This window comes from Devosia sp. MDV22-iso42 (assembly GCF_058629155.1).
On sequence record NZ_JBZVWR010000007.1, the window covers coordinates 1 to 226,353 of the forward strand.

The 226,353-nt window shown below is 64.8% G+C and carries 214 protein-coding genes, 1 other RNA gene, 4 pseudogenes and 1 other annotated feature (1 of these 220 only partly in view); of the genes and pseudogenes, 96 read left to right on the forward strand and 123 right to left on the reverse strand.

Features of this window, described 5'->3' with window-relative positions; translation table 11 throughout:
• Positions 1–302: 302 nt before the first annotated feature.
• The 10 genes from AC4NN3_RS07490 to fliD form a co-directional block, all read right to left on the reverse strand.
• Positions 303–1,211 (reverse strand): flagellin, encoded by a 909-nt coding sequence (locus tag AC4NN3_RS07490; RefSeq protein ID WP_491926480.1) that lies wholly within the window; start codon positions 1,209–1,211, stop codon positions 303–305.
• Entirely contained in the window at positions 1,208–2,578 is a 1,371-nt protein-coding gene (gene flgK / locus AC4NN3_RS07495) for a flagellar hook-associated protein FlgK (protein WP_491926481.1), read from the reverse strand. The genes AC4NN3_RS07490 and flgK overlap by 4 nt, the downstream gene beginning before the upstream one ends.
• An 18-nt stretch (positions 2,579–2,596) precedes the next feature.
• A complete protein-coding gene (locus AC4NN3_RS07500) occupies positions 2,597–3,019 on the reverse strand; it encodes a hypothetical protein (RefSeq protein WP_491926482.1) in 423 nt (140 codons plus the stop codon).
• Positions 3,020–3,051: 32 nt separating this feature from the next.
• Positions 3,052–3,324, reverse strand: a complete 273-nt coding sequence (locus AC4NN3_RS07505; protein WP_491926483.1) for a hypothetical protein — start codon at positions 3,322–3,324, stop codon at positions 3,052–3,054.
• The gene (flgE, locus tag AC4NN3_RS07510) at positions 3,321–4,589 is read right to left on the reverse strand and encodes a flagellar hook protein FlgE (RefSeq protein ID WP_491926484.1); all 1,269 of its coding nucleotides are present in this window, start codon (positions 4,587–4,589) and stop codon (positions 3,321–3,323) included. The genes AC4NN3_RS07505 and flgE overlap by 4 nt, the downstream gene beginning before the upstream one ends.
• A gap of 11 nt (positions 4,590–4,600) precedes the next feature.
• The gene (locus AC4NN3_RS07515) at positions 4,601–4,873 is read right to left on the reverse strand and encodes a flagellar hook capping FlgD N-terminal domain-containing protein (RefSeq protein WP_491926485.1); all 273 of its coding nucleotides are present in this window, start codon (positions 4,871–4,873) and stop codon (positions 4,601–4,603) included.
• Between the two features lie 159 nt (positions 4,874–5,032).
• The gene (locus AC4NN3_RS07520) at positions 5,033–5,515 is read right to left on the reverse strand and encodes a periplasmic heavy metal sensor (protein ID WP_491926486.1); all 483 of its coding nucleotides are present in this window, start codon (positions 5,513–5,515) and stop codon (positions 5,033–5,035) included.
• A gap of 31 nt (positions 5,516–5,546) precedes the next feature.
• Positions 5,547–6,011: a hypothetical protein gene (locus tag AC4NN3_RS07525; protein WP_491926487.1), complete on the reverse strand. Its 465-nt coding sequence runs from the start codon at positions 6,009–6,011 to the stop codon at positions 5,547–5,549.
• A 39-nt stretch (positions 6,012–6,050) separates the two neighbouring features.
• Positions 6,051–6,485 (reverse strand): flagellar protein FliS, encoded by a 435-nt coding sequence (locus AC4NN3_RS07530; protein ID WP_491926488.1) that lies wholly within the window; start codon positions 6,483–6,485, stop codon positions 6,051–6,053.
• Positions 6,482–8,074, reverse strand: a complete 1,593-nt coding sequence (gene fliD, locus AC4NN3_RS07535) for a flagellar filament capping protein FliD (protein ID WP_491926489.1) — start codon at positions 8,072–8,074, stop codon at positions 6,482–6,484. Before fliD ends, AC4NN3_RS07530 begins: the two co-directional genes overlap by 4 nt.
• Between fliD and AC4NN3_RS07540 the strand changes: the two genes are divergently transcribed.
• A complete protein-coding gene (locus tag AC4NN3_RS07540) occupies positions 8,067–8,189 on the forward strand; it encodes a hypothetical protein (RefSeq protein WP_491926490.1) in 123 nt (40 codons plus the stop codon). The genes fliD and AC4NN3_RS07540 overlap by 8 nt on opposite strands.
• Before the next feature lie 68 nt (positions 8,190–8,257).
• Here the strand turns inward: AC4NN3_RS07540 and AC4NN3_RS07545 are convergent, their stop codons facing one another.
• The 5 genes from AC4NN3_RS07545 to AC4NN3_RS07565 all read right to left on the reverse strand — a co-directional run bounded on the left by AC4NN3_RS07545 (position 8,258) and on the right by AC4NN3_RS07565 (position 16,297).
• Positions 8,258–9,433, reverse strand: coding sequence for a flagellin N-terminal helical domain-containing protein (locus AC4NN3_RS07545; protein WP_491926491.1), 1,176 nt, complete (start codon positions 9,431–9,433; stop codon positions 8,258–8,260).
• A 133-nt stretch (positions 9,434–9,566) separates the two neighbouring features.
• Positions 9,567–10,235, reverse strand: a complete 669-nt coding sequence (locus AC4NN3_RS07550) for an RNA polymerase sigma factor (RefSeq protein WP_491926492.1) — start codon at positions 10,233–10,235, stop codon at positions 9,567–9,569.
• 263 nt (positions 10,236–10,498) lie between these two features.
• Positions 10,499–13,612, reverse strand: coding sequence for an efflux RND transporter permease subunit (locus AC4NN3_RS07555; RefSeq protein ID WP_491926912.1), 3,114 nt, complete (start codon positions 13,610–13,612; stop codon positions 10,499–10,501).
• A 53-nt stretch (positions 13,613–13,665) separates the two neighbouring features.
• Positions 13,666–14,928 carry an efflux RND transporter periplasmic adaptor subunit gene (locus AC4NN3_RS07560; protein WP_491926493.1) on the reverse strand — a complete coding sequence of 421 codons (1,263 nt, stop codon included), beginning with the start codon at positions 14,926–14,928 and terminating at the stop codon, positions 13,666–13,668.
• Between the two features lie 10 nt (positions 14,929–14,938).
• A complete protein-coding gene (locus AC4NN3_RS07565) occupies positions 14,939–16,297 on the reverse strand; it encodes an efflux transporter outer membrane subunit (protein ID WP_491926494.1) in 1,359 nt (452 codons plus the stop codon).
• Between the two features lie 201 nt (positions 16,298–16,498).
• Between AC4NN3_RS07565 and AC4NN3_RS07570 the strand changes: the two genes are divergently transcribed.
• Both AC4NN3_RS07570 and AC4NN3_RS07575 read left to right on the forward strand, forming a co-directional pair.
• A complete protein-coding gene (locus tag AC4NN3_RS07570; protein WP_491926495.1) occupies positions 16,499–17,218 on the forward strand; it encodes a response regulator in 720 nt (239 codons plus the stop codon).
• Positions 17,215–18,459, forward strand: a complete 1,245-nt coding sequence (locus AC4NN3_RS07575; RefSeq protein WP_491926496.1) for an ATP-binding protein — start codon at positions 17,215–17,217, stop codon at positions 18,457–18,459. The genes AC4NN3_RS07570 and AC4NN3_RS07575 overlap by 4 nt, the downstream gene beginning before the upstream one ends.
• A gap of 191 nt (positions 18,460–18,650) precedes the next feature.
• Here AC4NN3_RS07575 and AC4NN3_RS07580 read toward each other — a convergent pair whose 3' ends face one another.
• The 3 genes and pseudogenes from AC4NN3_RS07580 to AC4NN3_RS07590 form a co-directional block, all read right to left on the reverse strand.
• Positions 18,651–19,481 (reverse strand): MalY/PatB family protein, encoded by an 831-nt coding sequence (locus tag AC4NN3_RS07580; protein ID WP_491926497.1) that lies wholly within the window; start codon positions 19,479–19,481, stop codon positions 18,651–18,653.
• Positions 19,482–19,769: 288 nt separating this feature from the next.
• Positions 19,770–20,498 (reverse strand): SDR family oxidoreductase, encoded by a 729-nt coding sequence (locus AC4NN3_RS07585; protein ID WP_491926498.1) that lies wholly within the window; start codon positions 20,496–20,498, stop codon positions 19,770–19,772.
• A pseudogene (locus AC4NN3_RS07590) lies at positions 20,498–21,357 on the reverse strand (dihydrodipicolinate synthase family protein). The gene AC4NN3_RS07585 and the pseudogene AC4NN3_RS07590 overlap by 1 nt, the downstream one beginning before the upstream one ends.
• A 94-nt stretch (positions 21,358–21,451) precedes the next feature.
• Here AC4NN3_RS07590 and AC4NN3_RS07595 point away from each other — a divergent pair.
• The 7 genes from AC4NN3_RS07595 (at position 21,452) to AC4NN3_RS07625 (ending at position 29,817) form a co-directional block, all read left to right on the forward strand.
• A complete protein-coding gene (locus tag AC4NN3_RS07595) occupies positions 21,452–22,381 on the forward strand; it encodes a formylglycine-generating enzyme family protein (RefSeq protein ID WP_491926499.1) in 930 nt (309 codons plus the stop codon).
• 129 nt (positions 22,382–22,510) lie between these two features.
• A complete protein-coding gene (locus AC4NN3_RS07600; protein ID WP_491926500.1) occupies positions 22,511–23,518 on the forward strand; it encodes a LacI family DNA-binding transcriptional regulator in 1,008 nt (335 codons plus the stop codon).
• Between the two features lie 29 nt (positions 23,519–23,547).
• Positions 23,548–24,864: an ABC transporter substrate-binding protein gene (locus tag AC4NN3_RS07605; protein WP_491926501.1), complete on the forward strand. Its 1,317-nt coding sequence runs from the start codon at positions 23,548–23,550 to the stop codon at positions 24,862–24,864.
• A 58-nt stretch (positions 24,865–24,922) separates the two neighbouring features.
• Positions 24,923–25,768 (forward strand): carbohydrate ABC transporter permease, encoded by an 846-nt coding sequence (locus AC4NN3_RS07610; RefSeq protein WP_491926502.1) that lies wholly within the window; start codon positions 24,923–24,925, stop codon positions 25,766–25,768.
• The gene (locus tag AC4NN3_RS07615; protein WP_491926503.1) at positions 25,765–26,598 is read left to right on the forward strand and encodes a carbohydrate ABC transporter permease; all 834 of its coding nucleotides are present in this window, start codon (positions 25,765–25,767) and stop codon (positions 26,596–26,598) included. Before AC4NN3_RS07610 ends, AC4NN3_RS07615 begins: the two co-directional genes overlap by 4 nt.
• A gap of 28 nt (positions 26,599–26,626) precedes the next feature.
• Entirely contained in the window at positions 26,627–28,735 is a 2,109-nt protein-coding gene (locus tag AC4NN3_RS07620) for an ADP-ribosylglycohydrolase family protein (protein WP_491926504.1), read from the forward strand.
• A gap of 26 nt (positions 28,736–28,761) precedes the next feature.
• Complete coding sequence (locus tag AC4NN3_RS07625) at positions 28,762–29,817, forward strand: ABC transporter ATP-binding protein (protein ID WP_491926505.1); 1,056 nt, start codon at positions 28,762–28,764, stop codon at positions 29,815–29,817.
• 59 nt (positions 29,818–29,876) lie between these two features.
• On the opposite strand, the gene AC4NN3_RS07630 is transcribed toward AC4NN3_RS07625, so the two are convergent.
• The gene (locus AC4NN3_RS07630; protein WP_491926506.1) at positions 29,877–30,524 is read right to left on the reverse strand and encodes a phosphoribosyltransferase; all 648 of its coding nucleotides are present in this window, start codon (positions 30,522–30,524) and stop codon (positions 29,877–29,879) included.
• A 260-nt stretch (positions 30,525–30,784) separates the two neighbouring features.
• Between AC4NN3_RS07630 and AC4NN3_RS07635 the strand changes: the two genes are divergently transcribed.
• Entirely contained in the window at positions 30,785–31,321 is a 537-nt protein-coding gene (locus tag AC4NN3_RS07635) for an Hsp20/alpha crystallin family protein (protein WP_491926507.1), read from the forward strand.
• Positions 31,322–31,378: 57 nt separating this feature from the next.
• Here AC4NN3_RS07635 and AC4NN3_RS07640 read toward each other — a convergent pair whose 3' ends face one another.
• Both AC4NN3_RS07640 and AC4NN3_RS07645 read right to left on the reverse strand, forming a co-directional pair.
• Positions 31,379–32,032, reverse strand: coding sequence for a BON domain-containing protein (locus AC4NN3_RS07640; protein ID WP_491926508.1), 654 nt, complete (start codon positions 32,030–32,032; stop codon positions 31,379–31,381).
• 107 nt (positions 32,033–32,139) lie between these two features.
• Positions 32,140–32,973 carry a Crp/Fnr family transcriptional regulator gene (locus tag AC4NN3_RS07645; RefSeq protein WP_491926509.1) on the reverse strand — a complete coding sequence of 278 codons (834 nt, stop codon included), beginning with the start codon at positions 32,971–32,973 and terminating at the stop codon, positions 32,140–32,142.
• A gap of 197 nt (positions 32,974–33,170) precedes the next feature.
• Between AC4NN3_RS07645 and AC4NN3_RS07650 the strand changes: the two are divergent.
• From AC4NN3_RS07650 to arcC, 6 genes and pseudogenes are all read left to right on the forward strand, one after another.
• Positions 33,171–33,272 (forward strand): annotated as a pseudogene (locus AC4NN3_RS07650) (alcohol dehydrogenase); the annotation flags it as partial.
• 213 nt (positions 33,273–33,485) lie between these two features.
• Complete coding sequence (locus tag AC4NN3_RS07655; protein ID WP_491926510.1) at positions 33,486–34,298, forward strand: universal stress protein; 813 nt, start codon at positions 33,486–33,488, stop codon at positions 34,296–34,298.
• A gap of 107 nt (positions 34,299–34,405) precedes the next feature.
• Positions 34,406–35,875: an arginine-ornithine antiporter gene (gene arcD / locus AC4NN3_RS07660; RefSeq protein ID WP_491926511.1), complete on the forward strand. Its 1,470-nt coding sequence runs from the start codon at positions 34,406–34,408 to the stop codon at positions 35,873–35,875.
• An 11-nt stretch (positions 35,876–35,886) separates the two neighbouring features.
• Positions 35,887–37,104, forward strand: coding sequence for an arginine deiminase (locus AC4NN3_RS07665; RefSeq protein WP_491926913.1), 1,218 nt, complete (start codon positions 35,887–35,889; stop codon positions 37,102–37,104).
• A 20-nt stretch (positions 37,105–37,124) separates the two neighbouring features.
• Complete coding sequence (argF, locus tag AC4NN3_RS07670; RefSeq protein ID WP_491926512.1) at positions 37,125–38,126, forward strand: ornithine carbamoyltransferase; 1,002 nt, start codon at positions 37,125–37,127, stop codon at positions 38,124–38,126.
• Between the two features lie 3 nt (positions 38,127–38,129).
• Positions 38,130–39,041: a carbamate kinase gene (gene arcC, locus AC4NN3_RS07675; protein WP_491926513.1), complete on the forward strand. Its 912-nt coding sequence runs from the start codon at positions 38,130–38,132 to the stop codon at positions 39,039–39,041.
• Between the two features lie 121 nt (positions 39,042–39,162).
• Here arcC and ftsH read toward each other — a convergent pair whose 3' ends face one another.
• The 9 genes from ftsH to AC4NN3_RS07720 form a co-directional block, all read right to left on the reverse strand.
• Positions 39,163–40,983: an ATP-dependent zinc metalloprotease FtsH gene (ftsH, locus tag AC4NN3_RS07680; RefSeq protein WP_491926514.1), complete on the reverse strand. Its 1,821-nt coding sequence runs from the start codon at positions 40,981–40,983 to the stop codon at positions 39,163–39,165.
• Between the two features lie 153 nt (positions 40,984–41,136).
• Complete coding sequence (locus AC4NN3_RS07685; RefSeq protein WP_491926515.1) at positions 41,137–41,784, reverse strand: BON domain-containing protein; 648 nt, start codon at positions 41,782–41,784, stop codon at positions 41,137–41,139.
• A gap of 124 nt (positions 41,785–41,908) precedes the next feature.
• On the reverse strand, positions 41,909–43,165 hold the full coding sequence (locus AC4NN3_RS07690) for an MgtC/SapB family protein (protein WP_491926516.1): 1,257 nt from the start codon (positions 43,163–43,165) through the stop codon (positions 41,909–41,911).
• Between the two features lie 8 nt (positions 43,166–43,173).
• On the reverse strand, positions 43,174–43,410 hold the full coding sequence (locus AC4NN3_RS07695) for a hypothetical protein (protein WP_491926517.1): 237 nt from the start codon (positions 43,408–43,410) through the stop codon (positions 43,174–43,176).
• Positions 43,411–43,493: 83 nt separating this feature from the next.
• Positions 43,494–44,144 (reverse strand): helix-turn-helix domain-containing protein, encoded by a 651-nt coding sequence (locus tag AC4NN3_RS07700; RefSeq protein WP_491926518.1) that lies wholly within the window; start codon positions 44,142–44,144, stop codon positions 43,494–43,496.
• Between the two features lie 80 nt (positions 44,145–44,224).
• Positions 44,225–44,584: a hypothetical protein gene (locus tag AC4NN3_RS07705; RefSeq protein WP_491926519.1), complete on the reverse strand. Its 360-nt coding sequence runs from the start codon at positions 44,582–44,584 to the stop codon at positions 44,225–44,227.
• Between the two features lie 80 nt (positions 44,585–44,664).
• Complete coding sequence (gene fixJ / locus AC4NN3_RS07710) at positions 44,665–45,306, reverse strand: response regulator FixJ (protein WP_491926520.1); 642 nt, start codon at positions 45,304–45,306, stop codon at positions 44,665–44,667.
• Positions 45,303–46,712 (reverse strand): PAS domain S-box protein, encoded by a 1,410-nt coding sequence (locus AC4NN3_RS07715; protein ID WP_491926521.1) that lies wholly within the window; start codon positions 46,710–46,712, stop codon positions 45,303–45,305. The genes fixJ and AC4NN3_RS07715 overlap by 4 nt, the downstream gene beginning before the upstream one ends.
• A 226-nt stretch (positions 46,713–46,938) precedes the next feature.
• Positions 46,939–48,654, reverse strand: coding sequence for an HAD hydrolase family protein (locus tag AC4NN3_RS07720; protein WP_491926522.1), 1,716 nt, complete (start codon positions 48,652–48,654; stop codon positions 46,939–46,941).
• A 220-nt stretch (positions 48,655–48,874) separates the two neighbouring features.
• Between AC4NN3_RS07720 and AC4NN3_RS07725 the strand changes: the two genes are divergently transcribed.
• Positions 48,875–49,546 (forward strand): hypothetical protein, encoded by a 672-nt coding sequence (locus tag AC4NN3_RS07725; protein WP_491926523.1) that lies wholly within the window; start codon positions 48,875–48,877, stop codon positions 49,544–49,546.
• A 36-nt stretch (positions 49,547–49,582) separates the two neighbouring features.
• Here the strand turns inward: AC4NN3_RS07725 and AC4NN3_RS07730 are convergent, their stop codons facing one another.
• The 3 genes from AC4NN3_RS07730 to AC4NN3_RS07740 form a co-directional block, all read right to left on the reverse strand.
• Complete coding sequence (locus tag AC4NN3_RS07730; protein WP_491926524.1) at positions 49,583–50,434, reverse strand: universal stress protein; 852 nt, start codon at positions 50,432–50,434, stop codon at positions 49,583–49,585.
• Positions 50,435–50,448: 14 nt separating this feature from the next.
• Positions 50,449–51,627, reverse strand: a complete 1,179-nt coding sequence (locus tag AC4NN3_RS07735; protein ID WP_491926525.1) for a hypothetical protein — start codon at positions 51,625–51,627, stop codon at positions 50,449–50,451.
• A 129-nt stretch (positions 51,628–51,756) separates the two neighbouring features.
• Positions 51,757–52,233, reverse strand: coding sequence for a flavodoxin domain-containing protein (locus tag AC4NN3_RS07740; RefSeq protein ID WP_491926526.1), 477 nt, complete (start codon positions 52,231–52,233; stop codon positions 51,757–51,759).
• Between the two features lie 243 nt (positions 52,234–52,476).
• Here AC4NN3_RS07740 and AC4NN3_RS07745 point away from each other — a divergent pair, with 243 nt between their 5' ends.
• The 3 genes from AC4NN3_RS07745 to AC4NN3_RS07755 are packed head-to-tail and all read left to right on the forward strand — an operon-like array spanning position 52,477 to position 55,625.
• Entirely contained in the window at positions 52,477–53,709 is a 1,233-nt protein-coding gene (locus AC4NN3_RS07745) for an efflux RND transporter periplasmic adaptor subunit (protein WP_491926527.1), read from the forward strand.
• A 1-nt stretch (position 53,710) separates the two neighbouring features.
• Complete coding sequence (locus AC4NN3_RS07750) at positions 53,711–54,424, forward strand: ABC transporter ATP-binding protein (RefSeq protein ID WP_491926528.1); 714 nt, start codon at positions 53,711–53,713, stop codon at positions 54,422–54,424.
• Positions 54,414–55,625, forward strand: a complete 1,212-nt coding sequence (locus AC4NN3_RS07755) for an ABC transporter permease (RefSeq protein WP_491926529.1) — start codon at positions 54,414–54,416, stop codon at positions 55,623–55,625. Before AC4NN3_RS07750 ends, AC4NN3_RS07755 begins: the two co-directional genes overlap by 11 nt.
• A gap of 66 nt (positions 55,626–55,691) precedes the next feature.
• On the opposite strand, the gene hemN is transcribed toward AC4NN3_RS07755, so the two are convergent.
• Positions 55,692–57,038, reverse strand: coding sequence for an oxygen-independent coproporphyrinogen III oxidase (hemN, locus tag AC4NN3_RS07760; protein ID WP_491926530.1), 1,347 nt, complete (start codon positions 57,036–57,038; stop codon positions 55,692–55,694).
• 389 nt (positions 57,039–57,427) lie between these two features.
• Between hemN and AC4NN3_RS07765 the strand changes: the two genes are divergently transcribed.
• Together AC4NN3_RS07765 and AC4NN3_RS07770 are read left to right on the forward strand one after the other, a co-directional pair.
• The gene (locus tag AC4NN3_RS07765; RefSeq protein WP_491926531.1) at positions 57,428–60,109 is read left to right on the forward strand and encodes a PAS domain-containing protein; all 2,682 of its coding nucleotides are present in this window, start codon (positions 57,428–57,430) and stop codon (positions 60,107–60,109) included.
• Positions 60,106–60,462, forward strand: coding sequence for a response regulator (locus AC4NN3_RS07770; protein ID WP_491926532.1), 357 nt, complete (start codon positions 60,106–60,108; stop codon positions 60,460–60,462). Before AC4NN3_RS07765 ends, AC4NN3_RS07770 begins: the two co-directional genes overlap by 4 nt.
• A gap of 10 nt (positions 60,463–60,472) precedes the next feature.
• Here AC4NN3_RS07770 and AC4NN3_RS07775 read toward each other — a convergent pair whose 3' ends face one another.
• Both AC4NN3_RS07775 and AC4NN3_RS07780 read right to left on the reverse strand, forming a co-directional pair.
• Positions 60,473–61,084, reverse strand: a complete 612-nt coding sequence (locus AC4NN3_RS07775) for a LysE family translocator (RefSeq protein WP_491926533.1) — start codon at positions 61,082–61,084, stop codon at positions 60,473–60,475.
• A 59-nt stretch (positions 61,085–61,143) separates the two neighbouring features.
• Positions 61,144–62,085, reverse strand: a complete 942-nt coding sequence (locus AC4NN3_RS07780; protein WP_491926534.1) for a nucleoside hydrolase — start codon at positions 62,083–62,085, stop codon at positions 61,144–61,146.
• A gap of 293 nt (positions 62,086–62,378) precedes the next feature.
• Between AC4NN3_RS07780 and AC4NN3_RS07785 the strand changes: the two genes are divergently transcribed.
• The 8 genes from AC4NN3_RS07785 to AC4NN3_RS07820 all read left to right on the forward strand — a co-directional run bounded on the left by AC4NN3_RS07785 (position 62,379) and on the right by AC4NN3_RS07820 (position 76,268).
• Positions 62,379–64,235 carry a monovalent cation:proton antiporter-2 (CPA2) family protein gene (locus AC4NN3_RS07785; RefSeq protein ID WP_491926535.1) on the forward strand — a complete coding sequence of 619 codons (1,857 nt, stop codon included), beginning with the start codon at positions 62,379–62,381 and terminating at the stop codon, positions 64,233–64,235.
• Between the two features lie 103 nt (positions 64,236–64,338).
• Positions 64,339–66,816, forward strand: a complete 2,478-nt coding sequence (locus tag AC4NN3_RS07790) for a glycogen/starch/alpha-glucan phosphorylase (RefSeq protein ID WP_491926536.1) — start codon at positions 64,339–64,341, stop codon at positions 66,814–66,816.
• Positions 66,817–66,921: 105 nt separating this feature from the next.
• Positions 66,922–69,117 (forward strand): 1,4-alpha-glucan branching protein GlgB, encoded by a 2,196-nt coding sequence (glgB, locus tag AC4NN3_RS07795; protein ID WP_491926537.1) that lies wholly within the window; start codon positions 66,922–66,924, stop codon positions 69,115–69,117.
• 50 nt (positions 69,118–69,167) lie between these two features.
• Positions 69,168–70,439: a glucose-1-phosphate adenylyltransferase gene (gene glgC, locus AC4NN3_RS07800; protein WP_491926538.1), complete on the forward strand. Its 1,272-nt coding sequence runs from the start codon at positions 69,168–69,170 to the stop codon at positions 70,437–70,439.
• A complete protein-coding gene (glgA, locus tag AC4NN3_RS07805; RefSeq protein WP_491926914.1) occupies positions 70,439–71,899 on the forward strand; it encodes a glycogen synthase GlgA in 1,461 nt (486 codons plus the stop codon). Before glgC ends, glgA begins: the two co-directional genes overlap by 1 nt.
• Complete coding sequence (locus AC4NN3_RS07810; protein ID WP_491926539.1) at positions 71,883–73,514, forward strand: alpha-D-glucose phosphate-specific phosphoglucomutase; 1,632 nt, start codon at positions 71,883–71,885, stop codon at positions 73,512–73,514. Before glgA ends, AC4NN3_RS07810 begins: the two co-directional genes overlap by 17 nt.
• Positions 73,515–73,527: 13 nt before the next feature.
• A complete protein-coding gene (gene glgX, locus AC4NN3_RS07815; protein ID WP_491926540.1) occupies positions 73,528–75,537 on the forward strand; it encodes a glycogen debranching protein GlgX in 2,010 nt (669 codons plus the stop codon).
• A complete protein-coding gene (locus AC4NN3_RS07820; protein WP_491926541.1) occupies positions 75,534–76,268 on the forward strand; it encodes a metallophosphoesterase in 735 nt (244 codons plus the stop codon). Before glgX ends, AC4NN3_RS07820 begins: the two co-directional genes overlap by 4 nt.
• Positions 76,269–76,372: 104 nt before the next feature.
• On the opposite strand, the gene ureG is transcribed toward AC4NN3_RS07820, so the two are convergent.
• The 13 genes from ureG to AC4NN3_RS07885 form a co-directional block, all read right to left on the reverse strand.
• Positions 76,373–77,011, reverse strand: a complete 639-nt coding sequence (gene ureG, locus AC4NN3_RS07825; protein WP_491926542.1) for an urease accessory protein UreG — start codon at positions 77,009–77,011, stop codon at positions 76,373–76,375.
• Entirely contained in the window at positions 77,008–77,439 is a 432-nt protein-coding gene (locus tag AC4NN3_RS07830; protein ID WP_491926543.1) for a DUF3995 domain-containing protein, read from the reverse strand. Before AC4NN3_RS07830 ends, ureG begins: the two co-directional genes overlap by 4 nt.
• A complete protein-coding gene (locus AC4NN3_RS07835; protein ID WP_491926544.1) occupies positions 77,436–78,098 on the reverse strand; it encodes an urease accessory protein UreF in 663 nt (220 codons plus the stop codon). The genes AC4NN3_RS07830 and AC4NN3_RS07835 overlap by 4 nt, the downstream gene beginning before the upstream one ends.
• Positions 78,095–78,559, reverse strand: a complete 465-nt coding sequence (locus AC4NN3_RS07840) for an urease accessory protein UreE (RefSeq protein WP_491926545.1) — start codon at positions 78,557–78,559, stop codon at positions 78,095–78,097. The genes AC4NN3_RS07835 and AC4NN3_RS07840 overlap by 4 nt, the downstream gene beginning before the upstream one ends.
• 114 nt (positions 78,560–78,673) lie before the next feature.
• The gene (locus AC4NN3_RS07845; RefSeq protein WP_491926546.1) at positions 78,674–79,060 is read right to left on the reverse strand and encodes an MliC family protein; all 387 of its coding nucleotides are present in this window, start codon (positions 79,058–79,060) and stop codon (positions 78,674–78,676) included.
• A 145-nt stretch (positions 79,061–79,205) separates the two neighbouring features.
• Positions 79,206–79,655: a DUF4126 family protein gene (locus tag AC4NN3_RS07850; RefSeq protein WP_491926547.1), complete on the reverse strand. Its 450-nt coding sequence runs from the start codon at positions 79,653–79,655 to the stop codon at positions 79,206–79,208.
• Between the two features lie 76 nt (positions 79,656–79,731).
• On the reverse strand, positions 79,732–80,616 hold the full coding sequence (locus AC4NN3_RS07855; RefSeq protein WP_491926548.1) for a class I SAM-dependent DNA methyltransferase: 885 nt from the start codon (positions 80,614–80,616) through the stop codon (positions 79,732–79,734).
• A 53-nt stretch (positions 80,617–80,669) separates the two neighbouring features.
• Positions 80,670–82,379 carry an urease subunit alpha gene (gene ureC / locus AC4NN3_RS07860; protein ID WP_491926549.1) on the reverse strand — a complete coding sequence of 570 codons (1,710 nt, stop codon included), beginning with the start codon at positions 82,377–82,379 and terminating at the stop codon, positions 80,670–80,672.
• Between the two features lie 16 nt (positions 82,380–82,395).
• A complete protein-coding gene (locus AC4NN3_RS07865; protein WP_491926550.1) occupies positions 82,396–82,794 on the reverse strand; it encodes a hypothetical protein in 399 nt (132 codons plus the stop codon).
• Between the two features lie 59 nt (positions 82,795–82,853).
• Positions 82,854–83,162, reverse strand: coding sequence for an urease subunit beta (locus AC4NN3_RS07870; protein ID WP_491926551.1), 309 nt, complete (start codon positions 83,160–83,162; stop codon positions 82,854–82,856).
• 7 nt (positions 83,163–83,169) lie between these two features.
• Positions 83,170–83,424 carry a DUF1272 domain-containing protein gene (locus AC4NN3_RS07875; RefSeq protein WP_491926552.1) on the reverse strand — a complete coding sequence of 85 codons (255 nt, stop codon included), beginning with the start codon at positions 83,422–83,424 and terminating at the stop codon, positions 83,170–83,172.
• A 6-nt stretch (positions 83,425–83,430) separates the two neighbouring features.
• Positions 83,431–83,733, reverse strand: coding sequence for an urease subunit gamma (locus AC4NN3_RS07880; RefSeq protein WP_491926553.1), 303 nt, complete (start codon positions 83,731–83,733; stop codon positions 83,431–83,433).
• A gap of 8 nt (positions 83,734–83,741) precedes the next feature.
• Positions 83,742–84,599: an urease accessory protein UreD gene (locus AC4NN3_RS07885; protein ID WP_491926554.1), complete on the reverse strand. Its 858-nt coding sequence runs from the start codon at positions 84,597–84,599 to the stop codon at positions 83,742–83,744.
• 32 nt (positions 84,600–84,631) lie between these two features.
• Here AC4NN3_RS07885 and AC4NN3_RS07890 point away from each other — a divergent pair, with 32 nt between their 5' ends.
• Complete coding sequence (locus AC4NN3_RS07890; RefSeq protein ID WP_491926555.1) at positions 84,632–84,991, forward strand: hypothetical protein; 360 nt, start codon at positions 84,632–84,634, stop codon at positions 84,989–84,991.
• A gap of 53 nt (positions 84,992–85,044) precedes the next feature.
• Here the strand turns inward: AC4NN3_RS07890 and urtE are convergent, their stop codons facing one another.
• The 6 genes from urtE to urtA all read right to left on the reverse strand — a co-directional run bounded on the left by urtE (position 85,045) and on the right by urtA (position 91,765).
• Positions 85,045–85,746 carry an urea ABC transporter ATP-binding subunit UrtE gene (urtE, locus tag AC4NN3_RS07895; RefSeq protein ID WP_491926556.1) on the reverse strand — a complete coding sequence of 234 codons (702 nt, stop codon included), beginning with the start codon at positions 85,744–85,746 and terminating at the stop codon, positions 85,045–85,047.
• Complete coding sequence (locus tag AC4NN3_RS07900; protein ID WP_491926557.1) at positions 85,743–86,816, reverse strand: alpha/beta fold hydrolase; 1,074 nt, start codon at positions 86,814–86,816, stop codon at positions 85,743–85,745. The genes urtE and AC4NN3_RS07900 overlap by 4 nt, the downstream gene beginning before the upstream one ends.
• Before the next feature lie 4 nt (positions 86,817–86,820).
• On the reverse strand, positions 86,821–87,576 hold the full coding sequence (gene urtD / locus AC4NN3_RS07905) for an urea ABC transporter ATP-binding protein UrtD (protein WP_491926558.1): 756 nt from the start codon (positions 87,574–87,576) through the stop codon (positions 86,821–86,823).
• Between the two features lie 3 nt (positions 87,577–87,579).
• Positions 87,580–88,755 carry an urea ABC transporter permease subunit UrtC gene (gene urtC, locus AC4NN3_RS07910; RefSeq protein ID WP_491926559.1) on the reverse strand — a complete coding sequence of 392 codons (1,176 nt, stop codon included), beginning with the start codon at positions 88,753–88,755 and terminating at the stop codon, positions 87,580–87,582.
• On the reverse strand, positions 88,752–90,392 hold the full coding sequence (gene urtB, locus AC4NN3_RS07915) for an urea ABC transporter permease subunit UrtB (protein WP_491926560.1): 1,641 nt from the start codon (positions 90,390–90,392) through the stop codon (positions 88,752–88,754). The genes urtC and urtB overlap by 4 nt, the downstream gene beginning before the upstream one ends.
• Before the next feature lie 74 nt (positions 90,393–90,466).
• The gene (gene urtA, locus AC4NN3_RS07920; protein WP_491926561.1) at positions 90,467–91,765 is read right to left on the reverse strand and encodes an urea ABC transporter substrate-binding protein; all 1,299 of its coding nucleotides are present in this window, start codon (positions 91,763–91,765) and stop codon (positions 90,467–90,469) included.
• A 238-nt stretch (positions 91,766–92,003) separates the two neighbouring features.
• Between urtA and AC4NN3_RS07925 the strand changes: the two genes are divergently transcribed.
• The 5 genes from AC4NN3_RS07925 to AC4NN3_RS07945 all read left to right on the forward strand — a co-directional run bounded on the left by AC4NN3_RS07925 (position 92,004) and on the right by AC4NN3_RS07945 (position 99,379).
• Positions 92,004–95,378 (forward strand): hybrid sensor histidine kinase/response regulator, encoded by a 3,375-nt coding sequence (locus AC4NN3_RS07925; protein WP_491926562.1) that lies wholly within the window; start codon positions 92,004–92,006, stop codon positions 95,376–95,378.
• The gene (locus tag AC4NN3_RS07930) at positions 95,365–96,294 is read left to right on the forward strand and encodes a response regulator (protein WP_491926563.1); all 930 of its coding nucleotides are present in this window, start codon (positions 95,365–95,367) and stop codon (positions 96,292–96,294) included. Before AC4NN3_RS07925 ends, AC4NN3_RS07930 begins: the two co-directional genes overlap by 14 nt.
• Before the next feature lie 410 nt (positions 96,295–96,704).
• Positions 96,705–97,721 (forward strand): ABC transporter substrate-binding protein, encoded by a 1,017-nt coding sequence (locus AC4NN3_RS07935; RefSeq protein WP_491926564.1) that lies wholly within the window; start codon positions 96,705–96,707, stop codon positions 97,719–97,721.
• A gap of 87 nt (positions 97,722–97,808) precedes the next feature.
• Positions 97,809–98,537, forward strand: a complete 729-nt coding sequence (locus tag AC4NN3_RS07940; protein WP_491926915.1) for an ABC transporter ATP-binding protein — start codon at positions 97,809–97,811, stop codon at positions 98,535–98,537.
• Between the two features lie 23 nt (positions 98,538–98,560).
• A complete protein-coding gene (locus AC4NN3_RS07945) occupies positions 98,561–99,379 on the forward strand; it encodes an ABC transporter permease (protein WP_491926565.1) in 819 nt (272 codons plus the stop codon).
• Here AC4NN3_RS07945 and AC4NN3_RS07950 read toward each other — a convergent pair.
• The gene (locus tag AC4NN3_RS07950; RefSeq protein WP_491926566.1) at positions 99,376–99,894 is read right to left on the reverse strand and encodes a MarR family winged helix-turn-helix transcriptional regulator; all 519 of its coding nucleotides are present in this window, start codon (positions 99,892–99,894) and stop codon (positions 99,376–99,378) included. The two genes, AC4NN3_RS07945 and AC4NN3_RS07950, sit on opposite strands and share 4 nt — an antisense overlap.
• Before the next feature lie 133 nt (positions 99,895–100,027).
• Here AC4NN3_RS07950 and AC4NN3_RS07955 point away from each other — a divergent pair, with 133 nt between their 5' ends.
• A complete protein-coding gene (locus tag AC4NN3_RS07955; protein WP_193335107.1) occupies positions 100,028–100,918 on the forward strand; it encodes a branched-chain amino acid aminotransferase in 891 nt (296 codons plus the stop codon).
• A 63-nt stretch (positions 100,919–100,981) separates the two neighbouring features.
• Here AC4NN3_RS07955 and AC4NN3_RS07960 read toward each other — a convergent pair whose 3' ends face one another.
• The 8 genes from AC4NN3_RS07960 to AC4NN3_RS07995 form a co-directional block, all read right to left on the reverse strand.
• On the reverse strand, positions 100,982–101,572 hold the full coding sequence (locus AC4NN3_RS07960; protein WP_491926567.1) for an ABC-type transport auxiliary lipoprotein family protein: 591 nt from the start codon (positions 101,570–101,572) through the stop codon (positions 100,982–100,984).
• Between the two features lie 5 nt (positions 101,573–101,577).
• The gene (locus AC4NN3_RS07965; protein ID WP_491926568.1) at positions 101,578–103,173 is read right to left on the reverse strand and encodes an MlaD family protein; all 1,596 of its coding nucleotides are present in this window, start codon (positions 103,171–103,173) and stop codon (positions 101,578–101,580) included.
• A gap of 3 nt (positions 103,174–103,176) precedes the next feature.
• Positions 103,177–103,962 (reverse strand): ABC transporter ATP-binding protein, encoded by a 786-nt coding sequence (locus AC4NN3_RS07970; protein ID WP_491926569.1) that lies wholly within the window; start codon positions 103,960–103,962, stop codon positions 103,177–103,179.
• A 3-nt stretch (positions 103,963–103,965) separates the two neighbouring features.
• A complete protein-coding gene (locus AC4NN3_RS07975) occupies positions 103,966–105,093 on the reverse strand; it encodes an MlaE family ABC transporter permease (protein ID WP_491926570.1) in 1,128 nt (375 codons plus the stop codon).
• Between the two features lie 114 nt (positions 105,094–105,207).
• Positions 105,208–105,654: a molybdenum cofactor biosynthesis protein MoaE gene (locus AC4NN3_RS07980; RefSeq protein ID WP_491926571.1), complete on the reverse strand. Its 447-nt coding sequence runs from the start codon at positions 105,652–105,654 to the stop codon at positions 105,208–105,210.
• 2 nt (positions 105,655–105,656) lie between these two features.
• Complete coding sequence (locus AC4NN3_RS07985) at positions 105,657–105,908, reverse strand: MoaD/ThiS family protein (protein ID WP_491926572.1); 252 nt, start codon at positions 105,906–105,908, stop codon at positions 105,657–105,659.
• On the reverse strand, positions 105,905–106,471 hold the full coding sequence (pgsA, locus tag AC4NN3_RS07990) for a CDP-diacylglycerol--glycerol-3-phosphate 3-phosphatidyltransferase (RefSeq protein WP_491926573.1): 567 nt from the start codon (positions 106,469–106,471) through the stop codon (positions 105,905–105,907). The genes AC4NN3_RS07985 and pgsA overlap by 4 nt, the downstream gene beginning before the upstream one ends.
• A 110-nt stretch (positions 106,472–106,581) precedes the next feature.
• Positions 106,582–107,655, reverse strand: a complete 1,074-nt coding sequence (locus tag AC4NN3_RS07995; protein WP_491926574.1) for a 3-deoxy-7-phosphoheptulonate synthase — start codon at positions 107,653–107,655, stop codon at positions 106,582–106,584.
• Between the two features lie 645 nt (positions 107,656–108,300).
• Here AC4NN3_RS07995 and AC4NN3_RS08000 point away from each other — a divergent pair.
• Positions 108,301–109,119, forward strand: a pseudogene (locus AC4NN3_RS08000) (sugar phosphate isomerase/epimerase family protein).
• Positions 109,120–109,321: 202 nt separating this feature from the next.
• Here the strand turns inward: AC4NN3_RS08000 and ehuA are convergent.
• From ehuA to ectA, 9 genes are all read right to left on the reverse strand, one after another.
• The gene (ehuA, locus tag AC4NN3_RS08005; protein ID WP_491926575.1) at positions 109,322–110,092 is read right to left on the reverse strand and encodes an ectoine/hydroxyectoine ABC transporter ATP-binding protein EhuA; all 771 of its coding nucleotides are present in this window, start codon (positions 110,090–110,092) and stop codon (positions 109,322–109,324) included.
• A complete protein-coding gene (gene ehuD / locus AC4NN3_RS08010) occupies positions 110,089–110,781 on the reverse strand; it encodes an ectoine/hydroxyectoine ABC transporter permease subunit EhuD (protein ID WP_491926576.1) in 693 nt (230 codons plus the stop codon). Before ehuD ends, ehuA begins: the two co-directional genes overlap by 4 nt.
• Before the next feature lie 3 nt (positions 110,782–110,784).
• Entirely contained in the window at positions 110,785–111,456 is a 672-nt protein-coding gene (gene ehuC, locus AC4NN3_RS08015; RefSeq protein WP_491926577.1) for an ectoine/hydroxyectoine ABC transporter permease subunit EhuC, read from the reverse strand.
• An 83-nt stretch (positions 111,457–111,539) separates the two neighbouring features.
• On the reverse strand, positions 111,540–112,403 hold the full coding sequence (gene ehuB, locus AC4NN3_RS08020; RefSeq protein WP_491926578.1) for an ectoine/hydroxyectoine ABC transporter substrate-binding protein EhuB: 864 nt from the start codon (positions 112,401–112,403) through the stop codon (positions 111,540–111,542).
• 67 nt (positions 112,404–112,470) lie between these two features.
• Positions 112,471–113,928: an aspartate kinase gene (locus AC4NN3_RS08025; protein WP_491926579.1), complete on the reverse strand. Its 1,458-nt coding sequence runs from the start codon at positions 113,926–113,928 to the stop codon at positions 112,471–112,473.
• Positions 113,929–113,997: 69 nt separating this feature from the next.
• Positions 113,998–114,921, reverse strand: a complete 924-nt coding sequence (thpD, locus tag AC4NN3_RS08030) for an ectoine hydroxylase (protein ID WP_491926580.1) — start codon at positions 114,919–114,921, stop codon at positions 113,998–114,000.
• Positions 114,922–114,964: 43 nt separating this feature from the next.
• On the reverse strand, positions 114,965–115,357 hold the full coding sequence (locus tag AC4NN3_RS08035; protein ID WP_491926581.1) for an ectoine synthase: 393 nt from the start codon (positions 115,355–115,357) through the stop codon (positions 114,965–114,967).
• A gap of 10 nt (positions 115,358–115,367) precedes the next feature.
• Positions 115,368–116,657: a diaminobutyrate--2-oxoglutarate transaminase gene (gene ectB / locus AC4NN3_RS08040; protein WP_491926582.1), complete on the reverse strand. Its 1,290-nt coding sequence runs from the start codon at positions 116,655–116,657 to the stop codon at positions 115,368–115,370.
• A gap of 41 nt (positions 116,658–116,698) precedes the next feature.
• On the reverse strand, positions 116,699–117,250 hold the full coding sequence (ectA, locus tag AC4NN3_RS08045) for a diaminobutyrate acetyltransferase (protein WP_491926583.1): 552 nt from the start codon (positions 117,248–117,250) through the stop codon (positions 116,699–116,701).
• 243 nt (positions 117,251–117,493) lie between these two features.
• Here ectA and AC4NN3_RS08050 point away from each other — a divergent pair, with 243 nt between their 5' ends.
• On the forward strand, positions 117,494–118,015 hold the full coding sequence (locus AC4NN3_RS08050; protein ID WP_491926584.1) for a MarR family winged helix-turn-helix transcriptional regulator: 522 nt from the start codon (positions 117,494–117,496) through the stop codon (positions 118,013–118,015).
• Positions 118,016–118,140: 125 nt separating this feature from the next.
• Here the strand turns inward: AC4NN3_RS08050 and uvrC are convergent, their stop codons facing one another.
• Together uvrC and AC4NN3_RS08060 are read right to left on the reverse strand one after the other, a co-directional pair.
• Positions 118,141–120,030 (reverse strand): excinuclease ABC subunit UvrC, encoded by a 1,890-nt coding sequence (uvrC, locus tag AC4NN3_RS08055; protein WP_491926585.1) that lies wholly within the window; start codon positions 120,028–120,030, stop codon positions 118,141–118,143.
• Positions 120,027–120,827, reverse strand: coding sequence for an SDR family oxidoreductase (locus AC4NN3_RS08060; protein ID WP_491926586.1), 801 nt, complete (start codon positions 120,825–120,827; stop codon positions 120,027–120,029). Before AC4NN3_RS08060 ends, uvrC begins: the two co-directional genes overlap by 4 nt.
• Before the next feature lie 238 nt (positions 120,828–121,065).
• On the opposite strand from AC4NN3_RS08060, the gene AC4NN3_RS08065 reads away from it, so the two are divergent.
• Positions 121,066–121,989, forward strand: coding sequence for a DMT family transporter (locus AC4NN3_RS08065; protein WP_491926587.1), 924 nt, complete (start codon positions 121,066–121,068; stop codon positions 121,987–121,989).
• On the opposite strand, the gene AC4NN3_RS08070 is transcribed toward AC4NN3_RS08065, so the two are convergent.
• From AC4NN3_RS08070 to AC4NN3_RS08080, 3 genes are all read right to left on the reverse strand, one after another.
• Complete coding sequence (locus tag AC4NN3_RS08070) at positions 121,990–122,385, reverse strand: DUF2177 family protein (RefSeq protein ID WP_491926588.1); 396 nt, start codon at positions 122,383–122,385, stop codon at positions 121,990–121,992.
• Positions 122,386–122,540: 155 nt separating this feature from the next.
• Entirely contained in the window at positions 122,541–123,014 is a 474-nt protein-coding gene (locus tag AC4NN3_RS08075; protein WP_491926589.1) for an SH3 domain-containing protein, read from the reverse strand.
• A gap of 95 nt (positions 123,015–123,109) precedes the next feature.
• Complete coding sequence (locus tag AC4NN3_RS08080; RefSeq protein WP_491926590.1) at positions 123,110–123,532, reverse strand: MarR family winged helix-turn-helix transcriptional regulator; 423 nt, start codon at positions 123,530–123,532, stop codon at positions 123,110–123,112.
• A 144-nt stretch (positions 123,533–123,676) separates the two neighbouring features.
• Here AC4NN3_RS08080 and AC4NN3_RS08085 point away from each other — a divergent pair, with 144 nt between their 5' ends.
• The 3 genes from AC4NN3_RS08085 to hemH all read left to right on the forward strand — a co-directional run bounded on the left by AC4NN3_RS08085 (position 123,677) and on the right by hemH (position 127,385).
• Complete coding sequence (locus AC4NN3_RS08085; RefSeq protein WP_491926591.1) at positions 123,677–124,576, forward strand: LysR family transcriptional regulator; 900 nt, start codon at positions 123,677–123,679, stop codon at positions 124,574–124,576.
• 8 nt (positions 124,577–124,584) lie between these two features.
• Positions 124,585–126,252: a HoxN/HupN/NixA family nickel/cobalt transporter gene (locus tag AC4NN3_RS08090; RefSeq protein ID WP_491926592.1), complete on the forward strand. Its 1,668-nt coding sequence runs from the start codon at positions 124,585–124,587 to the stop codon at positions 126,250–126,252.
• 107 nt (positions 126,253–126,359) lie between these two features.
• Positions 126,360–127,385, forward strand: a complete 1,026-nt coding sequence (hemH, locus tag AC4NN3_RS08095) for a ferrochelatase (protein ID WP_491926593.1) — start codon at positions 126,360–126,362, stop codon at positions 127,383–127,385.
• Between the two features lie 28 nt (positions 127,386–127,413).
• Here hemH and AC4NN3_RS08100 read toward each other — a convergent pair whose 3' ends face one another.
• The 7 genes from AC4NN3_RS08100 to AC4NN3_RS08130 form a co-directional block, all read right to left on the reverse strand.
• Positions 127,414–128,142, reverse strand: coding sequence for a FadR/GntR family transcriptional regulator (locus AC4NN3_RS08100; protein ID WP_491926594.1), 729 nt, complete (start codon positions 128,140–128,142; stop codon positions 127,414–127,416).
• Between the two features lie 61 nt (positions 128,143–128,203).
• Positions 128,204–129,412: an aminotransferase class V-fold PLP-dependent enzyme gene (locus AC4NN3_RS08105; RefSeq protein ID WP_491926595.1), complete on the reverse strand. Its 1,209-nt coding sequence runs from the start codon at positions 129,410–129,412 to the stop codon at positions 128,204–128,206.
• Between the two features lies 1 nt (position 129,413).
• Entirely contained in the window at positions 129,414–130,301 is an 888-nt protein-coding gene (locus tag AC4NN3_RS08110; protein WP_491926596.1) for an ABC transporter permease, read from the reverse strand.
• Positions 130,298–131,227 (reverse strand): ABC transporter permease, encoded by a 930-nt coding sequence (locus tag AC4NN3_RS08115; RefSeq protein WP_491926597.1) that lies wholly within the window; start codon positions 131,225–131,227, stop codon positions 130,298–130,300. The genes AC4NN3_RS08110 and AC4NN3_RS08115 overlap by 4 nt, the downstream gene beginning before the upstream one ends.
• A 10-nt stretch (positions 131,228–131,237) precedes the next feature.
• Positions 131,238–132,995 carry an ABC transporter ATP-binding protein gene (locus AC4NN3_RS08120; RefSeq protein ID WP_491926598.1) on the reverse strand — a complete coding sequence of 586 codons (1,758 nt, stop codon included), beginning with the start codon at positions 132,993–132,995 and terminating at the stop codon, positions 131,238–131,240.
• A 70-nt stretch (positions 132,996–133,065) separates the two neighbouring features.
• Complete coding sequence (locus AC4NN3_RS08125; protein ID WP_491926599.1) at positions 133,066–134,682, reverse strand: peptide ABC transporter substrate-binding protein; 1,617 nt, start codon at positions 134,680–134,682, stop codon at positions 133,066–133,068.
• Positions 134,683–135,003: 321 nt separating this feature from the next.
• The gene (locus AC4NN3_RS08130) at positions 135,004–137,361 is read right to left on the reverse strand and encodes a thiamine pyrophosphate-binding protein (RefSeq protein WP_491926600.1); all 2,358 of its coding nucleotides are present in this window, start codon (positions 137,359–137,361) and stop codon (positions 135,004–135,006) included.
• 114 nt (positions 137,362–137,475) lie between these two features.
• On the opposite strand from AC4NN3_RS08130, the gene AC4NN3_RS08135 reads away from it, so the two are divergent.
• Positions 137,476–137,961 carry an Lrp/AsnC family transcriptional regulator gene (locus AC4NN3_RS08135; RefSeq protein ID WP_491926601.1) on the forward strand — a complete coding sequence of 162 codons (486 nt, stop codon included), beginning with the start codon at positions 137,476–137,478 and terminating at the stop codon, positions 137,959–137,961.
• 3 nt (positions 137,962–137,964) lie between these two features.
• Here AC4NN3_RS08135 and AC4NN3_RS08140 read toward each other — a convergent pair whose 3' ends face one another.
• Together AC4NN3_RS08140 and AC4NN3_RS08145 are read right to left on the reverse strand one after the other, a co-directional pair.
• Positions 137,965–138,327 (reverse strand): SH3 domain-containing protein, encoded by a 363-nt coding sequence (locus AC4NN3_RS08140; RefSeq protein WP_491926602.1) that lies wholly within the window; start codon positions 138,325–138,327, stop codon positions 137,965–137,967.
• A 58-nt stretch (positions 138,328–138,385) separates the two neighbouring features.
• On the reverse strand, positions 138,386–138,892 hold the full coding sequence (locus tag AC4NN3_RS08145; protein ID WP_491926603.1) for a pyridoxamine 5'-phosphate oxidase family protein: 507 nt from the start codon (positions 138,890–138,892) through the stop codon (positions 138,386–138,388).
• Positions 138,893–139,126: 234 nt separating this feature from the next.
• Here AC4NN3_RS08145 and AC4NN3_RS08150 point away from each other — a divergent pair, with 234 nt between their 5' ends.
• Positions 139,127–139,702, forward strand: coding sequence for an NAD(P)H-dependent oxidoreductase (locus AC4NN3_RS08150; protein WP_491926604.1), 576 nt, complete (start codon positions 139,127–139,129; stop codon positions 139,700–139,702).
• A gap of 3 nt (positions 139,703–139,705) precedes the next feature.
• Here AC4NN3_RS08150 and AC4NN3_RS08155 read toward each other — a convergent pair whose 3' ends face one another.
• The 5 genes from AC4NN3_RS08155 to AC4NN3_RS08175 form a co-directional block, all read right to left on the reverse strand.
• Positions 139,706–139,912: a YgaP family membrane protein gene (locus AC4NN3_RS08155; RefSeq protein ID WP_491926605.1), complete on the reverse strand. Its 207-nt coding sequence runs from the start codon at positions 139,910–139,912 to the stop codon at positions 139,706–139,708.
• Between the two features lie 96 nt (positions 139,913–140,008).
• Positions 140,009–140,437, reverse strand: coding sequence for an SH3 domain-containing protein (locus tag AC4NN3_RS08160; protein WP_491926606.1), 429 nt, complete (start codon positions 140,435–140,437; stop codon positions 140,009–140,011).
• 44 nt (positions 140,438–140,481) lie between these two features.
• Entirely contained in the window at positions 140,482–140,676 is a 195-nt protein-coding gene (locus tag AC4NN3_RS08165) for a hypothetical protein (protein WP_193335144.1), read from the reverse strand.
• Positions 140,677–141,176: 500 nt separating this feature from the next.
• Positions 141,177–142,244: a restriction endonuclease gene (locus AC4NN3_RS08170; protein WP_491926607.1), complete on the reverse strand. Its 1,068-nt coding sequence runs from the start codon at positions 142,242–142,244 to the stop codon at positions 141,177–141,179.
• 1 nt (position 142,245) lies between these two features.
• Positions 142,246–143,271, reverse strand: coding sequence for a hypothetical protein (locus AC4NN3_RS08175; protein ID WP_491926608.1), 1,026 nt, complete (start codon positions 143,269–143,271; stop codon positions 142,246–142,248).
• A gap of 470 nt (positions 143,272–143,741) precedes the next feature.
• On the opposite strand from AC4NN3_RS08175, the gene AC4NN3_RS08180 reads away from it, so the two are divergent.
• The gene (locus AC4NN3_RS08180; protein ID WP_491926609.1) at positions 143,742–143,948 is read left to right on the forward strand and encodes a hypothetical protein; all 207 of its coding nucleotides are present in this window, start codon (positions 143,742–143,744) and stop codon (positions 143,946–143,948) included.
• Positions 143,949–144,315: 367 nt separating this feature from the next.
• Here AC4NN3_RS08180 and uvrB read toward each other — a convergent pair whose 3' ends face one another.
• Together uvrB and AC4NN3_RS08190 are read right to left on the reverse strand one after the other, a co-directional pair.
• Positions 144,316–146,826: an excinuclease ABC subunit UvrB gene (uvrB, locus tag AC4NN3_RS08185; protein WP_491926916.1), complete on the reverse strand. Its 2,511-nt coding sequence runs from the start codon at positions 146,824–146,826 to the stop codon at positions 144,316–144,318.
• A 299-nt stretch (positions 146,827–147,125) separates the two neighbouring features.
• A complete protein-coding gene (locus tag AC4NN3_RS08190) occupies positions 147,126–148,421 on the reverse strand; it encodes a PQQ-dependent sugar dehydrogenase (protein WP_491926610.1) in 1,296 nt (431 codons plus the stop codon).
• Between the two features lie 213 nt (positions 148,422–148,634).
• Between AC4NN3_RS08190 and AC4NN3_RS08195 the strand changes: the two genes are divergently transcribed.
• From AC4NN3_RS08195 to AC4NN3_RS08210, 4 genes are all read left to right on the forward strand, one after another.
• Positions 148,635–149,066, forward strand: coding sequence for a DUF3429 domain-containing protein (locus AC4NN3_RS08195; protein WP_491926611.1), 432 nt, complete (start codon positions 148,635–148,637; stop codon positions 149,064–149,066).
• Complete coding sequence (locus tag AC4NN3_RS08200) at positions 149,063–150,037, forward strand: NAD(P)/FAD-dependent oxidoreductase (RefSeq protein ID WP_491926612.1); 975 nt, start codon at positions 149,063–149,065, stop codon at positions 150,035–150,037. Before AC4NN3_RS08195 ends, AC4NN3_RS08200 begins: the two co-directional genes overlap by 4 nt.
• Positions 150,038–150,151: 114 nt before the next feature.
• Positions 150,152–150,691, forward strand: a complete 540-nt coding sequence (locus tag AC4NN3_RS08205; protein ID WP_491926613.1) for a GFA family protein — start codon at positions 150,152–150,154, stop codon at positions 150,689–150,691.
• A gap of 331 nt (positions 150,692–151,022) precedes the next feature.
• A complete protein-coding gene (locus AC4NN3_RS08210) occupies positions 151,023–151,454 on the forward strand; it encodes an SH3 domain-containing protein (protein WP_491926614.1) in 432 nt (143 codons plus the stop codon).
• Between the two features lie 64 nt (positions 151,455–151,518).
• Here AC4NN3_RS08210 and AC4NN3_RS08215 read toward each other — a convergent pair whose 3' ends face one another.
• Entirely contained in the window at positions 151,519–153,300 is a 1,782-nt protein-coding gene (locus AC4NN3_RS08215) for a heavy metal translocating P-type ATPase (RefSeq protein ID WP_491926615.1), read from the reverse strand.
• Positions 153,301–153,457: 157 nt separating this feature from the next.
• On the reverse strand, positions 153,458–153,805 hold the full coding sequence (locus tag AC4NN3_RS08220) for a YciI family protein (RefSeq protein WP_491926616.1): 348 nt from the start codon (positions 153,803–153,805) through the stop codon (positions 153,458–153,460).
• A 303-nt stretch (positions 153,806–154,108) separates the two neighbouring features.
• Between AC4NN3_RS08220 and AC4NN3_RS08225 the strand changes: the two genes are divergently transcribed.
• From AC4NN3_RS08225 to AC4NN3_RS08240, 4 genes are all read left to right on the forward strand, one after another.
• A complete protein-coding gene (locus AC4NN3_RS08225) occupies positions 154,109–154,477 on the forward strand; it encodes a response regulator (RefSeq protein ID WP_491926617.1) in 369 nt (122 codons plus the stop codon).
• A gap of 122 nt (positions 154,478–154,599) precedes the next feature.
• A complete protein-coding gene (locus AC4NN3_RS08230) occupies positions 154,600–156,126 on the forward strand; it encodes a sensor histidine kinase (protein ID WP_491926618.1) in 1,527 nt (508 codons plus the stop codon).
• Positions 156,123–156,569, forward strand: coding sequence for a response regulator (locus AC4NN3_RS08235; RefSeq protein WP_193335159.1), 447 nt, complete (start codon positions 156,123–156,125; stop codon positions 156,567–156,569). The genes AC4NN3_RS08230 and AC4NN3_RS08235 overlap by 4 nt, the downstream gene beginning before the upstream one ends.
• 1 nt (position 156,570) lies before the next feature.
• The gene (locus AC4NN3_RS08240) at positions 156,571–157,605 is read left to right on the forward strand and encodes a histidine kinase dimerization/phosphoacceptor domain -containing protein (RefSeq protein ID WP_491926619.1); all 1,035 of its coding nucleotides are present in this window, start codon (positions 156,571–156,573) and stop codon (positions 157,603–157,605) included.
• 88 nt (positions 157,606–157,693) lie between these two features.
• Here AC4NN3_RS08240 and AC4NN3_RS08245 read toward each other — a convergent pair whose 3' ends face one another.
• Entirely contained in the window at positions 157,694–158,725 is a 1,032-nt protein-coding gene (locus AC4NN3_RS08245; protein WP_491926620.1) for an FUSC family protein, read from the reverse strand.
• 10 nt (positions 158,726–158,735) lie between these two features.
• Positions 158,736–159,899, reverse strand: a complete 1,164-nt coding sequence (locus AC4NN3_RS08250) for an HlyD family secretion protein (protein WP_491926621.1) — start codon at positions 159,897–159,899, stop codon at positions 158,736–158,738.
• A 111-nt stretch (positions 159,900–160,010) separates the two neighbouring features.
• On the opposite strand from AC4NN3_RS08250, the gene AC4NN3_RS08255 reads away from it, so the two are divergent.
• Both AC4NN3_RS08255 and AC4NN3_RS08260 read left to right on the forward strand, forming a co-directional pair.
• Positions 160,011–160,475, forward strand: a complete 465-nt coding sequence (locus tag AC4NN3_RS08255) for a MarR family winged helix-turn-helix transcriptional regulator (protein ID WP_491926622.1) — start codon at positions 160,011–160,013, stop codon at positions 160,473–160,475.
• 204 nt (positions 160,476–160,679) lie between these two features.
• The gene (locus AC4NN3_RS08260) at positions 160,680–160,892 is read left to right on the forward strand and encodes a cold-shock protein (RefSeq protein ID WP_137152574.1); all 213 of its coding nucleotides are present in this window, start codon (positions 160,680–160,682) and stop codon (positions 160,890–160,892) included.
• Between the two features lie 172 nt (positions 160,893–161,064).
• Here the strand turns inward: AC4NN3_RS08260 and AC4NN3_RS08265 are convergent, their stop codons facing one another.
• From AC4NN3_RS08265 to AC4NN3_RS08275, 3 genes are all read right to left on the reverse strand, one after another.
• Entirely contained in the window at positions 161,065–161,727 is a 663-nt protein-coding gene (locus AC4NN3_RS08265; RefSeq protein ID WP_491926623.1) for an SH3 domain-containing protein, read from the reverse strand.
• Positions 161,728–161,939: 212 nt separating this feature from the next.
• A complete protein-coding gene (locus AC4NN3_RS08270; RefSeq protein WP_491926624.1) occupies positions 161,940–162,344 on the reverse strand; it encodes an acyl-CoA thioesterase in 405 nt (134 codons plus the stop codon).
• On the reverse strand, positions 162,341–162,940 hold the full coding sequence (locus AC4NN3_RS08275; RefSeq protein WP_491926625.1) for a thymidine kinase: 600 nt from the start codon (positions 162,938–162,940) through the stop codon (positions 162,341–162,343). The genes AC4NN3_RS08270 and AC4NN3_RS08275 overlap by 4 nt, the downstream gene beginning before the upstream one ends.
• A gap of 319 nt (positions 162,941–163,259) precedes the next feature.
• Between AC4NN3_RS08275 and AC4NN3_RS08280 the strand changes: the two genes are divergently transcribed.
• Together AC4NN3_RS08280 and AC4NN3_RS08285 are read left to right on the forward strand one after the other, a co-directional pair.
• A complete protein-coding gene (locus AC4NN3_RS08280; RefSeq protein WP_491926626.1) occupies positions 163,260–163,652 on the forward strand; it encodes a DUF2147 domain-containing protein in 393 nt (130 codons plus the stop codon).
• The gene (locus AC4NN3_RS08285) at positions 163,652–164,053 is read left to right on the forward strand and encodes a DUF2147 domain-containing protein (protein WP_491926627.1); all 402 of its coding nucleotides are present in this window, start codon (positions 163,652–163,654) and stop codon (positions 164,051–164,053) included. The genes AC4NN3_RS08280 and AC4NN3_RS08285 overlap by 1 nt, the downstream gene beginning before the upstream one ends.
• A gap of 9 nt (positions 164,054–164,062) precedes the next feature.
• Here the strand turns inward: AC4NN3_RS08285 and AC4NN3_RS08290 are convergent, their stop codons facing one another.
• The 3 genes from AC4NN3_RS08290 to AC4NN3_RS08300 form a co-directional block, all read right to left on the reverse strand.
• Positions 164,063–164,968 (reverse strand): DMT family transporter, encoded by a 906-nt coding sequence (locus tag AC4NN3_RS08290; protein WP_491926628.1) that lies wholly within the window; start codon positions 164,966–164,968, stop codon positions 164,063–164,065.
• Between the two features lie 247 nt (positions 164,969–165,215).
• Positions 165,216–166,448 carry an aminotransferase class V-fold PLP-dependent enzyme gene (locus tag AC4NN3_RS08295; protein WP_491926629.1) on the reverse strand — a complete coding sequence of 411 codons (1,233 nt, stop codon included), beginning with the start codon at positions 166,446–166,448 and terminating at the stop codon, positions 165,216–165,218.
• Between the two features lie 182 nt (positions 166,449–166,630).
• Positions 166,631–167,308 (reverse strand): Spy/CpxP family protein refolding chaperone, encoded by a 678-nt coding sequence (locus AC4NN3_RS08300; RefSeq protein WP_491926630.1) that lies wholly within the window; start codon positions 167,306–167,308, stop codon positions 166,631–166,633.
• 125 nt (positions 167,309–167,433) lie between these two features.
• Between AC4NN3_RS08300 and AC4NN3_RS08305 the strand changes: the two genes are divergently transcribed.
• A complete protein-coding gene (locus tag AC4NN3_RS08305) occupies positions 167,434–167,820 on the forward strand; it encodes a GNAT family N-acetyltransferase (protein ID WP_491926631.1) in 387 nt (128 codons plus the stop codon).
• 9 nt (positions 167,821–167,829) lie between these two features.
• Here AC4NN3_RS08305 and AC4NN3_RS08310 read toward each other — a convergent pair whose 3' ends face one another.
• Positions 167,830–170,007, reverse strand: coding sequence for a heavy metal translocating P-type ATPase (locus AC4NN3_RS08310; RefSeq protein ID WP_491926632.1), 2,178 nt, complete (start codon positions 170,005–170,007; stop codon positions 167,830–167,832).
• A 145-nt stretch (positions 170,008–170,152) separates the two neighbouring features.
• Positions 170,153–170,632, reverse strand: coding sequence for a DUF992 domain-containing protein (locus tag AC4NN3_RS08315; protein ID WP_491926633.1), 480 nt, complete (start codon positions 170,630–170,632; stop codon positions 170,153–170,155).
• Between the two features lie 117 nt (positions 170,633–170,749).
• Between AC4NN3_RS08315 and AC4NN3_RS08320 the strand changes: the two genes are divergently transcribed.
• Positions 170,750–171,166, forward strand: a complete 417-nt coding sequence (locus tag AC4NN3_RS08320) for a MerR family transcriptional regulator (RefSeq protein WP_491926634.1) — start codon at positions 170,750–170,752, stop codon at positions 171,164–171,166.
• A gap of 3 nt (positions 171,167–171,169) precedes the next feature.
• Here AC4NN3_RS08320 and AC4NN3_RS08325 read toward each other — a convergent pair whose 3' ends face one another.
• The 4 genes from AC4NN3_RS08325 to AC4NN3_RS08340 all read right to left on the reverse strand — a co-directional run bounded on the left by AC4NN3_RS08325 (position 171,170) and on the right by AC4NN3_RS08340 (position 175,030).
• Positions 171,170–171,868 carry a class I SAM-dependent methyltransferase gene (locus AC4NN3_RS08325; protein WP_491926635.1) on the reverse strand — a complete coding sequence of 233 codons (699 nt, stop codon included), beginning with the start codon at positions 171,866–171,868 and terminating at the stop codon, positions 171,170–171,172.
• 80 nt (positions 171,869–171,948) lie between these two features.
• Positions 171,949–173,007, reverse strand: coding sequence for a quaternary amine ABC transporter ATP-binding protein (locus tag AC4NN3_RS08330; protein ID WP_491926636.1), 1,059 nt, complete (start codon positions 173,005–173,007; stop codon positions 171,949–171,951).
• Complete coding sequence (locus tag AC4NN3_RS08335; RefSeq protein ID WP_491926637.1) at positions 173,007–173,876, reverse strand: ABC transporter permease; 870 nt, start codon at positions 173,874–173,876, stop codon at positions 173,007–173,009. The genes AC4NN3_RS08330 and AC4NN3_RS08335 overlap by 1 nt, the downstream gene beginning before the upstream one ends.
• A gap of 128 nt (positions 173,877–174,004) precedes the next feature.
• On the reverse strand, positions 174,005–175,030 hold the full coding sequence (locus tag AC4NN3_RS08340) for a glycine betaine ABC transporter substrate-binding protein (protein WP_491926638.1): 1,026 nt from the start codon (positions 175,028–175,030) through the stop codon (positions 174,005–174,007).
• Positions 175,031–175,456: 426 nt separating this feature from the next.
• Positions 175,457–175,512: a sequence feature (sul1 is cis-regulatory element that is thought to sense ions involved in sulfur or methionine metabolism; They are found in Alphaproteobacteria), on the forward strand.
• 68 nt (positions 175,513–175,580) lie between these two features.
• Here AC4NN3_RS08340 and AC4NN3_RS08345 point away from each other — a divergent pair.
• A complete protein-coding gene (locus AC4NN3_RS08345; RefSeq protein WP_491926639.1) occupies positions 175,581–177,065 on the forward strand; it encodes a SulP family inorganic anion transporter in 1,485 nt (494 codons plus the stop codon).
• Positions 177,066–177,127: 62 nt separating this feature from the next.
• Here AC4NN3_RS08345 and AC4NN3_RS08350 read toward each other — a convergent pair whose 3' ends face one another.
• On the reverse strand, positions 177,128–177,556 hold the full coding sequence (locus AC4NN3_RS08350; protein ID WP_491926640.1) for a CBS domain-containing protein: 429 nt from the start codon (positions 177,554–177,556) through the stop codon (positions 177,128–177,130).
• A gap of 145 nt (positions 177,557–177,701) precedes the next feature.
• Positions 177,702–178,004 (reverse strand): hypothetical protein, encoded by a 303-nt coding sequence (locus AC4NN3_RS08355; RefSeq protein WP_491926641.1) that lies wholly within the window; start codon positions 178,002–178,004, stop codon positions 177,702–177,704.
• A 146-nt stretch (positions 178,005–178,150) separates the two neighbouring features.
• Here AC4NN3_RS08355 and AC4NN3_RS08360 point away from each other — a divergent pair, with 146 nt between their 5' ends.
• The 3 genes from AC4NN3_RS08360 to AC4NN3_RS08370 all read left to right on the forward strand — a co-directional run bounded on the left by AC4NN3_RS08360 (position 178,151) and on the right by AC4NN3_RS08370 (position 179,837).
• Positions 178,151–178,339, forward strand: coding sequence for a hypothetical protein (locus tag AC4NN3_RS08360; RefSeq protein ID WP_491926642.1), 189 nt, complete (start codon positions 178,151–178,153; stop codon positions 178,337–178,339).
• Positions 178,340–178,346: 7 nt separating this feature from the next.
• Positions 178,347–178,568, forward strand: a complete 222-nt coding sequence (locus AC4NN3_RS08365; protein WP_491926643.1) for a DUF4864 domain-containing protein — start codon at positions 178,347–178,349, stop codon at positions 178,566–178,568.
• A 66-nt stretch (positions 178,569–178,634) separates the two neighbouring features.
• Positions 178,635–179,837 (forward strand): pyridoxal phosphate-dependent aminotransferase, encoded by a 1,203-nt coding sequence (locus AC4NN3_RS08370; RefSeq protein ID WP_491926644.1) that lies wholly within the window; start codon positions 178,635–178,637, stop codon positions 179,835–179,837.
• Between the two features lie 128 nt (positions 179,838–179,965).
• On the opposite strand, the gene AC4NN3_RS08375 is transcribed toward AC4NN3_RS08370, so the two are convergent.
• From AC4NN3_RS08375 to greA, 5 genes are all read right to left on the reverse strand, one after another.
• Positions 179,966–181,072 carry a hypothetical protein gene (locus AC4NN3_RS08375; RefSeq protein WP_491926645.1) on the reverse strand — a complete coding sequence of 369 codons (1,107 nt, stop codon included), beginning with the start codon at positions 181,070–181,072 and terminating at the stop codon, positions 179,966–179,968.
• A gap of 690 nt (positions 181,073–181,762) precedes the next feature.
• A complete protein-coding gene (locus AC4NN3_RS08380; protein ID WP_491926646.1) occupies positions 181,763–181,930 on the reverse strand; it encodes a Thivi_2564 family membrane protein in 168 nt (55 codons plus the stop codon).
• Positions 181,931–182,863: 933 nt separating this feature from the next.
• On the reverse strand, positions 182,864–183,757 hold the full coding sequence (locus AC4NN3_RS08385; RefSeq protein WP_491926647.1) for a LysR family transcriptional regulator: 894 nt from the start codon (positions 183,755–183,757) through the stop codon (positions 182,864–182,866).
• A gap of 36 nt (positions 183,758–183,793) precedes the next feature.
• On the reverse strand, positions 183,794–184,744 hold the full coding sequence (trxB, locus tag AC4NN3_RS08390; RefSeq protein ID WP_491926648.1) for a thioredoxin-disulfide reductase: 951 nt from the start codon (positions 184,742–184,744) through the stop codon (positions 183,794–183,796).
• Positions 184,745–184,899: 155 nt separating this feature from the next.
• Positions 184,900–185,373, reverse strand: coding sequence for a transcription elongation factor GreA (gene greA, locus AC4NN3_RS08395; RefSeq protein WP_491926649.1), 474 nt, complete (start codon positions 185,371–185,373; stop codon positions 184,900–184,902).
• 202 nt (positions 185,374–185,575) lie between these two features.
• On the opposite strand from greA, the gene AC4NN3_RS08400 reads away from it, so the two are divergent.
• The 4 genes from AC4NN3_RS08400 to AC4NN3_RS08415 all read left to right on the forward strand — a co-directional run bounded on the left by AC4NN3_RS08400 (position 185,576) and on the right by AC4NN3_RS08415 (position 191,533).
• Positions 185,576–186,706: a PQQ-dependent sugar dehydrogenase gene (locus AC4NN3_RS08400; protein WP_491926650.1), complete on the forward strand. Its 1,131-nt coding sequence runs from the start codon at positions 185,576–185,578 to the stop codon at positions 186,704–186,706.
• A gap of 195 nt (positions 186,707–186,901) precedes the next feature.
• Positions 186,902–187,816 carry a polyphosphate kinase 2 gene (gene ppk2, locus AC4NN3_RS08405; protein WP_491926651.1) on the forward strand — a complete coding sequence of 305 codons (915 nt, stop codon included), beginning with the start codon at positions 186,902–186,904 and terminating at the stop codon, positions 187,814–187,816.
• A gap of 236 nt (positions 187,817–188,052) precedes the next feature.
• Complete coding sequence (locus AC4NN3_RS08410; protein WP_491926652.1) at positions 188,053–190,239, forward strand: FdhF/YdeP family oxidoreductase; 2,187 nt, start codon at positions 188,053–188,055, stop codon at positions 190,237–190,239.
• A 199-nt stretch (positions 190,240–190,438) separates the two neighbouring features.
• On the forward strand, positions 190,439–191,533 hold the full coding sequence (locus AC4NN3_RS08415; RefSeq protein WP_491926653.1) for a methyl-accepting chemotaxis protein: 1,095 nt from the start codon (positions 190,439–190,441) through the stop codon (positions 191,531–191,533).
• On the opposite strand, the gene AC4NN3_RS08420 is transcribed toward AC4NN3_RS08415, so the two are convergent.
• The 4 genes from AC4NN3_RS08420 to AC4NN3_RS08435 form a co-directional block, all read right to left on the reverse strand.
• Positions 191,530–192,420 carry a TolB family protein gene (locus tag AC4NN3_RS08420; protein ID WP_491926654.1) on the reverse strand — a complete coding sequence of 297 codons (891 nt, stop codon included), beginning with the start codon at positions 192,418–192,420 and terminating at the stop codon, positions 191,530–191,532. The genes AC4NN3_RS08415 and AC4NN3_RS08420 overlap by 4 nt on opposite strands.
• A 72-nt stretch (positions 192,421–192,492) precedes the next feature.
• Positions 192,493–193,926, reverse strand: coding sequence for a M16 family metallopeptidase (locus AC4NN3_RS08425; RefSeq protein WP_491926655.1), 1,434 nt, complete (start codon positions 193,924–193,926; stop codon positions 192,493–192,495).
• A gap of 4 nt (positions 193,927–193,930) precedes the next feature.
• The gene (locus AC4NN3_RS08430) at positions 193,931–195,304 is read right to left on the reverse strand and encodes a M16 family metallopeptidase (protein WP_491926656.1); all 1,374 of its coding nucleotides are present in this window, start codon (positions 195,302–195,304) and stop codon (positions 193,931–193,933) included.
• A 216-nt stretch (positions 195,305–195,520) separates the two neighbouring features.
• The gene (locus AC4NN3_RS08435) at positions 195,521–197,713 is read right to left on the reverse strand and encodes an AI-2E family transporter (protein ID WP_491926657.1); all 2,193 of its coding nucleotides are present in this window, start codon (positions 197,711–197,713) and stop codon (positions 195,521–195,523) included.
• A gap of 135 nt (positions 197,714–197,848) precedes the next feature.
• Between AC4NN3_RS08435 and ettA the strand changes: the two genes are divergently transcribed.
• From ettA to AC4NN3_RS08450, 3 genes are all read left to right on the forward strand, one after another.
• Positions 197,849–199,504 carry an energy-dependent translational throttle protein EttA gene (gene ettA / locus AC4NN3_RS08440; RefSeq protein ID WP_491926658.1) on the forward strand — a complete coding sequence of 552 codons (1,656 nt, stop codon included), beginning with the start codon at positions 197,849–197,851 and terminating at the stop codon, positions 199,502–199,504.
• A gap of 127 nt (positions 199,505–199,631) precedes the next feature.
• Positions 199,632–199,877: a hypothetical protein gene (locus AC4NN3_RS08445; protein WP_491926659.1), complete on the forward strand. Its 246-nt coding sequence runs from the start codon at positions 199,632–199,634 to the stop codon at positions 199,875–199,877.
• The gene (locus AC4NN3_RS08450) at positions 199,877–200,746 is read left to right on the forward strand and encodes an alpha/beta fold hydrolase (RefSeq protein WP_491926660.1); all 870 of its coding nucleotides are present in this window, start codon (positions 199,877–199,879) and stop codon (positions 200,744–200,746) included. The genes AC4NN3_RS08445 and AC4NN3_RS08450 overlap by 1 nt, the downstream gene beginning before the upstream one ends.
• Before the next feature lie 144 nt (positions 200,747–200,890).
• Here the strand turns inward: AC4NN3_RS08450 and AC4NN3_RS08455 are convergent, their stop codons facing one another.
• The gene (locus AC4NN3_RS08455; protein ID WP_491926661.1) at positions 200,891–201,340 is read right to left on the reverse strand and encodes a host attachment protein; all 450 of its coding nucleotides are present in this window, start codon (positions 201,338–201,340) and stop codon (positions 200,891–200,893) included.
• A gap of 215 nt (positions 201,341–201,555) precedes the next feature.
• On the opposite strand from AC4NN3_RS08455, the gene rarD reads away from it, so the two are divergent.
• Positions 201,556–202,518 (forward strand): EamA family transporter RarD, encoded by a 963-nt coding sequence (gene rarD / locus AC4NN3_RS08460; protein ID WP_491926662.1) that lies wholly within the window; start codon positions 201,556–201,558, stop codon positions 202,516–202,518.
• Here the strand turns inward: rarD and AC4NN3_RS08465 are convergent.
• Positions 202,515–203,411, reverse strand: a complete 897-nt coding sequence (locus tag AC4NN3_RS08465) for a hydrogen peroxide-inducible genes activator (protein ID WP_491926663.1) — start codon at positions 203,409–203,411, stop codon at positions 202,515–202,517. The genes rarD and AC4NN3_RS08465 overlap by 4 nt on opposite strands.
• Before the next feature lie 95 nt (positions 203,412–203,506).
• Here AC4NN3_RS08465 and katG point away from each other — a divergent pair, with 95 nt between their 5' ends.
• The 23 genes and pseudogenes from katG to murC form a co-directional block, all read left to right on the forward strand.
• On the forward strand, positions 203,507–205,714 hold the full coding sequence (katG, locus tag AC4NN3_RS08470; protein ID WP_491926664.1) for a catalase/peroxidase HPI: 2,208 nt from the start codon (positions 203,507–203,509) through the stop codon (positions 205,712–205,714).
• 210 nt (positions 205,715–205,924) lie between these two features.
• Complete coding sequence (locus AC4NN3_RS08475; RefSeq protein ID WP_491926665.1) at positions 205,925–207,055, forward strand: DUF2336 domain-containing protein; 1,131 nt, start codon at positions 205,925–205,927, stop codon at positions 207,053–207,055.
• 155 nt (positions 207,056–207,210) lie between these two features.
• Complete coding sequence (locus AC4NN3_RS08480) at positions 207,211–208,161, forward strand: ArsR/SmtB family transcription factor (RefSeq protein ID WP_491926666.1); 951 nt, start codon at positions 207,211–207,213, stop codon at positions 208,159–208,161.
• A gap of 14 nt (positions 208,162–208,175) precedes the next feature.
• A complete protein-coding gene (gene metF, locus AC4NN3_RS08485) occupies positions 208,176–209,072 on the forward strand; it encodes a methylenetetrahydrofolate reductase [NAD(P)H] (protein ID WP_491926667.1) in 897 nt (298 codons plus the stop codon).
• The gene (locus tag AC4NN3_RS08490; RefSeq protein WP_491926668.1) at positions 209,072–209,410 is read left to right on the forward strand and encodes a GFA family protein; all 339 of its coding nucleotides are present in this window, start codon (positions 209,072–209,074) and stop codon (positions 209,408–209,410) included. The genes metF and AC4NN3_RS08490 overlap by 1 nt, the downstream gene beginning before the upstream one ends.
• Before the next feature lie 200 nt (positions 209,411–209,610).
• Complete coding sequence (locus AC4NN3_RS08495) at positions 209,611–210,477, forward strand: hypothetical protein (RefSeq protein ID WP_491926669.1); 867 nt, start codon at positions 209,611–209,613, stop codon at positions 210,475–210,477.
• 127 nt (positions 210,478–210,604) lie between these two features.
• Positions 210,605–211,345, forward strand: a complete 741-nt coding sequence (locus AC4NN3_RS08500) for a TerB family tellurite resistance protein (RefSeq protein ID WP_491926670.1) — start codon at positions 210,605–210,607, stop codon at positions 211,343–211,345.
• A gap of 47 nt (positions 211,346–211,392) precedes the next feature.
• Positions 211,393–211,784, forward strand: an RNA gene (rnpB, locus tag AC4NN3_RS08505) — RNase P RNA component class A.
• A gap of 141 nt (positions 211,785–211,925) precedes the next feature.
• Positions 211,926–213,026 carry a carboxynorspermidine decarboxylase gene (locus AC4NN3_RS08510; RefSeq protein ID WP_491926671.1) on the forward strand — a complete coding sequence of 367 codons (1,101 nt, stop codon included), beginning with the start codon at positions 211,926–211,928 and terminating at the stop codon, positions 213,024–213,026.
• Between the two features lie 40 nt (positions 213,027–213,066).
• Entirely contained in the window at positions 213,067–214,347 is a 1,281-nt protein-coding gene (locus AC4NN3_RS08515) for a saccharopine dehydrogenase family protein (protein WP_491926672.1), read from the forward strand.
• Between the two features lie 111 nt (positions 214,348–214,458).
• Positions 214,459–214,716, forward strand: coding sequence for a BrnT family toxin (locus tag AC4NN3_RS08520; RefSeq protein WP_491926673.1), 258 nt, complete (start codon positions 214,459–214,461; stop codon positions 214,714–214,716).
• Complete coding sequence (locus AC4NN3_RS08525; protein WP_491926674.1) at positions 214,706–214,963, forward strand: BrnA antitoxin family protein; 258 nt, start codon at positions 214,706–214,708, stop codon at positions 214,961–214,963. The genes AC4NN3_RS08520 and AC4NN3_RS08525 overlap by 11 nt, the downstream gene beginning before the upstream one ends.
• A gap of 152 nt (positions 214,964–215,115) precedes the next feature.
• Complete coding sequence (rsmH, locus tag AC4NN3_RS08530; protein ID WP_491926675.1) at positions 215,116–216,114, forward strand: 16S rRNA (cytosine(1402)-N(4))-methyltransferase RsmH; 999 nt, start codon at positions 215,116–215,118, stop codon at positions 216,112–216,114.
• Positions 216,111–216,494, forward strand: a complete 384-nt coding sequence (gene ftsL, locus AC4NN3_RS08535; RefSeq protein WP_491926676.1) for a cell division protein FtsL — start codon at positions 216,111–216,113, stop codon at positions 216,492–216,494. The genes rsmH and ftsL overlap by 4 nt, the downstream gene beginning before the upstream one ends.
• Positions 216,494–218,203 carry a peptidoglycan D,D-transpeptidase FtsI family protein gene (locus AC4NN3_RS08540; RefSeq protein WP_491926677.1) on the forward strand — a complete coding sequence of 570 codons (1,710 nt, stop codon included), beginning with the start codon at positions 216,494–216,496 and terminating at the stop codon, positions 218,201–218,203. Before ftsL ends, AC4NN3_RS08540 begins: the two co-directional genes overlap by 1 nt.
• A 24-nt stretch (positions 218,204–218,227) precedes the next feature.
• Positions 218,228–219,673, forward strand: a complete 1,446-nt coding sequence (locus AC4NN3_RS08545; protein WP_491926678.1) for a UDP-N-acetylmuramoyl-L-alanyl-D-glutamate--2,6-diaminopimelate ligase — start codon at positions 218,228–218,230, stop codon at positions 219,671–219,673.
• Entirely contained in the window at positions 219,673–221,061 is a 1,389-nt protein-coding gene (locus AC4NN3_RS08550; protein WP_491926679.1) for a UDP-N-acetylmuramoyl-tripeptide--D-alanyl-D-alanine ligase, read from the forward strand. Before AC4NN3_RS08545 ends, AC4NN3_RS08550 begins: the two co-directional genes overlap by 1 nt.
• A gap of 27 nt (positions 221,062–221,088) precedes the next feature.
• Positions 221,089–222,174 carry a phospho-N-acetylmuramoyl-pentapeptide-transferase gene (mraY, locus tag AC4NN3_RS08555; RefSeq protein ID WP_491926680.1) on the forward strand — a complete coding sequence of 362 codons (1,086 nt, stop codon included), beginning with the start codon at positions 221,089–221,091 and terminating at the stop codon, positions 222,172–222,174.
• A 158-nt stretch (positions 222,175–222,332) separates the two neighbouring features.
• Positions 222,333–223,118 (forward strand): DUF4394 domain-containing protein, encoded by a 786-nt coding sequence (locus AC4NN3_RS08560; protein WP_491926681.1) that lies wholly within the window; start codon positions 222,333–222,335, stop codon positions 223,116–223,118.
• 154 nt (positions 223,119–223,272) lie between these two features.
• On the forward strand, positions 223,273–224,442 hold the full coding sequence (locus AC4NN3_RS08565; protein ID WP_491926917.1) for a peptidoglycan glycosyltransferase FtsW: 1,170 nt from the start codon (positions 223,273–223,275) through the stop codon (positions 224,440–224,442).
• Positions 224,439–225,548 (forward strand): undecaprenyldiphospho-muramoylpentapeptide beta-N-acetylglucosaminyltransferase, encoded by a 1,110-nt coding sequence (gene murG / locus AC4NN3_RS08570; protein WP_491926682.1) that lies wholly within the window; start codon positions 224,439–224,441, stop codon positions 225,546–225,548. The genes AC4NN3_RS08565 and murG overlap by 4 nt, the downstream gene beginning before the upstream one ends.
• Positions 225,545–225,664, forward strand: a pseudogene (locus AC4NN3_RS08575) (Mur ligase domain-containing protein); the annotation flags it as partial. The gene murG and the pseudogene AC4NN3_RS08575, both read left to right, overlap by 4 nt.
• A 113-nt stretch (positions 225,665–225,777) precedes the next feature.
• Positions 225,778–226,353 carry the 5' portion of a UDP-N-acetylmuramate--L-alanine ligase gene (murC, locus tag AC4NN3_RS08580; protein ID WP_491926683.1) on the forward strand. The gene runs 843 nt beyond the window's last position, so the window shows 576 of its 1,419 coding nt (coding positions 1–576); it begins with the start codon at positions 225,778–225,780; its stop codon lies off the right edge, out of view.

Genomic DNA, 226,353 nt, shown 5'->3' on the forward strand with positions numbered 1-226,353 from the left:
CGGCGGCAGATGACGCGGCGCGCCCCTTGACACAAACCGCGATAGAGAAGCTGCCGGTCCGCAAGCGGCCCCGTTTCGGCCGTTCATCGAGATCCCAGCATGGCAAGAGGGGGCCGGATGCGGCCAGGCTGCCTGAGGCGATTGTCCGACTGACGTTGATGTCGATGCGCGTCGGTCCGACGGCAATGCCACCTTCACTCGCCCTTGCGGTGCCGGCATCGCGACAGCGATCTGGTGTATCCTCGATAATTGCCGGCACAGGAGAGTGACGGCACACCGTCTGTCCAGGAATATTCCGGCCCCTAGCGCAAGTAGTCGAGCAGGGAGAGCGACTGGATCTTGGCCAGGGCGGCGTAGGAGGCCTGCAGCTGGGTTTCATAGGCCGTCAATTGGGCGGCAATGGTGGTGACATCGACGTCGCGCAGCGCGCTGATGTCATTGCTGAAAAAGCTCTGCAGATCCTGCTGGGTATCGATGGCCCGCTCCATGGCGGCGGCGGACAGCGAGACGCCACCGAGCAGCGTAGCGACGCCATCGACGGCCTGCACAACCAGATCAAGCACGGCCTGGGGATCGATATCGGTCAGGCTACCATCGGAGGCTGCCAGCGCGCCGAGCGCCCGCAGCGCCTGCTCGAAGGCGGCATTGTCGGCCTTTATGCCATAGGCAACGGTCTGGTCTTCGGCGATCTGGGCGCGCTGCGTCTCGCTGCTGCCCTGGTAATAGCTGGTGTCGGCGACGGCGAGATCGACCGTAACCCCCGCGAGATCGACCGGCGCCGTCGTGCCGGGGGTGCCGCCGAACAGGTAGCGCTCGCCGGACCGGGTATTGAGCAGGCTGGTCAGTTCGGCCAGGGCGCTGGTGGCATAGCTGACCAGTTCGCTCCCGGTGGCGCTGTCGCTGTCGGTGCTGAGGGCGGCGGTCAGTTGCACGCGGATATCGCTCAGCAGGTCCGCCACGGTATTGAGCGCGCCATAGCTCGCCTCGATTTCGGCTGCCGCATCGGTGGCGGCGGCCTCGTAGCGCTTGGAACGCTCGGCCGTCACCTCAAGATTGAGCAGCTTGCGCGCGCCGCTGCCCAGCCCGCCATAGTCGGTCGAGACGAGGCCGGAGGCTTCCTGCAGCTGCATATCGGCCATCTTGGCCTGGGTATTGAGCGAGGCCGCCAGCATCTGCCGGTTCATCGCAAAGGTGGCTACCCGCATGCTCATGCCGATTGCGCCGCCTGCAGCAGGCTGTCGAACATGGCGTTGAGCGTGGTCAGGATCTGCGCGGCGATGGCGTAATACTGCTCCAGCTCGGAGAGCTTGGCCGTCTCCTCGTCAAGATTGACGCCGGTGGCGGAGGTCAGGGCGTTCTGTGCGGTGGAGAGGTTGGTCTGGGCCGCCTCGTTCCGGCTGCCGGCGGCGGAACTGGCATTGGCGGCATTGCCGATCAGCAGGGTGGCGTAGTCGGCAAAATTGCGGCCGCCGGCACTGATCGAGCCGGCGGCGGCAAAGTCGTAGCTGTCAGTCAGCGCACTTAGCAATGTCTGGGCGTCCGTGGCGCTGCCCAAAGCGAGGCTGGCAGGCGTGGCCAGGATATCGGCGCGTACCGCGATGGTGCCGGCATCGGTGCCCGTCAGCAGGTCGTCGCCGGCAATCTGGGTATAGGCCGCATTGACGCTGGCAATGACGCCGGCGGCCAGGGCATCGAGTTCTGCGGTGGCCGCAACGAGGGTGTCGTGGCGCGCCGTCAGCAGGCCACCAATGGCGCCGCTGGTGACGGTCGCGGTGATGTCGACACCATCCAGGGTGAGGGGCGAAAATGCCGTGTCGCTGGTGGCCACAGCGCTGGCCGAATAGCTCAGGAGATGCGCCGTGGAATCCACCAGTGTGGCGCCGGCACTGGTGCTGATGCGCATGGCGCCGGACGAGGTCACGAAGTAATTGATGTCGAGCTGGGCGGCGACGGTCTGCAGCGCCAGGTTGCGCTGGTCTTCAAGCTCGGCGGTGGAGTCGCCGCGCGCCATGGCGCTCTGGATGGACAGGTTGAGATCGGCAATCCTCTGCAGGGCCTGGTTGGCGGTATCGACGCTGTCGTCGATCGTCTGGTCGACCTGGCCGCGAACCGTGTCGACCGATGCGGCGGTGGCGTTGAGCTGGGTGGCGACGCTGTCGAGGGCGCTGACCAAGGCTGCCTTGAGGACTTCGGAGGCCGGCGAGGCGATCAGGGCGCTGGCGGCGGTTTCGAGCACTGCAAGGGTCTGGGCCAGCGACGTCCCGGTGCCGTCCCCGTTCGAGGTGCTGCCCAGGGCCGATTGCAGCGCCGTGGCGACACTGTCGGCAATTTCGGTGGCCCCGGCCGTGCTGCGGGCTGCAACCAGGTCGCTGACGAGGAACTTGTCGACGGCACTGGTGATGGCGGTGACCGATACGCCGGTCGCCATGGTGCCGTAGAGCGTGGCGACCTGGCTGGTCGACTTGGTCGAATAGCCCTCGGTATCGGCATTGGCGATATTGGATGCCGCGACTTGGGTGCGCAGCTGCGATAGCGTGAGGGCGCTGGTGGCGGTGGCGCGGATGGCCGCAAATGACATGACCGGCCTCCGCCCTGGCTAGACGGTGCGCCCGAGACCCAGCGAGGGGGCTCGTGACGTGGTGCGGCGGCCGGCATTGTCGTAGCGGCCGGGGCGCGCCTCCTGCTCGCGGAAGGCGCGCATGATGGCATCGACGCGGCGGCGGGTGGACAGCATGGCGGCCCGCAGGTGGCTGGCATTTTCTTGCATGGCCATCTGCAGTTCGGCGCTGCGCTGGACCAGCCGGGCGCGCAGCACCGGGTCGGTATCGCCATCGAACAGGCCGCCGGCCCGCACGGTGCGCACGTGGCGCTCCAGTTCGCTGGCCAGCTTGATCTTGAGCTTGACCGTCGCCACCAAAGCGGCCGGGGTGCCGGCACGCAGCTGGGCGTTTTCCTCGGCGATCAGCGTCGAGAGGGCTTCGACCAGTTCGATCATGCCGGTGACAGTGATCTCGCTCACCGGGGGGGCGGGTCGTTCTTCTGGGAAATTTATCAATTCCGGGTCCGTCCGTTTGCATCTCGCGCGCCATAGGCCATGGTGGCGGTCTGCCTGAGTTGGAAAGCGGCCATCTGGCCGGCCATGGTGGCGCAACCTGCGGCCAGTTCCTTGATGGTCCCGGCCAGTTGCTGGCGCAGACTGAGCGCGGCCAGCATGGCATTGGGTGCCGACAGGTCGGTACAAAGACGGGCCTCGGCGGCCAGCCGCCCGGCCCGGCGCAGCAGAGCAGCGTCGCCGGCAGGGTGTGGGGGAAAAGCAGGGCTCATCGCACGGCACTGATCAGGGTGTCGAACATGGCATTGGCCGCGGTTATGGCCTGGGCGGCGCCGGAATAGGCCTGCTGGGCCGCCATCATGCGGGAGAATTCGAGGTTGGTATCGGTGGTGCTGGCTTCCAGGCGGCTGCCCAGGATCGAGCCCGCGCCCCCCTCCCCCGACACATGGAAGCTGGCCGAGCCAGACTCGGCCGTCTGCGCATAGAGACCGCCGCTGACCTGGCTCATGCCGTTGACATTGTTGAAGGTGGCCACGGCGATCTTGAACACGGAGAGCTGCATGCCGTTGGAATAGCTGGCGTAAACGGTCCCGTCGTCGCCGACGGTGATGCCCGAGAGACTGCCATAGGGCACGCCATCCGGGCTGGCCTCGACCGAGACGCTGAGGGTGGCGTCACCGGTGGAATACTGGCTGAGGCCGCTGGCGGTGCCGCTGCTGCCCAGGTCGAGCGAGATGGCACTGTTGCTGGCCCCCGTCGTCCAGTCGGTAATGCTGAGGGCGGCCGCGGCCGGACTGGTGGAGGCCAGCGTGCCATCGCCGTTAAAGCTGATGGTAATGGTGCTGGCGGCATCGTCGATGGTGCCCACGGTCTGGGTGGAATCAGCGGTCAGCACCGGATCGGCGAAGGAGACCGTCCACTCGTTCTCGGCCGTCTTGGTCCAGGTCATGGCCGTGGTGGCGGCGGTCCCCAGGGAGTCATAGACTTCCATGGAACTGGAAAAGGTATCGCCTACTGCTGCATCGGCCGGCAGATTGGCAATCAGGGCGGCGGTGGTGGTGGCCGCGGCGACCGAGGAAATGGAATCGGTGTCGATGGCGGTGAGCGCGCCCTGGCTGGCCGTGCCGCTTACCGTGCCATCGGCATCGGTGGCCCAGCCCTGCAGGTAATAGCCATTGCTGACCAAATAGCCTTCGCTGTCGGTCGTGAACTCGCCATTGCGGGTATAGAGCATCTCGTCGGACTCGGCATCGGCGGATACCGCGAACATGCCGTCACCTGAGATAGCGACATTGGTGGCGACGGTCGACGTGGTCAGCAGGCCCTGCAGCGCTACGGCGGACTGCTGACTGGCTGAAACGCCGCCGGCAGCCGAGGCGGTACCGACATCGCCGGCGACCAGGGCGGCAAAGCTGGTGCCGCTGGCCTTGTAGCCAACAGTAGAAGAGTTGGCCAGATTGTTGGAAACGGTGGCCAGGGCGCTGGCCTGCGCGGTCAGGGCGGAGACGGCGGAGCTGATGGCAGCGGAGAGGCTCATGTTCTGGCGCCTCAGACGGTGATGTCGAGGGCGGTAACAATGCTGTCGAGCTTGCTGGCGATGTTGTCCAGCGTGGTGCCGGTTTCGGCTTCCTGGCTGAAGCTGGCATAGCTGAGCATCTGGTCCAGCATCTTGTCCGTGCTGGTGGGCTCGAGCGGGTTCTGGTTCTGCAACTGCTGGACCAGCAGGGTCAGAAAGTCATCGGTGGAGAAGCTGCTCGAACTGCTCGAGGACGTGCTGGAGGTGGTTGCCGTGCTCGCCGACGACACTGCTGAAACGCTCATGATGGCCCCGCTGGCGACCGCCTGGGCGGTCGGTTGGTTTCATCCGGCACGGTGGGTGCCTGACTGAAGATGAAACGGCGGGACGAGCGGAATCAGGCGCTGAAAGATGCAGCGATGGCAGGCATTTACGCCTTGTTAGGGAAGGTAAAGAATCGGTAACTAAGGCCCGGGCCGGGGGCCCGGCGGCATGCCCCGCGGGAAGCTATGGTCCGAGGGCAGCGGGAAGAAGATCTCTGCCAGGATTTCGCGTTCATCGGCCGAGAGCAGGGCCAGGGTGTCGCCCACCTGGCGCCATTGGGCGGTCTCGGTCTCGGTCCTGGCGCTGACCAGGCTGGCGAATAACTGATTCACGGCCGCAGCATCATAGGGATCGGCCGACATGGCCGTCCGCAGGTCGACGAAAATGGCGCTGCGCGCCTCAAAGCCGGCACGGAATGTCGCGTCGATCGCCTCCAGCGACGGGCCGATGGCCTGCATGGTTTCAGCACTGACGCGTTGCTTGACCATGTTGGCAAGAAACGAGGAGTCAGGCGCGGGCATTTCCATCATCGGCGGTCGACGCCAGATGTCGCCTACCCACCAACCAGCGACGAAGAGGTTGAATCCCAGCGAGATGAACAAGGCGATGCGCAGGCCGGACATGGGTTTTTCCTGGAGCCGTCAATCTGGCTCGCTAGCGGGCCAGATCACTGTAGATGGCGGAGATATATATGGATTCGTGATCAGCAGTGGCGGGCGAAACCGTCTGGACTGTGACCACTCCACCGATAAAACAGACAACCAGCATGGCCGCGGCAATCATGGCGGAGCGGTCCGGATACCAGAAGCGGCGCGGTGGGCGTTGTGCGCGGTCTGCCAAAGCGGGCCGAGCCGGGAGGGGAAACGGCAGAACCTCGGCCCCGCCGGGCGCGGCGGCAGCGCGGTGCACGATGCGATCGGCAAGGCTGGACGGGGCAGCCAGCGGGCTGGACAGCAGCGCGTCAAGCCCGCCATCGAGCTGTACGGCAAGAGTCAGTGCCTGGCGGGCCTCGGCCGAACTGTCGAGCAGGCGCTGCGCCTGGGTCCGTTGCGCCTCGGGCCAGTCGGCAAGGTTCGGGCCAAACTGGTCGAGACCGTCCTCGAATTCATCCACCGTCATTCTGACTGACCTCCCGAACTGCTTCTGCAGTTCAGAACCTCATAGGCTTTTTTGAACCGGATTTGAAGTCATGTGCGAGACCAGCGAATGCTGCGCCGGCATGCCGGCAATCTCGGCCCAGGCATTGCGCAATTCCAGCAGGCCGTCGGCGATGCGGATATAGCGCTGCTCGGCGTCAGGCTTGCCGAAGGCGCTGTGCAGCGCGATCATGTTGACCACATAGGTGTTCTTGAGGGTCTCAGCCATGTCATTGTCGGCCGCGCTGCGCAGGTTGCTCGAGAGGCCGCGCAAGACCTGGCAGGCCTTGGTGATGGCGATATAGGTTTCCTCGACCTGGCCCTGCTGCCTGGTCACGATGGCCTGCCTGATGGCGCGAAGGGCCACATCGTAGAGCTTGACCACCGCCACATTGGGATGCACCTGCGCTGCCGCATTGCGATAGGCCGACATCGCCTGATTATAGGCAAAACTCATGATGAACTGTTCCAGGTGTCGATAAGGGTGGTGAGGTAGTCCAGCGATGCCTCGGCCGTCTCGATGGCCGCCTGATACTGGGCGTAGCGGTTGGTGATGCTGGTCTTGTAGGTCTCGGCCCGGGCACGGATATCGTCGGACTTGGCCTGCAGCGTGGTGTTGTACTCTTCCAGATTATCGATCTGGGTCACCAGCGAACCGGTCGAGCTGTCGGCTGCCCCCTCGGCGGCATTGTAGAGCAGTTCGGCCAGTCCGGTCTTGGTGGTGACGGTGATGGTCTGGCTGGTAGAGCCGGCATAGACGAAGGAATAGCCCTCGTATTTGGTGCCTTCGGCGCCAATGATGCGGGTGCCGCTGATGGTGAACAGGCTGCTGTCGCCGCCGATGCTGGCAGAGATCAGGGCGCCGCTGCTGTCGGTTGCAACATCCAGCACGAAACTGCCGATCTGCTCGGTGCCGCGCGCCAGGAGCAGCAGGTCGCTGGTCGAGGCGGTCATCTGGAAGGTGAGGAGCGCTTCGATGGCATCGAGATCGGCCAGAAGGGCACTGTCGAGCACGGTTTCGTCCAGCACCAGATTGTTGGTGGCATCGAAGGACAGGCCCAGCAGCGCCATGGCATTGCCGCCGATCTGGGCCGAGATGGCTTCGGACAGGCTCGAATTGATGTTGCGCAGCGTGCCATCGCCGAACAGGGCGGTGGTGTCCGCATTGTCACTGGTGGGGATTTGCTGCTGGGCATAGGCGAATTCGCGATAGGCATTGTAGGCGTCGACCAGAGCGACGATGGCGGTCTTGATGGTGCTCAGATCGGTGCCCACCTCGAGGCTGATCGAGGTCGTGTCCGGCGTGGCCTGGTAGAGATGCAGCGTCACGCCATCGAGCACGTCGGCAATGTCATTGTCGGTCCGCGTCAGCTCGATGCCATCCACGGTGAGGATGGCCGACTGCGCGGCCTGCAGCACATTGGCGAAATCGCCTGCCGCGTCGGTGACGCCGAGCCCCAGCAGGACATCGTCGCCATAGCTGGTCGCGGCGGTAATGGGCAAGCCGGTATCGGTAGCGGTCAGGACGAGGCGGAAATCGGTGCTGGAGACACCGAGCACGCTGGCCTGCACGCCGGTGCTATCGGAGAGGGCGTTGATGGCCTCGGCAATCTCGGCGAGCGACATGTCCGCAGTGATGGTGACGGATGCCAGTTTGTCGCCGGCACCGAGAGAAATCACGCCGTCATAGCCCAGGTCGGTGATCTTGCTGGTGACGGCGGTGCCGGCCAGCTTTTCGGCCTTGGCGATCTGCAGGATGGTTATCTCATGGGTGCCGATCTCGGCGCCGTCTTCCACCGTGGCAGCCATGCTGCTGGCCGCATCGACATCGCCATTGGCGGTGAGGTAGGCGGCGCGGTCGAGGAACACGTTGGTCGAAGCCAGCGAGGTGCCGGAGGCGGCGCGCAGGCTTTGGGCGGCGGTCGACACGGCGCTCAGCAGCGTCGACATCTCGGTATAGGCCGCGACCTTGGCCTGGTTGGCCGTGATCTTGAGATCGACGCTGTCGGCCTTGGCCAGCTTGGCATCGACCGCCAGCGTGATCAAGGCATTCCAGTCGATGTCGGAAGTTGAAGAGGTCGAGGAACTTGATGCGGTCGAGGTTGTCGAGGCCACGGAACTGGAAATCAGGGACGTGGTGCTGCTGACGGTACTCATCTAGTTCTTGCTCCTATGGCGGGTGAGCCCCGGCAGGCCGGCCGGTGCGCGGCCTGCCGGGGCTCAGGACGACTATTGCATCAGCTTGAGCAGATCCTGCGGCATCTGGCTGGCCTGGGCGGCAGCGGCAACGGCGGCCTGGGTCTTGACCTTGGCGGCTGCCAGTTTGGCCGATTCCGAAGCCACGTCGGTGTCCATGATGGCGGAGTTGGCTGCCGACAGGTTTTCGATGGTGGTGGCGATGGAGTCCGAGCGGAACGAGAAGCGCGATTCCATGGCGCCGATATTGGCGCGGGCCTCCGAGACCATGTTGGTCGCCGCGTCGATCGTTTCGAGCGCTGCCGTAGCACCGGCCTGGGTGGCGACGGAAAGGCTGGTTCCGGCATCGGTGCCGGCTGCTGTCGTTGCTGTCAGGCCGAGGTTGGCGGCCGTGACCCCGGTGAGGCCGGTCAGTTCAATGGCGGCATCGGCACCGGTATCGGCGGTGGTCAGCTCCAGCATGCCGGTGGTGGCGTTCTTGGAGGCGGTAACGCCGGAGTCCGCCGTTACCAGATTGATCGCCGTCACCATGTCGTCAACGGTGATCGTCTGGGCTGCGGTCGAGGTCGAGCTGCCCAGGGTGACGGTTTCACCATTGATGTCGAAAGTCGCGGTGGCGCCGCTTGCCAGCGACAGGGAACCGAGGCTGGTGGCCTTGAGCGAAGCGGCCGTGTCGGTAGCGGATGACAGGCCCAGCCCCGCGGCACTCAGGGTGGCGATGGCGACCTGGATGGTGTCGGTCGCGTCGGAGCCGACGACGACGGAGACGCCGCTGCCGGAAAAGTCGCTGGTGCCGTCGAGAAGGCTCTGGCCGTTATAGCGGGTCGAGGTGGAAATGCCGTCGACTTCCTCAACCAGCTGGGAAAATTCGGCGTCGATGTAGACGCGTTCGGTATCGGTTACGGTGCCCGAGGCCGACTGCGATGCCAGCGACTTCATGCGCTGCAGGATATCGGTGATGTTGCTGGCGCCGCCGTCGGCGGTCTGCAGCACGGAAATGCCGTGCGAGGCATTGGTGGCGGCCTGGGTCAGGGCGGTGACATCGGAGGAGATGCGCGTCGAAATGGCCAGGCCCGCCGCATCGTCGGAGGCCTGGGTGATGCGCGAGCCGCTGGCCAGCTTGCTCAGCGAAGAGGTCTGCTCGGCGGAGTTGATGTTGAGGTAGCGCACCGCCGAATTGGCAGCAATATTGGTCGAGATAACGGGCATCAGCGTTGCTCCTGGGGATGTCCTTTGGTGCGCCCCTCGGTCCTGGAGGTGCGGTGCGCATTGGTGCGCTGACAGTTCAACGCCAGCGCGGACTCGGGCAGGCAGGAAACCCTACCGAACCGCAATTTTATGGTTAATTGCTGGTAAACGAGTCGCGGATGTCGGCTTCGGCATTGCGCAGGACATGGCGCAATTGCTGGCGGCCACGCTTGAGCAGGCTCTCCACCGCCATCACCGTGGTGTCCATGATCTCGGCAATCTCGGCATTGCGCAGATCATCGGTGTAGCTCAGGATCAGGGCAATGCGCTGCTGTTCGGGCAGTTGACCCATGGCGGCATCAAGCAGGCTGGTAACCTCGTTGCGATGGATGTGATCGACCGCATCAGGGCGACCATCGGCGCTTTCGGGAACCTGGTCGATGTCTTCGGTGCGCGGGCGCCGGTGCAGGTCGAGGCAGCGATTGGTGACGACGCGATAGAGCCAGGTGGAGAAACGGGCGCGGCCGGTCTGCCAGTTGCCGCGCTGCGTCCATACCTTGAGCATGACATCCTGGGCGACATCCTCGGCATCGGTGGGATTGCGCAGGATGCGCAGGGCCAAGCCATAGGCGCGATCGACATGGCGCTCCACCAGGGTGCGGAAGGCCGCCTCGTCATGCTCGGCGATCCGCGCCAAAAGCATGTCGTCTTCGTCCAGCGGCCGGATGCCGGCACCCTCAGATGCCGTGGTCACGATACTCGCCCGCAGCTTATTGCGGCGGGGCGTAACCGCCTGTGGCAGTTCCTGTAGAGCCAGAACCATGACCGTTCCTCAAGTGTGCGCATATGTCGGGTGACAACTTGGACCTTGATGATCAAACGGAGGACGAGACTATATCAGGCGCAGAAAAATGCTTTGTTTTCAAGTATTTACTAGGTAAAATGTGCCTATAAAGGGGCATTTTTTGCCGAGTTGCTGTGGACGACACTATCGTGGCCCCGGTCGAGCCTCGCCAGCCCCGTTTCCGGCACGCAAAAGCGCCGGAGGCCCCCTGGAATCCCGCTGCGTGGCACGTGGCAACGCCGTCAGGCGGGTTGTGGCGTCGCCGGCTTTTTCCAGCCGCCACTGATCAGGGTGAAGAACAGCGGGACAAAGAAGATGCCGATCAGCGTGCCGGCCAAGGTACCGCCGGCGACACCGATGCCGATGGCGTTCTGGGCGCCCGAACCCGCTCCCGTCGCCGTGGCAAGCGGCAGGACGCCGAGGAAGAAGGCCAGCGAGGTCATGATGATCGGGCGCAGCCGCAGGCGCGCCGATTCCAGGATCGCTTCCAGCACGGAGAGCCCCTGGGCGCGCAGGTCGCGCGCATATTCCACGATCAGGATGGCATTCTTGGCCGAGAGCCCCATTGTGGTGAGCAGGCCTACCTTGAAGTAGACGTCATTGGCCTGGCCGAAGATATAGGCGGCCAGCAGAGCGCCGAACACGCCCACCGGTACGGCCAGAATGACGGAGAACGGGATGCGCCAGCTTTCATAGAGCGCGGCCAGGCACAGGAACACCACCAGCAGGGAGACGCCATAGAGCGTCGTGGCCTGCGAACCCGACAGGCGTTCCTGGTAGGACAGGCCCGACCAGGCGACGCCATAGCCGCCATCCATGCCGGCCACCAGCTCTTCCATCTTGTCCATGGCCGCGCCGGAGGATACGCCGGCCGCGTTGCTGCCGCTGATCGAAATCGAGGCTGTGCCGTTGAAGCGGGACAGCGAGGCCGAGCCCTTGACCCATTCGGTATCGGCAAAGGCCGAAAACGGCACCATTTCGCCCGAGGCGTTCTTGGCGAACCAGGTCTTGATGTCGTCCGGCTGCATCCGGTAGGGCGCGTCGCCCTGTACCATCACCGACTTGATCTCGCCTTGATAGATGAAGTCATTGACGGTGCTGCCGGAAAACGCGACGCGCAGGATGTCATTGGCGGCCGAGAGGTCGACCCCCAGGGCGCCGGCCTTTTCCTGGTCGATCACCACCTTGAGCTGGCTGTCGAGCGCCCCGGCATTGCCGCGGACATTGGTGACTTCCGTGGTCTGTCCGGCCAGCTGCGCCAGCTGGTTGCTGGCTTCGCCCAGGGCATCGGGACCATTGGTCGACTGATCCAGCAGGACCATCTCGAAGCCATCGGACGAGCCCAGGCCCTGGATGGCGGGCGGGGCCAGGGCAAAGACCTGGGCGTCGCGGATCTGGGAGAAATATATCAGGGCACGCTGCGATACGGCGGAGGCTGACTGGCTTGGGTCGGTCCGCTCATCGAAATCCTTGAGCCGGACAAAGCCCATGGCACTGTTTTCCCCGCTCCCGCCCAGGCTGAAGCCCAGGGTCATGAAGACGCTCTCGACGGCATCGGTCTCTTGGGTGAGGTAATAGTCCTCGACCATGTCGATGACGGCCTGCGTCCGATCGGCATTGGCGCCATCGGGCAGCGTGATCATGGTCATGAGCACGCCCTGGTCCTCTTCCGGAATGAAGGAGGTGGGCAGCTGGTTATAGAGCCAGTAGGCCCCGCCCAGCAGGGCCGCGAACACCACCAGCACCCGCAGGGGCCGGCGCACGATATAGCCGACCGAGCCGACGTAGCCGCCGGTCAGCTTGCCGAAGCCGGTATTGAACCAGGCGAAGGGCTTGAAGCGGGTACGCTTGTCCGGATCATGCGGCTTGAGCATCAGCACGCAGAGCGCTGGCGTCAGCACGATGGCGACCACGGCCGAGAGCACCATGGCCGAAGCGATGGTGACGGAAAACTGGCGATAGATGACGCCGACCGAGCCGGAGAAGAACGCCATGGGAATGAACACCGCCGTCAGCACCGCCGCAATGCCGATGACGGCGCCGGTGATCTGGCCCATGGATTTTTCGGTGGCTTCGCGGGCCGACAGATGCTCGTCGGCCATGATGCGTTCGACGTTCTCAACCACGACAATGGCATCGTCGACCAGCAGGCCAATGGCCAGCACCATGGCGAACATGGTCAGCGTATTGATAGAATAGCCCAGCACGGCCAGGACCCCGAAAGTGCCCAGCATGACGACCGGCACGGCAATCATCGGGATCAGGGTGGCCCGCCAGTTCTGCAGGAAGACCAGCAGCACGATAAAGACGAGCACGATGGCCTCGATCAGCGTGTGCACCACCTTTTCGATCGAGAGCTCCACGAAGGGCGTGGTTTCGTACGAATAGGCGATCTCGACCCCGTCCGGCAGGGCATTGCCCAGGCCATCGAGCGCGGCATGCACGGCGTCGGCGGTATTGATGGCATTGGCGCCGCTGGCCATCTGCACGCCAAAGCCGGCCGAGGGCAGGCCATTGAAGGTCGAGGTCGAGCCATAGGATTCAAGGCCGAGTTCCACCCGCGCAACATCGCCAAGGCGGACGGTTGCGCCGTCAGCGGCGGAAACTAGGATGATGTTTTCAAATTCCTCGACGGTCTGGAGCTGGGTCTGCGCCGTCACCGTCACGCGCAGCTGCTGGCCGGCCACCGCGGGGGACGAGCCCAGCTCACCCACCGAAACCTGGACGTTCTGCTGCTGGATGGCGCCAGTGACATCGCTCGGCGTGAGCTTGTATTGCGCCAGGGACAGGGGGTCGAGCCAGATGCGCATGGCATAGCCGGAGCCAAAGGACAGGATGCTGCCGACGCCCTCAACCTGCTCGATCACCGGCTGAATGGTGGAGTCCATGATGTCGGCCAGCTGCTGGGAGCTGTAGCGGCTATCATTGGAGATGATGTTGCCGATCATCAGGATGCTGCTGCCGGAGCGGTTCACCGTCAGGCCGGCCTGTTGCACGGCGTCGGGCAGGCGGCTTTCCACCAGCGCCAGTTTGTTCTGCACCTGCACCTGGGCAATGTCGGCATCGACATTGTTGCCAAAGGTCAGCGTGATGCTGGAGGAACCGTTGGAGGATGAGCTTTCCATATAGAGCAGGTCGGTGAAACCGGTCATGGCGGATTCGATGACCGTGGTCACCGAGTTTTCGACGGCTTCGGCGCTGGCACCCGAATAGGTCGCGCCGACCCTGATGGTCGTGGGGGCAATCTCGGGATATTGCGAGATCGGCAGGCTGAAGATGCCGACCGCCCCGCCCAGGCAGGTCGCAATGGCCAGCACGATGGCAAAGACCGGGCGGGCAATGAAGAAGCTGGCCAGCGAGCCGCGGCTTGGCAGGGCTGCGCTCTTGGTGTGTTCCGTGTCCAGGGTGCTCATTGTGCAACGTCCTGCTCGAGCGTTGCATCGGTACCTGAAGCAGCGCCCTCGGACATGGCGCCCGCTGCCGGCGCAGTCTGATAGATCACGCCATTGGCTTCGATAGTGACCTCGAGCGGCGAAATCGCGCTGCCGGCCTGGATTTTCTGCAGGCCATCGACAATCAGCTGGTCGCCCGCGGCAATGCCGGCGGTCACCACCCAGGCATTGTTCACCACCCGCTCTGCGGTCAGAACGCGCTGCTCGGCCGTCCCCTCGGCACTGACGAAATAGGCGGTCGGCTGCCCGTCATCATTGAAGGTCACGGCGCGCTGCGGCACCAGGAACACATTGTCCTGCTCGCCGAAGGCGATGATGGCGCGCACGAACATGCCAGGCAGCAGCACGCGGTTCGGGTTCGGCATGCTGGCATGCAGCGTGAAGGTGCCGGTGGTTTCACTGACCACCAGGTCCATGGTGGCGATGGTGCCCTCCTGATTATAGGTGGAGCCATCCTCAAGGGTCAGTGTCACCACCGGGGCCGGCGGCCGCGCAGCGCCCTCTTCGATCGGGCTGTCGCCCATGGCGGCACGTGAACTCAGCAGATTGGCGCTGCTTTCGACCAGCGCGATGTCGACCGGATCGATCTGGCGGATGGTGGTGAGCGCATCGACCTGGTTGGCGGTGAGCAGCGAGCCGATCTGCACATTGACCGACCCGACAACGCCGGCAATGGGTGCGGTCACCTGGGTGCGCTCCAGCGTCAGACGGGCGGTGCGCAGCTGCGCTTCCGCCGAGGTGACCGAGGCCTGGGCCTGGGCCAGTTCGACGCGGGCTGTTTCCAGTTCCGCCTGGCTGATGCCACCGGAGCTGGCCAGCGATACATAGCGGTCGACCTTGGACTGGGCGGTGGGCAGCTGCGCCTCGGCCGAGACCAGGGAGGCCTCGGCGACGGCGACATCGGCCTCATAAGTTGCCGCGTCCACCCGCGCCACCAGATCGCCGGCGGCCACGACCTGACCTTCGACGACGGCAACGGCTGTCACCACGCCACCGACCTGCGGGCGTACCTCTGCAGTTGCAGAGGCGACAACCCGTCCTGGCAAGGTCGTTGAAATCGGCGCCGTTTCGGGCTGCAGGGTAACGACCCCGACCTCGGTTGGTCCCATGGCGCCCATGGCGGCCATGCCGGCAGGCATTCCCCCGGCAGGTTGCGCCAGAACCCGCGAGCTGCCCAGCAAACACGCCAGGAGCATGATCATGTAAGGTGCGTTTTTCATGGACCGATTTCTATCTTGCTGACGTGATGGCCCAGCCGCCGCCCAAAGCGAGGCTGAGGGAAATGTACTGGAGGGCGACCTCCACCGAGCTTTGCGCCAGGGAGTCTCTGGCCGAATACAGCGAACGCTGGGCCGTCAGCAGGGTCAGCAGAGTAGTCTCGCCCACTGTATAGCGCTGTTCTGCCAGTTCGGTCGCTTGCGAATAGCTCGTATAGCTACTGGCAAGTTGCGATCGGCGGTTTTGCTGCTTGCTGAAGCCGACCAGGGCGTTCTCCACTTCCTCGACAGCCACAAGCACGGTGCTCTGGTAGGCGAGGTAAGCCTGCCGGGCCTGCGACTGTTCGAGCAGCACCGTTGCCTTGAGCTGGCCGCGGTTGAAAACCGGCATGCTGAGCGAGGGGCCAAGCGACCAGGTGGCAATGGAGGCCAGGGTGAAACTGCCGGCCAGCGACAAAGCGGGATAGAGGTCGGCTTCGGCCACGCCGATATCGGCCGTCGCGGCAGCCAGCTCGCGCTCGGCCTGGCGGATGTCTGGGCGGTCACGCAGCAGGTCGGCCGGGATGCCGGCGGATACGGCGGCGGCAGTGCGGGGAATCTGCGCGCCGTCGCTGAAGGTGCCTTCCAAGGCGGAGGGCGCCTGCCCGAGCAGCACGCCCAGGCGATGGATGCTCTCGCTCAGCGCTATCTCCAGCGACGGAATGGCCGCCGCGGTGGTGCTGACATCGCCCTGCAACTGGGCCAGATCGAGCGCGCTGGTCACGCCGGCCTCGTTCTGCTGCCTTGTGACCTCGAGCGTGCGGTTCTGCGCCTCGAAGGTGGAGCGGGCGATATGCAGGCGATCCTGATAGCCGCGCGCCTGGACATAGGTTCGCGCGATCTCCCCGATCAGCGACAGCCTGGCGCCATTGGCCGCCTCCACCGAGGCATCCAGCGTCGCCAGCGCGGCCTCCCGTTCCTTGGCGAACCCGCCAAACAGATCGAGTTCCCAGCTGAAGGAGGTGGTCAGGTTGTTGGCGACCTCCCTGTTGACGGCGGTGCTGGTGCCGCTGGCTGTCGACTGGGCGACCGCGCTGCCCGAGGGCAGACTGTTGAGCCCGGCCGCGATGGCGCTCTGGCGTGCCGCGACCACCCGTTCCACCGCCTGGGCCACTGTGAGGTTCTGGGCCAGGCCCTGTTCCACCAGCGTGTTCAGGGTGGCGTCGTTGAACGAGCGCCACCACTGTACCTCCGCCGTCACCGTCTTGGTTCCGGGTGCCCCGCCATTGGCATATCGGGCGGCCTGATTGATGGTGGGGGCGACATAGGACTGCCCGAGCGTGCTGCAGCCGGCGAGGGCGACGGCCAGAAACATGACTGAGGGGACGCGCAACAAGAGGCCACTCCTGGAAAGGTTCAAGCCTTCTCTGTGCCGCGCCAATTTTGCTGGTGGACGACGGATTGTGTCCCAAGGTTGCAGGTCAGCAGGCTTTTTGTTTCCGAAGATGTCCACGGACCGGCCAGCAACGATTTGTAACAATCCCATGGTGGACCTGCGCGCCCGGTGCGCTATCTGATGAGTCAGGAGGACCCAATGGCCGCAAACATCCTGGTCGTCGACGATGATCTTGAAATCCGCCGGCTGCTCGTGCGCTATCTCGGCGAGCAGGGTTTTCGGGTTGCCGCAGCCGGCAGCCGGCATGAGTTTGAGCACAAGATCGCCGAGGGTCGCTTCGACCTGGTCATTCTGGACGTCATGCTGCCCGATGGGTCGGGCCTCGACATCTGCCGCGAACTGCGCAATCGCGACGCCAAGATCTGCATCATTCTGGTCACCGCGCTCAAGGAAGAGGTCGACAGGATCATCGGCCTCGAGCTGGGTGCCGATGACTATATCGGCAAACCGTTCAGCCCGCGCGAGCTGGTGGCCCGCATGCGCGCCATCCTGCGCCGGGCTGCGGAAAGCGCCGGCGATCCGGTCGAGCACGAATGCTACCGGTTCGCCGGCTTCCTGGCCGACCCGGCGTCCCGCACGGTCACCCAGGACAGCGGGGGAACGGTCGATCTCACCGGCGCCGAGTTCCAGCTGCTCAAGGTGCTGCTCGATCGGCCCGGCCGCATCCTGTCGCGCGACCAGTTGCTCGACCTCACCCAGGGGCGGGAGGCCAATGTCTTTGACCGCTCGGTGGACGTGCTGATCAGCCGCCTGCGGCGCAAGTTTCGTGATGCCGGCCATGACGACATCGTCAAGACCGTCCGCAATGGCGGCTATCAGCTGGCCGCCCGGGTCGACCGGGTGGAGGCCGCCTCGTGACGCGGCTGCAGTTCCGCATCGCCGCGATTCTGGTCAGTGCCATTTGCCTCGTGGTCATGGTGTCGACGCTCGCCGCCTTCGTGGCCATCACCTATCCCATTCCCGAACGGATGGTGGGGCCGGTGGCGTCACAGATCCGCGCGCTCAGCAGTTTTGTCGATGCCGATGCCGGCAGGTTCGCCCACCTCACTGACGCGGCCGTCGAACAGCTCGGGGCGGAACGCGCGGACCTGACCGAGGCCGTGTCGAGCCGGCTGCGGGATGACGGGCTCCATCTGCCGGTGCGTGTCTTTGAAGATCCGGTCAGCCAGAGGCGCGCAGCGGTGGTCCAGCTCGGCGGCCAGAATGTCGCCGTGGAATTTCCCGGTGAATTGCAGCCGCCGCGTGATCTCTGGATCATCCTGGGCACCTGGATCGGCGTCGTCGTCATCGGCGTCATCGCCGTTTCGCTGACCATGGCCTATCGCGTCACCCGTCCCCTCGCGGTGCTGGAACGGGCCGTGGCCACGGTCGGACCGGATGGGGTGCTGCCGCATGTGCCGGAAGTGGGCAATCGTGAAGCGGTGGAAACCGCCATGGTGCTCAATCGGCTGTCCGAACGCCTGCAGACCGCCATGGAGAGCCGGATGCGCCTGGTGGCCGCGGCGGGACATGACTTCCGCACGCCGATGACGCGGATGCGGCTGCGGGCCGAGTTCATCGACGAGGAGGATCGTGCCGCCTGGCTGCGTGATCTCGACGAGCTCGAACACATTGCCGACAGCGCCATCCGCCTGGTGCAGGAAGAGGTCAGCGAAACGCCGCTCGAAGCCCTCTCGCTGGACCAGTTGCTGCTCGAAGAGGTCCGCGAGCTGGCCGAACAGGGCTATCGGCTCACGATTGGCCGCATTGAACCCGTCGAGGTGGCATTGCCCCGCCTCGCGACCAAGCGCGCCCTGCGCAACCTGCTGATCAATGCGGCAACGCATGGGCGCCAAGGAACCGCCGAAGTACTCAATACCGGCAGCGAGGCGCAGGTGCTGATCAGTGACCGCGGTCCCGGCATTCCCGAAGACCTGATCCAGCGCGTGTTCGAGCCCTTCTTCCGGGCAGCGCCGGGACGGGTGCAGACCGTGCCGGGGGCCGGTCTCGGCCTGGCAATTGCCGCCGAGATCATCGAGCGGGTCGGTGGCAGGCTGGAGATCAAGAACAAGCACGGCGGCGGCCTGCTGCAGATCCTGTATTTTCCGCTCACAAACTGAAGGGCGGTCAGCCTGGATCGGGCCTGGCGGTCTGGTGGGTTGCGCAGAACGTCACGTTGCCTATGGCCGGCTGCTTACGCTAGGCCGGAGGGCAATCGTGGGAAATCGCTGAGGCTTGAAGAGCCAACAAAATGGGACGCTTCGCCAACATGAGCTTTGGTCGCAGCGGCGACGTCTGCTGCTACTGGATTTCAAGGACGGGCGAGCGCCTGCTGCATGCGGTCCATGCAATCGACCAGCGTGGCTCGCGTGCAGCCGAAGTTGAGGCGGATGAACTGGCCATAGCCAGCGCCAAAATCGGTGCCGGGGCTGAAGGCCAGCCCTGCCTGGTGCAGGAAATGGGCAGCGGGATCATCCAGGCCCAGGCCAGAGCAATCAAGCCAGGCGAGATAGGTGGACTCGGGCCGGTGCATGGCTATCCCAGGCAAGCGGGTGGCGACCTGCTGCACCAGAAAATCGCGATTGTCCTGCAGATAGGCCAGGACCTCCGATTTCCAGGCGCCGGCGTCGCGATAGGCGGCCAGCATGGCTTCGAGCCCCAGCACGTTGACGCTGTCGACCATGCCCAACCGGCTGGCATTGAACCGTTCGCGCAGCGCCGGGTTCTGGACGATGGCAAAGGCGGCTTTGAGGCCGGGTATGTTGTAGGTCTTGGCGGCCGACATCAGCGTGATGCAGCGCTGGCCGATACTGTGGTCAAGCGACGCAATCGGGATGTGGCGAAGACCGTCGAACAGCAGTTCACAGTGGATTTCGTCGGAAATGATCGGCTTGTCGCCGGTCGCCGCCGCCAGCGCCAGCAGCTCGGCACGAGCATAGACCTTGCCGGTCGGATTGTGCGGATTGCACAGCAGCACGGCGTCGGCGTGCGAAAGTGCGACGGCCTGTTCGGCAATGGGCAGGTCGAGGCCGAAGGCGATCGACTCCAACTGCCAGTGCCGGGGCGCCATGAGGATGGGCCGATAGATCGGGTCCTGGATGGCCAGGCTCTGGCCGGGGGCGAGCAGGGCCTTGATGGCCATGTTGAAGCCTGGTTCGACGCCGGGCAGGAAGACGATATCATCGGGGTGATGGTCCAGCCATAAAGGCTAGCCATGTCGCTGACGATCTGCTCGCGCAGCGCGGGCCGGGCGACGCCGTAGCCCAGGATGGGATGGGCCAGCCGCTCGGCAATCGCGGCGATGATTTCGGGCGCCGCGGCGAAGTCCATGTCAGCCACCCAAAGCGGCAGCACGTCATCGCCGTAGCGGCTCCACTTGGAGCTGCCGGTGCCGCGCCGGTCGATAAGCCTGTCGAAACGGCTGGTCATGTCACAGGCCCTTGATCATGCCGCCATCGATGCGGAGCATGGCGCCGTTGACATAGCTGGCCTGTGTGCTGGCCAGGAAGGCCACCACGGCGCCGAATTCCTCGGGACGGCCGTAACGGCCAGCCGGGATTTCATTGCGCGAGGCTTCCTGCACGGCCTCGACGCTGGCCCCGGTTCGGCCGGCCTTGCCGCTATCGAGGTCGCGGACACGATCGGTATCGATCCGGCCCGGCAGCACCATGTTGACCGTCACGCCGTGGCGGGCGACTTCGCCGGCCAGCGTCTTGGACCAGCCGGCAATGGCGCCGCGGACGCCGTTGGACAGCGCCAGGCCAGCGATGGGCGCCTCGACGCCGGAGGAGCCAACCGTGATGATTCGGCCCCATTGGCGTTCGATCATCTGCGGCAGCATGGCGTCGGTAATGGCAAACAGCGAGGTCGCCATGGTCTGGAACGCGGCCATCCAGTCGGCCGTGCTCTGGCCCTGGGCCTGTCCGGCCTTAGGGCCGCCGCTGTTGTTGACCAGAATGTCGACGCCGCTGGCCGCCTTGACCGTCTCGATCAGGCTGGCCACCGATGCGGCGTCACCCAGATCGACCGGGTAGTCACCCGAGCGCGATGCCGCCATGACGGTGACACCTTCAGCGGCAAGTGCCGCGGCGATGGCGGCGCCAAGACCACGGCTGCCGCCCAGCACGAGCGCGCGTTTTCCCCTGAGACCGAAATCCATCAGGCCAGTGCCTCCAGCTTGCGCTCCTGGCGCGCGATAAGTCGTTCAACTTCGGCGACTGCCCGGGGCGCCAGCACGGCGCCGGGGCGGCGCTGGGTGGCGCCGGCAATGGCGCCGCGCCTGGCAAGGGTATATTTGCGCACGGCCAGTCCCAGGCCGGGCTGCTGCTCATAGCGCACCAGCGGCAGATAGGCGTCGAAGATATCCTGCGCCCTGTCCATCTCGCCGGCCGCGGCCAGACCCACCACTTCCACCATCATCTCGGGGAAGGCAAAGCCGGTCATCGCCCCGTCGGCGCCGCGCGCCATTTCCTCGGGAAGGAAGCCGCCGCCATTGCCGCACAATATCGAGAGGCTTCGCCGCCCCTTGGCCTCGGCGTCGCGAAGGTCGGTGATCTTGGCCAGGCCCGGCCAGTCTTCGTGTTTGAGCATGACGATGGACGGCATTGCCTCGACGATGCGACCGAGCAGGGAACTGCTGATGTGAATGCCGGTGACCAGGGGAAAGTCCTGCAGTACCAGAGGGATGTCGGCGCCGATGGCGGCCACGACATTCTGGTAATAGGCAAAGATCTGATCGTCGGTCTTGAGCGAACCGGGCGGGGCGACCATGATGCCGGCCGCGCCCAGATCCATGGCGGCCTTGCCCAGTTCCTCGATGGCGGCCAGGCCCGGGGCCGAAGCCCCGACGATGACGGGCTTGCCATTGGCCCGGGCAATGGTGCGGCGGGTGATTCGATGGCTTCCGACTGGGTCAGCTTGGGCGCCTCGCCCATGATGCCCAGAATGGTCAGGCCGTCAGCGCCCTTGTCGAAACAGAAGTCGACCATGGAGTCGATGCTGGCGGTGTCGATGGCCATGGTTTCGGTGAAGGGCGTGACAGCGATGACGAAGGCACCCTTGGTGGAGTGATCAGGGGCATGAGGGCATTCCTGTTAGTCGAACCAGTGAGAATTGCGGCGCGGGGCGGAGGCGCCGTCACCAGGCGATAGCGACGCCGCCTGGCGCGCCGCCCTGCTGCTGGCCATCACGCCGACCCCCCAGATTGCGGCGAGACTGCTGACGCTGATTGAAACGGGCCGGCTATCGCCGTTTGACCGCGATCAGGCCGCGCGCCGGCTCGCGGCCTGGGGCGATCCGCGCGACCTCGAAGCGCTGTGCGACGTTCCGGCGGGCCACCTCGTCATGGGCTCGACGACAAATCCCAATTCGCAGCCCGTCCATGCGCTGTCCGTCCCCGGCTTTCGCATCGGCCGCTTTCCGGTGACCAATGATCTCTATGCCCGCTTCATCGCCGCCAGGGGGTGGCACTGGGCCTCGCCGGAGGCCGGCCTGCCGGAACGCGGCAATGCGCCGGCCACCGACCTGAGCTGGCGGGACGCCCGCGCCTATTGCGACTGGTTGACCGGGGTGTGGCGCGCATCGGGGCGCATTGCCGCCAGCCAGATGGTGCGCCTGCCGACAGAACCGGAATGGGAGCGCGCTGCTCGGGGCGATCGGCCCGACGGCGGGGACGACGTGGTCTATCCCTGGGGGCTGGGATGGCAGGCTGGCGCGGCCAATTCGGAGGAAACCGGCTTTAACGCGCCATGTGCCGTCGGCCTGCTTCCGGCAGGTGCCTCGCCCTTTGGCTGCCTGGATATGGCCGGGCAGGTCTGGGAATGGACCAGCACGCTGTGGGGCGACGATATGGCCACGCCGCATTTCCGCTATCCCTATGGCCATGACGGCCGCGAGGATCCCGAGGCCGGCCAGGCCATCCGCCGCGTGCTGCGGGGCGGCTGCTTTTCCAGCACGCGGTTGAAAGCCTGCTGCACCTATCGCGGCAGCTTGGAGCCCGACGGCGCCTGGCGCGGCAACGGCTTCCGCATCGTCGTAGCCTAGTCAACCGCAACGCTGCCGATCGGCGACCAGGCAGGGCTATCCTCAGCAAAAATGCCGGCATCATGCCGTCTTGACAAGCGCAGCATGTTCCGCTTATTCGTATCACTAATACGTATAAGGACTGGCTTGATGACGGCTCGGAGGGCTACCCAGAAAGATGTTGCCGTGCGCGCCGGGGTGTCCCAGGCGGCAGTATCCATGGTTCTGGGGGGAGGGCCGCCATCGACTCTGCCGGCGGAAACCATCGAGCGCATCCAGCTGGCGGCCAAGCAGCTCGGCTATGTGCCAAACCGGCTGGCACAGGCCCTCAAAACGCGCCGGACCATGACCATTGCCTGCGTCGTGCCGGACATTACCAACCCATTTTACCCAGCCTTGATCCGCGGCGTGCAGAAGGTGGCGGCGGCCAGCAAATATGATGTCATCACGCTCAATACCGACGGCGACCCGGCGAGCGAACGGCACTTCATCGACTGGGCGCTCGAGGGGCGCGTCGACGGCGTGGTGGGGGTGTTCTTCACGCTGCGCGCTGCCGACCTCAAGATCCTGCTCGACAGTTCGATTGCCATCGTGCGCATCGAATCCGCGCGCAAGGCGGGCGGCGAGTTGCCGATCGACGACATTTTCGTCGACAGCCGCGCGGCCGCCTGTGTCGTGGTCGAGCGCCTGATTGCCATGGGCCACCAACGCATTGCCATGGTCGCCGGCGTCGGCGGGCCGCAGGGCGTTCGGGTTGAAGGCTATCGCCAGACGCTGGCAGCCCATCGGCTCGAACCCATGGTGGTCATCGAGCAGAGTTTTACCGAGTCATCGGGCCTGGATGCGGCCAATGCCATTCTCGACAGCGGCTTCAAGCCGACCGCAGTTTTCGCGGCCAACGACCTGATGGCCATCGGGGTGATGCAGGCTTTGCGCAACCGCAAGATTGCCGTGCCCGATGACGTGGCAGTGGTTGGCTTCGACAATATTTCCGCGGCGCCGCTGGTGACGCCCCCGCTGACCACGGTCACCCAGTTTCAGGACCGCATGGGCGAGCGCGCCGCCGAAATCCTGTTGCAGCGCCTCAGCGGGGTGATTTTCGGCCCCGGCACGGTTCACGAAATGCCCTTCGAGCTCATCGAGCGCGGATCGGTCTAGTCTACTCACTTAGCTTCTTGGAGGAGAGCATGAGCAAGTCTATCATCACCAAATCGGCCGTCGCCCTAATGACAGGCACGGCCTTTACCCTCGCGGCCCATGCCCAGGGCCCGATCAGCTGGTGGTATGAAACCGCCACGCCCGAACAGCAGGGCGTCATTACCCGCAATATCGTCGAGCCGTTCAATGCGTCCCACCCGGACGACAAGCTCAGCCTGGACTACCGCGGTGCCCAGCTCGACAACCAGATGCGGGTGGCTTTGCTATCTGGCAGCGGCCCTGACATCGTCTACACCGCTGGTCCGAGCTATGTCGCACCGATGGCGCAGGCCGGACAATTGCTGCCGCTCGATCAATATGCCGAGCAATACGGCTGGAACGATCGCATTCTGCCGGTCTTCATCGAGATGGGCAAATATAACGACCAGCTCTACGCACTACCCAAGACCTATGAAACGCTGGGCCTCTTCTACAATGCCACAATGTTCGAGGAGCATGGCTGGACGGTCCCCAAGACCATCACCGAACTCGAGACGGTGGCCGACGCCATGCTGGCCGAGAACATCGTTCCCTTTTCCGCCGGCAATGCGCTCTGGCGCCCTACCAACGAGCATTACGTCACTATCGTCTTCAACTCGATTGCCGGTCCCGAAGCGGTCTACCAGGCGCTCAAGGGCGAAATCCCATGGACATCCGAGCCTTTCGTCAAGGCGATCAACAAACTCGACGAATGGTGGACGAAGGGCTATTTCGGCCCCAATTACTTCTCGCTGAATGGCGAGCAGCAGGTGGCCCAGCTTGCCAATGGCCAAGCCGGGATGATGCCTTCGGGCACCTGGCAGTTCCAGCATATCAACACCTACTTTCCACCGGCCAATGCGGAAGCGGGTTTCGTCGGCTTTCCCAGCGCCGATGACGTGGGCGATCCGGTATTCGCGCTGGGTGTTGGTTCCACCTTCTCGGTGGCTGCCACCTCGCAGAATCCTGATGGGGCGGCCGCGGCCATCGACTTCATTTTTTCGGATGAAACCTATGCCAGCATGAACACCGACTGGCAGGGCGAGTGGAACACGCCGCTCCGCGATCTGTCCAACATCACCCTCGGTGACGGCGTCCTGCCGCTCTACACCGAGGCCATGCAGATGCTGGCCCAGTCGGTGTCCGAGGATGAATACGGCTACACGACCTGGACTTTCCTGCCGCCTGCAACCGTATCATTCCTGGTGAGCGGCATAGAAGAGGTGTGGCTCGACCGTACCGACACCACGCAGTTCCTCGAACAGCTTGATGCCACTTTCCAGCAGGAAATGGCCGAAGGCAAGGTTCCCGCCATTCCCGCCCGGTAACATCTCCCACGAGCGCTGGGTGGCGGTACGCCGCCGCCCCTTATGGCGGAGCCTTCACATGCATCGACTCTATCTGCTTCCAACGTTGATCATCAACGTGGTCATCATCCTGGTACCGGCCATGCTGACCATCGCCCTTGCGTTCTTTCGCTGGGACGGCATTTCCATGCCTGTGTTCATCGGTCTCGATAACTTCTACGGTCTGTGGGGCGACCGCGTCTTCTGGACGGCACTCACCAACAACATCATCTGGACAGTGCTGTTCCTGACCGTGCCCATCGGCATCGGCCTGCTTGCAGCCACCTTGCTGCTTGTGGCGCGCCGCGGCAGCATGTTCTTCCAGGTCGTCTATTTCCTGCCCATGATCATCGCGACGGCCATCCTGGCGCGCGTCTGGCAGGGCATGATCTACAGTCCAATATCGGGCGTCAACGGCATGCTGCAACGCATGGGCTTTCCCACGCTCGATCCACTCACCCAACCCTCCACGGCGCTGATCGGCATCGCAACAGTGGATCTGTGGCATTGGTGGGGATTTCTCTGTGTCATCTTCTTTGCGGCCCTGCGCCAGGTGCCACAGGAGCAGGTGGAGGCCGCGCGCATCGAGGGTGCGTCCTTCTGGCAGATGATGCGCTACGTGCTGTTGCCCGGCATCCGCCCCACGATCACTTTGATGATGATCATGACGGTGATCTGGTCCTTCCTCGTCTTCGACTTCGTCTACATATTGACCCAGGGCGGCCCCGCCTTTTCCAGCGAAGTTCTATCGACGCTGGCCTATCGCAGCGCCTTCTATGACTTGGCCGTCGGCAAGGCAGCTGCCGTGGCCGTGATCATCTCGATTTTCGGACTGATCGCCACCGCCTTCTACATTCGCGAACAGGCCCGGGAGTTCGACCAATGAGACTGATCGAAAGCCGCGCCACGCTGCTGCTCACCTATGCGATCCTGGCCATCCTTCTGCTGATCACGCTGTTCCCCATCGCGTTGCTGGTGCTGAATTCCGTCAAACCGGCCGCGCAAATCGTGCAGAATCCGCTGGCATGGCCCGAAACCTTCCGCTGGGACAATTTCACTCGCGCCTGGCACGATGCCCGTTTCGGCACCACCATGTTGAACTCGGCGATCCTGTCCGGCCTGACCATCGTTCTGGTCTGCACCACCGGCTCACTGACCGCCTATGTGCTGGCGCGGCGCAAGATCAAGTCCTGGAAGATCGTCACCTTCTACCTTCTGGCAACGACCACGGCACCGATCCAGTTGTTCCTGTTCCCGCTCTATTTCGGCTTCGCCCGGCTGGGGCTGATCAACAATGCCGTCGCAGTTTCAGTCGTCTATACCGCCATATGGTCGCCTTTCGCGGTCATGTTGCTCCGCACCTATTTCCTGGCTGTGCCCAAGGAACTCGAAGAGGCTGCGCTGATCGATGGCGCTACGCACTGGCAGGTCTTCACCAAGGTCATGCTGCCAATCGTCTCGCCCGGCATCCTGACCGTCGCGCTGATCATCGGGCTCTATTCGTGGAATGAGTTCCTCATCGCCACGACCTTCCTCCAGCGCGCTGACACCTCCACCGCCATCGTCTCCTTCTTCCTGCTGTCCGGTCAGTACAGCAGCGACTGGGGTGAGATCATGGCCGCAGCGCTGATCATCGTCCTGCCCGTCATCATCCTGTTTGTCCTGCTGCAGCGCCGCTTCATCGAAGGCATGGCCGGCGGTTCGGTCAAGGGCTGAACCAAACTGGAATTCTGAGGAGATAAAGATGTCCGTTCCCAACGACTATCTCGAACGTGTCTATGCCGGTGTGCTGGGCAAGCTGATTGGCGTCTATCTGGGCCGCCCATTCGAAGGCTGGACCTACCAGCGCATCATGGAGGAGCTCGGGCCGATCGAATACTATGTCCATGATCGCCTCAACCAGCCACTGGTGGTGACGGACGACGATGTGGCGGGCACGTTCACCTTCATTCGCGCGCTGGAAGATTACGGCATATCGCCCGATCTCAGCGCCGAGGATATTGGCAAGGCCTGGCTCAACTACATTTGTGAGGAACGCTCGATCCTGTGGTGGGGCGGCAATGGCAATTCGACCGAACACACCGCCTGGCTGAACCTGAAGAAGGGAATTGCGGCGCCTGAATCGGGGTCGATCGCGACCAATGGCCAGGCCGTCGCCGAGCAGATTGGTGCGCAGATCTTCATCGATGGCTGGGCGCTCGTCGCGCCTGGCCAGCCGGAACTGGCGGCCAAGCTGGCCGAACAGGCGGGCAAGGTCAGCCACGACGGGGAGTCGGTCCATGCGGCGATGCTGTGGGCCGCCATGGAGGCGGCGGCCTTCCGCACCAAAGATATTGACGCGCTGATTGATACCGGCCTGTCGGTGATCCCGGCAGACAGTCTGATTGCCAAGCTGATCGGCGACATTCGCGCCTGGCACAGGCAGCATGCCGACTGGCGCACCTGTCGGCAGCTGATCGAGCACCACTATGGCTACGACAAATATCCGGGCAATTGCCACGTCGTCCCCAACCACGCCCTGATGATCATGTCGGTGCTTTATGCTCCGGACGACTTCCAGAAGGCGCAGATGATCGTCAATACCTCCGGCTGGGACACGGACTGCAATGCCGGCAATGTCGGCTGCCTGATGGGCATCATGCTGGGGCTCGATGGCATCGAGGACGGCCCGGACTGGCGCGGCCCCATTGCCGACCGGCTGCTGATCTCGTCTGCCGACGGCGGCAATTCGATCAATGATGCGGTGCGCACCGCGTATTATCTGGCCAATCTGGGCCTTCAGCTGGCCGGCGATGCGCCCATGCAAGCGCCCAAGCACGGCGCACAGCTCCACTTCTCGCTGCCCGGCAGCCAGCAGGGGTTCCGCCCGATGGGGGCGGCAGGCGGCAGTGTCACGACACCACTGCGCAATGTAGAATTCGAGGGCGGCCGGGCCCTGGCCATAGGTTACGAGGCACTCGGCCCGGGGCAGGTGGCGGCAGCGATGACGCCGACTTTCTCCCCGCCCGAAATGCTCAACATGCGCACCTATGACCTGATGGCGACGCCGCTGGTCTATCCCGGCCAAGTCCTCAAGGCCCGGGTCATCGCGCCCAAGGACAATAAGGGCGCTGTCGAAGTCCGGTTGCGCCTGCGGGTCTACGACGCAGCGGACCAGCTGCGCGATGTCGACGGTAAGGCCCACCGCCTCGCGCCCGGATCGGAAGCGGTTCTCGAATGGCGCCTGCCCGAATTCGACGGCCAGCCGATCGCCGAGATCGGCCTCGCGATTACCGGCGACGGGCGTCGTGCCGACGGCACAGTGCTGCTCGACCATATGCGCTGGGACGGGGCAGCCGAGCTCACCCTGCACCGTCCGCAAGGCGATGGCGACTTCTGGCGCATGGCCTGGGTCAACGGCGTGGATTTCTTCTCCAAGCGCTTCCCGCCCAGCTTCCGCATTTCCCAGTCGCGGGATGAAGGCATCGTCTCGCATGGCACGCGGGAGTGGACCGACTATTGGCTCAAATCCGACATCATGGTGCACTTGGGCAATTACGGCGGCGTGGCGGTTCGGGTGCAGGGGCTGCGGCGCTACTATGCGGTGCGCGTGACGCGGCGCAATACGCTCGAAATCGTGCGGATCCGCGATGCCGAGGAGCTTGTCCTTGCCTCGACGGAATTTCCGTTCGCTTTCGAAACCACGATCCCGTTCTCGGTGCGCGTATCGGGCGACACCATTTGGGCGGAAGTCGCCGGCACATCGGTCTCGGCCACTGATACCAGCGCGCTTGCCTTTGCCAATGGCGGCATCGGGCTGGTGGTGCACGAAGGTGCCCTCTCGACCGACGCCGTGACCATCACCGCTGCCTGAGGCGGCCACAGACCAGGAGGGGCGTTATGGCTTCAGTCCGCATCGACAATGTGAAGAAATCCTACGGCGATGTGCCGGTCATGCATGGCGTCTCGGTCGATATCGAGCATGGCGAATTCGTTGTGCTGGTGGGGCCGTCGGGCTGTGGCAAGTCGACTCTGCTGCGCATGATTGCCGGCCTCGAGGATATCTCGGCCGGCACGATCAGCATCGGTGATCGGGTGGTCAACGACCTGCCGCCCAAGGCGCGTGACATCTCGATGGTGTTCCAGAACTACGCGCTCTATCCGCACATGACGGTGGCCGAGAACATGGCCTTCTCGATGACGCTGGCCAAGGCGCCCGCTGCGGAAAAGCAGCGGCAGGTGGCCAAGGCTGCGGAAATCCTCGGCCTGACCGAACTGCTGGGCCGCTATCCCCGCCAATTGTCGGGCGGACAGCGGCAGCGCGTGGCGATGGGGCGGTCAATCGTGCGCGATCCGCAGGTGTTTCTGTTCGACGAGCCGCTGTCCAACCTCGATGCCAAGCTCCGCGTGGCCATGCGCGCGGAGATCAAAAGCCTTCACAAGCGGCTGGGTACCACCATCGTCTATGTGACGCACGACCAGGTGGAAGCCATGACGATGGCCGACAAGATCGTGGTCATGCAGGCCGGCCGGGTCGAGCAGGTAGGCACTCCGCTCGAACTCTACGACAATCCGGCCAATAGTTTCGTGGCCCAGTTCATCGGCTCGCCATCGATGAATCTGATCAAGGCCACGCGGCAGGGCGATGACATCGTGCTGAGCGATGGCACCCGGACCGGGCTCACGCCGCCGGCTTCCCCGACTGACGGCGGCGCCGTGCTCCTGGGCAAGCGGCCGGAAAATATCGCCATAGCGGCGCAGGGCATTGCTGCACGGGTCAAGGTGGTCGAGCCAACCGGATCGGAGACTTTTGCGGTGCTGGCCATAGGGCAGGACGAAGTGGTTTGCCTTTTCCGCGAACGCGTGGCGCTCCGCGATGACCAGGTGATCAATATTTCGCTGACTGAAGGCGACACCTACTTCTTCGAGGCAGATGGGGGCAACCGGGTCCGCTGAGACCGGTCGCGGCACCGGCCGGGCGGCTGCTCAGGGGGCGTGTCCGGGCTCGGGGGCGGTCAGCCGGGAGGTGTCGCGGCGGCGAGGGCGGATAGGACTTCGGCGTCCTGCACCTGGGCGAAATCCTCATAGTACTGGCCCACGGCCCCGAAATCGTCGTGGCTTTCGAGACAGACAAGCTGGTCGGCCTCGGCCTGCAGGGTGGCCAGCACGTCATGCGCCGCCACCGGCACGGCGACAATGAGCAGGCGCGGTTGCCGCGATCGCAGGGCGCGCAGGGCCACCCGGATCGTGGCGCCGGTGGCAATGCCGTCATCGACCACGATGATGGTGCGGCCGGCCAGTGCCGGCAGGGTGGTCGAGGGGCCGTAACGCCGGCGCCGCCGGTCGATTTCGGCGGTTTCCCTGGCCACAGCTGCGGCAAAGTCGGACTCCGAGACCCTGGCCATGGCCATGACCGCCTCATTGCGCAGGATTTGCGGCGTATCGCCATCGACGATGGCCCCCATGGCCAGCTCGGGCTGCCGCGGGACGCCGAGCTTGCGCACGATCAGGAGGCTCAGCGGCGCGCCGAGGGCGCGGGCAATCGGCGCGACTACCGGCACTCCACCCCGGGGCAGGGCGATGATCACGGGGTGATCCGGGCGGAACGGCTGCAGGGCCGCAGCCAATTGCTCACCGGCGTGCTGGCGGTCGCGGAACGGCATCGGGTGCTCCTGTGCATCGGCTCGGGCAGACGGCTCGCGTCAGGGCGTTGCTCCCGCCGCCACGCCCGCTGGAGGTGAAGTAGGTCCTGCTGCAGCAGCGCGCGCCTTGATGGCCATCAAGGCGCCATTGCCAGCATGGCGCCGATTGCGGCGGTTGTGCGGAAGCCGTCCGGTCATGCCACGCCGACATTTGACGGGCATCAAGACGGCGCGGCGTCCAAGTTGCTTAGTGGTGGCACCATCAAGCAAGGAGCTGAAAAATGGCGAGTACTGCAACAAATCTGCCGGTCAAGAACAATGCCAAGACGCCGGCACGCGGCGCCGGGCTGGTCGAGCATCCGTTCGAAAGCGTCCGTCGCGAGTTCGACCGCCTGTTCGAGGACATGGACCGCAATGCCTGGCTGGCGCCGTTCTCGCTGTTCAACGGGGCACCGGCCAAGGCCGGCAACGGCTCGGCCTGGATGACGACGCCGGCGGTGGACGTGGTGGAGCGCGATGATGCCTACGAGATCACCGCCGACATGCCCGGCATGGACGACAAGAATATCGACGTCTCGCTCGCCAATGGCGGGCTGACAATCCATGGCGAAAAGCGGCAAGACACGACCGACGAGTCGGCGGACCACTATATCCGCGAGCGGCGCTACGGCGCCTTCGAGCGCAGTTTCGCGCTGCCCGAGGATGTGAATGCGGACAAGATCCAGGCCAGCTATGCCAATGGCGTGTTGCGCGTGACCCTGCCCAAAAATCCGGGGGCTGCATCGGCCAAGCGGCGGATCAGCGTCAAGAAGGGCTGACCACGCATATCTGCAAGCCCGGGCGAGGCAGTCAACGCCCCGCCCGAAATCGCGCCGTCAGCTGATGACGATCAGGTCGTCCACCGTGGCGACCCCGGGGGTTGCCCAGGCCGCGTCTTCCACCAGACGACGCTCAGACCAAGCCCTGACATGGCCAGCCAGGGTGACGCGGCTGCCCTCGACATCGACGCGGATGGAATGGGCCTCGAGCTCGGCATTGCGTTTCAGCGCCTTCTCGATGCGCTTCCTGACGTCCGCGGCGGAAACCACCGGGCGGGTGCGGATGGCGATGAGGTTGCTGATCCCGGTGACCCCGTGCAGGCCGCGTATGGCATCGGCGGCGGCCGTCTTCTGGAAGTTCCATTCCACCGTGCCCGAGAGCGTCACCCAGCCCTTGTGGACCTTCAGCTTCACCGCATTGTCGGGGACGGTGGTGTTCCACTGCAGGGAACTGACGGCGCGGCCGGCAATCTGGTCGTCGGCATTGCCGACATTGCCGGGGAATCGGACTTCGAGGTTTTCGGCGATGCCCTTGACGCCCTTGATCCGGCCGACCAGGCCTTCCACGGTGGACTTCTGCGCGTAGTTGGGCACATGGCCGGTCAGGCTGACGACGCCTTCCTCCACGGTCACGCCGATATCGGCCGCATCGATGCCGGGTTCGCGTTCGAGCTCATCCAGGATGACCTGCCGCAATACGGTGTCGCTCATCGAAATCTCCTTGCATGGGATCCAGCCAGCCGCTGCTGCCCGACAGGAACATGGCGCGGACAGGCAGGGCTTGATGGCCGTCAAACATCCTGCGGCCTTGCGCGTGGCTATTTGCCGAACAGACTGGCCACTGGTGCCGCCACGGCGAGCTGGCGACGAAGAGTGCCCACCTGGCGGGGCGTGGACAGGAACAGGCGGAGATCGTCGTGGCTGACGCCGGCGATGGACTGCAGGCGGTCGGTGTCGATGATCTCGAAGTGGCCGCTGTCGATGATGACGATGACCCGCTTGTCGGCCAGATAGTGCAGGTGCCGGCTGATGGTTTCAAAGGTGGTGCCGAGATAGCTGGCCAGGTCGGCGCGGGTGATCGTCAGCGCCGCCACGGATTTGAGCGGAGATACCGCCATTTCGTTCAGCAGGTGGTCGCGCCGGCCCGCCATGACCAGCAGATAGGTGGCGACCCGCTCGAGGGAATTCTGGCAGCTGAGCAGCAAGGCGCGCTCCCGGGCCAAGGCGAGATGGTTGGCAGTGACCAGGAGCAGGGCGTGCTCCAGCTTGGGGTGGCGGGCCAGCAGGCCCTCATAGGCCGTCCGGTCGGCGGCGCAGATCTCGGCATCGGTGGCGGCCTCGACGGCAAAGTCCATCACCGGGTCAAACAGCTGGCCGAAGAAGTCGCCGGGATAGATCAGGCTGACAATGCGTTCGCGGCCATTGGGCAGGGTCTTTGACACCTTGAGGACCCCGGCCAGCACGGTGCCGACCAGGCTGGCCTGGCCGCCACTGGCGAGAATAGTCTGGCCGGCACTGATGACACGCCTCCCCGAGATGCGGGCAATATCGGCATAGCTGGCCAGGTCCGACAGCCCGCACAGAGAGCGGGTCGTGACACTGCAGCGCGTGCATCGACTTGCTGCATCGGTGATGTTGGCAATATCGCCCATGGTTGCTTCTCCGCAATTATCGGGGGCATGCTCAATGCCTGAACAGCATGACGATTGCAGGAAAAACGCGGCCGGCCTTGATTTGAATCAAGCCCGATCCGGCCCGGGTGCGGTGAAAGACAAAGGCGTGTGGACGCTGGCATGGGGCCCAGACAAAGCGCGAGGGGGAGCCTAGGGGAAAGGTGGGACAGCAGGTGATGCGAGCCATGGTGCTGCGGGCGGTTGGCGGGCCGCTAGTGCTTGAGGCGCGAGCGCTGCCGGTGCCAGGGCGCGGAGAAATCCGGGTTCGCGTCGAGGCCGATCTGCGGCACGGCCGGTTCCAAGGGGTAGTCGTGCTGGTGCCGTGAGCCAAAAACGCACGGATCCCGACGGCCTCGGGAAAAATGCCGGACTTGATCCAGAACAAGGATTGCCTGCCGCGCTCGGCTAGATTGTCTAGCAGCAGCAGGGTCCTGGCAGCGATCATCGCCGTCTGTGGCCTGCCCGCACAACAGGTCAGACGGGAGACGAAAGTGATCAAGGACATCGTGGTTCATCTTACCGGATCGGCGGAAGACGAGGTGCGTCTTGCCTATGCCGAAGCCATCGGGGCGCGTTTTGACGCTCATCTGACCGGGCTATATGCCCATATCCTGCCCGAGGTGATCGGCGGCGACGGCGTCGCCCTGATCGCCATGGAGCCGCTGATCGAGCAGTCCAATGAGCAGGCCGACGCGACGCTGGAACGCCTGGTGCAGCGGTTCGATCGCCTGACCATGCCCCATGAGGTGCGCCGGCTCGATGCATTTTCCGGTACGGCCGGCGATGCCCTGGCCGTGGAGGCGCGGACGGCCGACCTGTTCGTCGCCACACGGCCCTATGGCGATCCGGCCGATGCCGTGAGCATGGAGGTTTCGGTCCTGTTCGGCTCCGGCCGGGCCTGCCTGTTCGTGCCGCCCAAGGCGCAGACACCATACTCGTTCGGCACGGTCGTGGTTGCCTGGAACGGCAGCCGCGAGTCGGCGCGCGCCGTGGCCGAGGCGATGCCATTCCTCAAGCTGGCCGGCCAGACCATCGTCGTCATGGTGGGCGAAGGGGAGGCGACCGCGTCCGGCGGCGATATTGCACGCCACCTGAGCCGGCATGGCATTTCGGCCGTGATCGGTACGGCGGAAGCCGGATCGGACGGCGCCGGCGAGGCGCTGCTGGCGGAAGTCCGCCGCGTGGGCGCCGGTCTGCTGGTGATGGGCGGCTATGGTCACTCGCGGTTGCGCGAATGGATCCTGGGCGGCACCACCCGCCACATCCTGGCCAATGCCGACGTGCCAGTGCTGATGGCGCGCTGATGCGGCCCGGGCGGGGGCGCGAAAAAGTTAGCGAAACTTGATCGCCATCAAGAGTGCCTCTGCCGATCCGTCCTTTCTGAATGCACAGGGATTGCAAGGAGGGTTCGATGTCGAGTTCAGAACTGACGGCCGCCGCGGCGGTTACCACGGTGGCCGAGCCGGGACAGAAGCTGCGCCTGGGCGCGCTGACTGCCCTGGTCATCGGCTCGATGGTGGGATCGGGCGTGTTCAGCCTGCCGCAGAACATGGCGGCGGGAGCAGGGGCCCTGGCCATCATCATCGGCTGGACGATCACCGCGATCGGCATGCTGGCGCTGGTGTTTGTCTACCAGTCGCTGGCGACCCGCAAACCCGCGCTCGATGCCGGGCCCTATGCCTATGCCAGGGCCGGGTTCGGCGAGTTCATCGGGTTCAACAGCGCCTGGGGCTACTGGATCAGCGCCTGGGTCGGCAACGTCTCCTATGCGGTGATCGTGTTCAGCGCGCTGTCGTATTTCTTCCCGGCCTTTGGCGAGGGCAATAGCTGGCAGGCCATTGTCGGCGCCTCCATCCTGCTGTGGCTGATCCATGCTTTGATCCTGGCCGGCGTCCGGCAGGCAGCCCTGGTGAATCTGTTTGTCACCGTCGCCAAGATCGCGCCGATCGTGCTGTTCATCGGGGTGGTCGTGGTGGCGTTCCAGGTGGACGTCTTCGCGCTCGATTTCACCGGCCTGGGCAATGCCGAGCTGGGCTCGATCGCCGACCAGGTCCGCAATACCATGCTGGTGACCCTGTGGGTCTTTATCGGCATCGAGGGGGCCAGCGTACTGTCGGCCCGCGCCGAACGGCGCAGCGACATTGCCACGGCCACGGCGCTGGGCTTTTTCACCTGCCTGGCGCTGTATGCACTGGTATCGCTGCTGTCGCTGGGCATCCTGACCCAGCCCGAACTGGCGGGCTTGAAGAACCCCTCCATGGCCGGCGTGCTCGAACATGTGGTGGGGGCATGGGGGGCGGTGCTGATCAACCTGGCGCTGGTGGTCTCGGTCGTCGGGGCGTTCCTGAGCTGGACCCTGCTGGCAGCCGAAATCCCGCATGCCGCGGCGCGCGACGGTAGCATGCCCAAAATCTTTGCGCAGGAGAGCGACAAGGGCGTACCGGTCGTTTCGCTGACGGTCACCAACCTGCTGGTGCAGTTGTTCCTGATCATCACCTTCTTCGCGCAGAGCACCTATCAGGCGCTGTTCTACATTGCCTCGACGGCGATCCTGGTGCCGTACATCTTTTCGGGCGCCTATGCCGCCAAGCTGGCGCTGACCGGGGAGGGTTACCAAGCCGGCGAGCCGCGCCGGCTGGCGCTGTTCCTGGGTGGGCTGGCCACCGTCTACGGGCTCTGGCTCGTCTATGCGGCGGGACCGGCCTATCTCTTTATGTGCGCGCTGCTCTATGCCCCCGGCATCGTCTTTTTTGCCTGGGCACGACGGGAGGCCGGGCAGCGGATCTTCAAGCCCTGGGAACTGGCGGTCGCCGTCGCCCTGGTCGCGGTCGCCCTGCTGGCCGCCTATGAAATGTGGATCGGCGCGGTGAGCCCGCTATGAGCCCCAGAACCATGCCCAAGCCCGGTGTCCATTCCGAAGTCGGCCGGCTGCGCCAAGTGATGGTGCACCGGCCCGACCTCAGCCTGAAGCGGCTGACGCCCGACAACTGCCACGCCCTGCTGTTCGACGATGTGCTGTGGGTGAAGCGCGCGCGCCAGGAACACGACATCTTCGTAGATGCGCTCCGGGAGCGCGATGTCGACGTGCTTGACCTGGGGACGCTGCTGGCGGAAACGCTGGCGCTGCCGACCGGCCGGGACTGGCTGCTCGACCGCCGCATCAATGCCGACAGCATCGGCGGCGACCTGGTCGACGAGTTGCGCGGTTGGCTCGACGCCATGCCCTCGGACGAGCTTGCCGAACGGCTGATCGGGGGCATTGCGCGAGCCGAACTGCCGTTCAAGCCGGCGGGCCTGGCGGCCCGGACACTGGCGCCCGGCGACTTCGTGCTGGCGCCGCTGCCCAACCAGCTGTTCACGCGCGACAGTTCGTGCTGGGTCTACGATGCGGTCTCGGTCAATGCCATGTACTGGCCGGCGCGGCGGCCCGAGGCTATCAATGTGGAGGCCATCTACCGCCATCATCCGGCTTTCGCCAACGGGACCTTCAAGACGCTGGCTGGCGCCGGCACGCCCGGCATCGCCACGCTGGAGGGCGGTGACGTCATGCCGATCGGCAATGGCAAGGTCATCGTGGGCATGGGCGAGCGGACAACACCACAGGGCGTGGCCGCGCTGGCCAGCCGCCTGTTCGAGCTGGGGGTGGCCGATCACGTCATCGCCGCGCAGATGCCGCGCGAGCGCAGCTTCATGCATCTCGATACGGTATTCACCTTCTGTGACCGCGACTTGGTGACGCTCTATCCGCCGGTGGTCGACCAGTTGCGCAGCTTCTCGCTGCGGCCCGGTCCGGGCCCGCTGGGCATCGAGGTGACCGAGGAGACGGGGCGGTTCGTCGACGTGGTGGCCCGGGCGCTGGGGATCAAGGCGCTGCGCGTCGTGGTCACCGGCGGCGACGGTTATGAAGCCGAGCGCGAGCAGTGGGACGACGGCAATAATGTCATCGCCGTCGAGCCGGGCGTCGTCATCGCCTACGACCGCAATGTCTACACCAATACCATGCTGCGCCGGGCCGGCGTCGAGGTGATCACCGTCGACGGCGCCGAGCTCAGCCGCGGGCGCGGCGGCGGCCATTGCATGACCTGTCCGCTGGCGCGCGATCCCCTCTGATCCTTTCGGGAGACTTCCTCATGCCCATCAACCTGCACGGCCGCAGCGTCCTGACACTGGATGACTTCACGCCCGACGAGATCCGCCTGCTGCTGCGCCTGGCCAGCGCGCTCAAGGCGGCGCGGCTGGCGGGCAGCGAAGTGCCCCGCCTGGCCGGCAAGAATATCGCCCTGATCTTCGAGAAGGACTCGACGCGCACGCGCACGGGCTTTGAGGTCGCGGCCCACGACCAGGGTGCGCATGTGACCTATCTGGGGCCGACGGGGACCCAGATCGGTCACAAGGAATCGATGAAGGACACGGCGCGGGTGCTGGGGCGGATCTATGACGCCATCGAATATCGCGGCTTCTCCCAGTCAGCGGCCGAAACCCTGGCCGCGCATGCGGGCGTGCCGGTCTATAACGGGCTGACCGATGCGAGCCACCCCACCCAGACGCTGGCCGACCTGATGACGATGCGGGAGTTCACCCACAAGCACCTGTCTGACATGCGGGTAACGTTCCTGGGCGACGGACGGAACAATGTCGCGCGGTCGCTGGCTACCGGGGCGGTCAAGGTGGGCATCGACATGCGCATCGTGGCCCCCCAGGCCCTGTGGCCGGATGCCGACTTCATCGCCCGCCTGCAGGACATCGGCGCCACGACCGGCGGGACCCTGACGGTGACGGAAGACGTCAAGGACGGCGTCCGCGACAGTGACTTCATCTATACCGATGTCTGGCTGTCGATGGGTGAGGACGAGAGCGCCTGGGGCGAGCGGATCAGCCTGCTCACGCCCTATCGCGTCACGGCGGCGGTGCTCAATGCCACCGGCAATCCCTTCGTCAAGTTCATGCACTGCCTGCCGGCCTTCCACAATGCCGAGACCGAGGTGGGCACCGACATTGCCCGGCGCTTCGGCATCGATTGCATGGAAGTCACCGAGGCGGTGTTCGAGTCCGACGCCTCGGTGGTGTTCGACCAGGCCGAAAACCGCATGCACACCATCAAGGCCGTGCTCGTCGCCACGCTGGGCGGCTGAGCCATGCGCCTGGTGGTGGCCCTTGGCGGCAATGCCCTGTTGCGGCGCGGCGAGAAGCTGACCGCGGACAGCCAGCGGCAGAACGTGCATGACGCGGCGGTTTCGCTGGCCGCACTGATCGCGGCTGGCCACAGCCTGATCATCACCCATGGCAATGGCCCGCAAGTCGGCCTGCTGGCGCTGCAATCGGCGGCGGGGCCGGCCGAAAGCGTGCAGCCGCTCGACATTCTGGGCGCCCAGAGCGAGGGGATGATCGGCTACCTGATCGAGCAGGAGCTGGGCAGCCTGCTGCCCGCGCAGCAGCTGATCGCGACGCTGCTGACGCAGACCCGGGTCAGCGCCACCGATCCCGCCTTCGCCGCGCCCAGCAAGCCGATCGGCCCCGGATATGACGAGGCGACCGCGACCCGGATGGCCGCCGAGCGGGGCTGGCACATTGCCCGCGACGGCGAGCGATGGCGCCGGGTCGTTGCCTCGCCGGCGCCGCTGGGTATTCTCGAGATCAAGGTCATCGCCCTGCTCGTCGCCCAGGGCGTCACGGTGATCTGCGCCGGCGGCGGCGGCATTCCGGTGGTGGAGCGGCCCGATGGCAGCCTGGTCGGCGTGGAAGCGGTGGTCGACAAGGACCTGGCCAGCGCGCTGCTGGCGCAGCAGATCGGGGCGGACATGCTGATGCTGCTGACTGATGTGGATGCCGTCTATGCCGGTTTCGGCACGCCGGCGGCGCGGGCACTGGGACAGGTGCGGGTGGAGGAGCTGTCGGCATCCAGCTTTCCTGCGGGCTCGATGGGCCCCAAAGTGGCAGCCGCACTGGATTTCGTCGGCAGAACCGGCAAGCCAGCCGCCATTGGCCAGCTGACCGATGCCCTGGCCATCATCCGGGGCGACAGCGGCACCCGCATCCGGCCCGACTGATCGCCAGCAAGCCAGAGGCGGTGCTGGATATCATGCCGGGCGGTGCCGTTATCGTGGATGGCGGGGCCGACGTGTCATCGCGTGGGATGCTGGCCGCAGCGCTTGCGCGCTGAACAGGCTGCTAGACGGCTGCCGCGCTGGGCTCGGGGATTCCCGCCAGGGCAGGGAATTCGACGGGGGTGATCACCTCGCTTTCGAGGAGCAGGGCTGCCCCGGCGTCGAGCTCGGCGCGACGGCCCAGCAGAATGAGCCTGGCGCGCTCGAATGCCTCCTCGATCAGGGCCCGCACGGCCAGATCGAGCTCGCGCGAGGTCGCTTCGGAATAATCGCGGCGGGTCTGTGCGGAGGGGGAGTCCAGAAAAGGCTGCAGCACCTGTTCCAGCACCGCCTGGCCAAGCCGGTCGCTCATGCCGAACCGGGTGGCATATTGGCGGGCGATATCGGTGACCTTGACCAGATCATCGGCCGCGCCGGTCGAGAACTCGCCGAACACCACCTGCTCGGCGGCCCTGCCGCCCATCAGGATTGCCATGCGGTCTTTGAGCTCGCCCGCAGTGATGACATAGCGATCCTCGGTGGGCCGCTGCATGGTGTAGCCGAGCGAGCCGATGGCGCGCGGGATGATCGACACCTTGTGGATCGGGTCGGCCCCGGGAATGGACGCGGCGACAAGGGCATGGCCGAGTTCGTGATAGGCGACCCGGCGGCGCTCCTGCGGCAGCAGCAGCCGGCCGCGCCGCTCGACGCCGGCAATGATGCGTTCGACCGCGGCGGTGAAGTCGTCCAGGGTCACCGCGTCGGCACCGCGCCGCGTGGCGAAGATCGCCGCTTCGTTGACGAGATTGGCGAGATCGGCCCCGGTGAAGCCCGGGGTAATGCCGGCGATCTGGGCAATATCGGTGTCTGGCGCGAGCCTTATCGCCTTGAGGTGGACCTTGAGGATGGCGGCCCGGCCATTGCGGTCCGGCCGATCCAGGGCGATCTGGCGGTCAAAGCGGCCCGAGCGCAGCAGCGCCGGATCAAGGACTTCAGGCCGGTTGGTGGCGGCCAGCAGCACGATGCCAACGCGGGGGTCAAAGCCGTCGAGTTCGGCCAAAAGCTGGTTGAGCGTCTGTTCTTTCTCGTCGCCGCCGCCCATATTGCCGAATGGCGAGCGGGCGCGGCCAAGGGCATCCAGCTCGTCGATGAAGATGATGCAGGGCGCGGCTTTGCGGGCCTGCTCAAACAGATCCCGGACGCGGGCCGCGCCGACACCGACAAAGAGCTCGACAAATTCCGAGCCCGAGATGGAAAAGAACGGCACCCCGGCTTCCCCGGCCACGGCGCGGGCGAGCAGCGTCTTGCCCGTTCCCGGCGGGCCCACCAGCAGCACGCCCTTGGGGATGCGGGCGCCGAGACGGCCATATTTGTCCTTTTCCTTGAGAAAGGACACGATCTCCTGCAGTTCGGTCTTGGCCTCGTCGATCCCGGCGACGTCGCCGAAGCTGACACCGGTCTTGGTCTCCACATAGATCCTGGCCCTGGACTGCCCGATCGCCGTGAGGCCCCCGATGCCCCCCCGCTCGGCCATGCCGCGGAAGATGAAGAACCAGAAGCCCCCCAGCACCAGCATGGGGACTATCCAGGAGAGGAGGGTGGTGAGCCAGTTGCTGTCGCTGTCGCCATTCACCGTGACGCCGGCATCGGCGAAGGTCCTGACCAGCTCCGGATCGACGCGGCGGGTAACGAAATAGTCGGCCCCGTTTTCGGGTGCCTTGAACCGTCCCTCGATCAGCGACTCGGTGATCGATACCTCGGCAATCTTGCCGTCCCTGAGATAGCCCAGCAGGTCCGTATAGGTCACCGCAGCGACGGTGCGGTAGCCCATCCAGGCCTGAAATGCGAGCAGCACGAGGAAGGCGCCGACGATGTACCAGAGGTTGTATTGCTGCCGTTTGTTCAACTGACGCTCCTGCTTTGCCCCAGTCTATGGCGCCGGATGCGGGATGCCCTTGACCTGGGTCAACCGGATTGGCGGAGGCGAATGGCCAGCCCGGCAGGGACGGTCTTATGGCGCTGCCGGCGGATCATCCGCCGGCAGTGCGGGCATAGTCAGTCAGCCAATGGTCAGCCGGTCATCGACGGTGGTTACGCCGGGCGTGGACCAGGCAGCCTGCTCGGCAATGCGGCGCTCATGCCAGGCTTTGACGTTGCCCTCGAGGGTCACCTTGTTGCCCGCGACATTGACGCGGATCGACCTGGCTTCGACCTCGGCATTGCGCTTGAGGGAGTCCTCGATGTGCTTCTTGACGTCGATTGAGGAGACGCGCGGACGCAGGTCGATCAGGTTGCTGATGCCGATGACGCCATGCAGGTTGCGCACCGCGTCGGCGGCAGCGGTCTTCTGATAGTTCCAGTCGAGCGTGCCGCTCAGCGTGACCCAGCCATCCTGCACCTTGACCTGCACCTTGTCGGCCGGAACCACCGAACTCCATTTCAGGCTGTTGACGACCCGCTTGGCGATCTCGTCGTCGGCGGTGCCGGTGGTGCCGGGGTAGCGCACCTGGATGTCCTCGGCGATGCCCTTGACCCCCTTGAGGCGACTGACCAGCCGATCGATCGTGCTTTTCTGCGCAAAGCTCGTCACGTGGCCACTCAGGGTTACGATGCCGTCCTCAACGGCAACGCCGATATCGGTCGCATCAATGCTGGGTTCGAATTCCAGCTCATCCATGATGTCCTGCTTGAGGGTCTTGTCGTTCATTTCAATCTCCATTGCTTGGGCGATCGATCGCCGATCCCGCCATTCAACAGCAGCCTGAAGCCGATACCTTGATGACCATCAAGAGTTGCCGCGGCCCGGCTGGCGCGCGGGTTCCCAGCCGTATTCACCAATAGGGAAGTACGGCGGCCAGCAAGCCAGCGGCGAGGGAAGCCAGGCTGGCGAGGGCGACCGGCAGGGCGATCCGGGTGCCGCCGGCGGCCAGGGTGAGTACGGCCTTGGACACGGTATTGACGGCCACGCCGACAAGGATGGCCCAGGCTGCGGTGGGCAAAGCGAGCGCGCCGCCCCCCAGGCGGGCCATGGAGATGGTGAGGGCATCGGCATCGACCAGGCCGGAGAGGGCGGCGATGGCCACCACCCCGGCCGACCCGACCGCCTGCAGCAGATAGGCCGTGCCCAGCATGACCGCGGCGATCAGGCCCCCCATGCGCAAAGCCGTGCCGATGGCCAGGGGATTGTCGACAGACAGACTGGCCTGACCGTCCTGGCTGCTCCGTGTGGTCAGCAGGCCTGCCGCCAGCAGCAGAACGGTCCCGGCGGCGGCGAGCGGGGGCGTGATGAGGCCGAACAAAGCCGGGTTGAGCAAGAGGGTCACGGCGGCGACCCGGGCCAGCATGACCGCGCCGGCCAGCAGAATGCCGGCGCTGAGCAACCGGGTCGGACTGGACTCGGCCCGCCCCATCCGCGCCAGCGCCAGGGTTGTGGCGGTCGACGAGGCCAGGCCGCCGGCCAGGGCCGCCAGCACAATGCCCAGCCGATCGCCGAACAGCCGCACGGCGACATAACCGGCGAAAGACACGGTGGCGATCAGAATGGTCAGCAGCCACACCTCATGCGGATTGAGGGCGTTCCAGGGATCGATGGTGCGGTCGGGGAGCACGGGCAGCAGCAGGAAGGTCATCGCCAGCAGGGTGAGGACGGAGCTGATCTCCTTCCAGGTCAAGGCGGCAACCCAGCGATGCAGCTGTTCGCGCAAAGCCAGCAGCACCGTCATGGCTACGGCGCTGGCGATGGCGAGGTTGATGTCCCCGAGGATGGCGAGGGCGCCGAGCAGGAAGGTCAGCAGGCCGGCAATCACCGAGGTGACGCTGAGATCCTGGTCGGCGGTGGCCTCCAGCCAGTGGAACACCGTGAATGCTGCGGCATAGGCGAGCAAGCTCATGCCCAGGAAAATGCCGCCCGCATCGAGCGATACCAGGCCGGCGACCCCGCCCAGCAGTCCGCTCAGCGCGAAGGTGCGGAAGCCGGCCGCGCGCTGATGATCCTCCTCGGTGCGCTTGCTCCAGCCGCGCTCAAGGCCGACAAGCAGGCCGATCGCCAAGGCGACGCCGAGACGGCTGAACAGGGCGGTTTGCTCCAAGGGGTAGCCTAGTGCCGAACCGGCGGCGTGCCGGGCGGCCAGGTGGCCGCCGTCGGGCAGGTATCGGCCTGCAGCCGGCGCAAACGCGGCACGGGCAGGCCGCGGGCCTCCGCCTCGCGGCGGATGGCGAGCGGCATTTCCCGGCAATCGCAGTTGGCGGCGTGGTCGAGGTGCCAGGCAAGGCGGTCCTCGAGGCTGGCATTGCGGCCCAGCTTGTGTGCGGTGTGCCATTCCCGATTGATCATGCTGGTCTCCTCTTGCTGGCGCTGTGCGGTATGATGCCAGCAAATGCGGACGCCGCCTTGATCGGCGTCAATTGGGCCGACCGCTACGGCGCCAAATGCTGCAGGCCCGCCAGGTCCAGCACCTCGACCTGGCTGGCGCCGGGCAGCCGGATCATGCCGGCATCCTTGAAGATCCTAAGCACGCGCGACACCGTCTCGATGGTGAGGCAGAGATAGTCGGCGATGTCATGGCGCTGCATCGGCAAGTCGATGACGCTGCCCGCGCCCCCTCGCTCATGCAGGTCCAGCAGGAAGGCGGCCAGCCGTTCGGACGCGCTCATCCGCCCCAGCAGCATCAGATGATCCTGGACCCGGGCCAGAGTCCGCAGGGCGATGGCCAGCAGGTCTGCATCCAGGCTCCGGTCCAGGTCGGGCCGCAGCAGGCGGATGCCGGCGCGGTCGACGCATTCGGCGTAGTTTTCGTGTTCGCGGCCGGGCTCGAAGCCAAAGACGTCGCCATTGGCATGAAAGGCACTGACCTGGCGGCGCCCGTCGGCGGTGAGGCGGCAGATGCGCACGGTCCCGAATTCCACCAGATAGAGCGGGCCGACCGGCTCGCCCTGGGCGTAGATCATGCCATTGGGCGGGTAGAAGGACAGGGCGCAGGGGCGGGCGTGGGTGAGCAGTGAATGCACCGCCGGATCGCGGTGGGGCATGCCCGTCGGCACGCGATCATGGTTGAACTGGGTCAGCATGGTCGGCTCCTCGGTTTCGATGAGCTGGAGACTGACCGAACCCGGGCGACGGCGATATTCAGGTCTCGCGCCTAGGGACTCTACTTAGGGGTGGCGGGCGGCATGGCTGCGGCCAAGGCGCTCTCGATCGCGGCAAGCAGCGGGCTGCCGAGGAGGGGTTTCTGTACCAGGCAAAACACCATTTCTTCCAGCCAGGGCACGGGCGTGCCTGCCAGCAGGACGACGGGTATGGCGACGCGGCAGAAGGCGATGACTGTCTCGATCGGCGGCGCAATCGCCCGATGGTCGAGAATGGTGCAGTCAAAGCGCTCCTGCGACGGCACGGCGCCGATGGCCGGATAGGAAACGACCTGGTAGCCGTCTGCCTCAAGCATGAACTCAAGGGATCGGCGCAGATCCATGTCCGGGGCTACGATCAACAGGCGGCGAGCAAGCGACATTTCAACATTTCCAACCACGGCATGCATCCGCGATTACCTACCCTTGCTAGCGGATGATGCGGTGGCTGTCTTGTCGTGGATCAAAAGTGCGGCCACTCCCAGCCGTTCTGTCGGGTCTGGACGCCCAGGATCATGCGGACCAGTTCGGGGAGACTTCTGGCCTGCATCTTGGCCATCAGGCCGGCGCGATAGACTTCGACGGTGCGCGGGCTGATCCCCAGATCGAAGGCGATGGTCTTGTTCGGCTCGCCGGAAACCACGCCCTTGAGCACCTGCTTTTCGCGGTCACTGAGGGTATTGAGACGCTGACGCGTGGCTTCGGCGTCCGCGTCATGGTCCAGGCGAGACTGCACGGCGCCGACAGCATGGCGGATCGACGCGATCAGGACATCGTCGGCGAACGGCTTTTCGATGAAGTCGAGGGCGCCGTTCTTCATTGCCTCCACCGCCATCTGTACGTCGCCATGCCCGGTGATGACGATGGCGGGCAGCAGGGCGTCGATCTCGCGCAGCTTCTTGAGCAGGTCCACGCCGTTGATGTCGGGCATGCGCAGATCGGTCACCAGGCAGCCGTTGCGAATTCCCGCCGCGTGATCGAGGAAATCGGTGGCGCTGCGGTGGCTGCGAACGGCAAAGCCGGAATTGCCGAGCAGGAAGGAGAGCGAATTGCGCACCGCCTCTTCGTCATCGACGATGTGGACCACGATATCGAAACCGTTCATGCCGGCGGCTCCGCGGTGGTGGGGAGCGTGAAGCTGAAGCGCGCGCCCGCTGGCTGGCCGGGCTGCATCTCGATCGTGCCGCCGTGGGATTCGATGATACGCCGGGAGATGGACAGGCCGATGCCCATGCCGCCGGGCTTGGTGGTGACAAAGGGCTGGAAGAGCTGCGCGGCAATGTCGAGCGGTATGCCCGGCCCGCTGTCGGCAACCGTGACCATGAGCATGTGCTCAGCGGTGTCGCAGACGGTGACGACGAGATTTTTCGTGGCGCTGTCCTGCATCGCCTCCATGGCGTTGCGCATCAGATTGATCAGCACCTGCTGGATCTGTACGCCATCCACCAGTACCCAGCCCGCCGTCTGGCTGAAATCGAATGACGTGCGAATGCCGCGCTCGCGCGCCCCCAGCAGGGCGAGCGGGAGCGCGTCTTCGATGAGTCTCCGGATATTTTCGGGATGGCGCTCGGTCGCGCCGTGGGTAACGAATTCCCGCAGATGGCGAATGATGTCGCCGGCGCGCAATGCCTGCCTGGCGGCGTCGGTCAGCGCCGCGCGCATCCGGTTGGCCGGTTCCGTGTCCAGCCTGTCGAGCGTACGGATGCAGCCCTGGACGTAGTTGGCGATGGCTGAGAGGGGTTGGTTGAGTTCATGGGCAAGCGTCGAGGCCATTTCGCCCAGCTCGTTGAACCGCGCCAGACGGGCCAGTTCGCCCTGCGCTTCGGCCAGCCGGGCCTGGCTCTCTTCGCGCTCGCTGAGATCGCGGATGAAGCCGGTGAAATAGGTCTTGCCGTCGGACTGCATCTCGCCCACGGCCAGCGTCATGGGAAAGGTCGAGGCGTCCTTGCGTCGCCCCAGCACGACGCGATCCAGGCCGATGATGCGTTTCTCGCCGGTGCGCAGATAGCGGGCGAGATAGTGGTCATGCCGGTCATGGTAGGGCTCGGGCATCAGCATGCTGACATTGTGGCCCACAGCCTCCTCGGTGGCGTAGCCGAACTGGCGCACCGCCGCGGCATTGAACGAGACGATGATGCCAGCGGTATCGATAACGATGGTGGCGTCCGGCACCGTATCAAGGATGGACTGCAGATGGACTGCATGGCGATGCAGGGCCCGCGCCAGTTCCTCGGAGTGGGCGCGTGAGCGCCTGTAGGATTGGCCGAGCCAGGTGATGGCAAGCCCGAGGCCGAAGAACAGGGCCAGATTGGCAGGAAGCGGCATGGGCATGTCGCCACCGCCGGCCACCATGAGCAGCCATGCGGCTGATATGGCCGTGGCCAGCAAGCCTGGGAGTACGCCGCCCAAAGCGGCTCCGGCCATGATGGCCGGGACAAACAGGAGGCTGGTTGCGGCGGTGGGCCAGAGCGCACCGAGATGGGTCGCCAGCACAATGGCGGCGAGGATCATGCCCGCAGTCAGGGCATAAGCAGTCCAACGTGGCTGTACCAATACCATGATCTGGCCGCAACATCAGCCCGGCGAGCAGGGCCCGCGCCTGCCGCATCAAATGCCAGCAGGCTAGCGTGTCTGCCGGATGAATCCAAACCGAGATCGGTCCTGCCTGGGTAATGGTGCGAAAGCGTACAGAGACACAGGCGCGCGAATCCGTCGGTCAGCGCCTGGAGCGCAAGGGTCATGGGTGCTGGTCGGGCAAATCCCTGGTTTCGCTTGCCGGCAAGCAGTAGCGGCTCATGATGCTGGTTTGCAGCGCGGCCCAGGTGGTGCGGGCTGGGGCCACGGGGGCGTGGCGCAGACGCCTGGCCAGGTCGGCGAGTGCGGGGTCACGAATGACGCTGGCGAACCAGCGTTCGAAGTCGCCGTTGTAGAGATGATGCGACCAGACCCCGTCATCAACTTGCCGTCCAACTTCCAGGAACTCGTAGAGGTTTCCAGCCGGGAGGATTTGGGTGTTGTGCGCGCCCCGGAAATAGAAGCTGCGCTCCTTGCCCACGTCGCCGGTGGCGTATTTGCCGGCGTGCCGGACATGCTGCTGGTCTGGTGCGCTTGGCCGCAGGACCACGGGCTGATGCGGGATGTTCCAGAGCAGCATCTCGCCGGCCTCCGGCATGTCCCCGGCGATCGGTGGCGCATGGCCGGTCAGGTGGCAGAAGTGCGACAGCAGAAAATCGGCATTGGGTCCCAGGGCGCAGACTGTCCCGATGCTGGCCAGGGTATCGGCAGCCAGAAGATCGGCAGACAGGGTGAGCAGAACGAGGCGTGGATGCTCGACCAGCGGCTTGTCCAGGGGCATGGAAAGGCCCTGATGGGCCTCGTCAATGACAAGATAGGACGGCGTGCCGCTGGCCTCGGCCGTGGTGACGGCCAGGTCCAGTGCGGCCCGCATGAACTGCCGTCGCCCGGCGGCATCGATCCCCCGAAGGACAAGAACCGGATTGAGCCGGGCTGCCAGCAGCAGTCCGAAAGAGTGAAGGCCCTTGTCCATGCCGTCGGCATCCAGAATCGTGGTGCCGGCGAGGGCGACGTAATCGCCCTCGGGATCGAGGACCGCCAGTCCAAGACCGGCGCCGATGATCTGCTCGATCAGCATGGTGGCAAAGGTCGACTTGCCCGACATTGAAGGACCGAGGATCAGGATATTGCGTGATGTGGCGGAGATGCGCACCGGCTTGCCGTTGCGGTCCAGGCCGGCATCGATGCCGCGCCGGCCCTCTGGCAGCAGATCCGCATCGAGCCGCTGCAGATCGGCGAGCAGCGCCACGACGCCATCGCCATGATCGCCGGCGAGGACGATATCGACTTCGCTGCGGAGCGACGCGACGGCATTGGCGACAGCAGCAGAACAGCCACAGATACGCAGGAAGGAGTGATCATTCTCGCCGTCGCCGACGCCAACGATGGAGGGGGGCACAATGCCAATATCGGCGGCGGCCGCCAGCAGCCCACTGCCCTTGTTGACGCCGGTGGGCAGCACCATGACGGCGCCCTTGTTGAAGGTGATCTGCAGTTCGAGGCCCGAAAGCCGGATTGCGTCGAGGATCTTGCCCTGATCGGGTTCCCAGGCGGCGATCACCGCCCGGCCGACGGACATGTTGGCTATGCCCAGCCGGTGCAGATGATCGACCAGGGCCGGATCGGGTGGCGGCGCCAGCATGCGCAACTGGCCGGTCGCGGGATCGAACAGAACGGCGCCGTTCTCGAGGACGATACGGTCGAACATGGCGTATTCGGGAAAGCAGGCGACAAGATCGTGCTGTTCGCGCCCGGTCACCATGATGAGGCGCCGGCCACTGGCCCTGACCGAAGCAAGCGCATCCCGGGTGGCGACATCCACCACGCCATCCCTGGCAATGGTGCCATCAAAGTCGACAGCAAGACCTAAGAAATGCACCCCCGTCTCCCGTGACCGCCTGCGGACGCGCTCAGGCTATTGGGGATATTTGCCCGCAATTTGACCCATATCAAGCCAGCGGCCGAAAGCCTGTTGCGCTGGCGGCAGCCCGAGTGCCGGTCGAGTGAGCCGGACAAAGGATCCCGTGGTTTGATGTGGATCAAGGTTTCGTCCGGCAAACCTGCCACCGTCCGGCAAGCATCTGCAAGAAGAGGCATGCATGGAGCATCTGCGTCCCCTGTCCGCCCCTGCTCGTTTGTTCAAGCGGGGCGCCGTGCCGGCTGCGTGCCTGACGCCGGCGGCAGACTGCGCCCTGGCCAGACCAGCCGATACCGAGCCCGGCGTGGTGTCGCTGGCTCCGGGACAGACGGAACAGGGCCGCGTCCTGCACCCGGACGCCGCCCAGGTGCATAATGGGTCGCAGGTTGTTGACCATGGTGCACGGCAGGGTGCCGAGGTAGCGCGGCCGATCATCTTCCTGACCTGCTATTCTACATTGCTGCGCAGCGCACTGACCATCGCCATCAAGGACGCCCTGACGATCCTGAGCAGCAGGCTGCACGGGAGCGATGGCCCGATCGCCGAGGAAGCGATTATCTTCTATTATGGCTGGCACGGGGAAGCGGCACTGATCGACATCGCGATTCCGGCCAGGGATGCGCTTGAGCGGCCGCGGGACTGCGAGGTACGCGCTTCGGTCATGCCCGCCAGCACGCGCAGTACGGTGCCCACGGGCGGCATAGCGGGCCTGCGCGCCGCCCGGGAGCGGCTGCGCCTGGCCGCTGGCGCTCCGGTTGCCGACCAGCTTTTCCGCGTCTGGCAGGCCGTGCCGCTGCAGCGGGGAAAATTACCGAAAGCCTGGCTGCGGACGCCGCTGCACTGTGCGCAATGAGCGGCCGATTGGCGGGGCCGGCCGGTCCCGCCCTGACTAATGCGACAGCAGGATGGGCAGGCGCGGGGCGTGCAGGATGGCGCGGGTGGCGCCGCCCAGGATCAGCTGCTGCAGCCGGTTATGCCCATAGGCGCCCATCACCAGCAGGTCGGCATTCTGGCTGATGGCGACTGCCTGCAGCGTGTCGCCGATCGCGGCCGAGCCGCGGCTGCGCGGCAGGTGCCGGGCCTCGATGCCGTGATGCTGCAGAAAGGCAAGGACGCCGGCAATGCCAGCGGGGTCGATGGTCTTGTCGTCGCCGATGGTGACGAGCATCACCGGGGCCGCCCGAGCCAGGATCGGCAGGGCATCGCGCAGGGCCCGCGAGGCAGCACGGCTGCCATCCCAGGCCACAGTGACCCGCAGCGGCCTTGCCGGTCCGTCCGGTAGCGGCACCGCGGCGGGCCGCGCCGGCAGGACCAGGACGGGGCCGCCCGAGTCAAAGACCAGCGCTTCCATTTCGGCCAGCCGTTGCGGATCTTTGCCGTCGAGCACGACCAGCGCCAGATCGTGATGGCGGGCCAGGGGCAGCAAGTGGTCGGAAAAACCCAAGGGGCCGCATACCGCCGTGCTGGCCGTCACGTCAACCAGGCCGAGGCTGGCGCCGCGCTCGAGCACCCAGCGGTGCATCGCCTCGGCATGGTGGCGACTGCGCTGCTCGGCCTGGGCGACCATGCTGGAGAGGTCGAGCAGGATTTCGCCGAGGCTGCTGTGGACAGGCGGCACGTCCACCTGCTGGATCAGCGCCGTGATCCGAGCATCCAGGCGGGCGGACAGCACCAAGGCCTGGTCGAGAGCGGCCTGGTCGGTGACGTCGGGATAGGTGGCGATGGGCAGCAGGATATCCATGGGGCAGGTCCTTTCTAGCCGAGCGCGCCGGTGGGCTTGGTGGTCCGGCGGGCAGGGCGCGCGGCGCCGCCGGATGACCAGCGGCGCATGATCGGGATGCTGGCACTGCCAAAGCCGAAGATGACGATGGCCAGGGTGATCAGCCAGCCCAGGAACGGGATCATGCCGAGCAGCGCGGCGGCAATCAGGGCCAGAGCGAGCACGCCGAGCTGGTTGAGATTGCTGTCAACCGAAACAAAGGCACCGGCGATGCGCAGGCCGATGAGGAAGCTGCCGGTGAGATAGGCCAGGCTGCAGGCAATGACGACGAAGAGCATCATGATGGGCAAGAGGACAATGCCGACAATGGTCATGGCCACGACCGGCACCAGGCCGAGCACGGCGGCCAGGCCCAGCGTGCCGAGTCCCAGATTGCGCCATGGCCGGGTTTGGGAAGCGAGCCGCAGGGCCGAGACGGCGCCCGGCAGCAGGGCAATCAGGCCAGCGCCGACGGCAAACAGCAGCAGCCACCAGATGGCGATGGTCCAGAAGACCGGCCAGAAGCGCCCGACGACATCGCCGGCGGTCCGGCCGGCCTCCGAGACATAGTCGGGGGATTGCAGCAGTTCGAAGCGGACGCGATCGGCGGGGGCGACCGAGGCGGGGACGACAATCTGCTGCGGCGCGCGGATGTCCAGCATGCCATCGACACGGGCGCCGGGGCCGAAGGTGAGACTTTCGCCATAGAAGCTGAGATCGCCGCTGACAACCGTGTCCAGCGTCAGCGATCGTGCGGTGACGAGCGCGGCGCCGCCGACCGGGGCGGCGATGGTCACCATGGCGCCGGCCAACCGGGCATTGCCGACCAGCGGGGCGGCAGAGCGCAGGGTGACGGTGTTGCCAAGGGCGGAGAGATCGCCGCCGATGCCAGCGGTGACGTTGACCGAGAAGCCGGCGGCGTAAAGGTCGCCGGTAACATCGGCCGAGACGTCCACATCATAGCCGGCCAGATGCGCGTCCCCCGCAACGGTTGTCGCGAGGGTGACGTCGCTGCCGATGGCGAAGGCATCGTGCTGGACGGGCGTGGTGAGGGCAGTGAGCTGGCCGGCAACGAACTGGTCGCCGCCAATGGACAGCCGAGCCTGGTCATCGGCCGTGGCAGGATAGGCGCCCAAAAGCAGGGCAAGGACGAAAAGTTGCGTGAACGTTTTCAAGGTCTAGCCTCCTGATTGTCGCATTGAGCATGACTGCACCGGCGGGCACCGCCTTGATCGGCATCAAATTTGTGGCGCGCGGACCCTGCGGGCCACCAGGACATGACGCGATCCCCATCCGGGACAGGGCTAGTGGACCGGCAACAGGCCGCCGGCCCAATCGCCGGCCCGCTCGAGCTCGCCGGGGTTGAGCGGACCTTCGGTGCCACCGACGAGAAAGGCGCCAAGCTCGTCGCGCACGACATAGCCCCGGTGCCGCAGGGCACTGGCCATGCGCGATGCCGCATAGCCACCCACTTCCACCACCCAGCGCAGGGGCGGTGGATTGATGGTCTCGGGGTCCAGACGCGTATCGAAAACCGCCGCGCTCAGGGTGGCGGCCGGCTCGGAAAGACCGGCAATGTACTCGGCAATGCCGGGGGTCGGCTGAAAACCGCGGGTGGGTGAACCGACAATGAGCAGATCGGTGCCGGACAGGTCATGTCCGCGCGCCTCCTGCACGGTAGCAAGCGCTACCTCATGGTCGGTGCCCAGCCGGGCGGCGATGGCCTTGGCGATGGTGGCGGTGTTGCCGAAAATGCTGTCATAGACGATGAAAATCTTCATGAGGGCCTCCGTCAGACTGCAGGCTGGCACAGGAGGCGACGGCGCACCTTGACCCCGATCAAAGATGCCAAGCCAAATGTGCCACCCATGGCGGCACCGGGGTCGCGTTGCGGCAGTTGGTCAACAGGGGCAAGGCCGGTCGTCAGTGGCGGCGGTTGATCGGGGTCAATTCCGGGGTGGCAAAAGCGCGCTAGCGTGGTGGTGGAACCAATTGTCCCGGTTCACCGCAAACTGGGGTTTGCCATGCAGCAAAATGCGCCCGATGTCGCCGCCGTGCTCGCGGCAGAAAGCCAGCGCAGCGCCCAGCGCCACCGCGTTACCTTGATTGCGCTGGTCGCCGTGGCGCTGGCCGCGGGGGGCGGCTGGTGGTGGTGGACGGCGGGTGCCGCGACGCGGAGCGCCCAGACCTATCTGACCGAAGCGGCAGCCTTGGCCGATATCAGCGTGATCGTGGTGGCCACGGGCACGCTGGAGCCGACAGGCGAGGCGGATGTCTCGAGCACCCTGGCCGGCACGGTTGCGACCGTGCATGTCGATGCCAATGACAGCGTATCAAAGGGCCAGGTGCTGGCGCGGCTGGCCATGGGCGACCTCGATGCCCGTCTGGCCGGGGCGATCGCCAAGGTGAGCAGCCAGGAAGCCAATCTGCTGGTCGCCGATACCAATCGGGCCGATGCGGAGGCGGTGCTGACGCGCACGCAGGCGCTATCAACCGGGCAATCGGTATCGGTGCGCGAACTGGAACTGGCCGCATCGGCAGCCAAGCGCGCGCAGGCGCAGCAGGCGGTGGCCGAGGCACAGCTGCGCGCGGCCCGCGCGGACCTGCAGGCGGTGCGCAATGATTATGACAAGGCCTGTATCTGCGCGCCGATCGATGGGGTGGTGATGGAGGCCAATGTCAATCCAGGCCAGGCCATCATCACCAGCGCCGGGCTTGGCCAGGCCCTGTTCGTGCTCGCGGAGGATCTGCGTCACCTGTCGCTGGAGGTCGATGTCGATGAAGCCGATATCGGCAGCGTGCAACAGGGCGACACGGCCAGCTTTGCCGTCGAGGCCTGGCCGGACCGGGTGTTTTCCGGCACCATCCGCAAGATACTGTTCGCGCCCAATATCGTGGACGGCGTGGTCAGCTACCGGGCCGAGCTGGACGTGGACAACGACGACATGCTGCTGCGTCCGGGGATGACGGCGACGGCCGATATCGTGGTGGACAATCTCGACGACGTGCTGAGCATTCCCAATGCGGCCTTGCGGTTTTCGCCCGACGTGGCGGCTGGCGGCAGCCTGATGGGGGGAATGATGCCGACCTCGAGCGTGGTTCCCCAAGGCGGGGAACGCAGCGTGTGGCTGCTGCGCGACGGCGCGCTGGTGGAGGTAAAGGTCAATGTGGGGCTGACGGACGGGCAACGCAGCGCTGTCAGTGGCGACGCCATCAAGGCCGGCGACCAGGTGGTTGTCGGCACCATGGTGCCGTAAGATGGTGACCAAGGCGCCGGTGCTGGTGGAACTCAAGGGCCTGACCAAGACCTATGGCATGGGCGATGGCACGGTGCGGGCGCTGGACGGTCTCGACCTCAGCATCCGCCGCGGCGAGCTCATCGCCATCATGGGCCCGAGCGGATCGGGCAAATCCACGGCGATGAACATTATCGGCTATCTCGACATGCCGACGGACGGGCAATACCTGTTCGACGGCGTGCCGGTGCAAGAGGTCAGCCGGGCGCAGCGTACCCTGCTGCGGCGCAGCTTTCTGGGCTTTGTCTTCCAGGGTTACAACCTGCTGTCGCGCAGCACGGCCATCGAAAATGTGGAACTGCCGCTGACCTATCGCGGCGTGGGCCGCGGCGCGCGGGGCGAACTGGCGCAGGCGGCGCTGCGCCGCGTCGGGCTTGAGGGCCGCGAGCACCATCTGCCGTCACAACTGTCGGGTGGGCAGCAGCAGCGGGTTGCCATTGCCCGCGCCATCGTCACCAGCCCGATGTTGCTGCTGGCCGACGAGCCGACGGGCAATCTCGACACGGCGACCAGCCGGGACATCATGAACCTGCTGGTCGAGCTCAACCGGGAAGACGGCATCACCATTGCCATGGTGACCCATGAGCCGGACATGGCGGCCTATTGCCGACGCCAGGTCCGCATCGTCGATGGCAAGCTACAACACGATAGCGGGGAGCACGCCCATGCTGATTGAATCCATCCGGCTGGCCCTCAGCGCCGTCTGGCGCAATGCGCTGCGCTCGCTGCTCACCATGCTGGGGGTAACGATCGGGGTGGCGGCGGTGATCAGCATGGTGACGCTGGGGCAGGGCACTACGGCCGAGGTGGGCGAGAGCGTAGCCAGCCTGGGCAGCAACCTGCTGATGGTGCGGCCCGGCCAGTATAGCCAGACGCCGGGCGGCGGCGGGGTCGGCGTGGCCAGCCTCGAGACCGCCGATGCGGAGGCGATCGCGCGACAGGTGGACCGGGTCCGCGTGGTGGCGCCGACCGACAGCCGGTCGCTGACCGTCATCGCCAACAATATCGACTTCTTCACCACTGTCATCGGCACCGACAACCGCTATCTCGACACGCGCGAATGGGGCGTGGCGAGCGGGCGGGCCTTCGAAGAGGGCGAAGTGCGCGCCGGTTCCTCGGTGTGCATTATCGGGGCGGGCGTGGTGGACGAGCTGTTCAACGGGCTCAACCCGCTGGGCGAGCCGATCCGGCTCAAGAAGATGGTGTGCCGGGTGGTGGGTGTGCTGGAAGAAAAGGGCGGCTCGGCCTTTGGCGCCAATGAGGATGACGTGATCATCGTGCCGCTGCGCACGCTGCAGCGCCGCATTTCGGGCAATACGGGGGTGACGCTGATCTATGTCGCGGCAACGGACGAGGCCGCCATCACCCAGGTCAAGGACGACGTCACGGCGCTGATGCGGGAAAGACGGCACCTCGCGGCCAATGAGGACAATGATTTCATGGTGATGGATATGCGGCAGATCGCCAGCATGCTCGACACCATCATGGGCGTGCTGACGGGCCTGCTGTCGGCGGTGGCCGGGATCAGCCTATTGGTGGGCGGCATCGGCATCATGAACATCATGCTGGCCTCGGTCACCGAGCGGACGCGGGAGATCGGCATCAGGCTGGCGATCGGGGCGCGGGAATCGCAGGTGCTGACGCAGTTCCTGGTGGAAGCCACGGTGCTGTCGGCGCTGGGCGGGATCATCGGCATTGCGCTGGGCCTGGGGTTGTCGGCGATCGGGGCGAGCTATCTCAAGGTGCCCTTCGTGCCCGATCCGCTGGTGGTGCTGCTGGCCTTCGGCTTTTCGGGCCTGGTGGGGGTTGGGTTCGGCTACTTTCCGGCGCGCAATGCGGCCCGACTTGACCCGATCGAGGCGCTGCGGCGCGAGTGAGCGTTGATCCGCCGCGCCTCTTTGGGGGCGGCGGGTCCAGTGGGCTGAGACGCCGTGGCGTCGCGTTCAGATGGCCTTGGAATAGCGGGCGCTATCCTGCGCCAGATAGGCGTCAAAGGTGGCGGCAACGGTACGGACGAAGGGCCGGCCGGCATCGGTAATCACCAGGGTGCCCGGCTGCAGGGTTGCCAGGCCCTTGGTGTCTTCCATGGCAAAGGTGACAGCCTCGCAGATCACCGGTTCGGCGGCCGCGCCGAAGCGCTGGCGCAGATCGGCGAAGCTGAGCTTGAAATCACACATCAGCCGTTCGATGGCGTGACCGCGCAGCTTGTCGTCCGGGGTGAAGGCCAGGCCACGCGCCACAGTGCCCGTGCCGGCTAGGGTATGGCGCTGGTAGTCGCCGGTGGCGACAATGTTCTGCACATAGCCTTGCGGCAGCCGGCCGATGGCAGAGGCGCCCAGGCCGATCAGGGCGTCGTGTTCGTCGACGGTATAGCCCTGGAAGTTGCGCTGCAGCGTGCCGGCCGCAGCGGCGAGCGCCATGGCGTCATGGGGCAGGGCAAAATGGTCAAAGCCGATATTGACGTAGCCGGCGGCGCGCAGCACGTCGGCCGCCGCGGTGGCTTGGGCAAAGCGCTGCTGGCTGTCGGGCAGGACCTTGTCGTCGATCATGCTCTGGTGCTTCTTGATCCAGGGCACGTGGGCATAGCCGAACAGTGCGATGCGCTCGGGCTGCAGCGACATCACCTGGCGGGCGGTGTCGACGGCGCCGGCAACTGTCTGGTGCGGCAGGCCATAGAGCATGTCGATATTGATGGAAGCAACGCCGCGGCTGCGCATCGCCTCGACCACGGTCCTGGTCTGGTCAAAACTCTGCAGGCGGTTGATCGCGGCCTGCACCTGGGGATCGAAATCCTGCACGCCGATGCTGGCACGGGTCAGGCCGGCGGCGGCCCAGGCGTCGAATTTGGCGGCATCCATGTCGCTCGGATCAAGCTCGACGCTGAACTCCACCGTGTCGGTGACATTGAAAGACCGGCGCAGCAGGGCGGTCACGGCGGCAATGTCGGCGGCCGCGAGCATGGAGGGCGAACCGCCGCCCCAGTGGATGGCAGTCACCGGGCGCTGTCCGACCAGGGCGCCGATGCGGGTAATTTCGGCGTGGAGTGCCTGCAGATAGTGGGCGATCGGTGCGTAACGATTGACCTGCTTGGTGTGGCAGCCGCAGAACCAGCACAGCCGGTCGCAAAAGGGCAGGTGTAGATAGAGCGAGATGCGTGCATCCGCCGGCAGTTCGGCCAGCCAGGTTTCGTACTGCTCCTGACCGATGCCGGCATGGAAGTGCGGCGCGGTGGGATAGCTGGTGTAGCGGGGCACCGGCGTGGTCAGTTCGGCGACAAGGGCGTTGGGCATCGGCTTCTCCATTGCCCCGACTGTTAGCGGCTTGGCCGAGCGGCTTCCTTGACCTTGGTCAATCGCCGGGACGATCGCTGCGGGACGCAGTGCCGATGGCACCGTGGCGCTAGCAAGCGAAAGGTCCCGGCAAGGCTGACATAATCGGGGGCCATCCGCCGCGGCATTGGAGCGCAGTTCATCAATGTTGACGTCAATGAAACGGCGGCGCGACCGGACATGGCCCATGTCCCGGGAGCCAACTGCTGCCGATAGCGGCATGCAGAAAAGTCAGATGCCGGAAAGTTTTGCTCGCCTCTCTTTTGCGACCGCTCTGTCCCTGACGGGCGCCAGACTGGTTGTGGTCACCGCGCGAAATGTGGTTATGTCGCGGCCATGAGGGTGACGATTTGAGCATTGCAATGGATCGGCGCGGGCCCCGCCTCGGATTGCACCGCGCTGCCACGACCCTGGTTGTTGCGCTGGTCGCGTTCATCGCCATCGGATCGGCCTATCTGGTCTGGAAGACCTATAGCGATACTGAAGCCAGCATCAGCAGCCAGGCCGATTCGGGGGCGCAGGTTGTGGCGGCCAGCATGGGTTGGGCCATCGAGACGGCCCACCAAGTATTGCGCCGGGTCGACAATTCCCTGGGCGAGGCGGTGATTGCCCCGCCCACCAACGGTGCCAGCGCGCTGATCGATGCCACGGCCAATCTGCCCGGGGACGTGAGGGTCTATGTCGTCAATACCGACGGCGCCACGCTGCTGACGACAGACCCTGAATTCACCCCCATCGATGTGCGCGACCGCGAATATTTTACCGCGTTGGCAGACGGCGCACCCTGGCACATTTCGTCGATGCTGATCAGCCGGCTGAACGGGGAGCAGATCTTCACGGTGAGCAAGCGCATCGAACGCAATGGCCTCTTTGCCGGCGCGGCCATTCTCTCGTTCAGCTCGGACCTGATGCAGGCGGTCTGGGAGTCGCTGGACATGGACGAGCGCTCCACCGTGGCGCTGATCCGCGACGATGGCCAGCTGATATCGCGCTATCCCCTGTCCGGTGGGCCGGTCGACCTCAGCGACCAGCCGCTGTTCACGCAGTATCTGCCGGCGCAGCCCTCGGGCACCTACCAGGGAGTGTCGCCGGTAGATGGGGTGGAGCGGGTGGTGGGCTATCGCCGGATCGAGGGTACCAACCTGATTGCCGTCGCCTCGATCAACCGGGCTGCGGCCTTTTCCGCCTTGAACCAGTCGATCCTGACCCTGCTGGCCCTGGCCATTCCGGCCGGGATCGGCCTGCTGCTGGCCGGCTACTGGGTGTTTCGCCTGCTGCAGCGGGACCGCCAGCAGCTCGAGATCGAGGCCGAGTTCGAAAGCGTGGCCGAAGCCATGCCCAACCATGTGTGGACGGCCACGCCGGACGGCGTCTTCGACTGGTTCAATTCGGAGGTCTACGGTTTTACCGGGCTCGACCACGCGGCGCTGGCGGGCAGCGGCTGGATGCAGGTCGTGCATCCGGACGACCGGGCCGGGGCAGCCAATAGCTGGCAGACGGCGCTGCAGACGGGGACGTCCTATGAAGCCGAGTTCCGCCTGCGCGGGGCGGACGGGCGCTATCGCTGGCATCTGGTCCGCGCGGTGCCGACGCGCAATGGCAAGGGCGTGGTGCAGCGCTGGATCGGTACCAATACCGATATCGACGCGCAGAAGACCTCGGCCCAGGCGCTGGCGGACAGCGAAGCGCGCTTGCGGCTGGCCATTGTGGCAGGGCAGATGGCGGTGTGGGACCTGGACACGACGACCGGTGTAATCAGTCCATCGCCGTCGCTCAACCGGCTTTATGGCTTTGCCGAAGACGCGATGCCCAGCACCGAGGATTATGTCTCGCGCTATGCGCCGGGCGAGCGCGAACGGGTCGAACAGATTCTGGCCGACACCATTGCCCGCGGCGACCGGGAGCTGGAAGTGGAAGTCCGCCATGTGTGGCCCGACGGCACGGAAAAGTGGCTGCTGATCCGGGCGCAGCTCGGCCTGCCGGACGACGCCGGCCGCACGGTGGGCGTGGTGATCGACATCACCGAGCGGCGGTCAGTGGAGGAGGCTCTCAAGCGCAGCGAGCGGCGCTTCCGCCTGTCGCAACAGGCGGCGGGCATTGCCTCGTTGGAGCTCGATATACCGAGCGGAACGGTGCTGGGATCGGACCGGTTCTGGGAGATATGGGGGCTGGAGCCGCGCGAAAGCATTCACATCAGTGCGCTCGAGGCCATCGTCGTGCCCGAGCATCAGGATGTGCGGTCGACGGCCGAGACGCGCCAGTCGGGGACCGCTGCGCCGCATGTGGAATACCGCATCAAGCGACCGGACAATGGCGAGATCCGCTGGCTGGCCCGCCATATCGAGTTCCTGCACGATGCCACGGGCAGGCCGATCAAGATGTATGGCATCATGCAGGACATCACCGACGAGAAGGCCGCCCAGGCGCGCCAGCAGATGCTCACCCATGAGCTCGAGCATCGCATCAAGAACATCCTGGCGATGGTCTCGGCAATTGCCTCACGCACGCTGCGCGACACCGATCTGGTCACGGCACGCGCCGCCTTTACCGAGCGGCTGCAGGCGCTGGCGACGGCCCATGACATCCTGACCACCACACAATGGACCGAGGCGTCGATTGCCGATGTGGTCAACGCAACCATCGTGCCACTGCCCAGCGAGCAGATCCGGGCCAGCGGTCCCAATGTGATGCTGCAACCCAAGACGGCTTTGTCGCTGGCGCTGGCGATCAACGAACTGGGTACCAATGCCCTCAAATATGGTGCGCTGTCGGTGCCGACCGGCCAGGTCGAGATCGACTGGCGGTTTGAACTGGCGGAAACAGGCGGATACACGCTGTACTGGCGCTGGGCGGAAAGTGGCGGGCCAGAGGTGATCGCGCCGACCCGGAGCGGCTTTGGCTCCTTTTTGGTGACGCGCGTCCTGGGCGGCGACTTTGGTGGCGTGGCAACGCTTGACTATCCGTCTACCGGCGTGGTCTGCGCTTTGACGGCGCCACTGGACAACAGCCAGGTAACAGGAATGCAGTCATGAGTGACGTATCGGGTGGGGTGGTTCTGGTCGTGGAAGATGAGGCGCTGCTCCTGTTTTCCATCGCCGATGATCTGCGCGAACTGGGGTTCAGCGTGCTGGAAGCCCGCAATGCCGACGAAGCCTTGGCCCGGCTGGAGGCGCATGCCGAAATAGCCGTGGTGTTTACCGATATCGACATGCCCGGTTCGATGGACGGGTTGGGGCTGACGGCCATGGTCGATCAGCGCTGGCCGGCCATGAAGGTGGTGGTGACTTCAGGCAAGAAGCTGCCCGATCGCGCCGCGATGCCCGCGGGCGTGCAGTTCCTGTCCAAGCCCTATGCGATCGAACAGGTGGTCCGCGCCATCGGCTGAGCGGTGCGACTCAGTGCTGGAAGACCACCAGGCCGGCGGCGGTGGCCATCATGACGCCGGCGGTCTTGTTGAGACGGCCCAAAGCACGCTCGCTCTTGAACATTTCGCGGGCGGCCGAGGCGAGCCAGGCATAGCCGCAGCCGATGATGAGCAGGACCGTCACCACGATGACGGTCAATTCGCCGAAGGCTACAGGGTTCATCTGGTCCAGCGGAATGACGGTGGGCAGGATGGCCAGATAGAAAACGATGGTCTTGGGATTGCCCATGGTGAGGGAGAAGCCGGCCAGGAAGGTCTTGAGCCAAGCCTCGTTCCTGGGCTTCATCTGCTCGGCGCCGGGGCGGGCGGTCCAGAACTTGTAGGCGATATAGAGCAGGTAGGCGGCACCAGCCCAGCGCACGACGACAAAGACCGGACCGAACCAGGTGGCAACGGCGGCCAGGCCGAAGACGGCAAAGACGAAATAGACCAGATCGCCGGCCAGAATGCCCAGCACCATGGGAAAGGCGCCCTTGAAGCCGCCGCCGAGGGCGCGCGCCACCACCGCCGCCACGCCCGGTCCGGGGACCAGAACGGCAATGGCATAGGCGATGGTGAAGGTCAGGAGAGTAACGGGTTCCATGGTAGACGCCTTTGCTGGTGTCGGACATTATCCCGGCGCGGCCGGCGCGGCAATTGCCGTCAGGGCAGGCGGGCCAGCCGCTCGAGCAGCAGGGCATAGAAGCCCTCGGCGTCGACATGGCGCAGGAAGTTGACGTTCCGCTCGCGGTGGGTGACGTGCCAGTAATCGGCGACGGTCATGCCGACGGTCAGCTCGCTGGCGGTCTCGATGACGACATTGCACTGGCGGCCAGCAAACAGCTCGGGACGCAGCAGCCAGGCAATGACCGTGGGATCGTGCAGGGGGGCGCCGTCCCAGCCGTATTTGACCAGGTCAAAGGTCTCGGAAAAGGTCAGCATGGCATGGGCGGCCGTGGCGCTGTTGTTGCCGATGGCCAGCATGGCACCCAGCCGTTCGGGGGTGGACTGGACCTGGTGGGTGACGTCGAGCGGCAGCATGGTGATGGGCGCACCGCAGCGCATGACGATGTCTGCGGCCTCTGGATCGACATAGATGTTGAATTCGGCGGCCGGGGTGATGTTGCCGACCTCGAAATAGGCGCCGCCCATCATGACGATCTCGGCAATGCGGGAGGCGATGGCCGGCTGCTTGATCAGCGCCATGGCGATATTGGTCAGTGGCCCCAGGGTGCACAGGGTGATCGTGCCGGGCTCGGCCGCCATCAGTGTGTCGATGATGTAGTCGACGCCGTGTTGGGGCTGCAGCTGGATCTGCGGATCGGGCAGGTCGGGGCCATCCAGGCCGGTGGCGCCATGGACGTGCTCGGCCGTTACCAGGGGGCGCCGGATGGGGCGGGAGCAGCCGGCATAGACCGGGACATCCGGCCGGCCGGCGAGTTCGACGATCTTGCGGGCATTGGTGGCATTGTGGTGCAGGCCGACATTGCCGGCCACGGCGACAATGCCCAGAACCTCAAGCTCCTCGGGCGAGGCCAGGGCCAGGAGAATGGCGACGGCGTCGTCCTGACCGGGGTCGGTGTCGATGATGATCTTGCGTGACATGGAGGGCCTTGGAGTCGGTGCCTATTGGAAGGATTTTCCGGACACTAGCGAGTCGGCTGGCTGGGGTCGACAGGGGCAACAGCGTTCCCCGCGAAATATCGCCAGGCCATTCACGAGCCGGCCGAAACGGCCGATGGGAAGCGCTGTCGCGTGGCGGCAAGCGCCAGCAGGAACGCCTGGGCCGCTGGGCGGAAGGGGGTCGGAACGGCGTAGACCCTCCATGCGCATGCGGCGCTTGACGGACCGGCGCAAGCCATAAAAGCTCCGCACCCTTATTTGGTGCGGAGTCTGTGATGGCCAGCGAGATTGTCGGGCACGGCGTGGAAGCGGCGGCCCATGGCATTGATCTGATCCCTGTGGTCGCCCTGCTGGGGGCGGCGGTGGTCGGCGTGCCGCTGTTCAAGCGGCTCGGCCTGGGTTCGGTGCTGGGCTATCTGGCAGCCGGGCTGCTGCTTGGGCCCTCGGGCGTCGGGCTGATCCGCGATCCGGAGTCGGTGCTGGCGACGGCCGAACTGGGTGTGGTGATGTTCCTGTTCATCATCGGGCTGGAGATGGAGCCCGCCCGGCTCTGGGCCCTGCGGCGGCAGATCTTTGGCCTGGGCGTCATGCAGGTGGCTGTCAGCGGCGCCCTGCTGACCGGCGTGGGCGTGCTGCTCGGCTTTGCGCCGGTGGTGGCCTTTGTCTTTGGCATGGGGTTCGTGCTGACATCGACCGCCATCGTCATGCAGATCCTGGGGGAGCGGGGTGAGCTGACCAGCCCGAGCGGGCAGCGCATGGTGTCCATCCTGCTGCTCGAAGACCTGGCCATCGTGCCCCTGCTGGCGGTGGTGGCCCTGCTGGCGCCGGCCGCCGGGCCCGAGGTCGGCCTGTTCGGCCGCGTGCTGGCGGTGGCTGTGCCAATCGGCGTGGTGGCGCTGCTGATCGTGGCAGGCCAGCGCATCATGAACCCGCTGTTTGCCCTACTGGCCTCGTCCAAGCAGCGCGAGGTGATGACGGCGGCGGCCCTGCTGGTGGTGCTGGGGGCGGCGCTGTTGTTCCAGGCGGTGGGCCTGTCGATGGCGATGGGGGCGTTTCTGGCCGGCGTGCTGCTGTCGACCTCCACCTTCAGGCGCCAGCTGGAAGTCGATGTCGAGCCGTTCCGCGCCATCCTGCTCGGACTGTTTTTCCTCGCCGTCGGCATGTCGCTCGATCTTGGCACCGTGGGAGGCAACTGGCAGATCATCGCGACGAGCGTGGTGGCCTATATGGTTGTCAAGGCGGCGGCGATCTACGTCATCGCGCGGCTGCTGAAATCGGACCATCACGAGGCGCTGGAGCGCGCCGTGCTGATGGGGCAGGGCGGCGAATTCGCTTTTGTGCTCTATACCACGGCGGCGACGGCCGGGCTGATCGACGGGCCGACCAATGCGATCTTCACCGCGACGGTGATCCTGTCCATGGTGCTGACGCCGCTGCTGATTATCGGCCTGCGCCTGCTCACGCCCAAGCGGGTGCAATCGATGGACGGGGTCGAAGAAGCCAACGGCCTGAGCGAGCGGATCCTGGTGATCGGCTTTGGCCGTTTCGGCCAGATTGCTACCCAGACCCTGTTGGGGCAGGGACACCGCCTCTCGATCATCGACAATGATACCGACATGATCCGGGTTGCCGCGCAGTTCGGCTTCAAGATCTATTATGGCGACGGCACGCGCCTCGATATGCTGCGGGCGGCCGGGGCAGCCAATGTCGACCTGGTGCTGATCTGCGTCAATGACAAGGCGGCAGCGACGCAGATTGCGGAGCTGTTCCGCGACGAGTTTCCGCTGGTCAAGGTCATGGCGCGGGCCTTTGACCGGGTGCATGCCATCGAACTGGTCAAGGCCGGGGTGGATTTCCAGCTGCGCGAGCTGTTCGAGTCCGCCGTGGTGTTCGGCGCCCAGGCGATCCGGACGCTGGGGGCGACGGAAGACGAGATCGAAGCAGTGGTCGAGGGCGTGCGCGAACGCGACCGCCTGCGGTTCAAGGCGCAGCTGTTCGACGATGTCAGTGCGATCGATGCGGCGCAGAGACTGCTGCTCAAAAATGCCGCGGAGCAGGCGCGCGAAGGCGGCGTGGATATCGATGCGGACAGCGTTGCAGCTGCGGTCAGCAAGATCGGCCGGCCGGCTTAACCAGGCCACCATGTTCGACCCCGGGGGGCTTTCGTCTGCCGAGATTAAGTGCCACAGTGAGGTGTCTGAGGGGACCTCATCGTCATGAAATCTGGATTGCGACATGCCGCAACAGCCGATCGTTTACGACGCCCCCACCCCGGAGCCACGCGCCACAACCGCTGAGGCCATTCAGGCTGAGATCCTCGCCCGACTGATCTATTCGGTGGGCAAGGACCCCATTGTCGCCCGGCCGCATGACTGGCTGGCGGCCACGATCATGACGGTGCGCGACCGGGTGATGGACCGCTGGATGGAGTCGTCGCGCGAGACGTGGCGGACCTCGCACAAGCGGGTCTACTATCTCAGCCTCGAGTTCCTGATCGGCCGACTGATGCGCGACGCCATGAGCAATGTCGGGCTGATGGAGCCGGTGCGGCAAGCGCTGAAGAACCTCAAGGTCGATCTCGGCGACCTCATCGACCTCGAGCCCGATGCGGCGCTGGGCAATGGCGGGCTCGGCCGGCTGGCGGCGTGTTTTCTTGAATCCATGTCGACGGTGAAGATTCCGGCCTATGGCTATGGCATCCGCTATGTGCATGGCCTGTTTCGCCAGGAAATGAGCGAAGGCTGGCAGGTGGAACTGCCCGAGGACTGGCTGGCGCATGGCAATCCGTGGGAGTTCGAACGGCGCGAAAGCGCCTATGAAGTCGGCTTTGGCGGCCATGTCGAACCGGTGACCGATGCCGATGGCGAGGTGCGGCAGGAATGGCACCCCAACGATCATCTGCTGGCAGTGGCTTTCGATACGCCGATCGTGGGCTGGCGCGGCGCCCGGGTGAACACGCTGCGACTGTGGAGCGCGCAGCCGATCGATCCGATCCTGCTCGACAAGTTCAATGCCGGCGACCATATCGGCGCGCTCGAAGAGAGCGCCAAGGCGGAGGCCATTACCCGCGTGCTGTACCCGGCGGATTCGACGGCGGCCGGCCAGGAATTGCGGCTGCGGCAGGAGTTCTTCTTCTCGTCGGCTTCGCTGCAGGACATCGTGCGCCGGCATCTGCAGCAATATGGCGATCTGGGCTCGCTGCCCGACAAGGTCGCCATCCAGCTCAACGACACCCATCCGGCCATCTCGATCTGCGAGCTGATGCGCATCCTGATGGACGACAATGGGCTGAAATGGGCGGAAGCCTGGAAACTGACCAAGGGCACGTTTGGTTATACCAACCACACCCTGCTGCCCGAGGCGCTGGAAAGCTGGCCGGTGGCGCTGCTGGAGCGACTGCTGCCGCGGCACATGCAGATCGTCTACCAGATCAATGCCGAAGTGCTGACCGATGCGCGCGGGCGCGCAAAGTTCACCGAGGCGCAGATCGCCAATGTCTCGCTGATCGACGAAAATGGCGGCCGCCGCGTGCGCATGGGGCAACTGGCCTTTGTGGGGTCGCACTCGATCAATGGCGTGTCGGCGCTGCATACCGAACTGATGAAGCAGACGGTATTCTCGGACCTGCACAAGCTCTATCCGGACCGCATCAACAACAAGACCAATGGCATTACGCCACGGCGCTGGCTGATGCAGTGCAATCCGGGGCTGACCCAGCTGGTGAGCGACACGATCGGGGCCGAATTCCTCGACGATATCGACCTGCTCAAAGGCCTGGACGCCTATGCCGACGATCCCGGCTTTCAGGGCAAGTTTGCCGCGGTGAAGCTGGAAAACAAGCAGCGGCTGGCCAAGCTGATCAAGGATCGGCTGGGGATCAAGGTCTCGCCCGATGCCATGTTCGACGTGCACATCAAGCGCATCCATGAATACAAGCGCCAGTTACTCAATATTATCCAAGCCGTTGCCTTGTATGATGAAATTCGCGCCCATCCGGAACGCGACTGGGTTCCGCGCGTTAAGATTTTCGCGGGCAAGGCGGCGCCGAGCTACTGGAACGCCAAGCTCATCATCAAGCTCATCAACGATGTGGCCAAGGTGATCAACAATGATCCGGCGGTACGCGGCCTGCTCAAGGTGGTGTTCCTGCCCAACTACAATGTGAGCCTTGCCGAGGTCATCGTACCGGCTGCCGATCTGAGTGAACAGATTTCGACGGCCGGCATGGAAGCCTCGGGCACGGGCAATATGAAATTCATGGCCAATGGTGCCATCACCATCGGCACCATGGATGGCGCCAATGTTGAAATGCACAAGGAAGTGGGCGCGGACAATATCGTGATCTTCGGGCTGACCACGGCAGAGGTTGACGCCATGCGGGCCGAGAATGCAGCGCCGCGCGAAGCGATCGAGGCATCGCCGCGGCTGCATGAAGCGCTCGAAGCCATCGCGACGGGTGTGTTCTCCCCGGACGATCCGAACCGCTATCGCGACCTGATCAGCGGTGTCTATGATCATGACTGGTTCATGGTGGCGCGCGATTTTGATGCCTATGCCAAGGCGCAGGCCGAGGTGGACGACATCTGGCAGGACAAGAAACGCTGGACCGCCATGGCGATCCGCAACACGGCCCGGGTAGGGTTCTTCTCGTCCGACCGGACCATCAGGCAATATGCCCGGGAAATCTGGGGTGTGTCCGTGCCCGAGAAGTGACAGTTGGCAGCAGGCACAACTGGCGCTCAAGACCAGGCCTGCTGAGTTTATGATTTTTGACGGGGCCGCCGAATGATCGGCGGGCCGGCGTCCGGGGAGTAGCGCGTGATCAAGGAAGACTGGCAGGCCGAAATTGGCGAAGTCGAAGCCGTCATCAGCGGCCAGCACCCCAATCCCTTCGGATTTCTGGGCCTTCAGGAGGTCGCCGGGCAGTGGGTGCTGCGCGCCTTCGTGCCCCATGCAGAGCTGCTGAGCGCCTTCACCCTGGACGGCACGCCGCTGGGCCACCTGATCCCGCGCCATGCCGCCGGGTTTTTTGAAGGCAAGGTGACGATCAGCCAGCGCCAGCCGATCCGCTATCGCGCCAAGAATGCCGGCGGCGAATGGGACGTCTATGACGCCTATTCGTTCGGGCCGGTGCTCGGGCCAATGGATGATTACTATATGGGCGAGGGCAGCCATCTGCGGCTGTTCGACAAGCTCGGTGCCCATGAGATGGAATTCGAGGGCATCCATGGCACGCATTTTGCGGTCTGGGCGCCCAATGCGCGGCGCGTCAGCGTGGTGGGGCCGTTCAATGAGTGGGATGGCCGTCGCCACCCGATGCGCAACCGCTTCGAGAACGGCATCTGGGAAGTGTTTATCCCGGTGCTGGGCACGGGCACGCTGTACAAGTTCGAGATCGTCGGCGCCGATGGCGTGACGCAGCCGCTCAAGGCAGATCCATTCGCGCGGCAGTCGGAAATGCGGCCCAAGACCGCCTCGGTGGTGCCCGACCCGACGCCGTTCAGCTGGACGGACGAGAAATATATCGCAGAGCGCGCGACGCGCGACTGGCGCCGCACGCCGATGTCGATCTACGAGGTGCATCTGGGCAGCTGGCGCAAGCGGCCCGATGGCGGCTTCCTGAGCTATGACCAGCTGGCCGAGCAGCTGGTGCCCTATGCGGCGGACATGGGCTATACCCATATCGAGCTGATGCCGATCTCCGAGCATCCCTATGATCCGAGCTGGGGCTATCAGCCGACCGGGCTTTACGCCCCGACGGCACGGTTCGGCGATCCGGCCGGATTTGCCCGTTTCGTCGATGCCGCGCATGAGGCCGGTCTGGGCATTATCCTTGACTGGGTGCCGGCGCATTTTCCGACAGATGCGCATGGACTGGCGCATTTCGACGGCACGGCGCTCTATGAGCATGCCGATCCGCGGCAGGGTTTTCACCCCGACTGGAACACGGCAATCTACAATTTCGGGCGCAAGGAAGTGGTCAGCTTCCTCGTCAACAATGCGCTCTACTGGCTGGAGAAATTCCACATCGACGGCCTGCGCGTGGATGCCGTGGCGTCCATGCTCTATCTCGACTATTCGCGCCAGCAGGGCGAGTGGATCCCCAACAAGCTGGGGGGCAACCAGAACCTTGAAGCGGTCGAGTTCGTGCGAAGGGTCAATACCGAGGCCTATCGGCTGCATCCGGGCACCTTCATGATCGCCGAGGAATCCACCTCCTGGCCGGGCGTCAGCAAGCCGGTCGATACCGGCGGGCTGGGCTTCGGGTTCAAGTGGAACATGGGCTTCATGAACGACACGCTGCGGTTCATGAGCCGCGAGGCGATCCACCGGCGCTACCATCACAACGATATGACCTTCGGTACGGTCTATGCGTTTTCGGAAAACTTCGTGCTGCCGCTGAGCCATGACGAAGTAGTGCATGGCAAGGGCTCGCTGCTGGAGAAAATGCCGGGCGATGACTGGCAGAAATTTGCCAATCTGCGCGCCTATTACGCCTTCATGTGGGGGCATCCGGGCAAGAAGCTGCTGTTCATGGGGCAGGAGTTCGCGCAGCGCGACGAATGGGCCGATGCCAAGTCGCTGGACTGGTATCTGCTGGACGCCAGCATGCATGAGGGCGTGCGGCGCCTGGTGGCCGACCTGAACCTGGCCTATCGCGAATTGCCGGCCCTGCATGAGCGCGACTGTGAGCCGGAAGGATTTGAATGGGTGATCGGGAACGATCACGCGAATTCGGTGTTTGCATGGTTGCGCAAGGCCCCGGGCAGCGATCCGATCCTGGTGGTTTCCAATTTCACGCCCGTGCCCCGCTCGGGGTACAAGATCCCGATGCCAATGGCGGGAAAATGGGTGGAACGGATCAACACGGATGCCGGCTGGTATGCGGGCTCCAATACGGGAAACCAGGGTGCAGTGGAGGCTTATGCCGTTGAAGGCCAGCATTGGCCGGCCGAGGCCGAGCTCTACCTGCCACCCCTGTCGACCCTGTTTCTGAAATTCGAACCAGCGTGAGCTGATTGAGATACGGCCCGGACAACGGGCGCTAGTGGAGGGATAGACGAATGGCAGACTACAGGGCACCATCACCACTGGCTCGCGAGGCCATGGCTTATGTGCTGGCCGGCGGCCGCGGCACGCGACTGATGGAACTCACGGACCGGCGCGCCAAGCCGGCAGTGTATTTCGGCGGCAAATCGCGCATCATCGACTTTGCCCTCAGCAATGCCATCAATTCGGGCATTCGCCGCATTTCCGTGGCCACCCAGTACCAGGCGCACAGCCTGATCCGGCACATGTCGCGCGGCTGGAACTTCCTGCGGCCCGAGCGCAACGAGAGCTTTGACGTGCTGCCGGCGAGCCAGCGGGTGCGCGAGGACATGTGGTATGCCGGCACGGCAGACGCGGTCTACCAGAACATGGACATCATCGAGGATTCGGGCGCGCGCTACATCGTCATCCTGGCGGGCGACCACATCTACAAGATGGACTACGAAATCATGCTGCGCCAGCATGTCGATACCGGCGCCGATGTGACCATCGGGTGCCTGGAAGTGCCGCGCATGGAAGCCACCGGCTTCGGCGTCATGCATGTGGACGGGCGCGACCGGGTGGTCGAATTCGTGGAAAAGCCCAAGGATCCGCCGGGCATTCCCGACAAGCCGGACATGGCGCTGGCCTCGATGGGCATCTATGTGTTCGAGACGCGCTTCCTGATGGAGCAGCTGCGGCGCGATGCGGCGACCGAGGGGTCCAACCGCGATTTCGGCAAGGACATCATTCCCTATATCGTCAAGAACGGCACGGCCTGGGCGCATCGCTTCCCGCGCTCCTGCGTCCGTTCGAGCAATGAAGAGGTCAGCTACTGGCGCGACGTCGGCACGATCGATGCCTATTGGAAGGCGTCGATCGACCTCACCGACATCAAGCCGCAGCTCGATCTCTATGACCGCGACTGGCCGATCTGGACCTATGCCGAGATCACGCCGCCCGCCAAATTCGTGCATGATTTCGACGGCCGGCGCGGCTCGGCGGTGAATTCGCTGGTCTCGGGCGACTGCATCGTATCGGGTGGTCATCTCAACCGTACCCTGCTGTCGACGGGCTCGCGCGTGCATTCCTATTCGGTGCTTGAGGAAGCGGTGGTGCTGCCGCATTGCGACATCGGCCGGAACGTGCGGCTCAAGAAGGTCGTGGTTGACCGCGGGGTCAATATTCCCGAGGGGCTGGTAGTGGGCGAGGATCCAGAATTCGACGCCAAGTGGTTCCGCCGCAGCGACGAGGGCGTGACGCTGATCACCCAGACAATGGTCAACAAATATCTGGCGGGACGATGATCGAAGTTCTCTCGGTTGCCTCCGAGGTCTATCCGCTGATCAAGACAGGGGGGCTCGCCGATGTGGCGGGCGCCCTGCCGGCGACGCTGCATACGCATGGCGTGACCATGCGGACGCTGGTGCCGGGCTATCCATCGGTAATGGCCAAGCTGGGCGGCGGGCGGGTCGTCAAGGAGCTGGACGACCTGTTCGGGGTGTCGGCCAAGCTGATCGCGGCCCGGGTCGAAGGGCTGGACGTCATCGTCATCGATGCGCCGGCCCTCTATGACCGGCCGGGCAATCCCTATGTGAGCCCGGATGGCTGGGACTGGCCGGACAACTGGAAGCGCTTTGCCGCCCTGGGCTGGGTGGCGGCTGAACTGGCCATGGGCCTGGTCGAGGGTTATAACCCGCAGGTCCTGCACTGCCATGACTGGCAGGCCGGGCTCGCGCCCGCCTATATCAAGTTCGGCCCGCGGCCGGACATCAAGACGGTGATGACGATCCACAATATCGCCTTCAAGGGCTTTTTCAGCGCCGATATCTTCGGCCAGCTGCGCCTGCCGCCGCAGGCCTTCCAGGTCGGCGGTGTCGAATATTATGGCGGGGTGTCGTTTCTCAAATCCGGCATGGAATGCGCCGATTTCGTCACCACGGTCAGCCCCAATTACGCCGATGAAATCCGCACGCCCGAATTCGGCATGGGCCTGGAAGGCCTGCTGAATGGAAGGGCCGACACGGTCGTCGGCATCCTCAATGGCATCGACACGACGGCTTGGGATCCGACCACCGACGCGGATCTGGTGCAGAAATTCTCGGCCAATACGCTCAACCTGCGGCAGGCCAACAAGCTGGCGCTGGTGGAAAAGTTCGGCCTCGATGGCGATGATGGCCCGCTGTTCTGCGTGGTAAGCCGACTGACCGACCAGAAGGGCATGGATCTGCTGCTGCAGGTGGTGGACGGCCTGGTCGACCTGGGCGCGCGGCTGGTGGTGCTGGGCTCGGGCGAGGCCTATCTCGAGGACGGGTTCCGGCGGCAGAGCGCGCTGCATCCGGGCAAGGTCGCCATTGCCAATGGCTATAATGAAGCGCTCAGCCACCTGATGCAGGGCGGCGCCGACGCTATCCTCATCCCCTCGCGGTTCGAGCCCTGCGGGCTGACCCAGCTCTATGCACTGCGCTACGGCTGCGTGCCGGTGGTCAGCCGGATCGGTGGACTGGCCGATACCGTCATCAATGCCAATCCGGCGGCCATGGCCGCCGAGGTGGCGACGGGCGTGGTGTTCGAACCCAACAGCGCCCAGGCGCTCTATGACGCCATCCGCAAGACGGTGGCGCTCTATCATGACAGTAAGGCATGGAAGCGCCTGCAGCGGCGCGGCATGAAGTCGGACGTATCATGGGATGCCAGCGCCGTGCGCTATGCGGACCTCTATGCCAGCATTACCGGACTCAAGAGCGATGATGATCCAGACCGTTAAGACTACGCCCTTTGGCGACCAGAAGCCCGGCACGTCCGGCCTGCGCAAGCGGGTGACGGTCTATCAGCAGCCGCATTATGTCGAAAACTACCTGCAGGCGATCTTTGACAGCCTGGAGGGGTTTGAAGGGCAGACGCTGGTGATCGGCGGCGATGGACGCTTCTACAATGACGTCGCCATCCAGACGGCCATCCGCATGGCGGCGGCCAATGGTTTCGGCAAGGTGATGGTGGGCCAGAACGGGCTGCTGTCGACGCCGGCGGCCAGCCATGTGATCCGCCACTATCAGGCCTTTGGCGGCCTGGTGCTGTCGGCTAGCCACAATCCGGGCGGGCCGGACGGCGATTTCGGCATCAAGTACAATATAGGCAATGGCGGGCCGGCGCCGGAAAAGATCACCGATGCCGTCTATGACCGCAGCAAGGTGATCGACAGCTACAAGACCGTGGATGCGCCCGACATCGACCTGGCTGCGATCGGCACGCAGACCGTGGCCGACATGGTGGTCGAGGTCATCGACCCGGTGACCGATTATACGGCGCTGATGGAGACGCTGTTCGATTTCGGCGCCATCAAGGCGCTGTTTGCGGGCGGCTTCACGATGACCTTCGATGCGATGAACGCCATTACCGGGCCTTATGCGCACAAGATCTTCGAGGACATTCTGGGGGCGCCCAAGGGCACGGTGGTCAACGGCACGCCCTCGCCTACGTTCAACAACGGGCATCCCGATCCGAACCTGGTCTACTGCAAGGACATGTTCGATCTGCTGATGACTCCGGAGGGACCGGACTTCGGGGCGGCCTCGGATGGCGATGGCGACCGCAACCTGATCATCGGCAAGAATCGCTTCGTGACGCCCTCGGACTCGCTGGCGCTGCTGGCGGCCAATGCTCATCTGGCGCCGGGCTATCGCGACGGCATTGCCGGCATTGCCCGCTCGATGCCGACCAGCGCCGCAGCCGACCGCGTGGCAGAAAAACTCGGCATCGAGATGCACGAGACGCCGACGGGCTGGAAGTTCTTCGGCAATCTGCTCGATGCGGGCCGGGTGACGATTTGCGGCGAGGAAAGCGCGGGCACTGGCTCGAACCATGTGCGCGAAAAGGATGGCCTCTGGGCCGTGCTGCTGTGGCTCAACATCATCGCCGTGCGCCAGCAGAGCGTGGACGAGATCGTGCGGGCGCACTGGGCGACCTATGGCCGCAATTACTATACGCGACATGACTATGAAGAGGTGGACGCCACCATTGCGGGCAAGCTGATGGACGATGTTCGCGCCAAGCTGCCAGGCCTTGTCGGGCAGATTTTCGGCGAGGACCTACAGGTCGCCTATGCCGACGATTTCAAGTATCACGATCCGGTCGATGGTTCGACCAGTGCCAAGCAGGGCATTCGCATCGGCTTTGCCGATGGTTCTCGAATAGTGCTGCGGCTTTCTGGAACCGGTACGGTCGGCGCCACGTTGCGGGTCTATCTCGAACGCTATGAGGCAGCTGATGGACGACACGATCTCGACACCCAACACGCTCTTGACCCCCTCGTCGGACTCACCGAACAGCTTGCCGGGATCAAGCAGCGCACCGGTCGCCGGGAACCCAGCGTCATCACCTGAAATCGGATTCAACATGAAACCCACGCTGGTCCCCAATGGGGGCAGTATCGCCCAGCTCGGCGCCACTCTCACCGAGCAGGGCGTCAATTTTGCCGTCTATTCGGAGACGGCCACCAATATCTGGGTCTCGATCTTCGACGAGCAGGACCACGAAACCGACCGCTTCGAGCTCGACGTGCACCAGGACCACATCCGTGCGGGTCTGGTCGCCGGACTGGGCGCCGGCACGCGCTATGGCCTGCGGGCCGATGGCGAATACAATCCCGACCAGGGGCTGTTCTTTGACCCCATGAAGCTGCTGGTCGACCCCTATGCCAAGCGGCTCGACCGGGTCTTCGTGCGCTCGCCGCGGCTGCGGCTGGATCGCAGCGAGGCGGTCGATACCGCACCGCTGATCCCCAAGGCGATCGTGGGCGACATGGGCAATGAGAATATCCTGCCGCGCAAGAAGGCGCCGGGCATGTTCTACGAGATGAATGTGCGCGGCTATACGATGCGCCACCCCAGCGTGCAGGGGCCGCTGCGCGGCACCATCGCGGCACTGACCACGCAGCGCGTCATCGATCACCTGAAATATATCGGGGTCGACACGCTGCAGCTGATGCCCACCGCCGCCTGGATCGACGAGGGGCATCTTCCCGTGCTCGGCCTCACCAATGCCTGGGGCTACAATCCGGTGACCTATTCGGCCATCGACCCGCGGCTGGCGCCGCGCGGCCCGCAGGAACTGCGGAACATGACCGATCTCTACCGCAAGAACGGCATCTCGGTGATCCTGGACGTGGTCTACAACCATACCGGGGAAAGCGATGCCAATGGGCCGATGCTCAGCCTGATGGGGCTCGATGCCAAGACCTATTACCGCTTCGTGGAAGCCGACGGCAAGCAGCACCTGGTCAATGATACCGGCACCGGCAATACGCTGCGCTGCGACCATCCGGCGACGCAGCGCCTGGTGATCGACAGCCTGCGCTACTGGGTCGAGGAAATGGGCGTGTCGGGGTTCCGGTTCGACCTGGCGACCGTGCTGGCGCGCGATCCAGGCTTCAATCCCGAGGCCGAGATGCTGCAAAAGATCAAGGCCGACCCCGTGCTGAGCCAGTGTATCCTGGTGGCAGAGCCCTGGGATCCAGGTCCGGGCGGCTATGCGCTCGGCCAGTTCGGCAAGGAATTCAAGGAACACAACGACACCTATCGCGACGAAATTCGCGAGTTCTGGCGCGGCGAGGATGGCAAGCTGGGCGCGCTGGCCGGCAAGGTGGCCGGCTCTGCGGAAATCTTCAATTTCGCCGGCCGCAAGCCCAGCCATGGAGTCAATATGCTGGCGGTGCATGACGGGTTCACCTTGCGCGACCTGGTCAGCTATATCGACAAGCATAACGAGGCCAATGGCGAGGAAAACCGCGACGGCCACAGTCATAATGCCTCGTGGAACTGCGGTGTGGAAGGCGAGACCGACGACGAGGCGATCATTGCCGCGCGCAAGCGCGACGTGCGCGCCATGCTGGCAACGCTGTTCGTATCGCGTGGCGTGCCGCTGTTGCAGCAGGGCGACGAGATGTATCGCACCCAGCAGGGCAACAACAACGCCTATGCCCAGGACAATGAAATCACCTGGCTGGACTGGGAACATGGCGATGGCGACCTGGTGGATTTCGTCGCCGCGATGAGCAAGTTCCGTAAGGAACACTCGGCCCTGACGCATGACCATTTCCTCACCGGCCAGGAGAAGAACGGCGTGCGCGATGTGGTCTGGCTGCATCCGGACGGGCGCGAAATGAATGAGGGCGACTGGGGCGCTTCGGGCGGGTCCGTGCTGGGCATGCACTTGCGCAACAAGGAAGACGAAGTGCTCGTCTGGTTCAACCGGCGTGCCGAACCCGTTGTGGCACATCTGCCCGAAGGCGGCTGGACGGTTGGCGTCGAATCCGACAATACCGCCGCGGTGGCGATCGCCGAGGGTACGGCGACGCTGACGCCGCGGTCGGTGGTAGCCCTGGTGCGATCGACGGACAGTGAATGATTGTTGCCCAGCTCAGCGATATCCATGCTGACGGTTCCGCTGAGCGACTGCAGCGGCTTGACCAGGTCCTGGCCTGGCTCAGGCCGATGCGTCCGGACGCGATCATCGTCAGCGGCGATCTGGCGGAGTTTGAACACGCTGACAGTTATGCCGCGGTCGCCGACCGCCTCGACAGCACTGGCTCGCCCTTCTACGTGGTACCCGGCAATGTCGATGACCATCGCGCGATGGGACGGGTGTTCGACGCACAGATGGGCTGGAGCGACCAGCGCCCGCTAAACTGTGTCGGGCCGGTCGGCACCGACCTTCGGGTGATCGGCCTGGACGTCACCGTGGCCGGCGCCCATCACGGCGATGCGGCGCCGGTGCTCGACTGGCTGGCGGCAACGCTCGACCAAGAGGGCCCGCCGGCCCTGATCTTTCAGCACCAGCATCCGTTCCTGTGCGGCATCGACGACAAGGATCGCAATATCTGCCGCAATGGCGACCGGCTGGCGCAGGTGATCATGACCGCCCGCAACCCGGTGCTGGGATTGACATGCGGGCATGTGCACCGGCCGATGTTCACCCGCTTTGCCGAGCGTGCCGCGACCATGGCGCCGTCCGTCACCCGCGCCAACCGGCTGCGGCTGGACGGGCGCGAGCCCGCGATCAGCGATCCGCCAGGACTATTGCTGCATCATCTGCACGAGGGGCGGCTGGTCAGCCATGTGGTGATGGTCGGCAGCTGAACGCCGCCGAAACCGTCCGGCAGACTATTCAGCCGCCTGGCCATTCGAGCACAGCTCTCATGGCCTTCTCAGCTAAAATCCCGCCACTGGCGGGATTTTGCCTTTCAGGCCGCTTCGAAGTCAACCAAACCGCCGGCCCGCTCGATAAAGGCGATGATCTGATCGAGACTTTCGTGCCGTAGCAGGTCGGTGAACACATAGGGACGCCCATCGCGCACTTTGATGGTGTCGCTCTCCATAACCGCAAGGCTGGCCCCGACATAGGGCGCCAGATCAGTATGGGTGATGATCAGCAGATCGGAACGGGCGATGGCCGGCCCGCCCTTGCGCGGGATCTTTTCGCCCTGGGCCACCGAGATCACGTAAAGGGTGATGTCGGCCAAGTCGGGCGAGAAGGTCGCCGCCAGATTGTCGCCGCCGCTTTCGATCAGGATGATATCGAGATCGGGGAACTTGCGGTTGAGATCGTCAATGGCCGCCAGGTTGAGCGAGGCGTCCTCGCGGATGGCGGTATGCGGACAGCCGCCGGTCTCGACGCCGACAATGCGGTCTTCGGAAATGGCCTGGGCGCGGGCCAGGATCAGCGCGTCTTCGCGGGTATAGATGTCATTGGTGACCACAGCCATGGAGTAGCGATCCCGCATGGCCTTGAGCAGGTTTTCGCACAATGTGGTCTTGCCCGAGCCGACCGGGCCGCCAATGCCGATGCGAAGGGGACCGTTCGGGCTTCTGGTGACGTTCATAGCAGCCTCAAGATGACGAGTGCGAGGAAGCCTGCGCCGAGCAGCAGGCAGAGTGGCGAATAGACCCGGCGGTCATTGAGCCGGAAATTGGGTTCGGGGGTCTTTTGGGCCCACCACGACGTATAGCCGACAACACCCCGGCCGAGGAACAGCGCGGCGAGGGGGACGCCAAGCAAGGTCAGCGGGGCGCCGCCACTCTCATGGTCAGCCAGAGCCAGCGCGACAATGCCAGCGGTGAGGATGAGGGCTGCGACAGCGAAGGAAGCCAGGCGCGACGGCATGCGCTCGACACCCGGCGTGCCAACCACGGTCTGGGCCAGCAGTTTTTCCTCGCGGATCGGCCAGGTCATGCCAAGCGACCAGAGCAGGTGCGCGGTCGTGATGGCCAGCAGGGGAATGAACATGAACGCAGCAATCAGCATGCTCATGAGCGGAAAATCCTTGTCGTCAGCGTTTCATGGGCCATCTGGGCAATATCAGCGGCATAGGCCACCGCGCCGATATCGTCCAGCGTGGCATGCTGGCACAGATCGGCCATGGCGGCGATGTCGGCTTCCAGAGCCGCCATGATCGCCAGGCCATCGGACTGGCCGATCGGCACCAGGCGGACGGCGACCGAGACCTGGCTGTGCACGGTGGCGGTCAGGTAGCCCAGCAGGGTGGATCGGAGGTCTATGGCGTGGCCCGCGGCAATGGCGCCCACCGCGATGGGATAGGGGCAGGGCTGCGGCAGATGCGCCAGGACCGGGGTGGGCCAGGCCTTGAGGGCCGAGGCGAAGGCGGCACCGGTAATAGTGGTTTCCTCGTGCCGTTCGCGTGCCGGGGTGAGCGCTAGGCAGAGATCGGCGAGTTCCTGCAGCGCGTGCGGATCGAGGCAGGCGCGATGGGCATGGGCGAGCAGGATGGCATCGGTGCGCAGGCTGCCATGGGTGAGCACGCTGCCAACCCATTGGCGGGTCGTGTCACGATCATGCACGGTGCCGCTGAGAATCGCGGATTCCATGCCTGCCGACCAGGCAAAGGCGCCCACCGGAAAAGCCGGGGAGAGCCAGGTCAGCAGTTTCTGCAGGTCGGCAGGCGCGGTCATCGGGCGAGCAAGGCGTGGCCGGTATCGCCGTGGCTGTGATAGGCGCCGTGCTCGGCGAAGAACGGTTCGGTGACGTCGGCTACGTTAGCGCCCAGGCCTTCGAGCATGGTCTTGAGCACATGATCGCGCTTGATCAGGATGCGGCCTTGCTCGAGCTGGGCCGAGGTGTGGCGGTTGCCGATATGCCAGGCGAGGCGAACCAGATGGGCGGTGGAGCTGGCGTGCACGGCGTAGAGCAGTTCGGGCGCCGCAACGATGGCGATGACCTGGCCATTGTCCAGCTCGAGGGCCCCATTGTGATCGAGGGTCACCGTGCTGGGAAAATCCACCATGACTTCGGTGCCGCCGGCGCAGGTCAACAGCTTGCGGCGCAGGCGCCGTTCATCATGGGCCAAAGTGATGGTGTCGAGGGCTGCGCCCCGGCCATGATGGGCGGGCAGGTGCGAGATGGCGCGGAGCATGTGCAGTTCCTTGGGGCGAGCCCGGTGGTCAAAGGCTTCCCAACCTTGGACCTATTCTAGCTGCTCCAGCGCCCGGATTGAAGAGCCCGCATCGCCCTAAATCAGCCCGCCGGCTCAAGGAATGTTGTTGATTTCTGAGCAGGTCAGGACGGGCTCGGCATCCGCGTCAAGGGTTCCGTCGAGCAGGCTCGCCTCAACCCCCTTGGTGGTCCAGATCCATTTGCCGGCGGCGTAGCGCACACCCGAGCCCGAGATGACCGCGGCAAAGACCAGCGGCTGCGCCTCATCGGCGAGCGGCACGATGGCCAGGAAGTTCGGGCCCGCATTGATATAGGTGACCACGACCGGGGTTTCCGTGCCGCAATCGTAGCGCATGACGCGCTGATCGAAATCGCCGGACTGGGTGGTGATGGTCAGCTGCAGCGCGGTTTCGGCGGCTGGCGATGCGCCCGTCAGCGCGAGCGCGGAGAGGACAGTGGCGACAAGCAGTCTGGCTGGCATGGGTGAACTCCGTTGGGCTTGGGGCGATAACAGCACAGGCAGGCGGCGGAATTGCGGAGGGTGGCGCGGGCAGCATCAGCCGCCTGCGCCGGGATGTCAAAGCTGGCTTGGTCCCTTGCCGGATCGGTCAATCGCGGCCGAGAGATCAGACCAGGTAGACGATCAGAAGAGCGCCCAGTACGGCCACTGCATCTTCGAGCAGGGCGGCGGGCAGGTCACGACCAAAGGCCTTGGCCAGGCGGCTGCGCAGCTCGGCGCCGGCCAGGGTGCCGATGACCGCGCCGATGGCACCCAGAATGCCGCCGAAGATCCAGTCCCCCGTGAGCAGGCCACCGGCCACGGCGCCGACAAAGACACGGGCGCCGAACTGCATCGGCACCTTACGACTGGGCGTATTGGGCAATTGGTCGGTAATCAGTTCGCCAATGGCAAGCAAAGTAAGGATAATGGCGGTCACCGAATGGCCGACGAAGGCATAGGGCGTTGCGCTGAAATCGAGCCAGCCGAGATAGGCGGCCCAAGACAGGGCGGCCAAGGGAACCATGGTGCGCAGGCCCGCAACGACGCCGATCAGTAGTGCAAGGACATAAAGCATGATGTTTGCCCCTATAGAGGCGGTCTGGTGACCGCGCGGCAATAGTGGCGCGTCTGGCAGAGGTCGGCAAGACGGATCAATGGCGCGTCAGCAGGTAAAGCGTGCCGGCAATAGGCTGGTCGCGCTCCTGGCGGATGGGGTGGCTCTGCGTGACATCCATGGTGAAGTCGAACTGATCTGCCAGGCGTGCAATATAGGCTGCGGGATGTGCGAAGCGTCCACTGGAGCGCAGGACGGGCTGGTCGCCGGTGGTGGTTTCCACCGAGAAGACGAGCAGGCCCCGCGGCGCCAAAAGGTTGGCGCAGGCGGCAAAGATAGCCTCGAGAGCGCCGAGATAGACAAAGACATCGGCGGCGGTGACCAGATCATAGGGGCCGCGCAAAGCAGGGTCGGTGGCGATGCTGTCGAGCAGGTCGCCGGTGCGCAGGTGTCGATAGAGGCCGCGTTCATGGGCCTTACGGACCATCCTGGGAGCGATGTCGATGCCGTCCATGGCGGCGACCATTTCGCTGAGCGCGAGGCCGACCAGACCGGTGCCACAGCCCAGATCGAGCAGGCTGGCAAAGGGCGCGCGGTCGGTCAGCAGGGCGCGGATGGCCTCGGGGATGCGGTAGTTGAGGGCACCGGTCAGGTGCGCGTCGAAGTCGTCGGCATAGGTATCGAACAGGTCTGCCACGTAGCCGGTGGCTTGCGCGCCGGCTTCTCCCGAGAGGGATGCCAGCATGTGGGCGGCGTAGCGATCATAGGGCACGATGGCGAGGGCCTGGGCAAAGCCGGCTCTCGCCGCAGCCTCATTGCCCAGTTCCAGTTGGGCCTTGCCCAGGCCGCGCCAGGCGGCGCTGTCCCTGGGGCGCAGGGCCAGCGCGGCCGTGAAGGCCGCGACGGCCGCGCCCGGTTGACCGTCGGCCAGCAGGGCTTCGCCGCGCGCCGTCGGGGTTTGACTGGTGGCCGGTGTTGACATGGCAGGTCCTTGCGGCGGCCGGCGATGGAGCGGCCGCCGTGCTCGGCGCCTGACTAGAACAGAAAATAGCGCTGCGCCATGGGCAGTTCGGTGGCGGGTTCGCAGGTGAGCAATTCGCCATTGGCCCGCACTTCGTAGGTCTCGGGATCGACCTCGATTTCGGGGGTTTCGGCATTGTGGACCATGGCGGCCTTGCCGATGCCGCCGCGGGTATTGGTCACCGGCAGCATGTGTTTAGCGACGCCCAGCTTGTCGCGCAGACCATCGTCATAGGCGGCCTGGGAGACAAAGGTGACCGAGGAGGAGGTCAGCAGCTTGCCGAAGCTGGCAAACATGGGCCGGTAATGCATGGGCTGGGGGGTGGGGATCGAGGCGTTTGGATCGCCCATGGGCGCGGCGGCGATGGAGCCGCCGAGCAGGATCATTTCGGGCTTAACGCCGAAGAAGGCCGGGTGCCAGAGCACGAGATCGGCGCGCTTGCCGACGGCGATGGAGCCGATGTGCTGGCTCATGCCATGGGCGATGGCGGGGTTGACGGTATATTTGGCGATGTAGCGCTTGACGCGGAAATTGTCGTTGTCGCCGGTTTCCTGGGCCAGCCGGCCGCGCTGACGCTTCATCTTGTCGGCGGTCTGCCAGGTGCGGATCAGCACTTCGCCGACGCGGCCCATAGCCTGGCTGTCCGAGGAGATGATGGAGAGTGCGCCCATGTCGTGCAGGATGTCTTCGGCGGCGATGGTCTCCTTGCGGATGCGGCTTTCGGCAAAGGCCACGTCCTCGGGGATCGACTGATCGAGGTGGTGGCAGACCATGAGCATGTCGAGATGCTCGGCAATGGTGTTGACCGTATAGGGGCGCGTGGGATTGGTGGAGGAGGGGATGACATTGGGTAGGCTCGCGACCCGCAGGATGTCGGGGGCGTGGCCGCCGCCGGCGCCTTCGGTGTGGAAGGCATGAATTGTGCGGCCCTTGAAGGCGGCGATGGTGTCCTCGACAAAGCCGCTCTCGTTGAGCGTGTCGGTATGGATCATCACCTGAACGTCGTAGTCGTCGGCAACCGACAGGCAGTTGTCGATAGCGGCCGGGGTGGTGCCCCAATCTTCGTGCAGCTTGAGGCACGAGGCGCCGGCCAGCACCATTTCGACCAGCGGCGCGGGCAGGGAGGCATTGCCCTTGCCGGCCAGCGCCAGGTTCATGGGGAAGCCGTCAAAGCTCTCGATCATGCGCTGGATATGCCAGGCGCCGGTGCAGGTGGTAGCCAGCGTGCCATGGGCGGGACCGGAGCCACCGCCCAGCATGGTGGTGACGCCGCTCATCAGGGCTTCTTCGATCTGCTGGGGGGCGATGAAGTGGATATGGGCATCCATGCCGCCGGCGGTAAGAATGCGGCCTTCGCCGGCAATGGCCTCGGTAGAGGGGCCGATGATGATGTTGACGCCCGGCTGGGTGTCGGGATTGCCGGCCTTGCCGATGGCGGCAATCCGGCCGTCCTTGAGGCCCACATCGGCCTTGTAGATGCCGGTGGAGTCAACGATCAGCGCATTGGTGATCACCGTATCGACGGCGCCTTCGGCCCGCGTGCGCTGGCTCTGGCCCATGCCGTCGCGGATCACCTTGCCGCCGCCGAACTTGACCTCCTCGCCATAGGTGGTGAAGTCGTTCTCCACTTCGATGAACAGCTCGGTATCGGCCAGGCGCACCTTGTCGCCGGTGGTCGGGCCATACATGTCGGCATAGGTGGCGCGCGAGATACGAGCAGGCATGGTGTCCTCGTTCGGTTCAGCCGAAGGTTGGCTTGGCGTGGGTGCGGTAGTTCTTGAGCGCCGCCTCGATAACGGCATCGAGCAGGGCGGCGCCGGCCAGGGTAACGTCCTGGCGGGCATTGCTGGCCGCCAGCGACAAAGCGAGGGCCTGCAGGGTATAGGCGGTGCGGCCATTATCAGCCTTGAGCGCGGTATTGCCCTCGGCATCGATCTGGCTGAGCAAGGCGATGGTGTCGGCGTCGGTCAGTGTCGATTTGAAGCCGGCCCAGCTCTGGGAATCGCGTGTGCTGCACAGGCGATCAGCGCTGCCGCCGAGGCTGTACATGGCCTCGCCATCGGCCATGCCGGTTGAATGCAGGTCGGCGACGACGGCGGTCAATTCAGCAAGAAGTCTGGTTTCGGCTTGGGTGTTCATGGTCTCTCCGAGATAAGGTCGCGCGCCCTTTTATGGATAGTTGGGGCACAGGCCCAGCGCTAATCCAGAGCGCCCATGATCTGCTGGCGGAAGCCATAGACGGCCCGGTCGCCGGCAAAGGGGATCAGCCGCACCTCGCGGGCTTGGCCGGGCTCAAAGCGGACGGCTGTGCCCGCCGCGATGTCGAGCCGCATGCCGCGCGCGCGGTCCCGGTCAAAGACCAGGCCGGAATTGGCTTCGAAGAAATGATAGTGCGAGCCGATCTGGATCGGGCGATCGCCAGCATTGGCCACTTCGATGGTGATCTGGGGTGCGCCGACATTGAGTTCGATGTCGCCGGGAAGGGTGATGATTTCGCCTGGGATCATGGTGTGCTCACGCAGCGTTGGCCGGGCCGCAGCCGGCGGGCTTGAAGATGCGAATGGTGGATGGCGGATTATTGGCCAGCTTGCCGGCCGGGCGGATGGGGCGGGGGGCAAAGCCGCCACCGCAATTGGGGCAGATGCCGGCCAGCCGGTGTTCGACGCAATCGGCACAGAAGGTGCATTCAAAGCTGCAGATCATCGCATCGGTTGCGGCCGGCGGCAGATCCTTGTCGCAGCATTCGCAGGAGGGGCGCAGTTCGAGCATGGCGGCCTAGCGGATCGGCTGGTGGACGGTGACGAGCTTGGTGCCGTCGGGGAAGGTGGCCTCGACCTGCACGTCGTGGATCATCTCGGCGATGCCGTCCATGACCTGAGCGCGGGTGATGACATGGGCGCCCGCTTCCATCAGTTCGGCGACCGGGCGGCCGTCGCGGGCACCTTCGACGACGAAATCGCTGATCAGGGCGATGGCTTCTGGATGGTTGAGCTTGACGCCGCGCTCCAGGCGCTTGCGGGCCACGATAGCGGCCATGGCAATCAGGAGTTTGTCTTTTTCACGCGGGGTCAGGTTCATCGTGGGTCCTATAGATGCCAGAGGCGCGGTAGCGCGCCGGCGCCGGAAAGCTCAGCCAGAATTGGAACGATCAGGCGGCGCATTGCAAGGCCTGTTTGCGCCAGGACGCGGACAGTGAGGCGGTCGCCATTGGCGCTGGCGGCAATCCGGCCGTCTTCGGGCAGCATGGCGCGCAGGCGAACAAGGCGGGCGGCGCAGGCATCGGCGCTGGGCGCAATATGCAGCACCGTGGCGAAGGCCCGTCTGCCGGCCAGCAGCGACAGGCCGTTGCGTTCGGCTTCGGTGCCGTCGAGACGGGTCGCCTCGGCATGGATCAGGCGTCCGTTGCGGCGCACCCGCCAGCTGTCGCGCAGCCGGGCGTCCAGCGCGACTTCGCCCATGGCGTCGCGGCCGAGCAGGATAGCCTCTATCGCGGTCAGGCTGGCGCCCTCGGCCAGGTCGATGTCGATGCGGCGATCAAGCTGGCTGGCGGCAAACAGGATGGTTTCCTGCGGCAGCCAGTCGAGATGGGCGTTGGCGCCGACCTCGAGACGGGTATTGACCGTGGCCGGTCCGCCCAGCGAGCGATAGACGCGTTCGCAGGCCTGCGTCGTCAGCACGGCCCTGCCGTCGGCGGCAATGTGCGCCGCCCAGTCCATGCGATCGCCACCGGTGAGCCCGCCGGCGGTGTTGATCAGGACTGCCTCAAGGGCGCTGGAATGGGTGTGCGGAAGGCGAATCTTTGCACAGCCATCCTGGTAAAGGCGATCCAGGCGGGTAATGCCGTCGCCCTGCTTGGTGCGGATCCGGCCAGCGCCTCGGGCCCTTTGCAGTGCCGGCGCAAAAACGTGATCGGTCTGATCTAGTGCATCGGCAACTTTATTCACCGTCAAGCATTTCCACTGTGAGCAAACGCTCTATGACCACAAAAAAACAAAGGCTTAGAAAAATGCGTTTCACTAATATTGTATCCGCCGCCGCTCTTGCTGTCGCTCTTGGTTTTTCCGGCGCCGCCTATGCCCAGACTGTTGTCGGCGGTGTGAGCGTTACTGATATTGATCTTCCTCGTGTCCAGGCCATGTGTGACCAGATGGTTGGCGAGACGACGACCGCCGGCGAAGAGACAGACTCCACGATGACGCCTGCTGCACCAGCGGCCGACGCGACCGATTCGGACTCCAAGGTTATCGATGACATCACCCTGCGCGATTGCGTCGAAGCCGGCCTGCTGCCTGCCGACACCGTGATCCCAGCGGAAGAAGCTGCCACTACCAAGTAGTATCGATACCCTCGGGTATTGTGCGCCCGGCCTCGGCCGGGCGTTTCCTGTTACTAGACCATCAAGTGTCGGCGTACATCGGGGCGATCCAGATCGCTGGCGGGGCCGGCATGCTGGATTTCACCGCGGTCCATAACGTAGATATCGTCCGCGATTTCCCGGCAGAAGTCGAGGAATTGCTCGACCAGCAAAATCGTCATTCCCTTCTCGTCGCGCAGGAATTGCAGCGCGCGGCCAATATCCTTGATGATCGAGGGCTGAATGCCTTCCGTCGGCTCGTCGAGCACGAGTACCTTGGGCCGTGTCACCAGTGCTCTGCCGATGGCCAATTGCTGCTGCTGTCCGCCCGACAGATCGCCGCCGCGCCGCCCCAGCATGGATTTCAGCACCGGGAAGAGCTCGAAAATATAGGGCGGAATCGACCGATCGGCGCGCTTGAGGCCGGCATAGCCCGTCTCGAGGTTTTCCTTGACCGTGAGCAAAGGGAATATCTCCCGGCCCTGCGGCACATAGCCGATACCCATGCGGGCGCGCTTGTAAGGCGGCGCCTTGCGCAGTGCGGTGTCACCGAAACGAATGTCTCCCGCCGAGATGTTGTGCACACCGGTGATCGCGCGCAATGTCGATGACTTGCCGACGCCATTGCGCCCGAGCACGGCGGTGATGCGTCCTGGCCGGCATTCGAGCGACACCGACTTGAGCGCCTGGGCAGCACCATAGTGCAGATCGATGGCATTGATGGACAGGGCGGTCATGGGGATCCGATCTGCTGGAGGAAGGTATCCATCTGGCTGGTCAGGTCGTCGTCATGACCCAGCCAGATATGGCCACCCGAGGGGAAGAGGACGAGCCTGGCGTCTTTGACCGTCGCGGCGATGTAGCGTGCAGCCAGGGCGGTGCCGAAGCGATCGTCCTCGACTGAAATGGCGAGTACCGGGGCGGTGATGCGCTCCAGAGCGGAAGGTGCTGGATGTCCGGCCAGGCGGGCATCGTTGGCCATGCCATCGACGCGGCGGCTGACCGGCAGCAGTGACCACAGGATGGCTTTGGCGCGCGCGGCCTCTGCGGGGGAAGCCGTCTGCAGCAGGGCCGGATCGGTGGCGAGCAGGGTGCCGGTCAGCAGGTCGGGGACGGTGCGGATGGCCGCCCAGAACAGGAAGTCCGAGCGGAACAGTTGCATGGCTGCCTCCACCCCCGCCGGCGCATTGTCGGCGGTGACCGCATCCCGGCTGGGCACATAGGTGGCCGGCACGATGGGCAAAAGCGCGGCGCAGCGGTCAGGGTGGCGGATGGCGAATTCGATCGCCGACAGCGCCCCGGCGGAGCCGCCGGCAATGGCAACCCTGTCGATACGCAGATGATCGAGCAGGTCGACGAAGGCGTCTGCCTGATTGGCGCTGGAGGGGTCGGCAGGAAGATCGGAGCGGAGATGGCCGAAGCGCGACGGGGCAATGACGCGATAGCCCCGCTCCACCAAGCCGTGGGCGAACATCAGGCCCTGGTCAAAGCCGCCGCCGGTGCCATGCACCATGAGGACGGGAGCGCCCACGCCGCGCTCGGCATATTCCAGCGCCCCGAAGCGGCTTTGGATAAGACTGGAAAGGTTGGGGTCGATAGCGGCATTGGCCGTTTGCATGGAATGGGCAAAGCTGGTTGCCGCCATGGTGCCGCCAATAGCGGCGCCGCCTGCCACCACGCCCATTGCCAGAAGTGTCCGCCGTGTCACCATCTGCCATTCCTCCCGGGCGAGGCCGGCGGACGAAAACTGCGCCCCCGATCGAGGAGAATGGTAGTCGTTGACCTGGCGCTGGGCGTTGATTTCCATCAATTCAGCGCCCCAGATAGCGTTCGATGACAACGGGGTTGGCGCTGACCTGATCGAGTGTTCCTTCCGCCAGGACCGAGCCTTCGGCAAGGCAGGTGACGCGAGAGCCCAGTTCGCGGACGAAGCTCATGTCGTGCTCGACCACCACGACCGAACGGGTCCTGGCGATGTCGCGCAGCAGCTTGGCGGTCTCGACGGTTTCGGCGTCGGTCATGCCGGCAACCGGTTCGTCAACCAGCAGCAGTTTGGGGTCCTGGGCGAGCAGCATGCCGATTTCCAGCCACTGCTTCTGGCCGTGGCTGAGGTCGGCCGCCAGTTCGTCCTTGCGGGCGAGCAGGCGTACCGTTTCAAGGATTTCGGTGATGCGGGAGATATCGGGGCCGTCGGCAACGTAGAACAGGGCCGAGAAGACGCCGCGCGGCTTTTTCAGGGCCAGTTCGATATTGTCCCAGACGGTCTGGCTTTCAAACACGGTCGGCTTCTGGAATTTGCGGCCAATGCCCAGATTGGCGATGGCCGCCTCGTCCAACCTGGTCAGGTCGGTGCGGCCGTCAAACAGCACCTGGCCGTCATCGGGCCGCGTCTTGCCGGTGATGATATCCATCATGGTGGTCTTGCCCGCGCCATTGGGGCCGATGATGGCCAGCATTTCAGCGGGGTGGACGATGATGGAGAGGTTGTTGATGGCCTTGAAGCCATCAAAGGCCACCGAGACGCCATCCAGGTAGAGCATGGTGCCAAGCTTGTTGGAGTCGGTCATGGCTTATTCCGCCGGCTTGGGTTGGGGATCGGTGCCGGCTTCCACCTGGGCGGGTGTGGCGGCACTGCGGTCGTGCTGCTCGCGCCTGGTGGTGGCGGCACGGTACTGGCCGATGAGGCCGACAATGCCCTTGGGCAGGAAGAGCGTGGTGACGACGAAGAGCGCGCCCAGGGCAAAGAGCCAGTATTCCGGGAAGGCGCCGGTGAAATAGGACTTGCCGACATTGACCAGGATGCCGCCGATGATGGGGCCGATAATGGTGCCGCGGCCACCCACGGCGGTCCAGATCACCACCTCGATGGAATTGGCGGGCTCGAATTCGGACGGGTTGATGATGCCGACCTGCGGCACATAAAGCGCGCCGGCGATGCCGGCGATGATGGCCGAGACGACGAAGGCAAAGAGCTTCACATATTCGACGCGGTAACCGAGAAAGCGGGTGCGGCTTTCGGCATCGCGCACGGCCACCATGACCTTGCCGAGCTTGGAATTGACGATCATCGAACAGACGAGGACTGCCAGGGCCAGAGCGATGGCCGAGGCAGCGAACAGGGCGGCGCGGGTGGTGCCGGCCTGCACCGGCTGGCCCAGAATGTCCTTGAAATCGGTCAGGCCGTTATTGCCGCCAAAGCCCATATCATTGCGGAAGAAGGCCAGCAGCAGGGCATAGGTCATGGCCTGGGTGATGATGGAGAGATAGACGCCGGTGACGCGGCTGCGAAAGGCCAGGAAGCCGAAGACGAAGGCCAGCAGGCCCGGTACGACCACGACCATCAGCATGGCGAACCAGAAATTGTCCATGCCCATCCAGTACCAGGGCAGTTCCTTCCAGTTCAGGAACACCATGAAATCGGGCAGGATAGGATTGGCATAGACGCCGCGGGTGCCGATCTGGCGCATCAGATACATGCCCATGGCATAGCCGCCGATGGCAAAGAAGGCGCCGTGGCCGAGCGAAAGAATGCCGCAATAGCCCCAGACCAGGTCGAGCGCGAGCGCCAGCATGGCGAAGGTGAGATATTTGCCGAACAGGAGCACGGCGTAGTTGGGCAGGCGCAAAGGATGGCCATCGGGCAGCAGTAGGTTGGACATCGGCACGAGAATGGCAACGAGCAGCAGGATGGTGACGATCCAGATGGCCTTGCGATCTAGGGCGCGGAAGAGAGCCTGGGTAATCATGCTTCGATCGAGCGTCCCTTGAGCGCGAAGAGGCCGCGGGGACGGCGCTGGATGAACAGGATGATGAGGACAAGGATGATGATCTTGCCCAGTACCGCGCCGGCATAGGGCTCGATGAACTTGTTGGCGATGCCCAGGGTGAGGGCGCCGACCAGCGTGCCCCAGAGGTTACCCACGCCGCCGAAGACGACGACCATGAAGCTGTCGATGATGTAGCCCTGGCCCAGATTGGGCGAGACGTTGCCGATCTGGCTGAGGGCCACACCGGCCAGGCCGGCAATGCCGGAGCCGAGGCCGAAGGTCATGGCGTCGACCAGCGGGGTGCGGATGCCCATGGCCGAGGCCATGCGGCGGTTCTGCGTGACGGCGCGCATATGCAGGCCAATGGCGGTATATTTGAGCACCAGCAGCAAGGCGACGAAGACCATCATGGCGAAGATGACGATGTAGAAGCGGTTCCAGGTGATGGCGAGGCCGCCGAGCTCGAACGAGCCCGACATCCAGGTCGGGTTGCCGACCTCACGGATATTGGCGCTGAAGATGCGCTGCACGGCCTGCTGGATGATCAGCGAGATGCCCCAGGTGGCCAGCAGCGTCTCGAGCGGCCGGCCATAGAGAAAGCGGATAATGCCGCGTTCGATGGCGATGCCGATCAGGCCGGTCACCAGGAAGGCCAAGGGCAGAGCAATGGCGAGCGACCAGTCGAACAGGCCCGGAAAGTTCTGGCGGATGATCTCCTGCACCACGAAGGTGGTGTAGGCGCCCAGCATGACCATTTCGCCATGGGCCATGTTGATGACGCCCATGACGCCGAAGGTGATGGCAAGGCCAATGGCGGCGAGCAGCAGGACCGAGCCGAGCGAGATGCCGAACCAGACGTTCTGCGCGACATCCCAGACGGCGCGGTCGCGGGCGAGGCCGTCAATGGCGGTTTGGATCAGCGGCCTGACCGTTTCAGGCGCGGTATTGAGGGCGGTGGTCAGCGTATTGAGCGCGTCGCGGCCGCCAATGGCCTGCACCACGGGAATGGCGGCCTGCCAGTCCTCGATGGCGGCGTCGGGCGTCTTGAGAATGATGGCCGCACGGGCCTGCTGCATGACGCGCTGGATATTGGCATCGGTTTCGGCGGCGATGGCGCTGTCGAGCAGCTCGAGCTGGGCCGGATCGGCGTCGCGCAGGATGGACTGGGCGGCGAAGAGACGCGTTCCGGGATCCTCGCTCAGCAGCGTCATCTGGCCGATGGCAGTACGCAGCACGCGGCGCAGGCCGTTATTGACCTTGACCTTGTCGAGGCCGTCTTCTGTCAGGCTTGGCAGTTCTGCCCCGGTCACGGGATCTGAGATCGTCCCCTTGCCACCCGAAGCAGCGGTAAAGACCACCTTGCCACTGGCCTCATCGACGTAGAGTTCGCCTTCGAGCAGGATTTCGAGCACGGGCACGACGCGGGGATCGCCGGTGGCGGCGAGCACGCCGATGGCAGCTTCACGGTCCTTGAAATTGCCGGGGGCCAAGGCGTCGACCAGGGGGCTCAGTTCAGCGTCGGCGATCTGGCCCTGAGCCTGGGCTTGAGCGGCAAAGCCGAGCGTGAGGGCAAGGAGGAGCGCGATGGTCCGGAGCAGGGTGATTGCGTTCATCATTGGCCTCATGCGTCTGTCAGTGGAAGACGAGGGCGGCGGAAGCCGTCCTCGTCGGTGGTTGCAGGCGGGACGAATTACATCGCCGTGCCGCCACACATCTTGGTTTCGGTATTGTAGTTGCCGCAGGAGATCGGCGCGGTCCAATCGGCTTCGATCATCTTGGATTCGGGCAGGAAGTCGGACCAGGCATCGCCGGGGACGAGTTCGGATTCCGAGACGACTTCGAACTGGCCGTCGGCCTGGATTTCACCGATCAGCACCGGCTTGGTGATGTGGTGGTTGGGGAGCATCTTGGCGATGCCACCGGTCAGGTTCGGGGTTTCGAGGCCGATAATGGCGTCGAGCACGGCGTCGGTGTCGGTGGTGCCGGCCTTTTCGACAGCCTGAACCCAGAGGTTGAAGCCAATGACAGTGGCTTCCATGGGGTCGTTGGTGACCTTTTCGGCGTCGCCCATGAAGGTCTGCCAGGATTCGATGAAGGCGGCGTTTTCCGGCACATCGACGGACTGGAAGTAGTTCCAGGCAGCCAGGTGACCGACCAGCGGCGTGGTGTCGAAGCCGGCCAGTTCTTCTTCACCGACCGAGAAGGCGACGACCGGGATGTCCTCGGCCTTGATGCCCTGGTTGGCGAGTTCCTTGTAGAACGGCACGTTGGCATCGCCATTGATGGTGGAGACCACAGCGGTTTTCTTGCCGGTCGAGCCGAAAGTCTTGATGTCGGAGACGATGGTCTGCCAATCGGAATGGCCGAAGGGCGTGTAGTTGATCATGATGTCTTCTTTGGCGACGCCCTTGTCCATGAGGTATTGCTCAAGGATCTTGTTGGTCGTCTGCGGATAGACATAGTCGGTGCCGGCGAGAACCCAGCGCTCGACGCCTTCGTTTTCCATCAGGTAGTCGACGGCGGGGATGGCCTGCTGGTTGGGAGCGGCGCCGGTGTAGAACACGTTGCGCTGGCTTTCTTCACCCTCGTACTGAACGGGGTAGAAGAGGATGGAATTGAGTTCCTCGAAGACCGGCAGAACCGACTTGCGCGAGGACGAGGTCCAGCAGCCGAAGACTGCGGCGACGCCGTTGACTTCGATCAGTTCGCGGGCCTTTTCGGCAAAGAGCGGCCAGTCGGAAGCGGGGTCCACCACGACAGCCTCAAGCTGCTTGCCCAGAAGGCCGCCCTTCTTGTTTTGCTCGTCGATCAGGAACAGCATGGTGTCCTTGAGCGTGGTTTCGGAAATCGCCATCGTGCCCGACAGCGAGTGCAGGACGCCGACCTTGATGGTCTCATCCTGGGCAAAAGCCGGAACCATGGCCGTCATGGAGAGGCTGCCGGCCATGGCCGCAGCAAGCAAAGCGCTCTTCGCGCCGAAATTGTTCATGTGATTGTCCCTCATGCAAATGTGCCCCAAGCCACCAAGGGAGGCGCTTGTTGGGGGGACTGTGGGATGGAATGTTAACCGGGCCCTATACGTCGATTGACGTACCTGCCCGCCTGGCAGGGCCTCGCAGTGATCGCCAAGGCTGCAAAAACCTAGTGTTTGCAGGGAAAGAGCGTGCTAACACTGGCTTGGCGATTATTTGTGCTGCCGACGAAATTGATTAACAACTAGACGGTTCATGGCGCGACAACGCATCATCCCCATCCGCCGCGAGTACAATCGCTGGGTCGCCAACCAGACCCTGGAAGATTATGCGCTGCGCTTTACCGCCAAGTCGGCGCGGCGCTTTTCCAATGACCGGATCTCGCAGACGGCCATCGGGGCGATCTCGTTTTTGGCGCTGGAAGCCATCGGCGGGGCCATCACGCTGAGCTACGGCACCACCAATGCCGTCATTGCCATTGTCGTGGCCTCCATTGCCATCCTGGTGATCGGCCTGCCCATTGCGCGCTACGCGACCAAGCACGGCGTCGATGTCGATCTGCTGACCCGCGGCGCCAGCTTTGGCTATATCGGCTCCACGGTCACATCGCTGATCTATGCCAGTTTCACCTTCATCCTGTTCGCCATCGAGGCGGCGATCATGTCGAGCGCGCTGCAGCTGGCCTTCGGCATTCCGCTGTGGATGGGCTATATCATCAGCGCCGTGGTGGTGATCCCGCTGGTCACCCACGGCGTGCAGATGATCAGCCGGTTTCAGCTGATTACCCAGCCGGTCTGGATCGTGCTCAATATCCTGCCGTTCATCTTCATCGCCTTTCTCGACTGGGACAAGTTCGAGCTCTGGCGCGGCTTTGCCGGACTAGGGCTACCGGAGGCGCCTGCCGGCAGCATGGCGCCGTTCGAACTGGCCAAGTTCGGGGCGGCCTCGGCGGTGATCCTGGCGCTGATGACGCAGATCGGCGAGCAGGTCGACTTCCTGCGTTTCCTGCCGGCGGAAGGCGCCAGCAAGTGGCGGCACAAGGTGTCGATATTCCTGGCCGGTGCCGGCTGGGTCGTGGTGGGCGCGCCCAAGCTGCTGGCGGGCTCGTTCCTGGCCTATCTGGCGCTGTCGAGCGGGGTTGCGCCCGAGCATGCGGCCGAACCCGGCTACATGTATGCGGTGGCTTTCGGCTACATGATCCCCAATGAATTCCTGGCGCTGATGCTGATGGCTGTGTTCGTGGTGATCAGCCAGCTCAAGATCAATGTGATGAATGCCTATGCCGGGTCGCTGGCCTGGTCGAATTTCTTCTCGCGCCTGACGCATAGCCATCCCGGGCGCGTGGTGTGGCTGCTGTTCAATGTGGCCATCGCGCTGCTGCTGATGGAACTGGGCATCTACCGGCTGCTCGAGGAGACGCTGGGCATCTTTTCGATCATTGCCATGGCCTGGCTGTGCTCGATCTCGGCAGACCTATTCATCAACAAGCCGCTGGGCCTGGCGCCGCCGGGCATCGAGTTCAAGCGGGCGCATCTTTACGACATCAATCCAGTCGGCGTGGGCTCGATGCTGCTGGCCACGGTCATTGCGCTGGCCGCCCATTTTGGGGTGTTCGGCGAGATGGCAGCAGCCCTGTCGTCCTATGTGGCGCTGGTCGTGGCCTTCATCGCCTCGCCGACGATCGCCTGGGCGACCAAGGGGCGGTATTACCTGGCGCGCAAGCCGCGCAAGCAGTGGCAGACGCTGAACTCGGTGACCTGTTCGATCTGCGAGCATCCGTTCGAGCCCGAGGACATGGCCTGGTGCCCGGCATATGCGGCGCCGATCTGTTCGCTGTGCTGTTCGCTCGATGCGCGCTGCCACGACATGTGCAAGCCACACGCGCATATCCGTGCTCAAACCCATGCCGTAGCCGCCAGCATCCTACCCGAATGGGCCATTGCCAAGCTGCAGACAAGGCTGGGCCGCTATGGCATTGCCATGGCTATCGCCGTGACCATGCTGGGCGCGGCGCTGTGGCTGATCTATTATTTCGCGGCCGGTTCAGCGCCGCATACGGCCGATGTGGTGGGCGGCACGCTGGCGGTGGTGTTCTTCGTGTTTGCGGTCACCGCCGGGATCATCACCTGGTTCCTGGTGCTGGCGCATGACAGCCGGCTGGTGGCCGAAGAGGAAAGCTCGCGGCAGAACACGCTGCTGCTCAAGGAAATCAACGCGCATTCGCGCACCGATGCGGCGCTGCAGCGGGCCAAGGAAAAGGCCGAGGCCGCGAACCTCGCGAAGAGCCGCTATGTGGTGGGGCTCAGCCATGAGCTGCGGACGCCGCTCAATGCGGTGATGGGTTATGCGCAGGTGCTGGAACGCGATGCCGGCCTGCCGGAAAACCGGCGCGGCTCGGTGCAGATCATAAGGCGCAGCGCAGAACACCTGTCCGGGTTGATCGATGGGCTGCTCGACATTTCCAAGATCGAGGCGGGGCGGCTGCAGGTTTATTCCAACGAGATCAACATCCAGGACTTTCTCGACCAGATCGTTGACATGTTCCGCCTGCAGGCCAAGGCCAAGGGCCTCGAATTCCGCCATCGTCGGGCGCCGGCGTTGCCGCTCTATGTGCGCACGGACGAGAAGCGGTTGCGGCAGATCCTGGTCAACCTGCTGTCCAATGCCATCAAGTTCACCAGCGCCGGCCATGTCAGCTTCACGGTGGAATATCGCAATCAGGTGGCCAATTTCATCGTTGAGGACAGCGGCAGCGGCATTGGCCCAAGCGATATCGAGCATGTGTTCGAGCCCTTCGTGCGCGGCGAGGCGGAGCGCAACCGGTTCGTGCCCGGGCTGGGGCTGGGACTGACCATTACCAGACTGCTGACCGAAACGCTGGGCGGGGAGATCACGCTGACCAGCACGCTGGGCGTGGGGACGCGGTTCCAGGCGCGGTTGATGCTGAGCAAGGTCGAGCGCGCACAGGCGATCAGCGCCGACATCCGGCGCGTGGTCGGCTACAAGGGGCCGGCACGCAACATCATGGTGGTGGATGACAATGAAGACCATCGCGACCTGATGCGCGAGATGCTGACGCCGCTGGGCTTTGCTGTGTTTGCTGTCAAGGATGGGCCTGCCTGCCTGCGGGCGATCGAGCTCGAACAGCCGGACCTGTATTTTCTCGACATCCGCATGCCAGGCATGAGCGGCTGGGATTTGCTCGAGGCGTTGCGTGAGCGCGGCGTCGCGGCGCCCATCATCATGCTGTCGGCCAATATCGGCGATGGCGCGGCGCCGACCGGTGCCGATACCGGCCATAGCGATACGCTGGCCAAGCCGTTCGAGCTCAACCAGTTGCTGGACAAGCTGGCGACCCATCTCAAGCTGGAATGGGACTATGCAGCGCCTGGCCCGGCTCAGCAGCCGGCCAAGCCGCCGAGACTGCGATCGCCGGGGGGTGAGCATTTGCGCGAACTGGTCAGCCTGGGGCAGATCGGCCATGTGCGCGGGATCGAGGCCAAACTGGTGGAACTGGCGGGTGTCGATGCCAACCGGCCATTGGTGGAAGCGCTGCGCCAGCATGTTGCGGCCTTCGACTTCGAGGGCTATGCCGAACTCATCGAACGGGTGAGCCATGAGCCGGATTGAAAAAGACCAGGACATCGTGCTGCTGGTCGATGACTCCCCGGAGTCATTGGGGTTCCTGACGTCGGCGCTCGAGGATGCCGGGGTGACCGTGCTGGTGGCACGCAGCGGCGAGGCGGCGCTCAACATTGCCCTGCGCGTGGCACCGGACGTGGTGCTGATGGACGCGGTGATGCCGGGACTGGATGGCTTCGAAACCTGCCGGCGGCTCAAGGCGATGGCAACCCTGACCCATGTGCCGATAATCTTCATGACCGGGCTGACCGAGACCGAGCATATCGTGCATGCGCTCGAAAGCGGCGGCGTGGACTATCTGTCCAAGCCCATCAATGTGGATGAGCTGCGCGCCCGCATCCGCGTGCATCTGGCCAATGCAAGGCGGGCGCAGAGCGCGCGCATCGCACTCGATGCGGCCGGGCGCCACCTGGTGGCGTTTGGCAGCAATGGCGGGGTGTTGTGGTCGACGCCACAGAGCACCAGGCTGCTCGAGCAATCGGGGGTGGACGTGCAGGGGTCGGGGGAGATGGCCGGCCGTTTCCTGGCCTGGCGGGTGCAGCGGGGCGATGACCTGGCACCGGGCAGCGGCTTCGAGCTGCGGCTGCCGGGGGCGCCCGAACTGCAATATGGCTTTCTGGGCGTGGTCGGGGGCGATGAATATCTATTCCGGCTGGCCCGTGCTCAGGCGGAGGGGCAGGAGGAGGTGCTGCGGCAGCATTTCGGGCTGACGCTGCGCGAAAGCGATGTGCTGCTGTGGATCGCCCGCGGCAAGTCAAACCGCGATATCGGGGAAATTCTGGGCCTCAGCCCGCGGACGGTGAACAAGCACCTCGAGCAGGTCTATACCAAGCTCGGCGTCGAAAACCGCGCCTCGGCCGCGATCAAGGCGATCCAGGCACTGCAGGCGCTGTTCGAACTCTAGCCGGACCGGCGAGCGGTGTTCTTGCCAAGCGCCGGACACTGACGTTTCGATCACAGATTGCTCGGGCGGGAACCCTTGTTGCCAACACCCGTTGTTCGAGCGACCCCAATGCCCGAACACCACGGGCCGGGGAGACGGTTTTGGCTCCGAACGTTCTGGGGCTATCCGGTCGGCGGATGCTGCAAAGGCTGACGCTCCTTTGTGGCGTTCCCGGTTGGGCGCGAAGCTTCGGCTTCGCGCCCTTTTTCGTTTTTGCCGACAGGATGTGAAGCCAAGGCTATTTTTCAGGCGTTATGGCTTAATTTTTTGCATAATACAAAATTGTTGCATTTGTAGGCGAATTCTATTGCGCGTCGTTCGCGGGTAGGCTTGTCTTGCTGCATATTCATCCGGGGACATCCGATATGCGCATGCACAGGCTCATCACCACCTCCGTCATTGTCGCTCTGGCCGGGCTGTCCACCCTGCCGGCCATGGCGCAGACGGCCGTCAAGTTCACGCTGGACTGGAAATATGAGGGTCCAGCTGCCGGCTTTCTGCTGGCGCTGGACAAGGGGTATTTCAAGGAAGAAGGGCTCGACGTCACCATCGACAGCGGCAATGGCTCGGTCGAGGCCATTCCGCGTGTCGCCACAGGTGCCTATCAAATGGGCTTTGGCGATATCAACTCGGTGATCAAGTTTCTGGATGAGGACTCCAGCCAGCCGGTCAAGGCGGTGATGATGGTCTATGAGAAGCCGGTCTTTGCTGTGGTCGGCCGCAAATCGCTGGGCGTCACCGAAGATCCCAAGTCGCTGGAAGGTAAGACGCTTGGTGCACCGCCACCGGATGGCGCTTTTGCGCAATGGCCGGCCTTTGTCGAGGTCGCCGGGATCGACACTTCTGGCATTACCCTTGAATCGATCGGCTTTCCGGTCCGCGAGCCCATGCTGGCCTCGGGCGATGTCGATGGCGTGTTTGGCTTTGCCTTTTCGGTCATCCTCAACCTCAAGGCCAATGGCGTGCCGGATGAGGACATCGCCACGATCCTGTTCGCCGATAACGGCTTGAACCTCTATGGCAATGCCGTGCTGGTCAACGAAGCCTTTGCCGACGAAAATCCCGAGGCAGTCAAAGGTTTCCTGCGCGCACTGGTCAAGGGATTCTCGGATGCGGTCGCTGATCCGGCGGCAGGCGTTGCTGCCGTATTGGCACGCAATGAAACGCTCAACAGCGATATCGAGCTCGAAAGGCTCGGCATGGCCAATGCGATGAATATCAAGACGCCCTACGTGATCGAGAACGGGTTTGGCGATGTCGACATGGACCGGCTGGCTGCGTCGATCGAGACGCTCAAGGTTTCCATGGGCCTGACCGGCGCCGTCGCAGCGGCGGACGTGTTCGACGCGCAGTATCTGGCGCCGGCTGCCGAGCGCATGCTGCCGTAATCAACTCCACATGGCCCGGGCAGTTGTGCCCGGGTCACTCTATTCAGCGGAGGCAGGATGGCTCTCGTCAGTATCGACAATGTGGACATGCGCTATGGCGGGCCGGGCGGCACGCTGGCTGTCAGTGGGCTCAATATGCGGATCGAGCGCGGCGACTTCGTCGCCGTGGTGGGCCCGTCTGGTTGTGGCAAGTCGACGCTGATGAAGCTGGTCACCGGCCTGCATATTCCCCAGCAAGGCACGGTCATCGTAGCGGGCAGCCAGGTGACCAAGCCGGTGTCGATTGTGGGCATGGCGTTTCAAAACCCGACCATGCTGCCCTGGCGGACGACACTGGACAATATCTTGCTGCCCCTGGAGATCGTCGAGAAGCATCGGCACCGGTTGCGGGCCAACAAGGCCGAGTATGTCGCAAAAGCTGAAGGGCTGCTCGAGACCGTCGGGCTCAAGGGGTTTGGTGACAAGTTTCCCTGGCAATTATCGGGTGGCATGCAGCAGCGCGCCAATCTGTGCCGGGCGCTGATCCACGAGCCCGAACTGTTGATGCTGGATGAGCCCTTTGGGGCGCTGGATGCCTTTACCCGTGAAGAGTTGTGGTGCGTCATCCGCGACCTGCATGCGGCGCAGGATGTGACCATTGTGCTGGTGACCCATGATCTGCGCGAGTCGGTGTTCCTGGCTGACAAGGTGATGGTCATGAGTGCCCGGCCCGGGAGGGTGGTTGCAGAGCATGTGGTGCCGTTCGCTCGGCCGCGGCAGCTCGACCTCATGTATGATAGCGCCTTCAACGACATGGTGCAGGCACTGCATGGCTAGATCGCCAATGCGAGGGCGGCAGCATGACCGGGGTGGAAAGTGTCGTTGCCGATTCCGTGCTGCCGCCACCAAAGGGTTTTGTGGTCAACTGGCTGCTGCTGGCGCCGTGGCTCTATACGATAGGCCTGTTCCTGGTGTGGGAGGTCGTCGTGCGGTCGATGGGGATTTCCCAGACCGTGCTGCCGGCGCCGAGCCGGATTGCCGAGGCGATCGTGCAGTACTGGTCGCCGATCTGGAAGAACTCGCTGCAGACGCTGTACACGACCGTGCTGGGCTTTCTGCTGGCGGTGGTTGCCGGACTAGGGCTGGGTCTGTTCGTGGGCTGGTCCAAGTCCATCTATGCCGGGCTCTATCCGATCATGATCGGGTTCAACGCCATTCCCAAGGTGGCGCTCGTTCCGATCCTGGTGATCTGGTTCGGCATCGGCACGGTGCCCGCTGTGCTGACGGCCTTTCTGATCTCGTTCTTTCCCATCGTGGTCAATGTTGCGACCGGGCTTGCCACGATCGAGCCCGAGACCGAGGACGTGCTGCGCGCCCTGGGCGCCAAAAAGCTCGACATCATGCTCAAGGTCGGCATTCCACGCTCCATGCCCTATTTCTTCGGCTCGCTGAAGATCGCCATCACGCTGGCCTTTGTCGGCTCGGTGGTGTCGGAATCGGTGGCATCCAATTCGGGGCTGGGCAACATGATGAGCTCGGCGCAAAGCCAGTTCAATGTGCCGCTGGTGTTTGCCGGACTGATGATGCTCGCCATCGAGGGCATCGCCATGTACGCACTGATGGCGTGGCTGGAAAAGCGCATGACCGGCTGGGCACACCGTTCCACGATGAGCAATTAGTCGCCGGTGACCAGGTTCAGGCGCGCAAGTGTGGTCTGGTCGGCCGGATCTACCATGCCCGCGAGGAAACGGGTGACAATGCCGCGCGATTCCGGCGGCAGGGTGGCAATCGCCTGGTTGATGCGACTGGCCTGGGTCGCCGACAGGGTGCCGAAGAACTGGCGCCCCTTGTCGGTGGCAAATAGCAGGCGCTGGCGGCGGTCGGAGCGGCCGGTCTTCTGCTCGACATAGCCATTGTCGATCAGCTGGCGCAGGACGCGGGCGAGGCTCTGCTTGGTGATCTTGAGAATGTCGAGCAGATCGGCCACCGGCATGCCGGGACGCAGATTGACGAAATAGAGCACGCGGTGGTGGGCGCGGCCAAAGCCCTGGTGGTCCAGCATGGCGTCGGCGTCGCCCGTAAAATCGCGATAGGCGAAAAAGAACAGTCCCATGATGTCGAGGGGAAGGGCCTGCCCGTCGGGCCCAGCGTAATTTATGTCAGCTTTGTTGACATTGTTTTCGTACGCTGCCATTGTCTTCCCATCAGGACGCCGTTGCTGTCTTATCCCTCAGCCTTTGCGGTTTGCCAAGGCCCCGGAGGTGGGGCATGATTGTTGCCAAACAGGCAGCCGAGGCGGTGTCTGCAAGCATATTCGGGAGACGAGGATGGCCGGCGTGCCGATGGACCAGCGTGAAGGCTGGATCTGGTTTGATGGCGAGTTCAAACCTTGGAAAGACGCAAAGATCCATGTGCTGACGCATGGGTTGCACTATGCCAGCTCGGTGTTTGAAGGTGAGCGCGCCTATGGCGGCGAGATCTTCAAGTCGCGCGAGCATTCCGAGCGGCTGATCCGTTCGGCCGCGACGCTGGACATGCCGATGCCCTGGTCGGTGGACCAGATCGAGGAGGCCAAGCGTGCCGTGCTCGACAAGAATGGCCTGGTCGATGCCTATGTGCGTCCAGTAGCCTGGCGCGGTTCGGAAGAGCTGAGCGTGCCGGCGCGCAACAATACCGTGCATCTGGCCATCGCGGCCTGGATCTGGCCGAGCTATTTCTCGGTCGAAGAAAAGCTCAAGGGCATTCGCCTCGAATGGAGCAAGTGGAAGCGCCCGTCGCCGGAGACGATTCCGTCCTCGGCCAAGGCTGCCGGTCTCTACATGATCTGCACGCTGAGCAAGGACGCGGCCATGGCCAATGGCTATGCCGATGCGCTGATGCTGGACTATCGGGGTTATGTGGCGGAAGCCACCGGCGCTAATGTGTTCTTCATCAAGGGCAAGGACATCACCACGCCGACACCCGACTGCTTCCTCAACGGCATTACCCGGCAGACCTTGATCGAGCTGGCCAAGCGCAATGGCTATACGGTGACCGAACGTCACATCATGCCGGAAGAGCTGAGCCAATTCGACGAATGTTTCCTGACGGGCACAGCCGCGGAGGTTACGCCGGTCAGTGTCATCGGGGATTACAAATTCACGCCGGGCGATGGCTGCCGTACGCTGATCGATGCCTATTCGGCGGAAGTGCAGCCCAAGCGCGCCGCTGCTGAATAACCATCGCCGCCTGGATGCAAAAGCCGGGCCCAGGGCCCGGCTTTTTTGTGGACGTTGAGCGGATCAGGCAGTCTGGGCAGTCCAGAGCAGGATCTCGGCCATGACCTGGCGCAGGGCGATATCGAGTCCGCTAATGGCGGCTGCCGCCGGCTCGGTCGTGGATGGCTGCGTCGCCGAAAAGCTCCGGCTGGCGAAGATCAGGCCGCGTCGTTCGTCGACCAGCTTGGCATTGATGGTAACGGTGGCCAGGTTGCCATTGCTGGCATCGATCTCGAAGGCCTGCAGGTCTGTTGCCAAGGTGACGTCGACGCTCAGCTGGTCGTCGGGGCGGCCAATATTGGGAAAGTTGGACGCCTGGAAGGTCTGCAGCAGCCGGGTCTGCACCAGCCGGGGCAGGGTGTCCGACAGTTGGGCGTCCGGCAGATAGCTCAGCACATTGCCCACGTCCCGTACGACGACCCGCTGGGTGTCGTAGGTCTGCACAGCCACGGGCAGGGTGATCACCACCACTCGCGACGACTGTCGGCGCATCGGCACCTTGCTGGCACTGGTCAGATCATAGGTGACGGGCGGGGTGGCGGCGAGACAACCGGCCAGGCCAAGCGCCAGCGTCGAAGCCCCAAAGACCATGAATGCGCGTCGTGTGGTGGCCATCGGTCCTACCTCTTGTTGTATTCGCGAACGGTATCGCCGCCAAAGATCAGGCCCTGAGGATTGCTCTCAAGGTTGCGCACTACGCGGTCGAGCCGCTGTAGCGTCGCCCGCGCTTCCTGGGCCAGCGAGGCATAGCCAGGCAAGCCATTGGACGTGAAATTGTTCAGGCCAGCGGCGATGCCGGCCGTGCTGACATTGAGCTGGTCGGCCAGTTCGCGGATCGAAATGGCGGCAGCGCTGATCTGCTCAAAGACGCCTTCGCCTTCCGCATTGGTGACCGAGCTGTCAACCTTGGCGAGAATTTCGTCAACCTTGCCGGCCGAGCCGACCAGGGACGATGACACCGTGTTCAAATTATCGACGATGACGTCGACATCGTCGGACTTGTCGCCAAGCTTGGTGGTAAACTGGTCAACATTGCCCAGCACGCGGTTGATCAACTGCGGGTCGATCTCGGCGGCGACCTGATTGATCTTGAGCACTGCCGGGTCGAGGTTTTTCACCATGGTGGTAATGCCTTCCGACAGGGTGCCGGTAGCCGCGAAGAGGCTGTCGATTTCTTCGGCATTGCGCGCCAGGCTGTCGGTAAAAGTGGACACGTCGGCCACGACGTTGGCGACTTTTTCAGGCGGTACAGAGTCGAGAATACCCTGCAACTGCGTGGTCAGCCCGCCAACCTTGCCCGACACGTCATCGACATTGGCAACGATGCGGCTGACCGCCTCGGGGTCGATGGCGGCGGTCACGGCGTCAATCCGCTCCACGCTGCCCGACAGCGATGCGCTCATCGTGGTCAGGTCACCCGAGAGGGTCGAGGCAGCATCAAAGAACGCATCGACCTTGCCGGCATTACGCGACAGGGTGTCGCTGAACGAGGCGATGTTGTCGACAACCTGCGTGACCCGTTCAGGCGGAATGGAATCGGCCAGTTCGCCCAGCTTGGTTGACAGCGCGCCGATCTGCTCGGCCATCGGCCCCACCTGCTGGCCGGCCTCGGCAATCGTGGCCAAGGCGTCTTGGACGCCCTCGGCATTGGCAGCCAGTGCATCGGTGAAGGTGGTGACGTTGCTGATGGTCTGGTTGAGCTTTTCGTCATTGGCGTCGAGGAAGCCATTGAGACGGTCGACGGCGGTGGCGGTGCCGTTGATGGTAGTCGACAGACCATCCAGGATGGACTGGAAATCGGAGACCTTGGCGTAGAGCGTGGGGACGTCGCGGCCCGGCTCGGTGGTCGGCGGGCCGGCGTCAGCGGAGCCGCCGGACAGCTGCAACGAGCCCACGCCCGTCAGGCCCTGAAAGCCCATCAGCGCCGTGGTATTGGCCTTTATGGGAATGGAGGCGTCGATTTCGATGCGCGCAATGACGCGATTGATATCGGCAGGATCGAGATGGACGGTCCTGACCTGGCCGATCTTGATGCCGTTGAACTGGACCTCGGTACTGGGGCTGAGACCGGATACGGTGCCGGTGAAGATCACCTCATATTCCCGTGTCTCGATATTGCTCGAGGGACCGGCGAACCAGTAAACGAAACCGAACATGGCCACCAGGACGGCAATGGCGATGGCGCCGACGATAGCGTAATTTGCCTTGTTTTCCATGGGTCAGCCTTCGGTGTTGTGGGCGCGGGGGCCGTGGAAATATTCCCTGAGCCAGGGCTCGGAGGCAGCACGCATTTCGCTCAGCGTACCGGCCTTGAGCAACTTGCCGTCCGCCAGCGCGACGATGCGGTCGCAGGCCACTTCAAGACTATCCAGATCGTGGGTAACCATCAGTACCGAAAGCCCCAGGGTATTGCTCAGCGTGACGATCAACTCGTCGAATTTGCCCGCGCCAATCGGATCAAGGCCAGCAGTGGGTTCATCAAGAAACAGAATTTTCGGATCGAGGGCCAAAGCGCGTGCCAGAGCCGCACGCTTGATCATGCCACCGGACAATTCGGTGGGGAAGGTGTAAGCCGCCGAGGCCGGCAGGCCGACCAGATCAATCTTCATGCGGGCAATGTCGCGGCGCAGACGCGGCGACATGTCGAGATGCTCGCGCATGGGGAACTCGATATTTTCGAGCACATTGAGCGAGGAGAACAGCGCGCCCTGCTGGAACAGCACGCCCCAGTCGCGGCGCAGCAGTTCACGCTCGCGCGGCTTAAGGCCGGAAAAAGGCCGGCCAAAAACGGTGATTTCGCCGCGCTGATGCGGAATCAGCCCGGCCATGGCCCGCATGGTAACGGTCTTGCCGGAACCGGAGGGGCCGATCAGGCCGAGAATCTCGCCACTGCGCAGCTCAAAGCTCAGTCCGTCGATGACGGTGACCGGGCCAAAGCTGACGGCCAGATCATCGACTGTCATGGCCGGGGCGCTAGGTGAGGAAGCGGGAGCGGTATCGTTCATGGGCTAGAATCCGATCGCCGCAAAGAAGATGGCGAACAGGCCGTCGGCCACGATGACCACGAAGATGGACTTGACCACGGACGAGGTGGTGCGGCGGCCCAGTGACTCCGAGGAGCCGCGCACCTTCATGCCTTCGACCGAGGCCAGCAGGGCCACCAGCAGGCCCATGAAGGGCGCCTTGATCAGGCCGACCGACAGACTGGTCATACTCATGGCGTCGCGCAGGCGCAGGATGAAGACGTCGATGGGAATATTGCCATAGGCCTTGGCGACCAGAATGGCGCCGGCCAGGCCCGCCATGGAACCGATAAAGGCCAACAAGGGCAGACCGATGACCAGCGCCAGGGTGCGCGGCAGCATGAGGGCCTGATAGGGATCAACGCCCATGACGCGCAGGGCGTCGAATTCCTCGCGGATGCGCATCGAGCCGATTTCGGCGGTGATGGCCGAGCCGGAGCGGCCAGCCACCATGATGGCGGCCAACAGCACGCCGATCTCGCGGAACATCAGGATGGCCGCCAGATCGACCACCAGAATGGTGGCGCCAAAATTGCGCAGTTGCAGGATGGTCTGCTGGGTGATGATGGCGCCGACGACCAGCGAGATCAGGGCGACAATCGGGATGGCGCGCAGGATGATCTGCTCGAACTGCTGCACGAAACTGGCAAGGCGCAAGGGCGCGCTGCCGGTTACGGTGTGGCCGAGCGCGGCCAGCAGGCGGCCCTGGGTGAAATTGACAGCAAAGACATCGTCGGCGGCGCCCATGACAAAGCCGCCGACGCCGACCAAGGGAGCGAGGAAACGGTTTTCGTGCGGCGGGGGCGGGGGCTCGACCGGCGCATAGGCGCTGATTCGTTCCAGCAGGGTCATGTGTTTGTCGGAGCCGCCGACCCATTGGCCGGCTTTTTCGCCCTCGCCACGAGGCAACTGGGTCAACAGCCAGGCGCCCGTGGTGTCCAGGGCGCCGATGCCGCTTATGTCTATGGTTGAACTGGCATTTTTGGACAATGTGGCGGCCAGGTCGGCGACCTCGTCTTCGAGGGCGCGTGCATTGCCGGAGATCCAATCCCCAGAGCAGCGGATTGGCTGATCCGCGCCCTGCTGCGCCAGATACTCGATATATTGACCCATCAGACCTGCAAATGCCGCTTTGAACGCCATGCTGATAGCATGTTCTGGCCACATTTGGGACAGTGGTGAAGGACTAACGCGTCAATGGGAGATTGGTTCGCTGCCGGCATGGGGTTATTTCCAGCGGGTCCTGGCATGGTCATCAGAGGCGTGTGCCGCGACCCAGTGGCTGCCCTCCGGCCCGGTCTCCTGCTTCCAGAAGGGGGCGTCGGTCTTGAGGTAATCCATGAGGAATTCGGCGCCCGCGAATGCCGCAGCGCGGTGGGCCGACAGCGTCATGACCTGGACGATGGGCTCGCCGGCGGCCAGGGCGCCGTAACGATGGATAACCGTAGCTGCCAGCAGGTCAAAGCGGGTGGTGGCGTCGTCGACAAGGGCCTGCAGCTGATTGTCGGCCAGCTCGGGGTAGCATTCGAGCATCAGTGTGGTGACGGGCGCCTCCGGGGTGGAGCGGACCAAGCCGGTAAAGGTGACCACGGCACCGGCGCCACCAGCGGCGGCGATGAAGGCATTAGCCTCGGCGCCCGGATCGAAGTGGTCGGTAGTGATGCGGACGGGCATGCTCAGCCCCCCGTCATGGGCGGGAAGAAGGCGATGATACTCGCGCCGGCAATGGGGGTGTCATGGGGTACCAGCCGGGCATCACGCGCCGATCGGATCAGGCTGCGCTTGGCGACAGCCAGGGCGAAAGCCTCGTCGCGGTCTGCGAGCCAGTCGATGAGATCGGCAATGGTGACGACAGAGGCAGGCGGGGTGACCTCTTCGCTGCCGCGGTTGAGGCGTTCGCGCAGCCAGGCGAAGTAGAGAATCTTCACTTGGCATTGCCCGACAGATGCGGCCAGCTGGCGGCCAGATATTGCCAGCCGGTCCAGAGGGTCAGGGCGCCGGCCAGCCACAGCAGCCCATCGCTGAGCAGGCCGAAGCCGGGGACGATGCGCTCGAACAGGACGACGGCCAGCGCCACCAGCTGGATCGTGGTCTTCCACTTGGCCAGCTGGCTGACTGGCAACACGACCTGGGTATTGCCGAGGAATTCGCGCAGGCCTGGGATGAAGAATTCGCGGAACAGGATGGCGCAGGCGGGGATCATGTCGAGGCCGGAAAAGCTGCCATCCCAGGCCAAGACTGCGATCAGGATGCCGACCAGCAGCTTGTCGGCGATGGGATCGAGCATGCGGCCAAGTGGGGAATACTGATTCCAGGCGCGGGCCAGATAGCCGTCGAGCCAGTCGCTGGCGGCGGCCAGCACAAACAGCACCAAGGCGAAGATACGCAGGGTCAGGTCGCCATCCATGACGAGCCAGGCAATCGGGATGATCGCCAGGATGCGGGCGATGGTGATGATATTGGGGACGAGCAGCAAAGGGTTCTTGGCCATGGGGGGACTGAACAGAATTGCTGGGGAGGGGTCAAGGGCCCCATGCGGTGTGCTGACGGGCATTTTACCCGCCCCCGGGCCGGGGGCGGGTGGCTGTCGTCGCGAACGCTTCAGGCCACGGCCTGCCGGGTGGCGGCGCGGCGGGCGGTGACGGCATCGGCCAGGGCGGTCAGCGTGGTCACGGTGGTGTCCCAGTCGATGCAGCCATCGGTGATGGACTGGCCATAGGTGAGAGGCTGGCCCACCACCAGATCCTGGCGGCCGGCGACGAGGTTGGATTCGACCATGACGCCGATGATGCGGCGATCGCCATTGGCCAGCTGCGTGCCGATATCGGCCAGTACGAGGGGCTGGTTTTCGGGGTTCTTGGACGAATTGGCGTGGCTGGCATCGACCATGATGGCGGCGGGCAGGCCGGCCTTGGCCGCAGCAGCGGCGGCGGCCTCGACGCTGGAAGCGTCGTAGTTCGGGGCTTTGCCGCCGCGCAGGATGATGTGGCAATCGGCATTGCCGGTGGTCTGGGCGATGGCCGAGCGGCCGGATTTGGTGACGGCGAGGAAATGGTGCGGCTGGCTGGCCGAGGCGACGGCGTCCAGCGCGATGCGGACATTGCCGTCGGTGCCGTTCTTGAAGCCGACCGGGCAGGACAGGCCGGAGGCCAGTTCGCGGTGGATCTGGCTTTCGGTGGTGCGGGCGCCGATGGCCGCCCAACTGACGAGGTCGGCGATATATTGCGGGGTGGTCATGTCGAGGAATTCGCAGGCGGCGGGCAGGCCAAGATTGGCGATGTCGAGCAGAAGAGCGCGGGCGGTATGCAGGCCGGCATCGATGTCGAAGCTGCCATCGAGATTGGGGTCGTTGATCAGGCCCTTCCAGCCGACGGTGGTGCGGGGCTTTTCGAAATAGACGCGCATGATGATCTCGAGCCGGTCGCCCAGGGTCTCGCGCAGCGTCAGAAGGCGGTTGGCATAATCGAGCGCTGCGGCGGGATCGTGGATGGAGCAAGGGCCGACGACGACCGCGAGGCGGTCATCGGCGCCACTCAGGATATTGTGGAAGGCGTGGCGGGCGCTGATGACGGTGCGGGTGGCAGCGTCGGTGCGCGGGTGCTGGCGCATCACCTCGATGGGGGTGGTGAGCTCCTTGATGGCGCTGATGCGCAGATCGTCGGTGGACTTCAACATGGCGGTTTCCTCGGGGATCTTTCGGACGAGGCGGCCAATAAAAAAGCCGCCTCAAGGGGGGCGGCTGGCTTCGGGTTTGGTCGTATCTCGGGAGATCAGAACAAGCGCGCGGTAGCCTCCGCCGGGAGCGGATAGCTAAAATACCAAAACGAATAGGTGGCGGCGTTGCGGATCATGAGTGGATTTGTAGCGCGGGATTTTCGGACTGTCGACTCATACTTTAGCCGCCTGTGCCGGTGCAGGCAGCAAGCAGGCGGGGCGCGTGGGCGTGCGAAAGCGCCGCCTGGCACCCGGCGTGCACAGACGAGCGGATTCAAGACGGCAATGGCCCCCCCGCAAGGCTACGGAACGGGATGGAAGCCGTCTCGGGGTGCCGGGATTTGCTGGAAGGCAATCTGCTGAAAGATCGGTGTCACGCGGTTTCAGGTGGTGGTGCTATCCATCTAGGCTGGCGCTTGAAGTCGAAGTCCTGCGGTGCAATCGCCACAATTTCTCCATCGCACCGTCAGGCCTGCGTGCGGTCGTTCGCCTTTGGGCCAGTATCTCGGCAAGCCCGTAGCCGCATCCATAAGGGTGGAGTGGGGAATGGCTGTCCTTGACAATCCCTGAGCTGGCCCCGATCGCCTGACAGGAAAGGACGCGACTATGGCTGATCTGCCTATCGTTGGCGCCGCCATGACGTTGAAGGACGTCGAAATCAACCGCAACTGGGTGCTGGAAAAGCCCCGTGACCTCGAATTGCAGGACTTTGCTCCCGCCGAGGTCCTCGCCGACGACTGGCAGAGCGTGGTGGACGAAGCCCGCCGCCTGCTTGATGGCCATGCGGGTCGGCTGGGCATGCATGGCCCGTTCATGGGTCTCAATGTGGCCTCGGCCGACCCCGACATCCGCACCGTGGTGGCCAAGCGCATGGATCAGGCGCTCGATGTCGCGGCCGCGCTCAACGTGACGCAGATCGTCATCTACAGCCCCTATTCGACCTGGATGCACAACAATCTCGACAACTGGCCCGAACAGCGCCAGCGTGTCCTCGATCTCACCCACGCGACCTTGGATGCCGCCGTCAAGCGCGCCGAGAACCAGGGCTGCGTCTTCGTGCTTGAGAACATCGAGGACAAGGATCCGGCCGACCGCCGCACATTGGTGGAAAGCTTCAACTCACCCGCCTTCGCGCTGTCGATCTATACTGGCCATGCCGCCTATGCCTGTGGCTCCACCGGGGCCCCGCCGGTCGACTAGTTCGTCCTCGACGCCGGGCAGGCACTGTCACACGTTCATCTGCAGGATGCCGACGGCTATGCCGACCGCCACTGGCCGCTGGGCCATGGCAATGTCAACTGGGGCGCCATCTTTGCCCGCCTCGCCGACATCACGTCCAACCCGCGCCTGATCATCGAGATCTGCGACAAGTCCCAGATCCAGGCCTCGGCCGCCCACCTGGCAGCCCTGGGGCTGGCACAATAGGCCTTTGCTCACATCAATCGCCCAGAGCTCGATCGCGGCGACCGATTGACCTGGGGTGATCTGAGTAAGATCACCACCTGCTCCAGACGCTGGAACGCCAATTTGCCTGTCGTTCCAGCGTCCCCCTTCACCTAGGCGTGTGATTTTCCGGACAGCAGCGACAGCCGGGGACGGTTCGTTTCTGCCGCCTTGCGCGGGTGCGTCAGTCGAGCACGGCCTGCAGGAATTCGCGGGTGCGATCTTCGGTTGGGTCAGTGAAGAGCTGTTCGGGCGTGCCCTCCTCGCGGATCCGGCCCTGATCGAAGAAGCAGACCCGGTCGGAGATTTCCCGGGCGAAACGCATTTCGTGCGTCACCAGCAGCATGGTCAGGTCATGCTCCTCGGCCAGGGCGCCGATGACGGTGAGCACTTCGCCGACCAGTTCGGGATCGAGCGCCGAGGTGGGCTCGTCAAACAGCAGGATATTGGGCCGCATGGCCAGAGCGCGGGCAATGCCGACGCGCTGCTGCTGGCCGCCCGAGAGCTGGTGCGGATATTTGTCGGCCTGATCGGCCAGGCCCACCATGTCGAGCAGTTCCTTGCCGCGGGTGCGGGCTTCCTGTTTGGACAGGCCAAGCACCTTGACCGGGGCCTCGGTGATATTGCGCAGCACGGTCATGTGCGGAAACAGGTTGAATTGCTGGAACACCATGCCGAGCTGGGCCCGCATCTTGCGCAGATGGGACTCGCTGGCCGGCTTGAGCCCATCAGAACCCGGCTCGTGCCAGAGCGGCTCGCCGCCCACGGTCACCATGCCGCCCTCAATGCCTTCAAGCGTCATCAGGATGCGCAGCACGGTGGACTTGCCGGAGCCGGAGGGGCCGATGATGGAGACCTTTTCGCCGCGCTTGACCTCGAAGTCGAGTTCATTGAGCACGGTCAGGTCGCCGAAGCGTTTGACGACCTTGTCGAATTTGATGATCGGATCGGTCATTTCAAGGGGATCCCCTGCTTGGGCAGCCAGGCATCGAGCAGGCGCACGCCTGTCGACGCGACCAGCGTCATGATGAGATAGAGGCCGCCGACCAGCGACAGCGGGATGAGATAGTTGAAGGTGCGGTCGCCGACGATCTTGGCGACGTTGAGCATTTCGAGCACCGTCACCACCGAGAGCACCGGCACGTCCTTCATGATCGAGACCAGGTAGTTGCCCATGGCCGGGACGATGCGCGGCACCGCCTGAGGCACCACGATATGGGTGAAGGTGCGCGCCGATGAGAGGTTGAGGGCGCGCGCCGCCTCGTGCTGATCGCGCGGCACCGCCTCGAGCCCGGCGCGATAGACCTCCGACGTATAGGCGCTGTACTGGATGCCCAAAGCCAGGGCCCCCGTCATGAAGGCGGGCAGGACGATGCCGTATTCGGGCAGCACGTAATAGAGGAAGAAGAGCTGCACCAAGAGCGGGGTATCGCGGATGAACTCGGTGATCACCGTGGCCGGCCAGGCGATGAAGCGCGACGGCGCGGCCTTGAGCACGGCCCAGACGAGGCCGAGCACCAGAGCGACGGCAAAGCCGAGCACGGCGGCCTGGATGGTGACCCACATGCCGACCAAGAGGATCGGCAGCACGGAAATGGCAAAGGCCAGGGGACTGGAAAGGTCCCATTCAAATCCAAACAGCATGATCTAGCCTCCTACCGTGCGCCAGCGCGTGACGGCGTGTTCGAGCCAGCGCATGAGGGCGGTGAGCACCAGCGCCATGCCGAAATAGGTGAACAGCAGCATGGTGTAGATGGTGGTGCTGTCCTGGGTGAAATTGCGGATCTGCTCGGCGCGGAAGGTCAGGTCGCCCAGGCTGATCAGCGAAACGAGGGCCGTATCCTTGAGGTTCTGCACCGCCAGATTGCCGAAGGAGGGCATCATTTCGGGAATGGCCTGGGGCAGGACGACGCGCCACAGGGTCTGGCGCGGGGTGAAGTTGAGCGCCCTTGCGGCCTCGTGCTGGTCGGTATGGACGGCCTGGATGGCGCCACGCACCACTTCGGCGCCATAGGCCCCGATATTAAGGCCCAGCGCCAGCACGCCGGCGAGCACCGGCGGCAAGCGCAGGTCGATGCCCATCGCCGTGCCGGCAATCGGCAGCGCGAAGTAGAGCCAGAACAGCTGGACCAGCAGCGAGGTGCCCCGGAACACCTCGATATAGGCCACCGAAACGGCCTTGATGGCCCAGTTATGGGAAAGCTTGCCGATGCCCGCCGCGAAGGCAAGAACGGCGCCGAGGATGGTCGAATAGAAGGTCAGCTGGATGGTGACCCAGGCGCCCTCCATCAGCGGCGTTATATAGTCGGTCCAGTGCATGGGTGGTTTCCTGCCTCAGGCGTTGCAACGCGTTTTGGGCGGGCGCCGGAGCGCCCACCCAAAACAGCTTCGATTGGCGTCGGTTATTCGGCGCAGAGCTCTGCGGTGGTGCGGTTGGCCGACCCATCGATGTCGGACTGGGTGAAGCCATAGCCCGACAGGACCTCGGTCCATTCCGGCGTCTGCTTGAACTCGGCCAGGGCCTCGTTCACGGCATCGCGCAGTTCTTCATTGCCGCTGGCAAAGGTGAAGCCACCCCAGCTGCGCACTTCCTCGCCATCGATCACCGGATCGGTGAATTCGGCGGCAACCTCGACGCCCTGGCCCTGCTCAGCCAGGCCACTGGCGGTGAGGCTGGTGGCGGCATAGGCATCGGCGCGGCCGGTCGAGACGGTGGAAATGGCATCGGCATTGGAGGCGATGGTCACCAGATTGGCTTCCGACACGCCCAGCTTCTGCATCATTTCGAGCTGGTCGGCGCCCGCCATGATGGCGACCTTGTAATCGGGATTATCGGCGAAATCGCTATAGGCGTGGATGTCCTTGGGATTGCCCTCGGCTACCAAGAGGCCCTCGCCATAGGAAGTGTTGGGCTCGGAGAACAGAACCTGGCCGCAGCGGTCGGGCAGGATGGCCATTTCGGCGGCGACCATGTCAAAGCGATCGGCGCGCAGGCCGGGAATGAGCGAGGAGAAATTGGTGGTCACCCACTCGATATTATCGACGCCAAGCTGTTCCATCAGCGCCTTGGCGACGTCGGGGCCAGCGCCGAGCGCGGCGCCGGTGGGGTCGACATAGCCATAGGGAATTTCATTGGCCACCGCGATGCGGATGGTGCCCGATTCCTGGATCTCGGCGAGCGTGGCAGCGCTGACGGCCGTGCTGGCCAATGCGGAGACGGCAAGGGCCGACAGGCCGATCAGTGCAGTTGTTCCGAATTTCGTCATGGTGTTGCTCCTCTTTGATGGTGGGCGGGGTTACCGGCTGGAGCCCAGAAAATCAGCCGGCATGGGGTCAGGCGACGGCCTGCAGCGTCCGGCGCTGTGCCGGGGCCCAGTTTTCGATCAGGCCCTTGTGCAGGGCCTTGATGGTGGCTTCGAAATCGGCCGGCTCGACCACGACCTGCAGATCGACCTTGCGGATCAGGTCATGCACGCCCAGCGGCTCGATTCCGGCAGCGGCCAAGGCCTGGATGGCCTGCAGCAGGACGGCGGTGCCGCCGAGATCGCGGCCGATGGCCGAGACCAGGGACACTTTGCGCAGGCTGATTTCGGCATTGGGGAAGGCGGCGCTGAGATCGGCCTCGACGCGGCGAATGGCCTGCAGCGACCCCTTGAGAAAATGGGTGATGGTATTGGCATTGGACGTCTTGGAAATGATCCAGACGCTGTGGCGCTTGAGCGCTTCGAGAATGCCGGCGTCATAGCCCTTCACCCCGACCATGTCCTGATCGTAGAACTCGAAGGCAAAGACGTTGCGCAGGCCGGTGACGATCTCGACCTGGGGGGCGCGCGCCATCAGGTCCGAGCGGATCAGCGTGCCGTCATGCTCGGGCTCGAAGGCATTCTTGACGCGCAGCGGGATGCCGGCCTGGCGCAGGCTCTTGGCAGCGCGCGGGTGGATGGCCTCCATGCCCATATTGGAGAGCTGGTCGGCCACGTCGTAATTGGTTTCGCCGATAACGCGCACCACGTCGGTGCCGACCACGCGTGGGTCGGACGAGGAGAGGTGGAACTCCTTGTGGATGATGGCCTCGCTGGCGCCGGTGACAACGGCGACGCGCGACAGGGTCACCTCGCTATAGCCGCGATCATAGGTGCCCATCAGCACTTCGCTGCACTGGGCATAGCCGGTGACGATAGGCAGTTCGCGGCTGAGGTCGATTTCGGCGAACGCCTGGGCGATGGCCTCGTCGAGGCCGCGCTGGCCGTCTTCGCGCCAGCCGGTGAGGTCAACGAAGCGGGCATTGACCCCGGCCATGGTGAGCAGCATGGCGGTGTTGAAGGCCGATTGGGCTTCGCCCAAAGAGGCCAGCATTTCACGCACCGTCAGCAGATGCTGCTGCAGCTGGAAATGGCCGAACGAGCAGAGCCGCGACAGGTCGATCAGGCATGACCGCACGCCTTCGACGCGCTCCTGCGCAAAGCGGTTGGCCGTCTGGCGCGCGCCGTCATCGGCAAAGATGGCGGCGTTCTGGGCATACATGCGATCGGCCACCGCATTGAGCGCATCGCCCCAGGTCCAGCCGCCCTCGGCGCTGGCAAACAGGCCATAGACGCCCGGCTCGCCCGATTTCTTGTGCTCGAGCAGGCTGTCGGTCATGCCGGCATAGGCCGACACGACGAAGATGCGGTTGTAGAGCGCCGCGCCGCTGCGCGGGCCGATGAGGACCGTATCGAGCAGTTCTGCCGTGCGCGACATCGCGGTGCCGCCGATTTTTTCGACCGTATGGCCGGTGGTCTGTTCAGTCATGTCGTCTCCGACGCCGTGCTGGTTTGGCCAGCAAGGCGGTGCCTTGGGGTCAGAATGGGAACGGCCGGCCTAGACCAGCTTACCGCTCTCGATCTGGATGGGGGCTTGCGGATCGCGCGAACTCAAAAAAGCCGGACGCGGCGTCTTGGCGGCAAAGGGCGCCACCACCCGGTTGGACCAGGCATTGTAGACAAAGAAGGCATTGGAGCGCGGGAACGGGGTGATATTGCCGTTCGACCCGTGAATGGTATTGCAGTCGAACAGGATCACCGTGCCGGCGCGGCCGGCGGCATAGTCGACGCCGAATTTTTCCGCCAGCTTGGACAGGCTGTCCTGCGACGGCACACCGATTTCCTGCTTTTTCAGCGAGGACTTGTGGTTGTCCTCCGGCGTCTCGCCGGCACAGGAGACAAAGGTCTGATGCGAGCCGGGCATCAGCATCAGCGGGCCGTTGAGCGCGTCATTGTCGGTCAGCAGCACCGAGGCGGAAATGGCCCGCATGCGCGGCATGCCGTCCTCGGCGTGCCAGGTCTCGAAATCGGAATGCCAGTAGAATTCCTTGCCGGTAAAGCCCGGCTTGTAGTTCAGGCGCGACTGATGGAGATAGACGTCATCGCCCAGCAGATAGCTGACGCGGCCGGCCACGCGCTTGTCACGCGCCAGACGATCAAACAGCGCGTTCTGCTCGTCGAGGCGGAATACGGTGCGCACTTCGTCCGAATTGGGTTCGGTGATGACATTTTCCGGCGCCAGCTTGGTCTCGCCCGAGCGCATGCGGGTGGATTCAGCCTGCAGGGCCTCGATCTCGGCGGCAGAGAAGACGCCCTTGAGCACGAGATAGCCGTTCTTCTCGAAAGACAGGGTTTCGGCGCGGGTCAGCGGCGCCTCGGGGCTCCACTTGCCCCAGACCGTGGGGTCCTGGCGTTCGAGCCATTGCTCGGCGGGCAGGCGTGTGGGGTAATCGTCCTGGATTGCGGTGTTGGAAGCGGACATGGTCAAGTCATTTCCCTTCAAATTGGTAGAATGGGGGACGCGATTACGCGTCTTCGGTCACGGGGGCGTAGGAGCCATCTGCGCGATGGACTTCGGTGCCGGTGACCGGCGGGTTGAAGCAGCAGGCCATGACCAGTTCGCTCTTGGCGGTCAGGCGGTGCTTGTCGTTCTTGTCGAGGGCGTACATCACGCCGGGGCGGATCTGGTGCACTGTGCCGGAATCGAGTTCCTCGATGCTGCCCTCGCCCGAGATGCAGTAGACGCTCTCGAAATGGTGCTTGTAGTGGAAGACGTGGCTGGTGTTCTCGTGGATGCGGGTGATGTGGAAGCTGAAGCCCATATCGTCGCCGGCCAGCAGCAGCCTGGTGCTGTCCCAGCCGTCGGCCTTGACCAGGCGATCACCGGTACGGGCGGTTTGCAGATCTCTGACAATCATGGTGCTATCCTTATTCGGCGGCCTGGCGACGACTGCCCATGACCGCGTCGAAGGCGGATTCTAGGGTGTCGAGACCGGCGGCCAGTTGCTGGTCGGAAATGGTGAGGGGGGCGAGGATCTTGACGATTTCGTCAAAGCTGCCCGAGGTTTCGATGATCAGCCCATTGGCAAAGCATGTCTTGCAGATCGCCGCGGCGTGCTCGGTGCTGCCGGCATTGACGCCCAGCATCATGCCGCGGCCCTTGACCGAGAGGTCATGGGCTTCTGCAATGGCGCCGAGGCGATCGGCCAGATAGGCCGCCTTGTCGGCGACCGCCTTGGCAAAGCTGTCATCGGTCCAGAATTTCTCGATGGCGGCGGCGGCGGTGATGAAGGCGTGGTTATTGCCGCGGAAAGTGCCGTTATGCTCGGCGGGCTTCCAGATATCGTGCTGTGGCTTGATCAGCGTCACCGCCAGCGGCAGGCCCATACCCGAGAGCGACTTGGCCATGGTGATCAGGTCGGGCGACAGGCCCATGCCGTCAAAGGAGAAGAAGCCGCCGGTGCGGCCGCAGCCGGCCTGGATGTCGTCGATGATGAACAGCGCGCCATGCTGGCGGGCGATTTTTTCGATCTGCTGCAGCCACGGCTTGGAGGCGGCGTTGAGGCCGCCCTCACCCTGCACCGTCTCGACGATGATGGCGGCGGGCGCGTCGATCCCGCTCGAGGGATCGGAAAGCTGGCGCTCGAGCAGGTCGGCCGTGTTGATGTCGGGGCCATGATAGCCGTCAAAGGCAGCGCGGGTGACACCGGACAGCGGCATGGCGGCGCCATTGCGGTGCTTGCCATTGCCGGTGGCGGCCAGCGCACCCAGCGTCACGCCGTGAAAGCCATTGGTGAAGGAGATGACATTGGTGCGGCCGGTGACCTTGCGCGCCAGCTTGAGGGCGGCTTCCACGGCATTGGCGCCGGTGGGGCCGGTGAACTGGACGCGATAGTCCATCTGGCGCGGCTTGAGGATATGCCGCTCGAAGGCGGCCAGGAAATGTTCCTTGGCCTGGGTGAACATGTCCAGCCCATGGGCAATGCCGTCGGCCGAGACATAGTCGATCAGCGCGGCTTTCAGGTCGGGATCGTTGTGGCCGTAGTTGAGGGTCGAGCAGCCGGCGAGAAAGTCGGTATAGGCCCGGCCATTGGTATCGTAGATCGTGGCGCCGACTGCCTTGTTGAACATCTTGGGAAAGCTGCGCGAATAGGAGCGCACGCGGCTTTCGACCCGATCAAAGGTGGCCAGGGGTGAAATGGTTTTGGTCAAGGTCATGCGACGCGTCTCCTGAGAGGGGAATTGGGGGAATGGCGAGTTCAGGCCGCCAGGGCGGGGACATGGCGCCGGTCGAACGGGCCGATGGTGACAGCCAGCTCGCTGTCATGGCTGCCGTCGAAATGTACAGCGCGGGTAAAATGCTCTTGCCGCGCCAGCGGCACGTTCAGTATCCGGGCGATCGAGCCGAACAGGGCCCAGGAGGGCGCATTGTTCTCGGTAATGGTACAGGCAATGTGCGTGATGGGCTGGGCCCCCGGGCGTGCCAGCACTTGCCCGATCATCCGCCTTGCCAGGCCCTGGCCGCGCGCCGCATCGCTGACGCAAATCTGCCAGACGAAGAGGGTGTCGGGCTGGTCGGGCGGGACATAGCCGGACAGCCAGCCCACGACCGCGCCGTCGCGTTCTGCCAGGGTGCAGGTGGCGGCGAAATGGCTGCACTGCAAAAGGTTGCAGTAGAGCGAGTTCTTGTCCAGCGACGGCGTTGCCGCGATCAGTTTCCAGACGGCAGGCCCGTCGGCAGCGACCGGCATGCGGAGGTCAGCGTGTCGCAGGGATACGGTGTCCGAGATGACGGTCTTGCCATAAATCATGAGTCGAAACTTAGTGAGATCAAACTAATTGTCAAGCCGCCCAGTATGGCGACGCTTGGAGTAACGCCCCGAATATGACCAAAACACCCCAATATATGGCATTTTGACGTGTTATCCACACCCTGAAAATGCCGTGATTTCGCCAAAGATCTGGATATTGTTAGATAGCACAAATTAAATATGTGCCCGATGCGCTGCGGTTTAAGCTTGGGTCGGGCCGAGGTCGCCGCTAAGCTCTGCGCGATGATCGACATGGGTGCCGAGTTGGAAGATCGAACGAAACGCGCTTTGACCGCCATGCGGAAGATTCTCCGCACCACCGAGCTCAACGGCAAGCAAGTGATGCGCGAGACTGGCCTGACGCCATCGCAGCTGATCTTCATGCAGATGCTGGACGAGGATCAGGAACAGACGGCCGGGCATGTCGCCGCGCGGATGGGGATAAGCCAGGCGACGACGACCGTACTGCTGCAAAAGCTCGAAACCATGGGCATGGTGCAGCGACGCAAAGGTGAGCAGGACCGCCGGCAGGTCTGGCTATCGCTGACTCCGGCAGGCAAGAAGGCGCTGGCCATTGCCCCCGACGGCGCGCATGCGCAGTTTCACGGCCAGTTCATGGCGCTGCAGGATTGGGAGCAGGCCATGCTCATCGCCTCACTGGAACGGGTGGCCGCCATGTTGGGCAATCACGACGAGGGCGTCGCAGCAGTGCTGGATTCGGCGGATGTGCTGTCGGCCGGCGAAGATCAGCCTGCCGCGCGGTGACGGGGCTCACTGGCCCGCCGATTTTTCGGGCGTCCGGCCCGTTGCGCCAGTTCCAATTTCGGCCCTTATCAAGTTGACATTCTGGACTGATTCACCCGGGGTCAGGCCATGCCGGTTTCGGTTGCCTACCCCGCCCGATTGAAATGATCATAGATCAGTTGCGCCATGGCGGCGGAGATGCCGGGGACGGCTTGCAGGTCGGTGAGGCTGGCGCGGCCGACGGCTTTGGCGGAGCCAAAATGGGCGAGCAGGCTGCGCTTGCGGGTGGGGCCGATGCCGCCGACTTCGTCGAGCGGGTTGGAGATCTGCTCCTTCTTGCGCTTGGCGCGGTGGGTGCCGATGGCGAAGCGGTGGGCTTCGTCGCGCAGGCGCTGGACATAATAAAGCACGGGATCGCGGTGGGGCAGCATGAAGGCCTCGCGGCCTTCCATGAAGAATTTTTCGCGGCCGGCATCGCGCTCCTCGCCCTTGGCAATGCCGATGAAGGTCACCTCCTTGGGCAGGTTCATTTCGGCGATGACGCCGCGCACCGCGCTCATCTGGCCGGCGCCGCCATCGATGAAGACCACATCGGGCCAATCGGGCATGCCGGTGGCCGGGTCCTGGGCGTCGGCATCGCTGTCACTGGTCAGGCGGGTAAAGCGGCGAGTCAGCACTTCGCGCATCATGCCGAAATCGTCGCCGGCGGCGATGTCGGATTTGATGTTGAAGGTGCGGTAGTGCTTCTTGGAAAAGCCCTCCTCGCCGGCCACGACCATGGCGCCCACCATATTGGTGCCCGAGATATGGGAATTGTCATAGGTCTCTATGCGGCGCGGCACGGCGTCGAGGCCGAAGGTTTCGGCGACGCCTTCGAGGAGGCTCCGATTGGTGGCGCCTTCGGCGAGCTGGCGGCCGAGCGCCTCGCGGGCATTGGTGAGGGCGTGGTTGACCAGGTCGCGCTTTTCGCCGCGCCGGGGCATTTCGATCTGCACCTTGCGGCCGGCGCGGCTGGCCAGGGCCTCGGCCATGAGGTCGGGCTCGGCCAGGTCGTGGCTGAGCAGGACGAGGCGGGCCGGGGTGCGGTTTTCATAGAACTGGGCGATGAAGGCCTCGAGCACTTCGGCATCGGTGAGGCTGGCATCGGCGCGCGGGCGATAGGGGTAATTGCCCCAGTTCTGGAAGGCGCGGAAGAAAAAGACCTGGACGCAGAACTGGCCGCCCTCGTGATGGATGGCAAAGACGTCGGCCTCTTCCACGGTCTTGGCGGTGGCGTCGCCCTGGGACTGCACGAGCGCCAGGGCACCGAGACGATCGCGGATCAGGGCGGCGCGCTCGAAATCGAGGTTTTCGGCGGCCTCGGTCATCTCGGCCTGGAGATGATCGCGCACCTTGCGCGACTTGCCGGAGAGGAACTGGCGGGCGTCTTCGACGAGGCCGGCATAGTCCTCGAGCGAGATTTCGCGGGTGCAGGGGGCGGCGCAGCGCTTGATCTGGTGCTGCAGGCAGGGGCGGGTGCGGGCGGCGTAAAAACTGTCCGAGCAGTTGCGGAGCAGGAAGGCCTTTTGCAGGCTGGCAATGGTGCGGGCGACGGCGGTGGCCGAGGCGAAGGGGCCGAAATAGTGACCGGGGCGGCGTCTTGTGCCGCGATGCTTGGTCAGCTCGGGGGCCTCGTGATCGCCGGTGATCAGGATATAGGGGAAGCTCTTGTCGTCGCGCAGCAGCACGTTGAAGCGCGGCTTGAGCCGCTTGATCATATTGGCTTCGAGCAGCAGGGCTTCGGATTCGGTCTCGGTGCGGACGAATTCCATGCCGACCGTCGCGGCGATCATGCGCTGCAGGCGGATTTCGAGCCCTTCGGGCCGGGTATAGTTGGTGACGCGGGCCTTGAGGTTGCGCGCCTTGCCGACATACATCACCGCGCCCTCGGCATCGAGCATGCGATAGACGCCGGGCGCGGCGGGCAGGGTGCGCACGAAGTCGCGGATGACGGCGGGGCCGCTGGGCTTCGGGGGGATGGGCGTGTCGTCGGTCATTGCGGCTCGGTCGGGGGCAGGCGGGGCGTGGGGCCGCGGCGCTCGGGATATTCGAGATGGCGGCCGCCATCAAGCGCCAGCATCTGGCCGGTCATGGAGGGCGTGGACAGCAGCATCAGCACGGCCTCGGCGATGTCGTCCGGGCCGGCATGGGTCTGCAGCGGGAGGGCGGCGATGCCGGCGTCGAAGGCGGCCTGATCCTGGCGGCTATGCGGCAGGACCGGGCCGGGGCCGATGGCATTGACGCGGATGGCTGGCGCCAGGGTCTGGGCCAGGGTGCGGGTAGCGGTCCAGAGCACGGATTTCGAGAGGGTATAGCTGAAATAGGCCGGCGCGGGATGGAGGACGCGCTCGTCGATGATGTTGACGATATTGCCGCGCGCATTGGCCGGGAGCTGGGCGGCGAAATCGCGGGCGAGAAAGATCGGGGCTTCGGCATGAATGGCGAAGTGGCGATCCCAGAGGGCTTCGTCAAGGTCGGTGGCGCTGTCGGGCTCGAACAGGGAGGCATTGTTGATCAGGGTGGTGAGCGGGCCGAAAGGACGGGCAGCGGCCGCAACAAGGCCGGTGCGCTGGGCCCGGTCAGTGAGGTCGGCCTGGGCGACGGCGGCGGTGCCCCCGCCGGCAATGATGGCGTCGCGCACGGTGGCGGCGCCGCTGGCATCCGAGCGGAAATGGATGATGACGGCATGGCCGGCCTGCGCCAAAGCCAAAGCGATGGCGGCGCCGATGCGGTCGCCGGCGCCAGTGACGAGCGCGACGGGACGGGCGGAGGATGGCGTGGCTGGATGGGTCATGGTGGCAACTGGAACCTGAGGGGCGGACCATAGGCCGCTTTGAGAGGATTGTTCAACGGGTGGCGCGGGAAAGGGGGCACTGGGTGGGGGACAGAGTGGCGGGGCGTGCTGACAGGGAGCGGCAGCAGCCTGGATTGACGGGCGGCATGGTCAAAGCGGGCGCTTTGCGGTAGCGCTCAGGTGCTGTGGCCAACAGAGCGGCGGCAGCACTGATTCCTCGAGCCGCGACACAAGTCCCATGTCCATAGCTGCCATCGATACCCGCACCGACAATGTCGGGCGGGCCATTGCGCTGACGCTGTTCACCGTGGCGGTGTTCGGCGTGCAGGACGCCATTTCCAAACATCTGGTGCAGAGTTATTCGCCGTTTCAGGTGACGATGATGCGTTATTGGGGCTTTGCCCTGTTCGCACTGTTCCTGGTGCTGCGCCAAGGCGGCTGGCGGCAGGCGCTGAGCTCGAAGGTGCCGGGCTGGCAGGTGCTGCGCGGGAGCCTGCTGATCATCGAGATCTGGTTTTTCGCGCTGGCGCTGAAAACCGTGCCGCTGGGGGAGCTGCAGGCGATCTCGATGGTCTATCCGTTGCTGGTGACGCTGTTCTCGATCCCGCTGCTGGGAGAAAAGGTCGGGATATTCCGCTTTGTGGCTGTGGTGGTGGGCTTTGGCGGTGCCCTGATCATCGTCCGGCCGGGTGGTTTGCCGATCGACGCGGGCGTCGGCTTCGCGGTGATCTCGTCGGTGCTCTATTCGCTCTATATCGTGCTGACGCGCAAGGTCAGCCAGTTCGACCGCGCCGCGACGAGCCTGGCCTATACCGGGATCATGGGGCTGCTGCTGTCGAGCGCGGTGGGGGTATTCTTCTGGCAGCCGATGGCCTGGCCGGATGTGGCACTGATGGTGACCATGATGGTCACCACCTGCCTGGGGCATGGACTGATGATCTATGCGCTGTCGATGGCGCCTGCCAGCACGGTGCAGCCGTTCAACTATTTTGCCCTGCCCTGGGCGATCGTGCTGAGCCTGGTGGTGTTCGGTCACTGGATCGACCCGATCTCGCTGGTCGGCGCCGGCATCGTGGTGGCGGCAGGCCTGGTCGTCATGGCGCGCGAGCAGATCCGGGCGGTCAGGATCGTTGACGGCCCGATCCTGCCCGGCCGCGAGTGATCAGGCGAAAAACCTGGAAATCCAGACGCCGCCGGCTGCGCTGACGCCGGTAAGGAACGTACCCCAGGCCATGTCGACGGCAGCGACGGTGGGGGTAAAGCCCTGCACGGTAGACAGGTTGGTCAGGTCATAGGTGCCATAGGCGACAAAGCCGAGCAGGGCCCCCATGACCAGGGCCTTGACGACGTCGCCCTCGGCAGGTGCGGCGACCAGGGCGACCACGCCGACCAGATAGGCCAGGTAGAACAGGCCGGCGATGACGAGGTTGGGATTGGGCAGCAGCAGGTCGCCCAGCTCTCGCTGGTAGAAGCTCTTGCCCATGGTGGACAGCCAGACGAAATCGAGGGGGAAGAAGATCAGCGCGCAGGCGCCGTAGAGGATGAGATATTTGGTCACGATGGCGGCTCCTGACAGCGTTGGTTGGCCTTGCTACGCGCCAATCGCCCGGCAGGATCACCATGGCTGCGGGCGCAGCGATCTGCCCATGTCCGGAAAACAGAACGCCGCCCCCAAGGGAGCGGCGCCTGGCATGGATCGGTTGTCAGTATGGCTCAGTTGCCAATGCAGAAATAGCCATTGGGGCCATTGACGCAGACATTGCCGCCGGAATGCGGACGGCTGGGGAAGCCATAGCCGGGATAAGGGCGGTGCGGCCGGTCACCCCAATAGGGCGGTGGCGGTGGGGCCGGGTTCCAGCGCGGTGGCCGCGGATGCCAACGGGGCGGGGTGCGATCCCAGTAGTCGTCGTCGTCCCAGCCGCCACGGCTGTCGCGGGCCAGGTAATTGGCCGAGACCCAGCCGTCGGGACCGCGCTTTTCCACATAGCACCAGCCGCCGCGGCACTGCTGGACGTCGACCTGCTCGCCGCGGCGCAGCGCATCGATGACGCCATAATGGGTGCCCGGGCCGGACCGCACATTGACGTTGCCGGTCGCATAGGCGGGGGCAGCGGTGGCAGCGGCGGCGCTGGCGACGAAGGCCAGGACGGCGAGGCCACCGGTGATGATTTTCTTGCTCAGAGCCATAGTGATCTCCTTATCCCTGAAAGGCTTTGATGCCCGTGGACGCAGAGAACACCCTGGCGCCTGAACCCAAGCTGAATGGCGCGTTGGCCTGGCGGTCAGAAGGTGAGCAGGTCGACGAAACGCTTGAGCCGCTCGCCCAGCTTCTGGCGCTGCTTGGGCTTGAGTTCGCCCATCAGCGCCTCTTCGAGCTGGGCCCAGTGGTCCGCCAGGCTGTTGCGGATGCGCACGCCGCGATCGCTGAGCGCGACGCCATTTGCCAGTTCGGGGCCCACTGCCTGACGGACAACGAGACCCCGGTCGATCAGGCGCGACAGGCGGTCGGCCAAGCCGGCATCGGACAAGCCCAGTTCGGCGGCCAGTTCGCTCTCGGTGGCGCCGGCACGACCGAGTTCGAACAGGATGGCGTCGTCGCCCGGTTCCAGGCCACGCTCGGCCAGCGGCAGCAACAGGGCGCGATGGGCCAGCTGGCCGGCCTGGATCAGGCGGTAAAGCGTGGAACGGGATGAGGGTTTGGACATGAGTGGGAAAATAGTCCGAACTCCTTGTGCGCGTCGATTGCGGTTCCAGTCTATCGTTAATCGTGCAAGGACCAAGGCGGGATATTGTTCACCTGATGCAGGTGAGTTATGACTGGATTGCAATGATCTGGTGAACATGGTGGCATGACGCAAGACCTCGCACGCATTCGCGCCTTCGTTCAGGTCTTTGATTCCGGTGGCTTTTCTGCCGCAGCGCGGCAGCATGGCCGCTCCAAGGCGCTGCTCAGCAAATATGTCACCGACCTTGAGGACTATCTGGGCGTCCGGTTGATGAACCGGACGACGCGCAAGCTCAGTCTGACTGAGGCGGGCGAGGGCTATTATCGCGAAGCCAGTGCGCTGCTGCAGCAGCTCGATGACCTGGATGCCACCATTACCGACCAGACGGCCGAGCCGCGCGGCCTGCTGCGGGTGTCGGCGCCGCGCAATTTCGGCGAGGACACGCTGGCGCCAGCCATTTTTGAGTATCTGCGCAAGCATCCCAAGGTGACGCTGGATTTGCGGCTGGAGGATCGCTATGTCGACCTAGTCGATGAAGGGATCGACGTGGCGCTGCGGATTTCGACGCTGGCCGATTCCTCGCTGATTGCTCGCAAGATCGCCAATATGCATGTCATCGTCGGGGCGGCGCCGGACCTGCTCAAGCGCCATGGCACCCCCAAGCATCCCGAAGATCTGCGGCAGGTGCCCTGCATCGTCGACGTCAACCTGCAGGGGCAATCGAACTGGCGCTTTGTCGAGGATGGCAAGACCATTTCGGTGCCGGTGAACGGGCCGTTGCGGGTGAATTCACCGCTGGCGGCGCGCAAGGCGGCGATGATGGGCCTCGGATTTGTCGTATTGCCGTCCTATCTGGCCGAGCCGGTGATCGCCACCGGCGAGCTGGTGCCGGTGCTGACCGATTTCCTGCCGACCGGACAGACGTTGCAGGCAGTGTATCCGCATCGCCGGCATCTGGCGGGCAAGGTGCGGGCACTGATCGATCATCTGGTGGACTGGTTTCAGACCCACCCCATTCACTAGGATATCGCGTGCATCTTGGGAATTTCGGACATCGGCTGGCCGGCGCCGCATTGGGCCTTGTGGCACTGGCCGCGCCGGCGATGGCGCATCCGCATATCCTGATCGACGCCAGGGTCAGCATTACCTTCGATGACAGTGGCGCGGTGGTCGGCCTGCGCCATGACTGGACCTTTGACACGGCGTTCTCGGCCTGGGTGATCCAGGGCCTCGACGTCGATGGTGATCGCGAGACGAGCCCGGACGAGCTGCAGGAACTGGCCGACGAGAATATGACCGGCCTGGCCGAGTTCGATTTCTACACCTATGCCGGCGATGCCGACGCCCCGATGGCGTTCACCCCGGCCGGTGACCAGCGCATGGTCTATGCCGATGGCCATACAACGCTCAGCTATTCGCTGACGGCGACCCAGCCGGCCCTGGTGGGGAAGCGGTTCGAGCTGGGCGTCTATGACCCGGACTATTACGTGGCGATCACTTTCATCGACCCCAGCGCGGTGACCCTGGTCAACGCGCCGGCGGGCTGCGGGGTGGTGCTGGAGCCGCCCAAGGAGATGGCCGACGAGGTCGCCGAGCGCCTTTATGCGCTGGGCCCCGATGTCATGGACCTGCCGCCCGACCTGGCGGCGGCTTTGCGTGGCACGCAGGGAGTGATCGTCATCGAATGTGATGGCGCCGCCGCAGCAGTACCGGCATCGGCGCTCGAGGCCGTGACAGCGGTGGCAGAAGCGCGGCCGGCTACGCCGTTTGGCGGGCCACCCGCCGAGGTGGGGCTCAACCTGCCGCGCACCGGCTTTTTCGGCTGGCTAGCGACGCAGCAGCGCGACTTCTACCGGGCGCTGACCGAGGCGCTCAATGCGCTGCGCAGCGACTGGACGGCGTTCTGGGTGCTGGGCGGGCTGAGCTTTGTCTATGGCGTGCTGCACGCTGCCGGGCCGGGCCATGGCAAGGTGGTGATCTCCTCCTATGTGCTGGCCAATGAAACCCAGCTGCGGCGCAGCGTGCTGCTGAGCGCGCTGTCGGCCATGCTGCAATCAAGCGTCGCGGTGGTGTTCGTACTGGTGGCCGCCGGACTGCTGGGCATGACGAGTCTGGCCATGGACAATGCGGCCAACTGGATCGGCATCGCCTCCTACGCCATGGTGGCGCTGCTGGGCCTGTGGCTGATCGCCCGCAAGCTGTTCGGCTGGGGCCATCATCACCACCCGGCGCCCAAGAGTGATCTGGCACACAAGGCGCATAGCCATCTGCATGGCGAGACCGCGCAGGCACATGATCATCATGGCGGGCATGACCATCATGATCATGATCATGACCATGGCCATGACGACCACCTGCATATCGTGCCGCCGGCGGTGACGACCGGCTCCTGGCGGGAACAGCTCGGCGTGGTGCTGGCGGTGGGGCTGCGGCCCTGTTCGGGGGCGCTGGTGGTGCTGGTCTTTGCCCTGTCGCAGGGATTGCTGCTGGCCGGCATTGCGGCGGTGTTCCTGATGGGGATTGGTACGGCGATCACCGTGGCCGCGCTGGCGACGCTGGCGGTGACGGCCAAGGGCATGGCGGCGCGCATAGGCGGTGTCGATAACCCGGTGACCGCCGGGATCGTCTGGTGGCTTGAGCTGGCGGCTGCCGTGGCGGTGCTGGGATTTGGCGTGGTGCTGCTGATGGCGAGCCTCTAAACCCGGGATCGGATCACCGGGAGCGGCGCGACCCATCGCCGCCTTGCGCGACGGCCTGAAGCGGCTATGGTGCCCGCCAGCCTAGAACCCCTCCAAACTGGCGCCCCATGTCCGAACACCTCCCGCCCAATCATCCCGCCGTCCTGCCGCAGAAAATCGGCGTGCTGCTGCTCAATCTGGGGACGCCCGACGCCACCGATTACTGGAGCGTGCGGCGCTATCTGCAGGAATTCCTCAGCGACCAGCGGGTGATCGAGACGCCGCGCTGGCTGTGGTGGCCGCTGCTCAACCTGGTGATCCTGAGCGTACGGCCGCAAAAGAGCGGCAAGGCCTATGCCTCGATCTGGGACAAGGAACACAATGCCAGCCCGCTGCTGGTGATCACCCGCAAGCAGACCGCCGCGCTGGCGCAGCGGATGGCGGGGCATGAGAATGTGATGGTCGATTTTGCCATGCGCTATGGCAATCCATCGACGCAGAGCGTGCTGGAAAAGATGGTCGCCGCCGGCTGCACCAAGATCCTCCTCGTGCCGCTCTATCCGCAGAATTCGGCGACGACGACGGCCACGGCCAATGACAAGGCCTTTGACGTGCTCAAGACCATGCGCCGGCAGCCGGCGGTGCGCTCCATGCCGGCCTATTTCGAAGATCCCAAATATATCGAGACGCTCGGCAATTCGATCCGCGACGGCGTGGCGGCGCTCGATTTCGAGCCGGATGTGGTGATCACCAGCTATCACGGCATGCCGGTGACCTATCTCGAGCGCGGCGATGTCTACCATTGCCAGTGCTACAAGACGACGCGGCTGGTGCGGGAATATCTCGGCTGGCCCAAGGAAAAGCTGATGGTGACGTTCCAGTCCCGCTTCGGCCCGACCAAGTGGCTGGAGCCCTATACGGACAAGACGCTCGAAGCGCTGCCGGGCAAGGGCATCAAGAAGGTGGCCATCCTGGCGCCGGCCTTTTCGGCCGACTGCATCGAGACGCTGGAAGAAATTTCGGTTGAAGGCCGCCATCTCTTCATGGAGGCGGGGGGCGAGAACTTTGCCTATATTCCGTGCCTCAACGACAGCCCGGGCGGCATGGACATGATCGAAGACATGGTGCGGCGGGAGCTGCAGGGCTGGCTCTGACCGGCCGCAAGCCGGCTGAGGCTGGTCCTTAGCTCAGCTTGCCTTCGCCGATGATGGCGCGGACTTCGTCTTCGACGATGTCGAGCATGGCGTTGATGGTGGCGACGGCGCGGTCGGGGTCGCCGGCGGCGACGGCATCGGCCAGGTCGCGGTGGATGGGGAAAGAGGCCAGGCCGAAATCGTCGGCGCCGAAGGGCGAGGTGCCGCCGCGCTCGAGGGCGCGGTCAAGATTGGCGAGGATCTGGCCGTACATGGGATTGCCCGAGGCGTCGTAGATGGCGCCGTGAAAGGCGTGGTCGGCCTTGCGCCAGGGGCGGCCTGCGTCGACGTCGGCCAGCAGCACGTCGCAGAGCACGGAAACCTGCCGACGCTGGGCCGGGGTGGCGGCAATAGTGGCCTTGCGGACGACGTCGTTTTCCAGCGTGCGGCGAATTTCCATCAGGCGCAGCAGAGCTTCGCCTTCGAGCCGCACCATGGTGGGCACGAGGCCGCGCGAGGTCTGCACGCGGGCGGAGAGATAGGTGCCGTCGCCGCGGCGGCGGCGGATGATGCCCAGGCCCTCCCAGCGATTGAGTGCCTCCCGGATGGTGGAGCGGCCCACGCCGAGCGTCGCCGCCAGCGAGACTTCAGGCGGCAGGCGATCGCCGATCTTGAGGCCGGAGCGCTCGACCATGTCGGCCAGCGCGTCCAGCACCGCCACGCCGCGCGTGCGGGTTTCCAGCGGCTCGAGGTAACTCAGGGCACTCTGTGGTCGCACGCGCCTGATTCTCCTGGCCTCAGCAAGCAATTCCTCCACACATCACAGTTTGGCTGATTTGTCAGCCGTGCAGTGCAGACTGGCGGGGGGCGGGGGCCCGCAAGTGCAGCAGGTCGGTCAGCGCTTGCAACAGCAGGTCCACCTGCGGCTTGGAATTGTAGCCCTGCACCGAGAGCCTGCAGATGCAGGTGTCCTGCCATTTGAAGACCGGGATTTCGATATTGTACTTGTCGAGCAGGTCGAGCTTGAGCTGATCCACGTCGCATTCGGGGATCGGCATGGCCACCATTTGCGGGGCCGAAAAGGGCGGGCTGCTGAGCGGGGTGAGGCCGGTCAGCAGTGCCAGGCGGTGGGCGGTGTCCTGGGCCAGGGCCTGGCAATGCTCCTGCACGCCGGTCCAACCATTGGCACGGCGGAAATCGAGCGCGGCGGTGACGGAAAGCCAGGGCGAGGGGTCGCGCGTGCCCTGCATTTCGAGCTCGTCGATGAAGGGGGAATTGCCGAAGGCGCCCTTGGCGCCCGGTTCCTTGGACTGGGCGGTCCAGCCGTGGCTGATGACCAGCGGGTTGATCAGGTGCTGCACCTCGGGGCGGGCATGGAGGAATGCCGAGCCCTTGGGCGCCATCATCCATTTGTGGCAGTTGCCGGCATAGAAATCAGCGCCCAGCTCGTCGAGGGCCAGCGGAATATGGCCGGGGGTATGGGCGCCGTCGATGACGCTCCAGATGCCGCGCCTGCGGGCTTCGGCGATGGCCGCCTCGATGGGGAAGAGCAGAGCGGTGGGTGAGGTGATGTGGCTGAGGAAGAGCACCTTGGTGCGCTCGGTCATGCCGGCGATGACGGCCTTGGTGAACTGGGCCTCTGAGGTGAGGGGCAGGGGCACGGTGACGACGACGATCTCGGCGCCGGTGCGGCGGGCGACATAGGCCCAGGTCTTTTCCAGCGCCGAATATTCGTGGTCGGTGGTCAGGATCTGGTCGCCGGGCTGGAGATCGAGCGACTGCGCGACGATGTTGAGCCCGAGCGTGGCATTGGTCAGGCCGACGAGATTGTCCGGGCTGGTGCCCAGTTCGGCAGCCAGGGCGATGCGCGGCCGGCGCATGTGCTCGGTGAGGTCGCGGCCGAGGAACTCGACGGGCTGGCCCTCGAGCTTGAGCTGCCAGGCCTGATAGGCCTCAAAGACCGGGCGTGGGCAGGCGCCGAAGGAGCCGTGGTTGAGGAAGACGACATCCTCGCGGAGGAGGAACTGCCGGGCAAGATTTTCGGACACGTCAGCGGCCTTTCAAGGTCGGATCGAGAGCATCGCGCAGGCCGTCGCCAAAGAGGGTCGTCGCCAGCACGGTGATGGCGAGGGCGGCGGTGGGGAAGAGCGCGAGGTGCCAGTAGAAGAACATGAAATCGATGCCCTCATTGATCATCTGGCCCCAGGTTGGGGTGGGCGGCGGCACGCCGATGCCCAGGAAGCTGAGGCTGGCCTCGAGCATCATGGCGAGGGGTATGGCGAGCACGAAGCCGACGATGATGGGGGAGATCGAATTAGGAATGAGGTGGCGGCGGATGATGTACCAGGGCGTGGCGCCCAAAGCCTGGGCGGCGCGGACGAATTCCTTGTCGCGCATGGCCTTGATCTGGGCGCGGACCAGCAGGCAGACCTGCACCCAGCCAAAGAGGGCGGCGATCAGCACGATGGTGAAATAGCCGCCGCGGGTGAGGGCGCCGAGCAGCATGGCGGCCAGCAAAGGCGGTACCACCGAGAAGAGCTCGATGACGCGCATGATGAACCAGTCGGTCTTGCCGCCGAAATAGCCGGCCAGGGCGCCGAGCGGAATGCCGATGACGACGCTGAACAGGGCGGCAGTGAAGCCGATGGTCAGCGAGACTCGGGCGCCATAGACGATGCGGGTATAGAAATCGCGGCCCAGGCTATCGATGCCAAACCAGTGCTGGGCCGAGGGAAAGGCCAGGGCCTCGGTGAGAAAGAGCTGGGCCTCGGGCGGGGCCGGGGTGATCAGCGGGGCAAAGATGGCCATCAGGATGAGCACGGCCAGCACCACGCCGGCCACGATGGCGGCCTTGTTGCCGGAAAAGCGCTGCCAGGCAAACCAGAGCGGGCTGCGGTGGCGGTAGGCGGCGGGGGCGGCGAGGGGCTCGGTGGTCATTGGCCGCCTCCCACGCGGATGCGCGGATTGATCAGGGCATAGACGATGTCGCTGAGCAGGTAGGCGATGCAGTACATGAAGGTGATCATCAGCATCAGTGCCATTTCGAGCGGATAGTCGCGCGTCTCGATGGAGGAGACGAAATAGGCGCCCAGGCCCGGCACGCGGAACATGGCCTCGACAAAGATCGAGCCGGTGGCGGTGCCGATGAACATGGGCAAAAAGACCGTGACCAGCGGAATGGCCGAGTTGCGCAGTACGTGCTGGAAGATGATGCGACGTTCGCTGAGGCCCTTGGCGCGCAGCACGGTGACGAAGGGGCGGTTGATGGTGTCGAGCATGGCCGAGCGGGTATAGCGCGCATAGGTGGCCAGCGGGATCAGGGCATAGGCGGAGATCGGCAGGATCCAGCGCTCGGGCTTGCCCCAGCCGCTGGCCGGCAGCCATTGCAGCCACACGGCAAAGATCAGGATCAGCAGCATGGAGGTGACAAAGACCGGAATGGTCAGGCCGAAGGTGGCGACCGTCGAAGCCAAGTAGTCGATCCAGGTGTTGCGGTTGAGCGCGGCGGCCATGCCCAGCAGAATGCCGAGCGGGGCGCCGATCAGCACGCCGAGGCCGCCCAGCACCAGGCTGGGCACCCAGGCGCGCGAGAGCAGGCCGGTGACGGTATCGCCGGGGCTCTGATAGGGCACGCCGAAATCGAAGTGCAGCACGCCCCACATATAGCGGAAATACTGGACATAGAGCGGCTGGTCGAGGCCGAGATTGGCCATCAGCTTGTCGCGCACGGCGGCCGAGACCGGCATGTCATTGGCGTCAAAGGGGCCGCCGGGAATGGCGTGCATCATGAAGAAGATGATCAGCGACACGACGATGAAGGTGACGGCGACCGAGACGAGGCGGCGAAGGATGAAGGAGATCATGCGCTTGTCCTCATGTCGTCACCAGCGCTTCGACGCGGTGGTTGGGGGCGATGGTGACCAGATGGGGCGCGGCATTGGGGGCCAGGCCCGTCTGGATGGTGGTGTAGCGCGGGGTGGCGGCGGCGAGTTCGTCGGCGGTCAGAAAGCTGCGCTGGCGGCGGTCGCGCGGATTGGCGGCCGGGATCGCGTCGAGCAGAGCGCGGGTATAAGGGTGCTGTGGATCGGCGAAGATGGAAGCGGTGGGGGCCTCCTCGACCACGCGGCCGCGATACATGACCACAACGCTGTCGGTGAGCGATTTGACGGTCGAAAGATCGTGGCTGATGAAGAGGATCGAGAGGCCCATTTCGGCCTGCAGCTGCTTGAGCAGGCCGATGATCTGGGCCTTGACCGTGACGTCGAGGGCAGAGGTCGGCTCGTCGGCGACAAGAACGGTGGGTTCGAGGATCAGCGCGCGGGCAATGGCGACGCGCTGGCGCTGGCCGCCCGAGAGTTCATGGGCATAGCGGGAGCCGAAATTGCGCGGCAAGCCGACGCGTTCGAGCCAGTCCAGGGCTTTCTCCCGCTGTTCGCGCGGGGTGCCGATGCCATGGATATGCAGCGGCTCGGCGATGATCTGGCCCAGGGTCATCATCGGATCGAGGGCGGAATAGCTGTCCTGGAAGACGATCTGCATGCGGCGGCGGTAGCTCTTGAGCGCGGTGGCATCCATCGTCGTGATGTCGGCGCCATCGACCAGGACCTGGCCGGCGCTGGGTTCGGTCAGGCGCATGGCCATCATGCCGGTGGTAGTCTTGCCCGAGCCGGATTCGCCGACCAGGCCGACAATGCGGTTGCGCGGCAGCACGATATCGAGCGGGCGCACGGCGTGGAAATCGGTATGGCTGGTGACAAAGCCGCTGCGGCGGCCGATGCGATAGGTCTTGGCGAGGCCGCGCAGTTCAAGTGCCGGGGCGGCGGCAGCGTCGAGATCGCCCGAGGGGGCGAAACTGGCATTGAGGCTGGCCAGCAGGGTCTTGGTGTAATCGTGTTGCGGCGCGTCGAAGATCTGCTGCACCGGCCCCTCTTCCATGACCTCGCCGCCATACATGACCAGGACCCGGTCGACGGTCTCGGCGATGACGCCGAGATCGTGGGTGATCATGATCAGGGCCATGCCGAACTCGGCCTGGACCTTCTTGATCAGGTAGAGGATCTGGGCCTGGATGGTGACGTCGAGGGCGGTGGTGGGTTCGTCGGCAATCAGGATCTTGGGGCGGCAGGACAGGGCCATGGCGATCATGGCACGTTGCAGCATGCCGCCGGAGAGCTGATGGGGATAGAAGTTTAGGACGTCTTTGGCGTTCTTGATCTCGACGCGCAGCAGCAGCTGCTCGGCCTCGGCCAGGGCGTCGCGCTTGGTGGCGGGCCGGTGCGCCTGGATGGTTTCGCAGATCTGGTGGCCGATGGTGAAGACCGGATCGAAGGCGGTCATCGGATCCTGAAAGATCATGGCGGCGGAGCGGCCGCGCAGACGCGCCAGGTCTTCCTTGCCGGCCTTGAGCACGTTGATGCCGTCGAGCATCATGGTGGTGGCGCTGACCTGGGCAGTGGCGGGCAGCAGGCGCAGCAGGGCGCTGCAGCTGACCGACTTGCCCGAACCGGATTCCCCGACAATGCCGAGGCTTTCGCCTTCCTCGAGGGAAAAGCTGACGCCCCGCACCGCATCGACCTGGCCGCCATACTGGCTGAAACTGACCCGCAGGTCTTTGATGTCGAGAAGGGGCATGGGCTGGCCTTGCTGGGTAGGGAAGCGCTCCCTGGCCTTGGGAACCAGGGAGCGCGGCGCGCGATCGTGACTACTGCTTGGTCAGGTGAGTGAAGAAGTAGTGGCCAAGGCGATCGAGCGATGTGAAGCCCAGGGCGTTGGGCGTGGAGGCATCGCCACCGAGTTCATCGGAGATGACGGCGATGGTAATGGGGTGCACGAGCGGCACGATCAGCGCCTGGTCGATCATGATCTGCTCGGCATCGGCATAGAGCTTGTAGCGGGTGTCCCAGTCGCTCTCGGAGTCGGCCTGGGAGACCTGCGCGTCATATTCGGGAATGTGGTAGCCGTGGCGGCCGCCATTGAAGAAGATGCCGTAGAAGTTGGACGGATCGAGATAGTCGTACTCATAGGGCGCGATGAAGATGTTGTTGGTCTTGTTGCGCAGACCGTCCATCCATTCGGCGCCGGGCAGGACACGGATGTTCATGGTGATGCCCAGAACGTCCTTGAACTCGGCCTGCAGATACTGCGCCATGGCCGGGATGATGGCGCCGTTATAGCCGCCCTCTTCGCGATACCAGATCTCGATTTCCGGGAAGCCGGCGCCGTCGGCGAAACCGGCATCGGCCATGAACTGCTTGGCCTTTTCGGGATCGAACGTGGCCTGGGCCACCACGGTCTCATTGTAGCCAGGATAGCCGGGCGGCAGGATGGAGCCGGCCGGGATGGCGATGTCCTTGAGGACCGTCGAGGTCAGCTCGGCACGATCGACGGCGTAGTAGAAGGCCTTGCGGACATTCTCGTCGTTGAAGGGCGCCGAATCCAGATCGTAGGAAATGTAGGAGGTGGCAAAGACGGCGTTCTTGCGGATGCCATCGGGATAGCGCTGGGTCGCGACCGGCACCTGGCCGGTATTGAGGAAGGAATAGTCGGCGTCGCCGGCGAGGAAGGCGGGCAGGCCGACTTCAGGCGCGCCCAGGCTCGGATCGACTTCGAGACGGTCGATCTGGGCCTGCCAGGGACCGGTATAGGTGTCGGACTTGGTCAGCACGACCGAGTTGTTGGATTTTTCCCAGCTCTCGAGATCGAAGGGGCCGGAGGAAACGATGGTATCGACATTGAGGGCCCAGTCATCACCGAGCTTGTCGACGACATGCTTGGGCACGGGGTACCAGAGGCTGGTGACCGATGGCAGATAGGGTTTGGGGGCGACGGTGGTGACTTCGATGGTCAGGTCATCGACGGCCTTGAGGCCGAGGGTGGAGACGTCGGCGGTGCCTTCGGTGACTTCCTTCCAGCCCTTGATGCCGCCGGCAAAATCCCAGTACCAGGCAAAATCATAGCCGCCGGTGGCGGCGCGTTGCAGGGCAAAGACATAGTCTTCGGCGGTCAGCGGCTCGCCATCGGACCAGACCAGGCCCGGGCGCAGCTTGAAGGTCCAGGTCAGGCCGTCTTCGGACTGGCTCCAGCTTTCGGCCGCCATCGGCGTCAGCTCGAATTCCTTGTCGAAGGTGGCAATCGGCACCTGCAGCAGCTCGGCAAAGGTGGCCCGGGCATAGACCGTTTTCATGTAGTCCATATAGGTGCCCGAGGTGGACTGGCCCGGCGCGACGATGGTGGTCTGGGCCAGCGACGGCAGGGTCATGGGCGCGGTCATGGCCGTCGCGACAGCCAATGCCCCGGCGATTTTCAATAGTGTCTTCATTGCAGACTCCCTCCTTGCAGAGCCAATTGTCGACGTTCCCTCGGTGCCGGCGCCATCAGGCACCGGTCGATTGCTTGCGCAGCTGGCGCTGCGATCGACAGACCCGAATTCCCCTCGAAATCTGCCCAATGACATATGTCTGACAAATCCATTTCCGCTTGGCAAGCCGGTCTGTGGATAGGTTGCTCATTTTCTATCGCCGGATGGGTGGGCGATGCGGAAATGGGCAGATGGTGGTCTGGCATGCAGCCCGTCGAGAGCGCCTGATGAGGCCATTCAACAGGCCCGGGAGCTTTGCCGAGGGCGCTCGAACGAGCATCTTCAGCGTCCCATGCTGACGCGCAGCGCGGTGGCGATGGCCTCGGCGCCGATGCCGAAATGGGCATAGAGGTCATTGACGGTGCCGGTCTGGCCGAAATGCTCGACGCCCAGGGTGATGGTGCGGTGGCCGCGGACGCTGCCCAGCCAGCCCAGCGTGGCGGGATGGGCATCGATGGCGGTGACAAGGCCGGTCCGATGCGGAATATCGGCGAGCAGGGTTTCGATATGGCTGGTGGCAGCTTGGTCGCCATGCAGGCGGGCGCGCTGCGCCGCGTGCCAGCCGGCGTTGAGGCGATCAGCCGAGGTGACGGCCAGCACCGCGACATTGCGGCGGTCGCCACCAATGGCCGCGGCAGCGGCGATGGCCTCGCTGGCCAGCACGCCCTGATAGGCGATGACCGCTTCGCATTGCGGCGTGGGGGGCTTGAGCCAATAGGCGCCGCGGATGATGCCGGTAGTCAGGGCCTGGTCGACGCTGCGGGGCGGCTGCTCGATGGATCGGGTGGAGAGGCGCAGATAGACCGAGCCGCCGGTGACATCACGCGGCCAGTCGGCCAGATCGGGGCGGGCATCGCCAGAGCGCTGCATATAGTCGAAGGCCCAATCCATGATCACCGACAGTTCGTCGGCAAAGGCCGGCTCGAAACTGGCCAGGCCATCCTGGGACATGCCGATCAGCGGGGAGGCAATGGACTGGTGGGCGCCGCCTTCGCCGGCCAGCGACACGCCCGAGGGCGTGCCGATCAGCAGGAAGCGCGCATCCTGGTAGCAGGCGTAGTTGAGGGCATCGAGGCCGCGGGAAATGAACGGATCGTAGAGCGTGCCGATGGGCAGCAGGCGCTCGCCGAAGAGGGAATGGCTGAGTCCGGCGGCGCCGAGCGCGAGGAAGAGGTTCATCTCGGCAATGCCGAGTTCGAGATGCTGGCCCTCGGGGGTGAAGCGCCATTTCTGGGCGCTGGGAATGGCCTCGGCCTGGAACACGTCGACCATGTCGCGCTGGGCATAGAGGTGGCGGCGGTTGACCCAGGTGCCCAGATTGGTCGAGACGGTGACGTCGGGCGAGGTGGTGATGATGCGGCGGGCGAGTTCGCTATCGGTCTTGGCGATGGCGTCGAGGATCCTGCCAAAGGCTGTCTGGGTCGAGGTGGGGCCGGTGCCGACAAACTGGGGCCCGATGGTGGGCACGGCGGGCGAGGTGTGGCGACGGGAGGCGGTGGTGTTGAAGGGGACCGCGGCTAGGAAGGATTCGATGGCGGCGGGATCGTCGAGGCCCTCGAACTTGTCCCATTCATGGCCCTCGCGGACATTCATGGACTGGCGCAAGGTGTCCATCTGGGCGCCGGTCATCTGGCCGGCATGGTTGTCCTTGTGGCCGGCCAAAGGCGTGGCCCAGCCCTTGACGGTATAGGCGATGAAGACCGTGGGCTTGTCGCTGGCGGCGGCGGCTTCGAACTGCTCGAGCAGGCTCTGCGTGCAGTGACCGCCCAGATTGCCCATCAGCTCGGCCAGCTGCGCGTCGCTGCGGCGGGCGAGGAGCGCGCTGACATCGCCCTGATCGCCGATTTCGTCATTGAGGCGTTCGCGCCAGGCGGCGGCGCCGCGGAACATCAGGGCGGAATAGATGGCATTGGGAGCGGCATCGATCCAGGCCTTGAGCTTGTCGCCGCCCGGCTCGGCAAAGGCGGCCCGCTGCAGGGCGCCATATTTGAGGGTGACCACCTGCCAGTCGAAGGCGCGGAAGATGGCCTCGATGCGGTCATAGAGGCCTTCGCGGACGACGCCGTCCAGACTCTGACGGTTATAGTCGATGACCCACCAGGTATTGCGCAGGCCATGCTTCCAGCCTTCGAGCAGGCATTCATAGACATTGCCCTCGTCGAGCTCGGCATCGCCGACCAGGGCGACCATGCGGCCCTCGGGGCGAGAGGTGTCGGCCCAGGATTTGGCGCGGACATAGTCCTGGATCAGCGACGCAAAGGCGGTGAAGGCGACGCCGAGACCGACTGAGCCGGTGGAGATATCCACGTCGTCGGTATCCTTGGTACGGCTTGGATAGGACTGGGCGCCGCCAAAGGCGCGGAAGTTTTCCAGCTTATCCACGCTCTGCTTGCCGAAGATATACTGGATGGCATGAAAGACCGGGGAGGCATGGGGTTTGACGGCGACGCGGTCCTCGGGACGGAGCACGCCGAAATAGAGCGCGGCCATGATCGCCGCCATGGAGGCGGAACTGGCCTGGTGGCCGCCGACCTTGACGCCGTCGGTATTGGGCCGGATGTGGTTGGCATGGTGTACCATCCAGTTGGAGAGCCAGAGCGCCTTGCGCGTCAGCGCCTCGATGGTCTTGATCCGGTCCATGCTTTGCTCCCTCGGCAGTTGTCTGACATTGCACCTTGCCGCGCGGTGAATCCTGTCTATTCTGCGGCCATATTGGCGGACAAGCGCAGGAAATGCGCAGAAATGGCGGCATGAATGGCGGAAACGACCAAAATCGCGCCCATGGCGCTGACGGCGATCGACCGCAAGATCCTCGGCGCCCTGCAGGCGGACGGGCGGATGACGGTGCAGGCGATTGCCGAGCTGGTGGGGTTGTCGGCGTCGCCGTGCCTGCGGCGGATACGGCAGATGGAGCAGGCGGGGATTATTGCCGGCTACAGCGCCAGCGTCGACCAGAAAGCTGTGGGATTACCGGTTTCGGTGTTCATCTCGATCAAGCTGGAACGGCAGCGGGCCGAGGAGCTCGATGCCTTCGGCGCCGCCATCGGGCGCTGGCCGGAGGTGATGGAATGCTATCTGATGACCGGGCAGTTCGACTTCCTGCTGCGCGTGGTCTGCGCCGATCTCGAGGCCTATGAGCGGTTCCTGCGGGCGCGGCTGACGCAGATTGCCGGCGTCGCCTCGATCGAGAGCAGCTTTTCGCTGGGGCAGATCAAGCAGTCGCGCGTGCTGCCGCTCTAGGCTTTACCAGCCGGGGCCGTCGAAATCGGGCGGGGTGACGTTGACGAGGCCGCGGCCGACAATGTTGCTGCGCATGACCCAGCCGGTATCGGGAATGTGGCACCAGAGGGTGGCGTCGCGGCCGCGCAAGGAATAGCCGGCATCGCCGATCCAGCTGCCGCGGCGGGAGTCGGAGTCGCTCTGGGTGCACCGGTCGATGGGGATTTCGGTGCCGTCGGCGACGCGGCCGACGATCTCGTAGCGGTCGCTGGGCCCGGCATGAATGGCGATATTACCGCCGGCGACGCGGGCGGTAATGGTCATGGCCTGGGCCGGCAGCAGCGTGGCGGCGAGCAGGGCGGTGGCGATGAGCAGGCGCTGGCGCATGGGGGTCTCCGAAGCGTTCAGATGTCCAATGCGCCAGCGGCGCGGTGGTTTCAAGGGTCTAGAGATCGACCTTGGCATTGTCGCCCATGTCGGGCGCCTTGCCGGTCAGGGCGGCAAAGGCCATCTTGGCGGTCGAGACCAGCTGATTGGGGCTGTCCCAGAGCTCGCCATCCTCGGGGGTGACGGTGAGCAGGCGGATGGCGGGATCATTGGCATCGTCCCACCAGGCCTTGTCCCAGTCGCTCCAGAGTTCGGTGATCTGGGCGCGGTCATTGCTGAGCTTGGCGCGGCCGGAAATCACCGCATATTTGTGGCCGGAGCTGTCGACCCAGGCCATTGAAACATAAGGGAAAGCTTCGACCTGCTCGTTCTTGTGACCTTCCTGGTCGACCAGGAAATAGATGGCGTGATCCTCGCGGAAGACGCGGGCCGAGAGCGGGCGACTGCGCTGGCGCTCGCCATCCCAGGTGGTGAACATGCAGATATCGATCTTGTCGGCCAGCTCCCAGATGCGGTCCTGGACTTCTTCTGGCGTCTTGTCATTGTCGTGGTGCGGCTTGACCATGATGGTCTCCTTGGCTGTCTGACAGACAAACGGGTGGGGAGGAATCTGGTTGCCGGGGATATTTTTGGCGCTGCAGTGATCCAGGCGCGGGGACAGGTTCTGGTGCGGCCCCGGCGCGGGCGGGTTTTGCCGCCATTTGGTCACCACTATGAACGCATGATGACTAAATTTGTTCTGGCTCAATGACATAGGGGCTGGCAGGACTATTCTGGCGGCAAAGCCAAGGAGTCGCGCATGCGCATCTATCTGCTGATGGCCCATCCCGATCGCACGAGCCTGTGCAACGGCATTGCCGATACCTATCAGGCGGCGGCTTTGGCGGCGGGGCATGACCTGCAGCGGCAGGATCTGGCGACGATGGCGTTCGATCCGATCCTGCACCAGGGCTACAAGGCGATCCAGCCGCTCGAGCCCGACCTGGTCGAGGCGCAAAGGCTGATCGACTGGTGTGAGCGCTGGGTGATCGTCTATCCGGCCTGGTGGGGATCGGTGCCGGCCTTGCTCAAGGGGTTTTTTGACCGCACGCTGCTGCCCGGCCAGGCCTTCGCGCCGCATGACAAGGACCCGCTCTGGGACAAGCTGCTCAAGGGGCGCAGCGGGCAATTGTTCATCACCGCCGACGCGCCCAATTACTGGACGGCTCTGGCCTATCACAATTCGGATGTCCGCATGGTCAAGCATGCCGTGCTTGGCTATTGCGGCATCAAGCCGGTGACAGTGACGCGCTTTGCCGAGGTCAGGACCAGCACGGCGGCGCAGCGCGACGCCTGGCTGGAAAAGGTGCGGCAGATCGCGGCAAAACCGGATTAGCGGTCAGCTGCGGCGGGTCGGGCAGGTATTGATGCCCAGCAGCATATAGAGCGGGCAGGTGCCGACGAGGCCGGTGACCAGCGGCACGAGGCCGATCAGCATGAACCAGCGCCAGCCGGCATCGGGAAAGGCGAAGAAGGCGGCCAGCAGGGCAATGCCGACAACCACGCGCAGGATGCGGTCGGTGCGGCCTTCATTGATCTTGAACATGGCGGTTTCCTCGCATTGACGATGGCCCATGCTAGCAGGACGGCGGGCACCCGCCTTGATCTGGAACAAAGAGCGCCGGCAGTGGCGCCGGCACGCTCACTCGGCCGGGGTACCGAAATCGGGGGTCGGATCGTCCCAGGCCGGGGTGGTGTCGCCCAGCGCATCGAGCGGATCGAGCCCGTCACCCGCCGGCAGCAGGCTGAGCGGATCGGCCGAGAGATTGACCAAGCCCTCTGCCGCGACCCAGCCGGCGCCGCGCACCAGGCACCAGTCGCCGGCGCCGGGCGCCGAGGGCACGCGGCCCGGTGCGCTGCTGCTGCCCACGAGATCGCTGCTGCAGCGCTCGATCGTGACCGTGGCGCCGGGCGGCAGGGTCTTGCCCGTCGCGGCAAAATCGGGGCCGGGGCCGGCATGCAGCGCCGGGCTGCCGCTGACCGTGGCGGTCTGGGCGGCCAAAGCCGGGGCGTTCTGGAGCGCGGCGGCGAGCAGCAGGACGGGCAGCAACAGGGCGGCGGAATGGCGCATGGCCTCACCTGCACCCATTGGCGCGCCAAAGGCAAGCCGGGCGGTCATTGTCTGATGGTCAGCAGGTTGCGCTCGGGAATCATCACCAGCTCATAGGGTTGGCTCAGCCGGTAGCGGTTATATTCGGGATTGAACTCGGCAAAGCGGAAGCCGGCCTCGGCCATCTGGCTGGCCTCGGCCAGGGTCAGCGGCAGCGCGCGGCCGGTGCGGCCGGCCAGTTCGGTGGTGAAGATGTGCATGATGACCTCGACAGGTTATGTTCCCTTTATGTTCTAGCGCGGGGGCAATCGGGAGTCGAGGGGGATGCTGATCACAAGCGGGGAGGGCGGCTGCTAGATGCAATTAGGACCCATTTGCAGAACGGGAGGCGTGGGTGGAAGGGGGCTTGGGGGAGGAGGGAGAGGGGAGCGGGGAGGAGGGCAGAGGGAGAGGGAGCAGGTGGGCTTGGGAAGGAGGGGGCAAACTGCGATGCCGAGCCCGTCGCGCCGGCCCGGCCGGCGGCGCCGGCACGCGCCGTGCCGGCGCAGGTACCCAATCCGGTCTATGCCGCCCCGGTGCAGAACCAGTCACGCCAGAGGGGACGCAGCGCGGCAGTGACGCGTCCTGCCCGCGGCGGCAATATTGCACCGGACGGGACCAGCGATGAGGCGCGGTGGTATCTGGCGAATTGTAGCTGGGGCGCACTGCTGGACAGCGACAGCGACGGGGTGCCGTGTGAGGCGATCTGACGGTAGAAGAACTACAGAAGTAGTCCTTGGCCACCACTTTGCGTGTCTTTCTGCCCCTCGGAGAAAACCTTATGGCGAGGAATTGCTGAAAAATCGCACATAATACCCAATATTGATCTTGCGTTTGCAGGCATGGATGAAATTAATACATCGCCCATTCCAAATGATATTTTGTCAAAACTCCTGGCTGCCTCAAATAGATCGTTTGATCTTTCTCTGGATGAGAAATATTCTGCGATAATATCTGCGCGCAGATCTGAAAACTGCGCGTCAAGACTTTTGACTATTTTGTTTCGTATCACCTCGCCGTTGTCGATGCTCGAAGACACCAAGTTCAAAACACGATTCAAAAGGGACACAACCCTGCCAGAGTTGCTTTCCCCATATATGACACCGCGCAGAATAAATTCTTGGCGTTCCTGATCAGTAGAAAACTCCACCGGCTGAAGGGCCATATCAAGCGCCACACAACATACTCCTGCGGCCTGCAGCATACAGCGCAGCGCAATGTTCCGATGTTGTGGCCTAGTAATCAGCCGCTCAGCAAAAAACCGAAAGTGATTTGCGGACTTATTAAAAGCCTGAAACGCATTGCCGCTGATCAGCGAAGAACGTGCGTCCTCAAGTCGAGCAATCCAATCTCCGTCAATTTTTTGGGATTCGTAGGAACGTATTTGCTGTTGGAAGTCCTCTAGGCTGAGTCTCGTAGCGAGAGCGCTATGGACGGATTCCGTCGCAATTGTCGCGCGTGTAATCAGGTGGATCCCATGCTCTGCAGCAAATCGGTTCGCGGCATCGCTGCCATCGGTGGTGGCAATAATCCCCCTGTCCGCAGATAGTATGGTCTTCAGTCCTGTAACCCACAAAACTCTCTCAAAAGCGCGCGGCGACTTCTTAGATTTCACATCAATGATGGACCGCGACCTAGCGCTTCCGAGCCGCCGGTAGAGCCAAACATCAATATCGGTAACAGCGTTTCCTTGGGCCTTAAAAGGCACACTTCTGACGGCGAAGTAGCCCTCCTGATTGAAAAATTCTCGAACCAGCTCTTCGAGAGTTTCGCCTTTCCCTGCCGCCATCTCAGTCTCCGGTCCTAATACTTTCCAGGGCATCAGTCACGAAGCGCTGGTCATTGACAGTTTTGCGTTGTCGCACTTCTGACCTACTATCTTCCGGTCCCTTAAAGGAGCGTGCCGGTGTCGTGCCGAGTGTCAACGATTCTTCGGCGGCATTTTTCCCCTCTATGATGGCCAGCGCCAATTCTCCCACATCTTTCTTCAGGAGTTTCATCCTAAATCGGCCAGCGCCTGCGGGGATGACTTGGATCACGCCTCGACGTTCTACCTCTTTGTAGTCCTCGCCAATCGCTCTAACGGGCTTCTCGTCGCCAACTACCCCTCCATTGACCAGCTTTCTTATCAGCAGCTTCGGGAGGGATATTTGGCCGCGAGTATAGCTGCTTCGTTCCATTCCGTACGTGAACGAGGCCAGCAACGCCTTTGCGTCATCCACTGGGTCTTCTTCAAACGGACGTCCATAACGCTGAAAGGCAGTTGGCGATGCGACATACCCAACGCCCTCCGTGCTATTGTTGACTTCCATCCTGTCCAAGAATCCCACGCTCAATAGGCGTTCGAATAAATCGCGACCAAGTATGCGAATAACGTCCGCCTCATAAGTTGCGCCCGACTTTTCCAGCATTTCGCGTACCTCGTTAATCTTCACCGCTTCTCCCTCGGGAAGCGACTGCAGAAGGTAGTACGCCTTCTTAGCAACAGCGGCATCTCTAAATAGATTTTGGCTAAACAGTATAACTTTATCGCGATATTGTTCTTGGTCTATTAGTGCGGCGTCTTTTGCGACGTCCAAAAGCCCTGATACGTGGCTCGATGCCAAATGGAATTCGTCTGAAATGCGTTGTTGTATTTCTGCTCGGTCTTCTGGTCGATCAGAAATGGCGGCAGACGTCGCTAATATTGCCTGCTCGTCGGATGTATTGTTTTCCTCAAAAATTGCCGCCGTTGTTTCCAGAACAATTCTCGTTGTGGCGCCTAAGACTTCTACAGTCCCATCGGTGCCAACGCTAACCATGCCCTGCTGGACCAACAGACGTAGGCCTTCTCTGCGAGCGCTTACTGTGATTCCATTTAACTGGCATAGATGTTGGACCGTGGCAGCAGGAACCTCAATTGACTGAGCCCCGTTGGTCTCGCGACGTAGTACGTTCAACAGTCTGCCCACGGTGCCTGAGAAGTGTATATTCTCGAACCGGTTAGCGCCCGTAGCGAGGTCTAGCTTTCGAGAATGAGCTAGAAGCCAAGCGCCTTTTTCTTTCTGATCCAATTGTGCCCCCCCGACCTGATACTGCTAGTAACATCCTTCCAGTTTATTGAGTAGCCATCCAAGTGGTCGTTGACGGCTAGGACCTGCGGGCCTCATCGCTGTTTATCGCCAAGGATGGTCTTAGGCTGAATTGATGATGGGGCGTAGCGGCCGGCCGGCCGCATCGGAGCTTCGGCTTACGACCGGCGGCGGGAATGCTAGACTCAGGCTCGCATAAGATTGGAGACACACATATGCGCTGGTTCTTGCGTATCTTCGGCGTCATCGCGGTACTGCTCGGGCTGTTGTGGCTGGTGCAGGGGCTGGGGTTGGTGACGATTCCGCCGATCCTCTGCGTCGCCGATTGCGAGACGCTGACCGGGCCGGACCTGTTCTGGGCGATTGCCGGGCTGGTGCTGGCGCTGGCGGGCGTGGCGGCGCTGGTGTGGTCGCGGCGGTAGGGCCGGGTGAGGTGTCTTCGAGCCTTGAACTGAAGGATGCTCTCGACGCTCCGCGGGCGCGCAACCATCTCAGGATGGGTCCCGGCCTGCGCCGGGATGACATCGGGGGTGGGGGAAGGCCGGTGGTATTGCAGGTGCAGGAAGTGTAGAGCCCTCGGGTCCTCGGGTCAGGCCGGAGGATGCCCGAGGGTGACGGGCGGTGGGTGGGACGCAAGAAGATACCCCTCATCCGCCCTTCGGGCACACGCCATTCGAGCATAGCTCTCATGGCCTCTTCCGCTCAGATTGGTCCACCGGACCAATCTGGCCCTATGGGCGCGCTCCATAGTCCCTCAAGGGGAGAAGGGGGGCGGTGCGCTTGGCGAGGTTAGTTCACCTCGCCAGACAGCGTATCCAGCTCCATCTCCCGCAGGCGCTTGACCTCATCCCTGAGCCGCGCCGCCTTTTCGAATTCCAGGTTGGTCGCGGCTTCGCGCATCTGGGTTTCGATGTCCTTGATGACGGCGGCGAGGTTGGCGCCGACTTCAACGCGTTCCTTGCCGTCGCGGCCTTTGCCGATCGATACCGTGACGTGGTCGCGCTCGTAAACAGAGTCGACGATGTCGTGGATATTGGAGCGGACCGAGGCGGGGGTGATGCCGTTGGCCTCGTTATAGGCCACCTGCTTTTCGCGGCGGCGGCCGGTTTCGGCCAGCGCGCGCTCCATCGAGCCGGTGATGCGGTCGGCGTAAAGGACCACCTTGCCGTCGACGTTACGGGCGGCGCGGCCGATGGTCTGGATCAGGGAGGTTTCCGAGCGCAGGAAGCCTTCCTTGTCGGCGTCGAGGATCGCCACGAAGCCGCATTCGGGGATGTCGAGGCCCTCGCGCAGCAGGTTGATGCCGACCAGCACGTCGAAGGCGCCGAGGCGGAGATCCCTGATGATTTCGATGCGCTCGATGGTGTCGACGTCACTATGCATGTAGCGGACGCGAATGCCCTGCTCGTGCAGATATTCGGTGAGGTCCTCGGCCATTTTTTTGGTGAGGACGGTGAGCAGGGTCCGGTAGCCGGCCTTGTTGACCTGGCGGATCTCGTCGACCACGTCATCGACCTGGTTCTTGGCCGGGCGGATTTCGACCGGGGGATCGATCAAGCCGGTGGGGCGGATGACCTGTTCGGCGAAGACGCCGCCGGTCTGCTCCATTTCCCACTTGCCCGGCGTGGCCGAGACATAGACCGATTGCGGCCGCATGGCGTTCCATTCCTCAAAGCGCAGCGGGCGGTTGTCCATGCAGCTTGGCAGGCGGAAGCCATATTCGGCCAATGTTGCTTTACGACGGAGATCGCCGCGATACATGGCGCCGAGCTGGCCGATGGTGACGTGGCTTTCGTCGACGAAGACGAGCGCATTGTCAGGGAGATATTCGAACAGGGTCGGTGGCGGCTCGCCCGGCTTGCGGCCGGAAAAGTAGCGCGAATAGTTCTCGATGCCGGCGCAGGAGCCGGTGGCTTCCATCATTTCGAGATCGAACAGGCTGCGCTGTTCCAGCCGCTGGGCCTCGAGGAACCGGCCGGCGCCGTTGAGCTCCTGCAGGCGGGCATTGAGCTCCTGCCGAATCGCCTTGATGGCCTGGTTCATCGTGGTGCGCGGCGTCACGTGGTGGGAATTGGCGAAGACGCGGATGAAGGTGAGGTCGGCCGATTTCTTGCCCGTGAGGGGGTCAAACTCGGTGATGGACTCGATCTCGTTGCCGAACAGGGACACGCGCCAGGCGGCGGCTTCATAGTGGGCGGGGAAGATTTCCACCGTGTCGCCACGCACCCGGAAGGTGCCGCGCACAAAACCGGTATCGCCGCGCTTGTATTGCAGTGCCACCAGCTTGGCGAGCAGCTCGCGCTGGTCGATCTTCTGGCCCTTCTGCACGTCGATGGTCATGGCGGTGTAGTCTTCGACCGAGCCAATGCCATAGATGCAGGAGACCGAGGCGACGATGATGACGTCATTGCGCTCGAGGATCGCCCGCGTCGCCGAGTGGCGCATGCGGTCGATCTGCTCGTTGATGGTGGATTCCTTCTCGATATAGGTATCGGTCCGCGGGACGTAGGCCTCGGGCTGGTAGTAGTCGTAATAGGAGACGAAGTACTCGACCGCATTGTCGGGGAAGAAGCTCTTGAACTCGCCATAGAGCTGGGCGGCCAGGGTCTTGTTGGGAGCCAGGATCAGCGCCGGGCGGTTGGTGGCGGCGATGACCTGCGCCGCGGTGAAGGTCTTGCCCGAGCCGGTGACGCCGAGCAGGACCTGGTCGCTCTCGCCATTGTTGACGCCTTCCACCAGCTCGGCAATGGCGGTGGGCTGATCGCCGGCCGGAATATAGGGCGTGACCATGCGGAAGGGCTTGCCGGCATCGCGCTTGAGGTTGGACTGGGCCTTGTGCGGCACCCAGGGGGAACTGCCTTCCACCTCCTTGCGGCCATGCAGGATGATCTGTTCGAGCGCCATGACGGTGGCGGTGACGCCGACGGTTTCGGCGCCCTCGACGGTGCGGGATGAGCCGGCCTTGGACTTGGCGCTGGCCATGGCCGTGCGCAGCTTGCCCTCGGTTTCGGGATTCTGGCTGGTGCTGGCGCCGGTGGAGGGCACATGGCCGAAGCCGGCCTGCGGGCTTTCGCCCATGCCGTCGAAATCGACGCGGTCGACGGAATTGATCTTGGTCTTGGACGACTTGGCCGACATGCCGGTGGCGGTGTCGTTGGACGACTTGGTGGTGCGGCGCTTTTCCAGCGCGGTCTTCTTCCTGGCGGCGGTTTCGAGCGCCTTGCGGGCATCCTCGAGCACCTGCTCGGCATCGGCCGCGACCTTCTGGTCGGCCCGGTCCAGCGCGCGCTTGTTGCGCATGCGCTCGGCGTAAAGCGGCTTGCTGGCCAGGATATCCTCGGCCTTCTCGATCTCGCCGAGGAAGTCGTCGATGGAAAAATCAGCTTTGCCCGGACGGGCAGATTTGTCGGCCATGGGAAGACACCGGGGGTCGGGGGAGCAGCGCATATGGGGAACGGCGCGCGCCAATGCAATGTTCCGCTGAGCTTAACCGCTAACGAACACAGAGGGAACAGGGCTGCTGACAGGGGGTGTCAGGAGCGGCGCGACAAAGCCAGCGCCCGGGCAGGGCGCTGGCTGGGGTGTGGACTCGTTGTGGCTTAGTCGGCATTGGAGACGCGGATGATGGCCGAACTGTTGGTCTGGCGGTCCTCGGTCACCGCATAGATGGCGCCATCGGGGCCCACGCGGACGTCGCGGACGCGGGCCTCGAGCGGGATGCGCTCCTCGAAGGCGACGCGATCATCGTCGCCCAGATGGACGACGACCAGACCGGTGGTGACCAGGCCTCCAATGATGAAGGTGTTGTCCCAGTTGGGGAACTCGTCGCCTTCATAAAGCGCCATGCCGGAGGGGGCGATCACCGGATCCCAGTAATAGACCGGCTGCTGGGTCTCGCCATCGGCGGTGATGCCCGCGCCAATGGCGTCGCCGCTATATTCGACGCCATAGGCCACGTCGGGCCAGCCATAGTTGAGGCCGGCTTCGGGCCGGTTCAGCTCATCGCCGCCGCGGGCGCCATGTTCCACCAGCCAGAGGCGGCCATCCGCATCGAGCGCGGCGGACTGCACATTGCGGTGGCCCAGGCTCCAGATCTCGGGCAGGGCGCCTTCGGTCTCGGCAAAGGGATTGCCGTCGACGGGTTCGCCCTCGGCGGTAATGTGGAACACCTTGCCGAAGCCGCTGGCCAGTTCCTGGGCCTGGACGCGGGTGACGTCGTCGGAGCGCTCGCCCACGGTGATGTAGAGCGAGCCATCCGCATTGGGCACGATACGCGAGCCGAAGTGCTTGTCGCCGTCATAGGTGGGCTGCTGGGCGAAGATGGTGGTGACATCCTCAAGCGTGCCGCCGCCCTGCTCGTCGAGCACCAGGGTCGCGGACGCGACGGTGGTGCCATTGCCGCCCTCGCGGGGCTCGGCATAGGAGAAGTAGATGCGGCCGCTATCGGCAAAATCGGGCGCCAGGGCGACGTCGAGCAGGCCGCCCTGGCCGCGAGCATCAACCTCTGGCACGCCGGCAATGGCCGGACCGGCCGCGCCGTCCTCACCGATGACATGCAGGGCGCCCTGCTTGGCACTGACCAGCATGCGGCCATCGGGCAGGAATTCCATGGCCCAGAGCAAAGGCAGACCTTCAGCCACAGTTTGCGTGGTGGTGGTGACGGGCTCGGCCGGCTGGGGCGCGCGGGTCTGTTCGGGGAAGGCGGGCTCCTGGTCGGGGGCATTGGCGGGCTGGGTTTCAACCGGCTCGCCGGGCGCCGCTTCGGTGCCCTCCGCCGGGGCGGCGCCATCGGCCTGTTCGGGCGGGGCGGTTTCGGTGGTTTGGGCCAAAGCCGGGGTCAGCAGAAGGGTCAGCGACAAGGCGGTGCCGGTCAGCAGGCGACTGGTGTTGAGCATGGTTTTCCCATCCAAGATTTTGAATCCATTGATTTTTCGCACAGCGTGCCGTGCGGGGCTCAAGGACTAAGGACGGGAGAGGCCCTATCGTTGCGTGGGGGGCGGTCACTAAAAACGGAGCGGACAGACTGATTTGGCGGGAGGCCCGGCAGCGCTGACCCAAAGCGGTCCGCGCGCCGTATGAGAGCGGTGGACACAAAACCGAGAGCGGCGATGACCCGGAACAATCAACTGCTGGCCAGTGCGCTGACGCTGGCCGGCGTGGCGCCGATCTGGCTGCTGCTGGCGGCGCGGCTGGCACTGGACGCGCCCGCGCTGGCGCCGCTGGCGCTCGGCTATGGCGCGGTGATCGCCAGCTTTGTCTGTGGCGTGCATTGCGGGCTGTTCATGGGGCAGAGCGAGCGCGTGCCGGTCAACCTGCTGGTGACCAGCAATGTCGGGGCGCTGCTGGCCTGGGGTTTTCTGGCGCTGGGACAGGTCTGGGTTAGCGGCGCTGCCATTGGCCTGGCGCTGCTGCTGGCCGTGCTGCTGGCGCTGGACGGGGTGCTGCTGCAACAAGGCAGCGTCGAGCCCTGGTTCCGGCGGCTGCGCTGGATGGCTAGCGTCGGCCTGGGACTTGGCCTCGTGGTGTGGGGGCTGGCATGAGCCGGGTGGCGATTATCGGGGCAGGCATTGGCGGGATGGTGCTGGGCCAGATGCTGGCCAAGAGTCATGACGTGGTGGTGTTCGAAAAGGGCCGCGGGGTGGGCGGGCGGATGGCGACGCGGCAGGCGCCGGGCTTTGCCTTCGACCACGGAGCACAGTTTTTCACCGCCCGGGACCCGCGCTTCGTCGCGCTGGTGGAGCGGGCCAGGGCGGAAGGCGCGGTGGGAGAATGGACGGCGCCGATTGCCAGCCTTGGCGCGGATGGCCGCCTGAGCCTGGCACCACCGCGCGAGCCGCATTATGTCGGCATGCCGGGGATGAACAGTTTCGTGCGGGCGCTGGCGGATGGAGTCGAGGTCCGCAGCGGCGTCGATGTGGCACCGCTGACGGCGCGGGGCCACGATGGCTGGGCGCTGACCGATAGTGCTGGCACCGCGCTGGGGGCGTTCGATTGGGTGATCTCGAGCACAACGCCGCACCAGACGCGGGCGCTGTTTGCCGATACGGGGACCGATGCCGGCGTGCTGGACGGGGCGGTCATGCTGCCCTGCTATGCGCTGCTGGTCGGCTTTGAAGCGCCGCTCCAGCGCGACTGGGGCATGGTGCGGATCGAGAGTGGTCCGCTGGCGCTGGTGGTCAACAATGCCAGCAAGCCGGGGCGTGACGCGGGGGTGGGCACGCTGGTGGTGCATTCAAGCAGCGCCTGGGCGCAGGGCCAGCTCGACGCCGACCCGGCGCTCACTGAGGCCGGCATGGTGGCGGCCCTGCGCGACGCGCTGGACATCGATGCCGAGACGGCCGCGTTCCGGGCGCTGCACCGCTGGAAATCGGCGCGGCTGGAGGGGGAGGCGAGCCTTGCGCCGTTTATCGACCGGGAACGGGGGCTGGCGGCTACGGGCGACTGGACCACGGGCAGCCGGGTGGAGAATGTGGCGCTGAGCGCGCTGGACCTGGCGGGGATGGTAGGGTGACCCCCACCCAACCCACCCCCTGAGGGGCGTGCGGTGGGTCGCTTCCGCCTGTCGAAACCACGCCGGGTCGCGCGTTGTGACAGTATAGACGTGTGAGTGACGGAGCAGATGCAGATGAGCATGACGACACTGGGATGTGCCTGCGGGACGATGCAGCTGGAGCTTGAAGGAGCGCCCGTCGTGGTGGTGCAATGCCATTGCACGTCCTGCCGCATGGCGGCGCAGCGCCTGGCGCAGTTGCCGGGGGCGCCGGCGGTGACCGGGGCGCCGGACGGTGTCGACTATGTGCTCTATCGCAAGGATCGCCTGCGCATCACCAAAGGGCGTGAGACGCTGCGGCATTTCCGACTTGGACCCAAGAGTAAGACGCGGCGGGTGATCGCCAGCTGCTGCAACAGCCCGGTGCTGGTCGAGTTCAGCGGCGGGCACTGGGCCAGCCTCTATGGCACGCTATGGCCGGCGGGCACGCTGCCGGCGCTCGACCTGCACACTATGACCGGCGACCGCGTGGACACCACGCCACTCGATGACGGCGTGCCGGCGGGGCGTTGGGCGACGACAAAATTCTTCGCCGCGCTGCTGGGCGCCGGGATCGCCATGGGGTTTCGGGTACCGGCATTGGCGGCGGAGACGGAGGAGGTTGTGCTGGAGTGAGGGGGGCGGAGTATGCGGCTCCCCCCTCCACCGGCTTCGCCGGTCCCCCTCCCCCGCAGGCGGGGGAGGATACCCTCCACTGGCCCGGATCACGTCGGGGACTGGCCCGCCATTCGACCACAGGTCTCATGGCCTTCTCGCCTCAAATCGCGCCACTGGCGCGATTTGCCGCCCAAGGCGGACGGCTCGAAGCGCCGCAGGCGGGGGAGGTGACGCCGGGCAGCGGAACGCCTGGACGCCCTGAACAGCCGGTTCATGTCCAGTTCAGGGCGGGGGGCGCTATCTGGGGGCAACGGGGTCAGCGGACCCCACAGCTTTCAGGAGACAATCCATGCGCTTACAGAAGAAAATCATCTCGATCGCCCTGGCCGGCAGCGTGCTGATCGGCATGGCCGGCGCGGCGATGGCGGCGCAGGCCGTGGTCACCAGCAATGTCAATGTGCGCTCGGGCCCCGGCACCGGCTATAGCCAGGTCGACGTGCTGCGCCGCAACCAGGTGGTGGAAGTCACCGGCTGCCGCGGCGGCTGGTGCTATGTGGAAAAGCGCGGTCCGGACGGCTGGGTCTCGGCCAATTACCTGCAGGGCGCGCGCGGACAGTCCACGGTGCGGCCGGGCGTGAACTTCTCGTTCAGCTTCGGCACCCCGCCCGCGCCGCCGCGGGTGATCCGGCCGGCTCCAGACCGGGATGGATGGGACCGCTACGATGACCGCGATGGGCGCGGTGGCTGGGATCGCCGGGATCGGGACGGCTGGTACCGCTAGGCTTTGGTTAGCCCAAGACCATGATGCGCCGCCTGGGCAACCGGGCGGCGTTTTGCCGTCAGGCTCAGCGCAAGGCGCGCAGGGCGTTGAGGATGACGGCGACATCGATGGCCTCCTGCAGCAGGGCACCCTGCACGGGGGGCAGGTAGCCCAGGGCGGCGGCGATCATGGCGGCCAGTGACAGGCCGAGCCCGACAAAGACGCTTTGCAGGGCGATGGTGCGGGTGCGCTTGGCGATGACGATGGCCTTGGCCAGCGGCGCCAGGGCATCGACCAGCAGCACGACGCCGGCGGCCTCCGAAGAGGCGGCGGCGCCGCGGGCGCCCATGGCGACGCCGATATCGGCCGCGGCCAGAGCGGGGGCGTCGTTGACACCGTCACCGACCATCATGACGAGGCCGGCGGCGGATTTTTCGCGGGTCAGCAAAGCCAGCTTGTCGGCGGGCCTGAGATCGCCCAGGGCGGCATCGACGCCCAGCTCGACGCCGATGGCTTGGGCGATGTCGGCACGGTCACCCGAGGCCAGCACGATGCGGCGGACGCCGGCGGTGCGCAGGGCGGCCAGCGACGCCACGGCATCGGGGCGGATGCCATCCTGCAGCAGGATAAGGCCGAAGGGGTGGCCGTCGACGGCGACGGCGACGGTCATGGCGGCGCGCGGCAGGCCGGCGGTCAGCTGGGCAAAGCTGCCCCGGCTGAGCTGGGCGGTGACGTAGTCGAGGCCGCCGACCACGGTGAGCCGGCCATCGACCTGGCCGAGCAGACCCTCGCCGGCCTGTTCGACGGCGCCGGCGGGATTGGAGAGGGGCAGTGCGCGCGCGGCGGCGGCCTGGACGAGGGCGGTGGCGACGCTGTGGCCAGAGGCCTGGTCAAGGCTGGCAGCGCGATAGAGCACGTCGTCCTCGGTGACGCCGGGGACCGGTCGGATGGTGGTGACGGCGGGCAGGCCCGCGGTGAGCGTGCCGGTCTTGTCGAGAATGGCGGTATCGACGCGGGCCAGGGCCTCGAGCATGCCGCCATGCTTGACCAGCACGCCGATGCGGGCGGTGCGCGAAAGGCCGGAAATGATGGCGACGGGCACGGCCAGGATCAGCGGGCAGGGGGTGGCCACGACCAGCACGGCCAGCGCGCGCAGCGGGTCCTGGCTGAGGAGCCAGGCCGCGCCGGCCAGCAGCACGGTCAGCGCCAAGAACCACATGGCATAGCGATCGGCCAGCCGGGCCATGGGTGCCTTGCTGGACTGGGCGGCCTCGACGAGGCGGACAATGCCGGCATAGGTGCTGTCGGCGGCGGGGCGGGTGACGAGCAGATCGACGGGGTCGCCGCTGAGGGTGGCGCCGCTCAGTGCCTCGGCGCCGGGCAGCAGGTGGACGGGCAGGGATTCCCCGGTCAGCGCCGACATGTCGAGCGTGGCGCGGCTGCCGGCAATGGTGCCATCGACCGGCAGGACCTCGCCATGGCGGATCAGGAGGCGATCGCCCGGCAGGATGGAATCGATAGGGACTTCCTCGAGGCCGCTGTCGGCATAGCGCATGGCGGTGTGGGCGACGCGGCCGAGCAGGGCGGTCATTTCCTGGCGGGCGCGGCCGGCGGCGAAGGTCTCGAGCAATTGGCCGCCGGCATACATCAGGGCCACGACATTACCGGCCAGCGGCTCGCCAAAGAGCAGGGCGGCCGACATGGACAGAGCGGCGACGATGTCGAGGCCGACATCGCCGCGGCGCAGGGCGCGCACGATCTGGAGCAGCAGGCCGGCCAGGACCGGGGCGGTGCCCAGCGTCCAGGCCAGGCCGGCGCCGGTCTCGCCGGCAAAGTGCAATGCGGTGCCGGCTGCCAGGCCCAGCAAAGCGATGGCAAACAGGAGGGCGTCGTAGTGGCGCTGCAGCAGCTGGGTCAGGGCAGAAATGGCCAGTCTCCGGTGGCGTGTCGATACACGGGCACGAAGGCTAGCACGGCTGGGCCCGTTCCCGTGTGACGTGGATCAACCTGCCGGCGGGAATGGGCTAGAAGGTCATGACCGGGCGCACCTCGACGGCGCCGAGCGCGGCCATGGGAATGTTGCGGGCAATCTCCATGGCGGCCTCCGCATCGGCGACATCGACGAGAATAAAGCCGGCCAGCACCTCCTTGGATTCGGCATAGGGCCCGTCGGTTATGATGGCCTGGCCCTGGCGCACCCGCACGGTGCGGGCGGCTTCGCGCCCGACCAGGGCTTCGGCGGCGACGAAGACGCCGCGCTCCATCAGCGATTGGTCATAGGCCCAGGAGCGCTTGCCGATCTCGGCCCAGTCGGCCTCGCTCTGGCGGGCGGCGAGATCGTTGTCGACGATGACGGTGCAGAGAAATTTCATGGTGCAATCCCTTGGCTGAAAGGCGAAGCGGCGTCGGCGTGGTGGACCGCCTTCATGCGGTCCTGCAGGTTCGACGCCGGAGCGGGGGCCAATTCGACATTGCCGCAGAATATTTGTGATCGGCGCGGCGTCAACAGCGCGGGCCCCGGTGGCAGGGCGTTTGCGGGCGCCGGCATTGCCTGAAGGCGCTATATTATTCCCAGACCCGCATTATTTCGCGAATGTGACGGATCATTATGGCGCGCCAGCTGTTTCATTGCCACGGGTCAGCCCGGTATCAACGAATATGGAAGTGGCATCGTCATGAAGCCCAAGACAGTTGTTCTCGTGGTCGAAGACGAAGCGCTGGTGCGCATGGATATCGTCAGCCAGCTGGAGGACGAGGGTTTTATCGTGCTGGAGGCCGAAAATGCCGACGTCGCCATCCCGATTCTGGAAGGCAATACGGCGATATCGATCCTGTTTACCGATATCGACATGCCCGGCTCGATGGATGGCCTGAAATTGTGTGCGGCCGTGCGGGATCGCTGGCCGCCGGTCAAGATCGTGGTGACCTCGGGCCATCGCGTGGTGGAAATCACCGACATGCCGGATGGCAGCGTGTTTCATGCCAAGCCCTATCGTCATGCCGAGGTAATCGCCTCGTTCCGCGAGCTGACCGCGCTCAGCTGAGACAGCCGCGCAGCCCCCTGCTGCGGCGACTATTTTGGTGCGATACAGCACCCTTACGACTTATCCATGTTGATCCAGTCCCGGCTTTGCGGCATGAACTTTGTTCAAGCCGGAGTCTGTCCTTGCCCATTTCAACGTCTGCCTTCGTCCGCACCACCACGCTGCTGCTGATCGTCGGATTTCTGGCGCTTGCCGGCATTCTGGGCACGACGATCTGGCTGGTCGAGCGCAGCCAGGTCTATTTCAACGAGGTGGTCGAGGCCCGCGATGCCCGCACCACCACGGTTGACCTGCGCACGGCGCTGCAGGATGCGGAAACCGGGCAGCGCGGCTTCATCATTACCGGGGAGGAGAGCTATCTCGAGCCCTACCAGGCCGCCTCCGACACTATCGCGGCGCGGCTCGCCGAGCTGGAACGGGTCCTGCTGCCCTATCCGCAGGCGGTCGAGCCCATGGCCAAGCTGCGCGACGATATTGCGCTCAAGCTCGCCGAAATGGCCCAGACCGTGGACCTGATGCGCGCCGGCCAACGCGAGGCGGCGATCGCCGTGGTGCGGACCGATGCGGGCAAGGCGGCGATGGACCGCTCGCGGCAGTTTTTCGATGCGCTGATCCGTGCCGCCGACGAGCGCCTGACCACGGGCGTGGCCGACCAGCGCGCGGCCACGACGGCGCTGCGCTGGGTGACGGTGATCGGCGCCTTCGTGATCTTCGTCGTGGTGGGCGGAGCCGCCTGGACGGTGGTGACCTATACGCGGGAAATCGCGGCGGCGCGGCGCGAGATCGAGGCGGCCAAGGAGAACCTCGAGGCGCGGGTGATCGAGCGCACCTCGGATCTGGGGCGGGCGAACGAGGAAATCCAGCGCTTTGCCTATATCGTCACCCATGACCTGCGGGCGCCGCTGGTCAACATCATGGGCTTTACCAGCGAGCTGGAAACCAATGTGGGCATCCTGTCGGCCTATATGGCCGCGGCCCAGGCCGGCGAAGGCGCCGCCGACGGCGGCAGCGGCGGCAGCACGGCGCCCAGCTTTGACGAGGCCCGGGTGGCGGCCACCGAAGACCTGCCCGAAGCCATCGGTTTCATTCGCGCAGCGACGCGCAAGATGGACGCGCTGATCAACGCCATTCTCAAGATTTCCCGTGAGGGCAGGCGGCAGCTCAAGCCGGAAAGCCTTGACCTGCCGGAGCTGGTCGGGGCCAGTGCCGACGCCATCCACCACCAGGTGGCCGATAATGGCGGATTGGTCAGTGCCGACATCGCCGTGCCACAAATCGTGTCGGACCGACTGTCGCTGGAACAAGTGCTGGGCAATCTGCTCGACAATGCCGTCAAGTACCGCCATGCCGAGCGACCGCTCGAGGTCGCGATTACGGCCAGCCATGTGCCGGGCAACCGGGTAAAGATTGCAGTCAAGGACAATGGCCGCGGCATTGCCAGCACCGACCATGAGCGGGTGTTCGAGCTGTTCCGGCGCTCGGGCGTGCAGAGCCAGCCGGGCGAGGGCATCGGGCTGGCGCATGTGCGCACCATGGTGCGCAGCCTGGGCGGCGATATTACCCTGGCGTCCGAACTGGGTGTCGGCACCACCTTCACCATCGATCTTCCGCGCGACCTGCGCAGCCATCTTGGGAGCCAAGGCAAATGAGCAATGACGGCAAGCCCGTAACGATCATCATGATCGAGGACGACGAGGGCCATGCCCGCCTGATCGAAAAGAACATCAGGCGCGCCGGCGTCTCCAACCAGATCATTCCGTTTACCGACGGCACCTCGGCGCTGGAATTCCTGATGGGCCCCGACGGCACCGGCGCCGCCAACAAGGGGCGCCAGCTGCTTGTGCTGCTTGATCTCAACCTGCCCGACATGACCGGGGTGGATATCCTGGAAAAGGTCAAGGGCAACGAACACACGCGCCGTTCGCCGGTCGTGGTGCTGACCACGACGGACGACCAGCGCGAGATCCAGCGCTGCTACGACCTGGGCGCCAATGTCTATATTACCAAGCCGGTGGACTATGAGGGCTTTGCCAATGCCATCCGCCAGCTCGGCCTGTTCTTTGCCGTAATGCAAGTGCCAGAAACCGAATAGAATGCCCAATCGCACCCCGAACATTCTCTATGTCGATGACGACCCGGGCCTGGCACGACTGGTGCAGAAGGCGCTGGAGCGGCATGGCCACAGGTTCGAGCATGTGACGTCGGGCGAGGCGGGGCTCCAGCGCATTGCCGACGGCGGCGTGGATGTGGTGGTGCTCGACCACTACCTGCCCAGCGGGACGGGGCTGGACGTGCTGGCGCAGCTGGTCGGCCTGCCGGACAAGCCCGCCGTGGTCTATGTCACCGGCTCGGTGGAGACGGCGGTGGCCATAGCCGCGCTCAAGGCCGGGGCGACCGACTATGTGCACAAGACGGTCGACGAGGATTTCCTGCACCTGCTGATCTCGGCGGTGGACCATGCCGTGGCGCTGATGAGCCTCAATCGCGCCAAGATGCAGGCGGAACGCGACATGCGCGATGCGCGCGAGCGCGCGGAAATGCTGCTCGGCGAGGTCAATCACCGGGTGGCCAACAGCCTGGCCATGGTGGCCTCGCTGGTCGGGCTGCAGGCCAATGCCATCGACAATGAAGAGGCCAAGGGCGCGCTGCGGGAGACCCAGGCGCGCATCCAGGCCATCGCCGGCGTGCACCGGCACCTCTATACGTCCGACGACGTGCGCATGGTGCAACTGGACGAGTATCTGCGCAGCCTGGCAGCCGAGCTCGAAACCACGATGCGGGCCAGTGGCGGGGCGACCCAGATCAGCCTGAGCATTGCGCCGCTCAACCTGCCCACCGAGAAGGCGGCGACGCTGGGCGTGATCGTCACCGAACTGGTGACCAATGCGCTCAAATATGCCTATGCGCCGAGCTATCCGGGCGAGGTCCGCATCGCCATGCATACCGGCGATGGTGAATATGCGCTGACCGTGGAGGATGACGGGGTGGGCTATGACGGCACCGGGGTGCCGCAGGGTACCGGACTGGGCAGCCGGCTGGTCAAGGCGATGGCCGCCGGCCTGGGCGGCAGGGTCGCCTATGCCCGGCTGGCGCAGGGCACGCGCGCCACGCTGTCGTTTCCGGCCTAAGCACAGGGAAAACAGGCCACGCGCTGTCCCATCCTGATGCCCCGCCGGGCGGGGCCAAACCGGGCGCGGGCCCTGTGCGCCGCAGGGTCTAGCCGGCCACCGCTGGCGTGCGGCGCCGGTGCGGCGCCAGGACGAGCGTCTCCAGCAGCGCCAAAAGGCAGAGGGCCATGAGGGCGGCCAGGGTGCTCAAGACCACGCGCTGCAGCACGATCTCTATCGTGTCGCGATTGGTGAAGCTGGACATGACGATGATGGCGGTGACCGAACAGGCGAACTGATAGGTCACGGCGGAGCGCGCGCCGTCGAACATCTTGGCGGTAAAGTACAGCGTGGCCAGGGTCATGGCGGCGACCAGCAGCGGCCAGTGCGGCATGAGGCGATAGGCCAGCAGGATCAGCATGGCAACCGCCGCGCCGATCAGGGTGGCCGACAGGCGCTCGATGACCTCGCGGCGGCGCATGGCATGGTCGGACTGCCCCAGCACATAGGCCACCATGATCGGCATGATGATCAGATTGGTGTCGGCCGCAGCGCAGCAATAGAGCAGAACCGGCGCGAAGATGGCGCTGCGCAGCGCCAGGTCGAGCAGGGGCCGGGCGGGCCGGTGCGGGTCGCTGAGCGGGATGTGGATGCGCCTGGTTGCCGGGGGAAAGACCAGATTGAGCACGATGATGAGAACGGTGAGCATGGCGCCGGTCATGGCCATGCTGTCGCGCATGGCGATGAGCGACTGATCGGAGGTGACCGCGGCAATCGAGAGCATGGTGGGAATGACGATGACGACGACGCCGGCCGGTCCGGCGCGAAATAGCATCAGCGCCAGGCCCGCGGCGCAGAGGGCAATGAACAGGGCGGTGAACAGCAGCGGCTCACCCAGCGTGGCGGTGGCCAGATAGCTGACAAGCCAGGCCAGGAGGGGAATGATCAGGGGCACCATGGCCCGGCGCAGATCAAAGGCGCCGCGCTGGCCTGACAGCAAGGCCAAGGCAAAGGCGGCCGGCAGCATGGGCACGGTGATGCCCAGGGGCTCGGCGAGCACGACAGCCAGGCCCGTGCCCAGCGCGGTGCGCACGGCGAACCACGGATCCTCGGCGCGGTCTACCTTGGTGAGCTGTTCCATGACCTTGCCCTCAGTTGAGGCCCGCGAGCCAGGATTTGACCTGCATCAGACCGCTGGCAATGGTGGGGATGAGGCCCTCGGTGCCATTGGCGAAAATGGTGATGCTGGCCTCCGAACCGAGACGCAGGTTGGCGGGCAGGGCGGCATCGTCGAGAACGACGCGCACCGGAATCTTGCGGGCCGGGGGAAACCAGCGCGTATCGCTGCTGGACTGCGCCAGGCCGCCGACGCTGTTGCGGCCGCTGCTGATGCCCCAGGCAATGCTTTCGACCTTGCCGGCAAAGACGCGGCCGGGGGCGGCCTCGAAGATGACCTGAACGGCATCGCCCGGCGCGACATCGACCAGCTGATTTTCCCGGAAATCGCCGATCAGCGCCCTGGTGGCGGGATCGATAAAGGTCATGGCGGCCTGGCCGGCGGTGGCAAACTGGCCGGTGGCCAGCGACAGATTGGTTATATAGCCGTCCACCGGCGCCAGGACCGTGGTGTTGTCCAGCGCGAAGCGGGCCTTTTCGACGGAAGCGGCGGCGCTGCGCAGTTGAGGGTTGGACTCGCCGGCCGGTCCGGCCTGGGCCTGGGCGCGGCCGACATCGGCGCTGGCGGCGGCAATGGCGGCCTGGGCGCTGTCATAATCGGCATTGGCCTGATCGAACTTGGCCCGGGCTATGGTGCCGGTGGCGAAGAGTTCGACCGCGCGGTCACGCGCCTGGGTAGCGCTGGTGGCCTGGACCCTGGCGCGGTCGAGCTGGGCCTGGGCGGCCGCGACGGCGGCATTGGTGGCGCCAAGGCTCTGCACGGCCTGGTCCTGCTGGGCCTCGGCCAAGGCCAGATCCATCCGGAAGGTGGTGTCATCGATGGTGAACAGCGGTTGGCCGGCCTTCACCTCGGCATTGTCCTGCACCAGGACGGCACTGACGGGGCCGGCGATGCGCGGGGAGATCTGGGTGACCAGGGCGGTGATGGAGGCGCCGCTGGCAAAGGGCGTATGCCGATCGGCCAGGGGATACCAGACGGCGAGGCCAACCAGGATGGCGACGATGACCATGCCCGCCCGGGCTGCGGGGCTGCTGCGGCGGGTCGCCGGCCGCGCGTCATCGGTGTCGGCTGCACGGGGTTCAGCGGCGGGGCCGGCGGCGCCAGGGAAATGAGGAGCGGTGGCGGTAGAAACGGACATGGGGGCCTGCTGAGGGTTAGTGCGAGCGCCGTATATAGCGGCATTGATATAGCTCTACAATAGAGTTATATGATTTTAGAGTTAAAAGAATGAACAGCCAGGGAGACGAGCGTGAGCGCGCCGCGGACAGTCGAGACAGCCACAGGCGACCTGATGCAGCGCCTCTTGCTGGAGGTGCAGCGGTTTGACCGGCAGATCGCCGACCAGATTGGCATCAACGCCACCGATCTGCTCTGCCTGGCCTGGGTCGAGCGGGCCGAACAGCCGGCGTCGGCCAAGGCCCTGGCGGCTTTTCTGGGCATATCGACGGGATCGACCACCGCGCTGATCGACCGGCTGGAGAAGCGCAAGCTGCTGGCGCGGGCGCCGCATCCGACGGATCGACGCGGGCTGTCGCTGCAGCCGGGGCCGGCAGTGGGGCAGCCTGAAATCCTGGCGGTGCGGACGCAGTATCGCGAACTGATGCAAGCGGCGTGGTCGGGATTCAGCGCGGCGGAGCTGCTGGTGGTGCAGCGTTTTCTGGTGGCGACGATCGCCGCGATGGAGGAACAGATCGTCAAGTTCGGGCCGTCTTGACCCCGGCCATGGATAGAGCCTTGCCAAAGGGCTGGTTTCCTGCGACAACGGCACTACGTTTTCAGCCTAAGTCGGCTGCCCTGATACCGGTTTTCCGGTCGTGGCTACAGACTCTATCGTGCGAACGTGCTTTCCGGATGGCATGCTGCCTCCGGACAATCGCTCGTCCGCATGCGACACGAGCCTACTATCAGGATGCAAAATATGTCCACCATCACCGGTACCGTCAAGTTCTTCAACGCCACCAAGGGCTTCGGCTTCATTTCGCCAGAAGACGGCGGCAAGGATGCCTTCGTTCACGTTTCGGCTGTCCAGCGTTCGGGCCTGCAGGGCCTGTATGAGAACGACAAGGTCACCTACGAGCTCGAGACTGGCCGCGACGGCAAGGTTTCGGCAACGAACCTGACCCTGCTCTAGTCTTTCCAGACTATACCGAAGGCCATCGTGTGAAAACACGGTGGCCTTTGGCTTGTCCGGCTTCCGCCAGCGCCGCCCTTCGGGGCGGCGTTGCCGTTTGTGCGCACCGGCGTAGAATCGAAAAAGGCGCCCACCGGAGTGGACGCCCTTCAGGGAGGAGCGGGTAGGTGGCTTAGCGCACGCGGACCGAGACGATGTAGTCGTCGAAGTCACCCAGCGAGGAGGCGCTGGTCGTATAGGTGCGGCAGCTGCGATAGTTGGGCTCGGAACAGACCTGGACGCTGTAGCCGCCAGGATTGTCGATCGAGGAGATGCGGTCGGCCCAGCTGCGCAGGTCGCGGGTACTGTCGCCCGAGGCCAGGCAGAAGGAATCGCCGCGATAGTTGCTGCGGTCGAAGAAGCAGACTTCGTCGATGACCGGCTGGATCACCGGGGGACGGCCGGGGCGACCTGGCCGCTGTGGCTCGGGCTGGTTGCCGACACCGAAATTGATGCTGGGGCCACCCGGGATCTGGATGCCGAAGGAAGCCCCAGGCTGGGTCGGGCTGACCGAGCCGCCGCCGGTGCTCAGATAGGTGGAGGAAACCCAGCCGTCCGGGCCGGCCTTTTCAATATAGCACCAAGAACCCTGGCACTGCTGCACGTCAACGCGCTCGCCGCGGCGAGCCGTGGCGACGACGGCGTAATTGGTGCCGGGGCCCGAGCGGACATTGACATTGCTGGTGACGGTGCCGGGGGCGGCATAGGCGGCCGGCAGGAAAACCACCAGGGCAGTCGCGGCAACGGCGACACCGGTGGCGATGTTGAGCAGCATTTTACGGTTGGTACGATTCATGGGGGTCTCCGCGTCGTGTCCCCGACGGAGCCTGCTGAAGCAGAGCTCGGGTCAGTCACGGCATGTTCATGGTGATGAAACGGGCAGGTGAAACGAAAAGTTCCCCGCCGGGTGAAATGTTCAGATCGGTTGCTGGTGTCGTGGTCTCCGGCAGGCAGAAGCAGGCTGTTGCGTCCAGAAATCACAGGGCAACTGAACGCCAGCTGAACGGATCAGTCAGCTTTGACCGGCAGCGGGGCGATGGCGCGCTTGCTGCCGTCCTCGCCGAGCGCAACATAGACGAAGCGGCCATCGGTAACCTTGACGCGATCAGCCAGGCGATCACGCCGGGCCCAGGCCTCGATGGCCACGGTGATCGAGGTGGTGCCGACCCGCTCGATGGTGGTGTAGACGCAGAGCACGTCGCCGACCTTGACCGGGGCGATGAAGGTCATGGCCTCGACGGCCACGGTGACGACGCGGCCCTGGCTGCGTTCGACGGCGGCAATCGCGCCAGCAATGTCCATCTGGCTCATCACCCAGCCACCAAAAATGTCGCCGGCCGGATTGGTATCGGCGGGCATGGCCAAGGTGCGGATGGTGAGGGCGCCGGCGGGTTCGATGGTGGTGATGGTCATGCGGCAGGTCCTTTTGCCGGCCAGCGGCCGATGGCTTCTTCCCAATGCTTGCGGCACAGCGAGACATAGACGGACTTTTCGATCGAGACCTGCTCGCCCTGGGCGAGCACGCGGCCATCGGCGCTCTGGCGGACCACCATGGTGGCCTTGGCGCCGCATTCGCAGATGGTGCGAATCTCGCGCAGCACATCGGCGATGGCAAGCAGTTCGGAGGAGCCCGGAAAGAGCTTGCCCTGGAAATCCGTGCGCAGGCCAAAGCACATGACGGGAATCTTGAGGCGATCGGCGACACGGGCCAGCTGCCAGACCTGATCGGGGTCAAGGAACTGGGCCTCGTCGACAAAGACGCAATCGACCTTGCCGGTTTCGAGGTGCTCGCGCACGGCCTGGTAGAGATCGTCATCACCGGAATAGAGCTCGGCCGGCTCGGAAATGCCGATGCGCGAGGCGATGACGCCAATGCCGTCCTGGGCATAAAGGCCGCTGGTATAGAGCAGCGGGCGCATGCCGCGCTCGCGATAGTTATAGGCTGCCTGCAGCAGCAAGGTGGACTTGCCGGCATTCATCGCAGCATAGGAGAAATAGAGTTTGGCCATGATGGCCCCGTTGTGCCGGAGCGCTGGCGGGCAGGCGAGCGCAAAGAATGCTGCTCCACAAAAAAAGGCCGCCACGAGGGGCGGCCAAGGCCGATCTGATCGGCAGGGAGAGCCGGGGTTGGCGACCGCGCTCTCCAAAGGGCCGGGCCAACGTTGGGGACGCGGGGCGCGGCAGTCCGGGCCGTGTGGGGCTGGGCCGGGAACGAGGCGACCTTAGGGCGCCCGAATGACACTGGCGTGACGCCATCGTTCAGCCAGCATTCAGGCGATGATCGTCATGGTAGGGCAACACCGATCAGGGTGCAGGAGATCTATCGTGGTGGCAAACAGGCTTGGCGTCATAGCGGGCGTGATGATGGCCCTGGCACTTGGCGCCGGCGCGGCGCAGGCCTCGCCCAACGGCGTGTGGGAGCTGGATTCGCGCGATACGCGCATCGCGCTGGCGCTGTGCGGCGATGGCACGCAGCTATGCGGCACGCTGGTCTGGTTATCGGATGTCGATTACAACGAGCAGTACAAGCCGTTCCTCAATGCGCCGGTGGCCGAAGCGATCGCCCAGAGCGGCCCCAATCGCTGGAAGGGCGCCATGCGGCTGTTCGGGCACAAGATCCAGGGCACCATTACCCAGCAGAGCGAGACGCAGATGACGCTGCAGGGCTGTGCGCTGCTGGTGGTGTGCAAGACCTACCAGATGTTTCGGGTGAGCCCGTGATGTCGGTGGCCAGCATGCGCGGCGCCGGGGTGATGGCGGCCGTGGCGATTTTGACCATGGGGCCGGCGCTGGGGGCGTCGCCGGCGGGCATATGGGAAATCGAGATGAAGGATTCGCGCTATCGCGTCGAGCTGTGCGGCCCCGCGGGCACGGATCTGTGCGGCACGCTGATCTGGCTGGGCAATGGCGCCGACAGCCCGGAAAACCTGCCCTATCTCAATACGCTGCTGATCGATCATGCGCGGCCGACCGGGCCGGGGCAGTGGGAAGGCGACCTGCACATCTATGGGCAATCGGCGGCCGGGACGATCGCCCAGGTCAGCGACGACCAGATCACCCTGACCGGCTGCGCCTTCGGCATCATCTGCAAGAGCTACCAGCTTTATCGCTACACGGAATAGGCCAGCGCGTCAGTTGGTATTGCGCGGGATGTGCATGCGGCGGCGGGTCCAGAGCGGGGGCAGCGCCTCGACGGCCAGGATGGCGGCAAAGATCAGCACCGCGCCGGCATAGCCGATGGGCGGCAGGCGTTCGCCCAGGATGATGGCGCCGCCCAGGGCGGCAAACAGGCTCTCGGCGGACAGGATGATCGCGGCATTGGCGGGCGGCACATATTGCTGGCCGATGGCCTGGAAGGTGAAGGCGACGGCGGTGGAGAGAATGCCGGTATAGGCCAGTTCCATCCAGCCGGACTGGATGGCGCTGAAATCGGGCTGTTCGAAGATGAAGGCGAGGCCCACGGCCAGCGAACCGGCAATGAGGAAGCTGACGGCGGAGACGAAGATGGGCAGGCCGGTGACGCGGGCCGCCTGGCCGAGCAAGATGACATGCAGGCCCCAGAAGACGGCGCCGAAGACCATCAGCCCGTCGCCGGCATTGAAGCTGTCGAGGCCGCCGCCATTGAGGAAGTAGATGCCGATCAGCGCCAGCGGCACGCAGACATAGATGATGGGGTGCGGGCGCGTGCGGAAGATCAGGAAACCCAGCACCGGGACGAAGAAGACGTAGAGCCCGGTGAGGAAGCCGGCATTGGTGACGGTGGTGGTGATCAGGCCGAACTGCTGCAGCGCCGAGCCCGCCAGGAAAACCAGGCTGACCGCAATGATGAGCCACCAGTGCCTGGTGCTGAGCGGCGCCGGGCGCCGGCGGCGCTCCATGAGGGCCAGTGGCAGCACGGCGAGGCCGCCGATCAGGTAGCGCAGGCCGGAAAAGGTCAGCGGGCCCATCGAATCCATCGCCGATTTCTGGGCGATGAAGGCCAGGCCCCACAGCATGGTGCAGATCAGGAGCAGCAGGGCGGCGACGGGACGGGACATTTTTTGGGGTCTTTTCGTGGGGCTTGGGCACTGTGGTGCAGTCGTCTCCTTCCCCCTTGTGGGGAGGGATCAAGGGTGGGGGCGTCTCGGGCGCGGCGCCGGTCCATCCCCTACCCGACCCCTTCGGGGCCACCGCCTTTCGAGCATAGCTCTCATGGCCTTCTCGCCTAAAATCGCTCCACCGGAGCGATTTTGCCTGCGGCCGGCTCGAAGCCCACAAGGGGGAGAGAGGGTGCCGACTGCCAGACTAGGGGAGCTCTTTATCCAGCGCCGCAATCAGCTGGTCGATCTCTGCGGGCGTGGTGTAGTGGACGAAGGAGAGGCGCAGCACGCCGTGGTTGGGGTCGATGCCCATGGCCTGCAGCAGGCGATAGGCATAGAAGTGCCCGCCGCTGGCCATGATGCCGTGTCTGGCGAGGCGCGCCGCAACGGCGGCGCCGGGTTCGTCCAGCGCCAGCGCGATGGTGGGCGCGCGCAGCGCGGGATCGGCGGGGCCGATGATGCGCACGCTGTTCTTGCCGCGCAGGTAATCGAGCAGGGGGGTCGCCAGGGCCACTTCCTGGGCGCGCATGGCGGCATGGGCGCGGCGGAAGGGGTCTTCGCCCGGGGCGCCGGGACCGGCGATGTCGGCGACGGCTTCGAGATAATCGACAACGCCGGAACAGGCGGCGATCTGGGCGTGGTCGGGACCGGAAGGGGTCAGGCGGTAGCGCGGCTTGGCATCGTTGAAGAAATGGCCCTGATTGGGCAGGGCCATGGCCAGTTCGGGCCGCACGGCCATGATGCCCTGATGGGGGCCATAGACCTTGTAGGCGGAGAAGAAATAGATGTCGGCGCCGAGCGCGGCCAGGTCGGGCAGGCCATGGGGCGCATAGCTGACGCCATCGATGATGGTGAGGGCGCCAACGGCCTTGGCGCGGGCGGCGATCTCGGCAACCGGGTTGATTTCGCCCACGACATTGGAGCAGTGCGGCGCGGCGACGAAGCGGACCTTGCCGTCGAGCAGCGCATCGAGCGCGTCCAGCGAAAGGCGGCCGGTCTGGGTGTCGACGGCCCATTCGCGGACCTCAATGCCCTGCCTGGCCAGCTTGCGCCAGGCGCCGGTATTGGCCTCGTGGTCCTGATTGGTGACCACGATGGCGTCGCCGGGCTGCAGATATTCGCCAAAGGCCTTGCCAAGCACATAGGTATTGCCGGTGGAGGAGGGGCCGAAATGGATCCAGTCGCTGCTGACATTGAGCGCCTGGGCCATGCGCTCGTAGCTCAGATCCATCGCCGCGCCGGCGGCCTGGGAGGCGGGATAGACGCCATAGGGCTGCAGCTTGGTGGCGCGATAATAGTGGTCGAGCTTGTCGAGCACGGCGCTGGCGGTATAGGCGCCGCCGGCGTTCTCGAAAAAGGCCTGGCCCTGCAGGGACGGCTGGGCAAAGGCGGGAAAATGGGCGCGCAGGCGCGCCGGATCGAGCGGCAAGGTGGTCATGGGAGCTGGTCCAGTCGGTGGTTACCGAGTGGTAGAGCAGGTGGGACCAAAAGCAAACCCCGGCTGTTGAGAGCCGGGGTCTGTCCGCGGTTGGGGCGAACCGGCGGAAGTGCGATGCCGATGGGGTAGACCGGGCATCGCGGTTCGGCGCGCCGGGCGAAGCCGGGACGCGCCGAGCTGGATCAGCCGTTGTTGGGCGCGGCAGGTGCGGCGTCGTCGGCGCCGCCCATCGGGCCGGCACCGCGGCCGTCATGCTGGCCTCTGTGGTCACCGTGGCCGTGCTCGCCACGACCCCCATGCTCACCCATCCGGCCCTGCTCGCCCCGGCCGCGAGCGGGGGCCAGTTCGGCCTTCTGTGCGTCGGTGAGGCTGGCAAAGAAGGCGGTCAGGGATGGCTGCACGGCCTTGAGGGCCTCAAGCTGGGCGGTCTGGATGGCGATGCGGGTATCGAGACCGGTGGCGATATCGAAGGCCTGCGGCTGGGTGCCGTCTGCGGGGCGCAGCGCCTCGATGGCACTGGAGAAGCTGTCGGCGGCGGCCATGGCGTCGGTCTTGAGCGTATCGAACAGCGCCTGCTGCTCGGCGGTCATGTCAACGGCATGGCTGAGGCGCACCAGGGCGATCTCGACGGCTTCGGCACCACGCTCGAAGCCGATCAAGCTGCCCAGGCCGCGCGGGCCGCCCTGACGCTGACCGTCATGACGGGGACCCGCCATCGGCCCATGGCCCGGCGCGGTCGATTCTTCGGCGGCAGGCGGGGTGGGCGGGGCAGCGTCCTGAGCGTAGGACGGGACGATTGCAGACAGGCCGACGGCGGCGGTCATCAGGGCGACGATGGCGGAGGTCTTGAAGGATGTCATCTGGAGGTCTTCCTTTGCATGGGAAACGGGTCCGTTGCCCGCTGAAAGCCACCCTAGGCGCGTTCACCTGTTCGCGACCTTGCGGTGACATGAACAGTTCGACAGGTTGGTAAGGTGAGGTGCCCATGATCGAGATCAAGACAGATCCCTTTCCCGACGACGACACGCTGCGGCCCCTGTGGCGCGCGGCTTGGGGCAATGCCGGGCCGGCCTCGTTCCAGCCGCTGCTGCAGCGCAGCCTGACCCATGTCGGCGCCTATGACGGCCCGCTGCTCGTCGGCTTCGTCAATGTCGCCTGGGACGGCGGCGTGCATGCCTTCATCCTCGACACCTGCGTCGATCCGGCCTGCCGTCGCCAGGGGATCGCGCTGCGCCTGCTGGCACACGCCGCCGAGACGGCGCGGGCCCGCGGCGCGCACTGGCTGCATGTCGACTTCGAGCCCCAGCTCGAGCCGCTCTACCGCCAGGCCGGCTTCGGGCCGACCGCAGCGGGGCTGATGCGGCTGGCCTGAAGAGGCCGATCAGCGCGGGCGCCAGGCGAGGAGGCGCATGGCGTTGAGTGTCACCAGCACGGTGGCGCCGGTATCGGCGAGGATGGCCGGCCAGAGGCCGGTAATGCCCAGAATGGTGGTGACGAGGAAGACCAGTTTGAGGCCGAGCGAGACGGCAATATTCTGCCAGATATTGGCCATGGTGGCATTGGAGAGGCCGATCATGGCGGCGATGTCGGCGACCCTTCCATGTAGGATCGCGGCGTCGGCTGTCTCGAGCGCCACATCGGTGCCGCCGCCCATGGCGATGCCGATATTGGCGGCGGCCAGGGCGGGCGCGTCATTGATGCCGTCGCCGACCTTGGCGACGATTTTGCCCTCGGCCTGCAGCGCCCGGACGATGGTCTGCTTGTCCTCGGGCATGAGGCCGGCTCGCACATCGAGGCCCAGTTCGGCGCCGATGGCGCGGGCAGTGCGAGCGTTGTCGCCGGTCAGCATGATGACGTCAATGTTGATCGCCTTGAGGGCGTCAATGCCGGCTTTGGCATCGCTGCGGGGCTCGTCGCGCATGGCGATGAGGCCGGCGATCTCGCTGCCGACCAGCACGATCGATACGGATTTGCCGGCGTCGGTGAAGCCGTCGATGACGGTCTGCAGCGCCGGGGCAATGGTGGTCTGTTCGGCGGTGGCGCCGGGCGAGAAGAGCGCGACAGCTTCACCGCCGACCGTGCCGGCCAGCCCCTTGCCGGGAAGGGCGCGCGCAGCGGCAGCGGGCGGGATCGCGACCTTGTCGGCCCTGGCCCGTGCCAGAATGGCCAGAGCCAGCGGATGGCTGGAGCCGGTTTCGAGCGCGGCCGCCAGCGCCAGGACCTTGGCGACGGGGCGCCCGACAGCGTGGATATCGGTGACCAGTGGCCTTCCCTCGGTCAGTGTGCCGGTCTTGTCGAGGGCGACGGTGGTGATGGTGCGCAGATTTTCGAGCACGGCGCCGCCCTTGAGCAGCAGGCCGCGGCGGGCGCCGGCGGACAACGCGGCGGCAATGGCAGCAGGCGTCGAGATGACCAGGGCACAGGGACAGCCGATAAGCAGGATGGCGAGACCCTTGTAGATCCATTCATCCCAGGACTGGCCCAGCAGCAGCGGCGGCAATACTGCGACCAGGGCGCCGGCGACGAGCACCCCGGGCGTGTACCAGCGGGAGAACCGGTCGATGAAGCGGGCGGTAGGTGCCTTGGATTCCTGGGCCTCCTCGACCAGCTGCACGATGCGGGCAATGGTATTGTCACCGGACGTCGCCGTGACGCGTATCGTCAGCACGGCATCGGTATTGATGGTGCCGGCAAAGACGGCGTCGCCCGGGCCCTTGCCGATGGGCAGGCTTTCGCCGGTGACGGGGGCCTCGTCCACGGCGCCCTGGCCGGCGATGATCTCGCCATCGGCGGGGATGCGGTCGCCGGGGCGGACCATGATGGTAGCGTTGAGGGCTAGGCTGGCGGCGAGGACTTCGGTGGTGGTGTCGCCGGTCACCAGGAAGGCGGTCTTGGGAACGAGATCGGCGAGGGATTTGATCGAGGCGCGGGCGCGGCTGGCGGCGACGCCTTCGAGCAGTTCGCCCACCAGGAAGAGCAGCACCACCATGGCGGCTTCCTCGGTGGCGCCGATGAAGACGGCCCCGACGGCAGCGATGGTCATCAGCGTCTCGATGGAAAAGGGCGTGCCGGCCCGGGCCCCCGCCATGGCGCGGCGGCTGACCGGAATGAGGCCGACCAGCAAAGCGAGCAGGAACGCCTCATGGCCCAGGGTGGGCACGAACAGGCCGACCACAAAGGCGGCGAGCATGGCGATGCCGGCGCCCAAGGCGAGCAGGGCCTTGGGGGTGCGGTACCAGGGGCCGTCGCCGAGCGCGAAATGTTCGCTTTCGCCTCCGGCAGGTTCGTGGGCGTGGTCGTGGCCGGTGTGACCGGGGTCATCCCTGTCCGGCGCGGCGGTGGCGCCATCGCGGGCCAGGGCATAGCCGAGCGGCCTGACGGCGTTGCGGATGCTGGCGAAGGGGACATTGTCATGCAGCACGGTCAGGGTGCCGGCAGTGAAGCTGGCGCCGGCTTCGGAGACGCCGGCAATGCGGGTGACGGCGGTTTCGATCTTGCTGGCGCAAGCGGCACAATCCATGCCTGACACCCGGTATTTCGTTCGTATGGGCTCAGCCATGGCGCATCCTTTGCATTCTCATATCGGGATGCTAGTTTCTATAGTCACTAGAGGAGCAAGCGAAAAAATGCACGCAGATGCACCAAAGACAAACGCGCCGCCCGGTGGGGCAGCGCGTGTGGCAGACTATCGGATGATGGGCGGGTTACTGCGTGGCGGTGCGCAACTGGAAGCCGGTAATGCCAACGGCAATATTGATGCCGGTCTGGCCCTGGATGCTGAGCGGCTGCAGCATGAACCCGTCGCTCGAACCGCCGACCAGAGCATTGGCCCCGGCGCCCAGGCCCAGCGAGGCTTCGGCGCTGACGCCGACATATTCGCCGGCCAGCGAGCCGGGAGCATAGGCATCGGCACTGGGGGCCAGCACCAGCCACTGGATCACCGATTCCTCGGTGAAGCCGATGTCGAGGCCGACCTTGTTGACCTTGCCGTAATAGACTTCGTTCTGGGTGGTGGATTCGGAGTCGTAGAAGCTGCAGATGGCATCCTTGGACGAGCCGAGGATAAGGCCGATGCCGCCTTCGACGGTGCATTCGAGGCGACCGATCTCGATGCGTTCCTGGGCGTAGGACGCGGTCGAGAACAGGGCAGTGGCGGCGAGGGCAGTTGCAGTGAGCAGTTTCATGTAAGCACTCCTTTCCATGCTCAACCCGCCGTGAGGGTCGGCGGTTCCGCCCTGGTGGCAAAGCAGATCAATAGCGACAAATCGGCCGCACTGCTGGCTGCGAAAGGATAGAGCGACATGGCGTTTCCGATTGGCGAACTGGCGCGGCAGACCTCGGTCAAGGTGCCGACGATCCGCTATTACGAACAGATCGGCCTGCTCGACGCGCCGCCGCGCAGCCAAGGCAATCGCCGGCTCTATGGCCAGGCAGAGGTGGAGCGGCTGCGCTTCATCCGGCATGGGCGCGAACTGGGCTTCGAGATCGAGGATATCCGCGAGCTGCTGGCCATGGCCGGGCAGCCGCAATCATCCTGCCACCAGGCCGACAGCATTGCGCGCAACCACCTGCGCGAGGTGGAGCGGCGCATTGCCAGCCTGACGGCGCTCAAGGGGGAACTGAGCCGGATGATCGCCGAATGCGGGCATGGGCGGGTGTGCGACTGCCAGATCATCGAGGCGCTGGCCGATCACAGCCACTGCCTGAGCGAGCACTAGGTCTCAGGCGTAACTGACCCATCCGCGGAAGCTGAGCCCGGCATAGAAGAGCGTGACGCCGGTAAAGCCGGCTGCGGCCAGCATGGCCTCGTCGTCTTCGGGCGAGAGAATAGAGAGCCGGGTGGACATGGCCTCATGGGCGCTGGCGCTATCGGCAGCCGGGGTGCTGCCAAAGGCGAGGTGACGGGCGATCCATTGCGAGCGCTCGGGCTCGGTCTGGGCGAAGCTGATATGGGCGCAGATGAATGGGGCGCCGGGGACCAGGCGGACGCGGATGGCCTGGAGGGTGGCGAGGCGCTGATCACGGGGCACGAAATGCAGGGTGAGGAGGCAGACGGCGCCGTGGAAGGGACCTTCCGGCGCGTCCTCGATATAGCCCTCGTGCAGCGTGACTCGCGGCGCATGCGGGCCGATGATTTCGGTGGCCAAAGCCAGCATGTCGGCGGAGGGGTCGACGCCGTCAAAGGTCCAGCCGGGGTGATCGTCGGCCAGGGCCCTGAGTTCGAGGCCGCCGCCGGCGCCCAGGACCAGCATGCGACCGCTCGGCGGGACGCGCTCGGCCAGCAGCTGGGATGTCATGCGGTGCAGGCCGGCAAAGCCGGGCACCTTGCGGGGCGGGCCTTCGGCATAGGAGCGGGCATGCGCCCCGGCAAAGGGGTTGTGGTCGTGCGCGGGGGCGACGGGCTGGTCGGGTGATGTCATGTAACTTTTATGATTACATGAGGTGAGGCTGTCAAGCCGGAAGCGCCGGGCCGGCCTGTGGGCCGGCCCGATTGGGTGTGTCAGGCTGCGGCTTCGACCGGCGCGGGGGTGTGACGGGCGAGGGCGCGGATGACCTGCTTGGCGGTGATGGAGCCGATCTGGACCCCGTGCTCGTCCTTGACGCCGACCCATTCATGCTCGGCAAAGAGCGGCAGGACATCCTCGCAGCGGGCGTCGCGCGGCACCAGAATGCTGCACGGTTCGCCGGGGCCCTTGGTCATGATCGAGCGGACATGGATGGCGCGGGCCTTGTTCACCTCGCGCACGAATTCCTCGATATGCTCATTGGCCGGCCGCAGCACGATATCCTCGGGCTTGCCCTCCTGCTGCAGGGCGCCGTCCTTGAGCACGGCGATGCGGTCGCCGATCTTGAGGGCTTCGTCGAAATCGTGGGTGATGAAGAGAATGGTCTTGCCCAGCGACTTCTGCAGCTCGATGAGCTGGTCCTGCATGCCCGAGCGGATCAGCGGATCAAGCGCCGAGAAGGCCTCGTCCATCAGGATGATGTCGGTATCCATGGCCAAAGCCCGGGCGAGGCCGACGCGCTGCTGCTGGCCGCCGGACAACTGGCGCGGCTGGCTCTGCTCGTAGCCGGAGAGGCCGACGATCTCGATCCACTTGGCGGCGGTGGCGAGGCGTTCATCCCTGCCGACGCCGCGGACCTCGAGGCCATAGGCGACATTGTCGATTACCGAGCGGTGCGGCAGCAGGCCGAACTTCTGGAACACCATGGCGATCTGGGTGCGCCGATAGGTGCGCAACTCGTCCGTGCTCATCTGGATCACGTCGGTGCCGTTGACGATGATCTCGCCGGCGGTCGGCTCGATCAGCCGGTTGACGTGGCGGATCAGGGTGGACTTGCCTGAACCCGACAGGCCCATCACGACGAAGATCTGGCCCTTGGCGATGTCGAGCGAGACATTGTCCAGACCGACGACATGGTTGGTCTCGGCCTGCACTTCGGCCTTGGATTTGCCCGAGCGCAGCAGCGCCAGGGCGGTCTGCGGATCGTCGCCAAAGATCTTGGTGACGCCGCGCATGGCGATGGCGAGTTCCGGATTGGTTGTGGTGTCAGACATTAGCGCGCCTCCGCCAGGCCGATACGAGCCTGCAATTGTTTGCCGAAAGCCTGGGTGACCCGGTCAAAGATGATGGCAAGGGCGACAATGCCCAGGCCGGCAAAGAGGCCGCGGCTGACTTCAAGCCGGCCAATGCCCTGCAGCACCTGGTAGCCCAGGCCACCGGCACCGATCATGGAAGCGATCACCACCATGGAGAGCGCCATCATGGTGGTCTGGTTGACGCCGGCCAGGATGGTGGGCAGCGCGAGCGGGATCTGCACGCCGAGCAGGCGCTGGCGCGGATTGGTGCCAAAGGCGCGGCTGGCTTCCATGACGGCCGGATCGACCGAGCGCAAGCCCAGATCGGTCAGCCGCACCAGAGGGGGCGAGGCATAGACGATGGTGGCGATCAAAGCGGGGATCTTGCCAGGCCCGAAGATCATCACGGTGGGGATGAGATAGACGAAGCTGGGCAGGGTCTGCATCAGGTCGAGCAGCGGGGTGATGGATTTGCGCACATTGAGCGAGCGGCTCATCCAGACGCCGACGGGGATGGCGATGACGATGGCGGTCAGTGTCGCGGCGATCATCAGGGCCATGGTGGTCATGGCATCTTGCCACAGATCCATGACGCCGAGGAAGAGCAGGGCGCCGAGGACAACGGCGGGCAGCTTCCAGTTGCGGGTGGAAAGCCAGGCAACGCCCACCAGGATGGCGATGATCAGCCACCAGGGGGTGGCGATGAGCAGGTTTTCGATGCCCTTGAGCAGCATCAGCAGGGGATGGGCGGCGGCCTCGAAACCACCACCCCATTCGCGCACCACCCAGTTGAGGGCGTTATCAACGGCGCGGCGCAGCGGGCGGGTATCGATCAATTCAGGAAACACGGTTTCTCTCTCTCGTGTGGAGGGCGGGCGCGCGAGGCCGGAAGGCGCGGTGAACGCGTTCGGGCATCACGCGGAAAACGGCCGGGCGTGAACCCGGCCGTATCGGCTTTAGTGGTCGATAGTGGCGCCTAGCTCAGGCTGGCGCGGACCTTGTCGGCCACTTCGGGCGATACCCAACCGGTCCAGACATCTTCCTTGGTCTTGAGGAAGTTGACGGCGGTGGCTTCGGCGTCAGCCTGGTTTTCGTCACCATAGACCAGCAGTTCGCTGATTTCGGCATTGGTCAGGCCAACCTTGGAGAAGTACTCGGCAACGGCCGGTGCTTCTTCCTGCAGCCAGGCCGCAGCCCCGACGATGGCAGGCGAGGACGGATAGGCGGTTATGCCGGCCGGCTCGGCGCAATCGGGATTGGTGTTGCAGGCATAGACGTCAGGCTTGATTTCACCCATGTCCAGCGCCACGGCGTCGAACTTGCCGAGGATGGCGGTGGGGCCCCAATAGTAGAACAGGATGGGCTCTTCGCGGGTGAAGGCGCGGGCAATGGAGGCATCGAGCGCACCGCCCGAACCGGGGGAGAACAGGTTCCAGGTATCGCCCATATCATAGGCTTCAAACAGGGCGCCGGTGGCCAGTTCGCAACCCCAGCCGGGTGGGCAGGTATAGAGGCGGCCCTTGCTGGAATCCTCGGGATCGGGGAAGACCTGCGGATTGGCCAGGGCGGTTTCCGCCGAGGTGATCTCGGGATTGGCTTCCTGGGTGTAGCGCGGAATGAACCAGCCTTCCACGGTGCCATCGCTGATGGCGTCGCCCAGAGCGACGGTGCTGCCGTCGGTGACGGCGGCGTCCCACTGTTCCTGCACGGTGCTGGTCCAGAGTTCAGGCGCGACAGCGGGCGAACCGCGCGTCACCATGGAACTGGTGGTGGGGACGGTGTCGCCGGTGACGATCTCGACATTGCAGTCGAAGCCGGCGTCGAGCACCTTGGCGTGGATATGGGCCAGGACGGCCGCAGAGGGCCAGGTGAATTCGGCAATGTCGATGGTGCGGTCGGTACCGCAGGCGGCGGTCGTATCCTGCGCAAAGGCAGGTGAGGCGGCCGCAGCCATCATAGCAACAGCAATCGCGGCGGCAGCGCCACCGGTTTTCAGCATCATGAGGGATAGTCTCCGTATTATTTATGTGGCCTTACGATAGGGAGGCAGTCTAGCCCTGTCAAATCTGCAGTTACATGGAAAGTTCAGGTAATAATGGGAAAAATGACTTCCGCGGAATTTGCACGATGATAGACGATTTGTTCAAATAAATGGTAGCAAGTGTTGTTTGAGGTGCCGGAAGCCTGTCTTTTGGACTGATCGAAGTAGAAAATTAATTTGGCACTCGTCTTGGGGTCGCAAAAGCGCCGGATTCCCGCCCGATTGCGGCCGTGAACAGCCTGGCGCTGGTGCGGGCGGCTAGACTTGCGGCGCCAAGAGAGTGAAAAAAGCTGTCCAGCGATCCGGGAAGGGCGGTCCGGCTGTGGCGCCCCCGACCGCGGCAGACTTGCATCGCTGCGCGGGAGCGTGCAAAAGACGCGCAGTCAACTTGGACCCGGTGCAAATCCGGGTGGCTCTTCCGGCCGCCAATCCGCCGGACACTCCAGTCAAAACGCTCCCATCGCCGCTGGCCCCAAGGGCTGCCGCATCGAGACGTCTGGACCTTCTCAACATGACCTTTATCGAAACCTTCCGCCGCGACTGGCTCGCCAATATCCGTGGCGACGTGCTGGCCGGCATTGTGGTGGCGCTGGCGCTGATCCCCGAAGCTATCGGCTTTTCCATCATTGCCGGGGTTGATCCCAAGGTGGGGCTCTATGCCTCGGTGGTGATCGCCATCGTGATTTCCTTTGCCGGCGGGCGCCCCGCCATGATCTCGGCGGCCACGGCGGCGACGGCGGTGCTGTTCGGCACGCTGGTGCGCGAACACGGCCTGCAATATCTGCTGGCTGCCTCCATCCTGGCCGGCGTGCTGCAGATCGCGGCGGGCTGGCTGCGGGTGGGCGGCATCATGCGCTTTGTCTCGCGCTCGGTGATGACCGGCTTCGTCAATGCCCTGGCTATCCTGATCTTCATGGCGCAGCTGCCCGAACTGCTCGGCGTTACCTGGGAAACCTATGCCATGATCGCGGCCGGGCTGGCGGTGATCTATCTCTTCCCTCGCCTGACACGGGCGATCCCCTCGCCGCTGGTCTGCATCGTGGTGCTAACCGCTGTCGGACTGTGGCTGGGCGTGGACACGCGCAGCGTGGCCGATCTGGGCGACCTGCCCAATGCGCTGCCCACGCTGCTGCTGCCGCAGATCCCGCTCAACCTCGAAACGCTGTGGATCATCCTGCCGACGTCGATCGCCGTGGCGGCGGTGGGGCTGCTCGAAAGCCTGCTGACCGCCTCGATCGTCGACCAGATGACCGATACCAAGAGCGACAAGAACCGCGAGAGCGTGGGCCAGGGCATTGCCAATATTGCCAGCGGCCTGTTCGGCGGCATGGCGGGCTGCGCCATGATCGGCCAGTCGGTGATCAATGTGAAATCGGGCGGGCGGGGGCGGCTGTCGACCTTTACCGCCGGTGCCTTCCTGCTGTTCCTGCTGCTGGTGCTGGGCGACATTGTCGGGCTGATCCCGATGCCGGCGCTGGTGGCAATCATGATCATGGTGTCGATCGGCACCTTCAGCTGGAGCTCGCTGGCCGATCTGCGCAAGCATCCGCGCCGCTCGAGCCTGGTCATGCTGGCCACGGTGATCACCGTGGTGGGCACGCATAACCTGGCGCTGGGCGTTGGCGTGGGCGTGCTGCTGTCGGGCATCTTCTTTGCCTGGAAAGTGTCGCAGATCTTCCGCGTCAGCTCGGTGCTGAGCGCGGACGGCCGCGAGCGCGACTATGTGATCGAAGGGCAGCTGTTCTTCGCCTCGGCGGAGAATTTCCTCGATGCGATGGACTTCAGGGAACCGCTCGATCGGGTGCGGATCGATGTCAGCAAGGCCCATATCTGGGACCTGACCGGCGTCAACGCAGTTGACATGGCGGTGCTGAAATTCCGGCGCGAAGGGGTCGAGGTCGAGCTGGTGGGGATGAACGATGCCAGCGCCACCATCATGGACGAGCTGGCGGTGCATGACCAACCCGGCGCCATGGCCAAGGTGCTGGGGCACTAGACAGACACATCGGAACCATCGTCACGGGCTCCGCTGCGGCGGAGCCCGTTGTCGTTCGGACCTCAGCTGGCGATGTAGTCGCGCAGTTCGGCGGCCTCGCGCTCGGCCTGCTCGATCTTGAGCTTGACCACGTCGCCGATGGAAATGATGCCGAGCAGCGTGCCACCCTCGGCCACGGGCATGTGGCGGATGCGGTGGCGCGTCATGCGCTCCATCACCTCGGCAATCGGGGTGGTGCGAGTGCAGGTGACGACGCCGCGCGTCATGCAGTCGGCGATGGGCAAAGCCAGCGCCTGGGCCGGATCGCTGCCGAGGCGGCGGACAATGTCGCGCTCGGACAAAATGCCGGCAATGGCATTGCCGGGGCCGGTGACGACGACGGCGCCGATATTGTGGGCGTTGAGCAGCGCCACGGCGTCGGCCAGGGTGCCAGCCTGGTCCAGGGTATGCACCTGGGCGCCCTTGGATTGCAGGATCGTGTCGACAAACATGGGATGGTCCTCCTCACGCTGACACTGGACCTGTCGACGGGTCGGGGCAATAGGCGCTTGGTCGAAGGACAGCGGCACAAAAAACGGGCCAGCGCGAGGCTGGCCCATAAGGTGGTCAGGAGGAGTGGTCAACGCTGGAAGGCCGTCAGCCCTCGTTGTGGCCGGGAGACCAGTAGCGGCGGATCGGCCGCTTGGGCTTGACCTCGGTGGGCAGGGCGACATTGCGCAGGGCAAAGCGCGCCACTTCAAACAGCATGACGAGCACCAGAATGGTCAGCGGGACCATGAACACCATCACCTGGGCTTCCGGATTGGTGGCCAGGGAGGCGGCGCTGGCCGGGGCGACACCCGCCAGGATGGCGACGATGACGCCAACGGCGAGCAGGGCTGCCGAGACGAGGGCGTAAAGGCTGAAACTTCTGCGCTTGGGCGACGTAACTTCTTGCATGGGATCAACGCCTTTCCTTGAGATCGCAGTGCCGGCAATTAGCCATGCGAATGCGGTTCGAGTTTGTAGCGATTGGGGTGGCGGGCGTACCATTTCGCGGCAAAACTGTGGCAACGGGCCCGCAGGGCCGCGCCAAGGAGGCTGACATGCGCATCTTTCTGGCCTTGATAATGATGGTGGGACTGCTGCTGCCGAGCGCCGCGCAGGACGAGGCAGCGCCCTGGCAGGCGACGGTGACGGGGCAGATAGAAGCGTTCCGCGCCGTGGATGGCGCGGCGGCGCTGGCGCTGGCGGGGAGCCGGGTTCCGCGCCCAGTTCGAGGGGCAGCCGGATGAGTTCTACGTGGCCATCCTGGCGAGCGGCTATGCGCCAGTGGCGCAATCGCGGTCGCACAGCTTTGGCGCCTTCACCCGGCTCAGCGACAGTGCGGTGGTGCAGGTGGTGCTGCTGGTGGGGCCCGATCAGGGCCTTTACGAGGCGGTGTATCGGCTGGAGGACGAGGCCGGTGCAGGGTGGCGGGTGGTGGGCGTGGTGCTGCGCAAGCAGGACGGCATCGGAATCTAGCGCATCGTCTTGCCTGGGCCGACGGCAGCCACTATCACTGCGTCCGGGTTTTCCGGGGAGTTGATGATGGGGTTCTTGTCCGAGGCACTGGCGCGGGTGGCGCCGTCGGCGACGGTGGCGATCAGCCAGAAGGCGCGCCTGCTGGCGCAGCAGGGGCGCGATATCATCGCGCTCTCGGCCGGGGAGCCGGACTTCGACACGCCGCTGCATGTGCGCGACGCGGCCAAGCTGGCCATGGACCAGGGCAAGACGCGCTATACCAATGTCGATGGCATTGCCGAGCTCAAGGAAGCGGTGGCGGCCAAGTTCCGTCGCGACAACGGGCTCGACGTCACCGCAGCCGACTGTTTCGTCAGCTCGGGCGGCAAGCAGATCATCTTCAACGCGCTGCTGGCCACGCTCAATCCGGGCGACGAGGTGGTGGTGCCGGTGCCCTATTGGGTGAGCTATCCGGAAATCGTGCGGCTGTGCGGCGCCACGCCGGTATTCGCCGTGGCCGATGCCTCGACCGGCTTCAAGCTGTCGCCGGCGGCGCTGGAGGCGGCGATATCACCCCAGACTAAGTGGCTGATCCTGGGCAGCCCGTCCAACCCGACCGGCGCGGCCTATTCGGCGACCGAACTGCGGGCTCTGGCCGATGTGCTGCTGGCCCATCCGCAGGTGCATATCCTCACCGACGATATCTATGAAGTTCTGGTCTATGACGGGGGCAGCTTTGCCACCATTGCCCAGGTGGAGCCGAAACTGCAGGCGCGGACGCTGACCATGAACGGCGTCTCCAAATCGCATGCCATGACCGGCTGGCGCATCGGCTATTGCACCGGGCCGCGGCCCTTGCTGGCGGCGATGACCAAGCTGCAGGGACAATCGACCAGCTGCCCGAGCTCGATCTCGCAATGGGCGGCCGTGGCGGCGCTGAACGGGCCACAGGATTTCCTGGCCGAGTGGCGACAGGTGTTCCAGGCGCGTCGCGACCTGGTGGTGGCCGGGCTCAATGCCAATACCGGGCTCGACTGCCTGACGCCGGAAGGGGCATTCTACGTGTTCCCCTCGTGCCAGCGCCTGCTGGGCAAGACCAGCGCCGGCGGCACGAAGCTGAACACGGACGAGGACTTCGTGCTGGCCCTGCTGGACGAGACCGGCGTGGCGCTGGTGCATGGCACCGCCTTTGGCCTGCCGGGGCATTTTCGCCTGAGCTACGCCGCCAGCAATGCGGAGCTGGAAGAGGCGATCCGGCGGATCCAGGGGTTCTGCGCGGGGATTGCCTGAGGGCGTTTACTAAGCGCGATCGTCACCCTCGGGCCTGACGCAAGGGGACTGTCCTTATCTGCGCGTGGCAAGTGCAGAGCCCTCGGGTCAAGCCCGAGGGTGACGCGCGGCGGCGCGCTGCCTGACCCTTACTTGCCCATCCAGCTCATAAACCCGGTCGAGTCCCCGCCCGCTTCGGCGAACATCTGGGTGAGCTTGCTGGTGCTCTCATAGCTCTGCACCGCGGCCTGGTAGAACTGGTCGCTCCAGCCGGCGGCCTGGCGTTCCTCGGCGCTCATCGAGGAAAAGATCGAGATGATGTTCTGGGAAAAGGCGGTGGGGTCGCTGGATTTGGCGGCGTTCTGGAAGCCGGCCAGCAGAGCGGCGCCGGACTTGGTGCGCAGGGCAGCCGTGGCCTCATCCACTTCGGCCGTGCTGAACTGGTCGCCGGTATTGAGGGCGATGGCCGAGAGGGTGCGGCTGGGCAGGCCCGACAGGTCGATATAGGTGCCGGCAATGGTGTTCTTGTTGAAGGTGGGCGCCTTGCCAGCCTTGATGGCGTCGGCATAGAGCGTATCGAGCGACTTGCGTGCCCCGGCAGCAATGTCGGCAATGTCCTGCTGCTGGGCGCCGCCGGCATTGACCAGCGCCAGATAGAGCTGGACGGGATCCTCGTCGCTGGTATCGGGCATGGTCTTGGGATTGGTGGCCAGTTGCTTGAGGCCTTCGGTGATGGCGGCGCGGCCGGCGATCCAGTCGGCGCCGGCCTTTTCCTCGGGGCCAAGGCTATCGAGATAGGTGGCGGCGGCCTTGTAGAGGGCGGTGAAATTGCCGGTGACCTGGGCGACCCCGGCCGGGCCGGCCATGGCGGCCTCGAAGCGGTGCTGCATTTCAAGTCCCGCAGCAGTCTGCTCGTCGGCACTGAAACTGGGGTCGCTGGCCATAGCGAAGAGCTCGCGCTGGTCGAGGCCGGACAAGTCGGCGGCCAGCTTGCCATCCTTGAGCGGCGACGCGAGGCCGGCCTCCTTCATCAACGCGGCCAGCTTGGCCTTGGCTTCAGCCAGCACAGTGGCAAAATCCTTGACCGCCAGGGCGGCCTGGGCGGCGCTGGACAGGGTCACTGAGGTGGCGGCGCTGTCGGCCGTGCTGGCAGATGTGGTGGCGCTGGCGCTGCTGGTCGTGGTGGTGGCCGAACTCGTGGTCTGCCCATAGGTCGTGTAGGCGGTGGTGGGGTAAGCGGCGCCGATGGCTACCATGCTGGCCTCCTGCAATCGATCTGGCTAACCCCATGCAAGCGCTATGCCGAAGAAAAGGCAGCAGATTCAATGGGCCGCCTGAGCCAGGAGGTGCCGCAGGCGGCAGGATTTGCCGGGTGTCGTGCAGAAATGGCACAAATGAAAAGGCCCCGCCCGAGGGGAGGGCAGGGCCAAGGGGTCATCCGCCGAAGCGTCTGACCTTGCAGGAGCGGCCGGATGGGCGCCGCGGAACTGATGGCGCGATTATCGGTCAGCGTGCGCAATGGTACAAACGCGCAATGGGAAAAGCTGCCATGCAGATTTGCCGGCGTGGCCGAGCGTGGCTTTGATACAGGCAAAAAAAGAGGCTCCAACCGAAGTTGGAGCCCAATGATAGGGCCGAAGCCAAATCGTAAGTAGGGCCCGGCGCAAGGGAGGAGGATATGCGCCTGACCGGTGACCCCGAGCCGCGGGAGGAGGATGCAGCTCAAGATCGTGTCGCAAGAAGCGGGTCCGAGGGAGGAGGATACGGAGCGGCTTCACCAGCGACAGGTACACATATAGATTTTGACCGAATGGTCAGCAATAGATGGGTCAACATATCTGCCATGCATTTGACACAGCGACAAGTTGTCAAGCCGCTGCGGCAGGGCGGCGTGGCCCGATGGGAGGGATCGGGTCCACGCCATGCCCGCCGGCAGCGGCCAGGGGCTAGAATACGGCGAGATAGCGCAGCAGCGCGATGATGCCGATGACAATCACCACGATCTGGATGATCTGGCGCAGGCCGCCCTCGATGGGCAGGCGCTGGACGAGCCAGAGAATGAGAACGACCACCAGGAAGGTGATGAGAATGCTGATTAGAACGGATGTGCCCACGTAACTCTCCAAAGACGCGTTTGCCGCGCCAAGAGGTAACGCAGTCGTGAGCCGTAGGTTGCGTTGCGTTGGTTCGCGCCATTCGACCACAGGTCTCATGGCCTGCCTCGCTCACATCGCTCCGCCGGCGCGATCGGACCCTTCGGCTCGCTCAGAAGGGCAAAAAAAAAGCCCTGTCCGGAGACAGGGCTGTTGATAGGGCCGAAGCCAAATCGAAAGTATGACAGGGGGCAAGGGAGGAGGATATGCGCCCTATCGGTGAACCTGGATCGAGGGAGGAGGATACGATCCCGGTTCGGTGTCGCGATACTTGTTCCGAGGGAGGAGGATACGGAACGCGCCTCAGCGACACGCCCCTTATGAACTCTACCGGGATGGTCGGCAATGGGAGGTGTAACATGTCAGCCATGCAGCGGATGCAGGCCGCACAAACAAAATGTGGCCCCGCTCGAGGGGAGAGCGGAGCCACAAGGATGTGGGAACAAGTCCCCACAAGGAGGGAACGCAGGAGGCGCAAGGGAGGGAGGAGAAGCGCCTGCTGTGCTAGAGGGGATATAGGAGGATGGGTCGTGCCTAACAATCGTGCAATGCGTATAATAGCTATGCACTGACCGCATGGTGTTTGGAATAATCCTGTCATATCAATGACAAGTGGAGCGAACCAGTCGGCCTGCAGGGGCCTGAATATCAGGCGGCGCGGCGCTTTTTCAGGCTCTCGCCCCGCCCGCTCAAAGTGAAACAGCCAGTCTCGTTCAGTCCGTTTCGCGCTTCATCCGTCTTGTCCGGCGCGCGGTCCCCGCGCCTCCGCCCCAGTTGGGCGCGCCAGGGGCGGCCGGCTGCAGGCTCTCAGGGGCGGGGGGCTTCGTGGACATCCTCACGACCCTCCCCTCAACGGGGTAGGCGCGAGGGCCCTGCGTCAGCAGTGTGAACGGTCTAGAAGCTCCACTCGCGCGCCTTGGCGACGAGGAAGTCGCGGAACACGCCGACGCGCTTGGAGTTCTTGAGCGCCGGGGGATAGACGAAGAAGGCCTCATAGGCCGGCAGTTCGGTCTCGGGCATGAGCTGGACCAGGCTGTCGTCTTCTTCAACCACGTAGTCAGGCAGCATGGCGATGCCGACGCCGGCGCGGCAGGCCTGCATCATGCCATAGATGGCATTGACCTTGAGCGAGGCGCGACGCGGGCTGGAATCGCTGCGGCCCATATGTTCGAGAAAGTTGATGTCGCCGAGATAGGACGGCACCGGCTCGCCGAAGCTGACGATGCGGTGCTCGTCGAGCTGCTCGGCGCTGGTGGGCGTGCCGAACTCCTCGAGATAGCCCTTGGAGGCGTAGAAGTGGTTGTGCACGGTGAACAGCTTGCGCTGGATCATCTCGGACTGGTTGGGGCGGTGCAGGCGGATGGCCACGTCGGCCTCGCGCATGGCCAGGTCGAGTTCGGCATCGTTGAGGCGGATCTCGAGCTGGATCAGCGGATAGAGCTTGAGGAATTCGTTGAGGCGCGAGCTGAGCCAGGCCGAGCCGATGCCGACCGTGGTGGTGACGATCAGGGGCCCTGTGGGCGTGTCCTGGCTCTCGGACATCTGGGTTTCCACCTGCTGGAGTTCCCAGTGCATGCGGTGGGCGGTGCGGAACAGCTGCTCACCCACTTCGGTGAGCACCAGGCCACGGGCATGGCGGATGAACAGCTTGAGGCCCAGATCGTCCTCGAGGGCCGAAATCTGCCGGCTGACGGCCGACTGGCTCATGCCGAGCTTTTCAGCGGCATGGGTGAAACTGCCCGACTCGGCGGCGGTGTGGAAGATGCGCAGTTTGTCCCAGTCGAGCATGTCTTTTGACGCTTTCTATTTGGGTCGTCGGTCGAGCTACTCCGCCGCCTCGGCGAGTTCATGTTCGGCAAGAAAACGTTCGGCATCCAGCGCCGCCATGCAGCCCATTCCGGCAGCGGTGACGGCCTGACGATAGACATCATCGGCCACGTCGCCGGCGGCAAAGACGCCGGGAATATTGGTCTGGCAGGTGCCGGGTTTCACCTGCAGATAGCCACCGGGCTTCATGTCGAGCTTGCCGGCAAAGATCGCCGTGGCCGGGGCGTGGCCGATGGCGATGAAAATGCCGTCGATGGGCTGCTCATAGGTGCGGTTGAGGGCCAGGTCGCGCAGGGTCACGGTATTGACCGAGGGCGGCATGGCCGAGCCGCCGACTTCGGCGATTTCGGTATTCCAGCGCACCTCAATCTTGGGGTTCTTGAACAGGCGCTCCTGCAGGATGCGCTCGGCGCGGAACTCGTCGCGGCGATGCACGACAATGACCTTGGAGGCGAAGTTGGTCAGGAACAAGGCCTCCTCGACCGCGGTATTGCCGCCGCCGACCACCAGCACTTCTTTGTTGCGATAGAAGAAGCCGTCGCAGGTGGCGCAGGCCGAGACGCCAAAGCCCTGGAATTTCTGCTCGCTGGGCAGGCCGAGCCACTTGGCCTGGGCGCCGGTGGCGATGATGACGCTGTCGGCAGTATAGATTTCGCCATCGTGGCCGGTCAGCACGAAGGGCCGGCGGTCAAAATCGACATGGGTGATGATGTCGCTGACAAAGCGCGTGCCGACATGCTCGGCCTGCGCCTTCATCTGGTCCATCAGCCAGGGGCCCTGGACGACGTCGGCGAAGCCGGGATAGTTTTCCACATCGGTGGTGATGGTCAGCTGGCCGCCGGGCTGCAGGCCCTGGATCATGATGGGTTCAAGCATGGCCCGCGCGGCATAAATGGCGGCCGTGTAACCGGCAGGGCCGGACCCGATGATGACGACTTTGGCGTGCATCGCAACGCTCTCCGACTAATGGGAGTACTCCCTCGACCCTAGTTAAGGGCCGAAGGCGTTCTCTTTCAAGGCAAACCGTTCTCCAGCCGGGCACGGGGCTGTGGAACGAACTGAAATGTCACACTTATGGTGAGCAAATGCCCCATTGCGGGGCGTCAGGAATAGACGATCTTGAGGATTTCGAAGCTGCGGGCGCCGCCAGGGGCCGCGACCTCGAACGAATCGCCTTCGGATTTGCCGATCATGGCGCGCGCGATGGGCGAGGAAATCGAGATGCGACCGGCCGAGGCATCGGCTTCGGGATCGCCAACGACCTGGTAGGTCTTTTCTTCCTCGGTGTTCTCATCGATATAGGTCACGGTCGCGCCGAACTTGACTGAGGTGCCGCTCAGCTTGGACACGTCGATGACATCGGCCAAAGCCAGAATGGTCTCGAGTTCCTTGATGCGACCCTCATTGAGGCTCTGCTGTTCCTTGGCGGCGTGATATTCGGCGTTTTCGGACAGATCGCCATGAGCGCGCGCTTCCGAGATGGCCTCGACAATGCGGCGGCGCTCGGTGGCAGTGCGGTGCTCATATTCGGCAGCAAGGGCCTTCTGGCCGCCCACCGTCATCGGGATCTTTTCCATTTTCGTCGCCTCCAATCGGCACGTCAGTCAATAGCTTTCACCCCAGCCAAAATCCGTTCGGCCTACGCTTCACGATAAGTTTTAGGGGAGAGCAGGCTCAAATTGCCCGGACACCGCGTTGCGGTCAAGCCGGTGTGGTCAGGAAGATGGTCATGTCCACACGCGCTTTCAAGCCTGAAGCCCGCCAATGAGAGGGCCGATCATGCGTTCCCTGGCCCATGTTACCCTGCTGTCGCTGCTGCTTTCCTCGTCTGCCCTGGCGCAAAGCGTCGACTCCAGCGCCGGCCCGCTCGCGGCACAGGTGCTGGCCGAGGGGCTCGACCATCCCTGGGCGTTGGTCTTCCTGCCCGATGGGCGGCTGCTAGTGACCGAGCGCAGCGGCCAACTGCTGGTGCTGACCAATGGCGTGGCCGGCGCGCCGGTGGCCGGCACGCCCGACGTCTACAACCGGGGGCAGGGCGGATTGCTCGACGTGGCGCTGGCGCCGGACTTTGCCGAGAGCGGCCGGATTTATCTCAGCTTTGCCGAAACCGCCGCCCATGCCGGGCAGCAGCGCGGGCAGGGCACGGCGGTGATGGCGGCGCGGCTGGTGCTGGAGGGCGATAGCGGACGGCTCGAGGATCAGAAGGTGATCTTCCGGATGAACAAGTTCACCACCACCAACCGGCATTTCGGCTCGCGCGTGGTGGTGGGGCTCGATGGCAACCTCTTCGTAACGCTGGGCGATCGCGGCGATGCCGACCGCGCCCAGGATTTTGGCGATCATGCCGGGGCGGTGGTCCGCATTGCGCCGGACGGCACGGCGCCAGCCGACAATCCGCGGCCGGCGGGCTGGGCACCGGAGCTGTGGAGCAAGGGGCATCGCAATCCACAGGGGGCGACGCTGCGGGCGGACGGGCAATTGTTCACCGTCGAGCATGGCGCGCGCGGCGGTGATGAGGTCAATAATCCGCAGCCGGGCGGCAATTATGGCTGGCCGGTGATTTCCTATGGCCAGGACTATTCCGGGCTGTCGATCGGGGAAGGCACGCAAAAGCCGGGGCTGGAGCAGCCGCTGACCTATTGGGATCCGTCGATCTCGCCCTCGGGGCTGGATTTTTACGAGGGTGCGCTGTTGCCCGGCTGGCAGGGCGACCTGCTGACCGGCGGGCTCAGCGGACATGTGCTGGTGCGGCTCGATATGGAGGGCGATGCCATTGTCGGCGAGGAACGGCTGTTCGCCGGCCAGCTGGGGCGGATCCGCGACGTCAAGAGTGGGCCGGACGGGGCGATCTACCTGCTCACTGATGCGGAAAACGGCCAGCTGATCCGGGTGGCGCCACAGGGGAAATAGCGGCGCGCGGCCGGTTATGGCTGGGCGGGATTTTGCCGCGAAGCGGCCGGTTCCTGCCATTCGAGCGTAGCTCTCATGGCCTTCTCGTCTAAAATCGCTCCACAGGGAGCGATTTTGCCACTGCGTGGCCGACTCGAAGTGTCACAAAAGCGTAATCTGGCTGTGTGTAGTGGCGCGCAAACCGGAGAGCTGCCCATGCGTGACTTCGCCAGCCAGAGTGACCTCGATCGCATCCGCGCGGAAATCACCGACAGTCTTGATGAAGAGCTGGAGCTACAGTTCGAGGACGAGCAGCTCGAGGCGCTGGCGAGTAGCGAGGCACGGCCGGGTGGCAGGACGTTGGACCGGCGCATTTATTTCCGCGAGCTGTTCCGCATGCAGCACGAGCTGGTGCGGCTGCAGGACTGGATCGCCCATCACCGGCTCAAGGTGGCGGTGGTGTTCGAGGGGCGCGACTCGGCAGGCAAGGGCGGCGCCATCAAGCGCATTACCCAGCGGCTCAATCCGCGTGTCTGCCGCGTGGTGGCGCTGCCGGCGCCGAGCGACCGGGAAAAGACGCAGTGGTATTTCCAGCGCTATGTGCCGCACCTGCCGGCGGCGGGCGAAATGGTGCTGTTCGACCGCTCCTGGTACAACCGGGCGGGCGTCGAGCGGGTGATGGGCTTTTGCACGCCGGCCGAGCTCGAGGAGTTCTTCCGCACCGTGCCCGATTTCGAGAAGATGCTGATCGGCTCGGGCATCATCCTGATCAAGTTCTGGTTCTCGATCAGCAATGAGGAGCAGGAATTCCGCTTCCGCATGCGGATCGACGATCCGCTCAAGCAGTGGAAGCTGTCGCCCATGGATATGGAATCGCGCCGCCACTGGGAGGACTATACCAAGGCCAAGGAAGACATGCTGGCGCGCACCCACACGGCAGACTCGCCGTGGTGGATCGTCGATGCCGATGACAAGAAGCGGGCGCGGCTCAATACCATTGCTCATCTGCTCTCGGCCATTCCCTATGCCGACGTGCCCAAGCCGGAAGTGGTACTGCCCGAGCGCATCCGGCATCCGGACTATGCGCGCGGCCCGGTGCCGGCGGAAATGTATGTGAAGTCGGTGTATTGAGGCAGGGCGGAACCTGCACCCTGCCTAAACGTACCCCCACCTCATTCCCTCCCCACAAGGGGGAGGGAGGCGATGAACACCGGCGCCCGAGCTGGCGCCTCCCTCCCCTCGATGGCGAGGGACTGAGGGTGGGGTGAGGAGAGCCACTGCCTACGTTGTTGCGCAAAAGGGCGTGCTGAAGGCTTGCTTGTCCTTTCGCATGCTCAGACAATGTCCCAAAAGGGTGGAGCAGGGTCATGGCTGACGGCAAGCAGATCGTGGGGGGCGGGCCCAAGAAGGTGCTCTATACGCTGGCCACCATTGGCCGCATGGGCGTGGGCAAGGCCGCCAAGGCGCTGACCGCCAAGAATGCCTGCAAGGCCTGTGCCTATGGCATGGGCGGGCAGCGCGGCGGCATGACCAATGAACTCAACGAATTTCCCTCGGTCTGCAACAAGAGCGTGCAGGCGCAATCGACCGATATCCAGCCGGCCATTCCCCTGCCGATCTTCGAGCACGACCTGGCCGACCTGGCCGAGCTGACGGGCAAGGAGATGGAGCATCTGGGCCGGCTGGGCACGCCGCTGTTCAAGGCGCGCGGGGCCAATCGCTTCACCCCGGTCGACTGGGAATTTGCCCTGGCCCATGCGGCGCAGAAGCTGAGCGCGACCGCGCCGCAGCGCAGCTTTTTCTATTCCTCCGGCCGCTCGTCCAACGAGGCGGGGTTCCTGTTCCAGCTGCTGGCGCGGGCCTATGGCACCAACAATGTCAATAACTGCTCCTATTACTGCCATCAGGCGACCAGCGAGGGGCTGGCCACGACGATCGGCAAGGCAACGTCGAGCGTCGAGCTGGAGGATCTGACCGGGGCTGACCTGATCTTTGTCATCGGCGCCAATCCATCGTCCAACCATCCGCGCTTCATCCATATGCTCAAGAACTGCCGCGAGCGGGGCGGGCAGGTCATCGTCATCAATCCGGCCAAGGAGCCGGGGCTGGTCAAGTTCGCCGTGCCGAAATCACCCAGTTCGATGCTCAAGGGCGGCAGCGAGATAGCCTCGGACTATTGCCAGCCGCGCATCGGCGGCGACATTGCGCTGATGAAGGGGATCGCCAAGGCAGTGCTGGAGCTGGGGCTCGCCGATACGGCGTTCATCGCGGCGCATAGTGCCGGCTTTGCCGAATTCCATGCCGATCTCGACGCGCTGGGCTGGGACGCTATTACCGACGCCTGCGGCATCAGCCGGGACGAGATTATCCATCTGGCGCGGCAATATGGCCGGGCGAAACACGCCGTCTTTGCCTGGGGCATGGGCATGACGCATCACATTCATGGCGTGGCCAATGTCGAGGCCATTGCAAACCTGGCCATGCTGCGCGGCATGGTGGGCAAGCGCTTTGCCGGGCTGCTGCCGCTGCGCGGCCATTCCAATGTGCAGGGCATTGGCACGATCGGGGTCAAGCCGGTGCTGGCCAAGGATGTGCTGGAGAAGATGGAAACCGCATTCGGCGTGCGCTTTCCCGAAGCCAAGGGCATGGACACCATGGCCTGCCTCAAGGCGGCCGAAGCCGGGAGCATAGATAGCGCCGTGATCATGGGCGGCAATCTGTGGGGTGCGACGCCGGACACGGCCTTTGCCAGCCGGGCGATGGAAGCCATCGGCTTCAAGCTGTTTTTGACCACCACGCTCAATATGGGGCATGTGCATGGCCTGGGGCAGGGCGAGGTGCTGGTGCTGCCGGTGACGGCGCGCGACGAGGAATGGGAGCCGACCACCCAGGAATCGATGTTCAACTATGTGCGGCTCAGCGATGGCGGCATTCGCCGACTCGACAATGTGCGGCCGGAAAGCTGGATCCTGGGCGAGATCGGGGCGCTTGTGCTGCCCGGCGGGCCCATCGACTTCAAGGCCTTCAGCGCGCATGCCAAGGTGCGCGACGCCATTGCCGCGATCGTGCCGGGGATGGAAGAACTGGCCGATATCGACGTGGCCAAACGCGAATTCCATATCAAGAGCCGGGTGATGCACACGCCCGAATTCGGCACGCCGGATGGCAAGGGCCATTTCGTGGTGACGCCAATCCCCGCCAGCGGGACCGGGCAGCTGAGCCTGGCCACCATTCGCAGCGAAGGCCAGTTCAACACCATCATCTATGAAGAGCGCGACAGTTACCGCGGCAATGCCGGACGCGATGCGGTGTTTCTCAATGCAGAGGACATGGCCGGGTTCGGGGTCAGCGAGGGTCAGGTGGTGACGATAGCCTCCGATGTCGGACGCATGCAGGCGGTGGCGCGGGAATTCGACCTGCCGCGTGGCAGCGCCATGGCCTATTATCCGGAAGCCAATGTGCTGGTCGGCACCATGGTGGATCCGCGCAGCAAGACGCCGGCCTTCAAATCGGTGCCGGTCTGGCTGGAGCCAGCCGGGGCCGTCCAGGCCTGATCGACCAGTCAGCCACAGCAGCGGCACCGCCATGCCGGGACAGATTTGGCAAATTGCTGGCAGCGATTAACATGTTTACGGTCTGGTTACTCTGTTTGCTCATAGATGTACTTGAGAACTGCCGCCATAATGCTGGTTTTACTGCTTAAATTTTAGGCAGAGGTGTTTTGGCGGGGCTGGGTGCAATTGGGGCACGGTCATGACTAGTAACGGCAAGACGGGGGTTACTGCCTCGCCGCGCGCCATGCGCATCGTGATGGATGGGATCGGCAGCGAGCTGCAGAGCTACGCCACCAACAATCTGCAGATCGTCAAGCAGACCAAATTGCTGGCCATCAATGCCATTATCGAGGCGGCGCGGGCGGGGGACGCCGGCAAGGGTTTTGCCGTGGTGGCCGACGAGGTGCAGCACCTGGCCGAGCGGGCCGCCGATATCGCGGTGCGCTTCCAGGACGTGCTGATGGGGCGGATCTCGCTCAGCCGGACGATGAGCGAGACGCTGGTCGAAGAAATGGAAGGGGTCCGTCTGGTCGACCTGGCGCAGACGCTGGTGCAGCTGATCGTGCGCAACCTTTATGAGCGCACCGCCGACGTGCGCTGGTGGGCCACAGATACGGCGTTCTGGGAGGCGCTGGGCGAGCCGGAACCGGGCAGGCTGGCCTTTGCGGCCGACCGGCTGGCGACGATCAACCGCTTCTACAGCGTTTATTGCGACCTGGTGCTGACCGATGCCCGCGGTAGGGTGGTGGCGAGCGCTAATGGCGCGCATGCCAAGCAGTTGCTGGGGCAGGATTTTTCGCGCGAGGCCTGGTTCCGACAGGCGCTGGCGACCAGGAGCGGCGACGATTACGCGGTGGGCGAGGTGATGGAAAGCGCGCCGCATGGCGGGCGCGAAGTGCTGGTCTACAGCACGGCGGTGCGCAGCCAGGGAAGGGCGGACGGCGCCGTGCTGGGGACGCTGGGCGTCTATTTCGACTGGCAGGCGCAGGGCCGCTCGATCGTCGAGACCGAGGCCGCCCTGCCGCCCAAGATCGCCGAGCGCACCGAGGTGATGCTGCTCGACGCGCGCAACCGGATGATCGCGACGACCAGTTCGGCGCACCGTTTCGCCAGCTTCGACCTGCGCCATGAGGGGCGCGCGCGCGGCAGCTATTATGACGGCAATGGCAATATCGTCGCCTTTGCCAAGACCCTGGGCTACCAGGAATATGACGGGCTTGGCTGGTGGGGCGTGGTGGTGCAGCGCACCGAGCAGGACGATACGATCAAGCAGGCGCTGGGTCTCACCGGCTAATCCTGCGAATAAGCGACAAAAGCAAAGCGGGCGCTGTCAGGAGCCCAGGAATTGACATTGATAGTGCCCTGGCCGCCGAAAAAGGCGATGATATCGCGCCTGTCGCTGCCGTCGGGGCGCATGGCGCGCAGGATGACCTGCTTGTCGGCCGGGTGGCCCCGGGTGCCGGGCGGATAGCTCAGATAGACCACTGTAGCGCCATCGGGCGACGGATGGGGGAACCAGTTCACCCGCTCGTCGTCGGTCAATTGCTGCACGTCAGTGCCGTCGGCGCGCATGCGGAAGCACTGGGCGTGACCGAGCGAATTGCGCTCGGAGTTGAAATAGAGCCATTGCCCGTCGGGGGAATATTCCGGGCCGTCATGGGGCGCATCGAGATCGGTGAGCCGCGTGTCCGGGCCGCCGGCAGCGGGAATGGTGAAGATGTTGATGCGGCGGGTGCCGTGCGGCGCCTCGACGGCGACATAGGAAAGGGTCAGTCCGTCCGGGCTGATGCCATGCAGATAATAATGATGCGGCGTGGCGTGCGTATTGGAGACGCGGCGCGGCGTGCCTCCGACCAGCGGCACGGCATAGAGGTGGCCGTCATCGGCGCTGACATAGACGGTCTGGCCATCGGGGGCGAGCACGTGGTCATTGTTGAGGTCGCGGCGGTCGCCGGTATCGATCTTCTCCGGGGTGCCGCCCACGGCCGGGATGCGCCAGAGCTCGCCGCCGGCATTGAAAACCAGGGTCTGGCCGTCCGGCGTCCAGTTGGGCGCCTCGATGACCTCGGTGGCGGTGAAGATGACGGTGCGGCCGGTACCATCGGCGTTGATGATGGTCAGTTCGGCGCGCTGGCCGGCGGCAAGGCTGCGGCCGCGGCGGGCAAAGGCTGGCTTGGTCAAGGCGTTCTCCCCGCGACACTGGCGGCCGCTTCTGCCCGTACTATCGGCAGAAGCGGCCGCTTTGGCTAGTCGCTAGAAGGCGGGCGCGGGGGCTGCTTCAGGTGCAGGCGCTGGCTCGGGCGCCGGACCGGGTTCAGGCGCGGCTTCAGGTGCGGGCGCAGCGTCCGTTGCCGGCGCGGGGGCCGCTTCTGGCGCCGGGCCCATCTGCAGGATAGTGGGCTTGGCGGTGAGCAGGCGCTGGGCCATGGCCTTGACGTCGGCGATGGTCACGGCATCGATCAGATCGGGGCGACGGGCGACGTAGTCCATGCCCAGATCCCAGCGCTGCAGGCTGATCAGCGTATTGGCGATGGAGGAGGACGAGGTCAGCTCGCTGATAGGGTAGGAGCCGATGAGATATTGCTTGGCGGCCTGCAGTTCCTCAGGCGTCGGGCCCTGGGCAGCCATGTCGGCCACCACCTGCTCGATGACGGCGAGCGTCTCGGCGGCGCGGTCGGCCCGGGTCGAGGTGCCGATGACCAGCGCATTGCTGTGCAGCTGATTGCTCAGATTGGCCGAAATGCCATAGGTGAGGCCGCGCTTTTCGCGCACCTCGGTGGTGAGGCGCGAGCCGAAGGAGTCGCCGCCCAGGATATGGGTCATCAGATAGGCGGCGAAATAGTCCGGATCGGCGCGCTCGAGGCCGGGATAGGCCATGAAGATGGTAGTCTGAGGCAGCGGATATTCGACACGCAGGTCCTGGCCGAGGACCGGGTCGATATCGACGATGGGCGTCAGATCGGGCTCGGCCGGCAGGCTGGCGAAGAGGGTATCGAGCAAAGCGGTGGCGCTCTCTGCGTCGATGGCCCCGACAATGGCGACCTTGAGATTGGCGCGGGCAAAGAGGGCCTGGTGGCGCTGGCGCAGGTCGTCGGCGGTTAGGCCGGCCAGGGTCTGCTCTGTGCCCTCGGCGCGCCGCGCATAGGGATGGTCGCCATAGAGCGCGGTGGCCCATTGCTGCTGGGCCGCAGTGCCGGGGTTCTGGGCGGCGGCAATGATGCCGGTGACCAGTTGGGCGCGCATGCGGTCGATCGGGTTCTGGTCGAAGCGCGGGGATTCGATGGCCAGCTTGAGCAGGCCGATGGCGGCGTCCCGCTGGTCGACCAGCATGCGCATGGCGCCATAGACGGCGTCGGTATCGGCCATGAAACCCATTTCGGCGCCGGCATTGTCGAGGGCGATCTGGAAGGTCTCGCTGTCCATGTCGCCGGCCCCCTCGTCAAACAGGGTGGTCAGCAGGGTGGTCAGACCCTCCTTGCCGGCGGGGTCCTGGGTGGTGCCGCCCTCGAAGGAGAAGCGGATGGTGACGATGGGGACGGCATAGTCCTCCACCAGCCAGGCCGTGATGCCCTGGGGCGAGGTGATGTCCTGGAACTCCACGGCGTGAGCGGGCAGGGCCGGCAGCAGGGCGGCGGACAGCAGAGCGAGAACGGCCAGCGGCCGGCGGAACAGGGTGGTGAGGGTCATGGACTTATTGCGCTCCGGTGGCGGGCGGCAGCAGATAGCTGGTCACGGCGATGGCGGGATCGAGATAGCGCGCGGCCACGGCCTGCACCTGTTCGGGCGTGACGGCGCGGATGCGGTCGGGCCATTTGGCGATATCTTCGACGGTGCCGCCGGTGGCCAGTTCGATGCCATACATCTGCGCCATGTTCTGCTGGGCGTCGCTGGCAAAGATCAGGTTGCGCAGATAGCGCGCCTTGGCGCTGTCGAGTTCCTCGGGCGTGACGCCATCGGCGATCAGCCGGGCAAGCTGGGCGTCGACGGCGGCTTCGACATCGGCCAGGGTATGGTCGCCCTGCGGCGCGCCATAGATGGAAAAGCCGCTCGGATCATAGGCGCCGCCATCATAGCCGGCGCCGGCCTGGGCGGCGATGCCGGTCTTGACCACCAGTTCCTGATAGAAGCGGCTGCGGCTGCCGCCGCCTAGGATTTCCGAGAGCAGGTCGAGCGCCTCGGCCTCGCCGGGCTCGGCGGTGCGATAGGTGGGGACCAGCCAGGAGCGCATGAAACTGGGAATGCCGACGCGCGGATCGCTCAGGGTGACGGTGGCGCTGGTATTGCGCTCGGGCTCGGTGGTGCGGACGCGCGGCGGCAGCTCGGGGCCACGTTCGAGCTGGCCATAGCTGGCTTCAGCCAGGCTGCGCGCGGTGTCGGCATCGACATCGCCGGCAACGACCAGCACGGCATTGTTGGGGGCATAATACTGATCATAGAAGGCGACAGCGTCGGTGCGGTTGAGCTGCTCCATTTCGTGCATCCAGCCGATGACGGGAATGCCATAGGGATGGTTCTGATAGAGCGTGGCGGCGAATTCCTCGTTGAGCAAGGCCTGGGGGCTGGATTCGACGCGCTGGCGGCGCTCCTCGAGCACCACGTCGCGCTCGGCGCCGATGACCTCTTCGGTCAGCACCAGGCCGCGCATGCGGTCGGCTTCGAAATCCATCATCTGGGCGAGGGCATCGGCCGGCACGGTTTCGAAATAGGCGGTGACGTCGGCGGTGGTAAAGGCATTGAGGTTGCCGCCCAGGGCCGATACGGCGGTGTCGAGCGCGCCGGCGGGGTGGCGCTCGGTGCCCTTGAACATCAGATGCTCGAAGAAATGGGCAATGCCGGACTTGCCGGCCGGCTCATCGGCGCTGCCGACCTTGTACCAGACCATATGGGTGACGACCGGGGCGCGGTGATCGGGGATCACCACCACTTCCAGGCCATTGTCGAGCACGAAGTAATCGACCGCATTGTCCGCCGGCGCTGCGGCTGGCTGGGCCAGCGCCGGCTGCAGCAGCAGGGCGACGCAGGTGAAGGCCAGCACGGGGGCGGACAGGGCAGTTCGGGTGGTCATCGGCAGGCTCCCGGGGGATGGATGGGGCAGGGATAGACGAGATGGCGACCCAGGGGGAAGCAATTATCCGTCAGGGCGGCAGGTACGGGGGCGATACGGCGAGAGTGCGGCGGCTGGAGTGACTTACCGTTTCGCGGAAACGGCGAGAACACTCCAGATCTTTGTGTGGTCGCGCTTTCGAACCGCAAAAGTGGAGACACTTTTGCTGAAAACGCTCTATGCCGCGCGGACGGTATTGCCGCCGCCAAAACGCCGCACCAGATCCTCGGCCGCCTCCTGCAGCCGGCGCACGTCGTCGGGGCTGAAATCGCGCTTTTCGTAATCGAGCAGCGCCAGCGCCCCGACACAGGTGCCATCCTCGACCACCAGGGGTACGGCGGCATAGAGATCGATACCATTGGTCTGCAGATAGGCATTGTCACCCACCAGGGGATGGGGGGCGCCGGAATGCACGATCAGCGGCCTGCGCGTTTCGGCGACGATGGTGGTGAGGCGGAAGGCGGCCTCGTCTTCGACGTGGCGATCATCATGCAGCAGGTTGATCGTGGCGAAGGGAATCTCGAAGCTGTCGGCGATCTGCTGGATGGCCTGGCCGAGGGCGTCGTCGCCACGACCGGCGCCGGCAAAGGGCTCGGTCCGGCCGCCATCCTGGCGCTCGCGGACTTCGATCTGGCGCGCACTGGTCAGAACGCCGTCCACGGCGTCGTCAAGCGAGCGGTAGATGGCGTCGACATGCAGGGTTTCGCTGGATTCAGGCGTGGTGAGCTCGTTGAAGGCACAGACGACGATGCGCATATCGGGGGCCATGCGGCCCATGCGGCGGGCGACATAGCGAGTCTGGGCGCGGATGTCGTCGCCCATGAAGACCAGCACCATGGTGTCGACGCCGTCGAGATCGAGCCGGCCGATGGCCTCCTGGCGGACCGCGACGGGCGGCAGGACGCGGCTGGCAATGCCCTCGTTGGCGAGGCGAATGCCCAGCACGGTGGCCGCGCATTCATCGATCTCGTTGCGACCGCCGATCAGCAGCATGCTGCTCTGCTCGGGCCAGTCGACCTTGGCCACGTCGGCGACCAGGGCCTCGAAGGACTGCACCAGCTGGCGGCGCTGGGGCAGTGCTTCGGGACCATCTGCCAGCTCGCTGCTGGCCAGGCGCAGCGCCGGCATCAGGATATCGTCGAGATAGTGTTCGGTGGTGTAGGCCTCGATATGATCCTCGGTCATCTCGATGGCGTCCTCGGTCGCGCCGCGCAGCATGCGCTGGTAGAGCCGTTCGGGCGGCGACAGCACGGGCTCGCTGCCCAGCAGGGTTTCGAGGAACTGGAACTGCGGCAGGTGGCGTCCGATCACCACCAAGCACACGGTCATGGGGGTGGCGAGGATGAGCCCGATCGGGCCCCACATCGAGGCCCAGAACATGGCCGAGAGCAGGATGGCAATGGCGGAGACGCCGGTGCTCGAGCCGTAGAGCCGGGGTTCGATGACGTTGGCGGTGGTGAGGTCGAGCACCAGGAACAGGCCGACCGAGAGCAGCAGCATGTTCCAGCCGGGATCGACGGCAAAGGCGAGCAGGAAGGGGACCACGGCGATGATCAGGGCGCCGACAAAGGGGATGTAGCGGAACAGGATGATCAGCAGGCCCCAGAGTACGGCGCTCGGCACCCCGATCAGCCAGAGGCCGATGCCAAAGATGGTGCCATAGATGGTGTTGACCGCCAGCTGGATCAGCAGGTAGCGGCCGACGCGCTGGCTGGCATCGGCAATGGCGATATTGGCCTTGGAATAGCGGCCACCGCTGACCAGGCGGATGAAGCGCTCCTGCAGGTCGCCGCGACCCATGAGCAGGAAGATCAGGAAGACGGTGACGATGGCGACGGTGGCGACCGGGCCGATGATCGAGCCGAGGACAGAGCTGAGGATGCTCAGGGGACCGATCTCGTTGGAAATGGTCACGGGAATGGGGGCGCCGGGCACGGGCGCATGTTCGCCACCATTGACCTGCTCGCTCAGTCCGGAGACGGCATTGTTGATCTGGTCGAGGATGGTGTTGCTGCCAAACTGTTCCTGCAGGTCGGCAATCTTGGCGGAAATGGTCTCCTGATAGCCGGGCAGTTCGGCGCCCAGCTTCATCACCTGGGTGCCGGCCAGATAGGCAAAGCCGGCCAGGGCGGTGAGCGCCAGCATGACCGAGAAGATGACGGCGATGGGATCGGGCAGGTGCAGCCGGCGGTTGAGCGAGGTGACCAGCGGGGCCAAGGCAAAGGCGAGCAGGGTCGCCAGGACCAGCGGCACGAGGATGCCGGCGCCGAGATAGAGCAGGGCGGCAATGATCGCAAAGGTGGCCACGCTTTCAAAGACGCTGAGGCGGCGCGATGGTCTGGACGGAAACGGCAGTTGACGCTGTGACAAGGCAGTTGATCCCTCTTGGCTGCAGCAACGCGGCATCGCGCCGTCCGTTCCGCTGCTGCGCACAGACGTTGCCCCGACGGGCGGCTTGGCCTACATAGACGGCAAATTCGACACTGCGGAGAGGTCAGCACGCGCATGGCACGCCAATTCATCTATCACATGGACGGAATGTCCAAGGCCTATGCCGGCGGCAAGAAGGTCCTCGACAATATCCACCTGTCCTTTTACCCCGATGCCAAAATCGGTGTCCTCGGTCCGAACGGCTCGGGCAAGTCGACTTTGCTCAAGATCATGGCCGGCATCGACACCGAGTTCCAGGGCGAAGCCTGGGTCGCGCAGGGCGCCAAGGTCGGCTATCTCAGCCAGGAGCCCGAGCTCGATCCGGCGCTCAACGTGCTGGGCAATGTCATGACCGGCGTCAAGGAGAAGAAGGCTGTCATCGATCGCTATAACGAGCTGATGATGGACTATTCGGACGAGACTGCCGACGAGGCATCCAAGCTGCAGGACCAGATCGACGCGGAAAACCTCTGGGATCTGGAAAGCCAGGTCGAAGTGGCCATGGAAGCTTTGGGCTGCCCGCCGGCCGATGCCGATGTGACCAAGCTCTCGGGTGGCGAACGCCGTCGCGTCGCGCTTTGCGCGCTGCTGCTGAGCAAGCCCGACCTGCTGCTGCTCGACGAGCCGACCAACCATCTCGACGCCGAAACCACCGCCTGGCTCGAACGCCATCTGCGCGAGTTCGCCGGGGCCGTGCTGATCATCACCCATGATCGCTATTTCCTCGACAATGTCACCGGCTGGATTCTCGAGCTCGATCGCGGTCGCGGCGTGCCTTATGAGGGCAATTACTCGGCTTACCTCACGGCCAAGGCCAAGCGCTTTGCCCAGGAAAAGAGCGAAGACGCGGCGCGCGCCAAGGTGCTGGACCGCGAGCGCGAATGGATGGGGCAGTCGCCACAGGCGCGCCAGTCCAAGTCCAAGGCCCGCCTCAAATCCTATGAGGAACTGGTCAAGATCAACGAGGCCCGCATGCAGTCGGGCGTGGCGCAGATCATCATCCCGGCCGGCGAGCGGCTGGGGCAGAACGTCATCGACATTGAGGGACTGTCCAAGTCCTATGGCGATCGCCTGCTGATCGACAATCTCAGCTTCAAGGTGCCGCCAGGCGGCATTGTCGGCATTATCGGCCCCAATGGCGCCGGCAAGACCACGCTGTTCCGCATGATGACCGGCCAGGAAGTCCCCGATGCCGGCACGGTCACCGTCGCCGACAGCGTCAAGATGGGCTATGTCGACCAGAGCCGCGATAGCCTCGATCCCAACAAGACGGTGTGGCAGGAAATTTCGGAAGGCGACGAAATCCTCCTGCTGGGCAAGCGCGAGGTGAACTCACGCGCCTACACGTCCTCGTTCAACTTCAAGGGTGGCGACCAGCAGCAGAAGGTGGGCAATCTTTCGGGCGGGCAGCGCAACCGCGTGCACCTGGCCAAGATGCTCAAGAGCGGCAGCAATGTGCTGCTGCTCGATGAGCCCACCAATGATCTGGACACGGAAACCCTGGCCGCGCTCGAAGAGGCGCTCGAGGAATTTGCCGGCTGCGCCATCATCATCAGCCATGATCGCATGTTCCTCGACCGGCTGGCGACACACATGCTGGCCTTCGAGGGCAATAGCCATGTCGAATGGTTCGAAGGCAATTTCGCGGACTATGAGGCGGACAAGATCCGCCGCCTGGGCGCCGATGCGGTCAATCCAAAACGCGCGACATATAAGCCGCTGACGCGCTAAGACTGGAGGCGGGCGATGAGCCCGCCTTTTTTGCTGTGGGGACAGTATGAAAATATTGATTATGGGGACGGCCCTGATTTGGGGTGCAATGGTGGGCGCTGCATCGGCCGAGCCGGGGCAGTGTTCGGTGAGTGGATTTGAGACCTTTGCGTGCGACCTGAGCCATGATGGCGGCGGGCTGACCTTCGCGCTGCCGGACGGGCGGGTGTTTGCCTTTGCCCTGGTCAGCGAGAGCGAGGGGCTGGGCTATATCGGGGCGGCCGATGCCCTCTATCCCCAGGAGCTGGGCGTGATGACGCCGGCAGCTGATGCGCCGGGCTGCTGGGTTGGCGGCAAGGACGGCTTTGCCTTCTGCGCCCAGGTTGCCCAATAATGCCCGACATTCTGCCAGAGGCGCTCGAGCCGTTTTCGCTCGCGGTCGGCGCGGCAACACTGGCGGGTCTGGAGACCGGCGAAGGCCTGCCGGTGGTGTTTTTGCATGCCGGGGTCTGCGACAAGCGGATGTGGACGCGGCAGATGCTGGCGGTGGCCGAGGCCGGCTGGCACGCCATCGCCTATGACCGGCGCGGCTATGGCGAAACCGACAGCGCCGACGAAAAGTTCGGCCATGTCGAGGACCTCGAGGCGCTGCTCGAAGAGTTCGGCATTCACGCCGCCGTGCTGGTGGGCTGCTCGCTGGGCGGCGGGCTGGCCATTGATTTCGCGCTGCGCCATCCGGGTCGGGTGATCGGGCTGGTGCTGATCGGCACCTCGGTGACCGGGGCGCCCTGGAGCACCACCGAGGCCGAGGCGATGATCGAGGCGGCCGAAGAGGATGCCTTCGAACGCGGCGACCGCGACATGCTCAACAAGGTGCAGGCGCATGAATGGCTCGACGGGCCGCGGGCGCAGAGCGGCCGGGTCGGCGGGGCGGCGCGGGCGCTGTTTCTGGACATGAACGGGCTGGCGCTCAACAAGCCGGACCTGGGTGGCGAAGTGCGGCCGCCCAATGCCTGGCACCGCGTGGCCGAGATTGGCGCGCCCAGCCTGCTGCTGGTGGGCGACCAGGATTTCACCGCGCTGATCGACCGGCATGAGCACCTGTCGGAAGAAATGCCCAATGCGTTTGCGGCCGTGCTGGAGAATGTGGCTCATATTCCGACGCTGGAACGCCCCGACCTGGTCAATTCCATGTTGCTGCAGTTCCTCGACGCCATCGAAGGCGGTTCGGACGCGGAATCTGAAGACGAGTCAGAGAGTTAGGCCGGCACTCTAGGGTGGCAATTCAATCAATTGCAGCACTGATGCAAGATCTTGAAATAGTGATTCAATAGTTTGAGCGGCCGATTCAACAGGCACTATTGTTGAATCGGCCGCTCTCATCAAAGCGCTGATAGATCTCGACAATCAGACGGCGATGATGCCGTCCAGGTGCTGGGCCAGCTGCGCGGTGGGCGTGTTGGTCAGGTCCTTGTCGAGTTCGGCCAGAATGGTCTTTTTGACATTGGGCGTGATGGCCTTGCGGATGTCGCCCAAAGCGATCGGGGCGGCGACGACGATCAGCCGGTCAAAGGCGCCTTCCTGCTGCTTGCGATCCAGGGTCGCCGCCAGCGATTTGCAGAACTCGGTCTCGCGGTATTCCACCGGGTCGGTCTTGGGCTCCATGGCACTGCGGCCCGAGCCGACGGAGGAGAAGCTGCGCCCCGGCCGGTCGGCCTGGATATCCTGGGCCTGCAGCGGGGCAATCGACCAATCCAGCCCCTGCACCTGCTGCAGTCCCTTGCCCGGGCCGGTGTTCTCCACAACGCGCGCCTGGGCGCCGTCGGCGATCAAGATCCAAGTGACCGTCTTTTTCATGGTGGACTCCTGCTGCTGGTTGGTCGGATTGGCACAATGCCAGAGGGGCGTGAACAGCCTCCCATGACTCAAGGTCGTCGCGCAACGTGGCCATTGCAAGATGGGTGGGATCACGAAGTCTGATTGGTCGCCGCGCGCCGGCCCTGCTATCAGGACGCATAAGCGCGCTCCTCTGTCCGGGCGCATAAGCGCCAAGCGTGGCGCGGAGTTTGTCGATGTCCCTGCCTGAATCCGCCCCCGAAGCCATTGTGCCCGCCCAGCTTGCCACGCCGGCCCACCCCTCGATCCAGGATGGCCGCAATGGCGTGCTGGCGGCGCTGGCCGCCTATGTGCTGTGGGGCTTCCTGCCGCTGCTGTTCAAGGCCATCGAGGGGGCCGGCTCGGTGATGATCGTGGCGGAGCGGATCGTCTGGTCGCTGCTGTTGCTGGCGGGCATTCTGGCGTTCCGGGGCGGCTTTGGCGATGTGCGGGCGCTGTTTGCCGACCGCCGCCGGGCGCTGGTGACGCTGATGACCGCCGTGCTGCTGGCCGCCAACTGGCTGCTCTATGTCTGGGCGGTGGAGACGGGCCAGGTGCTGGAAGCCAGCTTTGGCTATTTCATCAACCCGATGGTCAATGTGGCCATGGGCATGCTGCTGCTGGGCGAGCGGCAGAACCGCCTGCAGACGCTGTCGATCGGCATTGCCGTGGTGGCGATCGCCATCCAGGCGGTGGGGCTGGGCAGCGTGCCGTTCATCGCGCTCGGACTGGCGCTATCCTTTGGTTTTTATGGCTATTTCCGCAAGACGGCGCAACTCGGGCCGGCCAGCGGGCTGTTTGCGGAAACCGCCATGCTGGCACCGGTGGCACTGGGCTATGTCATCTATAATATCGTCACCTGGGGGCCGGGCATCCATGCCGATCCCACCTCGATGACGCTGATGATCCTGACCGGCCCGGCGACCACGATCCCGCTGCTGCTGTTTGCCTTTGCGGTGCGGCGGATGCGGCTGACGACGATCGGCATGTTCCAGTATCTGGCGCCCTCGATCCAGTTCGTGCTGGCCATCACCGTGTTTGGTGAGCATCTCAACGGCCTGCGGCTGCTCAGCTTCGCGCTGATCTGGCTGTCGCTGATGGTGTTCAGCTATGACAGCTTTGCCCGGCGCAAGCGCGTGGTGGCGACGCCGGTCCGCTAGGCTCCGGGCTGCCGCGTCGCCCGGATGACCGCGGCGATGCGGGCAAAGGTTGGGGCGAAGGGGGTGGCCTCGCGCCAGACCAGGCGCAGCAGGCGCCCGGCATCGGCTGCCAGGGGGTGGATGACGATGCGCGGATCGGTGGCTTCCTTGCGCAGGGCAATCTGGGGCAGCAGCGTCACGCCCTGACCATTGGCAACGAATTCGACAATGGTCGAGAGCGAGGTCGCGGCAAAGGTGCGCGGCGCGGTATCGCTGGCCAGGTTGCAGGCGGCGATGGTCTGGTCGCGAAAGCAGTGGCCCTCGTCGAGCAGCAGGATGCGCTCGGGGGCAATGGAGGCCAGCGAGACCGGGGCAGGTGTGGCCTCGTCGCGGCCGGTGGCGAGCACGAAACGGTCCTCGAACAGCGGGGTGCTGACCAGGCGCGGGCCATGCTCGGGCGGCTGGGTGGCGATCAGCGCGATGTCGAGACTGCCATCGACCAGGCCGGCCAGCAGCGCCTCGGTGCGGTTTTCGCTGACGGTGAAGGCCAGGTCGGGCAGGTCGCCCTGCAGCGCCGGGAATATTTCGGGCAGCAGATAGGGCGCCACGGTAGGGATCAGGCCGAAGCGCAGCGGCCGGTCGAGCTGGCCGCTGCGGCCGGCGGCCAGGGCGTTGACCGCATCGGCGGCGGCAATGGCCTTTTGCGCCAGATCAACGAAATCGCGGCCAAAGGGAGTCAGAGTTGCACCGGTCCGCAGCCGGTCGAACAGCGCCGAGCCGCACAGCGCCTCGAGCGTCATGATCTGCTGCGATAGTGCCGGCTGCGACACGCTGCACTCGGCCGCAGCGCGGCCGAAATGGCCGGTGCGGGCGACGGCAGCGGCGTAGCGCAGCTGCTTGAGGGAGATGGGCATTATAACTTTATCCTATCAAGTCCGGAAGAATAATCGATTGGCCTAATGGATGTCACCCCCTTATAACGATTCCAAACAGCTCAGGAGACTCCGTCATGGATGACGCAACCGCCCCGCAGACCACCGACAGCGCGCCCGCAGAGAGCGGCGGCAAGTGCCCGGTCAACCATGCACCGGCGCCCCGCGGCAACCGCGACTGGTGGCCCAAGCAGCTCAACGTGCAGGTGCTGCACAACAATTCGACCCTGTCCGATCCGCTGGGCCCCGAGTTCAGCTATGCCGAGGCGTTCAAGTCGCTCGACCTGGCAGCGGTCAAGGCTGACCTGGCCGCGCTGATGACCGACAGCCAGGACTGGTGGCCCGCCGATTTCGGGCACTATGGTGGCCTGTTCATCCGCATGGCCTGGCATAGCGCCGGCACCTATCGCATCACCGATGGCCGCGGCGGCGCCGGGGCGGGGCAGCAGCGTTTTGCGCCGCTCAACTCCTGGCCCGACAATGCCAACCTCGACAAGGCGCGTCGGCTGATCTGGCCGATCAAGCAGAAATACGGCAACAAGATTTCCTGGGCCGACCTGATGGTGCTGACGGGCAATGTCGCGCTCGAAACCATGGGCTTTACGCCATTCGGCTTTGCCGGTGGCCGCGCCGATGTGTGGGAGCCCGAGGAACTCTATTGGGGCCCCGAAGGCACCTGGCTGGGGGATTCGCGCTATAGCGGCGAGCGCGAGCTCGACGACCGGCTGGGCGCGGTGCAGATGGGCCTGATCTATGTCAATCCCGAAGGCCCGAACGGCAATCCGGACCCGCTGGGCTCGGCGCGCGACATCCGCGACACCTTTGCCCGCATGGCGATGAATGACGAAGAGACCGTGGCGCTGATCGCCGGCGGCCACACTTTCGGCAAGACGCATGGCGCGGGCGATCCCTCGCTGATCGGGCCGGAGCCGGAAGGCGCGGCGCTCGAGAACCAGGGCATTGGCTGGATTTCCAAGCATGGCACCGGCCATGGCGCGGACGCCATTACCGGCGGCCCTGAAGTCACCTGGACGCAGACGCCGACCCAGTGGAGCAACCACTTCTTCGACAACCTGTTCAAGTTCGAATGGGAGCTGACGCAGAGCCCGGCCGGCGCGAAGCAGTGGGTGGCCAAGAATGCCGAGCCGTCGATCCCCGACGCGTTCGATCCGGCCAAGAAGAAGCTGCCGACCATGCTGACCTCGGACCTGGCGCTGCGCTTTGACCCGATCTACGGGCCGATCTCGCGCCGCTTCTACGAGAATCCCGACCAGTTCGCCGATGCCTTTGCCCGCGCCTGGTTCAAGCTGACGCATCGCGACATGGGGCCGAAGGTGCGTTACCTGGGGCCGGAAGTGCCGACCGAAGAGCTGATCTGGCAGGACCCGATCCCGGCGGTCGACCATGAACTGGTCGATGCCAGCGATGTGGCGGCGCTGAAGTCCAAGATCCTGGCGTCGGGCCTGTCGGTGGCCGAGCTGGTTGCGACGGCCTGGGCCTCGGCCTCGACCTTCCGCGGCTCGGACAAGCGCGGCGGGGCCAATGGCGCCCGCATCCGCCTGGCGCCGCAGAAGGACTGGGACGTCAACCAGCCGGCGCAGCTGGCCAAGGTGCTCGAGGTGCTGACCGGCATCCAGCAGGGCTTCAACGCCGCCCAGACCGGCGGCAAGAAGATCTCGCTGGCTGACCTGATCGTGCTGGCCGGTGCCGCCGCCATCGAAAAGGCCGCCCGCGCCGGCGGCATGGCCGTGGACGTGCCGTTCACGCCGGGCCGCATGGATGCGTCGGAAGCACAGACCGATGCGCCATCCTTCGACGCGCTCAAGCCGCGGGCCGATGGCTTCCGCAACTATCTGGGCGGACGACAGGTGATGCAGCCGGAAGAGGCCCTGGTGGACAAGGCGCAACTGCTGCGGCTGACGGCGCCGGAAATGACGGTGCTGGTGGGCGGGCTGCGCGTGCTCGGCGCCAATTACAACGGGGCCAAGCACGGCGTCTTTACCCACAATACCGAAGTGCTCAGCAATGACTTCTTCCTCAACCTGCTCGACATGGGCACGCAGTGGCACGAGACGGCGGAAGGCGAGGGCGTCTATGAGGGCCGCGACCGCATCAGCGGCGCAGTCAAGTGGACGGCCACCCGGGTCGACCTGATCTTCGGCTCGCATTCGCAGTTGCGCGCCGTGGCCGAAGTCTATGGCCAGTTCGACGCCCGCGAAAAGTTCGCGCATGACTTCGTCAAGGCCTGGAGCAAGGTGATGGAAGCCGACCGCTTCGCGCACTAGGCCCGGTGCGCCGGCCCGCGGGCCGGTGCTGATGGCGGCAAGTTTCGTCCCGGTGGTCCGTCCGCCGGGACGTTTTTGTCTCGGCGGCGCCCCGGTTTCTTGGCAGTTCGATCAAAATTGAATCAATTGTCGCGGCATATGTTCAGCGCCTGAAAGATGGTGGCGGGTCATCGTGAACCTCCAGATGACGGCAGAAGCCGGGAGCAGACCATGAGCGAGCTTGACGAAGGACAGCGGGCGTTTTCCAGCTTTCGCGTGCTGAACGGCGACGCCAATCACTCCGAGCGCGAGCAGTTGTTCCGCAACATGGCCGAGCTGTTCAGCTATGTGTCGGACCGCTGCGACGACGACCAGGTCGCCCAGTATGACGAGGTGCTGTGCCAGCTTGCCGAATTCGTCGAGATCGAGGCGCGGGCCCATGTCGCCAAGATCCTGGCCAAGCTCGACCGGGCGCCCGGCACGGTGGTGGTCAAGCTGGCCAATGACGATATCGAGGTGGCCCGGCCGCTGCTGCAGTTTTCCAATGTGCTTTCCGATGACGACCTGATCGACATCATCACCCATCAGAGCGAGCAGCATCGCGAGGCCATTGCCAGCCGCTATACGGTGGCCGACCGGGTGGGCGAGGCGATTGTCGACCACGGCCAGACCAGTTCGGTGGTGCGCCTAGTGCGCAATGCCAATGCCCAGCTGCACAAGGGAACACTGGAAAAGCTGGTGGAACGCGCCACCAAGGACAGCGAAATTGCCGCCGACCTGCGTGGTCGCAGCGATATCGACTGGAATTCGCTGCGCGGGGAAATCGACGATGTTGCCAGCAAGGTGCTCGAGACCCTGGGCGAGATTGACCGGCGCTTCGATCCGGTCACGGCCGGCAAGGTCAATGCTGTCGTCTATAACCGCATGCGCAACCGCGCCGGCTTTTCCTCCACCGAGTGGAAGGTGGCCTATAACCAGGTCAAGGCGCTGAGCGACCGCAAGCAGCTCAACGAGCGCGCCCTGACGCGTTTTGCCCGCTTCGGCTATGGCCATCACGCCGCCGCGGCGCTGACGGTGATCCTGCAGCTCAAGCCGGAAGTCTTCGTCAAGTGGCTGGCCGGCCAGGACTATGTGGCCATCACGGTGGCGCTCAAGGCAGCGGGCCTGGCACCCGACCTGTTCGAGGCGATTGTCGCCACGCTGCCCTGGCGCGACCTGCCGAGCCAGGACGATATCAAGATGGTGGTCAGCCGCTTTGACGCGCTCGACCGCGAAGAGGCGATGGGCATTTTCGAGCTGTGGCGGGCGCATTCGTTCCGCAAGCGCGCGGTCACCGAAGAACGCCTGGCCGCCCAGGGCTGATCGATCCTGCCGCAGGCCCGATTTTGCCGCGCCGCCCTTGGCCATTAACCCGAGGGCGGCGATTTCGTGTGGCCGGGGCGGCGCGTGCAAGTTCCCACTAGACCCCGACAAAAAACCGGATATAAAGACATCTTTATATCTCGTGCGAGGTTGTTTTGGCGGGACTGGCGGAACTGGTGGGGGTGCTCAAGGCGGCGGGTGAGGGGACCCGGGTGCGCCTACTGGCCTTGCTCGCCGATGGGGACCATTCGGTCAAGGACCTCACCGAAATTCTCAACCAGAGCCAGCCGCGGGTGTCGCGTCATCTCAAGCTGCTGGCCGATGCCGGCCTGGTGCGGCGCAATGCCGAGGGCGCCTGGGCCTATTACGGCCTGGCCCAGCAGGGCGACGGGGCCGAGCTGGCCACCTGGCTGATCGCCCGGCTTGATGAAAACGATGCCGATCGTCGGCGCGACATTGCCCGGCAGGCGGCGGTGCGGGACAGCCAGCAGGCGCAGGCCTCGGCCTATTTCGCCACCGTGGCCAGCAGCTGGGACCTGCTCAAGACGCTGCAGGTGCCCGAAGAGGCGGTCGAGGCGGCGGTGGTGGCGGCCCTGGGCGGGCGCAAGGTCGAGACGCTGATCGATCTGGGCACCGGCACCGGACGCATGCTCGAAGTGCTGGCCGGCTCCTACCGACATGGTTTCGGCGTCGATTCCAGCCGGGAAATGCTGGCCGTGGCGCGGGCGCGCCTGGCCAGTGCCGGGATCGGTCAGGCACAGGTGCGGCTCGGTGATATCGGCGATCTCGACATCTCGCTGGGGCCGGCCGAGGTGATCGTCATCCACCAGGTGCTGCACTATTTCGACGATCCGGGCCGCCTGCTGGCGCAGGCCCGCCGGCTGCTGGCGCCGGGCGGCGTGATGCTGATCGTCGACTTTGCCCCGCACGAACTCGAATTCCTGCGCAGCGAGCATGCGCATCGCCGGCTGGGCCTGTCGTCGGCGCAGATGGCCGGCTGGGCGGCGGCCGCCGGCCTGACGGTAGCCGGGGTCGAGGAATTTCCCAGCACCAATACTGAACGTGGCCTGACGGTCTGCCTCTGGCGCCTCAGCACCCCTCTGTGAACGGAACCGAATTGATGATCGACGACAATGTGCGGGCCAGCCGGCAGACCGCGGACCAGCGAGCCGAGCTGCAGATCTCGTTCGAGTTCTTCCCGCCCAAGACCGATGCGATGGAAGAGCGTTTCTGGGACAGCGTGCACAAGCTGGCACCGCTCAAGCCGCGCTTCGTCTCGGTGACCTATGGTGCCGGCGGCACCACGCGCGAGCGGACGCTGCGCATGGTGGCCTCGATCAAGCGCCAGACCGGCGTCGACGCGGCGGCGCACCTGACCTGCGTCGGGGCGAGTCGGGACGAGGTCGATGCGGTGGTGCGCGGCTACCAGGCGGCCGGGATCAACCGTATCGTGGCCTTGCGCGGCGATCCGCCGGAAGGCGTGGGGCAGCCCTTCACACCGCATCCGCAGGGCTATCAGAATGCGGCCGACCTGGTGGGCGGGCTGCGCCGGATCGGCGATTTCGACATTTCGGTTTCCGCCTATCCGGAAAAGCACCCGCAAAGCGCCAACTGGGCCGAAGAAATCGACAATCTCAAGCGCAAGATCGATGCCGGCGCTGACCGCGCGATCACACAGATGTTCTTCTCCAATGGCGATTACCTGCGCTATCTTGAGCGGGCACGGGCGGCCGGCATCACCGCGCCGATCGTGCCGGGCATCCAGCCGATCCACAATTTCAAGCAGATCGCCAGCTTTGCCGGGCGGTGCGGCACGGCGATCCCGGCCTGGCTGGCCGAGCGCTTCGACGGGCTCGACGAGGAGCCGGAGACCCACGCGCTGGTCGCCTCGGCCGTGGCGGCCGAGCAGGTCACAGAACTGCTCGACGAGGGCGTGACCGAGTTTCACATCTATACCCACAACCGATCTCCACTGGCTTTGGCGCTGGGGCGGATCCTGGGGCGGCGGCCGGAATAATGGCGGTCGAGGCATCCTGTCATTGCGGCGCGGTGCGGCTGGTGCTTGAAGAAGCGCCGGCCACGGTGACCGAGTGCAACTGCTCGCTGTGCCGGCGCTATGGCGTGCTGTGGGCTTACTATGCGCCGCGCCAGGTGAGGCTGATCCCCCAGACGCCGGCGACCGCGACCTATCTGTGGAATGGCCGCAACGTTGCCTTCCACCACTGCACCACCTGCGGCTGCGTCACCCACTGGTCGCCGGTCGATCCCAAACGCAACCGCATGGGCGTCAATGCCCGATTGCTGGAGCCGGCCGTGCTGGCCGCCGCCGAGCGTCGCTATCTCGACAAGGCGTGATAACCAGCAGCGCGGATTAACCTTGCGTTCACCTTGATCTGGTGGCATTCGCTCTCGGCCCGCGCGGTTGGAAGCCTGAAAAGCGTCATTCAGCTTCGGTTCAGCTCAAGGGTGCCATTGCTGGGTTAGCGGGCCATTTCATAAAATGGCCACGAAAATCCGGCTCATTCGCCCCCTGAGGGCGGAGCAAATCGGGACGTATGACCATGCAGATTGACCGCCGCATCACCAATGGCCTGGCCTGGGCCGGGGTTGTTCTTGTTGTCGGGATCCCGCTGGCCGATCTGGTCACGGGGCAACTGATGGGCGATGGCCCCAGCGCTGCGACGGCGCAGATTGCCATGATCGAGCCGGCTGCAACCGTCGCTCCCGTGCCGGCGCCGCTGAGCCAGCGCCCCGTTGCGCCGGTGGCCCAGCCGGTTGCGGCTGCACCTGCCACTGCCCCGGTGGTTGTCCCGGCAGCACCTGCTGCGCCGGTACAGACCGCCGCCGCTGCGCCAGTAGAAGTCAAGCCAACGGCGCAATCCAATGGCCAGGGCGACATCGTGGACGGCTATCTGCAGTCCGGCCGCGCCTTGCCTTCCTATATTACCGGCGCCGGCGCGCCGGCTTCGGCGCCGCGGGCCCCGGTTGCGTCAGCGCCTGCTGCCATCGCGCCCGTAGCTACCAGCCCGGCCGTAGCGCCGGCAGCCGTCGCCACTGCGCCGGACCAGACCGATCCGCTGATCACCGCCTCGCTGTCACCGGCCAAGGTCGCGCCCACGCCGATGCCGCTATCGATGCGGCCCGAGCCGGTGCTGATCGTTGACGGCCCGGTCCGCACCCGCGCCATCGGCGTCAGTTCGAGCCAGACGTCACGCTCCAGCGCCGCGGTCACCTTTGACGACCTGCAGGACTGGGAAAGCGGCCCGCTGTCGGAGTTCCTGGCGCGGCGGCAGGGCGCCGCAGTGGTCCCCCCCGACTATGACGAGGACGGCTTTTTCCTCGATGAAGGCCCCAATGGCCCGCGGCGCGGCGATCGCCTGATCGGCCCGGTCGTGCAGCCAGTTTTCCCTTTTGTGAACTAAGCACAGCGCCCATGCGCCCGGCATGGTGGACCGGGGCGCCAGGAGTGACTAGTGTGCGGACTCCTGTTGCGCCGGCTTTCGGGCTGGCGTGACGTCGCCAGAGGCTCGGCCCGAAGTGTTCCTATGCATGCGCAAGCCTGAAGAAAAATCGGCCGTCTGGCAGCGTCTGTCCGAGTTTGTCGGCTCGTTCAGCCAGCGTACGGGCCTGGCCGGTTCGCTGATCAATGCGCTTGACCCGGATACCTGGCTGCCCGGCGGACGCGACGCGGCGTTCACGCTGGCTTTGATCGCGCTGGCCGCCAAGATGGCGGTGGCCGACGGCATCGTCACGGCCTCCGAAGAGCGGGCCTTCCGCGCCACGGTGGAAATCGCCGACGGCAATGAAGAGGCGGTGGCGCGGGTGTTCAACCTGGCCAAACAGGACGTGGCCGGCTTTGACGCCTATGCGCGCAAGGTGCGGCGCTTTTTTGCCGACAGTCCCGAGACGCTCGAACACGTGCTCGACAGCCTGTTCTTCATCGCCACCGCCGACGGCATGGTGCATCCGGGCGAGCTGGACTATCTCAAGGCGGTCAGCGACATTTTCGGCTTTGATGAGGTGCGCTTCGAGCAGATGGCCAGCCAGCATGTGCGGCTCGAGGCCGGGGTGGATCCCTATGCCGTGCTGGGCCTGTCCCCCAATGCGCCCGATCACGAGATCAAGCGCGTCTATCGCCTGCTGGTGGCCGAGCATCACCCTGACCGGCTGATTGCCCGCGGCGTGCCCGAGGAGCTGATCGATGTGGCGACCGCGCGCATGAAGGCCATCAACCTGGCCTATCAGGCGCTGAGCAAGCCGGTGCTTCAGCCGCTGCTGAGCTCGGTCTAGTGGCCCGCGCTTGACGGCGCGCCCCATACCTCTCTACACCTCGCCAGCCAGTTGACCGGGTGACCGCTGGCAGTGGGGTAACCTGCTGCTGGAGGAAAGTCCGGGCTCCATCGAAACACGGTGCCGGTTAATGGCCGGCGAGGGCGACCTCAGGGAAAGTGCCACAGAAAGGAAACCGCCCCGGCGTGCCGGGGTAAGGGTGAAAGGGTGCGGTAAGAGCGCACCGGGTGCCTGGCAACAGGGACCGCATGGTAAACCCCACCGGGAGCAAGACCAAATAGGGATGACGCGGGGCTTCGGCCCCAGCCGGTTTTGAGGCCAGATCATCCGGGTTGGTTGCACGAGGCGCCTGGCAACAGGTGTCGCAGATGAATGGTCACCACGTACGCGCCGCAGGGCGCGTGCCCTACAGAACCCGGCTTACAGGTCAACTGGCGTTTACCTTGCCGTCCGAACATGTGCTGCACGCATGGTGGGCATCGGCGCGGCCCCTTGCATCAAGGGGGGAGGGCCGATACACCGTGCGCTCCGCTTTCCGCCGGCACTCTGGCGGGCACACGCACGGAGTGCACCTGGCGCGATGCCCCTCGATACCCCCTATTACCTGATCGACGAAACGGCCCTGGCGCGCAACCTGGCGCGGATCGACCAGCTGCGCGCCGCCTCGGGCGCCAAGTGCCTGCTGGCGCTCAAGGCCTTTGCCACCTGGTCGACCTTTGCCCAGATCGCCCCGCATATGGATGGCACGACGTCGTCCTCGCTGTACGAAGTGCAGCTGGGTCGCGACAAGTTCGGCGGAGAAACCCATGCCTATTCGGTGGCCTATAGCGATGGCGAAATCGATGCGGTGCTTGCCGCGGCCGACAAGATCATCTTCAACTCGGTGAGCCAGCTCGAGCGCTTCGGCGCCAAGGCCAGCCATCTGCCGGTCGGGTTGCGGATCAATCCGGGCGTCAGCCATTCCCATTTCGACCTGGCTGATCCGGCGCGACCGTTCAGCCGGCTGGGCGAGAGCGACCTGGCGCGCATCGAGGCGGTAATGGACCGCATCAGCGGCGTCATGCTGCACTGCAATTGCGAGAATGACTCGGTGGATGCCTTTGCCGCGCTGCTCGACACGATCGAAGCGCGGCTGGGGCACCTGCTGGCGCGGCTCGACTGGGTCAGCCTGGGCGGCGGCATCGCCTTTACCCAGGACGGCTATCCGATCGAGGTGCTGGCGGCGCGGCTTAAGGCCTTCGCGAAAAAATTCGGCGTGCAGGTCTATCTCGAACCCGGCGATGCGGTGGTGACCGGCACGACGACGCTTGAGGTCAGCGTGCTCGACGTGATCGAGACCGGCAAGGCCGTGGCGATCGTCGACAGCGCTGTCGAGGCGCATATGCTCGATCTGCTGATCTATCGCGAGAGCGCCGCCGTATCGCCGGACAGCGGGCAGCATCGCTACCAGATTGCCGGCAAATCGTGCCTCGCCGGCGATGTGTTCGGCGAGTTCGCCTTTCCGGCGCCGCTGCAAATCGGCGACCGCATATCGCTGCTGAATGCCGGCGGCTATACCATGGTCAAGAAAAACTGGTTCAATGGCGTGGGTATGCCTACAATCGCCATTCGTCGCCTCAATGGCACCATCGAGCCCATTCGCGCGTTTGATTATGCCGATTACGTCGCCAGCCTCTCCTGAGAGCTGATCTCCTTCCCCTCAAAAAGGTGTTTCGTGCCAATTGAAAAAGAACGTTTTGATTATCGGTGCCGGAGGTGTGGCGCAGGTCGCCGCCTTTAAGGCCGCCATGCACAACGATGTCCTTGGGGACATTCACATTGCCTCGCGCACCCTGTCCAAAGCCGAGGCGATCATCGCCGGCATCCTGGACAAGAAGGCGCTCAAGCGCCCCGGCGTCCTGGCCGCGCATCGCCTCGACGCGCTCGACGTCGCCGCCACCATGGCGCTGATCACCCAGACGCGCAGCCAGATCGTCATCAATGCCGGTTCGGCCTTCCTCAATATGAGCGTGCTGGCTGCCTGCATCGAGACCGGTGCCGCCTATATCGACACGGCCATTCACGAAGAGCCGGGCAAGGTGTGCGAGACGCCGCCCTGGTATGGCAATTACGAGTGGAAGCATCGCGAGGCCTGCGAGCGCAAGGGCGTCACCGCCGTGCTCGGCGCGGGCTTCGATCCCGGTGTGGTCAATGCCTATGCGGCCCTGGCGGCGCGGCATTATTTCGACTCCATTGCCAGCATCGACATCATCGACGTCAATGCCGGCAGCCACGGGCGCTACTTTGCCACCAATTTCGATCCCGAGATCAATTTCCGCGAATTTACCGGCACGGTCTGGAGCTGGCAGGATAGCCAGTGGACCGCCAATGCCATGTTCGAGGTCAGCCGCACCGACGAGCTGCCTGTCGTGGGCAGCCACAAGACCTATCTGACCGGCCATGACGAGATCCATTCGCTCTCGGCCAATCTGGACGTGCCCGATATCCGCTTCTGGATGGGCTTTGGCGAGCACTACATCAATGTCTTTACCGTGCTCAACAAGCTCGGCCTGCTCTCCGAGCAGCCGGTGACCACGGCCGAGGGGGTCGAGATCGTGCCGCTCAAGGTGGTCAAGGCGGTCCTCCCGGATCCGGTCTCGCTGGCACCCGATTATAGCGGGCTGACCTTTATCGGCGACCTGATCGTGGGCGAGCGCAATGGCCAGGCGGCCGAACTGCTGATCTACAATATCTGCGATCATGCCGAGACCTTTGCCGAAACCAACAGCCAGGCGATTTCCTATACCGCCGGCGTGCCGGTCGTGGCGGCGGCGATCCTGATCGCCAAGGGCATCTGGGACTGCCACCACATGGCCAATATCGAAGAACTGCCGCCGCTGCCCTTCATCGAGATGATCGGGGCGATGGGCCTGCCCACCCGCCTGCGCGACGCAAAGGGCGACCGGGCGTTCGATCCGGCCGAGTTCCGCGTCGAACGGCAGCAGGCCAAGACGCGGGCGTAGGGCGGGGACGAGATGAGGCATGGCGGCCGGGGGAGACCTCGGCCGTTTTTTTGTTGCACATTGTATATACGATATACTTGAATTGGTGCGGCGCAAATTGTATATACAGTCATGGAGATCGAGTTCGACCCATCCAAGGATGACGTCAACCGCGCCAAGCATGGGATATCGCTTGGACGAGCCCGAGATCTCGACATGCTGGCGGTGATGCCCGACACTCGGTTTGACTATGGCGAAGCCCGGTTCCGGGCATGGGGCATCATTGATGGTGCTGTCTATTGCCTCGCGTTCACCACGCGCGGTGATCGGGTCCGCGCCATCAGCTTGAGACGGGCCCATGACAAGGAGGTTAAGCGCTATGTCCGATAAGCCGGAATTTGACGAAGACAACCCGGAATGGACCGCCGCGGACTTCAAACGTGCCCGCCCGCCGCACGAGGTCCTGCCGCCGCACATCCTCAAGGCTTTCCCCAAGACAAGGGGTCCGCAGACCGCGGCAAGGAAAGTGCCGGTGTCGATCCGGCTGACTGCCGAAGTCGTCGAGCGGTTCAAGGCCGATGGCCCCGGCTGGCAATCGCGCATCGACGACGTGCTCAAAAAGGCCGTGGGGCTGTAAGCCCGCGCGGCCCATGCCGTCATGGGCGATGGCCATCTCCCCAAATCTCCCGCCAAACCCCACATGGGAAACAGAATCTTAAGCGTCATGGGGCAAGGTGCGGGGAAGTTGTCGAACCGGCAGGTCCCGCCGGCACGCGGAGTAGTGATTTTATGGGCAAGCGTTCCATGCCCGAAACCGGTGACCAGAGCGGCCCGCATCGCCCCGTCCTGCTGGACGAGGTGCTGGCTGCCTTTGAACCGCTGGCCGGCAAGCGCATCGTCGACGGGACTTTCGGCGCCGGCGGCTATTCGCGCGCGCTGCTCGAGGCCGGGGCCAGCGTCATTGCCATCGATCGCGACCCCAGCGTAGCGCCCTTTGCCGATGCGCTGCATGCCGAATTCGGCAGCCGCTTCACCTTCGTGCCCGGCACCTTTTCCCAACTCGACAGCCTGGCTGCCGCGCATGGCCCGATCGACGGCGTGGTGCTCGATATCGGCGTCTCGTCGATGCAGCTCGACCAAGCCGAGCGCGGCTTTTCCTTCATGCGCGACGGACCGCTCGACATGCGCATGAGCGGCACCGGCGAGAGCGCCGCCGACCTGGTCAATGGGCTCGAAACCGAGCAATTGGCCAACCTGCTCTATGCCTTTGGCGAAGAGCGCAAGTCGCGCCGCATTGCCCAGTTCATCACCGCGGCGCGCGAGACGGCGCCAATCGAGAGCACGCTGGCGCTGGCAAAGATCATCGAGAAGGCCATTGGCCGCAAGCCGGGCGACGCGCATCCGGCAACGCGCTCGTTCCAGGCGCTGCGCATCGCCGTCAATGCCGAGTTCGAGCAGCTGGTCGAGGCACTGTTTGCTGCCGAGCGGCTGCTGGGCGAGGGCGGGCGACTGGTGGTGGTGAGCTTTCATTCGCTGGAAGACCGCATCGTCAAGCGCTTCCTCGACCCCGACAAGGGCGGGCCGGCGCAGTCGCGCCACCTGCCGCAGGTGGTGGGCGAGGCCCGGCGCTGGATCGAGGTCGGCAAGGCGCGCAAGGCCGGCGAAGCGGAACTGGGCCGCAATCCGCGGGCCCGCTCGGCCATTTTGCGCGCCGCGACGCGCTCGGCCGAGGCGGCAAGACCGGTCAGCCTTGAAGGTCTCAGCGTGCCGCAGGTGCGGCAGGCATGATCCGCAATCTCAACATCATCCTGATCTTTACCAGCGTGCTGATGCTGTCGGGCGTCTATGCGATCAAATTTGCCATCGAGAACACCGCCAGCGAGCGCACTGCACTGATTGCCCAGATCGACGGCCAGGAGGGCGAGCTGTCGCTGCTCAAGGCCGACGAGGCGGTGCTGAGTCAGCCGGGCCATATCGATCCGATCGTCAAGCGGCATGCGCTGGCGCTGGACATTGCGCCGGTGCGCCAGGAGCAGTTCGGGGCGTTTGCCGATCTGCCGATGCGGCAGGCCAAACCCAATAGCGCCGCCATGGATTCCCTGTTCACCGCGCTGGAGGCCGGTGTCGATCCAATCGATGCCATTCTCGAACTGGAGGGCATTTACTGATGGCGATCGCTGCCGACGGCCATGCACCCACCATTGCCCTGGATGGCGCCCGCAAGGTGCGCGGCAACCTGACCCAGGCCCGCATCCGCTGGATGATCCTGGCGCTGGTGCTGGGTTTTGGCCTGGTCGGCGCGCGCCTCGTGCAGCTGGGCCTGGTGGTCACCGATTCCACCATTGAAGGCCAGGCGCGCGACCTGATCACGGCGACGCGGCCGCCGATCCTGGATCGCAACGGGCTGGAAATGGCGGTCGATATCCGCGTGCCGTCGCTATTTGCCGAGCCGCGGCGGATCATCGACGTCGAGGAAGCGGTGCGCAAGCTGCGTACGGTGCTGCCAGACCTCAGCGAAACCTGGCTGCGCGATCGGCTGACCGGCGATCAGGGCTTTGTCTGGGTGCAGCGCGAACTCAGCCCGAACATCGAAGAGCGGGTGATGCGGCTGGGCATTCCCGGGATTGATTTCATCACCGAGTCCAAGCGCTTTTATCCGGGCATGAGCGAGGCTTCGCATATCCTGGGCTCGACCAATATCGACAACCAGGGCATTGCCGGCATCGAGCGGCACATGGATGGCGAGAATGTCGCCCTGCTGCAGGATTTGGGCCTGGCGCGCGGCAATGCGCTGGCGCCGGTCGAGCTGAGCGTCGACATGCGCGTGCAGCATGTGATGCACGAGCAGTTGCTGGACGCCATGACCCGCTATTCTGCCATCGCGGCGGCCGGGGTGATGGTTGACGTGATGACCGGGGAGGTCATCGCGCTTTCCTCGGTGCCCGATTTCGATCCCAATGTGCCGGCGTCGGCGCTGGTCAAGGACAGCTTCAACCGCATCACCGCCGGCATTTTCGAGCCGGGCTCGATCTTCAAGACGGTGACCATGGCCGGGGCGCTCGACAGCGGCGCGGTCAAGATCAGCGACCAGTTCGATGCGCGCTTCGGCATCCGCTTCGGCCGCTTCACCATCGATGACTTCCACGGCAAGCACCGGATCCTGGACCTGCCGGAGGTCTACAAATATTCCTCCAATATCGGCACGATCCGGGTCATGCAGGCCATGGGCAAGGACAATTTCCGCGCCTTCCTGACCCGCATGGGCTTTGACAGCCGCGTGCCGTTCGAGCTGCCCGAAATGCGGCTGCCCACCGTGCCCAAGGACCTGTCGGAAGTCGGCGCCGCGACGGCCTCGTTCGGCCATGGCCTGTCGGTATCGCCGCTGCACATGGTGACGGCCTATGCGGCCTTCGTGAATGGCGGCAATTACATTGCTCCCACGCTCTACAAGCGCGACCTGGCCGAGGCGCAAGCGCTGTACCGGCCGGTGATCCGGGCCGAGACCAGTGCGGAGATCCGCTATCTGATGCGGCTCAATGCGCTCGAAGGCTCGGGCTCGCAGATGAACAAGGAAGCCTTGGGCTATCGGGTCGGCGGCAAGACCGGCACCGCCGAGAAGGTGGTCGACGGCCGCTACTCGTCCAGCAAGGTGACTAATTTCTTCGGCTCTGCTTTTCCTCTTGATAACCCGCGCTATGCGATGATCATCATGGTGGACGAGCCCAAGGCCGAAAATGCACAATCGGGCACCACTGCCGGCTGGAATGCCGGCACGGTAACCGGCCGTATCGTGCAGCGTGTTGCCCCGATGCTGGGCATTGCCCCTGATTTTGCCGAGGTGCTCGATGAGAACCTCGTTCCGTCCGTTATCCGATAGATCGATCCAGAAGGGTTTGTCCCCGTGTCATTAAGCGTAACGCAACTGCTCGAAGGCTCCGGCGCCAGACCCAAAAAGGGCCTGGGTGCGGTCTTTGGCCTCAACTCGGACAGCCGGCGCATCGAGCCGGGGGACATCTTCTTTGCGCTGCCCGGCGCCAAGGTGCATGGCAACCAGTTCGTCGACGAGGCGGTCAGGCGCGGCGCGCTGGCGGTAATCAGCGATATAGCGCCGACGGGCGATCCCGGCGTGCCGGTCATCATCGTCAAGGATGTGCGGGCCGCCTATGCCCGCGCCGCGGCGCGTGTCTATGAACCGCAGCCGGAAATCACGGTGGCGGTCACCGGCACCAATGGCAAGACCTCGGTTGCCTCCTTCGTGCGCCAGATATGGACCTATGCAGGGGTGCCCGGCGCCAGCATCGGCACGCTGGGCGTAGAAACGGCGAGCCGGCTGATCGTGGGCAGCCATACCACGCCGGATTCACGCACGCTGCACCAGTCGATGCGGGCGCTCAAGGCGCAGGGCATCGACCACGTCGCCATCGAGGCCTCCAGCCACGGGCTGGACCAGCGCCGGCTCGACGGCATGCATTTCGAGGCCGTGGCCTTCACCAATCTCAGCCGCGATCATCTCGACTATCACGCGGACATGGACGAATACCGCAATGCCAAGCTGCGGCTGTTCACCGACCTGCTGGTCGATAGCGGTCCGGCCGTGGTCAATGTCGACGATCCGGAATATGAGCCCTTCATGTTTGCCGCGCTGGGCGCGGGGGCGACGCTGCTGACCGTGGGCCGCGAAGGCGCCTATATCGAGGTGCTCTCGATCAAGCCTGAGGGCTATGGCCAGCGCGTCGAAGTGCGCCATGTCGGCGAGAAGCTGAGTTTCCACCTGCCGCTGACCGGCGAGTTCCAGGTCTCCAATGCCATTGTCGCGGCGGCTCTGGCCATGTCGACCGGGGTCGACAAGTCCGATGCCTTCCCGGCGCTGAGCGAACTGGTCGGCGCCAAGGGCCGGCTCGAACTGGTGGCCGAGCACAATGGCGCGGCGATCTTCGTGGATTATTCGCACAAGCCGGTGGCGCTGGAATCGGCGCTGGCGGCGCTGCGGCCCTATGCCAAGGCCAAGCTGCGCGTGGTGTTCGGCGCCGGCGGCGACCGCGATACCGGCAAGCGGCCGATGATGGGCGAAGTGGCGGCGCGCATGGCCGACGACGTCATCATCACCGATGACAATCCGCGCACCGAAGATCCGGCAGCGATCCGGGCGGCGATCATGGCCGAAGCCAAGGGCGCTAGGGAAATCGGCGATCGCCGCGAGGCGATCACCACCGCCATCAAATCGCTGCAGAAGGGTGATGTGCTGCTGATCGCCGGCAAGGGCCACGAGGATTACCAGATCATCGGGACTACCAAGCACCACTTCTCCGACCATGAGGTCGTGGCCGAGGCAATCAAGGGGAAATAATGCCGGTACTGTTCACGGTCGACGAGGTTCTGGCCGCCACGCAAGGCCGGGCGGAAGGACTGGCCGGGACAACGATCGGCTCGATCTCCATCGATTCACGCGAGCTGGGGCCGGACGCGCTGTTCGTCGCCATCCAGGGTGATCGCTTTGACGGGCATGATTTCGTCGCCCAGGCATTGGACAATGGCGCCGTCGCGGCGCTGGTCAGCCGGGGCGACGGTCCGCAGCGCATCGTGGTTGATGATGCGCTAGAGGGCCTGCGCGACCTGGCGCGGGCGGCACGCGCGCGCAGCCGGGCACTGATCGTCGGCGTCACCGGCAGCGTGGGCAAGACCACCACCAAGGAGGCGATCCGCACGGTGTTCGAGGCCGCCGCCGAGACGCATGCCTCGATCAAGAGTTTCAACAATCACTGGGGCGTGCCGCTGATGCTGGCGCGCATGCCGGCCAGCGCGCAGTTCGGCGTGTTCGAAATGGGTATGAGCGGGCCCGACGAAATCCGGCCACTGGCGCAGCTGGTGCGGCCGCATATTGCCGTCATCACCACGGTGGCCGCGGCGCATCTGGAAGCCTTCGGCTCGCTCGAGGGCATTGCCCGGGCCAAGGCGGAGATCTTTGCCGGCATCGAGCCAGGCGGCACGGCCGTGCTCAATGGCGATCATCCGCAACTGGGCGTGCTGCTGGAGCAGGCGCGGGCCGATGGCATCGGCAATATCGTGACCTATGGCGAGGCGCGCGGCGTCGACTGGCAGATTCTCGAGATTCAGACCGCCGCCGACAAGAGCTTTGCCACCATCGAACACAATGGCGAACGCCATGCTTTGGTGCTCAACGTGCCCGGCCGCCACATGGTGGCCAATGCGACGGCGGCTTTGGCCGTGGCGCAGCTGGCCGGGGTCGAGATGGCGGTGGCGCTGCGGGCGCTGGCCGGCTTCGGGCTGCAGGCGGGCAGGGGGCAGCGCAGCCTGCTCGGCCCGGCCGAAAAACCGCTGCTGCTGATCGACGAAAGCTACAATGCCAATACCGCCTCGATGCGCGCGGCGCTTGAGGTGTTTGCCGCCCAGAGCGCGCCGGACGGCCGCAAGGTGGTGGTGCTGGGCGACATGCTCGAACTGGGGCCGCAATCGGCAGAACTGCATGCCAGTCTGCGCGACGCGGTGCTGGAATCGGGGGCCGAGCGGCTCTATCTGGTGGGCCCGGCCATGGCGGCGCTGGCCGCTGCCCTGGGGCGCGAAAGGGTCATCGCCCATACGCAAACCGCCGCCGAGATGGCCCCGATCCTGCGCAATGACCTTGCCTATGGTGACGCTATTATGGTCAAAGGGTCCAACGGCGTGGGGCTGTCGAGTATCGTCGCGCAAATCGCCAAGCAGTTCGCAAGAACCTGACCCCAGCCAACCAGGACCCTGCCTTTCATGTTGTATTTTCTCGGCCAGTTGGGTGACGCTCTCACGGCCTTCAACGTCTTCCGCTACATCACCTTCCGCACCGCCGGCGCGGTGATCACGGCGATGTTCTTCGTGTTCATGTTCGGTCCGGGCATGATCGCCATGCTGCGCCTCAAGCAGGGCACCGGTCAGCCGATCCGCGAAGACGGCCCGGCCGGGCACCTGCTGACCAAGAAGGGCACGCCCACCATGGGCGGGCTGATGATCCTGTCGGGCGCGGTGATTTCGACGCTGCTCTGGGCCAATCTGAGCAATGGCTATGTCTGGGTCGTGCTGTTCGTGACGCTGGGCTTTGGCGCCATCGGCTTTTACGACGACTATCTCAAGGTCAAGCGCATGAGCCACAAGGGCTTTGGCGGCCGCCAGCGCCTGCTGATCGAGGCGCTGATCGCCACCATCGCCGCCTTCGCCATCTCCCAGCTCAATTCTGGCATCTACAGCAATGCGCTGCTGTTCCCCTTCGTCAAGGATCTGGCCTTCAATATGGGCTATTTCTACATGCTGTTCGGCGGCTTTGTCGTCGTTGCGGCCGGCAATTCGGTCAACCTCACCGATGGGCTGGACGGGCTGGCCATCGTACCGGTCATGGTGGCGGCGGCCTGTTTCGCGCTCATCGCCTATCTGGTGGGTAGCGTCAATTTCTCCGACTACCTGCTGCTCAACTATGTGCCCGGCACCGGCGAACTGGCGGTGGTATGCGGCGCACTGATCGGGGCGGGCCTCGGGTTCTTGTGGTTCAACGCGCCGCCAGCGCAGATCTTCATGGGCGATACCGGCTCGCTGGCTCTGGGCGGCGCGCTGGGCACCATTGCCGTGGCCACCAAGCACGAAATCGTGCTGGCCATCATCGGCGGCCTCTTCGTGCTGGAGACGGTCTCGGTGATCGTGCAGGTGGCGTCGTTCAAGCTCACCGGCAAGCGCGTGTTCCGCATGGCGCCGATCCACCACCATTTCGAGCATCTGGGCTGGACCGAGAGCCAGGTGGTGATCCGCTTCTGGATCATCAGCTTCGTGCTGGCACTGATCGGCCTCAGCACGCTCAAGCTGCGCTAAACCGCTGTTGCGACGCCGGCCGGGATCACGCCCTCGTGTTCCCGCCGGTCTTTACCGGCGAAACTCTCTCCACTGTCTCCCGTAGCTGCACAGGACGATAGCCTTCGTCCACAGCCATCCCGCCACAATCATAAGTGGCCTCTACGAGGAGACTACACGTGACCGCTACCGCCCGCCTGACTCTGCGCGCTGCCCTGCTGCTCGGCACTGCCACCCTTGCCACCGCCGCCCATGCTGCTCCCGCCATTGGCCTTGTCGGCGGCACCACCCTCGTCATGTTCGACACCGAGACCCTGGCCGTCAGCGGCACGATGGATGTGACCGGCGTCGAGGGCCTGGCCGGCATTGATGTGCGCCCGGCCGACCAGATGCTTTATGGCGTGTCGCTGGCCGGCGAGATCGTCACCATTGATACCGCCAGCGGCGCGGCCACGGTCAAGTCGACCCTGTCGGAAATGCTGCCCAGCTTTGATGGCGCCATTGTCGACTTCAACCCGATGGCCGACCGCCTGCGCCTGATGGCCACGGACGGCACCAATCACCGCGTCAATGTTGATGACGGCATGGTCACGGTCGATGGCTCGCTGGCCTATGAAGCCGGTGACATGCATGAAGGCGAGACCCCGGCCATTGTCGCGGCGGCCTATATCAACTCGATCGGCAAGCCCGAGGCCACGGCGATGTATGACATCGACGCCACCATTGCCGCGCTGATCCAGCAGACCGCGCCCAATGACGGCACGCTGGCCGCCATCGGCAAGCTGGGCGTCGAAGGCGCAAGCTATGCTTTCGATATCGCCGCCACCGAAGACCTGACCAATACCGCCTATCTCGTCATCGACAATGCGTTGCACACGGTGGACCTGCAGACCGGCGCGGCCACCGCGCTGGGCGCCATCGAGGGCGTGGACGGCATGATCAGCGATATCGCCATTCTGCCGTAAGCCATCCGGCCTGCAACTTCACGGCGCGCGGACCCATTGGTTCGCGCGCTTTTTCGTTCACGTTTTGCAAAACGCAAGTCCGGTTGGCAAATCGGTAACCATCGACCGGCTACAATTTGAGACAGTTTGTACCGAGTAGTCTGGCTGTCCCATGATGTTCTCCCGTGCCGAAAAGACGCCAATGGCGGAGTGGTGGTGGTCGATCGACCGGGAACTGCTGGGGGCGTTGGTGCTGCTGCTGACCTGCGGCATGGTGCTCAGCTTTGCCGCCAGCCCGCCGGTGGCCGAGCGCATTGGCCTCTCCGAATGGTATTTCGTCATCCGCCACGCCATGTTCTGCGCGCTGGCGCTGCCGGTGATGCTGGTCACCTCGCTGCTCAACCATCGCCAGGCGCGCATTGCCGCACTGGTAACGCTGGTGGTGAGTCTCGTGCTGCTGTGGGCGACGCTGCGCTTTGGCACCGAGGTCAAGGGTGCGCGGCGCTGGATATCCTTTGGCGGGCAATCGATCCAGCCCTCCGAATTCGTCAAGCCGGCCTTTGCCGTGCTCAGCGCCTGGCTGTTCTCGGAATCGATGATCCGGCGCAATGTGCCGGGCAAGCTGCTGGCCACGGCGATCATGATCGCCATTGTCGCCGGCCTGCTGCTGCAGCCCGATATCGGCCAGACGGCACTGATACTGGGCACCTGGGCGGTACTGCTGTTCCTGAGCGGGATTTCCTGGTTCGTCATCTTTGGCCTGGCCGGTGGGGCCGGGGCGCTGCTGTTTGGCGCCTATATGTTCTTCCCGCACTTTTCTCGCCGCATCGATACCTTCCTCAACCCCGAAGGCGGCGGCAATACCTACCAGATCGACCGGGCGCTGCAGTCGCTGCTCGAGGGCGGCTGGTTCGGCCGCGGCCCGGGTGAATCGATCGCCAAGAAGCTGATCCCGGATGCCCATGCCGACTATGTCTTCTCGGCCGCGGCCGGCGAGTTCGGCATCCTGTTCTGCATGGTGCTGGTCAGCCTGATCGCCTTCATCGTCATTCGCGCCATGCTGGCGGCGCAGCGGCAGTCGAGCCTGTTCGCCCGCCTTGCTGCCTCCACATTGGCGATCCAGTTTGCCATGCAGTCCGGCATCAACCTGGCGGTGAACTTGAACCTGATACCGCCCAAGGGCATGACGCTCCCCTTTGTCAGCTATGGCGGTACCTCGATGATCGCCGTGGCCTTCGGCATGGGGCTGATGCTGGCCTTTACCCGTATCAAGCCCGAGGAACGCATGACCACCGGCCTGCCCAGTTTCAGGAGCGCCGTAGCACCGCTGGCGCCCGCCGAATGAAGCGCTTCATGTTGATGGCCGGCGGCACGGGGGGACATCTCTTCCCGGCCATGGCCCTGGCGCAGGAATTGCAGCGGCGCGGCCACGTGGTCGAGCTGATGACCGATCACCGGGTCGACGCCTATGGCGGCGATTTTCCGGCGGAAGCCGTCCATATCATTCCCTCGGCGACGCCCTCCTTGCGCAATCCGCTCAAATTCGTCACCGGCGGGCTGACCATCCTGCGCGGCATTGCCGTGGCCTGGCGCCGGCTTGGCAAGAGCCGGCCCGATTGCGTGGTGGGCTTTGGCGGCTATCCGACCTTTCCCCCCTTCATTGCGGCAAGCCTGCTGGGCATTCCGGGCATCCTGCATGAGCAGAATGCGGTAATGGGCCGGGCCAACCGGGCGCTGGTGCGCTTTGCCGACATGCTGGCGCTGAGCTTTGCCCGCACCAAATTTGCCGATGGCCGGGCCCTCGAGCAGGTGCTGACCGGCAATCCGGTGCGCGACCGGGTGCGGGCGGTGGCGGGCGAGCCCTATCCGGCGCTCGATGCCGACAGCCCGATCCGCCTCGTCGTCTTCGGCGGCAGCCAGGGCGCCAAGGCGATTTCCGACATCGTGCCGGCCGCCCTTGCCGGGCTGGCCGAACCGCTGCTGCGCCGGCTGCAGGTGGTGCAGCAATGCCGCGCCGACGATCTCGACCGGGTGGCCGAAGTCTACCGGCAGGCCCGCATCAATGTCGAGCTGGCGACCTTCTTTGCCGACCTGCCCGAGCGTATTGCCCGCAGCCATCTGGTGATCGGGCGCTCGGGCGCCTCCACCATTGCCGAGCTGACCGTGCTGGGGCGGCCGGCCATCCTCGTGCCGCTGCCCGGCGCCATCGACGCCGATCAGAAGCACAATGCCCAGGTCATGGCCACGGCCGGGGCTGGCTGGGTGCTCGAGCAGGCCACGCTGTCGCCGCAATCGCTTGGCACTGCGCTCACGCAGCTGTTATCGGAGCCGGCAAAACTCAGCGCCGCTGCGGCCGCCGCCCGTTCCCTGGGCCAGCCGCGCGCCGTCGAGAAGCTGGCGGACCTCGCCGAGATGCTTTCGGGCAAGTACATATTGGAACACGCGCGATGAAAATGCCCCGCAATATCGGCCCCGTCCACTTCATCGGCATCGGCGGCATCGGCATGAGCGGCATTGCCGAAATCCTGCATAACCAGGGCTATACCGTGCAGGGCTCGGACCCGGCAAAACTCAGCGCCGCTGCGGCCGCCGCCCGTTCCCTGGGCCAGCCGCGCGCCGTCGAGAAGCTGGCGGACCTCGCCGAGATGCTTTCGGGCAAGTACATATTGGAACACGCGCGATGAAAATGCCCCGCAATATCGGCCCCGTCCACTTCATCGGCATCGGCGGCATCGGCATGAGCGGCATTGCCGAAATCCTGCATAACCAGGGCTATACCGTGCAGGGCTCGGACGCGGCGGTGAACCCCAATGTGCAGCGGTTGCGCGACATGGGCATCAAGGTCGAGATCGGCCAGAGCGGCGACAATCTGGGCGCGGCCGAAGTGGTCGTGGTGTCCTCGGCGATCAAGAAGGACAATCCCGAACTGGTCGCCGCAAGGGCGCGCCAGCTGCCGATCGTGCGCCGGGCCGAAATGCTGGCGGAAATCATGCGCTTCAAGACTGCCATCGCCATTGGCGGCACGCATGGCAAGACCACGACGACGACGCTGGTGGCGACCCTGCTCGATGCCGGCAATCTGGACCCCACCGTCATCAATGGCGGCATCATCAATGCCTATGGCACCAATGCACGGCTGGGCGGCGGCGAATGGATGGTGGTGGAGGCCGACGAGAGCGACGGCACCTTCGTCAAGCTGCCCGCCGACGTGGCTGTTGTCACCAATATCGACCCCGAACATCTCGACCACTATGGC

Bases quoted from the DNA above. Each gene is read 5' to 3' on its own strand.
- glgC (WP_491926538.1), top strand. From the start codon at position 69,168: ATGGCAGACTACAGGGCACCATCACCACTGGCTCGCGAGGCCATGGCT.
- AC4NN3_RS07665 (WP_491926913.1), top strand. From the start codon at position 35,887: ATGCCCAAGCCCGGTGTCCATTCCGAAGTCGGCCGGCTGCGCCAAGTG.
- AC4NN3_RS07700 (WP_491926518.1), bottom strand. From the start codon at position 44,144: ATGCTGACCCAGTTCAACCATGATCGCGTGCCGACGGGCATGCCCCAC.
- AC4NN3_RS07890 (WP_491926555.1), top strand. From the start codon at position 84,632: ATGACCACAAAAAAACAAAGGCTTAGAAAAATGCGTTTCACTAATATT.
- AC4NN3_RS08140 (WP_491926602.1), bottom strand. From the start codon at position 138,327: ATGCGCCAGCGCCTGCTCATCGCCACCGCCCTGCTCGCCGCCACGCTG.
- AC4NN3_RS07490 (WP_491926480.1), bottom strand. From the start codon at position 1,211: ATGAGCATGCGGGTAGCCACCTTTGCGATGAACCGGCAGATGCTGGCG.
- AC4NN3_RS08295 (WP_491926629.1), bottom strand. From the start codon at position 166,448: ATGACCACCTTGCCGCTCGATCCGGCGCGCCTGCGCGCCCATTTTCCC.
- AC4NN3_RS08130 (WP_491926600.1), bottom strand. From the start codon at position 137,361: ATGGACCGGATCAAGACCATCGAGGCGCTGACGCGCAAGGCGCTCTGG.
- AC4NN3_RS07645 (WP_491926509.1), bottom strand. From the start codon at position 32,973: ATGGGCGATATTGCCAACATCACCGATGCAGCAAGTCGATGCACGCGC.
- AC4NN3_RS07585 (WP_491926498.1), bottom strand. From the start codon at position 20,498: ATGGATTTCGGTCTCAGGGGAAAACGCGCGCTCGTGCTGGGCGGCAGC.
- AC4NN3_RS07550 (WP_491926492.1), bottom strand. From the start codon at position 10,235: ATGGTTCTGGCTCTACAGGAACTGCCACAGGCGGTTACGCCCCGCCGC.
- AC4NN3_RS07810 (WP_491926539.1), top strand. From the start codon at position 71,883: ATGATCCAGACCGTTAAGACTACGCCCTTTGGCGACCAGAAGCCCGGC.
- AC4NN3_RS08080 (WP_491926590.1), bottom strand. From the start codon at position 123,532: ATGTCCAAACCCTCATCCCGTTCCACGCTTTACCGCCTGATCCAGGCC.
- AC4NN3_RS08165 (WP_193335144.1), bottom strand. From the start codon at position 140,676: ATGCACATCTTCACCACCGAACTGGCCGGCCGCACCGGCCGCGCGCTG.
- AC4NN3_RS08035 (WP_491926581.1), bottom strand. From the start codon at position 115,357: ATGATTGTCAGAGATCTGCAAACCGCCCGTACCGGTGATCGCCTGGTC.
- AC4NN3_RS07685 (WP_491926515.1), bottom strand. From the start codon at position 41,784: ATGAACGACAAGACCCTCAAGCAGGACATCATGGATGAGCTGGAATTC.
- flgK (WP_491926481.1), bottom strand. From the start codon at position 2,578: ATGTCATTTGCGGCCATCCGCGCCACCGCCACCAGCGCCCTCACGCTA.
- AC4NN3_RS08475 (WP_491926665.1), top strand. From the start codon at position 205,925: ATGAGCGAGCTTGACGAAGGACAGCGGGCGTTTTCCAGCTTTCGCGTG.
- AC4NN3_RS07610 (WP_491926502.1), top strand. From the start codon at position 24,923: ATGCATCGACTCTATCTGCTTCCAACGTTGATCATCAACGTGGTCATC.
- glgX (WP_491926540.1), top strand. From the start codon at position 73,528: ATGAAACCCACGCTGGTCCCCAATGGGGGCAGTATCGCCCAGCTCGGC.
- AC4NN3_RS07525 (WP_491926487.1), bottom strand. From the start codon at position 6,011: ATGACGGTGGATGAATTCGAGGACGGTCTCGACCAGTTTGGCCCGAAC.
- AC4NN3_RS08495 (WP_491926669.1), top strand. From the start codon at position 209,611: ATGACCATGCAGATTGACCGCCGCATCACCAATGGCCTGGCCTGGGCC.
- AC4NN3_RS08500 (WP_491926670.1), top strand. From the start codon at position 210,605: ATGCGCAAGCCTGAAGAAAAATCGGCCGTCTGGCAGCGTCTGTCCGAG.
- AC4NN3_RS08320 (WP_491926634.1), top strand. From the start codon at position 170,750: ATGGCGTTTCCGATTGGCGAACTGGCGCGGCAGACCTCGGTCAAGGTG.
- ehuB (WP_491926578.1), bottom strand. From the start codon at position 112,403: ATGACGAAATTCGGAACAACTGCACTGATCGGCCTGTCGGCCCTTGCC.
- AC4NN3_RS08400 (WP_491926650.1), top strand. From the start codon at position 185,576: ATGCGTTCCCTGGCCCATGTTACCCTGCTGTCGCTGCTGCTTTCCTCG.
- AC4NN3_RS08050 (WP_491926584.1), top strand. From the start codon at position 117,494: ATGATCGACATGGGTGCCGAGTTGGAAGATCGAACGAAACGCGCTTTG.
- AC4NN3_RS07845 (WP_491926546.1), bottom strand. From the start codon at position 79,060: ATGCCAGCCAGACTGCTTGTCGCCACTGTCCTCTCCGCGCTCGCGCTG.
- AC4NN3_RS07730 (WP_491926524.1), bottom strand. From the start codon at position 50,434: ATGGATATCCTGCTGCCCATCGCCACCTATCCCGACGTCACCGACCAG.
- AC4NN3_RS08190 (WP_491926610.1), bottom strand. From the start codon at position 148,421: ATGCTCAACACCAGTCGCCTGCTGACCGGCACCGCCTTGTCGCTGACC.
- AC4NN3_RS07630 (WP_491926506.1), bottom strand. From the start codon at position 30,524: ATGCCGTTCCGCGACCGCCAGCACGCCGGTGAGCAATTGGCTGCGGCC.
- AC4NN3_RS08240 (WP_491926619.1), top strand. From the start codon at position 156,571: ATGCCCAATCGCACCCCGAACATTCTCTATGTCGATGACGACCCGGGC.
- AC4NN3_RS07600 (WP_491926500.1), top strand. From the start codon at position 22,511: ATGACGGCTCGGAGGGCTACCCAGAAAGATGTTGCCGTGCGCGCCGGG.
- AC4NN3_RS07560 (WP_491926493.1), bottom strand. From the start codon at position 14,928: ATGAAAAACGCACCTTACATGATCATGCTCCTGGCGTGTTTGCTGGGC.
- AC4NN3_RS07605 (WP_491926501.1), top strand. From the start codon at position 23,548: ATGAGCAAGTCTATCATCACCAAATCGGCCGTCGCCCTAATGACAGGC.
- AC4NN3_RS08355 (WP_491926641.1), bottom strand. From the start codon at position 178,004: ATGCAAGAAGTTACGTCGCCCAAGCGCAGAAGTTTCAGCCTTTACGCC.
- ftsL (WP_491926676.1), top strand. From the start codon at position 216,111: ATGATCCGCAATCTCAACATCATCCTGATCTTTACCAGCGTGCTGATG.
- AC4NN3_RS08340 (WP_491926638.1), bottom strand. From the start codon at position 175,030: ATGATGCTGAAAACCGGTGGCGCTGCCGCCGCGATTGCTGTTGCTATG.
- ettA (WP_491926658.1), top strand. From the start codon at position 197,849: ATGGCACGCCAATTCATCTATCACATGGACGGAATGTCCAAGGCCTAT.
- AC4NN3_RS07975 (WP_491926570.1), bottom strand. From the start codon at position 105,093: ATGGGTCAATATATCGAGTATCTGGCGCAGCAGGGCGCGGATCAGCCA.
- AC4NN3_RS08085 (WP_491926591.1), top strand. From the start codon at position 123,677: ATGACGCAAGACCTCGCACGCATTCGCGCCTTCGTTCAGGTCTTTGAT.
- AC4NN3_RS07785 (WP_491926535.1), top strand. From the start codon at position 62,379: ATGGCCAGCGAGATTGTCGGGCACGGCGTGGAAGCGGCGGCCCATGGC.
- AC4NN3_RS07740 (WP_491926526.1), bottom strand. From the start codon at position 52,233: ATGAAGATTTTCATCGTCTATGACAGCATTTTCGGCAACACCGCCACC.
- AC4NN3_RS07930 (WP_491926563.1), top strand. From the start codon at position 95,365: ATGAGCCGGATTGAAAAAGACCAGGACATCGTGCTGCTGGTCGATGAC.
- AC4NN3_RS07980 (WP_491926571.1), bottom strand. From the start codon at position 105,654: ATGCCCGTCCGCATCACTACCGACCACTTCGATCCGGGCGCCGAGGCT.
- murG (WP_491926682.1), top strand. From the start codon at position 224,439: ATGAAGCGCTTCATGTTGATGGCCGGCGGCACGGGGGGACATCTCTTC.
- AC4NN3_RS07935 (WP_491926564.1), top strand. From the start codon at position 96,705: ATGCACAGGCTCATCACCACCTCCGTCATTGTCGCTCTGGCCGGGCTG.
- rarD (WP_491926662.1), top strand. From the start codon at position 201,556: ATGTCCCTGCCTGAATCCGCCCCCGAAGCCATTGTGCCCGCCCAGCTT.
- urtD (WP_491926558.1), bottom strand. From the start codon at position 87,576: ATGACCGACTCCAACAAGCTTGGCACCATGCTCTACCTGGATGGCGTC.
- AC4NN3_RS08245 (WP_491926620.1), bottom strand. From the start codon at position 158,725: ATGGAACAGCTCACCAAGGTAGACCGCGCCGAGGATCCGTGGTTCGCC.
- AC4NN3_RS08345 (WP_491926639.1), top strand. From the start codon at position 175,581: ATGACCTTTATCGAAACCTTCCGCCGCGACTGGCTCGCCAATATCCGT.
- AC4NN3_RS07520 (WP_491926486.1), bottom strand. From the start codon at position 5,515: ATGTCCGGCCTGCGCATCGCCTTGTTCATCTCGCTGGGATTCAACCTC.
- AC4NN3_RS08120 (WP_491926598.1), bottom strand. From the start codon at position 132,995: ATGCCCCTTCTCGACATCAAAGACCTGCGGGTCAGTTTCAGCCAGTAT.
- AC4NN3_RS08170 (WP_491926607.1), bottom strand. From the start codon at position 142,244: ATGGCGGCAGGGAAAGGCGAAACTCTCGAAGAGCTGGTTCGAGAATTT.
- AC4NN3_RS08075 (WP_491926589.1), bottom strand. From the start codon at position 123,014: ATGGCTCTGAGCAAGAAAATCATCACCGGTGGCCTCGCCGTCCTGGCC.
- AC4NN3_RS07960 (WP_491926567.1), bottom strand. From the start codon at position 101,572: ATGGCCACCACACGACGCGCATTCATGGTCTTTGGGGCTTCGACGCTG.
- urtB (WP_491926560.1), bottom strand. From the start codon at position 90,392: ATGATGAACGCAATCACCCTGCTCCGGACCATCGCGCTCCTCCTTGCC.
- AC4NN3_RS08425 (WP_491926655.1), bottom strand. From the start codon at position 193,926: ATGACCCTCACCACCCTGTTCCGCCGGCCGCTGGCCGTTCTCGCTCTG.
- AC4NN3_RS07830 (WP_491926543.1), bottom strand. From the start codon at position 77,439: ATGAGCATGCTGATTGCTGCGTTCATGTTCATTCCCCTGCTGGCCATC.
- AC4NN3_RS08375 (WP_491926645.1), bottom strand. From the start codon at position 181,072: ATGGTAGCCATCGGCGCCGCTTACCCCACCACCGCCTACACGACCTAT.
- ureC (WP_491926549.1), bottom strand. From the start codon at position 82,379: ATGCCTGCTCGTATCTCGCGCGCCACCTATGCCGACATGTATGGCCCG.
- ehuA (WP_491926575.1), bottom strand. From the start codon at position 110,092: ATGACCGATCCGATCATCAAATTCGACAAGGTCGTCAAACGCTTCGGC.
- AC4NN3_RS07770 (WP_491926532.1), top strand. From the start codon at position 60,106: ATGAGTGACGTATCGGGTGGGGTGGTTCTGGTCGTGGAAGATGAGGCG.
- AC4NN3_RS07580 (WP_491926497.1), bottom strand. From the start codon at position 19,481: ATGGCCATCAAGGCCCTGCTCGCCCCCGGCCAGAGCCTGGCCATCCAG.
- AC4NN3_RS07835 (WP_491926544.1), bottom strand. From the start codon at position 78,098: ATGACCGCGCCTGCCGACCTGCAGAAACTGCTGACCTGGCTCTCCCCG.
- AC4NN3_RS08065 (WP_491926587.1), top strand. From the start codon at position 121,066: ATGTCCATAGCTGCCATCGATACCCGCACCGACAATGTCGGGCGGGCC.
- AC4NN3_RS08565 (WP_491926917.1), top strand. From the start codon at position 223,273: ATGTTCTCCCGTGCCGAAAAGACGCCAATGGCGGAGTGGTGGTGGTCG.
- AC4NN3_RS08315 (WP_491926633.1), bottom strand. From the start codon at position 170,632: ATGAAACTGCTCACTGCAACTGCCCTCGCCGCCACTGCCCTGTTCTCG.
- AC4NN3_RS07750 (WP_491926528.1), top strand. From the start codon at position 53,711: ATGGTGACCAAGGCGCCGGTGCTGGTGGAACTCAAGGGCCTGACCAAG.
- AC4NN3_RS07950 (WP_491926566.1), bottom strand. From the start codon at position 99,894: ATGGCAGCGTACGAAAACAATGTCAACAAAGCTGACATAAATTACGCT.
- arcC (WP_491926513.1), top strand. From the start codon at position 38,130: ATGCGCCTGGTGGTGGCCCTTGGCGGCAATGCCCTGTTGCGGCGCGGC.
- AC4NN3_RS07715 (WP_491926521.1), bottom strand. From the start codon at position 46,712: ATGATCCTCGCCGCCATTGTGCTGGCGACCCATCTCGGTGCGCTCTGG.
- katG (WP_491926664.1), top strand. From the start codon at position 203,507: ATGGATGACGCAACCGCCCCGCAGACCACCGACAGCGCGCCCGCAGAG.
- AC4NN3_RS07755 (WP_491926529.1), top strand. From the start codon at position 54,414: ATGCTGATTGAATCCATCCGGCTGGCCCTCAGCGCCGTCTGGCGCAAT.
- AC4NN3_RS08510 (WP_491926671.1), top strand. From the start codon at position 211,926: ATGCCCCTCGATACCCCCTATTACCTGATCGACGAAACGGCCCTGGCG.
- AC4NN3_RS08270 (WP_491926624.1), bottom strand. From the start codon at position 162,344: ATGACCATCACCACCATCGAACCCGCCGGCGCCCTCACCATCCGCACC.
- AC4NN3_RS07945 (WP_491926565.1), top strand. From the start codon at position 98,561: ATGACCGGGGTGGAAAGTGTCGTTGCCGATTCCGTGCTGCCGCCACCA.
- AC4NN3_RS07870 (WP_491926551.1), bottom strand. From the start codon at position 83,162: ATGATCCCAGGCGAAATCATCACCCTTCCCGGCGACATCGAACTCAAT.
- ectB (WP_491926582.1), bottom strand. From the start codon at position 116,657: ATGACCTTGACCAAAACCATTTCACCCCTGGCCACCTTTGATCGGGTC.
- AC4NN3_RS07970 (WP_491926569.1), bottom strand. From the start codon at position 103,962: ATGAACGATACCGCTCCCGCTTCCTCACCTAGCGCCCCGGCCATGACA.
- AC4NN3_RS08115 (WP_491926597.1), bottom strand. From the start codon at position 131,227: ATGATCTCCTTCATCCTTCGCCGCCTCGTCTCGGTCGCCGTCACCTTC.
- AC4NN3_RS08350 (WP_491926640.1), bottom strand. From the start codon at position 177,556: ATGTTTGTCGACACGATCCTGCAATCCAAGGGCGCCCAGGTGCATACC.
- AC4NN3_RS08195 (WP_491926611.1), top strand. From the start codon at position 148,635: ATGACCCGGAACAATCAACTGCTGGCCAGTGCGCTGACGCTGGCCGGC.
- AC4NN3_RS08220 (WP_491926616.1), bottom strand. From the start codon at position 153,805: ATGAAATTTCTCTGCACCGTCATCGTCGACAACGATCTCGCCGCCCGC.
- AC4NN3_RS07790 (WP_491926536.1), top strand. From the start codon at position 64,339: ATGCCGCAACAGCCGATCGTTTACGACGCCCCCACCCCGGAGCCACGC.
- AC4NN3_RS07625 (WP_491926505.1), top strand. From the start codon at position 28,762: ATGGCTTCAGTCCGCATCGACAATGTGAAGAAATCCTACGGCGATGTG.
- AC4NN3_RS08285 (WP_491926627.1), top strand. From the start codon at position 163,652: ATGTCGGTGGCCAGCATGCGCGGCGCCGGGGTGATGGCGGCCGTGGCG.
- fixJ (WP_491926520.1), bottom strand. From the start codon at position 45,306: ATGAACGGTTTCGATATCGTGGTCCACATCGTCGATGACGAAGAGGCG.
- AC4NN3_RS08300 (WP_491926630.1), bottom strand. From the start codon at position 167,308: ATGACATCCTTCAAGACCTCCGCCATCGTCGCCCTGATGACCGCCGCC.
- AC4NN3_RS08125 (WP_491926599.1), bottom strand. From the start codon at position 134,682: ATGAAGACACTATTGAAAATCGCCGGGGCATTGGCTGTCGCGACGGCC.
- metF (WP_491926667.1), top strand. From the start codon at position 208,176: ATGATCGACGACAATGTGCGGGCCAGCCGGCAGACCGCGGACCAGCGA.
- ehuD (WP_491926576.1), bottom strand. From the start codon at position 110,781: ATGCTGTTTGGATTTGAATGGGACCTTTCCAGTCCCCTGGCCTTTGCC.
- AC4NN3_RS08430 (WP_491926656.1), bottom strand. From the start codon at position 195,304: ATGACCACCCGAACTGCCCTGTCCGCCCCCGTGCTGGCCTTCACCTGC.
- AC4NN3_RS08385 (WP_491926647.1), bottom strand. From the start codon at position 183,757: ATGCTCGACTGGGACAAACTGCGCATCTTCCACACCGCCGCCGAGTCG.
- AC4NN3_RS08155 (WP_491926605.1), bottom strand. From the start codon at position 139,912: ATGTTCAAGATCAATGAAGGCCGCACCGACCGCATCCTGCGCGTGGTT.
- AC4NN3_RS08145 (WP_491926603.1), bottom strand. From the start codon at position 138,892: ATGGTCAAGCCGCACCACGACAATGACAAGACGCCAGAAGAAGTCCAG.
- pgsA (WP_491926573.1), bottom strand. From the start codon at position 106,471: ATGGCCAAGAACCCTTTGCTGCTCGTCCCCAATATCATCACCATCGCC.
- AC4NN3_RS07850 (WP_491926547.1), bottom strand. From the start codon at position 79,655: ATGCTTTATGTCCTTGCACTACTGATCGGCGTCGTTGCGGGCCTGCGC.
- AC4NN3_RS08540 (WP_491926677.1), top strand. From the start codon at position 216,494: ATGGCGATCGCTGCCGACGGCCATGCACCCACCATTGCCCTGGATGGC.
- AC4NN3_RS07615 (WP_491926503.1), top strand. From the start codon at position 25,765: ATGAGACTGATCGAAAGCCGCGCCACGCTGCTGCTCACCTATGCGATC.
- ectA (WP_491926583.1), bottom strand. From the start codon at position 117,250: ATGATTTATGGCAAGACCGTCATCTCGGACACCGTATCCCTGCGACAC.
- AC4NN3_RS08135 (WP_491926601.1), top strand. From the start codon at position 137,476: ATGGCGGAAACGACCAAAATCGCGCCCATGGCGCTGACGGCGATCGAC.
- ureG (WP_491926542.1), bottom strand. From the start codon at position 77,011: ATGAACGTCACCAGAAGCCCGAACGGTCCCCTTCGCATCGGCATTGGC.
- hemH (WP_491926593.1), top strand. From the start codon at position 126,360: ATGTCCGAACACCTCCCGCCCAATCATCCCGCCGTCCTGCCGCAGAAA.
- AC4NN3_RS08305 (WP_491926631.1), top strand. From the start codon at position 167,434: ATGATCGAGATCAAGACAGATCCCTTTCCCGACGACGACACGCTGCGG.
- uvrB (WP_491926916.1), bottom strand. From the start codon at position 146,826: ATGCGCAACAAGCGCGCGCTGGACCGGGCCGACCAGAAGGTCGCGGCC.
- AC4NN3_RS08180 (WP_491926609.1), top strand. From the start codon at position 143,742: ATGCGCTGGTTCTTGCGTATCTTCGGCGTCATCGCGGTACTGCTCGGG.
- arcD (WP_491926511.1), top strand. From the start codon at position 34,406: ATGTCGAGTTCAGAACTGACGGCCGCCGCGGCGGTTACCACGGTGGCC.
- AC4NN3_RS08210 (WP_491926614.1), top strand. From the start codon at position 151,023: ATGCGCTTACAGAAGAAAATCATCTCGATCGCCCTGGCCGGCAGCGTG.
- AC4NN3_RS07635 (WP_491926507.1), top strand. From the start codon at position 30,785: ATGGCGAGTACTGCAACAAATCTGCCGGTCAAGAACAATGCCAAGACG.
- AC4NN3_RS08025 (WP_491926579.1), bottom strand. From the start codon at position 113,928: ATGACTGAACAGACCACCGGCCATACGGTCGAAAAAATCGGCGGCACC.
- hemN (WP_491926530.1), bottom strand. From the start codon at position 57,038: ATGCCCAACGCCCTTGTCGCCGAACTGACCACGCCGGTGCCCCGCTAC.
- AC4NN3_RS07780 (WP_491926534.1), bottom strand. From the start codon at position 62,085: ATGTCACGCAAGATCATCATCGACACCGACCCCGGTCAGGACGACGCC.
- AC4NN3_RS08205 (WP_491926613.1), top strand. From the start codon at position 150,152: ATGAGCATGACGACACTGGGATGTGCCTGCGGGACGATGCAGCTGGAG.
- rsmH (WP_491926675.1), top strand. From the start codon at position 215,116: ATGGGCAAGCGTTCCATGCCCGAAACCGGTGACCAGAGCGGCCCGCAT.
- AC4NN3_RS08415 (WP_491926653.1), top strand. From the start codon at position 190,439: ATGACTAGTAACGGCAAGACGGGGGTTACTGCCTCGCCGCGCGCCATG.
- AC4NN3_RS07880 (WP_491926553.1), bottom strand. From the start codon at position 83,733: ATGAACCTGACCCCGCGTGAAAAAGACAAACTCCTGATTGCCATGGCC.
- AC4NN3_RS08370 (WP_491926644.1), top strand. From the start codon at position 178,635: ATGGGGTTCTTGTCCGAGGCACTGGCGCGGGTGGCGCCGTCGGCGACG.
- AC4NN3_RS08525 (WP_491926674.1), top strand. From the start codon at position 214,706: ATGTCCGATAAGCCGGAATTTGACGAAGACAACCCGGAATGGACCGCC.
- AC4NN3_RS07545 (WP_491926491.1), bottom strand. From the start codon at position 9,433: ATGCCCGTTATCTCGACCAATATTGCTGCCAATTCGGCGGTGCGCTAC.
- AC4NN3_RS07745 (WP_491926527.1), top strand. From the start codon at position 52,477: ATGCAGCAAAATGCGCCCGATGTCGCCGCCGTGCTCGCGGCAGAAAGC.
- trxB (WP_491926648.1), bottom strand. From the start codon at position 184,744: ATGCACGCCAAAGTCGTCATCATCGGGTCCGGCCCTGCCGGTTACACG.
- AC4NN3_RS07695 (WP_491926517.1), bottom strand. From the start codon at position 43,410: ATGATCAATCGGGAATGGCACACCGCACACAAGCTGGGCCGCAATGCC.
- AC4NN3_RS08550 (WP_491926679.1), top strand. From the start codon at position 219,673: ATGCCGGTACTGTTCACGGTCGACGAGGTTCTGGCCGCCACGCAAGGC.
- AC4NN3_RS07725 (WP_491926523.1), top strand. From the start codon at position 48,875: ATGGAGCATCTGCGTCCCCTGTCCGCCCCTGCTCGTTTGTTCAAGCGG.
- AC4NN3_RS08200 (WP_491926612.1), top strand. From the start codon at position 149,063: ATGAGCCGGGTGGCGATTATCGGGGCAGGCATTGGCGGGATGGTGCTG.
- AC4NN3_RS07820 (WP_491926541.1), top strand. From the start codon at position 75,534: ATGATTGTTGCCCAGCTCAGCGATATCCATGCTGACGGTTCCGCTGAG.
- AC4NN3_RS08330 (WP_491926636.1), bottom strand. From the start codon at position 173,007: ATGTCTGACACCACAACCAATCCGGAACTCGCCATCGCCATGCGCGGC.
- AC4NN3_RS08465 (WP_491926663.1), bottom strand. From the start codon at position 203,411: ATGCCCATCTCCCTCAAGCAGCTGCGCTACGCCGCTGCCGTCGCCCGC.
- AC4NN3_RS07570 (WP_491926495.1), top strand. From the start codon at position 16,499: ATGGCCGCAAACATCCTGGTCGTCGACGATGATCTTGAAATCCGCCGG.
- urtA (WP_491926561.1), bottom strand. From the start codon at position 91,765: ATGAACAATTTCGGCGCGAAGAGCGCTTTGCTTGCTGCGGCCATGGCC.
- uvrC (WP_491926585.1), bottom strand. From the start codon at position 120,030: ATGACCGACGACACGCCCATCCCCCCGAAGCCCAGCGGCCCCGCCGTC.
- AC4NN3_RS07940 (WP_491926915.1), top strand. From the start codon at position 97,809: ATGCGCTATGGCGGGCCGGGCGGCACGCTGGCTGTCAGTGGGCTCAAT.
- AC4NN3_RS08225 (WP_491926617.1), top strand. From the start codon at position 154,109: ATGAAGCCCAAGACAGTTGTTCTCGTGGTCGAAGACGAAGCGCTGGTG.
- AC4NN3_RS08455 (WP_491926661.1), bottom strand. From the start codon at position 201,340: ATGAAAAAGACGGTCACTTGGATCTTGATCGCCGACGGCGCCCAGGCG.
- AC4NN3_RS07955 (WP_193335107.1), top strand. From the start codon at position 100,028: ATGGCCGGCGTGCCGATGGACCAGCGTGAAGGCTGGATCTGGTTTGAT.
- argF (WP_491926512.1), top strand. From the start codon at position 37,125: ATGCCCATCAACCTGCACGGCCGCAGCGTCCTGACACTGGATGACTTC.
- mraY (WP_491926680.1), top strand. From the start codon at position 221,089: ATGTTGTATTTTCTCGGCCAGTTGGGTGACGCTCTCACGGCCTTCAAC.
- AC4NN3_RS07775 (WP_491926533.1), bottom strand. From the start codon at position 61,084: ATGGAACCCGTTACTCTCCTGACCTTCACCATCGCCTATGCCATTGCC.
- ppk2 (WP_491926651.1), top strand. From the start codon at position 186,902: ATGCGTGACTTCGCCAGCCAGAGTGACCTCGATCGCATCCGCGCGGAA.
- AC4NN3_RS08250 (WP_491926621.1), bottom strand. From the start codon at position 159,899: ATGTCCGTTTCTACCGCCACCGCTCCTCATTTCCCTGGCGCCGCCGGC.
- AC4NN3_RS07965 (WP_491926568.1), bottom strand. From the start codon at position 103,173: ATGGAAAACAAGGCAAATTACGCTATCGTCGGCGCCATCGCCATTGCC.
- AC4NN3_RS08060 (WP_491926586.1), bottom strand. From the start codon at position 120,827: ATGACCCATCCAGCCACGCCATCCTCCGCCCGTCCCGTCGCGCTCGTC.
- AC4NN3_RS08410 (WP_491926652.1), top strand. From the start codon at position 188,053: ATGGCTGACGGCAAGCAGATCGTGGGGGGCGGGCCCAAGAAGGTGCTC.
- AC4NN3_RS08275 (WP_491926625.1), bottom strand. From the start codon at position 162,940: ATGGCCAAACTCTATTTCTCCTATGCTGCGATGAATGCCGGCAAGTCC.
- AC4NN3_RS08290 (WP_491926628.1), bottom strand. From the start codon at position 164,968: ATGTCCCGTCCCGTCGCCGCCCTGCTGCTCCTGATCTGCACCATGCTG.
- AC4NN3_RS07515 (WP_491926485.1), bottom strand. From the start codon at position 4,873: ATGAGCGTTTCAGCAGTGTCGTCGGCGAGCACGGCAACCACCTCCAGC.
- AC4NN3_RS07705 (WP_491926519.1), bottom strand. From the start codon at position 44,584: ATGTCGCTTGCTCGCCGCCTGTTGATCGTAGCCCCGGACATGGATCTG.
- AC4NN3_RS07855 (WP_491926548.1), bottom strand. From the start codon at position 80,616: ATGTCAACACCGGCCACCAGTCAAACCCCGACGGCGCGCGGCGAAGCC.
- AC4NN3_RS08160 (WP_491926606.1), bottom strand. From the start codon at position 140,437: ATGCGCCATTCCGCCGCCCTGTTGCTGCCCGTCCTGCTGCTCGCCGCC.
- AC4NN3_RS08360 (WP_491926642.1), top strand. From the start codon at position 178,151: ATGCGCATCTTTCTGGCCTTGATAATGATGGTGGGACTGCTGCTGCCG.
- AC4NN3_RS08150 (WP_491926604.1), top strand. From the start codon at position 139,127: ATGCGCATCTATCTGCTGATGGCCCATCCCGATCGCACGAGCCTGTGC.
- AC4NN3_RS07640 (WP_491926508.1), bottom strand. From the start codon at position 32,032: ATGAGCGACACCGTATTGCGGCAGGTCATCCTGGATGAGCTCGAACGC.
- AC4NN3_RS07875 (WP_491926552.1), bottom strand. From the start codon at position 83,424: ATGCTCGAACTGCGCCCCTCCTGCGAATGCTGCGACAAGGATCTGCCG.
- AC4NN3_RS08235 (WP_193335159.1), top strand. From the start codon at position 156,123: ATGAGCAATGACGGCAAGCCCGTAACGATCATCATGATCGAGGACGAC.
- AC4NN3_RS08260 (WP_137152574.1), top strand. From the start codon at position 160,680: ATGTCCACCATCACCGGTACCGTCAAGTTCTTCAACGCCACCAAGGGC.
- greA (WP_491926649.1), bottom strand. From the start codon at position 185,373: ATGGAAAAGATCCCGATGACGGTGGGCGGCCAGAAGGCCCTTGCTGCC.
- AC4NN3_RS08310 (WP_491926632.1), bottom strand. From the start codon at position 170,007: ATGGCTGAGCCCATACGAACGAAATACCGGGTGTCAGGCATGGATTGT.
- AC4NN3_RS07865 (WP_491926550.1), bottom strand. From the start codon at position 82,794: ATGAACACCCAAGCCGAAACCAGACTTCTTGCTGAATTGACCGCCGTC.
- ehuC (WP_491926577.1), bottom strand. From the start codon at position 111,456: ATGCACTGGACCGACTATATAACGCCGCTGATGGAGGGCGCCTGGGTC.
- urtE (WP_491926556.1), bottom strand. From the start codon at position 85,746: ATGACCGCCCTGTCCATCAATGCCATCGATCTGCACTATGGTGCTGCC.
- thpD (WP_491926580.1), bottom strand. From the start codon at position 114,921: ATGTCCGCTTCCAACACCGCAATCCAGGACGATTACCCCACACGCCTG.
- AC4NN3_RS08110 (WP_491926596.1), bottom strand. From the start codon at position 130,301: ATGACCACCGAGCCCCTCGCCGCCCCCGCCGCCTACCGCCACCGCAGC.
- AC4NN3_RS08450 (WP_491926660.1), top strand. From the start codon at position 199,877: ATGCCCGACATTCTGCCAGAGGCGCTCGAGCCGTTTTCGCTCGCGGTC.
- AC4NN3_RS07840 (WP_491926545.1), bottom strand. From the start codon at position 78,559: ATGCTCCGCGCCATCTCGCACCTGCCCGCCCATCATGGCCGGGGCGCA.
- AC4NN3_RS07995 (WP_491926574.1), bottom strand. From the start codon at position 107,655: ATGTTGAAGTCCACCGACGATCTGCGCATCAGCGCCATCAAGGAGCTC.
- AC4NN3_RS08490 (WP_491926668.1), top strand. From the start codon at position 209,072: ATGGCGGTCGAGGCATCCTGTCATTGCGGCGCGGTGCGGCTGGTGCTT.
- AC4NN3_RS07530 (WP_491926488.1), bottom strand. From the start codon at position 6,485: ATGAGTTTTGCCTATAATCAGGCGATGTCGGCCTATCGCAATGCGGCA.
- AC4NN3_RS08325 (WP_491926635.1), bottom strand. From the start codon at position 171,868: ATGACATCACCCGACCAGCCCGTCGCCCCCGCGCACGACCACAACCCC.
- AC4NN3_RS07925 (WP_491926562.1), top strand. From the start codon at position 92,004: ATGGCGCGACAACGCATCATCCCCATCCGCCGCGAGTACAATCGCTGG.
- flgE (WP_491926484.1), bottom strand. From the start codon at position 4,589: ATGAGCCTCTCCGCTGCCATCAGCTCCGCCGTCTCCGCCCTGACCGCG.
- AC4NN3_RS08265 (WP_491926623.1), bottom strand. From the start codon at position 161,727: ATGAATCGTACCAACCGTAAAATGCTGCTCAACATCGCCACCGGTGTC.
- urtC (WP_491926559.1), bottom strand. From the start codon at position 88,755: ATGATTACCCAGGCTCTCTTCCGCGCCCTAGATCGCAAGGCCATCTGG.
- AC4NN3_RS08520 (WP_491926673.1), top strand. From the start codon at position 214,459: ATGGAGATCGAGTTCGACCCATCCAAGGATGACGTCAACCGCGCCAAG.
- AC4NN3_RS07900 (WP_491926557.1), bottom strand. From the start codon at position 86,816: ATGGAAATCAACGCCCAGCGCCAGGTCAACGACTACCATTCTCCTCGA.
- AC4NN3_RS07620 (WP_491926504.1), top strand. From the start codon at position 26,627: ATGTCCGTTCCCAACGACTATCTCGAACGTGTCTATGCCGGTGTGCTG.
- AC4NN3_RS07505 (WP_491926483.1), bottom strand. From the start codon at position 3,324: ATGAGCCCTGCTTTTCCCCCACACCCTGCCGGCGACGCTGCTCTGCTG.